181 protein-coding genes, 2 tRNA genes and 1 riboswitch (2 of these 184 running past the window's edge) are annotated in these 230686 nt (G+C 66.5%); of the genes, 74 read left to right on the top strand and 109 right to left on the bottom strand.

The features are described 5' to 3' along the window. The 12 genes from ACQY46_RS13350 to ACQY46_RS13295 form a co-directional block, all read left to right on the top strand. Positions 1-424 carry the 3' portion of a GntR family transcriptional regulator gene (locus ACQY46_RS13350; RefSeq protein WP_306031431.1) on the top strand. It extends 230 nt beyond the left edge of the window, so only the last 424 of its 654 coding nucleotides appear in the window; its start codon lies off the left edge, out of view; it ends in the stop codon at positions 422-424. A 102-nt stretch (positions 425-526) separates the two neighbouring features. Beyond that, complete coding sequence (locus ACQY46_RS13345; protein WP_428696528.1) at positions 527-925, top strand: VOC family protein; 399 nt, start codon at positions 527-529, stop codon at positions 923-925. 110 nt (positions 926-1035) lie between these two features. Further along, on the top strand, positions 1036-2586 hold the full coding sequence (locus ACQY46_RS13340; RefSeq protein WP_428696527.1) for an ABC transporter substrate-binding protein: 1551 nt from the start codon (positions 1036-1038) through the stop codon (positions 2584-2586). Between the two features lie 94 nt (positions 2587-2680). Beyond that, entirely contained in the window at positions 2681-3646 is a 966-nt protein-coding gene (locus ACQY46_RS13335; protein WP_306030216.1) for an ABC transporter permease, read from the top strand. Position 3647: 1 nt separating this feature from the next. Then, on the top strand, positions 3648-4523 hold the full coding sequence (locus ACQY46_RS13330; RefSeq protein WP_428696526.1) for an ABC transporter permease: 876 nt from the start codon (positions 3648-3650) through the stop codon (positions 4521-4523). Beyond that, positions 4523-5521, top strand: coding sequence for an ABC transporter ATP-binding protein (locus tag ACQY46_RS13325; protein ID WP_428696525.1), 999 nt, complete (start codon positions 4523-4525; stop codon positions 5519-5521). Before ACQY46_RS13330 ends, ACQY46_RS13325 begins: the two co-directional genes overlap by 1 nt. After that, positions 5518-6540 carry an ABC transporter ATP-binding protein gene (locus ACQY46_RS13320; protein WP_428696524.1) on the top strand — a complete coding sequence of 341 codons (1023 nt, stop codon included), beginning with the start codon at positions 5518-5520 and terminating at the stop codon, positions 6538-6540. Before ACQY46_RS13325 ends, ACQY46_RS13320 begins: the two co-directional genes overlap by 4 nt. Further along, the gene (locus tag ACQY46_RS13315; protein ID WP_428696523.1) at positions 6537-8003 is read left to right on the top strand and encodes an ABC transporter substrate-binding protein; all 1467 of its coding nucleotides are present in this window, start codon (positions 6537-6539) and stop codon (positions 8001-8003) included. The genes ACQY46_RS13320 and ACQY46_RS13315 overlap by 4 nt, the downstream gene beginning before the upstream one ends. A 9-nt stretch (positions 8004-8012) precedes the next feature. Further along, the gene (locus ACQY46_RS13310; protein WP_428696522.1) at positions 8013-9488 is read left to right on the top strand and encodes an amidohydrolase family protein; all 1476 of its coding nucleotides are present in this window, start codon (positions 8013-8015) and stop codon (positions 9486-9488) included. Next, on the top strand, positions 9485-10144 hold the full coding sequence (locus ACQY46_RS13305; RefSeq protein WP_428696521.1) for an aspartate/glutamate racemase family protein: 660 nt from the start codon (positions 9485-9487) through the stop codon (positions 10142-10144). Before ACQY46_RS13310 ends, ACQY46_RS13305 begins: the two co-directional genes overlap by 4 nt. 20 nt (positions 10145-10164) lie before the next feature. Next, the gene (locus tag ACQY46_RS13300; RefSeq protein WP_428696520.1) at positions 10165-11088 is read left to right on the top strand and encodes a dihydrodipicolinate synthase family protein; all 924 of its coding nucleotides are present in this window, start codon (positions 10165-10167) and stop codon (positions 11086-11088) included. After that, positions 11088-11864: an SDR family oxidoreductase gene (locus ACQY46_RS13295; RefSeq protein ID WP_428696519.1), complete on the top strand. Its 777-nt coding sequence runs from the start codon at positions 11088-11090 to the stop codon at positions 11862-11864. Before ACQY46_RS13300 ends, ACQY46_RS13295 begins: the two co-directional genes overlap by 1 nt. 170 nt (positions 11865-12034) lie before the next feature. Here the strand turns inward: ACQY46_RS13295 and hydA are convergent, their stop codons facing one another. The 5 genes from hydA to ACQY46_RS13270 form a co-directional block, all read right to left on the bottom strand. Further along, positions 12035-13453, bottom strand: coding sequence for a dihydropyrimidinase (gene hydA / locus ACQY46_RS13290; RefSeq protein WP_428696518.1), 1419 nt, complete (start codon positions 13451-13453; stop codon positions 12035-12037). Continuing rightward, positions 13450-14733, bottom strand: a complete 1284-nt coding sequence (locus ACQY46_RS13285; protein WP_428696517.1) for a cysteine desulfurase-like protein — start codon at positions 14731-14733, stop codon at positions 13450-13452. Before ACQY46_RS13285 ends, hydA begins: the two co-directional genes overlap by 4 nt. Positions 14734-14763: 30 nt before the next feature. After that, the gene (locus ACQY46_RS13280; RefSeq protein ID WP_428696516.1) at positions 14764-15501 is read right to left on the bottom strand and encodes an amino acid ABC transporter ATP-binding protein; all 738 of its coding nucleotides are present in this window, start codon (positions 15499-15501) and stop codon (positions 14764-14766) included. Next, a complete protein-coding gene (locus tag ACQY46_RS13275; protein WP_428696515.1) occupies positions 15501-16172 on the bottom strand; it encodes an amino acid ABC transporter permease in 672 nt (223 codons plus the stop codon). The genes ACQY46_RS13280 and ACQY46_RS13275 overlap by 1 nt, the downstream gene beginning before the upstream one ends. Positions 16173-16288: 116 nt before the next feature. Beyond that, entirely contained in the window at positions 16289-17089 is an 801-nt protein-coding gene (locus tag ACQY46_RS13270) for an ABC transporter substrate-binding protein (RefSeq protein WP_428696514.1), read from the bottom strand. 179 nt (positions 17090-17268) lie between these two features. On the opposite strand from ACQY46_RS13270, the gene ACQY46_RS13265 reads away from it, so the two are divergent. Beyond that, on the top strand, positions 17269-17973 hold the full coding sequence (locus ACQY46_RS13265) for a FadR/GntR family transcriptional regulator (RefSeq protein WP_428696513.1): 705 nt from the start codon (positions 17269-17271) through the stop codon (positions 17971-17973). 109 nt (positions 17974-18082) lie between these two features. Here the strand turns inward: ACQY46_RS13265 and ACQY46_RS13260 are convergent, their stop codons facing one another. Next, positions 18083-19402, bottom strand: a complete 1320-nt coding sequence (locus tag ACQY46_RS13260; RefSeq protein ID WP_428696512.1) for a ferredoxin reductase family protein — start codon at positions 19400-19402, stop codon at positions 18083-18085. A 161-nt stretch (positions 19403-19563) separates the two neighbouring features. Here ACQY46_RS13260 and ACQY46_RS13255 point away from each other — a divergent pair, with 161 nt between their 5' ends. Next, positions 19564-20607: an SH3 domain-containing protein gene (locus ACQY46_RS13255; RefSeq protein WP_428696511.1), complete on the top strand. Its 1044-nt coding sequence runs from the start codon at positions 19564-19566 to the stop codon at positions 20605-20607. A 59-nt stretch (positions 20608-20666) separates the two neighbouring features. Here ACQY46_RS13255 and gph read toward each other — a convergent pair whose 3' ends face one another. The 9 genes from gph to ACQY46_RS13210 form a co-directional block, all read right to left on the bottom strand. Continuing rightward, on the bottom strand, positions 20667-21401 hold the full coding sequence (gph, locus tag ACQY46_RS13250; protein WP_428696510.1) for a phosphoglycolate phosphatase: 735 nt from the start codon (positions 21399-21401) through the stop codon (positions 20667-20669). 144 nt (positions 21402-21545) lie between these two features. Next, complete coding sequence (locus ACQY46_RS13245; RefSeq protein ID WP_428696509.1) at positions 21546-23027, bottom strand: mannitol dehydrogenase family protein; 1482 nt, start codon at positions 23025-23027, stop codon at positions 21546-21548. A gap of 81 nt (positions 23028-23108) precedes the next feature. After that, positions 23109-23882 carry an L-iditol 2-dehydrogenase gene (locus ACQY46_RS13240; protein WP_428696508.1) on the bottom strand — a complete coding sequence of 258 codons (774 nt, stop codon included), beginning with the start codon at positions 23880-23882 and terminating at the stop codon, positions 23109-23111. After that, complete coding sequence (locus ACQY46_RS13235; protein WP_428696507.1) at positions 23879-24877, bottom strand: ABC transporter ATP-binding protein; 999 nt, start codon at positions 24875-24877, stop codon at positions 23879-23881. Before ACQY46_RS13235 ends, ACQY46_RS13240 begins: the two co-directional genes overlap by 4 nt. An 11-nt stretch (positions 24878-24888) precedes the next feature. Then, complete coding sequence (locus ACQY46_RS13230) at positions 24889-25719, bottom strand: carbohydrate ABC transporter permease (protein ID WP_428696506.1); 831 nt, start codon at positions 25717-25719, stop codon at positions 24889-24891. A gap of 3 nt (positions 25720-25722) precedes the next feature. Next, complete coding sequence (locus ACQY46_RS13225; RefSeq protein ID WP_417768389.1) at positions 25723-26595, bottom strand: carbohydrate ABC transporter permease; 873 nt, start codon at positions 26593-26595, stop codon at positions 25723-25725. Positions 26596-26700: 105 nt separating this feature from the next. Continuing rightward, positions 26701-28014: an ABC transporter substrate-binding protein gene (locus ACQY46_RS13220; protein ID WP_428696505.1), complete on the bottom strand. Its 1314-nt coding sequence runs from the start codon at positions 28012-28014 to the stop codon at positions 26701-26703. Between the two features lie 322 nt (positions 28015-28336). After that, positions 28337-29293, bottom strand: a complete 957-nt coding sequence (locus tag ACQY46_RS13215) for a sugar-binding transcriptional regulator (RefSeq protein ID WP_428700486.1) — start codon at positions 29291-29293, stop codon at positions 28337-28339. A 14-nt stretch (positions 29294-29307) separates the two neighbouring features. Then, on the bottom strand, positions 29308-30006 hold the full coding sequence (locus tag ACQY46_RS13210) for an HAD family hydrolase (protein ID WP_428696504.1): 699 nt from the start codon (positions 30004-30006) through the stop codon (positions 29308-29310). A gap of 522 nt (positions 30007-30528) precedes the next feature. Here ACQY46_RS13210 and ACQY46_RS13205 point away from each other — a divergent pair. From ACQY46_RS13205 to ACQY46_RS13195, 3 genes are all read left to right on the top strand, one after another. Beyond that, entirely contained in the window at positions 30529-30948 is a 420-nt protein-coding gene (locus tag ACQY46_RS13205) for a universal stress protein (RefSeq protein ID WP_428696503.1), read from the top strand. A 60-nt stretch (positions 30949-31008) separates the two neighbouring features. Continuing rightward, positions 31009-32646 carry a BCCT family transporter gene (locus tag ACQY46_RS13200; RefSeq protein WP_428696502.1) on the top strand — a complete coding sequence of 546 codons (1638 nt, stop codon included), beginning with the start codon at positions 31009-31011 and terminating at the stop codon, positions 32644-32646. Positions 32647-33010: 364 nt separating this feature from the next. After that, positions 33011-33610 carry a HupE/UreJ family protein gene (locus tag ACQY46_RS13195; protein WP_428696501.1) on the top strand — a complete coding sequence of 200 codons (600 nt, stop codon included), beginning with the start codon at positions 33011-33013 and terminating at the stop codon, positions 33608-33610. 196 nt (positions 33611-33806) lie between these two features. Here the strand turns inward: ACQY46_RS13195 and iolB are convergent, their stop codons facing one another. The 4 genes from iolB to ACQY46_RS13175 all read right to left on the bottom strand — a co-directional run bounded on the left by iolB (position 33807) and on the right by ACQY46_RS13175 (position 39511). Further along, positions 33807-34613, bottom strand: a complete 807-nt coding sequence (gene iolB, locus ACQY46_RS13190) for a 5-deoxy-glucuronate isomerase (RefSeq protein WP_428696500.1) — start codon at positions 34611-34613, stop codon at positions 33807-33809. 131 nt (positions 34614-34744) lie between these two features. Beyond that, complete coding sequence (iolE, locus tag ACQY46_RS13185) at positions 34745-35644, bottom strand: myo-inosose-2 dehydratase (RefSeq protein ID WP_428696499.1); 900 nt, start codon at positions 35642-35644, stop codon at positions 34745-34747. 61 nt (positions 35645-35705) lie between these two features. After that, positions 35706-37532 carry a 3D-(3,5/4)-trihydroxycyclohexane-1,2-dione acylhydrolase (decyclizing) gene (iolD, locus tag ACQY46_RS13180; protein ID WP_428696498.1) on the bottom strand — a complete coding sequence of 609 codons (1827 nt, stop codon included), beginning with the start codon at positions 37530-37532 and terminating at the stop codon, positions 35706-35708. Then, positions 37529-39511, bottom strand: a complete 1983-nt coding sequence (locus ACQY46_RS13175; protein ID WP_428696497.1) for a bifunctional 5-dehydro-2-deoxygluconokinase/5-dehydro-2-deoxyphosphogluconate aldolase — start codon at positions 39509-39511, stop codon at positions 37529-37531. The genes iolD and ACQY46_RS13175 overlap by 4 nt, the downstream gene beginning before the upstream one ends. A 715-nt stretch (positions 39512-40226) precedes the next feature. Here ACQY46_RS13175 and ACQY46_RS13170 point away from each other — a divergent pair. Continuing rightward, positions 40227-41711 (top strand): DEAD/DEAH box helicase, encoded by a 1485-nt coding sequence (locus tag ACQY46_RS13170; protein WP_428696496.1) that lies wholly within the window; start codon positions 40227-40229, stop codon positions 41709-41711. Positions 41712-41800: 89 nt separating this feature from the next. On the opposite strand, the gene ACQY46_RS13165 is transcribed toward ACQY46_RS13170, so the two are convergent. From ACQY46_RS13165 to ACQY46_RS13155, 3 genes are all read right to left on the bottom strand, one after another. After that, positions 41801-42649: a fumarylacetoacetate hydrolase family protein gene (locus ACQY46_RS13165; protein WP_428696495.1), complete on the bottom strand. Its 849-nt coding sequence runs from the start codon at positions 42647-42649 to the stop codon at positions 41801-41803. Between the two features lie 114 nt (positions 42650-42763). Continuing rightward, entirely contained in the window at positions 42764-43873 is a 1110-nt protein-coding gene (locus ACQY46_RS13160; protein ID WP_428696494.1) for a Fic family protein, read from the bottom strand. A gap of 126 nt (positions 43874-43999) precedes the next feature. Beyond that, positions 44000-45466 (bottom strand): diguanylate cyclase domain-containing protein, encoded by a 1467-nt coding sequence (locus ACQY46_RS13155; protein WP_428696493.1) that lies wholly within the window; start codon positions 45464-45466, stop codon positions 44000-44002. 165 nt (positions 45467-45631) lie between these two features. Between ACQY46_RS13155 and ACQY46_RS13150 the strand changes: the two genes are divergently transcribed. Continuing rightward, positions 45632-46978 (top strand): flavin monoamine oxidase family protein, encoded by a 1347-nt coding sequence (locus tag ACQY46_RS13150; RefSeq protein ID WP_428696492.1) that lies wholly within the window; start codon positions 45632-45634, stop codon positions 46976-46978. A gap of 7 nt (positions 46979-46985) precedes the next feature. On the opposite strand, the gene ACQY46_RS13145 is transcribed toward ACQY46_RS13150, so the two are convergent. From ACQY46_RS13145 to ACQY46_RS13105, 9 genes are all read right to left on the bottom strand, one after another. Continuing rightward, on the bottom strand, positions 46986-48713 hold the full coding sequence (locus tag ACQY46_RS13145) for a hypothetical protein (protein ID WP_428696491.1): 1728 nt from the start codon (positions 48711-48713) through the stop codon (positions 46986-46988). A gap of 992 nt (positions 48714-49705) precedes the next feature. Then, complete coding sequence (gene paaE / locus ACQY46_RS13140) at positions 49706-50785, bottom strand: 1,2-phenylacetyl-CoA epoxidase subunit PaaE (RefSeq protein WP_428696490.1); 1080 nt, start codon at positions 50783-50785, stop codon at positions 49706-49708. 68 nt (positions 50786-50853) lie between these two features. Then, positions 50854-51366: a 1,2-phenylacetyl-CoA epoxidase subunit PaaD gene (gene paaD, locus ACQY46_RS13135; RefSeq protein WP_428696489.1), complete on the bottom strand. Its 513-nt coding sequence runs from the start codon at positions 51364-51366 to the stop codon at positions 50854-50856. Positions 51367-51368: 2 nt separating this feature from the next. Next, entirely contained in the window at positions 51369-52154 is a 786-nt protein-coding gene (gene paaC / locus ACQY46_RS13130) for a 1,2-phenylacetyl-CoA epoxidase subunit PaaC (RefSeq protein ID WP_428696488.1), read from the bottom strand. Between the two features lie 17 nt (positions 52155-52171). Further along, positions 52172-52459, bottom strand: a complete 288-nt coding sequence (paaB, locus tag ACQY46_RS13125; RefSeq protein ID WP_417770273.1) for a 1,2-phenylacetyl-CoA epoxidase subunit PaaB — start codon at positions 52457-52459, stop codon at positions 52172-52174. A 94-nt stretch (positions 52460-52553) separates the two neighbouring features. Continuing rightward, complete coding sequence (paaA, locus tag ACQY46_RS13120; protein WP_428696487.1) at positions 52554-53555, bottom strand: 1,2-phenylacetyl-CoA epoxidase subunit PaaA; 1002 nt, start codon at positions 53553-53555, stop codon at positions 52554-52556. Positions 53556-53745: 190 nt separating this feature from the next. Continuing rightward, positions 53746-54672, bottom strand: coding sequence for a PaaX family transcriptional regulator (locus tag ACQY46_RS13115; protein WP_428696486.1), 927 nt, complete (start codon positions 54670-54672; stop codon positions 53746-53748). Next, positions 54650-55561 carry an allantoinase PuuE gene (puuE, locus tag ACQY46_RS13110; RefSeq protein WP_428696485.1) on the bottom strand — a complete coding sequence of 304 codons (912 nt, stop codon included), beginning with the start codon at positions 55559-55561 and terminating at the stop codon, positions 54650-54652. The genes ACQY46_RS13115 and puuE overlap by 23 nt, the downstream gene beginning before the upstream one ends. Before the next feature lie 112 nt (positions 55562-55673). After that, positions 55674-56057 (bottom strand): hypothetical protein, encoded by a 384-nt coding sequence (locus ACQY46_RS13105; protein WP_428696484.1) that lies wholly within the window; start codon positions 56055-56057, stop codon positions 55674-55676. A gap of 481 nt (positions 56058-56538) precedes the next feature. Here ACQY46_RS13105 and ACQY46_RS13100 point away from each other — a divergent pair, with 481 nt between their 5' ends. The 3 genes from ACQY46_RS13100 to ACQY46_RS13090 are packed head-to-tail and all read left to right on the top strand — an operon-like array spanning position 56539 to position 61812. Continuing rightward, positions 56539-57093 (top strand): PadR family transcriptional regulator, encoded by a 555-nt coding sequence (locus tag ACQY46_RS13100; RefSeq protein ID WP_428696483.1) that lies wholly within the window; start codon positions 56539-56541, stop codon positions 57091-57093. A 25-nt stretch (positions 57094-57118) separates the two neighbouring features. Beyond that, on the top strand, positions 57119-58222 hold the full coding sequence (locus ACQY46_RS13095) for an efflux RND transporter periplasmic adaptor subunit (protein ID WP_428696482.1): 1104 nt from the start codon (positions 57119-57121) through the stop codon (positions 58220-58222). After that, the gene (locus tag ACQY46_RS13090) at positions 58219-61812 is read left to right on the top strand and encodes an efflux RND transporter permease subunit (protein WP_428696481.1); all 3594 of its coding nucleotides are present in this window, start codon (positions 58219-58221) and stop codon (positions 61810-61812) included. Before ACQY46_RS13095 ends, ACQY46_RS13090 begins: the two co-directional genes overlap by 4 nt. 96 nt (positions 61813-61908) lie before the next feature. Here the strand turns inward: ACQY46_RS13090 and ACQY46_RS13085 are convergent, their stop codons facing one another. After that, the gene (locus ACQY46_RS13085) at positions 61909-62547 is read right to left on the bottom strand and encodes a TIGR00730 family Rossman fold protein (protein ID WP_428696480.1); all 639 of its coding nucleotides are present in this window, start codon (positions 62545-62547) and stop codon (positions 61909-61911) included. Between the two features lie 179 nt (positions 62548-62726). Between ACQY46_RS13085 and ACQY46_RS13080 the strand changes: the two genes are divergently transcribed. Next, positions 62727-64409 (top strand): Ig-like domain-containing protein, encoded by a 1683-nt coding sequence (locus tag ACQY46_RS13080; protein WP_428696479.1) that lies wholly within the window; start codon positions 62727-62729, stop codon positions 64407-64409. 803 nt (positions 64410-65212) lie between these two features. Here the strand turns inward: ACQY46_RS13080 and ACQY46_RS13075 are convergent. The 4 genes from ACQY46_RS13075 to paaG all read right to left on the bottom strand — a co-directional run bounded on the left by ACQY46_RS13075 (position 65213) and on the right by paaG (position 68627). Beyond that, entirely contained in the window at positions 65213-65815 is a 603-nt protein-coding gene (locus ACQY46_RS13075; protein ID WP_428696478.1) for a TetR/AcrR family transcriptional regulator, read from the bottom strand. Positions 65816-65899: 84 nt separating this feature from the next. Continuing rightward, positions 65900-67210: a phenylacetate--CoA ligase PaaK gene (paaK, locus tag ACQY46_RS13070; RefSeq protein WP_428696477.1), complete on the bottom strand. Its 1311-nt coding sequence runs from the start codon at positions 67208-67210 to the stop codon at positions 65900-65902. An 80-nt stretch (positions 67211-67290) separates the two neighbouring features. Then, the gene (gene paaI / locus ACQY46_RS13065; RefSeq protein WP_428696476.1) at positions 67291-67758 is read right to left on the bottom strand and encodes a hydroxyphenylacetyl-CoA thioesterase PaaI; all 468 of its coding nucleotides are present in this window, start codon (positions 67756-67758) and stop codon (positions 67291-67293) included. After that, positions 67755-68627, bottom strand: coding sequence for a 2-(1,2-epoxy-1,2-dihydrophenyl)acetyl-CoA isomerase PaaG (gene paaG, locus ACQY46_RS13060; RefSeq protein ID WP_428696475.1), 873 nt, complete (start codon positions 68625-68627; stop codon positions 67755-67757). The genes paaI and paaG overlap by 4 nt, the downstream gene beginning before the upstream one ends. 312 nt (positions 68628-68939) lie before the next feature. On the opposite strand from paaG, the gene paaN reads away from it, so the two are divergent. The 6 genes from paaN to ACQY46_RS13030 all read left to right on the top strand — a co-directional run bounded on the left by paaN (position 68940) and on the right by ACQY46_RS13030 (position 75309). Further along, positions 68940-70601 carry a phenylacetic acid degradation protein PaaN gene (gene paaN, locus ACQY46_RS13055; RefSeq protein WP_428696474.1) on the top strand — a complete coding sequence of 554 codons (1662 nt, stop codon included), beginning with the start codon at positions 68940-68942 and terminating at the stop codon, positions 70599-70601. A 76-nt stretch (positions 70602-70677) separates the two neighbouring features. After that, a complete protein-coding gene (locus tag ACQY46_RS13050) occupies positions 70678-71832 on the top strand; it encodes an ABC transporter substrate-binding protein (protein WP_428696473.1) in 1155 nt (384 codons plus the stop codon). Between the two features lie 148 nt (positions 71833-71980). Continuing rightward, entirely contained in the window at positions 71981-72853 is an 873-nt protein-coding gene (locus ACQY46_RS13045) for a branched-chain amino acid ABC transporter permease (protein WP_428696472.1), read from the top strand. Beyond that, a complete protein-coding gene (locus ACQY46_RS13040; RefSeq protein WP_428696471.1) occupies positions 72853-73800 on the top strand; it encodes a branched-chain amino acid ABC transporter permease in 948 nt (315 codons plus the stop codon). Before ACQY46_RS13045 ends, ACQY46_RS13040 begins: the two co-directional genes overlap by 1 nt. Next, entirely contained in the window at positions 73797-74600 is an 804-nt protein-coding gene (locus ACQY46_RS13035; protein ID WP_428696470.1) for an ABC transporter ATP-binding protein, read from the top strand. The genes ACQY46_RS13040 and ACQY46_RS13035 overlap by 4 nt, the downstream gene beginning before the upstream one ends. Before the next feature lie 4 nt (positions 74601-74604). Continuing rightward, the gene (locus ACQY46_RS13030; RefSeq protein WP_428700485.1) at positions 74605-75309 is read left to right on the top strand and encodes an ABC transporter ATP-binding protein; all 705 of its coding nucleotides are present in this window, start codon (positions 74605-74607) and stop codon (positions 75307-75309) included. A gap of 7 nt (positions 75310-75316) precedes the next feature. On the opposite strand, the gene ACQY46_RS13025 is transcribed toward ACQY46_RS13030, so the two are convergent. From ACQY46_RS13025 to ACQY46_RS12985, 9 genes are all read right to left on the bottom strand, one after another. Beyond that, positions 75317-75742, bottom strand: a complete 426-nt coding sequence (locus ACQY46_RS13025) for a cytochrome c (protein WP_428696469.1) — start codon at positions 75740-75742, stop codon at positions 75317-75319. After that, on the bottom strand, positions 75739-76164 hold the full coding sequence (gene cueR / locus ACQY46_RS13020; RefSeq protein WP_428696468.1) for a Cu(I)-responsive transcriptional regulator: 426 nt from the start codon (positions 76162-76164) through the stop codon (positions 75739-75741). Before cueR ends, ACQY46_RS13025 begins: the two co-directional genes overlap by 4 nt. Before the next feature lie 115 nt (positions 76165-76279). Next, entirely contained in the window at positions 76280-77587 is a 1308-nt protein-coding gene (locus ACQY46_RS13015) for an NAD(P)/FAD-dependent oxidoreductase (RefSeq protein ID WP_428696467.1), read from the bottom strand. Then, entirely contained in the window at positions 77584-79221 is a 1638-nt protein-coding gene (locus ACQY46_RS13010; protein WP_428696466.1) for a GMC family oxidoreductase, read from the bottom strand. Before ACQY46_RS13010 ends, ACQY46_RS13015 begins: the two co-directional genes overlap by 4 nt. Positions 79222-79238: 17 nt before the next feature. Beyond that, positions 79239-80099 carry an ABC transporter permease gene (locus ACQY46_RS13005; protein WP_428696465.1) on the bottom strand — a complete coding sequence of 287 codons (861 nt, stop codon included), beginning with the start codon at positions 80097-80099 and terminating at the stop codon, positions 79239-79241. Positions 80100-80103: 4 nt separating this feature from the next. Then, positions 80104-80976 carry an ABC transporter permease gene (locus ACQY46_RS13000; protein ID WP_428696464.1) on the bottom strand — a complete coding sequence of 291 codons (873 nt, stop codon included), beginning with the start codon at positions 80974-80976 and terminating at the stop codon, positions 80104-80106. Then, positions 80973-82094: an ABC transporter ATP-binding protein gene (locus tag ACQY46_RS12995; RefSeq protein WP_428696463.1), complete on the bottom strand. Its 1122-nt coding sequence runs from the start codon at positions 82092-82094 to the stop codon at positions 80973-80975. Before ACQY46_RS12995 ends, ACQY46_RS13000 begins: the two co-directional genes overlap by 4 nt. Before the next feature lie 172 nt (positions 82095-82266). Next, the gene (locus tag ACQY46_RS12990; RefSeq protein WP_428696462.1) at positions 82267-83337 is read right to left on the bottom strand and encodes an extracellular solute-binding protein; all 1071 of its coding nucleotides are present in this window, start codon (positions 83335-83337) and stop codon (positions 82267-82269) included. 171 nt (positions 83338-83508) lie between these two features. Continuing rightward, complete coding sequence (locus ACQY46_RS12985; protein WP_428696461.1) at positions 83509-84987, bottom strand: PLP-dependent aminotransferase family protein; 1479 nt, start codon at positions 84985-84987, stop codon at positions 83509-83511. A gap of 165 nt (positions 84988-85152) precedes the next feature. On the opposite strand from ACQY46_RS12985, the gene ACQY46_RS12980 reads away from it, so the two are divergent. Continuing rightward, positions 85153-86259 (top strand): mandelate racemase/muconate lactonizing enzyme family protein, encoded by a 1107-nt coding sequence (locus ACQY46_RS12980; protein WP_428696460.1) that lies wholly within the window; start codon positions 85153-85155, stop codon positions 86257-86259. Between the two features lie 3 nt (positions 86260-86262). Further along, positions 86263-87753 (top strand): aldehyde dehydrogenase family protein, encoded by a 1491-nt coding sequence (locus tag ACQY46_RS12975; protein ID WP_428696459.1) that lies wholly within the window; start codon positions 86263-86265, stop codon positions 87751-87753. Positions 87754-87760: 7 nt separating this feature from the next. On the opposite strand, the gene ACQY46_RS12970 is transcribed toward ACQY46_RS12975, so the two are convergent. The 7 genes from ACQY46_RS12970 to ACQY46_RS12940 form a co-directional block, all read right to left on the bottom strand. After that, the gene (locus tag ACQY46_RS12970; RefSeq protein ID WP_428696458.1) at positions 87761-88783 is read right to left on the bottom strand and encodes a histone deacetylase family protein; all 1023 of its coding nucleotides are present in this window, start codon (positions 88781-88783) and stop codon (positions 87761-87763) included. Positions 88784-88875: 92 nt separating this feature from the next. Next, positions 88876-89808 carry a 3-keto-5-aminohexanoate cleavage protein gene (locus ACQY46_RS12965; RefSeq protein ID WP_428696457.1) on the bottom strand — a complete coding sequence of 311 codons (933 nt, stop codon included), beginning with the start codon at positions 89806-89808 and terminating at the stop codon, positions 88876-88878. 6 nt (positions 89809-89814) lie between these two features. Further along, positions 89815-91167: an aspartate aminotransferase family protein gene (locus ACQY46_RS12960; RefSeq protein WP_428700484.1), complete on the bottom strand. Its 1353-nt coding sequence runs from the start codon at positions 91165-91167 to the stop codon at positions 89815-89817. A 2-nt stretch (positions 91168-91169) separates the two neighbouring features. Beyond that, on the bottom strand, positions 91170-92270 hold the full coding sequence (locus ACQY46_RS12955; protein WP_428696456.1) for an ABC transporter ATP-binding protein: 1101 nt from the start codon (positions 92268-92270) through the stop codon (positions 91170-91172). An 84-nt stretch (positions 92271-92354) separates the two neighbouring features. Further along, positions 92355-93500 carry an ABC transporter substrate-binding protein gene (locus tag ACQY46_RS12950; protein WP_428696455.1) on the bottom strand — a complete coding sequence of 382 codons (1146 nt, stop codon included), beginning with the start codon at positions 93498-93500 and terminating at the stop codon, positions 92355-92357. Positions 93501-93566: 66 nt separating this feature from the next. Then, positions 93567-94352 carry an ABC transporter permease gene (locus ACQY46_RS12945; protein ID WP_428696454.1) on the bottom strand — a complete coding sequence of 262 codons (786 nt, stop codon included), beginning with the start codon at positions 94350-94352 and terminating at the stop codon, positions 93567-93569. A gap of 10 nt (positions 94353-94362) precedes the next feature. Beyond that, a complete protein-coding gene (locus ACQY46_RS12940) occupies positions 94363-95229 on the bottom strand; it encodes an ABC transporter permease (RefSeq protein ID WP_428696453.1) in 867 nt (288 codons plus the stop codon). Positions 95230-95333: 104 nt separating this feature from the next. On the opposite strand from ACQY46_RS12940, the gene ACQY46_RS12935 reads away from it, so the two are divergent. The 4 genes from ACQY46_RS12935 (at position 95334) to ACQY46_RS12920 (ending at position 100349) form a co-directional block, all read left to right on the top strand. Further along, on the top strand, positions 95334-96341 hold the full coding sequence (locus tag ACQY46_RS12935) for a LysR family transcriptional regulator (RefSeq protein ID WP_428696452.1): 1008 nt from the start codon (positions 95334-95336) through the stop codon (positions 96339-96341). A gap of 181 nt (positions 96342-96522) precedes the next feature. After that, positions 96523-97647: a saccharopine dehydrogenase NADP-binding domain-containing protein gene (locus tag ACQY46_RS12930; RefSeq protein ID WP_428696451.1), complete on the top strand. Its 1125-nt coding sequence runs from the start codon at positions 96523-96525 to the stop codon at positions 97645-97647. 187 nt (positions 97648-97834) lie between these two features. Beyond that, positions 97835-99871, top strand: a complete 2037-nt coding sequence (locus ACQY46_RS12925) for a potassium/proton antiporter (RefSeq protein WP_428696450.1) — start codon at positions 97835-97837, stop codon at positions 99869-99871. 115 nt (positions 99872-99986) lie between these two features. Next, complete coding sequence (locus tag ACQY46_RS12920) at positions 99987-100349, top strand: hypothetical protein (protein ID WP_428696449.1); 363 nt, start codon at positions 99987-99989, stop codon at positions 100347-100349. Positions 100350-100387: 38 nt separating this feature from the next. Here the strand turns inward: ACQY46_RS12920 and ACQY46_RS12915 are convergent, their stop codons facing one another. From ACQY46_RS12915 to ACQY46_RS12905, 3 genes are all read right to left on the bottom strand, one after another. Continuing rightward, positions 100388-101392 carry a ChaN family lipoprotein gene (locus ACQY46_RS12915; RefSeq protein WP_428696448.1) on the bottom strand — a complete coding sequence of 335 codons (1005 nt, stop codon included), beginning with the start codon at positions 101390-101392 and terminating at the stop codon, positions 100388-100390. Between the two features lie 105 nt (positions 101393-101497). Continuing rightward, a complete protein-coding gene (locus ACQY46_RS12910) occupies positions 101498-102691 on the bottom strand; it encodes an acetyl-CoA C-acyltransferase family protein (protein WP_428696447.1) in 1194 nt (397 codons plus the stop codon). Between the two features lie 199 nt (positions 102692-102890). Next, positions 102891-103406, bottom strand: coding sequence for a winged helix-turn-helix transcriptional regulator (locus tag ACQY46_RS12905; protein WP_428696446.1), 516 nt, complete (start codon positions 103404-103406; stop codon positions 102891-102893). 93 nt (positions 103407-103499) lie between these two features. Between ACQY46_RS12905 and ACQY46_RS12900 the strand changes: the two genes are divergently transcribed. The 3 genes from ACQY46_RS12900 (at position 103500) to ACQY46_RS12890 (ending at position 105959) form a co-directional block, all read left to right on the top strand. Beyond that, positions 103500-104165: a dihydrofolate reductase family protein gene (locus ACQY46_RS12900; RefSeq protein ID WP_428696445.1), complete on the top strand. Its 666-nt coding sequence runs from the start codon at positions 103500-103502 to the stop codon at positions 104163-104165. 138 nt (positions 104166-104303) lie between these two features. Then, positions 104304-105239 (top strand): AraC family transcriptional regulator, encoded by a 936-nt coding sequence (locus ACQY46_RS12895; protein WP_428696444.1) that lies wholly within the window; start codon positions 104304-104306, stop codon positions 105237-105239. A 177-nt stretch (positions 105240-105416) separates the two neighbouring features. Then, entirely contained in the window at positions 105417-105959 is a 543-nt protein-coding gene (locus ACQY46_RS12890) for a carboxymuconolactone decarboxylase family protein (protein WP_428696443.1), read from the top strand. Positions 105960-106072: 113 nt separating this feature from the next. Here ACQY46_RS12890 and ACQY46_RS12885 read toward each other — a convergent pair whose 3' ends face one another. Then, on the bottom strand, positions 106073-107572 hold the full coding sequence (locus ACQY46_RS12885) for a CoA-acylating methylmalonate-semialdehyde dehydrogenase (protein WP_428696442.1): 1500 nt from the start codon (positions 107570-107572) through the stop codon (positions 106073-106075). Positions 107573-107816: 244 nt separating this feature from the next. On the opposite strand from ACQY46_RS12885, the gene ACQY46_RS12880 reads away from it, so the two are divergent. Then, positions 107817-108698: a LysR family transcriptional regulator gene (locus ACQY46_RS12880; protein ID WP_428696441.1), complete on the top strand. Its 882-nt coding sequence runs from the start codon at positions 107817-107819 to the stop codon at positions 108696-108698. A gap of 33 nt (positions 108699-108731) precedes the next feature. On the opposite strand, the gene ACQY46_RS12875 is transcribed toward ACQY46_RS12880, so the two are convergent. Then, positions 108732-109859 (bottom strand): Gfo/Idh/MocA family protein, encoded by a 1128-nt coding sequence (locus ACQY46_RS12875; protein WP_428696440.1) that lies wholly within the window; start codon positions 109857-109859, stop codon positions 108732-108734. Positions 109860-110038: 179 nt separating this feature from the next. Here ACQY46_RS12875 and iolG point away from each other — a divergent pair, with 179 nt between their 5' ends. Further along, a complete protein-coding gene (gene iolG / locus ACQY46_RS12870; protein WP_428696439.1) occupies positions 110039-111037 on the top strand; it encodes an inositol 2-dehydrogenase in 999 nt (332 codons plus the stop codon). Between the two features lie 90 nt (positions 111038-111127). Here iolG and ileS read toward each other — a convergent pair whose 3' ends face one another. From ileS to ACQY46_RS12825, 9 genes are all read right to left on the bottom strand, one after another. Beyond that, positions 111128-114265 (bottom strand): isoleucine--tRNA ligase, encoded by a 3138-nt coding sequence (gene ileS / locus ACQY46_RS12865; RefSeq protein ID WP_428696438.1) that lies wholly within the window; start codon positions 114263-114265, stop codon positions 111128-111130. Between the two features lie 164 nt (positions 114266-114429). Continuing rightward, positions 114430-115743: a nucleotide sugar dehydrogenase gene (locus ACQY46_RS12860; protein ID WP_428696437.1), complete on the bottom strand. Its 1314-nt coding sequence runs from the start codon at positions 115741-115743 to the stop codon at positions 114430-114432. Positions 115744-115884: 141 nt separating this feature from the next. Next, a complete protein-coding gene (locus ACQY46_RS12855) occupies positions 115885-118644 on the bottom strand; it encodes a polymorphic toxin type 4 domain-containing protein (RefSeq protein WP_428696436.1) in 2760 nt (919 codons plus the stop codon). 9 nt (positions 118645-118653) lie between these two features. Beyond that, on the bottom strand, positions 118654-121524 hold the full coding sequence (locus ACQY46_RS12850; RefSeq protein ID WP_428696435.1) for a hypothetical protein: 2871 nt from the start codon (positions 121522-121524) through the stop codon (positions 118654-118656). Positions 121525-121582: 58 nt separating this feature from the next. Beyond that, a complete protein-coding gene (locus tag ACQY46_RS12845) occupies positions 121583-122662 on the bottom strand; it encodes a toprim domain-containing protein (protein ID WP_428696434.1) in 1080 nt (359 codons plus the stop codon). A 237-nt stretch (positions 122663-122899) separates the two neighbouring features. Then, positions 122900-124111, bottom strand: coding sequence for an AGE family epimerase/isomerase (locus tag ACQY46_RS12840; protein WP_428696433.1), 1212 nt, complete (start codon positions 124109-124111; stop codon positions 122900-122902). 69 nt (positions 124112-124180) lie between these two features. Then, a complete protein-coding gene (locus tag ACQY46_RS12835) occupies positions 124181-125680 on the bottom strand; it encodes a phosphomannomutase/phosphoglucomutase (RefSeq protein WP_428696432.1) in 1500 nt (499 codons plus the stop codon). A gap of 66 nt (positions 125681-125746) precedes the next feature. Beyond that, the gene (locus ACQY46_RS12830) at positions 125747-127177 is read right to left on the bottom strand and encodes a mannose-1-phosphate guanylyltransferase/mannose-6-phosphate isomerase (RefSeq protein ID WP_428696431.1); all 1431 of its coding nucleotides are present in this window, start codon (positions 127175-127177) and stop codon (positions 125747-125749) included. A 118-nt stretch (positions 127178-127295) separates the two neighbouring features. Further along, the gene (locus ACQY46_RS12825; protein ID WP_428696430.1) at positions 127296-128375 is read right to left on the bottom strand and encodes a hypothetical protein; all 1080 of its coding nucleotides are present in this window, start codon (positions 128373-128375) and stop codon (positions 127296-127298) included. A gap of 276 nt (positions 128376-128651) precedes the next feature. On the opposite strand from ACQY46_RS12825, the gene ACQY46_RS12820 reads away from it, so the two are divergent. Further along, a complete protein-coding gene (locus ACQY46_RS12820) occupies positions 128652-130811 on the top strand; it encodes a methyltransferase domain-containing protein (protein ID WP_428696429.1) in 2160 nt (719 codons plus the stop codon). Between the two features lie 185 nt (positions 130812-130996). Here the strand turns inward: ACQY46_RS12820 and ACQY46_RS12815 are convergent, their stop codons facing one another. From ACQY46_RS12815 to rfbC, 7 genes are all read right to left on the bottom strand, one after another. Beyond that, complete coding sequence (locus tag ACQY46_RS12815) at positions 130997-131860, bottom strand: hypothetical protein (protein WP_428696428.1); 864 nt, start codon at positions 131858-131860, stop codon at positions 130997-130999. Between the two features lie 43 nt (positions 131861-131903). Beyond that, a complete protein-coding gene (locus ACQY46_RS12810; RefSeq protein WP_428696427.1) occupies positions 131904-132665 on the bottom strand; it encodes a class I SAM-dependent methyltransferase in 762 nt (253 codons plus the stop codon). 252 nt (positions 132666-132917) lie between these two features. After that, positions 132918-134054, bottom strand: coding sequence for a rhamnan synthesis F family protein (locus ACQY46_RS12805; RefSeq protein WP_428696426.1), 1137 nt, complete (start codon positions 134052-134054; stop codon positions 132918-132920). Between the two features lie 10 nt (positions 134055-134064). After that, the gene (gene rfbA / locus ACQY46_RS12800) at positions 134065-134934 is read right to left on the bottom strand and encodes a glucose-1-phosphate thymidylyltransferase RfbA (RefSeq protein WP_428696425.1); all 870 of its coding nucleotides are present in this window, start codon (positions 134932-134934) and stop codon (positions 134065-134067) included. Positions 134935-135065: 131 nt separating this feature from the next. Further along, positions 135066-135941: a dTDP-4-dehydrorhamnose reductase gene (rfbD, locus tag ACQY46_RS12795; protein ID WP_428700483.1), complete on the bottom strand. Its 876-nt coding sequence runs from the start codon at positions 135939-135941 to the stop codon at positions 135066-135068. Between the two features lie 8 nt (positions 135942-135949). Next, complete coding sequence (locus tag ACQY46_RS12790; RefSeq protein WP_428696424.1) at positions 135950-136972, bottom strand: NAD-dependent epimerase/dehydratase family protein; 1023 nt, start codon at positions 136970-136972, stop codon at positions 135950-135952. A gap of 65 nt (positions 136973-137037) precedes the next feature. After that, the gene (gene rfbC / locus ACQY46_RS12785; protein WP_428696423.1) at positions 137038-137595 is read right to left on the bottom strand and encodes a dTDP-4-dehydrorhamnose 3,5-epimerase; all 558 of its coding nucleotides are present in this window, start codon (positions 137593-137595) and stop codon (positions 137038-137040) included. 297 nt (positions 137596-137892) lie between these two features. Between rfbC and ACQY46_RS12780 the strand changes: the two genes are divergently transcribed. The 6 genes from ACQY46_RS12780 (at position 137893) to ACQY46_RS12755 (ending at position 144367) form a co-directional block, all read left to right on the top strand. Continuing rightward, on the top strand, positions 137893-138993 hold the full coding sequence (locus ACQY46_RS12780; RefSeq protein ID WP_428696422.1) for an NAD(P)/FAD-dependent oxidoreductase: 1101 nt from the start codon (positions 137893-137895) through the stop codon (positions 138991-138993). Positions 138994-139147: 154 nt separating this feature from the next. Beyond that, entirely contained in the window at positions 139148-139933 is a 786-nt protein-coding gene (locus ACQY46_RS12775) for an ABC transporter permease (protein ID WP_428696421.1), read from the top strand. After that, complete coding sequence (locus ACQY46_RS12770) at positions 139930-140583, top strand: ABC transporter ATP-binding protein (RefSeq protein ID WP_428696420.1); 654 nt, start codon at positions 139930-139932, stop codon at positions 140581-140583. The genes ACQY46_RS12775 and ACQY46_RS12770 overlap by 4 nt, the downstream gene beginning before the upstream one ends. Before the next feature lie 18 nt (positions 140584-140601). Then, a complete protein-coding gene (locus tag ACQY46_RS12765) occupies positions 140602-141867 on the top strand; it encodes a hypothetical protein (RefSeq protein WP_428696419.1) in 1266 nt (421 codons plus the stop codon). Then, positions 141827-143260 (top strand): hypothetical protein, encoded by a 1434-nt coding sequence (locus ACQY46_RS12760; RefSeq protein ID WP_428696418.1) that lies wholly within the window; start codon positions 141827-141829, stop codon positions 143258-143260. Before ACQY46_RS12765 ends, ACQY46_RS12760 begins: the two co-directional genes overlap by 41 nt. A gap of 63 nt (positions 143261-143323) precedes the next feature. Beyond that, positions 143324-144367: a hypothetical protein gene (locus ACQY46_RS12755; protein WP_428696417.1), complete on the top strand. Its 1044-nt coding sequence runs from the start codon at positions 143324-143326 to the stop codon at positions 144365-144367. A gap of 28 nt (positions 144368-144395) precedes the next feature. On the opposite strand, the gene ACQY46_RS12750 is transcribed toward ACQY46_RS12755, so the two are convergent. Beyond that, the gene (locus tag ACQY46_RS12750) at positions 144396-145232 is read right to left on the bottom strand and encodes a class I SAM-dependent methyltransferase (RefSeq protein ID WP_428696416.1); all 837 of its coding nucleotides are present in this window, start codon (positions 145230-145232) and stop codon (positions 144396-144398) included. Here ACQY46_RS12750 and ACQY46_RS12745 point away from each other — a divergent pair. Continuing rightward, complete coding sequence (locus tag ACQY46_RS12745) at positions 145231-146646, top strand: DUF2793 domain-containing protein (RefSeq protein ID WP_428696415.1); 1416 nt, start codon at positions 145231-145233, stop codon at positions 146644-146646. The two genes, ACQY46_RS12750 and ACQY46_RS12745, sit on opposite strands and share 2 nt — an antisense overlap. A gap of 30 nt (positions 146647-146676) precedes the next feature. Here ACQY46_RS12745 and ACQY46_RS12740 read toward each other — a convergent pair whose 3' ends face one another. The 7 genes from ACQY46_RS12740 to ACQY46_RS12710 all read right to left on the bottom strand — a co-directional run bounded on the left by ACQY46_RS12740 (position 146677) and on the right by ACQY46_RS12710 (position 154736). Continuing rightward, on the bottom strand, positions 146677-147441 hold the full coding sequence (locus ACQY46_RS12740) for an ABC transporter permease (RefSeq protein WP_428696414.1): 765 nt from the start codon (positions 147439-147441) through the stop codon (positions 146677-146679). After that, entirely contained in the window at positions 147438-148229 is a 792-nt protein-coding gene (locus ACQY46_RS12735) for an ABC transporter ATP-binding protein (protein ID WP_428696413.1), read from the bottom strand. The genes ACQY46_RS12740 and ACQY46_RS12735 overlap by 4 nt, the downstream gene beginning before the upstream one ends. Before the next feature lie 136 nt (positions 148230-148365). Further along, positions 148366-149376, bottom strand: coding sequence for an ABC transporter substrate-binding protein (locus ACQY46_RS12730; protein WP_428696412.1), 1011 nt, complete (start codon positions 149374-149376; stop codon positions 148366-148368). Between the two features lie 159 nt (positions 149377-149535). Then, positions 149536-151422, bottom strand: a complete 1887-nt coding sequence (gene cysN / locus ACQY46_RS12725; protein ID WP_428696411.1) for a sulfate adenylyltransferase subunit CysN — start codon at positions 151420-151422, stop codon at positions 149536-149538. Positions 151423-151432: 10 nt separating this feature from the next. Next, positions 151433-152338, bottom strand: coding sequence for a sulfate adenylyltransferase subunit CysD (gene cysD, locus ACQY46_RS12720; protein WP_428696410.1), 906 nt, complete (start codon positions 152336-152338; stop codon positions 151433-151435). A 182-nt stretch (positions 152339-152520) separates the two neighbouring features. Continuing rightward, positions 152521-153375: a 3'(2'),5'-bisphosphate nucleotidase CysQ gene (gene cysQ / locus ACQY46_RS12715; protein ID WP_428696409.1), complete on the bottom strand. Its 855-nt coding sequence runs from the start codon at positions 153373-153375 to the stop codon at positions 152521-152523. Between the two features lie 41 nt (positions 153376-153416). Next, positions 153417-154736, bottom strand: coding sequence for a UDP-glucose dehydrogenase family protein (locus tag ACQY46_RS12710; protein ID WP_428696408.1), 1320 nt, complete (start codon positions 154734-154736; stop codon positions 153417-153419). Between the two features lie 312 nt (positions 154737-155048). Between ACQY46_RS12710 and galE the strand changes: the two genes are divergently transcribed. The 3 genes from galE (at position 155049) to ACQY46_RS12695 (ending at position 165419) form a co-directional block, all read left to right on the top strand. Then, entirely contained in the window at positions 155049-156047 is a 999-nt protein-coding gene (galE, locus tag ACQY46_RS12705; protein WP_428696407.1) for a UDP-glucose 4-epimerase GalE, read from the top strand. Positions 156048-156380: 333 nt separating this feature from the next. Then, positions 156381-163988: an SDR family NAD(P)-dependent oxidoreductase gene (locus ACQY46_RS12700; protein ID WP_428696406.1), complete on the top strand. Its 7608-nt coding sequence runs from the start codon at positions 156381-156383 to the stop codon at positions 163986-163988. A 45-nt stretch (positions 163989-164033) separates the two neighbouring features. Continuing rightward, positions 164034-165419 carry an aminotransferase class I/II-fold pyridoxal phosphate-dependent enzyme gene (locus ACQY46_RS12695; RefSeq protein WP_428696405.1) on the top strand — a complete coding sequence of 462 codons (1386 nt, stop codon included), beginning with the start codon at positions 164034-164036 and terminating at the stop codon, positions 165417-165419. A 51-nt stretch (positions 165420-165470) separates the two neighbouring features. Here the strand turns inward: ACQY46_RS12695 and ACQY46_RS12690 are convergent, their stop codons facing one another. From ACQY46_RS12690 to ACQY46_RS12675, 4 genes are all read right to left on the bottom strand, one after another. Beyond that, positions 165471-166958 (bottom strand): hypothetical protein, encoded by a 1488-nt coding sequence (locus tag ACQY46_RS12690; RefSeq protein ID WP_428696404.1) that lies wholly within the window; start codon positions 166956-166958, stop codon positions 165471-165473. A gap of 173 nt (positions 166959-167131) precedes the next feature. After that, positions 167132-168400: a capsule biosynthesis protein gene (locus tag ACQY46_RS12685; protein ID WP_428696403.1), complete on the bottom strand. Its 1269-nt coding sequence runs from the start codon at positions 168398-168400 to the stop codon at positions 167132-167134. A gap of 34 nt (positions 168401-168434) precedes the next feature. Further along, complete coding sequence (locus tag ACQY46_RS12680; protein WP_428696402.1) at positions 168435-169787, bottom strand: capsule biosynthesis protein; 1353 nt, start codon at positions 169785-169787, stop codon at positions 168435-168437. Positions 169788-169878: 91 nt separating this feature from the next. After that, the gene (locus tag ACQY46_RS12675; RefSeq protein WP_428696401.1) at positions 169879-171012 is read right to left on the bottom strand and encodes a polysaccharide biosynthesis/export family protein; all 1134 of its coding nucleotides are present in this window, start codon (positions 171010-171012) and stop codon (positions 169879-169881) included. 399 nt (positions 171013-171411) lie between these two features. Here ACQY46_RS12675 and ACQY46_RS12670 point away from each other — a divergent pair, with 399 nt between their 5' ends. Next, the gene (locus tag ACQY46_RS12670; protein ID WP_428696400.1) at positions 171412-173388 is read left to right on the top strand and encodes an autotransporter assembly complex protein TamA; all 1977 of its coding nucleotides are present in this window, start codon (positions 171412-171414) and stop codon (positions 173386-173388) included. A 260-nt stretch (positions 173389-173648) separates the two neighbouring features. Continuing rightward, entirely contained in the window at positions 173649-177698 is a 4050-nt protein-coding gene (locus ACQY46_RS12665; protein ID WP_428696399.1) for a translocation/assembly module TamB domain-containing protein, read from the top strand. A gap of 68 nt (positions 177699-177766) precedes the next feature. On the opposite strand, the gene ACQY46_RS12660 is transcribed toward ACQY46_RS12665, so the two are convergent. The 3 genes from ACQY46_RS12660 to ACQY46_RS12650 form a co-directional block, all read right to left on the bottom strand. Next, on the bottom strand, positions 177767-178324 hold the full coding sequence (locus ACQY46_RS12660; protein WP_428696398.1) for a dihydrofolate reductase family protein: 558 nt from the start codon (positions 178322-178324) through the stop codon (positions 177767-177769). Between the two features lie 85 nt (positions 178325-178409). Next, on the bottom strand, positions 178410-180305 hold the full coding sequence (locus tag ACQY46_RS12655; RefSeq protein ID WP_428696397.1) for a sigma-54-dependent Fis family transcriptional regulator: 1896 nt from the start codon (positions 180303-180305) through the stop codon (positions 178410-178412). Between the two features lie 130 nt (positions 180306-180435). Then, positions 180436-181227, bottom strand: coding sequence for a crotonase/enoyl-CoA hydratase family protein (locus tag ACQY46_RS12650; protein ID WP_428696396.1), 792 nt, complete (start codon positions 181225-181227; stop codon positions 180436-180438). A 97-nt stretch (positions 181228-181324) separates the two neighbouring features. On the opposite strand from ACQY46_RS12650, the gene ACQY46_RS12645 reads away from it, so the two are divergent. After that, complete coding sequence (locus ACQY46_RS12645; protein WP_428696395.1) at positions 181325-182023, top strand: TetR/AcrR family transcriptional regulator; 699 nt, start codon at positions 181325-181327, stop codon at positions 182021-182023. A 234-nt stretch (positions 182024-182257) separates the two neighbouring features. Continuing rightward, complete coding sequence (locus ACQY46_RS12640) at positions 182258-183763, top strand: hypothetical protein (RefSeq protein ID WP_428696394.1); 1506 nt, start codon at positions 182258-182260, stop codon at positions 183761-183763. A gap of 261 nt (positions 183764-184024) precedes the next feature. Here the strand turns inward: ACQY46_RS12640 and ACQY46_RS12635 are convergent, their stop codons facing one another. Both ACQY46_RS12635 and ACQY46_RS12630 read right to left on the bottom strand, forming a co-directional pair. Continuing rightward, positions 184025-185479 (bottom strand): NAD-dependent succinate-semialdehyde dehydrogenase, encoded by a 1455-nt coding sequence (locus tag ACQY46_RS12635; protein WP_428696393.1) that lies wholly within the window; start codon positions 185477-185479, stop codon positions 184025-184027. 52 nt (positions 185480-185531) lie between these two features. Then, positions 185532-186248: a GntR family transcriptional regulator gene (locus ACQY46_RS12630; protein ID WP_428696392.1), complete on the bottom strand. Its 717-nt coding sequence runs from the start codon at positions 186246-186248 to the stop codon at positions 185532-185534. 439 nt (positions 186249-186687) lie between these two features. Here ACQY46_RS12630 and ACQY46_RS12625 point away from each other — a divergent pair, with 439 nt between their 5' ends. After that, a complete protein-coding gene (locus ACQY46_RS12625; protein ID WP_428696391.1) occupies positions 186688-188487 on the top strand; it encodes an NAD(P)/FAD-dependent oxidoreductase in 1800 nt (599 codons plus the stop codon). Between the two features lie 143 nt (positions 188488-188630). Here ACQY46_RS12625 and ACQY46_RS12620 read toward each other — a convergent pair whose 3' ends face one another. Next, on the bottom strand, positions 188631-189221 hold the full coding sequence (locus tag ACQY46_RS12620) for an Lrp/AsnC family transcriptional regulator (protein ID WP_428696390.1): 591 nt from the start codon (positions 189219-189221) through the stop codon (positions 188631-188633). A 156-nt stretch (positions 189222-189377) separates the two neighbouring features. Between ACQY46_RS12620 and ACQY46_RS12615 the strand changes: the two genes are divergently transcribed. From ACQY46_RS12615 to ACQY46_RS12590, 6 genes are all read left to right on the top strand, one after another. Further along, a complete protein-coding gene (locus ACQY46_RS12615; protein ID WP_428696389.1) occupies positions 189378-189608 on the top strand; it encodes a hypothetical protein in 231 nt (76 codons plus the stop codon). Positions 189609-189730: 122 nt separating this feature from the next. Beyond that, positions 189731-189804 (top strand) — tRNA-Cys (locus ACQY46_RS12610). A gap of 489 nt (positions 189805-190293) precedes the next feature. Next, entirely contained in the window at positions 190294-192939 is a 2646-nt protein-coding gene (locus ACQY46_RS12605; protein WP_428696388.1) for an EAL domain-containing protein, read from the top strand. A gap of 104 nt (positions 192940-193043) precedes the next feature. Continuing rightward, positions 193044-194045 carry a threonine-phosphate decarboxylase CobD gene (gene cobD, locus ACQY46_RS12600; protein WP_428696387.1) on the top strand — a complete coding sequence of 334 codons (1002 nt, stop codon included), beginning with the start codon at positions 193044-193046 and terminating at the stop codon, positions 194043-194045. Positions 194046-194049: 4 nt separating this feature from the next. Further along, positions 194050-195030, top strand: a complete 981-nt coding sequence (cbiB, locus tag ACQY46_RS12595; RefSeq protein ID WP_428696386.1) for an adenosylcobinamide-phosphate synthase CbiB — start codon at positions 194050-194052, stop codon at positions 195028-195030. 8 nt (positions 195031-195038) lie between these two features. Further along, the gene (locus tag ACQY46_RS12590; RefSeq protein WP_428696385.1) at positions 195039-195653 is read left to right on the top strand and encodes a DUF938 domain-containing protein; all 615 of its coding nucleotides are present in this window, start codon (positions 195039-195041) and stop codon (positions 195651-195653) included. A 61-nt stretch (positions 195654-195714) separates the two neighbouring features. On the opposite strand, the gene ACQY46_RS12585 is transcribed toward ACQY46_RS12590, so the two are convergent. The 4 genes from ACQY46_RS12585 to ACQY46_RS12570 form a co-directional block, all read right to left on the bottom strand. Continuing rightward, positions 195715-197409: a hydantoinase B/oxoprolinase family protein gene (locus ACQY46_RS12585; RefSeq protein ID WP_428696384.1), complete on the bottom strand. Its 1695-nt coding sequence runs from the start codon at positions 197407-197409 to the stop codon at positions 195715-195717. Next, complete coding sequence (locus ACQY46_RS12580; RefSeq protein ID WP_428700481.1) at positions 197406-199547, bottom strand: hydantoinase/oxoprolinase family protein; 2142 nt, start codon at positions 199545-199547, stop codon at positions 197406-197408. Before ACQY46_RS12580 ends, ACQY46_RS12585 begins: the two co-directional genes overlap by 4 nt. 71 nt (positions 199548-199618) lie before the next feature. Next, a complete protein-coding gene (locus ACQY46_RS12575; protein WP_428696383.1) occupies positions 199619-202354 on the bottom strand; it encodes a molybdopterin-dependent oxidoreductase in 2736 nt (911 codons plus the stop codon). Next, positions 202345-203199 (bottom strand): FAD binding domain-containing protein, encoded by an 855-nt coding sequence (locus ACQY46_RS12570; RefSeq protein WP_428696382.1) that lies wholly within the window; start codon positions 203197-203199, stop codon positions 202345-202347. The genes ACQY46_RS12575 and ACQY46_RS12570 overlap by 10 nt, the downstream gene beginning before the upstream one ends. A gap of 190 nt (positions 203200-203389) precedes the next feature. Here ACQY46_RS12570 and ACQY46_RS12565 point away from each other — a divergent pair, with 190 nt between their 5' ends. From ACQY46_RS12565 to ACQY46_RS12515, 11 genes are all read left to right on the top strand, one after another. Continuing rightward, complete coding sequence (locus ACQY46_RS12565; protein ID WP_428696381.1) at positions 203390-204223, top strand: ferredoxin--NADP reductase; 834 nt, start codon at positions 203390-203392, stop codon at positions 204221-204223. A gap of 189 nt (positions 204224-204412) precedes the next feature. Next, positions 204413-205870 (top strand): 6-hydroxynicotinate reductase, encoded by a 1458-nt coding sequence (locus tag ACQY46_RS12560; RefSeq protein ID WP_428700480.1) that lies wholly within the window; start codon positions 204413-204415, stop codon positions 205868-205870. Positions 205871-205884: 14 nt separating this feature from the next. Next, the gene (locus tag ACQY46_RS12555; RefSeq protein ID WP_428700479.1) at positions 205885-206766 is read left to right on the top strand and encodes a UPF0280 family protein; all 882 of its coding nucleotides are present in this window, start codon (positions 205885-205887) and stop codon (positions 206764-206766) included. Continuing rightward, positions 206759-207343, top strand: coding sequence for an amino acid synthesis family protein (locus tag ACQY46_RS12550; protein ID WP_428696380.1), 585 nt, complete (start codon positions 206759-206761; stop codon positions 207341-207343). The genes ACQY46_RS12555 and ACQY46_RS12550 overlap by 8 nt, the downstream gene beginning before the upstream one ends. Continuing rightward, entirely contained in the window at positions 207340-207924 is a 585-nt protein-coding gene (locus ACQY46_RS12545; protein WP_428696379.1) for an amino acid synthesis family protein, read from the top strand. The genes ACQY46_RS12550 and ACQY46_RS12545 overlap by 4 nt, the downstream gene beginning before the upstream one ends. A 23-nt stretch (positions 207925-207947) precedes the next feature. After that, positions 207948-209015: a Rieske 2Fe-2S domain-containing protein gene (locus ACQY46_RS12540; RefSeq protein WP_428696378.1), complete on the top strand. Its 1068-nt coding sequence runs from the start codon at positions 207948-207950 to the stop codon at positions 209013-209015. 101 nt (positions 209016-209116) lie between these two features. Further along, on the top strand, positions 209117-210319 hold the full coding sequence (locus tag ACQY46_RS12535) for an ABC transporter substrate-binding protein (RefSeq protein WP_428696377.1): 1203 nt from the start codon (positions 209117-209119) through the stop codon (positions 210317-210319). Between the two features lie 85 nt (positions 210320-210404). After that, positions 210405-212267, top strand: a complete 1863-nt coding sequence (locus ACQY46_RS12530; RefSeq protein WP_428696376.1) for an ABC transporter permease — start codon at positions 210405-210407, stop codon at positions 212265-212267. Beyond that, positions 212264-213037, top strand: a complete 774-nt coding sequence (locus tag ACQY46_RS12525; RefSeq protein WP_428696375.1) for an ABC transporter ATP-binding protein — start codon at positions 212264-212266, stop codon at positions 213035-213037. The genes ACQY46_RS12530 and ACQY46_RS12525 overlap by 4 nt, the downstream gene beginning before the upstream one ends. Then, a complete protein-coding gene (locus tag ACQY46_RS12520) occupies positions 213030-213731 on the top strand; it encodes an ABC transporter ATP-binding protein (RefSeq protein WP_428696374.1) in 702 nt (233 codons plus the stop codon). The genes ACQY46_RS12525 and ACQY46_RS12520 overlap by 8 nt, the downstream gene beginning before the upstream one ends. Before the next feature lie 36 nt (positions 213732-213767). After that, positions 213768-214229, top strand: a complete 462-nt coding sequence (locus ACQY46_RS12515; RefSeq protein WP_428696373.1) for a MarR family winged helix-turn-helix transcriptional regulator — start codon at positions 213768-213770, stop codon at positions 214227-214229. An 86-nt stretch (positions 214230-214315) separates the two neighbouring features. On the opposite strand, the gene ACQY46_RS12510 is transcribed toward ACQY46_RS12515, so the two are convergent. From ACQY46_RS12510 to cobU, 7 genes are all read right to left on the bottom strand, one after another. Further along, a complete protein-coding gene (locus ACQY46_RS12510) occupies positions 214316-215779 on the bottom strand; it encodes a cobyric acid synthase (RefSeq protein WP_428696372.1) in 1464 nt (487 codons plus the stop codon). Positions 215780-215916: 137 nt separating this feature from the next. Then, positions 215917-217386 (bottom strand): right-handed parallel beta-helix repeat-containing protein, encoded by a 1470-nt coding sequence (locus tag ACQY46_RS12505; protein WP_428696371.1) that lies wholly within the window; start codon positions 217384-217386, stop codon positions 215917-215919. 105 nt (positions 217387-217491) lie between these two features. Further along, a complete protein-coding gene (locus ACQY46_RS12500; RefSeq protein ID WP_428696370.1) occupies positions 217492-217794 on the bottom strand; it encodes a YrhK family protein in 303 nt (100 codons plus the stop codon). Between the two features lie 44 nt (positions 217795-217838). Next, on the bottom strand, positions 217839-218471 hold the full coding sequence (cobO, locus tag ACQY46_RS12495) for a cob(I)yrinic acid a,c-diamide adenosyltransferase (RefSeq protein WP_428696369.1): 633 nt from the start codon (positions 218469-218471) through the stop codon (positions 217839-217841). After that, positions 218468-222394, bottom strand: coding sequence for a cobaltochelatase subunit CobN (gene cobN / locus ACQY46_RS12490; protein WP_428696368.1), 3927 nt, complete (start codon positions 222392-222394; stop codon positions 218468-218470). Before cobN ends, cobO begins: the two co-directional genes overlap by 4 nt. 36 nt (positions 222395-222430) lie before the next feature. After that, complete coding sequence (gene cobW / locus ACQY46_RS12485) at positions 222431-223564, bottom strand: cobalamin biosynthesis protein CobW (protein WP_428696367.1); 1134 nt, start codon at positions 223562-223564, stop codon at positions 222431-222433. After that, positions 223561-224124, bottom strand: a complete 564-nt coding sequence (cobU, locus tag ACQY46_RS12480) for a bifunctional adenosylcobinamide kinase/adenosylcobinamide-phosphate guanylyltransferase (protein WP_428696366.1) — start codon at positions 224122-224124, stop codon at positions 223561-223563. The genes cobW and cobU overlap by 4 nt, the downstream gene beginning before the upstream one ends. Before the next feature lie 129 nt (positions 224125-224253). Then, a riboswitch (cobalamin riboswitch) is annotated at positions 224254-224483 on the bottom strand. 229 nt (positions 224484-224712) lie between these two features. Here cobU and ACQY46_RS12475 point away from each other — a divergent pair. Further along, positions 224713-224788 (top strand) — tRNA-Asn (locus ACQY46_RS12475). 102 nt (positions 224789-224890) lie between these two features. Here the strand turns inward: ACQY46_RS12475 and ACQY46_RS12470 are convergent. The 7 genes from ACQY46_RS12470 to ACQY46_RS12440 form a co-directional block, all read right to left on the bottom strand. Continuing rightward, on the bottom strand, positions 224891-225112 hold the full coding sequence (locus ACQY46_RS12470) for a DUF4287 domain-containing protein (RefSeq protein WP_428696365.1): 222 nt from the start codon (positions 225110-225112) through the stop codon (positions 224891-224893). Between the two features lie 38 nt (positions 225113-225150). Next, on the bottom strand, positions 225151-225492 hold the full coding sequence (locus ACQY46_RS12465) for a cupin domain-containing protein (RefSeq protein ID WP_428696364.1): 342 nt from the start codon (positions 225490-225492) through the stop codon (positions 225151-225153). Between the two features lie 262 nt (positions 225493-225754). After that, complete coding sequence (locus tag ACQY46_RS12460; RefSeq protein ID WP_428696363.1) at positions 225755-226633, bottom strand: VOC family protein; 879 nt, start codon at positions 226631-226633, stop codon at positions 225755-225757. 195 nt (positions 226634-226828) lie between these two features. Then, complete coding sequence (locus ACQY46_RS12455; protein WP_428696362.1) at positions 226829-228541, bottom strand: methyl-accepting chemotaxis protein; 1713 nt, start codon at positions 228539-228541, stop codon at positions 226829-226831. Positions 228542-228821: 280 nt separating this feature from the next. Beyond that, complete coding sequence (locus tag ACQY46_RS12450; RefSeq protein WP_428696361.1) at positions 228822-229382, bottom strand: fasciclin domain-containing protein; 561 nt, start codon at positions 229380-229382, stop codon at positions 228822-228824. 236 nt (positions 229383-229618) lie between these two features. After that, a complete protein-coding gene (locus tag ACQY46_RS12445; protein WP_428696360.1) occupies positions 229619-230338 on the bottom strand; it encodes an anti-sigma factor in 720 nt (239 codons plus the stop codon). After that, positions 230335-230686, bottom strand: the 3' portion of a protein-coding gene (locus ACQY46_RS12440) for a sigma-70 family RNA polymerase sigma factor (RefSeq protein ID WP_428696359.1). The gene runs 281 nt beyond the window's last position; the window shows 352 of its 633 coding nt (coding positions 282-633); its start codon lies off the right edge, out of view; it ends in the stop codon at positions 230335-230337. Before ACQY46_RS12440 ends, ACQY46_RS12445 begins: the two co-directional genes overlap by 4 nt.

Genomic DNA, 230686 nt, shown 5'->3' with positions numbered 1-230686 from the left:
CTCGGAAATCATTGAAATTCTTCATATAAGACGCCTTCTCGAATGCGAGTCGGCGCGCCAGGCCGCGACCGTCCATGCCCAGGTGGAACCGCTCCTGTCCTTGCGTGCACGGACAGAGGCCCTGCTTGCCGGCGGCATGACGACCCCGGCCGAGCACGCCGATCTGGACGAGGAATTCCACACGACGATCGCCCGTGTTTCCGGGTCGCGGCTTCTGGCCGAGCTCGTCCACAATCTCAAGCTGAAGACCCGCATCTTCGACAAGGGCTTTATTCCCGAACGGTTCGAACCCGGCCTGAAAGAGCATCTCGACATTCTCGATGCGATTCTCGCCCGCGATTCCACGCGGGCCGAAACGGCGATGCGCCGTCATCTCGACAATGTGCGCGAGTCGATCCTGACCTCCATCCAGCGTCTTTACTGATTTCCGGCATCCGTATTTTTCTCGGATCGGGACTATGTCCATTGACTCGGCATTCCGACGGTATACCATCGGCATGCAATCACGACCAAGGACCCTCCCGAGATGACGAGCCAGACAGATGTGCGCCGCCCGGCCGGCGACCCGCTGCTCACCGTGACCTTCCTTTATTTCCGTGACCTGCCTCGTGCGATGGCCTTCTACGAGAAGGTTCTCGGCGTCGAGCTCGCCATCGATCAGGGGTGGTCGAAGATCTACCGGCTCGGCGGAACGGCTCATGTCGGCCTCGTCGACGAGACCCGCGGTTCGCATCGCGCCGCCGATCCCAAGCCGGTTCAGCTCTGCATGCGCGTCGCTGATGTCGACGCCTGGCACGCCTGGGCCCAGAGCTGCGACGTCACTGCCCTCACCGCTCCGAAGGACAGTCCCTCCCTCGGCATCCGGGCTTTCGTCTTCGACGATCCGGAAGGCTACCAGATCGAGATCCAGTCCGTTCTCGGCTGAGCCGCCCGCAACCCGGGACGGTGCGGACCCTGCGGCCTGCGCCTTCCGCAATCCAGCATCCAACGAAGGCGGCGAACCGCCTCGCAGATCACCAGAAAAGGGGAATCCAGATGAAATTTTCACCCGGCATGACGCGGCTTCTCGCTTCCGCCGCCCTCGTCGCTCTCGCCAGCTCAGGCGCGCTCGCCGACAAGTCGCTGACCATCGGCCTGACCTCCGATGCGGTTCATATGGATCCGCAGGCGGGTGAGGAGCTCAGCTCCAACATCATGTATTATCACATCTATGACGCGCTGGTCCGCCGCGACGCCGACCTGCGGTTCGGCCCCGGTCTCGCCGAAAGCTGGGAGCTTGCCGACGACACGACCTGGATTTTCAAGCTGCGCGAGGGCGTCACCTTCCATGACGGCGACGAGTTCAAGGCTTCCGACGTCATCTTCACGCTGGAGCGTCTCAAGGCCTCGCTGATGGCCAACCTTGCCGCCAACATCGAGAGCTTCCGCGCCATCGACGAGCGCACGGTGGAGATCAGGACCTTCCGCCCCTATGCCGCTCTGCCCAACGACCTTGCCGCGATCCTGATCCTCTCGGAGGATCACGTGAAGAAAGTCGGCGACAGCCTCGACCAGCAGCCAATGGGCACGGGCCCCTACAAGCTGGTGGAATGGATCAAGGAAGACCGCATCGTCCTGGAGGCGTTCGACGGCTACCATCTGGGCGAGGCCACCGTCGGGAACGTCACCTTCCGGCCGATCACCAATCCGGCAACCCGCACCGCCGCCCTGCTCACCGGCGAGGTCGACATCGTCCAGGACCTTGCCGTGCGTGACGTGCAGCGGGTGAAGAGCACCGACGGGTTCGAGGTCGTCACCCGCCCGAGCCTGCTCAATCTCGTGCTGGCGCTCGACACGCGCGAGAAAAGCCCCACGATCGAGGGCGACAATCCGATGACCGACCGCCGCGTCCGCGAAGCGATGGCCCGTGCCATCGATGTCCCGACCATTTCTCGGGTAATCATGAACGACCTGTCGACGCCGTCCGCCCAGTACGTGCCGGAGAGCCATGTCGGCTATCTGGAGGGTGCCGACTTCCACCAGATGTACCCATATGACGTCTCGCGGGCGAAGGAGCTGATGGCGGAGGCGGGTGTCGCCGACGGCTTCACCCTGACGCTCGACGCCACCAACAACCGCTATGTGAACGATGCGCAGATCGCCCAGGCGCTCGCGTCGATGCTGGCCAAGATCAACGTCAAGCTCGTCCTCAACCTGATGCCGAAGTCGAACTTCTTCGGCTACATCCGCGTCCCCTCGGACAAGTCGAGCTTCATCATGTCCGGCTGGGACGTGCCTTCCGGCGATGCCGGCTCGATGTATGGCGTGATGTTCTACTCGCGCGGCAAGAAGGAAGGCTACGGCCAGGTCAATCGCGGTTCCTATTCCAACCCCGAGGTCGACGCGCTGATCGACAAGGCCGACAGCACCCCGCGCGTGGAAGAGCGCGACGCGCACCTCCAGGCCGTGACGAAGATCCTGCTCGAGGACATCCCGATGATCCCGGTCCACTACGAGCAGGACATCTATGCCGCGCGCGACGGCGTGGCCTTCACGCCGCGCACGGACAAGTTCCTGTGGGCCTACGAAATGGACGTGAAGGACTGACCCCTTCCGCCTTTCGAAACGGAAGCGGCGCGCCCCGGGGCGCGCCGCTTGCCGCCCTTTCTCAGGCAGATGAACCTGCACAGGAACCACGCGCGTGCTCGGCTACACGATCAAACGACTGCTGCAGATGATCTTCGTCCTGTGGATCGTCTCGATCATCGTCTTCCTGATGATGAGCTTCACCGGCGATCCCGTCTTCATGGTGATCCCCATCGATTCCACCGATGCGGAGATCGAACAGGCGCGCCGCATTCTCGGCCTCGACCGCTCTCTGCCCGAGCAGTACCTGATCTTCCTCGAGGGTCTGCTGCGCGGCGATTTCGGCCGCTCCTACGTCTACCGCCAGCCGGCGCTCGACCTGATCCTGGAGCGCCTCCCGGCAACGCTGGAGATCGTCGTCGTGGCGATGGCGATCGCCGCGACGGTCGCAATCCCGCTCGGCGTCTATGCCGGGGCCAATCCGAACCGGCCCGAAAGCCGGGCGATCATGTCCGGCTCGCTTCTGGGCATCTCCCTGCCGAGCTTCTGGGTCGGGATGATGCTGATCTTCATCTTCGCGGTGAACTGGCGCGTCTTCCCCTCCTCCGGACGCGGCGACACGGTCGAGTTTCTCGGCCTCAAGACCTCGCTGCTGACCGCCGACGGCTGGCATCACATCCTGCTGCCCTCGATCACCCTGTCGCTGGGCACAATGGCGATCCTGCTGCGCATCACCCGCGCCGGGATGATGGAGGTGACCCGGCAGGATTTCATGAAATTCGCGCGGGCCAAGGGTGTCTCGCGGCGCGGCGTGCTCTACGGACACGGGCTGCGCAACGCCCTCATTCCCGTCGTCACGATCTTCGGCCTGCAGCTTGGCGACCTGATCGCCTTTGCCACGATCACCGAGACGATTTTCGCCTGGCCTGGCCTCGGCAAGCTGCTGATCGATTCCATCTACCGCGCCGACCGGCCCGTCATCGTGGTCTACCTGATGCTCGTCGCCTTCATCTTCGTGGTGATCAACTTCCTGGTCGACATGGTCTACACGTGGATCGACCCGCGCATTACGGTGAAATAAGATGAGCGCGACCTTCCTTTCTTCCGAATTCTTCCACAACTACAAGCGCAACCCGTCGGCGATCGCCGGCAGTGCGATCCTGTTGGCTTTTACCGTCATTGTCCTGGCCGGGCCGCTGTTCGTTGCCCAGAACCCCTATGACGTCGCCCAGCTTGACCTGCTCGACAGCTACAAGCCGCCGGTGTGGCTTGAGGGGGGAGACGCCCGCTTCCTCCTCGGTACCGACGGCCAGGGGCGCGGCGTTCTCGCCGGCATCCTCTATGGCACCCGCGTCTCGGTGATGATCGGCGTCAGCGCCATGGTCATGTCCTGCCTCGTGGGGACGACGCTGGGGCTGCTCGCCGGCTTCTATGGCGGCCGGCTCGACGCGGCGATCATGCGGATCGCAGACATCCAGCTCTCGTTCCCGTCCATGCTCATCGCGCTGTTCCTGATGTCCGCCTTCGGCACGGGCATCGACAAGGTGCTGATCGCCCTGACCGCCGTCGGCTGGGTCGTTTACGCAAGGACGGTGCGCGGCTCGACGCTTTCCGAGGTGCAGAAGGAATACGTCCAGGCGGCGCGGGTCGCGGGCCTGCGCGACGGCAAGATCATTCGCCGCCACGTCCTGCCCAACGTGCTGACGCCGCTGATCGTGGTGGCGACCGTGCAGGTCGGCTCCTTCATCCTGATCGAGGCAAGCCTGTCCTTCCTCGGCGTCGGCGTGCCGATCACCGAACCCTCGCTCGGGCTCCTGATCAAGAACGGCTTCGACGTGCTGTTCTCGGGCCTTTGGTGGACCTCCGTCTTTCCCGGCCTGTTCATCATGGCGCTGGTCTTCGGCATCAACCTGTTCGGCGACTTCCTGCGCGACGAACTCAACCCGAGGCTGAAGTGATGGCGAACGACACGACAGCGGCCGCCCCCCTGCTCAGCGTCGAGGACCTGCGGACCTGGTTCCACACTTTCTCGGGCACGGTGAAGGCCGTGAACGGCGTCAGCTTCTCGCTGAAGCCGGGCGAGATCATGGGGCTGGTCGGGGAAAGCGGCGGCGGCAAGTCCGTCGTCGGCTTCTCGATCCTCGGCCTTGTCGACCCGCCGGGACGCATCGAGGGCGGCCGCATCCTGTTCAACGGAGAAGACCTCGTCACGGCCGGCGAGCCGCGCCTGCGCCAGATCCGGGGCCGCGACATCGCCATGGTCTTCCAGGACCCGATGACCTCGCTCAACCCGCTGCGGACGGTGGGCGAGCAGATGGACGAGATGCTGCGCCTGCACACGAAGATGGACGCCCGCGCCCGCCGCGAGCGCTGCATCCGCATGCTGGAGGATGTCGGCATCTCGCGTGCGGCCGAGCGGCTTGCCTCCTACCCGCACCAGTTCTCCGGCGGCATGCGCCAGCGCGTCGTCATCGCCATAGCCATGCTGGCGGAGCCGAAACTGGTCATCGCCGACGAGCCAACGACAGCGCTCGACGTCACCATCCAGGCCCAGATCCTCAAGCTCATGCGGCATCAGATCCGCGAACACGGAGCCTCGATGGTGCTGGTGACGCACGACCTTGCCGTCGTCTCGGAAATGGCCGACCACATCACCGTCCTTTATTGCGGCAAGGTGGTGGAGCGCGGACCGACGGACGATGTCATCCGCCGCCCGGCGCATCCCTACACGCGCGGGCTGATCGACAGCATTCCGAACCCGGAGCACCGCACCGCGCGGCTCAGCCAGATCCCCGGCGCGGTGCCGGACATCCGCAGGCTGCCGAAGGGCTGCACCTTCCGCGAGCGCTGCCCGCGCGCCGCCGCCATCTGCGCCCGGAGCGAACCCGACCTCACCATTGCCGGCGAGCGGGCCTTTGCCTGTCACTTCCCGCTACAGGAAGGAGAGACCCGATGACCGCGATGCTGCAGGTGGACGACCTGCGCCAGGAGTTCCGCATCGGCGGATCGATGCTCGACCGGATGCGTTTCACCGACGGCCGGCTGCGGTTCCCCGACCGGCGCGTCCAGGCGGTGAACGGGGTGTCGTTCGCCATCGAGCGCGGCGAGGTTCTGGCCCTTGTCGGCGAGAGCGGTTGCGGCAAGTCGACCGTCGCCAAGACCATCGCCCGCATCTACCGTCCGAGCGGCGGGTCGATCCGCATCGACGGGGAAGACATCTCCCGCCACGGCGTGCGGGAGATGCTGCCGGTGCGCGCCAGGATGCAGATGATCTTCCAGGACCCCTTCGCCTCGCTCAATCCGCGCCAAAGGGTGCGCGACATCGTCGCCGAGCCGCTGCTGGAACAGACGAAGGGCCGCGCCGCGCGCAGGGAGGTCGCCGACAAGACGCTGGCGCTGCTCGCCCGTGTCGGGCTCAACACGGAACATGCCGGGCGCTATCCGCACCAGTTCTCCGGTGGCCAGCGGCAACGCATCGGCATCGCCCGCGCCCTGTCGGTGAACCCGGGGCTGATCATCGCCGACGAGCCGGTCTCCGCCCTCGACGTCTCGATCCAGGCGCAGATCCTCAACCTGATGATGGACCTGCGCGACGAATTCGGCCTCGCCTATCTCTTCATCAGCCATGATCTGGCCGTGGTGCATCACATCGCCGACCGGATCGGCGTGATGTATCTCGGGTTTCTGGTGGAGACCGCGCCGCGCGACCGGCTCTTCTCGGCGCCGCGCCATCCCTATACGCGCGCGCTCCTGTCCGCCGCCCCTTCCATCGAGAAAACCCGGCCGCGCGAGGAGATCGAGCTGAGCGGCGAGGTTCCCTCCGCCCTCGACCTGCCCACCGGCTGCTGTTTCCGCACCCGCTGCCCGCTCGCCTTCGAACGGTGCAAGGTGGAGCGACCGGCCCTGAGAGACATGGGCGGCGGCCAGCAGGTCGCCTGCCACCTTGTCGACGAACCGGAGCGCGATATCCAATGACCCTGGACCTGTCCGGCGCGGCGACAATCGCCCTGCCCCGCCTGCCGCTTGGCGACCCGCATGACTGCACCGATGCCAATGACGAGCTGAGCCTCTATCTCGCCTTCTACGACACGCTGGTGAAGCGCCGGAACGGGCACTACGTCCCGCATCTGGCGCGCTCCTGGCGCGTCGGCGAGGATGCGCGGAGCTGGACCTTCGAGCTGCGCCCCGGCATCCGCTTCCACGACGGCACGACCTGCGACGCCGAGGCCGTCGCCGCCTCGCTGCGGCGCATGGCGCGCGAGGACAAGGGCTATACGCTCGGCTCGCCGGCGGTCTGGCGCCAATATCTCGGCGATGCCGAGATAGACGCGGACGGGCTGACACTGCGCATCCGCCTCGGTGCGCCGATCGCGGACCTGCTGGACGTGCTGGTCCAGGGTTTCATCGTCGCACCGTCAATCTTCGATCGGCTGGACGGCGGCGAGCGAGCGCTCGCCTGCGGCACGGGGCCCTATGTCGCGGAGACCTTCGCCACGGGCCTGATCAGCGCGCGGCGCAACCCCGACTGGTTCGCGGGAGAGCCGGCCAATGCGGGCCTGCGCTTCCTGCTCGAACCGGATGCCGGCACCCGGCTGGAGATGCTGAGGGACGGGCGGGCGCAGCTTGCCAACACGCTAGATCCGGCAGCGGGGGGCCCATCCCGTATCGACGGCGTGACATTGCACCGGTTCGCCGCGCCGGTCGCCATCATCTACCTGCTCAATGCTGCCAAGGGCCCGCTCGCCGATGCCCGCGTGCGCCTTGCCCTGTCGCTGGCCGTCGACCGCGAGGCGCTGATCGGGACGGTTCTTCCGGGCGCGGCCGACCCGTTGCAGGGTTTCGTCAGTCCAAGGCATTTCGGCGCGGGAACACGCCCCGCCGGCGGCCCGGACCTTGCGCGCGCGAAAGCCCTTCTCGTGGAAGCCGGCCATGGCAACGGCCTCACGCTTGGCCTCGACTGCCCGACACACCTGCCGGACGAAGCGGAGCGCCTGACGGCGGCGCTCGGGGCGCAGCTTGCGCGTATCGGCATCCGTTTCGACGTGCACCTCCACCCGGACCGCGAGGCTTATGCGCACATGGTCCGGCGCAAGGAGATCCGCGATCTCTGCGTCTTCGATTCCAGCCCGATGTCCACCTTCAGGGTGCTTCACGAAAAGATCGATTCCCGTATCGCCGGCGCATGGTGGCAAGGCTATCGCAACCCGGTCGTGGAAGAGTTGATCGATATAGGCCGGGGCGCGACCGACGATGCCGCCCGTGCCTGCCGGTACAGTGCCGCCTACGAGGAATTGCAGCGCGATCCGCCGTGGCTGACCCTTTACAATCCCCATCGGGTCATCGGGCTGGCCGGAAACCATCCGGATTTCAGCCTTCCCGACGACGGCGTCATCGACGTCGCCGACCTGCCCCTGCTTGCCCGGCGGACCGCCACCTGAAGGATGACCATGACCAGGACACAGGCGGACCTCATCCTCTCCGGCGGCACGGTCATCCCGGTCGACGCTGGTCGGCGGATCATCGAGAACGGCGCGGTCGCCATCGCCGGAGGACGCATTCTCGCCGTCGGAACGGCAGCCGGGATCGAAGCGGCGTTCACGGCGACACGCAGGATCGACACGCATGGCAAGGCGGTCATTCCCGGGCTTGTCGACGTCCATGCCCATGCCGGGCACGGCTTGATCAAGACGATGGGCATGGACCGGCCGGACCGCTGGGAAGCGATTTGCGGCGAGGTCTACACCACCGGATCGACGCCGGACTTCTGGTATGCGGAAGCCAGGCTCGCGGCGCTGGAGCGACTGCGTTTCGGCGTGACCACCGGCGTCTCGCTGCTTGGCGGCGGCGACACGATCATGCGCACGGATGACCCCGCCTACGGTTCAGCGCATGCCAATGGCGTCCAGGAGGTCGGCACCCGCTCGGTCATCGCGGTCGGCCCGACCCGCGCGCCGCATCCCCTGACCTATGCCAATGGCGGCAAGGACCCTCGTCCCGTCTCCTTCGAAACGCAGCTTGCCACCTCGGCCGAACTCTTGAGGAGGTGGCACGGGGCAGCGGGCGGGCGCATCCGCGTCGCCCTCCTCTATCCCGTTCTGCGCAACGAACACGAGCGCGACATGTCGCCGGCCGACTACGAAGAGGCGAAGCGCCAGGCCTGCATCACCCGTGCGCTGTCACGGGAGAATGGTGTCCTCTTCACCCAGGACGGTCACCGGGGCGGATCGGTGCTGCGCGCCGACAAGATGGGCCTTCTGGGACCCGATGCCCTGCTCTCGCATGCGGTCGACCTCTCCGACGACGAGATCCGCATCTGCGCGCGCACCCGAACGCGCATTGCCCACAATCCGTCGGCCATCGCCTCGGTCTTCGGGCGCTGCCCGGCCATCGAGCTGATGGAGGCCGGGGTCACGGTCGGGCTTGGCTCGGACGCAACGGCGCCCGACAGGTCCTCCGACATGTTCCGCCACATGCAGCAGGCGATGCACTATCACCGTCGCCACTTCCGTGATGCCGACGTCCTGCCACCGGGCAAGGTGCTGGAGATGGCGACGATCGATGCCGCCGTTGCCCTTGGCATGGACCACGAGATCGGCTCTCTTGAACCCGGCAAGCGTGCCGACGTCGTCATCGTCGACATGAACCGTCCGCATCTGGCGCCGCCCAACATGGCAGCGCACCGGCTGGTCTGCTTCGCCAATGGCAACGATGTCGAGACCGTGCTTGTCGACGGCGAGGTCTGTCTGGACAACGGACGGGCAACGCGGATTTCCGAGCGCGTCGTTCTGGACGACGCCGCGCGGGAGGCGGAGGCGATGATCGAGCGGATCGGCGGACGGGGCGACCTCGCCGTGCCGGCACATTTCTGGGGCTGCCCGCGAGGCCGCACCACCATCCCGCATCCACCGGAGGCCGGCCGATGACCCTTCACATCCTCAACCCGAATTCCTCGCGCCTTGTCACCGACGGCATCGACGACGCCGTCGCCCCCATGCGCGCCGTCTCGCCGGTCGAGATCCGCTGCCACCTGCTGCCCGAAGGACCGGCGGGCATCGAGACGCAGGCCCATGTCGACGGCGTCGTCCAGCCATTGCTCGCGCAGGCCGCCGCGCTGGAGGCAACGGCCTCGGCCTTCGTCATCGCCTGTTTCTCCGACCCCGGCCTTGCCGCCCTGCGCGAGCAGAGCGCCCGCCCGGTGCTCGGCATCGGCGAGAGCGCCTACCTGACCGCGCTGACGATGGGACAGCGCTTCGGCATTGTCTCGATCAAGCGCGGCTCCGTTGCCCGTCATATCCGCACGCTTGGCGCCATGGGACTGCTCGACCGCCTCGCCGCCGACCGGCCTCTGGAACTCGGCGTTGCCGAGCTTGCCGAGCAGGACCGCACCCGCGCGAGGCTCGAGCAGGTCGGCGCGCATTTGCGCGATGCCGACGGCGCCGACGTCCTGGTGCTCGGCTGTGCCGGCATGGCGGGTTACCGCGCGGCTCTTCAATCCACACTGGGCATTCCGGTGATCGACCCCTGCCAGGCCGCCACGGCCATGGCGCTGGGGCGCATCGCGCTCGCCCGCTGCACATGACACGGAACGGAAAGGACAACATGACCCGATTGAGCGAAGCGGCGCGGGGCGTCTACGTCATCGCGATCACCCCCTTCACGGAAAGCGGCGCCCTCGATCTCGAGGGCTGCGACCGGATGGTCGATTTCTATCTGGAAGCGGGCGCCACCGGACTGACGGTTCTCGGCATGATGGGTGAAGCGCCGAAGCTGACGAGCGAGGAGTCCGGGATCGTCGTCAACCGCATCCTGAAGCGGGTTGCCGGGCGCGTGCCGGTCGTTGTCGGCGTGTCCTCGCCGGGCTTTGCCCAGATGCAGGCCCTGACCTCCCAGGTCATGGATGACGGCGCGGCCGGCGTCATGATCGCACCGCCGGGATCCTTGCGCACCGACGACCAGATCGTCGCCTATTACGGCCAGGCGGCCGAGGCGGTCGGCGACGTGCCCTTCGTGCTGCAGGATTTCCCGCTCGCCACCGGCGTGCAGATGTCGGTGCCGGTGATCTCGCGCATTGTGGCGGACAACCCGACCTGCGTCTGTCTCAAGCATGAAGACTGGCCGGGGCTTGCCAAGATCACGGCCCTGCGCAAGGCCGGCACGCTCGACCGGCGGATTTCGATCCTGTGCGGCAATGGCGGCGTGTTCCTGCCCGAGGAGATGGAGCGCGGCGCCGACGGGGCGATGACGGGCTTTGCCTATCCGGAGATGATGGTTCATGTGGTCGAGGGCCATGCCCGGGGCGACATGGACCGCGCCCGTGACCTGTTCGATGCCTACCTGCCGCTTGCCCGCTTCGAGCAGCAGCCGGGGCTCGGCCTCGCCATTCGCAAATACACTCTCTACAAACGGGGCATCATCGACACACCGGCGCTGCGCAAGCCCGGAACGGCCCTCGATCCGCTGACACGGGCCGAGGTCGACATGCTGGTTTCCCGCCTCGAAATGCGCCTGAAGGAGCTGAACTGATGGATCTCGGACTGAAGGGCAAGCGCGCCCTCGTGCTTGGAGCAAGCCGTGGCCTTGGCCGGGCGATCGCGGAAACGCTGGCGCGGGAAGGTGCAACGGTCATCGCGGCGGCCCGCAATGACGCGGCCATCGCCGAATGGGCGGCAGCCCTGCCCGGCACCGACGTGACGCCGCTGAAGATCGACCTTGCGGATATCGCCAGCGTCGATGCCGCCGCCGACCGCCTTCTTGCCGATGGCGGCGTCGACATTCTCGTCAACAATGCCGGCGGGCCGGCTCCCGGCACCGCGCTCGGCTCTCCCCGCGAGGCCTGGGTCGGCAATTTCGAGGCGATGGCCGCCAGCCTCTTCCATCTTTCCTCACGGCTGGTGCCAGTGATGCGCGAGCGCGGCTGGGGCCGGGTGATCACCATCGGCTCCTCCGGCGTCGAGCAGCCGATCCCCAACCTTGCCATGTCGAACGGCATCCGCGCCGCGGTGCTGGCCTGGTCGAAGACGCTGGCGAGCGAGGTCGCCGCCGACGGCGTCACGGTCAACATGGTGGTGCCGGGCCGCATCCACACGGCGCGTGTCGACGAGCTCGATGCCGCGGCCGCCAAGCGCACCGGCAAGAGCATCGAGGAGATCGCGAAAGCCTCGGCCGCCTCGATTCCGGCGGCGCGCTACGGACGGCCCCAGGAATTCGCAGACATGGTCGTCTTCCTGGCATCGGAACGCGCCAGCTACGTGACCGGCAGCCGCGTGCGCGTCGATGGCGGAGCGATCCGGAGCCTCTGACACGGACCCGTCGCGCGAGGCCAACGCTCCCGCCTTCGAGCACCTTCCGGGAAGGCAAAAAGATCCGGGACGGCCGCCGCGCTGTCCCGGATCTCTTCATTTCTCGTGCAGGATTTCGACAATCTCGTGCAATTTTTCGAAAAAATCCGCTCGATATTGTCGAAATTGCACTATCCGAAAAGCACGCTTCGGCCGCGCCCGAGATAGGTTCCCATGCCCTTCCCGGTGACCAGCCGTCCGTTCTCCACGGCCAGCTCGCCGCGCAGCAGAACCGTGACGGGCCAACCGGTTATGCCCATTCCCTCATAGGGGGTATAGTCGGCGCCGTGGGCGAGGTCCTCGTTGCGGATCGTCCGGACGCTCGCCGGATCCCACAGCGCCAGATCGGCGTCGGAGCCGATGGCGATCGTCCCCTTTCGCGGGTACAGCCCATAGAGTTTCGCGTGGTTCGTCGCGGTCATCGCGACAAAGCGGTTCACGTCGATGCGCCCCTTCGCAACCCCTTCCGAGTACAGGATCGGCAGCCGTGTCCCGACGCCGGGAATGCCGTTCGGGATCCATCTGAACGAGGCCTTGCCCTTCTCGCTCTTCTTGCCGGCCGGATCGTCGAAGCGGAACGGGCAATGGTCGGAGGAATAAAGGTCGAAGACCCCGGTTTCCAGCCCCTGCCAGCAGGCCTCCTGGCTCGCCTTGTCGCGCGGCGGCGGGGAACAGACGTATTTGGCGCCCTCGAAATCCCCGGACTTCAGGTCCTCCGCGGTGAGCACCAGATATTGCGGGCAGGTCTCGCCGGCGATCTTCTGGCCGCGCAGCCGGGCCCGGCCGATCTCCTCCATCGCCTCGCGGTTGGAGACATGGACGATGACCACCGGCGTATCCACGATCTCGGCCAGCGACAGGGCCCGATGCGTCGCCTCCCGCTCGGCCGCCACCGGCCGGCTGGTGGCGTGATGGTAGGGCGCGGTATCCCCGTCCGCCTCGCGACGTCCGATCAGGTAGCGGATGGCGTCCTCGTTCTCGCAATGGACGAGGACAACCTGCTTTGCACGGCGGGCGGCGTCGAGGGTTGCCAGGATCTCGTCGTCGCGCAGCCGCAGTCCCTCGTAGGTCATGAAGACCTTGATCGAGGTATAGCCCTCCTCGGCCAGCGCGGGCATCTCCTGGCCGAGCACTGTCGGGGTCGGGTCCGAGACGATCAGGTGGAAGCTCACATCGGTGTAGCAGTTCCCGTCCGCCAGCGCGTGATAGGCCTTCAGCGCCGCGCGCAGGCCGACGCCCTTTTCCTGCAGGCAGAACGGCATCAGCGTGGTGTTGCCGCCGAGCAGCGCCGAGCGCGTGGCGCTCTCGAAATCGTCGGCCATGACGATCCCCTCGCCCGAGGGCTGGGCGATGTGGACGTGGCTGTCTATTCCCCCGGGCAGGACGAGAAGGCCGTGCGCGTCGACCTCGCGATGTCCGGCAGAAAGCCCCGCGCCAAGCGCCACGATGCGACCCTCGCGAATGCCGATATCGGCGGCGAAAGTGTCGGCGGCCGTCACCACCGTGCCGCCGCGCACCACCGTGTCGAAGGCCACTCCGGCCATCGTCATGCCCCGCTCGCCGAACGCTGCGCCGCCTTCCGGCCATCGATCACCCGGTCAAGCGCCGCCGTCAGCCGGTCGACTTCCTCCAGCGTGTTGTAGTGGACCATCGAGACCCGCAGCACTCCGCCGGCCTCGGCAAGTCCGAGATATTCCACCAGACGGCGCGAATGAAAGTCGCCGTGGCGGATGGCGATACGCTCGGGATCGATCGCCAGCGACAGGTCTCCCGGTGTCCAGCCCTCGACGGTGAAGGAGATCGTGGGAATGCGCGTGGCTCCGCCATCGTTCTGCGCCGCTCCCACCACATGCACGTCGGCCCGGCCCCGCGCCCAGCCGAGAAGCCGCTCGACAAGCGTGTTCTCCTGGGCCGTGATCGCCGCGAAAGCGGCCTCGACGCACTGGCGCGGCGTCGCATCTTCCCCGGCGCCGGTGCGCCGACCAAGCTCCTGAAGGTATTCGACAATTCCGGTGAGGGAATAGGCGAGCTCGTAGCACGGATTGCCCGCCTCCAGCTTTCCCGGGACGCGGTCCTTGCCGTAGAAATAGTGATAGAGCGAATCCAGCTCCAGCAGGTGGTGGTACCGCCCGTACATCATCGCCACATGCGGCCCGTAGGTCTTGTACAGGCTGAAGATGTAGTAATCGGCGTCGAAGGCTTGCACGTCCACCGCCCGGTGCGGGGCGTAGGCGACCGCGTCGACGCAGATCCGGGCGCCGCGCGCATGCACGAAATCGGCGATTTCGCGCACCGGATTGACCTCGCCAAGGACGTTCGAGACATGATGCACGCAGACAAGCCGCGTCCTCTCGCTCATCAAGGGTTCGAGGTCGGCGAGCCGCAGCTTCAGGCTGCCGAGATCGAGCGGCCAGACCTTCACGACGATGCCGAATTCGCGCAGTCGCTCCCAGGGGCCGATGTTGGATTCGTGGTCGGCAACGGTCACGACGATCTCGTCTCCCGGCGCCAATTGGCTGCGCATGGCATTCGCGAGGTTCTGGGTGAGAACGGTCGTCGAATGGCCGAAGACGATCTCCTCCGCGCGCTCGGCATTGACCAGCAGGCGGCCGGCTTCCCTGGCCGCGCGCAGCGCCTCGGCTGCCTTTTGCGACACCTCGTAGCTGCCGCCGATCTGGACGTTGCGCTCATAGAGGAAGGCGTTGATGCGTTCGACCGCGCCTTTCAGGATCTGCGATCCGCCGGCATTGTCGAAAAACACCCAGCCGTTGTCGAGGCCGGGAAACTGGGCACGGACGAACTCCATGTCCAAGGGGGCATTGGTCAGCATGTCAGGCTCCGGACGGTCTTTGCGTCGTCGTCAGTGATTGAGCACGGCACTCAGGAAGTCGCGGGTGCGCGGCTCCCGGGGTGCGTCGAAGATTTCGGCGGGCGTTCCGGTCTCCACGATCCGCCCCCCGTTCATGAAGATCACCCGGTCGGCGACCTGGCGGGCAAAGCCCATCTCGTGGGTGACGATCACCATCGTCACGCCGGTGCCGGCGAGCGCGCGCATGACGTCGAGCACCTCGCCCACCATTTCCGGGTCGAGCGCCGATGTCGGCTCGTCGAAGAGCAGGACACGCGGTTCCATGGCGAGCGCCCGGGCAATCGCCACCCGCTGCTGCTGGCCGCCCGACAGATGCCCCGGATACTTTTCGGCCTGCTCGGCGATGCCGACGCGGGCCAGCAGTTCGCGCGCCTTCTCCTCGGCTTTCGCCGCGGTCATCTTCCGCACCCGCATCGGCGCCAGCATGATGTTGCGCAGGACGCTCATGTGCGGGAACAGGTTGAAGGACTGGAACACCATGCCGACCTCGGCACGCACCTGAGCCAGATGGCGGCCGGGTTCCACCGGAATGCCGTCGACCGTGATGATGCCGCCAGGCGAGTAGCTCTCCAGCAGGTTGATGCAGCGGATGAGGGTCGACTTGCCCGATCCCGACGGTCCGATGACGCAGACCACCTCGCCTTCGGCCACCTCCAGGTCGATCTCCGTCAGGGCCGCGAAGGCACCGTAGTGCTTCGACAGGTTGCTGATCTTTATGATGCCGGCCATCAGCGCGTCCCCTGTCCCATGCGCCGCTCGAACCGGGACACCAACGCCACGAGCGGCCAGAGGAAGGCGAGATAGATCAGCGCTGCGCCGATCAGCGGGCTCGGATTGGCGGCAAGCGCCTGGGCCTGCGTCGCCTGCTTGAGCAGATCGGGCATGGCGACGACGGAGGCGAGCGCGGTGTCCTTCATGACATTGATGCAATTGTTGGTGAGCGGCGGAATGACGATCTTCACCGCCTGCGGCAGGATCACGTCGACCATCATGTGGCGATAGCCGAGACCGAGCGCCCGCGAGGCCTCGAACTGACCTGCGGGAATCGCCTCGATGCCGGCCCGGAAGATCTCGGCCGTGTAGGCACCCGAGACAAGCGTCAGCGCGACCACGGCCGAAAGGAACGGCGACAGCCGGATGCCGACGAAGGGCAGCGCGTAATAGACGACGATCAGCAGGACCAGCAGCGGGATCGAGCGGAAGATGTCGATATAGAGCCGCGCCAGCAGCACCACAGTCCGGGGGCCGTAGAGGCGCACGAGGGCGAGAAACAGGCCGAGCGCAAGGCCGGCAACGATGCTGGTGGCACCGATCTGGATCGTCACCACCAACCCTGAAAGAAGCAGCGGAAGGGTGCGGATCAGGATCGGGACGTTGAAGAACGTGTCTAGGAGGTCCATTGGCTTCCCGGAGATGCTTGGGCCGTGGCGGGCGAGACCGGCCAGGCGCGCGAGGGCCGGAACAAAGCGGGGCCTGCGGGCGGTGGCGCGAAGCCGCGCCCGCAGGTCTTCCGGGATCAGTCCAGCTTCGGCATGTCCAGGACCTTGACGGTCGAGGTCGTGTCCTCCGGCGTCGCGCCGAACCACTTCTCGTGAAGGGAGGCGACGACGCCCTCCTTCTTCAGGGCCGTCAGCACGTCGTTGACCTCGCCGGCCAGCGGCGCATCCTTGGCGAACATCATGGAGTACTTCTCGCCGGTCTCGATACGCTCGACGACCGCAAGGTTCGGTTTGTCCTTGGTGTAGTAGAGCAGCGCCGGGATATCGCTGACATAGCCGTCGATCCGGCCAGCGGCCAGGTCGAGCATCGCAGGCGCCAGCCCCTCGTAGCGGCGGATCTCCGTGAAGCCCTTGGCGTCGGTATTGGCGGTGGCCCACATGTCGCCGGTGGAGCCGGTGTCGACGCCGATCACCTTGCCCTTCATGTCGCCCGTCGATTTGAGACCGCTGGCCGCCGTCACCGTCAGCGACTGGTCGCTGTCATAGTAGGGCTGGGCGAAGGTCACAGATTCCAGGCGCTTCTGCGTGATGGTGATCGACGACACCGCGATGTCGATGCGGCCCGACTGGACAGCGGAGAACAGGCCGTTGAACGGGATGTTCTCGAAGGCGACGGTCTTGCCGAGACGGCTCGCGACCTCGGTGACGAGATCGATCTCGAAACCGACGGTCTTGCCGCTCTCGTCCTGGAACTCCCAGGGCACGTTGCCGATATTCGCGCCGACCGTGAGGTCGGCGGCAAACGAGGAAGCGGCGGGAGCGGCGATGGCGAAAAGGCCGGCGAAAACGGCGGATTTCATGAGCGTGCGGAACTGCATGATTGGTCCTCTGGTGCGATTTTTCTTTATTTGGTCTAACTGGTCTGACCAGTTAGACCAAATAACCCCTATGCAGCGACGGATGCAAGGTGGAAAGTTGCGTTTCACGGAACCCGCCTTGGCCGGGCCGTTCAAAAAACCGTCGCCGGGAAGGCGACAAAAAGGGCGAAAAGAGCGGAATGTTCACCCGGACACCGGTGCCGCAAAGCGTGGCGAGAAAACTCCAGACGATGATTCTGGACGGCGAACTGAAGGCTGGAGAGAAGATCCCCTCTCAGCGCGAACTCTCGGAGCGTTTCGGGATCAGCCGCGCGTCCTTGCGCGAGGCGTTGCTGACGCTGGAGACCGTCGGCCTGGTAAAGACCGAGGCGGGGCGCGGCACGTTCGTCGCCGGCACCTCCCCCTCGTCCTCCAAGACGATGGCCGAATGGCGCTACTCGCGGGACTACTCGCTGCGCGAGGTGTTCGAAACCCGCTACATGCTGGAGAGCGAGATCGCCGCGCGGGCGGCCGGACGGATAGGCCGGGAGGATCTCGACCTTCTGGCCCGGCTGACGGACGACATGGAGCGCTCCTGGGCGGGACGCGACTATCTCGCCAATGTGGAAGCGGACCTGCATTTTCACGAGATCATCGCGCGGGGATGCGCCAACCGGATGCTTGGCGAGCTCTACGGCCGGGTCCGCGAACAGCTGACCGAGACCCAGCGGCAGCCGATCCCGATCACCGACCCGGTGCGCATGCAGGCCTCCGTCGGCGAACACCGCCGCCTGGTCGCCGCGCTGGAACGCGGCGATGCCGAGGCCGCCCGAAAGGCGATGGCCGATCATGTCGCCAACACCGCCGCCTGCGCCGGCTATTCGGTCGGGCCCGCTCCTGCCTGAGCCGCTCGCTCACCTCAGGGCAAACACCAGGATCGCGATGCCGGCAATCGCGTTCAGGGTCCAGTAGAGGGCAAGGATGCGCGCTTTCGACGAGCGCGGGCGGCGGGCGTCAGTCATAGCGGAACCTCTCCGACAGGATCTGCCCGGGGGAAACGCCGAGATCGAGCAGCGCCTCCTCGACGGTTTCCATCATCGCCGGCGGCCCGCACAGGACATAGAGCCAGTCCCGGTGACACGGCTCGGCGAAGAGCCGGCCGACAAGCGCGGCATCGATCATGCCGGTCTCCCCGCTCCAGTCCGCCGGCGGCTCGCTGACCACCTGCACCACCTCCGTGTGGTGGGTACGGCGCATGCGGGCAAGATCCTCGGTGCCGGCGATCTGCGCCGCTGTCCTGTTGCCGTAGACCAGCATCGTCGGCCGCATGTCGCCATCGAGCTCCAGCTGCCGCAGCAGGCCGAGCATCGGTGCGATGCCGACGCCACCGGCGATGAAGGCAATGCCTGGCTCGCGCCGGCCCGCGATCGTCAGGTGGCCATGCGGGCCGTCGACATGGGCGCGCGCGCCCGGCGACACCTCGCCGACCGTCGCGGTGAGGTCGCCGAGCTCCTTGATGACGAAGCGCAGCAAAGGCCCGTCGCCGGGCGCGGAGGCGATCGAGAACGGGTTCTCCTTCAGCGAGAAGGCCTGTCCCGACAGGCCTATCCAGGCGAACTGGCCGGCCTTGTGGCGGAGCCCGTCATGGCCGTCGGGCGCAAGTATCAGCTCCCAGGTGCGATCCGCAAGGCTGGCGACGCGTTCCACACGCCACGGCCGCCGCATCTTGAGCAACGGCTTCACGGCATAGACATAGGCAAGCGACAGGACGCTGATCGCCAGCAACCCGCTCCACAACCCCGCAAGCAGCGGGTCCTGGCTGTAGCGGCCGGCATGCAGGGCATGAACCTGCACGAGAACGGCGATCGCGAGGGCTCCCAGACCATGCAGAAGCCGCCAGGTCTCATAGGTCCAGGAGATGCGGTCGCGCCCGATCGACAGCAGTACGAAGGCAGGCAGCAGAATGAAGGCGAAGACACCTGCGACGAGCCCTTCCGCCTCGAAGGTCAGCGTCAGCTGGCGGCTCGGATCGTAGGGCAAGGGCCGTGCGAAGGGCAGCGTGTACAGAAAGGGATGGATGAGCGCGAGCGCCAGCGCGGTGCGGGCCAGAAGCTGGTGAAAGCGCATGGTGATGTCGAGGCCGACACGCCCGGAAATGCTCCGAAAGCGGCCGGACAGCACGAATTCCATGAGCAGGATCGCGTAGGCGAGGAGACCGGCGGCGGACGCGATCTCGTCCATCACCGGACGGGGCGGCCGCAGGCTTGCAGCCGCCAGCGCCAGCGGGGCTGCGGCAACCGCCAGGTAAAGCAGGATCAATGCTATGCCCGGCATGCTCTCCTCCCGTTGCGTGCAGCCTCATCATAGGCGAGGTGCCTTGCCCGGCAATACCGGCAAACGCTGACGAGGATATTGCGCGTCCGCTCCCGGACCTGCCTCCAGCGCGTCACAATCCGCATCATAAGGTGGCGCTGGTTTTGGCGGAGGACGTTGCGATGAAGGGTTTTTTCCAGGTTCTTGCGATGCTTGCCGCGCTCCTGTCCGTCCATGGCACGGCAGCGGCGCAGGACGTGCGCAGCGAACGGTTGCGCTTCGCGCCGGGCACGAACGGCGCACAGGTTGAGGGACGCATCAGCGGCTTTGAAAGCGTCGACTATGTCCTGGGCGCAAGGGCCGGCCAGCGCCTCGACGTCGCGCTTCAAAGCCGCAACCGCTTCGCCTATTTCAACGTGCTGGCACCGGGCAGCGACCGCGCCATTTTCATCGGCTCCCGCGATGGTGCGCGCTTCGATGCGGCCCTGCCGGCATCCGGCGACTACCGCATCCGCGTCTACCTGATGCGCAATGCCGCAAGGCGAAACGAGCGTGCCCGCTATTCGCTCTCCGTTTCGGTGGAGGGCCGGCCTGCGGAGCGGCCCCGGCGCCCTGCCCCGGACTACGCCGACGGCCTGGCCGGCGGCCCCGACTTCTGGGAAGTGACCGGTGTTGGCGGGCGCGACTACCTCAACGTCCGCACCGGTCCCGGCACCCGCAATCCGGTGATCGCCCGGCTCTCCGACGGTGACGTGTTGCGCAATCTCGGCTGCCGCATGGTGGACGGTCAGCGCTGGTGCAATGTCGAGCGCCCGCGCGGCGGCGATGCCGGCTGGGTCGCAGGCACCTATCTGCGCGAGGCAAGCATCCAGCCTCGCCCCGGCAGGCCCGAGCCGCCCCAGCGCCCCGGACGCCCGTCCCGCCCCGACCCGGAGCCGGATGCGCATGGCCCCGACTTCTGGGAGGTGACCGGTATCGGCGGGCGCGACTATCTCAACGTCCGTACCGGCCCCGGCACCCGCAATCCGGTGATCGCACGGCTCTCCGACGGCGAGGTGCTGCGCAACCTCGGCTGCCGCATGGTCGACGGCCAGCGCTGGTGCAATGTCGAGCGCCCGCGCGGCGGCGATGCCGGCTGGGTGGCCGCCGCCTTCCTGCGCGAGGCTGCCTCGCAGCCGCAACCGGGCCGCCCCGAGCGCCCGCGCAGGCCCCGTTTCGATCGCTGATCATCGCAGGCCTGGCCGGACGATTGTCCGCGCCAGGCCTGTGCTTCCCGCGCCTGACGTCAGGCCAGCGCTGCCTGGCCGTCGAGAAGGGCCAGCAGGTCCGGCAACCCGTCGATGACAAGGTCCGCGCCGAGTTCTTCCGCCGGCACGGTCGTATAGCCGCCGCGCACCACGATGACGCGCATTCCGGCGGCGCGCGCCGAGGCCACGTCGGCGGAACTGTCACCCACCATCACCGCATCGTCGGCCGAGGCGCCGAGAGCCGCGGCCGCGTGCAACAGCATCTCCGGTTCCGGCTTGCGGGTGGCGCAGGTGTCACCGCCGACCACGGCCGCGACATGCGCATCCATGCCGAAATGCACCAGGATTTCACGCGAGAAGGCCTCGGGCTTGTTGGTGACGACGGCGAGCTTCAGGCCGGCACGAACGCTGTCCTCCAGCACGTCCATCGCGCCCGGCAAAGGCACGGTTCGTCCGGTCAGGTTGTCCGCGTAGATGCCCATCATCCGGGAGGTCATTGCGGCATGCGCCTCCGCGTCGAGACTGCGCCCGCGGGCGATGAAGACACGATCGACCAGCTTGGGGATGCCGTGGCCGACCATGGCGCGCACCTCGTCGACGCCGAGCGGCTCGAAGCCTTCGCTTTCCAGCAGCAGGTTGGCTGCGCGCGCAATGTCCGGCACGCTGTCGACCAGTGTTCCGTCGAGATCGAAAAGCAGTGCCGAAACACCCGTCATCGCCTTGTCGCCGGTCTTTCGGCCTGTCTTTCGGCCTGTCTTTCCAGTCACGCTCACGCAACATCCTTCCATCTGAACGAACGCCCTTCAGGGCGATCCGGACAGGCAAGGCATGGCGCTTGCGGCGCGGACCGCAAACGGGAACTCATGCCGTCCGGATTCCCGGGCGGACAATAAGGCGGTCGCTTGCGGGAAACAATGTCAGCCGGAGACCCTGGCCCCGGCATAGGCGGCGAGCGTCCCGCGTACCCCGTCTCGCCAGAGCGCGGCGAGCGCCCCGGCGAATGCGCCGGCGAAGGACGGGTCGGCGGCAAGGTCACCGAACACGCTCACCATCTCGAGGAAGGCCTGCGGGCGGTCGCGGGCGGCCGTGGCACGCTCGCGCAGCTCGTCCCGCCGTTCGTCGGCGATCTCAATCGCCTCCCCCGCCTCGCCCGTTCCCGCGCAGTACCGGCACCACAGGGCCACCTCGAGCGCCAGCCCGTCGATGGAAGCGCCCGCACGAAGCCTGTCGCGCAGGGTGGGGAGGACGAATTTCGGCTGGCGGTTGGATCCGTCGAGGCAGAGCCTTGGAACCGTGTCGCCGACCTCCGGGTTGGCGAAACGCTCCTCGACCACCTGGAAATAGGCATCGAAATCCACGCCCGGAATGGGGGCGAGCGTCGGGATCACTTCCCGGCGGGTGAGATGGCGCAGGAAGGCCGCCACATCGGGGTCCGACATCGCGTCGTGGACGAAGTGATGTCCAAGCAGTGCGCCAGGATAGGCAATCGCCGCATGTCCCCCGTTGAGAATACGCAGCTTCATCAATTCGTGAGCGGCCACGTCGGAGACGAATTCGACGCCGACCTCTTCCAGCCGCGGACGGCCGGTGGGAAAGTCATCCTCCATCACCCATTGACGGAACGGCTCGCAGACGACAGGCGCCGTGTCGTCGAGACGGAAGCGCTCGCGCAGCAACTGCCGCTCGCGGTCCGACGTCGCCGGCGTGATGCAGTCGACCATGCTGTTGGGAAAGGCAACATTCGCGCCGATCCACTGTGCCAGGTCCGGATCGATCAGCCGCGCCAGCCCCAGCATCGTGGCCCGGGTGACATGCCCGTTTTCCGGAAGGTTGTCGCAGGACATCACCGTGAACGGCGCGGTGCCCGCGGCATGACGGGCGCGCAGCGCGGCGATCAGGATGCCGAAAACGCTTTGCGGACGGTCCGGCTGCCCTGCATCGGCAACCATGTCGGGATGGCCGGCGTCGAAACCCCCGGTCGTCGCATCGACATAATAGCCGCCTTCCGTGATCGTCAGCGAGACGATGCGGATCTCGGGGCGTTTCAGCGTCGCGACAAGCCCGTCCGGGTCGATCTCCGTGAAGTCGACCATCGCTCCCGTGACCCGCGCCGTCAGGCCGCCGGGATCGAGCTCGATGACGCTCGACAGCCAGTCCTGGCGGGCGAGCCGCTCGCGCATCGCCGCGTCGCCCGGCCTGACGCCGGCTCCGATCACGGCCCAATCGTGGTCGATCCCCTTGTTGAAGAGACGATCCAGATAGACGATCTGATGGGCCCGGTGGAAATTGCCGACGCCGATATGAACGATGCCGGGCGAGAGCGCGCCGCGCGCATAGGCGGGTCTTGCGACCTCGTCGCCCAGATCGAGCAGGCTTGAAAGGGACAGGCTGGTCGTCACGTTCGCCTCGAATTGATGCAGGGTCGGCCGCTGTCGGAGGAACGGACGACCTCTCGCTTGGAAAGGAAGAGCGGGGAGCGCTCAGTTCATCCAGTTGCCGCCGTCGACATTGTAGGTCTGGGCGACCACATAGGCGCTCTCCGGCCCGGCCAGGAAGACCGCCATGCCGGTCAGGTCCTCCGCCGTGCCCATCCGCCCATAGGGCACCGCCTCGCCGACGAGCCGCTTCTTCTCGCCGGGCGCCCTGCCCTCGTGTCTGGCGAAGAGCGCGTCGACGCCCTCCCAGTGCTCGCCGTCGACGACGCCGGGCGCGATGGCGTTGACGTTGATGCCGTGGCGGATGAGGTCGAGCCCGGCCGACTGGGTCAGGCTGATGACGGCCGCCTTGCTGGCGCAGTAGACCGCGACCAGGGGCTCGCCCCGCCGTCCCGCCTGGCTGGCCATGTTGATGATCCGCCCGCCGCGCCCGCGCGCGATCATCACTTTTGCCACGGCCTGCAGCGTGAACAGGCAGCCGGCGACATTGACGGAAAACAGCCGCTCGAAGCTCGCCCGCGTGATCTCGACAATCGGCGCGAGATCGAACAGGGCGGCATTGTTGACGAGGATGTCGATCCCCCCGAAGGCACGGTCGACCTCGGCCACCGCCGCCTCGATGGAGGCCTGGTCGGTGACATCGAGGCGTATTGCCATCGCACCGCCGCCGATGGCGCCGGCGACCTCGTTCGCGCCCTCCAGATTGATATCGGCGACCGCGACCCTTGCCCCTTCGCGCGCATAGGCCTCGGCGAAGGCCCGGCCGATGCCGCGTGCCGCGCCGGTGACGAGCGCGGTCTTGCCCTCAAGCCGCGTCATCGCACCGCCAGTCCGTTCTCGTCGAAGCGATGCAGGTGCTCGGGCATTGGCGAGAGGCGCACCGCATCGCCATGGCTGACGCCGGCCTCGCCCTGGACTCGCACCGTCAGCGGGTCGAGCCCTTCCACATGAACATGCAGGAACGTGTCGGAGCCCAGATGTTCGGCAACCCCGACCCGGCCGCTCCAGATCCCGTCCGGCGCAAGCAGCAGGTGCTCCGGGCGGATGCCGATCGTATGGGCGCCGTGCTCCGCCGCCTTCTCGCCCGGGATGATGTTCATCTTCGGCGATCCGATGAAGCCGGCGACGAAGAGGTTGCGCGGCGCCCGATAAAGCTCCAGCGGCGAGCCGACCTGCTCGATGCGACCGGCCCTGAGGACCACGATCTTGTCGGCCATGGTCATCGCCTCGACCTGGTCGTGGGTGACGTAGACCATCGTCGTCTTCAGCGACTGGTGCAGTTCGGAGATCTCCAGCCGCATGTTGACGCGCAGGGCCGCATCAAGGTTGGAGAGCGGCTCGTCGAAGAGGAAGGCGTCCGGCTCGCGCACGATGGCGCGGCCGATGGCAACGCGCTGGCGCTGGCCGCCGGAAAGCTGTCCGGGACGGCGGTCGAGATAGTCGGTGAGGTTCAGCGTCGCCGCCGCCGCGTTGACCCGCCGCTCCTGCTCGGCCGGGTCCATCTTGGCCATCTTCAGCGGGAAGGCGATGTTCTTGCGCACGCTCATGTGCGGATAGAGCGCGTAGGACTGGAACACCATGGCGAGGCCGCGTTTCGCCGGCGGCACATCCGTCGCCGGCCTGCCGTCGATCTCGATATGACCGCCGGAGACGTCCTCGAGCCCTGCGATCAGGCGCAGGAGCGTCGACTTTCCGCAGCCCGAGGGGCCGACGAAGACGACGAACTCGCCGTCCTCGATATCAAGGTCGAGCGCCGGGATGACTTCGACGTCGCCAAAGGTCTTGGTGACCTGCCTGAGAGAGATCTTGCCCATGTTCCGGGTCCTTACTTGACGGCGCCGAAGGTGAGACCGCGCACCAGCTGCTTCTGGCTGAACCAGCCGAGAATCAGGATCGGGGCGATGGCCAGCGTCGAGGCGGCGGAGAGCTTGGCGTAGAAGAGGCCTTCAGGGCTCGAGTAGCTGGCGATGAAGGCGGTCAGGGGAGCGGCCTTGGCCGCCGTCAGGTTGAGCGTCCAGAACGCCTCGTTCCAGGCGAGGATGACGTTCAGAAGCAGCGTCGAGGCGATGCCGGGCACCGCCATCGGCGTCAGCACATAGACCACCTCGTCCCACAGCGAGGCACCGTCCATGCGTGCCGCCTCGAGGATCTCGCCCGGGATCTCCTTGAAGTAGGTGAAGAGCATCCAGACGATGATCGGCAGGTTGATCAGCGTCAGCACCACCACGAGGCCGATGCGCGTGTCGAGCAGGCCGAAGTCGCGGAACATCAGGTAGATCGGGATCAGCACGCCGACCGGCGGCAGCATCTTGGTCGACAGCATCCACATCAGGATGTCCTTGGTGCGCTTCGCCGGAACGAAGGCCATCGACCAGGCAGCCGGAATGGCGATCAAGAGGCCGAGCAAGGTCGAGCCGAGCGAGATGATCACCGAATTCATGAAGTGCAAGGGGTAGTTGGAGCGGGAGTTGACCTCCGCGTAGTTCTCCAGCGTCCAGTCGAAGGCGATGAACGAGGGCGGCGAGGCGATGGCCTCGGCCTCGGTCTTGAAGCTCGTCAGGATCGTCCAGAGGATCGGGAAGAAGATCGCCAGTCCGATCACCCACGCGATCACCGTGACGACAAGCTGGCGGCGGCCGGAAACACGACGTGCCATGGATCAGGCCTCCAGGTTCTTGCCGATCATCCGCATCAGGAAGATCGCGACGATATTGGCGAGGATAACGGCAACGATGCCGCCAGCGGATCCGCCGCCCACGTCGAACTGAAGCAGCGACTGGGCGTAGACGAGATAGGTGATGTTGGTCGAGGCGTAGCCCGGTCCGCCATTGGTGGTCACCAGGATCTCGGCGAAGACCGACAAGAGGAAAATCGTCTGGATCAGGATCACCACGGTGATCGCCCGCGACATGTGCGGCAGCACGATGTGAATGAAGCGGCTGCCGAACCCGGCGCCGTCCATTTCGGAGGCCTCGAGCTGTTCCTGGTCCAGCGACTGCAGCGCCGTCAGCAGGATCAGCGTGGCGAAGGGCAGCCACTGCCAGGCGACGATGAGGATGATGGAGAAGAGCGGCGCGTGCGACAGGAAGTCGAACGGCTCAAGCCCCAGCCCCTTGGCGAGATGCGCGAAGAGGCCGTTGACCGGGTTCATGAACATGTTCTTCCACACCAGCGCCGAGACGGTGGGCATGACGAAGAACGGCGCGATCACGAGGATGCGCACGATCCCCTGCCCCCACATCGGCTGGTCGAGCAGCAGCGCCAGAGCCGTGCCGCCGACAATGGTGATGACCAGCACGCCGCCGACGAGCAGGAGCGTGTTGGCCAGCGCCTCGAAGAAGGCGGGGTCGGTGAGGAAGAACTCGTAATTGGCGAAGCCGACGAACTGTTCCATCCCCGGCATCAAGAGGTTGTAGCTGAGGAAGGAGAAGTAGATCGTCATCGACAGCGGCACGATCATCCAGCCGAGCAGAAGCAGAACGGCAGGTGATAGCATGAGCCGCGCCGCGGCACGGGAATGAGCGGTTGCCATGGGTCGAACCCGTTCGGATCATCGGTTTTCGGGGATCGCGGGGCCGGCCTGTGGCGGCCGGCCCGGTTGTTTCGTCCGGTTGTCTTGCCCGGTGTTCTGGCCCGGTTACTTGATGTAGCCGGCCCGCTTCATCGTGCGCTCCGTGGTCGCCTGCGCGTTCTGCAGGGCCTGGTCGATGCTGACCGAACCGGCGAGCGCCGCCGAGAACTGCTGCCCGACCGCGGTACCCAGGCCCTGGAACTCGGGGATGGCGACGAACTGGACGCCGACATAGGGCACTTCGTCGACCGTCGGGTTCTGCGGATCGGCCGCATTGATGCTTTCAAGCGTCATGCGGGCGAAGGGCGCGGCCTCCAGGTATTCCGGGTTCTCGTAGAGCGAGGTGCGGGTGCCGGGGGGAACGTTCGCCCAGCCTTCCTTCTCGGCGACGAGCGCCAGATAGTCCTTCGAGGTTGCCCAGGCAATGAACGTCTTGGCCGCCTCGGTCTTCTGCGAACCGGCCGGAATGGCGAGGTTCCAGGCCCACAGCCAGTTGCCGCGCTTGCCCAGCCCCTTGTCGGGCGCAAGGGCGAAGCCGACCTTGTCGGCGACCGTGCTGTCATCCGGATTGGTGACGAAGGAGGCGGCCACCGTGGCGTCGATCCACATGCCGCACTTGCCGGTCTGGAACAGCGACAGGTTCTCGTTGAAACCGTTGTTGGAGGCGCCCGGAGGGCCGTAATTGTTCATCAGGTCGAGATAGTCGGTCAGCGTCGCCTTCCAGGCCTCGCCGTCGAACTGCGGCTTCCACTCCATGTCGAACCACTTGGCGCCGTAGGAATTGGCCATGGCGGAGAGGAAGGCCATGTTCTCGCCCCAGCCGGCCTTGCCGCGCAGGCAGATGCCGTAGACCTCGCCGGCCTTGTCCGTCATCGCGGCGGCGGCCTGCTTGATGAAGTCCCAGCTGGGCGCATCCGGCATTTCCAGCCCGGCCTTCTGCATCAGGTCCTTGCGGTACATGACCATCGAGCTTTCGCCGTAGAAGGGCGCCGCGTAGAGCTTGCCGTCGACGGTCAGGCCGCCGCGGATCGCCGGCAGCAGGTCGTCGACGTCATAGTCGGCGCCGAGGTCGTCGAGCTCGACCAGCCAGCCCTGCTTGGCCCAGATCGGCGCCTCGTAGGTGCCGATGGTCATGATGTCGTACTGGCCGCCCTTGGTGGCAATGTCGGTCGTCACGCGCTGACGCAGGACGTTCTCCTCGAGCGTCACCCACTCCAGCTCGATGCCCGGGTTCTTCGAGGTGAAGTCGTCGGTCAGCTTCTGCATGCGGATCATGTCGCCATTGTTGACCGTGGCGATGGTGAGCTTCTCGCCGAGCGCCGGGCCGGCCGCGAGCGTGATGGCGGTCGCGCCCAGCAGGGCACGGATAAGAGTGGTCATGAGTTCCTCCCAGATGCCCGTGGGCATTTGCTAATTTTGCGGGCAAATACTCACAAAACGCGCAAAGGCCGTCAAGCGGGCGCAAGGGTCCGTACGGCAACTTTCGTTGCTGCGCTGCAAAACACACTGACTTTACAGATAGATGCAGATGACCCTTGAACGAACGCCATTGGCCCGGCCGCCCCTTGGGAGCCTGTTTTCGCCGCGCTGCGCCACACTCATTGCTCGAAATCGAGGCGTTCACCGCCCGTTTGGCGAGCAGGACCGGTCCTGGCCCGGACAGGTTTCACTTGCCCGAGCGGTCCGGGTTCCCCACCCCGGGTCAGCGTGCGAGCAGGCGCTCGGCGGTAAGCTCGTTGGTGATCAGGCCGTTGACGATGCACCCGCGCAGCGCGCCCAGCATGGCGTCGACCTTGGCCTCCCCGGCGGCGATGGCAATGATCGGCTTCTCCGGGGAGCGTGCCAGCGGCGCGCTGGCGACGAGGTCGTTGGTCAACCCCTCGATCAGGTCGCCGTCGCGGCCATAGACCCAACTGGTGATCTCGCCGATGGCACCGGCGGCGGTGAGGGCCGCCATCTCGTCGCGGCTGACGAAGCCGTCGACAAAAAGCGGTGCGGTCTCGCCCATGTTGCCAACGCCGACGAAGGTCACATCGGCGTCCTTGGCCAGTTCCAGGATGTTGTGAACCGGCTCCTGGTTGTGCAGGAGCTCGCGCTCCCGTTTCGAGCGGGCGAAGACGGGCAACGGCATCGGGTAATGGCGCGCATTGACCCGGTCGGCCATGCGGATGATGACGTTGTAGGCGGAGGCCGAGCCGTCCGACATCATGTTGCCGAGCAGCGAGACCACCTTGTGCTGCGGGCAGTCCATCGTCGGCAACTGGTCGATCGAGGCCCTGAGCGCACGGCCCGTGCCGAAGGCGATGATCTTCGGTTCCTGCGACTTGAGATGACGCTCCATCTCGCTCGCCGCCGCCTGGGCTATGCCGACGATGGAGGACGGCGTCGCCGGATCGCTCGGCACCACTTCGCAGCTTTGCAGGGGAAACCGCTCTCGCAGCTTCTGCGCCAGTTCCATGCAACGGGCGATGGGATGGTCGAGACGCACCTTGACCAGCCGTTCGGTGACGGCGAGCGACACGAGCCGCTGCGCCGATTGCCGGGACACGCCGAGCTTGCGGGCGATCTCGTCCTGGGTGTTGCCGGCAACGTAATAGAGCCAGCCGGCCCGGGCGGCCTCGTCTAGACGGCTTGTGTCATTGTCGTTCTTGCCGGCCATGCTGTCGCGCCCCGTCACGTCTTCCCGAGTTCTGGGGCCATATCAAAGAAAGCATCCCAATTGTCAAAAAACGGCAATGGCGGAGACAGCACCGCGTCCGAGCGGTCGAGATGCGACCCGCCGATGAAGTGCCAGACCGACATGCCGGCGGCGCGCGCCGCCTCGAGACCCGGCAGGCTGTCCTCGATGACCAGGCAGCGGGCGGGATCGACACCGCATTGCGCCGCCGCATGCAGGAAAAGATCCGGCGCAGGCTTGCCGTTGGCGACCTGCGAGGCGGTGAACACGTCTCCTCCGAAAAAGCGATCCAGCCCGGAGAGTTGCAGGGAGCGACCGGCTCTTTGCGGGCTGCTGCTGGTGGCGACGCAAGCGCGCACGGCAAGGCGCTCCAGCACCTCGACGATGCCGTTGACCGGCTTCAGCTCGCGCTCGAAGGCGGCGAGCAGCCGCGCCCGGTAGTCGCTCTCGAAAGTCTCCGGCAGGCGGACCTGAAAATCCTGGCGGATGCTCTCGGCGACGCGCGGAAAGCTGCGACCGAGGAAATGCGCCTTGAAATAGGGAAAGCCGACGGCAACGCCCGCCTCGTCCAGCGCCGCCATCAGGACGCGCGCGCTGATGATCTCGCTGTCGATGAGGACGCCGTCACAATCGAAGATCACCAACTCGATGCCGGCGGCGGGCAGAAGGCCGTCGCGCACCGGTTCAGTCAACACCGTGATTCTCACAAACCGTCTTCCCTGCTCGCGGTCGCCCGCATGCCCTCGATCACGTTCCAGGGCCTGGAGGCAGTGCCGCAATAGAGCGTTTCCTTGTCGCAAGTCCCGACGTCAACATGCACCAGACAGGGTATCCTTCAAGTCCGATTGTTAGCCGCGCGCTTTCTGCAAGAAATCGTCCTTACGCAAGGTAAGTTTGCACGGATGGAGCGAGTATGGCAGATTTGATGACGCATATCGAACACGCTTGCAGGCAACCCGTTTCCTGCCTGATGCTTCAGTCGATTGGAAAAGGGTCTTCAACACGAAGTACCCTGAGGCCGGTGTCGCTTCATGCGGCACGATATCGTCACGCATATCGACGGCCGCAAACAATAAGGGCTCATGCAGTTCCCGGGGTGCGACACACGCAGGTGATGTCACTCGCCCGTCCTTGCATTTGCTTGCAGGATTTACATCAGGCGCTTCGCGGCGTGTTACGCACGAGTGAATTTATCAACAGCACCGGGTGAAAGTATCATGTACAAGAAGATAATCGTTCCAGTCGACTTGGCACATGTAAGCCGCCTGCACAAAGTCTTGAAAACCGCCGCCGATCTTGGGCGCCACTACAATGCACCGGTTTGCTATGTGGGTGTAATATCTCCCTTGCCGGGCAGCGTCGCACGATCTCCTTCGGAATTCTCGGAAAAGCTCGGCGCATTTGCAAGCAAGCAAGGCGAAGAGTACGGCATAGGCACCTCAAGCCATGCCGTGACAAGCCACGACCCCGCCGTCGACCTGGATGACGCGCTCCTCACGGCGATCGCCGACACCGGAGCGGATCTGGTCGTGATGGCCTCGCACATTCCCAACGTCGCCGACTACATCTGGCCGTCAAACGGCGGAACGATCGCCAGTCATTCATCGGCATCCGTATTCGTCGTGCGCGGCGAATGATGTTTCACGGCTCCCGCAGACCCTAGACATCTGCCGGAAATCACCAACAGAGGATACAGAATGTCAGACCAGAACAGCGCCACCGGAATCCCAGAACCGGAAGGCGCGGCCGATATCATCGACACAGAATTCGAGATCGGCCAGCACAACCTGGAGGGCAATGTCGGGCCGTTCGGCTTCGACATCCACAATCCGGTTTTCCTCATTTCCGGACTGTCGATCGTCGCCTTCGTCCTTTACGCGCTCGCGGCGCCCGAACAGGCAGCCAGCTTCTTCGGCTGGCTGCGGCCGATGCTGACCAGCACCTTCGACTGGTTCTTCCTGACCGCCGCCAACATCTTCGTGCTGTTCTGCCTGTTCCTGATCGTCAGCCCCTGGGGCAGCGTTCGGCTCGGCGGCAAGGATGCGCGCCCCGACTACAATTACCTCGGCTGGTTCGCGATGCTTTTCGCCGCCGGCATGGGCATCGGCCTGATGTTCTTCGGCGTGCTCGAGCCGGTCTATCACATGGCGATTTCCGAACCGCTCGGCGTGCCCTCGCCGTTCGCGGCCGACGGCTCGATCATCCCGGAGAACGTCGCGGCGGCCAAGCAGATGGGCCTTGCGGCGACGATCTATCACTGGGGCCTGCACCCCTGGGCGATCTACGCCGTGGTGGCGCTGGCGCTGGCGCTGTTTTCCTTCAACAAGGGACTGCCGCTGTCGATCCGCTCCGCCTTCTATCCGATCTTCGGCGAGCGCGTCTGGGGCTGGACCGGCCACATCATCGACACGCTGGCGGTCTTCGCGACGCTGTTCGGGCTGGCCACCTCGCTGGGTCTCGGCGCCCAGCAGGCCAATGCGGGCCTTGAGCATGTCTATGGCATCCCGAACTCGATCACCGTCCAGGTGATCCTGATCATCGTCATCACCTCGATCGCGCTGATCTCCGTGCTGCGCGGCCTCGACGGCGGCGTCAAGGTGCTGTCCGAGATCAACATGGTGATCGCTGCGCTGCTGCTGCTTTTCGTGCTGTTCGCCGGGCCGACCGCAGCCATTCTCAGCGACTTCGTCACCGGCCTCGTTGCCTATGCCACCGACCTTCCCGGCCTGTCGAACCCGGTCGGACGAACCGATGACGGCTACCGCGAGGGCTGGACGGCCTTCTACTGGGCCTGGTGGATTTCCTGGTCGCCGTTCGTCGGCATGTTCATCGCCCGGGTCAGCCGCGGCCGCACGGTGCGCGAGTTCATCACCTGCGTGCTGATCATCCCCTCGCTTGTCTGCGTCCTGTGGATGGCCGTCTTCGGCGGCGTTGCCATCGACCAGGTGCTGACCGATCCCGCGAGCGCGGTGAAGGCCAATGTCATCGACAGCTACAGCCCGGAGCTTTCGCTCTTCGCCATGCTCGAGGGCCTGCCCCTGTCGGCGATCACCTCGACGATCGGCATCGTGCTGGTGATCGTCTTCTTCGTCACCTCGTCCGATTCCGGCTCGCTGGTGATCGACACGATCACCGCCGGCGGCAAGGTCGACGCGCCGGTGCCGCAGCGGGTGTTCTGGTGCACCTTCGAGGGACTGGTGGCGATCGTGCTGCTGATCGGCGGCGGACTGAGTTCGCTGCAGGCGATGGTGATCTCGACGGGCCTGCCCTTCACCCTGGTGCTGCTCCTGATGTGCGTCGCGATCTTCCGCGGCCTGCAGACGGAAGAGCGCTAGGCAAGGCCGCTGCCGGACGCACAACAGTTCGGCACCAGCAACGACCAGGGGCGCGACCTGCCGGCCGCGCCTCTTTTTCGTGCACTTTACCGGCCGGAAAACGCGCGCCCCGCCTGTCTCGTGGAGACGGGAAATGACCGGAACTGGACGTTTTTTGAACTTGTCAGGCCGTGACAACCGGCCCTAGCATTGCGCAGCGACAGTCTCCGTGAACCGAACCGCGCCCAACCCGAGGCAAAGCAGGGCAAGCCCCCTTCCCGGACCGCGGTTCAAACGGTACACGATGACGCCAGCATGTTAGGAACCGCGACAGCGTGACCCATACCGGGGCGCCTGATCGACTTGAACAAAGGATCGACCGCAGATGACCACTTTCGCCAAGCCCGCCGCCCTTCTTGCCGCCGGCGCGCTGTTCTTGACCGGCGCGACGCCGGCGCTCGCCCATCTCAATCCGGGAGAGCACGGCTCCTTCGCCGCCGGCTTCTCGCATCCGCTTTTCGGCGCCGACCACATCCTGGCGATGGTCGCGGTCGGCCTGTGGGCCTGGCAGATCGGCGGCAAGGCCGTCTACGCCGTGCCGGCCGCCTTCGTGGTGACGATGCTTGCCGGTTTCGGCCTCGCGCTTGCCGGCGTCAGCCTGCCCTTCGTCGAGCCGGCGATCCTCGCCTCGGTGGTCGCGCTCGGCCTGCTGGTGGCCCTCGCCGTGCGCCTTCCGGTGATGGCATCGGCCGCCGTCGTCGCCGTCTTCGCGCTGTTTCACGGCTATGCCCATGGCGGGGAAATCGGGTCCGCGACCCAGGCCGCCTACGGTGCCGGCTTTGCCGCCGCGACGGTCCTCCTGCATGCCGCCGGCGTGGCGCTCGGCTACGGCCTCGGCGTTCTCGCCTCGTCCAAGGGCCGGGCCGTGACACGGGTTCTGGGCGGACTGACGGCGCTTGCCGGCGCGGCGCTGATCTACGGCTGACGGGCACGCGGGACAGTACAATCTCGACAATTCCGACGTCGGATTTGCGAGAAATTGTCGCAAATATTTTCGAAATTGCATCATGCGATATCGAAAACGGCAAGGCCCGGCGGAAAACCGTCCGGGCCTTGCTTTTTCGTATCCCGCGAAACGACACTTGTCCCCGCCCTCGCCAGAGCGATTAGACTGTGCTTCCTCAGGCCCCGGCGTCGCGCTTCGCGATCCAGTCGTGGTCGGGGTGGTTCTGGAAGCGCCATTTGCGCAAGGGGCCGGCCATGACGTTGAGATAATACATCTCGTAGCCATGCGGCGCGCCGCAGGGGTGATGCCCCTTCGGCACCAGCACCACATCGCCGTCGGACACGGCCATGGTCTCGTCGAGGGAGCCGTCCTCGGTGAAGACCCGCTGGAAGCCGAAACCGGTCGCCGGATCGAGGCGGTGGTAATAGGTCTCCTCCAGATAGGTCATGTCCGGGAAATTGTCCTCGTCATGCCGGTGCGGGGGGTAGGAGGACCAGTTGCCGGCCGGCGTGAACACCTCCGTCACCAGAAGGCTGTCGGCGACGTCCTTGTCCTCCATGGCGATCGGATGGATATGGCGGGTGTTGGCACCCTTGCCGCGGGTTTCGAAGCCGATATCCGAAATGACGGCCGCCTCGTGCCCGCCCTCGCCCGGCGCGGTGCATACGGCAAGGGTCACATCGGTGGTCGCCCGCGCCTCCCAGGAGGAGCCGTTCGGCACGTAGAGGCAATGGGGCTTCGTCTTCTCGAAGACGCTCATCCGCTCGCCCATCTCGCCGAAAGAAGTGCCGCCGGCGGAGAGTTCCGCCCTGCCCTCGACAAGGACGAGGATCGCCTCGCGCCCGCCGGTCGCCTCGGAAACGCTCTCGCCCGGCGCAAGCCGGTGGAGCGCAAAGCCGACATAGGACCAGCCGGCGCTTTCAGGCGTGATGTCATGCACCTTGCCGTGGGTCCCTGCCGGTTTCACCAAGAGATCGGCCATGTGATTGTCCTTTCCGTCTTTGCCCCGGGGGAAACCCCAGGCGGATCAAATCGCTGCTCCCCCGTCTGTCCCCTGGCGGGGACATCTCCCCCTCAAGGGGGGGAGAGATGCGCGAGGGTCACCGTCCCGTCTCAGCCCTTGTCGAGGCCCGTCTCGCGGGCCATCGCCTTCAGCGCCTCAAGGCCCATCGACTGGTAGGTGACCGGGTCGCGGACGACCGGATCCTGCTCCGCCTCGATGACCAGCCAGCCGGAATAATCGTGGGCGGCGGCGGTCGAGAGCACCGGCGCGAAGTCGACCGCGCCGTCCGGGTCGCCCGGCACGGTGAAAACGCCGCGGCGCACGCCCTCCAGGAAGCTGAGACCCTGCGAGCGGACCTCTTCCATGAGGTCGGGACGCACGTTCTTGGCGTGGATATGGGAGACCCGGGTCATGTGCTTCTCGGCAAGGCGGGCCGGATCGCCGCCGCCGAAATAGGCGTGACCGGTGTCGAGCAGCAGGCGGGTGGCGGGGCCGGTCAGTTCCATCAGGCGATCGATCTCATCCTCGCTCTCAATGATGGTGCCCATGTGGTGATGGTAGACGAGCGGCACGCCCTCGCTCGCGCAATGGGCGGCGACCTTCTCAAGGTCCTCGCAGAAACGGGCGAAGCGCTCCGCATCGAGGCGCGGGCGGTCGTTGACCGCGACGCCGTCATTGCCATGCACGGCGTTGGAGGTCTCGCAGGCGATCAGAACGGGCGAGCCCATTGCCTTGAGGCGGGCAAGGTGTTCGCCTATCGCCTCGATCTCCGTGTCGGCGGAGCGGGTGAGCAGATGCAGCGAGTACCAGGCGGAGACGAATTTCAGTCCGTGCGGCTCAAGCGTCGCGGCAAGCTCCGCCGGATCGACCGGGAACTTGTGGCCGTTCTCGATGCCGTCGAAGCCGATTTCGGCCGCCTGCGACAGGCACGTCTGGAGGGAGATATGCGCGCCGAGCGTCTGGTCGTCGTCATTGGACCAGGCGATCGGATTGGTGCCGTAAAGGATCATGGCGAGGTCTTTCGAAAAGGCGGCGGCAGGCCGCCGGGTGTTCAGGGTCGGGGTCCTGGCCCTAGGCGTTTCTCTCCTTCACCGCCGCCTCGTAACCGGCACGGGCGGCGCGGACCTCGGCGCGATCCGAAACCTCGGGAACGGCGACATCCCACCAATGGCCGCCCGCCTGTGTCGTTGCCAGCGGATCGGTGTCGATGACGATGACATGGCTGCGGTCGGAGGCGCGGGCGCGGACAAGCGCCGTCTCCAACGCCGCGATGCCGTCGACCTTCTCGGCAATCGCCCCCATGGAGGCGGCATGGGCGGCGAAGTCGATGGCGCTCGGCACCGCGTGACGGGCGGTGTCGAGCAGGTTGTTGAAGCTCTCCCCGCCGGTCGCCATCTGCAGCCGGTTGATGCAGCCGTAGCCGCGATTGTCGAGCAGCACGACGACCAGTTTGTGACCGAGCATCACGGAGGTGGCGAGCTCGGAATTCATCATCATGTAGGAGCCGTCGCCGACCATGACGACGACCTCGCGGTCCGGATGCGCCATCTTGGCGCCGAGCCCGCCGGCGATCTCATAGCCCATGCAGGAGAAACCGTATTCCATGTGATAGCCGTTGGGGCGCGAGGCCTTCCACAGCTTGTGCAACTCGCCCGGCAGGCCGCCGGCGGCACACAGCACGATGGCATTCTCGTCCGTGCCGCGCTGGACCGCGCCGATGACCTGCGCATCGCTCGGCAGGGCATTGCCCGACGGGGCGGCGGTCGCCGCGTCGACAGCGGCGATCCAATCACTCTTCAACGAGGGAGCCGGCGGCTCCGCCCGGTGATCGCCAAGCGCGGCCGTCAGGTCCTCCAGCGCGGCGCGGGCATCGGCGACAAGCGGCAGCGCGCCATGCTTGGCGGCATCGAAACCGGTGACATTGATCGACAGGATACGGCAGGCGGGATTGCCGAACAGCGCCCAGGACCCTGTGGTGAAATCCTGGAAGCGGGTGCCGATGCCGATGACGAGATCCGCCTTTTCGGCAACCGCATTGGCCGCCGAGGACCCGGTGACGCCGATGGAGCCGAGATTGAGCGGGTGATCCCAGGCGAGCGACGACTTGCCGGCCTGCGTCTCCGCGACGGGGATATCGTGGCGCGTGGCGAAGTCGGCCAGCGCCTCGCCGGCGCCGGAATAGAGCACGCCGCCGCCGGCAATGACGAGCGGGGTCTTCGCCGCGCGGATCGCCGCGACGGCGGCCGCCAGTTCGTCCGCATCGGGACGCGGCCGGCGGCGGCGCCAGACACGCGGGGCGAAGAAGTCTTCCGGCCAGTCGAAGGCTTCCGCCTGCACGTCCTGGCAGAAGGCGAGCGTCACGGGACCGCATTCTGCCGGGTCGGTCAGCACCGACATGGCGCGCGGCAGGGCGGCGAGAAGCTGCCCGGGCCGGGTGATGCGGTCGAAATAGCGCGACACCGGGCGGAAGCAGTCATTGGCCGAGACAGTGCCGTCGGCGAAGGCCTCGACCTGCTGCAAGACGGGATCGGGCGCACGGCCGGCAAAGACGTCGCCCGGCACGAGAAGCACCGGTAACCGGTTGACATGGGCAAGCGCGGCGGCCGTCACCATGTTGGTGGCGCCGGGGCCGATGGAGGTGGTGACCATCATCGCCTGGGCGCGGTTGACGGCCTTGGCATAGGCGATCGCCGCATGGGCCATGCCCTGCTCGTTGTGGCCGCGCCAGGTGGGAAAGGCATCGCCCGCGCCCTGCAGCGCCTCGCCGAGGCCGGCGACATTGCCGTGACCGAAGATCGCCCAGCAGCCGGGAACGAGCGGTTCGCCCGCGTCATTCTCCTGGGCAATCAGAAAGCGCACCATGGCCTGCGCGGCGGTGAGACGGATGGTCTGGGTCATGTCGGCTCTCCAGGGGAAACAGTGACGGCCCGGCCGCGCGCCCCGTCCCAGATGGCGCACAGCCTGGCAAATGTCGAGGCCATTGCCACCACCGCTTCCTCGTCGCCGATCTCGCCCGCAAGCCAGTTCTCGGCCGGCTCCAGGAAGATCGTGCGCCCCACGGCAAAGCCCTTGACCAGCGGAAAACGGGCGGCGGCCTCGAAGCTGGCGGCGAGCTCGTGCAGGGGCGCGTCGAGGCCAAGCACCACGATACCGCGCACATGGGGATCGTAGCGCTCGATCACGGCCGAGGTCTGCGCCCATCCGGCCTCGCTCGTCATCGGCTCCAGCTTCCACCAGTCGGGGAAGACGCCGATCTCGTAGAAGCGCTCGATGACCCGCGCCGTGGTGGTGTCGTCGACGGAGGCGACCTTGGAGGGGATCACCTCGAGCAGGAATTCCAGCGCGTTGGCGCGCGCCGCACGGGCAAGGCGCAGGATCGTCTCCTCCTGGCTTGCCTTCGTCGCCGCATCGTCATCCGGATGGTAGAAGCACAGCACCTTGACGACGTGATCCACCGGCCATTCGGCAAGCGCAGAGCCGTAATCAGCGCCGATCTCCAGTTCCAGCGGGCGCGAGCCCGGGCGCTCGACGGGACGGGCTATCCACAGGCCGGTGCCGGCCGCGCGAAACAGCGCCTCCTCGCCGAGCCGGCCGTCGCACAGGATGCCGTAGCCCGCACGGCCCGCCTGCACCCGGCGCGCAGCCTCCAGGCAGAGCGTCTTGAAATGCGGGATGCGCGAGGGGTCGGCATCGAGATCGCAGGCAAGATCCTCCAACTGCATGCGATGGTCGAAGGCAAAGACCCGCATCACCGACCAGTCGCCGCCATGGGAGCGGTGCCGGTTGGTCGACCAGTGGATCTGCTCCAGCTCCGCATCCTTGCGCAGGGCCGGCACGCGCACACCGCGTTCCAGGAAGAAGGACAGTTCCTCCCAGCTCGGATAGGACGGCGTGCAGCCGTGACGGGAGACGGCGAGCGCGCCGCAGGCATTGGCATAGGTGAGCGCCCGCTCCCAGCCCTCGCCCCTCAGCCAGCCGCGCAAAAGGCCGGACATGAAGCCGTCGCCGGCGCCGAGCACATTGAACACCTCGATGGGGAAGCCGGGGCCGGAAATGCCCTCATCGAGATCGTCGGGGATGGCGCCCTCGAAGGCGACGGCGCCCATCGGTCCGCGCTTGCAGACAAGCGTCGCGGAGGAGACGGCGCGCACGGCGCGCAAGGCGGCGAGCGTGTCGGTGCTGCCGCCGGCGATGTGGAACTCCTCCTCCGTGCCGACAATCAGGTCGAAGAGGGAAAGATGCGCCTGCAGCTTGGCGGTGACGTCGGGCGAGGCGATGAAACGGCTCTCGCCCGCATCGTGCCCGGCCAGGCCCCAGAGATTGGGCCGGTAGTCGATGTCGAGTGCGGTCCGGGCGCCGTTCCCCCGCGCCAGGCGCAGCGCCTTCAGGACGGCGGCTTCCGTGCGCGGATGGGACAGGTGCGTGCCGGTGACGGTGACGCAACCGGCCTCGGCGATGAAGGCCGGGTCGATGTCGCCCTCCTCCAATGCCATGTCGGCGCAGTTCTCGCGGTAGAAGATCAACGGAAACTGTTCGCGGTCGCGAATCCCCAGAAGCACCAGCGCGGTGAGACGTTCGGGATCGGTCTTCACACCGCGCACGTCGACTCCCTCGCGGGCGAGCTCCTCGCGGATGAAACGGCCCATATGCTCGTCGCCGACGCGGGTGATGAGCGCGGATCGCAGGCCCAGACGCGCGGTGCCGGCAGCCATGTTGGTGGGCGAGCCGCCGATATACTTGGCAAAGCCGCGCATGTCCTCGAGCCGGCCGCCGACCTGGGCGCCGTAAAGATCGACCGAGGAGCGGCCGATGGTGATGACGTCAAGCGGCCGGTCGCCCCTGCCCGCGCCGGTTTTCGCGGATGTTGTGGCCGCCACGACCGCCTCCCCCTTGCCTTCTGTCTTGCCTGATGCCTAGCCTGATGCCGGGCCTGCTGTCGCGCTGGCCTGCGGCCGCTTGCTCAAAACGGAACATAAATTCCATTTCAGAGCCCCGCAACAGCTTTCTGGCCTTTTCCCGGGAAACCGGTGTCATGCAGCGACGCGGTCCGGCGGGCGCGGGCGGGCATTTCCGGCGCCCCGCCTTCACCATTTCACCCACAGTGTCAGACCGTTAGATATCTTCGAGAAGATTCGCGGAAGTCGCGAAACGCGCCCGCTCGTTGCTCGCGTGCGATCAAGGGACGCCTGCCGGCACCGCAGTTCCGGCAGCCGGAGATCGGCACGGATGCGCCGGAACGGCGGCAGGTATTCACCGGGTCGTCACCTCGCCTGTCAGCGGAACCGCCCATTGGTGGAGATTTATGGAATTTTTGTTCCAGATCGGAGCGCGAATGATTTCCGTTGCGCCGCAGCATGATCTGTGGTCTACCGACCTGCGACGGCGTCCGCGTAGAGACACGACCTTTCGTGCACGGCGCCCCGCGAAGCAACCTTCCTCCCGATCGTTGCCCAGAAGCCGCTCCAAGAGACACCGCCCGGCGGTGCGAGCGCATCCTCAAGGCAGCTGATCTGCGCAAGCTCCCTTCATTGTAAGACACGGACCGCGACCGGCCGCCCAATGATGGCGTGCGGGCGCGAGCAAGGAGTCCGCTTGACCACGTTCAACGACCTCGGCCTCGCCGAGCCGATCCTCAAGGCCATTGCGGCCGAGGGATATACCAGCCCGACGCCGATCCAGGCCCAGGGCATTCCCGCGATCCTGTCCGGTTCCGACGTGATGGGCCTTGCCCAGACCGGCACCGGCAAGACCGCGGCGTTCGTGCTGCCGCTGCTGCATCGCATCGCGACGCAGAACCTGCGCGCGGATCCGAAGACCTGCACCTCGCTGATCCTGGCACCGACGCGCGAGCTCGCCTCGCAGATCGCCGACAGCATCCGCGCCTACGGACAGAAGATGCGCCATTCGGCCACCGTCGTCACCGGCGGCGTGCGGCCGATGCCGCAGATCCGCGCCCTGTCGCGCGGCGTCGACATTGTCGTCGCAACCCCGGGCCGCCTGATCGACCACATGCAGACGGGTGCGGTGCGCCTCGACCGGACGACCACGATCGTGCTCGACGAAGCCGATCACATGCTCGACCTCGGCTTCCTGCCGGCGATCCGCCAGATCCTGGCGAGCCTGCCGCGCGAGCGCCAGACGATCCTGCTGTCGGCCACCATGCCCAAGCCGATCCGCGCGCTTGCCAACGACTTCCTGCACAACCCGCAGGAAATCGCGGTGGCCCCCGCCTCCAAGCCGATCGACCGGATCGAGCAGAAGGTGCTCCTGATCGAGCGCGACGCCAAGCGCCAGGCGCTGCTTGACGTGCTGCGCGGCGCCGACATGGACCGGGCGATCGTCTTCACCCGCACCAAGCATGGCGCCGACAAGGTGACCAAGCAGCTGGAACAGGCCGGCCTCTCGGCCTCGGCCATCCACGGCAACAAGAGCCAGGGACAGCGCCAGCGCACGCTGGACTCGTTCCGCGCCGGCCGCACGCCGATCCTCGTCGCCACCGATATCGCGGCGCGCGGCATCGATGTCGACGGCGTCTCGCATGTGGTCAACTATGAGCTGCCGAACGTGCCGGAGGCCTATGTGCACCGCATCGGCCGGACCGCGCGTGCCGGGACGAGCGGCATCGCCGTGTCGTTCTGCGACCGCGAGGAGCGTCCGTTCTTGCGCGACATCGAGCGGCTGATCGGCAAGACGCTGGTCGAGCGCGACGATGACGGCCCCTCCGGCGGCGCCCGCAAGCCCGCTCGCGGTGGCGGCGGCGGCGGTCGTGGCCAGCAGCAGCGCAAGCCCTTCCGCCCGCGCATCGAGGGCGAAGGCCGCACGGAGCGTCCGCGATTTGCCCGTGACGGGCAGCGCGCCGACGGCACGCGCGGCGAGACCAATGGCGATCAGCGCGGCGAGTACCGCGGCGGTGGCCAGCGCAAGGACAAGGCGCATGCCGGTCCGGGTGCGGAAGGCCGTCGCGAGGGTTTTCGCGCAGGCCCGCGCGGCAATGCCCGTGACGGTGCCGGCAACGGCAATGGCAATGGCGGCAACCGCGGACGCGTCCGCAGTCCCCGCTCGGTCAATGCCGGCTGATCCGGCCAGCTGAAACCAGATACGAAATCAACGCCAAAACAACGCCGGCGCGGGCCTCCCGCGCCGGCGTTTTCGTGTCTGTTGCCCGCTCAACCGGCGGCGCGGACGCTCTGGCGCTGGATGCCGAGGCCCTCGATGCCGAGCTCGAGACGGTCGCCGGCCTTCAGATAGACCGGATCCGGCTTGATCCCCATGCCGACGCCCGGCGGCGTGCCGGTGGAGATGACGTCGCCCGGATGCAGGCTCATCATCTGCGACAGGTAGGAGATCACATGGGCGACACCGTAGATCATGGTCGCCGTGGAGCCCGACTGCATCCGCTTGCCGTTGAGATCGAGATACATGGAAAGCGCCTGCGGATCGGCGACCTCGTCGCGAGTGACGAGCCAGGGGCCGAGCGGGCCGAACGTGTCGGCCGACTTGCCTTTGGTCCACTGCCCGGCGCGCTTGGTCTGGAAGTCGCGCTCGGACACATCGTTGGCAACGCAATAGCCGGCGACATGGGAGAGCGCGTCCGCCTCCGACACGTATTTGGCGTGGCGGCCGATGACGACGGCAAGCTCCACCTCCCAGTCGGTGGCGCTTGACCCGCGCGGCAGTTCGATGCCGTCATCGGGGCCGCAGATCGCCGAGGTCGCCTTCATGAAGACGATGGGCTCGGGCGGCACGGCAAGGCCGGCCTCCGCCGCATGGTCCGAATAGTTGAGGCCGATGCAGATGAACTTGCCGACATGGCCGACGCAGGGGCCGAGGCGCGGATCGCCCGCAACCAGCGGCAGGGAGGCGGGATCGAGCGCGGCGATGCGCGCCAGTGCCTCGTCGGAAAGCACCGCACCGGCGACATCGTCGACATGGGCGGAGAGATCGCGGACGCGGCCGTCGGCGTCGACAAGGCCGGGGCGCTCGGAGCCGGCGGGTCCGTAACGGACGAGTTTCATGGAAGGCTCTCCCTTTGGGGTGTTCGCGCGATCCGGGAATCGCTTTTCCGCGATGGGTGTCGTGATCTTAGGCATTGGCAGGCAATGAGCAATCGCTGCCGGGGATGACCGGCCTCACCCGGGACCGGCGAGCGAATAGCTGGTCGAGCGGCCGCCGCCGGGATCGCGCACGAGGATGCCGCGGACGAGAAGGTCGTTGATGTCACGCAGCGCCGTGTCGGGCGAGACCTTTGTCAGCCTTGCCCATTTCGACGAGGTGAGCTTGCCCTCGAAGCCGTCGAGCAGCCGGTTGACGACCCTGCGCTGGCGCTCGCTCAGGGGCTCGCCCGCCATCGCCTCCCAGAACCGCGCCTTGCGCAGCACGTCGGCGAGGCTGTCGGCGGCCCCGGCGATGGCCTGGTCGAGACTGTCGAGGAACCAGAGCAGCCAGGGGGTGATGTCGAGATCGCCCTTCTGGGTCGCCTCGAGGACGGCGTAATAGGCCTTGCGGTCCTGCCGGATCCGCGCCGACAGGCTGTAGAAGCGTTGCGGGCTGCCTTCGGAGCGGGCCAGCATCATGTCGGCAATGGCGCGGGCGATGCGGCCGTTGCCGTCGTCGAAGGGGTGGATGGTGACGAACCACAGATGCGCCAGCGCCGCCTTGAGGACGGGATCGAGCGGCGTTGCGGCGTTGAACCAGTCGAGAAAGGCGGCCATCTCGCCGGCAAGGCGGTCGGCGGGCGGGGCCTCGAAATGCACCTTCTCGCGCCCGAAGGCACCGGAGACGACCTGCATCGGGCCGGCTTGCGCGCCGCGCCAGGCACCGACCGCGATCCGGGTCATGCCGCTGCGCCCGGTCGGGAACAGCGCCGCATGCCAGGCAAAAAGGCGCTCGTCATCGAGCGGCGCGGAAAAGCGCTGCGTCGCGTCGAGCATCATTTCCACCACGCCCTCGACATTGCGGTCGACGGGCGAAAGGCCGCCGATATCGAGACCGAGACGGCGGGCGATGGAGGAGCGGACCTGCGATTTCTCCAGGATCTCGCCCTCGATCTCGCTGGACTTGATCACCTCGGCGGTGAGGCTTTGCAGGGTCGCCTCGGCGCGCAGGTCGAAGCCAAGCGTGTCCATGCGCCCGAGCAGCCGCCCCTGCCGGTGGCGGACGGCGGCAAGCCGCGTGGCGACGGTGTCGCGATCCCAGCGAAAGCCGGGCCAGGCGTCGAGCTGATGGATATAGGTCGGCATTCTCCGCACTCCTTGCGGAGAATATAGTCATTATTCACCGCAAGGCCAAGGGTATTCACCGCAAATCATGCGGAGAATAACAAGCCGTTTCGCCGCAAAAGCGGTTCTGCCGCCCCCTTCGCGAGTTTAACGACCGGCAGCGACCGGCACCCTGGCAGGCGGTATCCCTGCAAGACGCGTGCGGCCGCGCCCGTCCTTTTTCGCCTGGTAGAGCGCTTCGTCGGCACTGCGGATGACAGACTTGGCGGTCACGGCATCGTCCGGCCACCACGCCACGCCGATGCTCGCCCCGACGCTGGCCCGCCCGCCATCGACGGGGATTTCCTCGCACACGCTTTCCACGATGGTGTCGCACAGGAGCAGCACGGCATCGCGCTCCAGCCCGTCCCGCAGCAGGATGATGAATTCGTCACCGCCGATGCGAGCGGCCATGCCGCGCTCACCGACCGCGCTGGCGATGCGCCAGGCGACCGTCCGGATCACCATGTCACCCGCAGCATGACCATAGGTGTCGTTCACCGCCTTGAAGCGGTCCAGATCGACACAAAGGACCGCACAGCGATCCTGCTCGCCACGCGCGAGCATTTCCTCAAGCGTCCGGTCGAAGCGCAACCGGTTCGGCAGACCCGTCAAGGCGTCGTGATGGGCAAGGAAGTGGCTGCGCTCCTCGCTGATCTGAAGCCGGCGCAAGACGCGACCGTACAGAACGGCGACAAGGCCGAGCGCCAGCCCGGCAACCAACACGACACCGGCGAGAAGCGGCAGGGCCTTCGCCCAGATAACCGAAGCGGGATATGAGGGCGCCCAGGAAACGACAAACGTCCTGTCACCACCGGCCCAGCCGACCGGCAACCGGCTGGCATACGCAGGAACACTCCCGGCCGGCTGGACACCGAAATCCTTCAGGCCCAGTTTCATGCCGATATCGGTCAGCATCGTGGCGGTCAGGGGCTTGAGCGTCAGGAGCACATGGGGCAGGCCTTCAGGCAGCACCTCATCCTCGTCGGGAACGATTGCCTGCGCGACGATCATGTTGAACCCGCCATCGAGCATGCGCACATCCGAAACGAAGATCGGTGCACGCGAGCGGACCGGATTGCCTGCCACGACATATCCGTCTCCCCGGACGAGACGGCGTTCCATGTAAGCCTCGCGCGCCGCGACGATCAGGTCGCCGGCAAATTTCACATATTCCTCCGCTTCCGCCTGGGTGCGGATCTCGTCCTCCAACACCATCACCCGGGGCATTCCGTCCGGTGCAACGACAATGGTCGTCTGAATGCCGAAGTCCTCCCAAAGCCAGTCGGCAATCTCGGTACGGACGAACTCCCAGTCGAGCCGGTGAACCAGCGCGCGCACGGCCCTGTCCCAATGCGAGATCTGCGACTGATCGTGGGCAAGGATCTCGACCTGCCGGTCAATCTCGTTGCGCACGAGGTGGCGCTCGTCTTCCGCCCGCACGTCGTCGGCAATGCGCGCCGCGATGTCCAGGACATGGAGGTTCGACAGCACGAGCGCGACAACCACCGCGGCGCAGATCACATGGATGCCGGCGGCAACGTTGCGTTTCAGTCGATCAAGCCAGCGCGTCATCGGTCCCCCACCGCATTGCAGGGGGGAATATTGCCAGATAGTCTTGAATCTTCGGCTAAGCAGCGTGGTTCCTACCAGGTTAACGGACCGGCCGCACATCCCCCTGCCCGAGGACAGCCCGTGAACCGGCCCGAAGACCCGCCCCGCAAAATCCGGCGACGCGACATGCTCAGGTTCGGCGCGCTTGCGGCGCTGGTCGGGGCGACCGGGATCACCGGCCGCAGCGCCCGTGCGTCCGCGCCCAGGAACGTCGATGTCATCGTGATCGGCGCGGGCATCGCCGGCCTTGCCGCCGCCAGCCGCCTCGTCGCACTCGGCTACGAGGTGATCGTGCTGGAGGCAACCGGCCGCCTCGGCGGCCGGATCCGGACCGACCATTCCCTCGGCGCACCGTTCGAGGCCGGCGCCGGATGGATCCACGGCCCGCGAAGAAATCCTGTCAGCGAGCTCGCCAGACGCGCCGGCGCGTCAACCTTCGTCACGGACGATGAAAGTTTCATCATCCATTCCGCCAAGGGCATGCCCCAGGCGCGCACCAGGGTGCTCGCCGCCCAAAGGCGGCTTGAGGCGATGTACGCCCGCATCGACGCGATGCTCGACCGTGACATGGCACTGTCACAGGCGGTCCGGCAGACCGACCCGGCCGCTGCCGGGGACCCGCTGCTTGCATGGATGACGTCCGCCTACACGGAGTTCGACACGGGCGGCGCGCTGGAGGAACTGTCCGCGCAGCATTTCGACGAGGATGAAACCTTCGATGGGGCCGACGTGATCCTGCCCCAGGGCTATGATGCAGTCCCGAAGATGCTGGCCGGAGGGCTCGACATCAGGCTCGGGCACCCGGTCGAACGGGTCGAATACGAGGCCGGCGACGGTGCGACGGTTTTCGCGGGGGGCGGGTCGTTCGAGGCCGATTTCGTCGTGTGCACCGTTCCGCTCGGTGTCCTCAAGGCGCGGGATGTCGCCTTCGATCCACCGCTTCCACGCAAAACGGAGGCGGCGCTGGGCCGGATCGGCATGGGCAACGTGACGAAGGTCGCGCTGAAGTTCGACCAGCCCCATTGGCCGGCAGACGTCCAGTATTTCGGCCTCATGACCGAGGAACGGGGCCGCTGGAACTACTTCCTCAACTACCGGACCTTCTCGCCACAGAACATCCTGCTCGGCCTGGGCGTCGGTGCATATGCGGGCAAGGCGGAGGCCCTCGCCGACGCCGACCTGTCCGCCGACATCATGCAGGCGGTGCGGGCGATGTTCGGAAGCAAGGTCCCCGACCCGGTCGCCATGCGCGTTAGCCGCTGGTCGCGGAACCCCTATTCCCGGGGGGCCTATTCCTTTGCCAGCACGGGCGCACGGCCTGAGGATTTTGACGGGCTCGCCGTTCCGATCGAAAGAACCCTGCTGCTCGCCGGAGAGCACACGACCTTCCGCCATCACGGCACGGTGCACGGCGCCTATCTGAGCGGACTTGAAGCCGCGCGCATCATCGACGACGAACTCTGGGAGAAGTGAGCGGGGATCAGTCGTCGTCGTCAGACGGCGGGTCGTCGTCTTCCGGCTCGCGTGCGAGGATGCGTTCGATCTGATCGCGAACCTGAGCGTAGCTCGGCAGAAGGTCTTCCAACTCACGGATACCCGGAAGCATCGTGCGCAGGACCGTGCGCGTGGCCCACCGGATCGGCTTGCGGACGAAAAGGTCTTTAGCTTCCTTCTTGAGTTCGACCTTGGCGGCTTCAACCATCTCACGCTGAAAATCGCGCAAGACCTTGGTCGATGCCTTGGCGAGATTGCGGTCGACCTGCGCCTGATCGGCGGCGAGGTTCGCCTGGGTTTCCGGATCGGTTTCCTCGGTCGTCGTTTCGGAAAGCGCGACGAGCTTTTCGCGCGCTTCCTCGGTCAGCGCGTCAGTGCGTACCTCAAGCGCCCTGGTCATGCGGTCGAGCGCCGCGACCACCCGGTCCTGATTGCGGGCGGTGATCTCACCCCGCAGCCGGTCGCGTTCGATTTGGGTAATCTCGGGGTAGCAGGCCTTCAACTCGGCCAGCGCCTCGACCGCCTCGTTCAGCGGATCGTCCAGTTCGGCGAGACCCGTGCCGCCGTCACGCATAAGCTCCGCAACGCGCGTCAGGAACCTTCGGCCGGCATGAAGCAGCGCGCCTCCCTGCTTGCCGTCCGCGCTTTCCAGAAAATCGGCCAGTTTCCGAAGAGCCGTCTCAAGTCGCTCGGGAAAATCGTGATTGCGTTGCGCGTCACGCGCTTCTTCCTGTCCCTCAAGCGCTTCCCGCAGGAGCTGGATCAGCCCGTCATGAAGCGCATCCCGCGCCGCTGCGGGAACGGAAAGCTCCGACGTGACCCGGGCGACGTCCATGGCGGTCTCGCCCGGCACGAAATGCAGAACGCCCAGACCCTGTGCCAAAGCCTCGTCGGAGAGCGGGGCGTTTTGCGGATCGGGATCAAGGCGACCGGGGTCCGACGCAGCTTGCTCGCTGCGCTTCATCCAAGGCTCATCTCTGAGGCGCGCCAGTTCGCTGTTTTTAGCAGTTGCCGCGTTCTTCCAAAGGCCCTCCAGAAGCTTCGCCCACGCGATCTCAAACTCTCCATCCGCAGGTTGCCCGGCCAGACGGTCGTCATACCACTCGGTCCAGACCGACCAATTCGGATCGAGGGCGAGAAGCCGCTTGCGCAGGTCTTGCCAGTCCCGCTTTAGCTCACCTGGACTGCCATTTGGCCAAAGCGGTTGTTGGGTCAGATCCAACGCCGAGACACCGTCCTCAGCGGCTTGGCAATCGGACCAAAGCGTGGTGCTGAGCTGATTTTCGGCTTCGTGGGCGGCGTGTACGGCAGCGAAAGCGCGAGCAGGCACGGAAGCGCCAAAAACCGCGTAGGCATGGGCGATTCCCGTGGAGGCGGCGCGTGCGGCAGAACAGGCGGCAGAGGCTGCTGGTACAACGGAGATCGTGTTCCGTATAGAGTTGCCAACGCGAGCAGCAGAGGCCGCGACAGCGACCGCGCGAGACTGCCTCACTTTTGCTTGTGTTTTTTCATCAAAAAACACCCACGCCAAAAAGTTCGCTCGAAAAAGTGGTAGAAAAACGGTGTCGGTCGATTCCTCATCGACCGGTACGTGCCGCCCAACGATTGGCATCACTCGTAGCGCCGAGCGGGACGCCAGCGCCACGGCGACAGCTGGCGGATGGCCCCGGAGCCACTCCTCAAATTCCTTGCGGTCGAAATCCGGATCGGCCAATACGCGCGCCTCGATTGAAAACGCGGCAAGTTTCGCGTTTTCGGATCAGCCGCGCAAGAGGTGGTGACGGAGCCGTTTCCCCCTCGGACGTCACCCCGGCCAAGCGTAAGCGCAGAGCCGGGATCCATTGGCGCCCGTAACGTCGAAGGAAAGCCCCAGCGCCTGCGGCAAGCGCCGGCGCGCCCTCCCCGCCGCTCTGGAAACGAATGGATCCCGGATCAAGTCCGGGATGACGGCGGAGGGCGGGGCTGCCTGCGGAGAAACGCCGACGAGCGAACCACTGCGTTCCGAGCCCGCAACCATTCGCCACGTCATACCGGGCAAGCGTCAGCGCGAGCCGGGACCCATTGGCAACCGTATCGTTTGAGGAAAGCCCCAGCGCCTGCGGCAAGCGCCAGCGCGCCCTCCCCGCCGCTCTGGAAACGAATGGATCCCGGATCAAGTCCGGGATGACGGCCGGGGGGTGGGGCCGTCTGCGGAGAAACGCCGACGAGCGAACTGCTGCGTTCCGAGCCCGCAACCATTCGCCACCTCATACCGGGCAAGGCGAAGCCGCGACCCGGGACCCATTGGCAACCGTATCGTTTGAGGAAAGCCCCAGCGCCTGCGGCAAGCGCCGGCGCGCCCTCCCCGTCGCTCTGGCAACGAATGGATCCCGGATCAAGTCCGGGATGACGGCGGAGGGTGGGGCCGTCTGCGGAGAAACGCCGACGAGCGAACCACTGCGTTCCGAGCCCGCAACCATTCGCCACGTCATACCGGGCAAGCGTCAGCGCGAGCCGGGACCCATTGGCAACCGTATCGTTTGAGGAAAGCCCCAGCGCCTGCGGCAAGCGCCAGCGCGCCCTCCCCGCCGCTCTGGAAACGAATGGATCCCGGATCAAGTCCGGGATGACGGCGGAGGATGGGGCCGTCTGCGGGATGAGGTCTCGGAAGACGACAGCATGCCGCATCGACGGGAGGAAAGGCAGGCCGCCAAGAGCGGCCAGCCCCTACATCGCGTCGAAGTCGAGCACCACCGTGTCGGTGACCGGGCGCGACTGGCAGGTGAGGACGAAGCCGGCCTCGACCTCCCAGGGCTCCAGCGAATAGTTGACCGCCATGTCGACTTTCCCGGCCTCGACCTTGGCCCGGCAGGTGCAGCACATGCCGCCCTTGCAGGAGAACGGCGCCTCGACGCCGGCGCGGATCGCGGCATCGATGATCGTCTCGCCGGCGGCGACCGGAACGGCGACGCGGGCGCCGTCGATGATCAGTTCGGCGCGCGCCGAATGGCCGGTATCGGCCTCCGCATGGGCGGGCTTGGCCGCATGCGGGGCGGAGCCGTCGGCGGGGGTGAAGAACTCGCGGTGGATGCGGGCCTCGTCGACGCCGAGCGTCTTCAGCGTCGCGGTGGCGGCCTCGATCATCTCGCCGGGACCGCAGAGGAAGAGTGCGTCCGCCTCGCGCGCCGGCACGACATAAGTGAGCAGGGTCGCAAGCTTCTCCCGGTCGAGACGGCCCGACAGGATCTCGACGTCCTGGGTCTCGCGCGAGAGAACGTGGAAGACGCCGAAGCGGGTCGGAAAGAGGTCCTTCAGGTCCTCGATCTCTTCCTTGAAGATGATCGTCTGGGCGCTGCGGTTGCCGTAGAAGAGGAAGAAGTCGCTCTCCGGCTCCCGGGTCAGGACGGTGCGGATCATGGCCAGCACCGGGGTGATGCCCGAACCGGCGGCGATGGCGACGAGGCTGCGCGGCCCGCCCTCATGGGCGGGCAGCAGGAAGCGACCGGAGGGCGTCATCACGTCGATCTCGTCGCCGGCGGCGACATTCTCGTTGGCGAAGGCGGAAAAGACGCCGCCGTCGATCTTCTTCACCGCAACGCGCAACTCGCCGTCATCCTCGCCGGCGCAGATCGAATAGGAGCGGCGCACCTCGGCACCGTCGATGACGGCACGCAGGGTGAGATACTGGCCGGCGGCAAAGCGGTAGGCCTCGCGCAGGGGCTCCGGCACGTCGAAGGAGATGGAGACGGCCTCGGCGGTCTCGCGCTTCACGTCCTTGACCTTGAGCGCATGGAATCGCGGCGACATGCGGTGTTCTCCCTCACGGCGGCTGGCCCGCCGGTTGTCTTGTCACCCGGGCGGATCGCTCCGCCGGATCAGTGGCACTTGAAATAGTCGAAAGGCTCGGCGCAGGACCGGCAGCGCCACAGCGCCTTGCAGGCGGTCGAACCGAACTCGGAGACCTTTTCCGTGTCGAGCGAGGCGCAGCGCGGACAGGCGACCTCGTCGTCGCCGAACAGGGCCCGGCGCGAGGCCTTGCCGGCCGGCGGGGCGATGCCGTAGGCGCGCAGCTTCTCGCGCGCCTCGGCGCTCAGCCAGTCCGTCGTCCAGGCCGGCGACAGCACCGTGTTGATGCGCACCCTGTCGAAACCGGCGGCGGCAAGCGCCGTCTCGATGTCCATGGTGAAGACGGCCATCGCCGGACAGCCCGTATAGGTCGGGGTGATGTCGACCTCGAGCGTGCCATCCTCGGCCATGCGCACGTCACGCAGGACGCCAAGATCGCCGATGGTCAGGACCGGCACTTCGGGATCGGGCACCTCGGCGGCCACCTGGAAGGCACGCCGGCAGGCGCTTTCCGCGTCGAGATCGTGCACCCGCGCGCCCATCGTCACCACCTGAGGCCGGGATAGGCGCGCTGCATGTACTGCATCTCGGTGAGGAGATGGCCGAAGCCTTCCGAATGAAGGCCGGAGCGGCCGCCGGTCTGGAACCAGCCCTCGGGGGGAAGCCTCAGGGTCGCCTCGTCGAGCACCTCGCGCAAGGAGGCGCGCCACTCGTCGCGCAGGCCCTCCGGGTCGACGGCAATGCCGGCGGCAACCAGGCGGGCGACGATGTCGTCCGTCTCGAACAATTCGCCCGTATAGGGCCACAGGATGTCGACGGCCTCCTGCGCGCGGGCATGGCTTTGCGCCGTGCCGTCACCGAGGCGGATGGTCCACTCGGCCGAATGGCGCACGTGATAGGTCGCTTCCTTCTCCGCCTTGGCGGCAATGGCGGCGAGCGTTGCGTCCTTGGAGGCCATCAGCTTGCGCCAGAAGGGCAGCATGAAGGCGGAGAAGAGGAACTGGCGCAGGATGGTCTGGGCGAAGTCGCCGTTCGGCTGCTCGACCAGCAGGCAATTGCCGAACTGGCGCTCCTTGCGCAGGAAGCAGAGCTGGTCCTCGTCGCGGCCCTCGCCCTCGACCTCGGCGGCATGGGTGTAGAGGGCGCGGGCCTGGCCGATATGGTCGAGGGCGACATTGGCAAGGCCGATGTCCTCCTCGAGCGTCGGGGCGTGGCCGCACCATTCGCCGAGGCGCTGGCCGAGAATGGCGGCGTCGTCCGCAAGGCGCAGGGCATAGGCGAAGAGGTCGCCCTTGAGGTCCGTTGCGGTGATGGTGTCGCTGGCGGTCATGTCGCTCCCCATCCCGCTCACATGTTCCCGACTTCTTCGGGGATCTCGTAGAAGGTCGGATGGCGGTAGATCTTGGAGGCGGTCGGCTCGAACATCTCCTCCTTCTCCGACGGATCCGAGGCGATGATGGCGGCGGACGGCACCACCCAGATGGAAACGCCCTCGCCGCGACGGGTGTAGACGTCGCGCGCCGCCTGCAGCGCCATCTCCTCGTCGGCCGCATGCACCGAGCCGCAATGGCGATGCGCCATGCCGGTGCGCGAGCGGATGAAGACTTCCCAGAGCGGCGTGTTCTTCTCGGTCATGGCGTTCTCCCTCGGGCTCCGGGCGCATCGCCGACATGGAGCCTCATGATTTCCTGAAGACATGCGGGCGCGTGCCGGCGCCGGAACGAACGGCCTACTCGGCGGCGTGGCGCGCGGCCTCGCGGCGGTTCTTGCGCTTCTGCGCATAAGCAAGGGCGGCCTCGCGCACCCAGGCGCCGGCATCATGCGCCTTGCGCCGCGCGGCGAGGCGCTCGCGGTTGCACGGACCGTTGCCGGCGATGACGCGGGAGAATTCCTCCCAGTCGATCTCGCCATATTCCCAGTGACCGGTTTCCTCGTTGAGCTTCAGGTCCGGATCGGGAAGGGTCAGGCCGAGATAATGAGCCTGCGGCACGGTCGCATCGACGAATTTCTGGCGCAGCTCGTCATTGGTGAAGCGCTTGATCTTCCAGGCCATCGACTGGGCGGAGTGCCTGGAATCCGTGTCCGAGGGGCCGAACATCATCAGCGACGGCCACCACCAGCGGTTCAGCGCGTCCTGCACCATCTCCTTCTGCTCCTCGGAGGAACGGCACATCTCCAAAAGCAGTTCGTAGCCCTGGCGCTGGTGGAAGCTCTCTTCCTTGCAGACGCGGATCATGGCGCGCGAATAGGGCCCGTAGGAACAGCGGCAGAGCGGGATCTGGTTCATGATCGCGGCGCCGTCGACGAGCCAGCCGATGGCGCCGATATCGGCCCAGGTCGGCGTCGGATAGTTGAAGATGGAGGAGTATTTCGCCTTGCCGGAGAGGAGCTGATCGGTCAGTTCCTCGCGGGAGACGCCGAGCGTCTCGGCGGCGGAGTAGAGATAGAGGCCGTGGCCGCCCTCGTCCTGCACCTTGGCGAGCAGCGCCGCCTTGCGCTTCAGGGTCGGGGCGCGGGTGATCCAGTTGCCCTCGGGCAGCATGCCGACAATCTCGGAATGGGCGTGCTGGGAGATCTGGCGGACAAGCGTCTTGCGGTAGCTCTCCGGCATCCAGTCGTTGGGCTCGATCTTGTCTTCCGCATCGACGCGCGCCTGGAAGGCGGCAAGCCTCTCGGCGTCCTCGGCCCTCGCGGTTTCCGTGTCACGGGCATTCAGTGCCTGGGTGTACATGCGCAAGACCCTCCCTCGGTTGCCCTCGCGGAACATATGGGCCCCGCCGGCCGCGCGGCCACTCCCCTGCCAAGGGAGCGCCCTCATCATGGCAAGGATAATACGTGACGATATTATTGTTTTCAAGTTATTTTCGTCACACGTTGCGACGCAGAGAAACGGAACACACCATGCGGGCGGAACGACCGGCTCAGGTGAAGCGGCGGGTCTCGTCGGCGCCGGCGAACGGCAACGCGCCGTCGCGACCGCGCGCGTGCTCCGCGATCCATGCCTCCGCCGCCGGGCGAAGCGCGGCATAAACCCGCGCGGCAAGCGCGTTGGCCGCATGTCCGGGCCAGTCGGCGGGAAGCAGCGCGCGCGGCAGCAGCGGATCGCGCAGGATCAGGCGGCGATAGTCGTGGATGAGCAGGATGCGCGCGACGATGGCCTCCCCCGGCGACGGGCGATGGCCGGCGGCAAGGGCGGCGTCGAGGGTGGCATGCGCGGCGGCGAAGGCTTGGTAGCGATCGGCGAGCGGGGCAAGGTCGAAGGCGCGTTCGACAAGCTCCGCCTGCGAGCCCCCGATCACCGAGGCGGCCAGCGTGACGATGCCGCCGGAAGCCGGCCCGGACGGGTCGGCGAGAGCCGGGCCTTCCGGCGTGCCGAGCAGGACGCCGGGGGCAAGCAGGCCGTAGCCCGCCTTCAGCGCCGTCTCGCGCAGGGCGGCGCGGGCATCGCCCTCGGGCAGGATGACGACCCGCAGGTCCGGCGGCGTCTCGTCGGCGCCTTCCGCCGGAGCGAGCCGATAGACGCGCGCCAGCGCCGGGCCGAAGGCGCGGCGGCCCTCCTCCGACAGCGCGCAATAGCTGAGCCGGCCGACCTTGATCCGGTCGAGCCAGCCGTCGCGGGCAAGGCGGGAGAGCGCGGCGCGCACGGCCGGCGCGTCGATGCGCATCAGGCCGAGCAGGTCCGACAGGGTGCCGGCCCAGACCTCGCCGCCGCGCGGGGCGACGACATCGCCGAAGATCGTGACGATCAGCGACCAGACGCGCAGCGGCGGGTTGTGGTGCAGCCGGTCGACGAGGGCCTCGACCTGTCCCGCCGGGGCGCCCGCCTCAACCGGCGGCGTGGTGGGCATGCCAGTGCCAGGCGATGTCGATGCGCCGGGCCACCCAGACCTTCTCGTGCGAGGCGACATAGTCGAGGAAGCGGGCGAGCGCGGCGGCGCGCCCCGGACGGCCGGCGAGGCGGCAATGCAGGCCGATGTTCATCATCTTCGCCGCGCCCGCCTCGCCTTCGGCATAGAGCGTGTCGAACGTGTCCTTCAGGTAGGTGAAAAACTGGTCGCCCGAATTGAAGCCCTGGGGCGTGGCGAAGCGCATGTCGTTGGTGTCGAGCGTGTAGGGAATGACCAGATGCGGCCCCGACGGGCCTTCGACCCAATAGGGAAGATCGTCGGCGTAGCTGTCGGAATCATAGAGGAAACCGCCCTCCTCCATGACCAGGTCGCGGGTGTGCTCGGACGAGCGGCCCGTGTACCAGCCGAGCGGACGCGAACCGGTCACCTCCTCGTGGATGCGGATCGCCTCGTCCATGTGGCGGCGCTCGTCGTCGCGGGAGAAGTCCTTGTACTCGATCCACTTGAGGCCGTGCGAGGCGATCTCCCAACCGGCCTCGTTCATCGCCGCGACCGCGTCGGGATTGCGCTGCAGGGCGGTGGCGACGCCATAGACGGTGACCGGCATGGCGCGCTCGGTGAACATCCGCCACAGGCGCCAGAAGCCGGCGCGCGAGCCGTACTCGTAGATCGATTCCATGTTCATGTGGCGCTGGCGTATCCAGGGCGCGGCGCCGACGATCTCGGACAGGAACGCTTCCGAGTGGCTGTCGCCGTGGAGGAGGCAGTTCTCGCCGCCTTCCTCGTAGTTGAGAACGAACTGGACGGCGACATTCGCCTCGTTCGGCCATTGGGGGTCGGGCGTCTCGCGCCCGTAGCCGATCAGGTCACGCGGATAGGTGTCGCTCATGGAGGGTCGTCCCGTGGTGTGGGCCAAGGCCCGCTGCCGGGCCGCTCATGGCTGCGAGGAAACCCAAAAGCGCGCGCCGATGCAAGCACTTCGCACCCGGCGGGTCGACCCGTCAGGAGCGCGGGCGTGCGGGAACGGCCGCAAGGGCCGGCGCAAGCGGCCGGGAACGACGAGGACGACCGCTGCCGCCGGAACGGCCATCGTCGGCGGGAAGCGCCATGATCGCGGCGCCCATGGCGGCCGAGCAGAGCGTGATCATCAGCCCGAACAGCAGCACAAGGGCGGGCAGCCACGGCTGTTCGGAGGCCAGCATCAGGCTGCGCAGGCGGCCGGTGTCGAACCACAGGAGGCCGCCCAGCACAAGGACGGCAACGAAGGCGCCGATCAGCCAGTTGATCGCCAGCAGCCGGAAAAACGGCGAGGCGAGAAGCCAGGCAACACCGCTCTGCCGGGGCTCACGCCGCGTCCCGGTTCCCTCGTCCAAGCTCTCGTTCATATGCCGATCCACCATAAAATTCCCCGGATTCCGGCGAAAATTCCGCGCTAGCACCCTTTCCGGGCACCTTTCGACCAGGAAGCCTGAAAGGCAAGATGGAGCGCGGCGGCAACGATGTCGACGCGGTGGATTGGCGCAGGGGCAGCCATGCGTCATGAAAAATTCAGCAGCATGCGAAAAATTCACGCCGCGTGCTTGTGCGTACCCGGCCTCCACCTATATAAGGCAGAAGTATATCGGACCGATATATAATACAAATCGAAACTAGCTGCGCCCGCACCCGTCGATGACGCCGCAGGTCATTGCCCGAAAGAGGCTGACCGCCATGCTGCCCGCGACGGCCAGGAAATGCGCAAGCGATATCGGTCCAGCCAGGCGAAAAAGACAAGAAGAACCAGCACGAAGAAAAGCGGTGACCGTGGCCCATCCACGGCGAACCTGTTGCTGGCGACATCCCGGCGAGGGCGGAAAGGCCAAGAACATGAGCGTGAGAACACTGTGCCTAGCGATTCTGAACTTTGGCGATGCGACAGGCTATGAGATCCGCAAACTCTCGACCGAAGGCAAGTACAGCTATTTCGTCGATGCCAGCTTCGGCTCGATCTACCCGGCGCTTGCGCGGCTGGAGGCGGAAGGTCTCGTCACCGTGCGCGAGGAAGCCCAGAGCGGCAAGCCTGCCCGCAAGGTCTATTCCATCACCGAGGCCGGCCGGGCCGAGTTCGTGCGCGCGCTCAGCGAGCCGCCCGGCCCCGACATCTACCGCTCGCCCTTCCTGCTCGTTGCCATGTGCGCCGAAATGGTGGGAAGCGACGTCATCCGCAAGGCCATCGACGCGCGCCTTTCGCATCTGCGCGAGGAACTGGAGAAGCTCGACATGATCTCCAACGAGCCCTGCGACCGCCGCCCGGCAACCGACTTCATCCTCGACTACGGGCACCACTGCATGACCCAGGACATCCGCTTCCTGGAAGCCAACCGCACGCGCCTTGAAACCATTGCAAGCGGCCTCACCCCCCTGCCCCAGGCAGCCGAGTGACGCGACAAGCCCGGAGACTGACCGAATGAAGATCCGCTTCTCCCACATTCTCGCCGTCGGCATTACTGCCGCCGTCGCGGGCTGGATGTGGACCGGAACCTATGTGGAAGGCGGCCGGGCCGACGCCGCCAACGCCCAGCCGCCGCTCTCCGAGCAACGGGAAGAGGCCGACAAGACGCCGTTCCGGGTGTCGGTGCGCGAGATGTCGGCCGAGCCGCGCCGGTCGGTGCTGGTGATCCGCGGACGCACGGAAGCCGACGCCAAGGTCGAGGTGCGGGCGGAGACCGACGGACGGGTCGCCGAACGGCGTGTCACCGAGGGCGAGCGCATCGCCCGCGGCGACGTCATGTGCGTGCTCGACAAGGGCGCGCGGGAGGCAAAGGTGCTGGAAGCCAGGGCGCAGCTCGCCCAGGCCGAACTGGATCACACCGCCGCCTCCCAGCTCAAGGACAAGGGCTTCACTGCCCAGACACGCGTCGCCGCGCTGAAGGCGGCGATGGACGCGGCAAAGGCCCGGCTCGAGGAACAGCAACTGGAGCTGTCGCGCACGATCATCAAGGCGCCGATCGCCGGCGTCGTCGAAAGCCCGATGGTCAAGACCGGCACGGTGCTTTCCGTCGGCGACATCTGCGCCACGGTCATCGACGCCGATCCGATCCTGGCGATCGGCCAGGTGTCGGAGCGCGACATCGGCAAGCTGGAACTCGGCCAGCAGGCCGAGGTGGAGCTGGTAACCGGCGAGACCGCCACGGGCGTGGTCCGCTACATCGCGCCGGCCGCGGACCCGGCCACGCGCACGTTCCGCGTCGAGGTCGAGATCGACAACAAGGACGGCGCCATTCGCGACGGCATCACCGCCACCGCGCGGGTGCCCTTGAGCGAGCAGCAGGCGCACCGGCTGAGCTCTGGCGTGCTGACGCTGGACGATGCCGGGACGCTGGGCGTGCGCGCCGTCGACGATGACAACAAGGTGGTCTTCCACCCGGTCAAGGTGCTGGGCGGCGACACCGACGGGCTCTGGGTTTCCGGACTGCCCGACACGCTCAGGCTGATCACGGCCGGGCAGGACTACGTGACCGACGGACAGACGGTCGAACCGGTGGTGATCACGGCGGAGGCCAAACAATGATTTCCATGCTCGAAGGCGTCCTGCGCCGACCGAGAACCGTCCTGACGCTGATGGTCGTCATGGTCGCCGCCGGCGTCATGGCCTATATCGGCGTGCCGAAAGAGGCCGACCCGGACATCGACATTCCGGTGTTCTACGTCTCGGTGAGCCAGCAGGGCATTTCGCCGGAGGACGCCGAGCGATTGCTGGCGCGGCCGATGGAAACGGCGCTGCGCGGCCTCGACGGACTGAAGGAGATCACCACGATCTCCGCCGAGAGCCATCTCGGCGTCATCCTCGAGTTCGATATCGACTTCGACAAGGACAAGGCGCTCGCCGATGTCCGCGACAAGGTCGACCAGGCCAAGGCGGAACTGCCCGCCGAGGCCGAGGAACCGACCATCGTCGAGACCAATTTCGCGCTGCAGCCGACGATCTTCGTGGCGCTGTCGGGCGAGGTGCCCGAGCGCACGCTCTACCGCCATGCACGGCGGCTGAAGGACCAGGTCGAGGCGGTGCAGACGGTGCTGTCGGCGGATCTATCCGGTCACCGGGAAGAGCTGCTCGAGGTCGTCATCGATGCGATGAAGCTGGAATCCTACCAGGTGACCCAGCAGGAGCTGCTGACCTCGCTGTCGCAGAATAACCAGCTGGTGCCGGCCGGCTTCCTCGACAACGGCCGGGGCCGCTTCAACGTCAAGGTGCCCGGCCTCGTCGAGACCGCGGAGGATGTCTACTCGCTGCCGATCAAGCAGAGCGGCGAAGGCGTCGTCACGCTCGGCGACATTGCCGAGGTCCACCGCACCTTCAAGGACGCGGAGACCTACACCCGCGTCAACGGCCACCCGGCGATCACCCTCAACGTGGTGAAGCGCAAGGGCACCAACATCATCGAGAACAACGCCGCCGTGCGCGAGGTGGTCGAGACCGCGACCAAGGACTGGCCGTCCTCGATCCGCATCGACTACATCCTCGACAAGTCGGAAAGCATCTTCGAGATCCTCGGCTCGCTGCAGTCGTCGATCCTGACCGCGATCTTCCTGGTGATGATCCTGGTGGTCTGGGCGCTCGGACCGAAATCGGCGATCCTCGTCGGCATCTCGATCCCGGCCTCGTTCATGGTCGGCTTCCTGATCCTGTCGGCGATCGGCATGACCGTGAACACGATGGTGATGTTCGGCCTGGTGCTGACCGTCGGCATGCTGGTCGACGGCGCCATCGTCATGGTCGAGTACGCCGACCGCAAGATCGCGGAAGGAATGCCGGCGCAGGAGGCCTATATCCGCGCCTCGAAGCTGATGTTCTGGCCGATCGTCTCGTCGACGGCGACGACGCTCGCCGCCTTCCTGCCGATGCTGCTGTGGCCGGGCGTCGCCGGCGAGTTCATGAGCTACCTGCCGATCATGGTGATCATCGTGCTGTCGGCCTCGCTGCTGACCGCGCTCGTCTTCCTGCCGGCGACCGGCGCCGTCATGTCGGGCATGATCTCGTGGACGGGCCGCAATGCGGAGTGGATCCTCGCCGGCATGGTCGGCCTTGGCGTCGCCGTCGTCACGGCGATGAAGGGCGCCGCCATCCTGCCGGTACCGGAAGCGGCAATGATCCCGCTTGGCGTCGTGCTCGGCCTCGGCCTCGGCGTGCTTGCCTATCTGGGTCTTTCGCCGCTGGTCCGCATGTCGCGCCGGCGCGCCGAACGCATGGCCGAGCAGGAGCAGGCGGAAGCCAAGCTCTTGTCGGCGGGCGAGCAGTTCGACGCCGACAAGGTGGGCGGGGCGACCGGCGTCTATGTGCGGCTGCTGCGCTTTTGCGCCGGAACGCCGCTCGGCAACGTGGTGACCCTCGTCGCGCTGGTGGTCCTGTCCGGCGGCATCTTCGCCTATTTCCTGCAGAACGCGCAGGGCGTCGAGTTCTTCGTCGACGAGGAGCCGCCGTCGGCCGTCGTGCTGGTCTCGGCGCGGGGCAACTTCTCGGCCCGCGAGGCGCTCGATCTCGTCGATGACGTCGAACGCGAGGTGCTTCAGGTCGCCGGCATCAAGAATGTCGTGATGGCGGTGACCACGGCGGGCGGTTCGACCGGTGGCGGCATGCTGGGCGGTGCCCAGGACAAGCCGGCGGACGTGATCGCCGAGCTCAACATCGAGCTCGCCGACTTCTGCTGCCGGCGCAAGGCGGAGGACATTTTCGCCGAGATCCGCGAACGCACGGCGCCGCTGCCGGGCATCAAGGTGGAAGTGCGCAAGATCGAGGGCGGCCCGCCGACCGGCAAGGACGTCAGGCTGCAGATCACCTCGACCAGCTATGACGACCTGACGGCCGCAATCAGCAAGGTGCGCAATCATCTCGACACGATGGGCGGCCTGCAGGACCACGAGGACAGCCGGCCGCTGCCCGGCATCGAATGGCAGATCACCATCGACCGCGAACAGGCGGGCCGCTTCCAGGCCGGCATCGGCTCGGTCGGCTCGATGGTGCAGCTCGTCACCAACGGCGTGCTGATCGGCAAGTACCGGCCGGACGATTCCGAGGACGAGGTGGACATTCGCGTCCGCCTGCCCGAGGCGGAGCGCACGCTCGACCGGTTCGACTCGTTGCGCCTGCAGACGCCGCTCGGCCAGGTGCCGCTTTCCAACTTCATCGACCGGGCGCCGCAGCAGAAGGTGACCTCGATCACCCGCCGCGACGGGCTCTACGCGATGGACGTGAAGGCGAACATCATCCCGACCGAAACGATCACCACCACGGAGGGCGTGACACGGCCGCTGACGCCGGACGACAAGGTGCAGGAGTTGCAGACCTGGCTCGACACGCAGAGCTGGCCGGACAACATCTTCCTCAAGTTCCGCGGCGCGGACGAGGACCAGAAGGAGTCCGGCGAGTTCCTGATGAAGGCGATGGTCGGATCGCTGTTCCTGATGTTCATCATCCTGGTGACGCAGTTCAACAGCTTCTACCAGAGCTTCCTCACCCTCTCGACGGTGATCATGTCGGTGTTCGGCGTGCTGCTCGGCATGGCGCTGACGGGGCAGAAGTTCTCGATCATCATGACGGGAACGGGCGTCGTCGCGCTGGCGGGTATCGTCGTCAACAACGCGATCGTGCTGATCGACACCTACAACCGGTTCCGCGAGGACGGGATCGAGCCGGTGGAAGCCGTGCTGAAGACCTCGGCCCAGCGTATCCGGCCGGTGCTGCTGACGACGACAACCACCATCGCCGGCCTGATCCCGATGGCGACGCAGATCAATTTCGACTTCTTCGAAAGGATCATCGCCAAGGGGTCGATCACCGCCGTGTGGTGGGTGCAGCTGTCCACCGCGATCATCTCGGGCCTGGCCTTCGCCACCATCCTGACGCTGATCGTCATCCCGACGATGCTGGCGCTGCCGACGGTGTGGACGCGGTTCTTCTCCGCGCTGTGGAACAGGAAGACGGGCGAGACGCCGGCTGCGGCGGCCTTCGGCACCGAAGCGGCTGCGGTCGCGGTGCCGGTTCCCGCAACCCCGGCATCGGCCGCGTTCGGCGCGCCCGGTTCGGCCACGGTCACGCCGATCGGCAAGCGCAAGGACGAGCCGCGCGAGGCGCCGGACAGCCTGCCGCAGGCGGCGGAATAGTCCCCGTCCCTTCGGTCGAACGAAAAGGGCCCCGCGGCATGCGCCGCGGGGCCCTTTGCTTTTGACGGAGACGGCAGGGAAGAAGACCGGCCTTGCCTACAGCTTCTCCAGATCGGCGAGGCCGCTTTCCCCGGCCGGGCTCTCCCCCTCGACCGCGCTGCGCAGGGCCGGCAGGATCTCCTCCACCGTGGTGGCGATGCGGTAGTCGATCTCGAAGCCCGGGCGGATGAACCCCTCGGCCCGCATATGCGCCAGAAGATCGATCAACGGACGCCAGAAGCCGCCGATATCGGCGAGCACCACGGGCTTTGCGTGGCGGCCGAGCTGGCCCCAGGTGAGCACCTCGACCACCTCCTCCAGCGTGCCGATGCCGCCCGGCAACGCGACGAAACCGTCGGCGCGCTCGAACATGGTGCGCTTGCGTTCGTGCATGTCGTCGGTGACGATCAGCTCGCTGACCGACTGCATCATCACCTCGCGCTCCTCCAGGAAGCGCGGGATGATGCCGGTGACCGAACCGCCGCCCTCAAGCGTTGCCCGCGCGACCGCGCCCATCAGGCCGATCGAGCCGCCGCCATAGACGAGAGACAGGCCCTCGCCCGCCAGCTGGCGGCCAAGCCGGGTCGCAGCCTGCAGATAGGCGGGATCGACGCCCTCGCCGGTGCCGCAATAGACGCAGACGGATTTCAGGCGACGGAAGGTGGCATCGCCACCGGAAGTATCAGGATTTGTCATGGCGCTAGATGTGCAACCGGCATCGCGCCGGGTCAAGCCGTTGCGGCGCAGGCGGGCGGGGAACAGGCCCCGCTTGCTTGCCGGCTCGGGCTTTAGCGTATAACCATTCTGTGGAATTTCGGGGCGACTGGCACATATTCTCGGCCAGTGGGGAGAATCGCGGGGAGCGCAGGGTCTTCATGACGCGGAAACTGGTCATCCAACTGCTCGTACTGGCTGGCGTCGTCGGCGCCGGCGGGCTCGGCTACATGTTCTGGCAGCGGGCGAACATGACGCCTGGCGAGACCGCGCAGGCGCCCGGCGGCGAGGCACCGGCAGCCGGAAGCACGGCCCAGACCGCCGCACCCGCGCAGACCGGCAACGGAGAGGCGGCCGAAGGCCAGCCCTCTGAGGGCCAGACACCCGAAGGCCAGACCCCCGAAGGACAAACCACGGCGGATGCCGCCAAGGTCCCCAGTTTCGACCTGATGCGCGTCGAGAAGGACGGTTCGGCCGTCGTCGCCGGCCAATCCGAGGCCGGCGCCATCGTGGCGCTGCTTTCCAACGGCAAGGTGGTGGGCAAGGGCATCGCCAACGCCTCGGGCGAATTCGCCATCGTCCTCGACGAACCGCTCCCCCCCGGCGCCCACGCGGTGACGCTGGAGACCCGCGACCAGAGCGGCGCGACACTTGGCGCTTCCACCCAGTCGATGGCCGTTTCCGTCCCGGAGACCCCTGAGGGCGACGTGCTGGTCATGCTGAACGAGCCGGGCGCGCCCTCGCAGGTCCTGCAGAAGCCGCAGATCGCCGATGTCGGCGCGCCGGCAGGCGATGCGGCAGGCGGCGGGACGAGCCAGGGCGACGGCGCCACGGTCGTCGCGGATGCCGGCCCCAATGCCGGCGGCGATGCGCAGTCCTCAGCGCCGACGACGAACCCCGCGCAGGACAGTTCCGCGGCGGCGGGCGGCAGCGATCCTGCCGGGACCGTGCAGGCGGGTGCGCCGGCAACGGACACGCAGACGGCCGGTGCCCCGGCAACCGACACACCGGCAACCGACACACCGGCAACCGACACGCAGACGGCCGATGCCCCGGCGGGCGGAACCGAACCTGCCGGCACACAGCCAGGCAGCAACCCGGCGGGCGGCGAGACGGCAGGCAGTGCTCCGGCTTCCGGAACGACGGCAACGCAGACAGCCAATGCCGGCGCGCAGGACAGGCCGGCGACCTCCGGCGAGGCAGCCGCTGGCGCCGCCGCGACAGCAACAGGCAGCGACACGTCTTCCCCCGCGAATGCCCCGTCCACGCCCGCCGCCGGCCAGACTGCGGACAGCGCGACAGCTCCCGTCACGGTCGAGGCGGTCGAGACGGAGAAGGACAAGGTCTTCGTTGCCGGCGCGGGCGAGCCGAACAGCGACGTGCGCGTCTATGTCGACAACAAGCTTGTCGGCGAGGCAAAGACCGATGCCGGCGGCCGCTGGCTGCTGGAGACGCAGGGCGAAGTGAAGCCGGGCGAGGTCGCGGTGCGGGCCGACCAGGTGAAGCCGGGCGACGGCGCCGTCGTGGCGCGCGCCGAAGTCACCTTCGAGAAGGAGGCCGATGCCGTCGTCCTGCGTCCGGTCGCGCTGAGCGGCACGGCCGGTGCCGGCTCGGGCGACAGCGCCAGCACCGGCACGCGGGCGATCCCCAGCATCATCATCCGCACGGGCGACAATCTTTGGACGATCTCGCAGCGCCGCTATGGCGAGGGCGTGCGCTACACGACGATCTACCAGGCCAACAAGGACCAGATCCGCAATCCGGACCTGATCTATCCCGGCCAGGTGTTCATGATGCCGGAAGGCGACCGCAACTGGCCGGCGGCCCCCTCCTCCGGCGGCTGAGGCACGGACGAAGGTTGAAGGCCGTCCGTCCCCGCCCCTGATCCGGCGCTCCGCACACAAGATGTCACACCTGCCGTGACCGGCGGGAGCCATCACACCTGCCGGGGTTGCCGATGGATCCCGGATCAAGTCCGGGATGACGGCCTGAGAGGGGGGCAAGGTTGGCGTCAGCAGCTAAACGGCGGCGAGAGTGGCCGGCGCCCGCTCCCCCCTCTGTCCCCGGCCGGGGACATCTCCCCCTCAAGGGGGGAGAGGGGTGCGTGTGGCCGGCTCCCTGTCCTAACCGGCCGACTGCATTCGGACGCCGGTCCCACCCTCAGGCCGTTACCCCGGCCAAGCGCAGCGCGAGCCGGGGCCCATTCATTTCCAGAGCGGGAGCGACGGGATCGGGGAGGCTGCGTGCCGGTCCGGTCCTGTCCTGTGGCAGAGAAGAACGTCACCACACCTGCCGTGACCGCTGAGAGCCGTCATGCCTGCCGGGGTTGCCGATGGTTCCCGGCTCTCCGCTTCGCTTCGGCCGGGATGACGCCCGAGAGGGGGGCAAGGCTGGCGTGTCGCAGGCAACCCGGAAGGATGACGACCTGAGAGACGGCAAGGGCCGGCGTCAGCACCTATACGGCGGCGAGAGTGGCCGGCGCCCGCTCCCCCCTCTGTCCCCGGCCGGGGACATCTCCCCCTCAAGGGGGGAGAGGGGTGCGTGTGGCCGGCTCCCGGCCCGAACCGGCCGACTGCATTCGGACGCCGGTCCCACCCTCAGGCCGTCATCCCGGCCGGGCATCGGTTGCCGGTCCTTCTTGGCCTGATCAGGCTGACAGGTTGCGGGCGCCGTCGAGGATCAGCCGTGTGGCGATGCGGGCATAGTCGGCGCGGCTGACCGGGCCGCCGTCGCGGAACCACAGATAGTGCCAGTTGACCATGCCGAAGAGGCTCATCGTCACCGGCTTGAGCAGCACCGAACCGTCGGCGGCAAGCGCGGGCACCGCATCGCAAAGAGCGCCGGCAAAGAGCGCGACGAGACGGCGCTCGCGTTCCTTCAGCTCCTCCTGCTGGGCGGGAGGAAGGCGCTTCATCTCGTTGATCTGGATCTTGTGCTCGGCATTGGCGTCGCGATAGGCGTCGAGCAGCGCCGAGACGCAGGCAAGCAGCCGCGCCTCGCCGGCAAGGCCGGGCGCCACCGCCTCCTCCACCGCCCCGATCAGCTCGTCGAGATGATCGCGGATGATATCGAAGAGCAGCGCGTCCTTGTTGGCGTAGTAGTGGTAGAGCAGCGCCTTGGAGACGCCGCAGCCGGTGGCGATCTGGTTCATCGAGGAGCGGTCGAAGCCCTGCTCGGCGAAGAGCTCCGCCGACGTCTTCAGGATCGCCTTGCGCTTGTCGTCATAGTCCTCGGCGCGCGGGCGTGCCATGTCTCGAAATCCCCCGGTCGGAACCACCGCGAGCCCGTGCCCGCGGCGGAAATTGGCGTTTCGTGTCGGTGGCCGGCCTGCCTATCAGTCCTTCGGCCGGTTGTCGACGACGCGCTTCGCCTTGCCCATGGAGCGCTCCAGGGCGCCCGGATCGGCCACCGCGACACGCGCGCTGACGCCGATCACGTTCTTCAGATGCGCCTTCAGCTCGGCGGCGGAGGCCGCGCGCTGCGCATCGTCGGCATGGGAGGGAAGCGCCTCGACGTGGACGGTCATTTCGTCCATCCGGCCCTTGCGTGTCAATTCCACCTGGTAGTGCGGCGACAGGCCGTCGATGCGGAACAGCTGCTCCTCGATCTGCGTCGGGAAGACATTGACGCCGCGCACGATCATCATGTCGTCAGAGCGCCCCGTCACCTTTTCCATGCGGCGCATGGACCGCGCCGTGCCCGGCAGCAGGCGGGTGAGATCGCGGGTGCGGTAGCGGATGACCGGCATCGCCTCCTTGGTCAGCGAGGTGAACACCAGCTCGCCGACCTCGCCGTCGGGCAGCACCGCGCCGGTCACCGGGTCGATCACCTCGGGATAGAAGTGATCCTCCCAGATATGCAGCCCGTCCTTGGTCTCGACGCATTCGTTGGCAACGCCCGGCCCCATCACCTCCGACAGGCCGTAAATGTCGACGGCATGCATGTCGAAGGCCTGCTCGATCTCCTCGCGCATGGCATTGGTCCAGGGCTCCGCGCCGAAGACGCCGATCCTGATGGACGAGGAGCGCGGGTCGATGCCGCGCGCCTTGTACTCGTCGAGAATGGCCAGCATGTAGGACGGCGTCACCATGATGACGTCCGGCTTGAAGTCCTCGATCAGCGTCACCTGGCGCTCGGTCATGCCACCGGAGATCGGCACCACGGTCATGCCGAGCTCTTCCGCGCCATAATGGGCGCCGAGACCGCCGGTGAAGAGGCCGTAGCCATAGGCGACATGGCAGATCATGCCGGCGCGCGCGCCGGCCGCCCTCAGCGAACGGGCCATCACCGTCGACCAGGTCCGGATGTCGTTCTTCGTGTAACCGACAACGGTCGGCTTGCCGGTCGTACCCGACGACCCGTGCACCCGCACCACCTGCTCGCGCGGCACGGCGAAAAGGCCGAAGGGATAGTTGTCGCGCAGGGTCTGCTTGTGGGTGAAGGGGAATTTCGCCAGGTCCGCCAGCGTCTCGATATCGCCGGGATGCACGCCGGCCTCGTCGAAGCTCTTGCGGTAATGCGCGACGTTGTCATAGGCGTGGCGGACCGACCATTTCAGCCGGTCGAGCTGAAGTGCCGAAATCTCGTCGCGGGACGCGGTTTCGATGGGGTCGAGATCGCCCGGCTTCGGTGCCAGATCGAGCATGGATATCCTCCCGGATGATGCGCACGGCCGCTTTGCGGGCCGCTTGTTGCCGTTCAGGTGAAGTCGAGAAACGCCAAACCCTATTGCCCGGGCAGCAGCGTTCCCTTGATGGTGCGGGAATTGCCCCGGAATTCGGCCAGCACCTCGCCGCCGCCGTTGGTGACGGTGACGTCGGTGATGCCCGAACGTCCCTCGCGCCAGCGCTCGACGGCGGTCGCCACCAGCCGCTCGCCAAGCCGGCCGGGACGCAGGAAGCTGACCGCGCAATGGCTCGCAACGGTGTTCTGGTTGTGGCTGTTGCAGGCGAAGGCGAAGGCCGAGTCGGCGAGCGTGAAGAGGAAGCCGCCGTGGCAGATGCCGTGGCCGTTGACCATCGCCTCGGTGACCGTCATGGCGATGACGGCACGGCCCGAGGCGACCTCGACGATCTCCATGCCGAGCCCCTGGCTGGCCTTGTCGCCGGCCCACATGGCATCGGCGCAGGCGCGCGCCAGCTCGTCCGGGTTCATCTCCGACGCATTGCCGGGTGTGATGTCCGCGGTGCTCATGCATCGTCTCCGGATGTGGAACCCGCCGGCGGGCGGCCGGTGAAGGAAGGGGCGCGCTTGCCCATGAAGGCGGAAACGCCTTCCGCGTAGTCGGGCGAGCGGCCGGCAAGGCCCTGGAAGTCGCGCTCGAGATCGAGCTGCGTGTCGAGATCGTTCTCCGAAGACGCCTCCAGCGCCTGCTTGACGAGGCCGAGACCGAAGGTCGGCGCGGCGGCAAGTTCGCCGGCAAGGCGGCGGGCCTCCGCCATCAGTTCGGCATCGGGGACCGCTTTCCAAATCATGCCCCAGCTTTCCGCCTGCTCGGCCGGGACCGGCGTTGCCAGCATGGCAAGCGCCTTGGCCCGGGCAAGGCCGACGAGACGCGGCAGCGACCAGGTGCCGCCGCTGTCGGGCACCAGCCCGATCTTCGAAAACGCCTGGATGAACTTCGCCGAGTGCGCGGCAAGCACGATGTCGCAGGCGAGCGCGATATTGGCGCCGGCACCGGCCGCCACCCCGTTCACCGCGCAGACGACAGGCTTGGGCAGCGCTTTTAGCCGGCGCAGCAGCGGATTGTAGTTGGCCTCGATGGTGCGGGTCAGGTCGGGCGGCGCATCGCCCGGCGCGGTCACCCGGTCGCCGAGATCCTGGCCGGCGCAGAAACCGCGCCCGGCGCCGGTGATCAGCAGGCAGCGGATATCCGGATCGCTCTCGGCCGCGTCGAGGGCCTTGCGCAACCCGGCATGCATGGCCTCGTTGAAGGAATTGAGCTTGTCCGGCCGGTTCAGCGTGACGACCAGAACGCCGCCATCGCGCTCGACAAGCACGGGCGCCGCATCGGCCCCGCCCCGATCATCTGCCCCAACCGAAGACGTCCTGTCCGCTGGCATGCGCCCTCCCTTCGCGCCGGTCCGCCTCCCCCGATGCCTCGCAGCAAGGAAGGGAACCGGTCGCCTCGTGATTTTTCACTTGACTGACCAACCGGTCGGTTAATTATTATGATTGTCAATCGGGCGCTGTCAATCGCGCCCAGACCAACAAACCGCCCCGCCCTCGCCGGGCACCTGGAACAGGCCGGGTGCCGCGCATCGCAGGAGGCGGGCAAACACAGGCGGCGCGTCCGCCGGGAGGAGTGCCGGCAGCCCCGAAATCGGGAGGCTTGCGGGCACGAGGCCCGGTCCGCGCGCCACAGGGAGACAGGCATGGCCGGATTTTTCGACAGGCACAAGGCGACCCTCGACAAGGCGGTGGAGACGATCCGCAGCCGCGGCTACTGGTCGGCCTACCCGGAAATGCCGTCCGGCAAGGTCTATGGCGAAACCGCCAAGGAGGACGGCGAGGCCGCGTTCAAGGCGCTTGTCGGCCAGCCGTTCGAGCTCGACCAGCCCACCGGCGGCGGGCGCACCGGCCACGAGATCAGCCCCTATGGCCTCGATCTGGGCATTTCCTATCCCGAGCTTGCGCCGGACATGGCGGTCGCCGCCGCGAAAGCTGCGATGCGCGGCTGGGCGCAGGCGAGCCCCGAGGCACGCGCCGGCGTCTGCCTGGAAATCCTGGCGCGGATCAACGCGCAGAGCTTCCTCTTCGCCCATGCGGTGATGCACACGTCCGGGCAGGCCTTCATGATGGCCTTCCAGGCCGGCGGCCCGCATGCACAGGACCGCGGGCTGGAGGCCGTTGCCTATGCCTATGACGAGATGAGCCGCATTCCCGGCCATGTGCGCTGGGAAAAGCCGCAGGGGCCGAAGGACCCGCTCGTCCTCGACAAGCAGTTCCGCATCGTGCCGCGCGGGCCGGCGCTGGTGATCGGCTGCGCCACCTTCCCCACCTGGAACTCCTATCCGGGCCTGTTCGCCAGCCTTGCCACCGGCAATCCGGTGATCGTCAAGCCGCATCCGGGCGCGATCCTGCCGCTGGCGCTGACGGTGAGGATCGGCCGCGAGGTTCTCTCCGAGGCCGGTTTCGACCCGAACGTGCTGCTGCTTGCCGCCGACACGGCGGAAAAGCCGCTCACCAAGGAGCTGGTGACCCATCCGGACGTTGCCATCATCGACTTCACCGGCTCGTCGGCCTTCGGTTCCTGGGTGCGCGACAACGCCAGGGACAAGCTGGTCTACACGGAAGAGGCCGGGGTCAACTCGATCGTCGTCGCCGGCACGGATTCGCTGCGCGGCATGGCCGGCAACATCGCCTTCTCGCTGTCGCTGTACTCGGGCCAGATGTGCACCGCGCCGCAGAACATCTACGTGCCGCGCGAGGGCATCGACACCGACGAGGGGCACAAGTCCTTCGACGAGGTGGCCGGCGCGATCCGGACCGCGATGGACAAGCTCCTCGGCGATCCGCAGCGCGCCGCCGGCGTGCTCGGAGCGGTGCAGAGCGATGCAACGCTGAAGCGCATCGCGGACGCGCACAGGCTCGGCACGGTGCTGCGCGAGAGCGCAGCCGTCGAGGGCATGGACGGGGCGCGCTCGGCGACGCCGCTGATGCTCGCCGTCGACGCGAAGGACGAGGCCGCCTACCTGGAGGAACGCTTCGGCCCGATCAGCTTCGTCATCGCCACCGACGGGGCCGATGACGCGATCGCCAGGGCCTCGGCCTCGGCGAAGACGAAAGGCGCGATCACGGCGGCGCTCTACGCGACGCGGGAAGACGTGATCGACCAGGCGGCGGATGCCTTCGCCGATGCGGGCGTGGCGCTCTCGGTCAACCTGACCGGCGGCATCTTCGTCAACCAGTCCGCCGCCTTCTCCGACTACCACGTCACCGGAGCGAACCCGGCCGGCAACGCCTGTCTGTGCGACAGCGCGTTCGTCGCCAACCGCTTCCGCGTGGCAGCCATGCGCCGCCCGGTCGCGGCGTAGGTCGGGCGGGGGCACGCCCCCGTCGCCGACGAAAGACCGGAAAAAAGACCTGCTACAATATCCCTGGGAGGAAACCATGGCTCGTTTTGCAAAGTATCTCGGCAGCGCGGCGCTTCTGGCCGGCGCGGCCTTCGCCTTTACCGCGACCGCATCCGCCGACACGATCAAGATCGGCGCGTCGCTGGCGGTGACCGGCCCGGCCTCGTTCCTTGGCGATCCGGAAGCCAAGACGCTGGAAATGTATGTGGCGAAGATCAACGAGGCCGGCGGCGTCAACGGCAAGCAGCTGGAACTCGTCGTCTATGACGACAGCGCCGATGCCAACAAGGCCCGCACCTTCGCCACACGCCTGGTGGAGGACGACGAGGTCGTCGCCGTGGTCGGCGGCTCGACCACCGGCACGACGATGGCGATGATCCCGGTGTTCGAGGATGCCGGCATTCCGTTCATCTCGCTGGCCGGCGCGGTCGTGATCGTCGACCCGGTGAAGGAATTCACCTTCAAGACGCCGCATACCGACAAGATGGCCTGCGAGAAGATCTTCGCGGACCTGAAGGCGCGCGGCCTCGCCAAGGTGGGCCTGATCTCCGGCACCGGCGGCTTCGGCAAGTCGATGCGCGAGCAGTGCGTTTCGGTGACCGGCGACTACGGTATCGAGATCGTCGCCGACGAGACCTACGGCCCGGGCGATTCCGACATGACGCCGCAGCTCACCAACATCAAGAACGCGGCCGGGCTGCAGGCCGTCGTCAATCCGGGCTTCGGCCAGGGTCCGGCGATCGTCACCCGCAACTACAAGCAGCTCGGCATCGACGTGCCGCTCTACCAGAGCCACGGCGTTGCTTCCAAGTCGTTCATCGACCTCGCAGGCGATGCGGCCGAGGGCGTGCGCCTGCCGGCGTCCGCCCTGCTCGTCGCCGACAAGCTGCCGGACAGCGACCCGCAGAAATCCGTCGTCGCCGGTTACAAGACCGCCTACGAGGAGGCGACCGGCCAGCCGGTCTCGACCTTCGGCGGCCATGCCTATGACGGGCTGATGATCCTCGTCGAGGCGATGAAGAGCGCCGGCTCGGAAGACCCGAAGGCAATCCGCGACGCGATCGAGAAGACCACCGGCTTCATGGGCACGGCGGGCGTCGTCAACATGTCGGTCGACGACCATCTCGGCCTCGACCTGACGGCCTTCCGCATGCTCGAGATCAAGGGCGGCGACTGGGCGCTGGTCGAGTAAGCCAAGCCGCATCGAACGCGGCCGCGCCGCGCGGAAGACCTTTTCCGCGCGGCGCGGCCGGCCCGGCCCCCTTCCCGCACCCTGGTCGGTACAGGCCCGCATCGCGGCCGACAGACCGGACCGGCGCGGGGAACAACACGGCGAGCCCATGCCCGAACTGCTGCAATTCTGTGTGTCCGGCCTGACCGTCGGCGCGGTCTACGCGCTGGTCGCGCTCGGTTTCACCATCATCTACAACGCCTCCGACGTGGTGAATTTCGCGCAAGGCGAGTTCGTCATGATTGGCGGCATGACGACGGTCTTCGTCGCGGCCGCCGGCGTGCCCCTGCCGCTCGCCGCACTCGTTGCCATCGCGGTCGCCATGGGCATCGGCCTGCTCCTGCACCGGTTCGCCATCGAACCGGCGCGCGGCGCCTCGGCCGTGACGCTGATCATCATCACCATCGGCGCCTCGATCTTCCTGCGCGGACTGGCGCAGGTGGTCTTCGACAAGCAGTTCCACTCGCTGCCGGCCTTTTCCGGCGACACGCCCATCGCCTTCGGCGGCGCGGCGATCCTGCCGCAGAGCTTCTGGGTGCTGGGCGGGGCGGCGGTGATCGTCGTGCTGCTGTGGGCCTTCTTCAACCGCACGCTGCTCGGCAAGGCCGTGCTGGCGACGGCGGCAAACCGGCTGGCGGCGAAGCTCGTCGGCATCAACACCTCCTTCGTCGTCGGCCTGTCCTTCGTGCTTTCCGCCGCCATCGGCGCCATCGCCGGCATCCTCGTCACGCCGATCACGCTGACCAGCTACGATGTCGGCACCTTGCTGGCGCTGAAGGGCTTCGCCGCCGCCATGCTGGGCGGCATGGGCAACCCGCTCGGCGCGGTGGTCGGCGGGCTCACCGTCGGGCTGCTGGAAGCGCTTGGCGCCGGCTACATCTCCTCCACCTACAAGGACGCGATCGCCTTCATCGTCATCCTCGCCGTTCTCTTCGTCATGCCGGGCGGACTGTTCGGCAAGGCCAGCGTGGAGCGCGTGTGATGCTGAAAGCCGTCCTCGCGCCCCGTGTCGCCGTGCCGCTCGTTCTCGCCGTGCTGGTGGTCGGCCTGTCCTTCGCCCTGCCCTCCAACTTCTACCTGCGGGTCGCAGCACTTGTGTGGATCTCGGCGCTCGCCGTGATCGGGCTGAACCTCCTGATGGGCTATGCCGGCCAGGTCAGCCTCGGCCATGCCGGTTTCTTCGGCATCGGCGCCTATGCGGTCGCCGTGCTGCCGGCGCAATTCTCCCTGCATCCGCTCATCGCCGCCCTTGCCGGCGCGGTCGTGGCCGGGCTGGTCGCGTTCCTCGTCGGGCGGCCGATCCTCAGGCTCAAGGGGCACTATCTGGCGGTGGCGACGCTCGGCTTCGGCATGCTGATCGCCATGACGATCTCCAACGAGGCGTGGCTGACGGGCGGGCCCGACGGCATGCCGGTGGAGCGGCTGACGCTGTTCGGCTGGCGGGTGCGCGGCGCCGACACCTGGTACTGGATCACCGGCGGGCTGCTCGTCATCGGCGCGTGGATCGCCGGAAACCTGGTGGCCAGCCCGACGGGCCGGGCATTGCGGGCGCTGCACGATTCGGAAGTCGCGGCGCGGGTCGCCGGCATCGACGTGGCGCGGGCCAAGCTGACCGTCTTCGTCATCTCCGCCGTCTATGCCGCGGTCGCGGGAGCGGCACTTGCCCTGGTCAACGGCTTCGTCACGCCGGACAAGGCGAATTTCATGCATTCCATCGAGCTGGTGACGATGGTCGTGCTCGGCGGCATGGGCTCGATCCTGGGCTCCGTCGCAGGGGCTGCGATCCTCGTCGTGCTGCCGCAGGTGCTGACCAGCTTCCACGACTACGAGCACATGGTGCTCGGCCTGATCATGATGGTGATCATGATCGTGCTGCGCTCCGGCATCGTGCCCGGCCTTGCAAGCCTGTTCCGGGGGAGACGCAAATGAACGCCCCCAACACTCCCCTGCTGGCGGTCGAGGAGATCGGCATCTCCTTCGGCGGCGTGAAGGCCGTCGACCATGTCTCCTTCACCGCCAGTCCCGGCGAGGTGTTCTCGATCATCGGCCCGAACGGCGCCGGCAAGACGACGCTCTTCAACCTCGTTTCCGGCGTCTACCAGCCGAAGACGGGCAGCGTCCGGCTGGCCGGCGACACCGTGACGGCGCTGGGGCCGAACCGGCTGGCGGCACGCGGGCTGTCGCGCACCTTCCAGAACCTGCAGGTCTTCTTCCGCATGAGCGCGCGGGAAAACGTCATGGTCGGCCGGCACCTGAAGGAAAAGCGCGGACTGCTCGCCCATCTGCTGGCATTGCCCTCCACCGGCCGGCAGAACCGGGAAAGCGCGGAACACGCCGACCGGCTGCTCGCCCGGGTCGGGCTTTCCGACTATGCCGACACGGCGGCGTCGAACATGCCCTATGGCGCGCTGAAACGGCTGGAGATCGCCCGGGCGCTCGCCGCCGAACCGAAGGTGCTCCTGCTCGACGAGCCGGCGGCCGGCTGCAATCCGGTCGAGACGGAGGAGATCGAGCGGCTGATCCGCAAGATCGCCGACGAGGGCGTCGCGGTGGTTCTGGTCGAGCATGACATGAAACTCGTCATGCGCATTTCCGACCGCATCCTGGTGCTCGACCAGGGCCGCATGCTGGCCGAGGGCGGCGCCGCCGAGATCCGCTCCAACCCGAAGGTCATCGAGGCCTATCTTGGAACCCATGGCACGCGGGAGGCCAACCTTGCGCTCGACTGATCCGCTGCTTCGCGTCGACACACTGCGCTCCGCCTACGGGCGGATCGAAGCCCTGCACGGCGTCTCGCTCCAGGTCGATGCCGGCGAGATCGTCGCCCTTGTCGGCGGCAACGGCGCCGGCAAGACGACATTGCTGCGCACCCTCTCCGGCGTCCAGCCGATGAGCGGCGGCGGCCTCTCCTTCGAGGGACGCGACATCTCGCGGGCAAGCCCGCATGCGCGCGTCGCCGCCGGCATCGCCCAGGTGCCGGAAGGGCGGCAGATCTTCGCCCCGCTTGCCATCGAGGACAATCTCCGGCTCGGCGCCTACTTGCGCAAGGACGCGGAGATCGCGGCGGATCTTGCCCGGGTCTACGACCTCTTCCCGGTGCTGAAGGAACGGCGGCGGAACCCGGCGGGCGGGCTTTCCGGCGGCCAGCAGCAGATGCTCGCCATCGGGCGGGCCCTGATGAGCCGGCCGAAGCTCTTGCTCCTCGACGAGCCGTCGATGGGACTTGCCCCGGTGCTGGTCGACCAGGTGTTCGAGATCATCACAAGGCTCAACCGCGAGGACGGGGTGACGGTGTTCCTCGTCGAACAGAACGCCTTCGCGGCGCTTTCCATCGCAACGCGCGGCTATGTCATCGAGACGGGCGAGATCGCCATGGAGGGCAAGGGATCCGACCTTCTGGCCGACGACCGGGTGCGCGAGGCCTATCTCGGCGTGTGAGCCAACGTCAGAAGATGCCGCTGGCGCGCTGCAGCGCGCGCACATAGGCGGTGATCGCCGCAACCTCCTGCGGCGTCACATCGGGCACGGCCGGCATGTCGCCGAAGCTCCAGTGATGCTGGCGCACGCCGCGCGCGGCGGCGAGGAAGAACGCGCCATCGGCATGATGGCCGGGTTCGTAGATCATGTGGACGAGCGGCGGCGCGATACCGGCGCGCCCGGCGGCATTCGCGCCGTGGCAGCTGGCGCAACTCGCGTCGAAGAGCTCCCTGCCCCGCGCAAGCTCCCCGGACAGCTCCGGCACGGTGACGCTTGCCATCGGCGTGCCGCTCCCGGTCGTCGTCCTTCCCGCGTCGCCGCCGGACAGAAGATAGGCGCCGCCCGCGATTGCAAGCAGCGCGACGGCACCCGAAAGCAGAACCAACGGCCTCATCGCCCGCCGCCCCGCGTCCCGGCGCCCTCCGGCAAGGGGCCGCCGGCAAGATCCTCGAGGATCGGGCAATCGGGCCGCTCGTCACCGTGGCAGCACTGGACGAGGCGCTTGAGCGTCGCCTTCATGCCCTGCAGTTCGACGATCTTGCGCTCGACCTCGCCGATCTTCTGGGTGGCGACGGCCCGCACGTCGGCACTGGCCCGGTGCTCGTCCTCGTAGAGCGAGAGCAGCGCGCGGCATTCCTCGATGGTGAAGCCGAGGCTGCGCGCCCTTTGCAGGAAGCGCAGGCGATGCACGTCCGTCTGCGAATAGTCGCGATAGCCATTGGCGGCCCGCGCCGGACGGATCAGCGCGATGTCCTCGTAATAGCGGATGGTCTTGGGCGGCAGGTTCGCACGTGCCGCAGCGTCGCCGATATTCATGGGAGGCGTTCCGGTCGGGTGATCGTCTCCCCCATGTGAGCCTTCCACCAACTGGAAGGTCAAGGGGCTACTGCATGGTTCGCCGACCCGCAGGGCTCGAGCGGCGACCGGACAGCTAGATCCCCATCCGGTCGAGGAGACGGTAGGCAAGCACGGACGGCGCCAGGAACCAGGGATTGCCGGTGTAAAAGGGGCGCGTCGGGAAGGCTAGGCCGTCGAAGGCGGTCGCCCCTTGCGAAAGCCCCGCCGCCTGCTGGCCCATGCGCATGCCGAGATAGCTCGCCATGCCGACGCCGGAGCCGCAATAGCCCATGGCGTAGTGGAGCCCCTCGTCGTTTCCGATATGCATCATCTCGTCGAACGTGTAGGCGACGTAACCGACCCAGGAATGGGAGACACGGGTGCCGGTCAGCCGCGGAAACAGGCGGATCAGCTCGTCATGCAGCCGGACGGCGCTCTTTTTCGGGTCCGTCTCGGAAAGCGACACCCGTCCGCCGAACAGGATGCGGCGGCGGTCGGGCGACGGCCGGTAGTAGTAGACGACCCGGCGCGTGTCGCAGAGCATGCGATCCGTCGGCAGCACCTCGTCCATCACCGCCTGCGGCAGCTCCTCCGTCGCGATCACATAGGAACCGATCGGGATCACGCGCCGCCGGTGCCAGGGGCTGAGCGGTCCGCTGTAGCCGTTGGTGGCGAGGACCACCTTCTGCGCGAAAAGCGTGCCGCGCGCCGTGGTCAGGCGAAAACCGCCGGCCGCCCGCTCCAGTCCCCCGACGGGGCAATGGGAGACGATGCGCGCGCCCACCCGCTCAGCCGCACCCAGAAGCCCGGCGTGGTAGCGCCCCGGGTCGACGCTGGCGACGCGCGGATAGACGGCGCCGCCGTAATAGGCGTCGGTGCCGATCTCCGCATGCTGGTCGGCACGCCCGACCGTGTAGGCGCCGGTATCCAGCACCGGATGCGGGCTCTCCAGTTCGCGCCGCATCGCCTCGAAGCGACCCGGCGTGTGCGCGCCGTGGAAGCGGCCGCAGACGGAAAAGCCGCAATCGATCCCTTCCTCAGCGACGAGCCGGCCGACGTAATCGCGCGAGGCCTCCCCTTCCTTGAGGATCGCCGCCGCCCGGTCACGGCCGTGGCGACGAACCAGCGTCGCGAAATCCGGCTTCACAGAGGTGGAGATCTGTCCGCCATTGCGGGTGCTGCAGCCGAAGCCGGCGGCCTCCGCGTCGAGCACCAGCGTTGTCGCACCGGCGCGCGCCGCAGCTATCGCCGCGTTGAGGCCGGTATAGCCGGCGCCGACCACAGCCACGTCGACCCGCTCCGGCAGCGGCGCGCGCGCGGCTTCGGCATCGATGGCCGGCGGCGGCGTCTCGTCCCACCAGTAGGGCTGCGGCCTGAAATCGGGCGTGAAGATATCGCTCATGAAAGGGGTATCCGGTCGCTCGCGTGGTCTTCAAGGATCATGTCCGCGCCCTTCTCCCCGACCATGATCGCCGGTGCGTTGGTGTTGCCCGAGATCACGGTCGGGAAGATCGAGGCATCGACGATACGCAGGCCCGCGAGCCCGTGCACGCGCAAACGCTGGTCGACAACGTCCACCTTCGGATCAGGCCCCATCCGGCAGGTGCTGACGGGATGGAACACGGTGCCCGAGCGGGCGCGGATGTCGGCGACGAGATCCTCCTCCGACCGCACCTGCGGCCCGGGCAGGATCTCCTGCGCGATCACATCGGCAAAGGCCGGCGTCGCGGCAAGGGTGCGCAGGAAGCGCGCGCCCTCCAGCATTTCCTGCAGGTCGTGATTGGTCGAGAGATAGTTCGGGTGGATCGCCGGCGGTTCGAACGGGTCGGCGGAGCGGATTTCCAGATGGCCGCGGCTCGTCGGCCGGGTCGGCTGGATGCCGAGGAGAAATCCGGGGAACGGGTCCGGGCTCATCAGCGGCCGCTTGCCCGGCGGCGCCTTTGTGTAGCTCACCGGCGAGAAGAAGAGCTGCATGTTGGGCCGGGCAAGTTCGGGCCTTGTGCGGAAGAAGCCGCCGCCCTGGTTGACGCCGAGCGAGAGCGGCCCGCGCCGCATCAAGACATAGCGCAACCCGTGCCAGAGCTTGCCGATGAGCGGGCCGAGCTGCTGGTTCAGCGTCGGCACTTTCGAACGGTAGAGATAGTCGAGCCCCAGATGGTCTTGCAGATGCCGGCCGACGCCGGGCAGCTCGTGCCGCACCTCGATGCCCTTGCTCGAGAGCAGCGCCGCCGGACCGACGCCGGAGAGCTGCAGCAATTGCGGCGAGTTGACCGCGCCGGCGGCAAGGATCACCTCGCGCGCGGCATATGCCGTCCGCTTTTCTCCCTTGCGCATGTATTCGATGCCGGTGGCGCGGGTGCCCTCGAAGAGGATCCGTGTCGCATGCGCATGGGTCTCGACACGCAGGTTGGCCCGCCCCCGCGCCGGGCGCAGATAGGCGCGTGCCGCCGACATGCGGAAGCCGTCCCTGGCCGTGTTCTGGTAGAGCCCGACGCCTTCCTGGTCGGCACCGTTGAAGTCCGGATTGCGCTTCAGGCCGGCCTGCTCGCCGGCGGCGAGATAGGTCTGGCACATCGGGTGCAGGTCGCGTGCCAGGGTGGCGACGTGAAGCGGCCCCTCGCCGCCGCGCCAGTCGTCGGCACCGGCATCGTTGGTCTCGGACTTGCGGAAATAAGGCAGCACGTCGTCCCAGCCCCAGCCGGGGTTGCCCATCGTCTTCCAGTCCTCGTAATCCTGCTGCTGGCCGCGGATATAGACCATGGCGTTGATCGACGACGATCCGCCGAGCACCTTGCCGCGCGGCCAGTAGGAGGTTCGCCCGCCGAGGCCGGGATCGGGCTCGGTCGTGTACATCCAGTTGATGCGCTTGTCGTAGAAGGCCTTGCCGTAGCCGATCGGCATCCAGATCCAGAAGTTGAGATCGCTGCCGCCGGCCTCCAGCAGCAGCACGCTGTAGCGGCCGCCGGCGCTCAGCCGGTCGGCCAGCACGCAGCCGGCCGAACCGGCGCCGACGATGATGAAGTCGACTTTTGTCATGGCGGCAGGGCTGGCCTTCAGGAGGTGGTCTTGTCCCGCTGGACGAGGATCGAAAGCAGCGCCAGCAGGCTCGAACCGAGCATCAGGACGAAGGAGACGGCATTGAGCACCGGCGTCGAGCCGACCTTCACCATGCGATCATACATGGTCACCGTCAGCGGCGCCTCGGAGCCGACGAGGAACAGCGTCGTGTTGAAGTTCTCGAAGGAGACGAGGAAGGCGACGATGCCGGCCGCGATCATCGCCGGACGCAGGAAGGGCAGCGTGATGGTGGCGAGCACCCGCGCCCGGCTGGCGCCGAGATTGAGGGCCGCCTCCTCCATGGCGATGTCGAACTTCTTCAGCCGGGCGACGATCACCAGCGAGGTGATGGTGACGATGAAGGAGAACTGGCCGAGCACGACGAGCACGATGCCGGGCCGCAGGAAGGACAGTTCGATGCCCGTCGTCGTCTCGATGAAATTGGCCACCGTGCTCGCCAGCACCAGGATCGAGATGCCGAGGATGACGCCGGGAATGACCAGCGGCACGATCATCACGATGTAGAGCGCGTTCTTGCCCGGGAAATTGCCGCGCACGAACAGGAAGGCGTTGCAGGTGCCCACGAACACCGACAGCACCGAGACGCATGCGGCGATGACGAAGGAATAGTAGAGCCCGCGCAGCAGCCGGCGGTCGTGGAACATGCCGAGCTTGGGCTCCGTGTCGGAGAAGAACCAGTCGAGCGTGAAGCCCTGCCAGGGGAGCGACGGAAACAGGGAATCGTTGAAGGCGAAGGTGCCGGCGGCAACCAGCGGGGCCGCCAGGAAGACGAAGAAGGCCGCCAGATAAAGGCGATAGCCGATGAGGAAAAGGCCGGGGCGCGCGCTGTTGATCATGATCTCAGCTCCGCGCGACGGTGGTGGCAAGGCTCTGTCCCGACAGCTTCAGGCCGAGCCAGACGACGAGCGAGGTGAAGGCCAGCAGCAGGAAGCCGAAGGCCGCCCCGGACTCCCAGTTGTAGCGGGTGATGAACTGGTCGTAGATCTGCTCGGTGAACCAGCTCGAATTCTTGCCGCCGAGCAGGATCGGCGTCAGGTAGCTGCCCGCCGTCAGCATGAAGGTGACGATGCAGCCGGAGACGATGCCCGGCATGGCGTAGGGGATGATGATCCGGCGCAGCACGGTGAAACCGTTGCCGCCGAGATTGTAGCCGGCCTCGATCATGGCGTTGTCCATGCCATCAAGGGTCGAGACGAGCGGCACGATCATGAACAGGATCACCGTGTAGACGAGCCCCATCACCACGGTGGCGTCCGAGTAGAGGAACTCGACCGGTCCGCCGGCAAGCCCGCTCCACTGCAGCACGGAGGAGACGACGCCGGTTTCGCGTAGGAGCAGGATCCAGCCGAAGGCGCGGATCAGGTCGCTGACCCAGAGCGGGATCAGGATCACCAGGAAGAGCGCGCCCCGGGTCCGGTTGCCGGCGATCTTGGCGATGTAATAGGCGACGGGAAAGCCGATGACGAGGGCGAGCGCGGTGACCAGCAGCGACATGGAGCCGGTGCGAATCAGCGTGTTCCAGTAGATCGGCTCCTGGGCGAAATCGATATAGTTGCCAAGGCCGTATTCATAGACGCGCGGCGCCACCTTCTCGCGCAGCGACAGCACCACCATGCCGGCATGCGGCAGCGCGATCAGCAGCACGATCCACAGCGTGAACGGCGCGAAGAGCAGGATCAGCGAAAGGCGCCTGATGTCACGGGCATTGGTCATGCGGCGCTCTCCGCGGCAAAGCAGCGGGTCTGGGCATGGGCCCAGGACAGTCGCACCGCCTCGCCGGGGCGCAGGTCCTCCGGGCCGCCGGTCAGCACCACGTCGGCCTCGATCAGCGCGTCCTGGGCACCGCGCACCAGCACCCGGCTGTTGGCGCCGTTGAAGAGCAGGCTGTCGACCCTGCCCTCGATGACATTGCGCCCGTCCGTGTCCGGCAACGCCTCGCCGGCCCGCTCGGCGCGGATGAACTCGGGGCGCACGAAGAGCTCCACCCCGCCCTCGCCGGCAAGCGGGCTGCGCCCGGCCGCAGCTCCCACCAGCGGCAACCCGCCCTGCGTCTCGACCCGCACCTCCTCGCCGGAGCGCGACAGGATGCGGCCCGACCAGCGGTTGCTGTCGCCGACAAAGCCGGCGACGAAGGCCGTGTCGGGGTTGTGATAGAGCGCCTGGGGCGTGCCGATCTGGTCGAAGCGCCCCTTGTTCATGATCGCCACATAGTCCGACATGACAAGCGCCTCGGACTGGTCGTGGGTGATGTAGATGAAGGTCGTGTTGAACTGGTGCTGCAAGAGTTTCAGCTCGATTTTCATCGCCTCGCGCAGCTTCAGGTCGAGCGCGCCGAGCGGTTCGTCGAGCAGCAGCACGTCCGGGTCGAGCACCATGCAGCGGGCGATGGCGATGCGCTGCTTCTGGCCGCCCGACAGCTGGTGGATCTCGCGGTTCGCCACATCCGGCAGCGCGATGCGGGCGAGCACGTCCTTGACCTTGCGGTCGATCTCGGCCCTTGGCACCCGGTTGCAGCGCAGGCCGTAGGCGATGTTCTCGTAGACATTCATCATCGGGAACAGCGCCAGGTGCTGGAACACCATCTTGACGTTGCGCCTGTTCGGCGGGGTGTTGAGGACCGAACGCCCCTTGATGCGGATGTCGCCCGCGCCCGGCTCCTCGAAGCCGGCGATCATGCGCATCAAGGTGGTCTTGCCGCAGCCGGACGGTCCGAGAATGGAGAAGAAACAGCCGTTGGGGATCTCGAAACTCACATCCCTGACCGCCTGCACGGAGCCGTAATTCTTGGAAACGCCGATGCATTCGAGATCATGGGGCGCGGTCGATGTCATGCGGGAGCTCGCTCGGTTGCTTCGGATCGCGGACGCCGGTTCTTGCGCCGCTTCTTGCGGAGGGGCACCGGCGCGAAGGGGCTGATGCGCAAGGGGCGCCGGACGGGACCAGTCGGGGAACCAAGGACCCGGCACGCAAGCCTTGCGCGCCGGGCCGGTCGGGACATCGGCGTCAGTTGGACGTCGCCGCCTGGATCTTCTCGAGCGTCTTGCCTTCCATGTCCTCGACACCGGGAGGAATGTTGGCGAAGAACTTGAGATTGTCGATATCGGCCGCGGTGAAGGCCGCCTTGACCGCTTCCTGCTTGTCCTCGGGAAGCAGCTCCTGGGCGCCCTTGATCGAGGCGAGCGCGCCGGTGCTTGCCGACATCAGCTTGACGATCTCCGGCTGCAGCACGAAGTTGATCCACTTGTAGGCGGCATCGTCCGCCTCGCCCTTGCGCGGGATCGCAAACGTGTCGATCCAGGCGAGCGCGCCGGTTGCCGGCGGCACGAAGACGATGTTCTTGTTCTCGCCATAGAGCTTGAAGGCGGTGGAATCCCACGTCTCCGACGCGACGATCTCGCCCGAAAGCATCATCGCAGAAAGGTCGTCGCCGCCCTTCCAGTAGGCCTTGATGTTGTCCTTGCAGGCGATCAGCTTGTCGGCGACCTTGTCGAGCAGTTCCTGGTACTTGCCGAGATTCGCGTAGGTGGCGAAGGGATCCTCGCCCATGGCGAAGGCCGTGCCGAGCAGGATCGTGCGGCGCAGGCGCATCGAGGTCTTGCCCTTGTAGGCCGGATCGCAGAGGTCGGCCCAGCTCTTCAGGTCGGGCGCCTTGGTCTTGTCGACCATGATGCCGGACGTGCCCCACTGGTGCGGCACGGCATAGACACCGCCGTCGATGGTGGTGTTGGCCTTCACGCCGTCGAGCAGCTTCGGCTCCATGTTGGAGGTGTCGATCTGCGACAGGTCGAGCGGCTTGTAGATGTCGTATTCGAGCTGCACGGCGTAGATGCGGTCATGGCTCGGCTGGGCGAGATCGAAGCCGGCGCCGCCGGTGGCGCGCAGCTTGGCGATCATTTCCTCGTTGTTGGAGAAGGTCACCTCGACGTCGATGTCCGGGTATTTCTCCTCGAACAGGCGGATCACTTCCTCGGGCGCATAGGAGCCCCAGGTCAGCAGGCGCAGCGTCTCCGCATTCGCCGCACCCGACATCAGGGTCGCGACGAGCGCCCCGGCAAGAGTTGCTTTCAAACGCATTTCCAAGACCTCCCATTGGGGCCGCGCCGAAGAAGGACCTCCCCGCCCGTGGCAGCCACTGGGAGAAAGCTTAGTGAGGCATTGGACTGTGTCATATATCCATTATCGACCTTTCATGAGGGCCAATTCCGCTCTTCTACAGGACCACCCCCGTGCCACTCCAGAACCGGCTCAGCCGGATGGCGGCCAGCCGCGCAAGGCCTCGGCCGCACGGTGAATGTCGAGCGGGGTCGAGCTGCCAAAACCGATGACCACCCCCTTTTCCGCGACCGGCTGCAGGCAGTAGCGGGAAATCGGCGCCAGCAGCACGCCGCGCTCGGCCGCAGCCGCAACGGCCCGATCCTCGCCGACGGGCCCGGGCAGCAGGCCGATCGTGTGAAAACCGCCCGATGTGGGCTGGACGTCCAGCTTTCCGGCGAACGGCGCGAAAGCCTCGATCAGCGCCGCGTGGCGCTCCTCGTAGACCTGGCGCATGGCGCGGATGTGGGTGGCGAAAAGCCCCTCTTCCATGAAATCGGCGATCATCGCCTGCGGCGCCGTCGGCACGCCGCTCAGCCAGGAGACGCTCATCTGCGAGAACGTCTCCACAAGGCCGCGCGGCGACAGGATGAACCCGACCCTGAGCGAGGGAAACAGCGACTTGGAGAAGGTCCCGACATAGATCACCCGTTCCTGGGTATCGATGCTCTTCAGCGGCGGCTGCGGCTGGTTGGAGAAGGTGAACTCGCCGTCGTAGTCGTCCTCGACGATCAGCGCATCGCTGTCTTCCGCCGCCTCCAGCAACTCCAGCCGGCGGGCAAGGCTCATCACATGGCCGAGCGGCTGCTGGTGGGAGGGCGTGACGAAGGCGAGGCGGAAATGCGGCGCCTTGTCGAGCCCGTCGGCAACCACGAGGCCCTGCTCGTCGATGGCCACCGGCACGAGATCCGCGCCATTCGAGACAAGCGCATTGCGGGCGCCGATCGCGCCGGGGTTCTCGAACCAGACCCGATCGCCGGGATTGAGCAGCAGGCTGCTGATCAGGGAGAAAGCCTGCTGCGCGCCGCCAACAACGAAGATCTGCTCCGGATCGCACTTGATGCCGCGCATGGCGTTGAGATGGGTGGCGATGGCCGCGCGCAACCGCGACAGGCCGAACGGCTCGCCATAGCCCATCACTTCCTGGCGGTCGGCGCGCCAGTGACGGGCCGACAGCCGCGCCCAGTGCGCCATGGGAAAGACATCGAGCGCCGGCAGCGCGGTGATGAAGGGCTGCATGCGGTGCGGCAACCGTCCGCGCGGGGCGAAATGGCGGGTGGCATGGCGGGTCGCGTGCGACAGGCGCGGCCGGGTGACCGTGTGCGGGTCTTCGGAGCGCGGCGCACGGGTGACCCGCTGCCCCTGCAGGGCGGTGCTGACATAGGTGCCGGCGCCGATGCGCGCCTCCAGGAGCCCCTCGGCGATCAGGCGGTCGATGGCATTGCTCACGGTGGTTCGCGACAGGTCGAGCTCGGCCGCCAACGTCCGGCTCGCCGGCAGCCGCTCGCCGGCCTTGACGCCGCCGGTCAGGATGATGTCGCGCAGCGCCATGTAGAGCTGGACGCTGACCTTGCGCCCCGCCGCGCGGTCGATGCGGATCGAGGAGAGCAGCGCGCCGGCCTGGGTTTTCATCTGGCTTCGTTCCCCGTTTCCGCCGGCTCCACGGTCCGCCAGGAACCGCACGGCTTTCAAATTGGTCCGCCTGAATCATCAAAATGGACCTTATCTCCCGGCCAATCGACAATAAAGTGCAGGCTCATCAAACGGCCCGTCGGCGGCCTGCCTTCCGAGGACATCATGAAGATTGCCAGGATCGAGACCTTCACCACGCAGTTCGTCTGTTTCGTGCGGGTGACGACGGACAGCGGCGCGACCGGCTGGGGCCAGGTCGCGCCCTACAATGCCGACATCACCGCAAAGGTGCTGCACCGCCAGGTCGCCCCTTACGCGCTCGGTGCCGACGCTCTCGACATTGCCGGTCTCGTCGACATCATTCCCGAGCGCGAGCACAAGTTCCCCGGCTCCTATGTGGCGCGCGCCATGGGCGGGCTCGACACCGCGCTGTGGGACCTGCGCGGGCGGCTGGAGGAAAAGCCGGTCTGCGCGCTGATCGGCGGCACGCCCGGCCGGGTCCGCGCCTATGCCTCGTCGATGAAACGCGACATCACGCCGGCGGACGAGGCGGTTCGCTTCCAGCGGCTGCGCGATGCACATGGCTTCGATGCCTTCAAGTTCCGCGTCGGCGCGGAATGCGGGCGCGACATCGACGAGTGGCCGGGGCGCACCGAGGAGATCGTGCCGACGATCCGCCGGGCGCTCGGCGATACCGCCACGCTTCTGGTCGATGCCAATTCGGGCTTCTCGCCGGCGCGCGCCATCGAGGTCGGCCACATGCTGCAAGACCACGGCGTCGCCCATTACGAGGAGCCCTGCCCTTACTGGGAATACGGGCAGACGAAACAGGTGACCGACGCGCTCGACATCGACGTGACGGGCGGCGAACAGGACTGTTCGCTCGTCGACTGGCGGCGGATGATCGGGGACCGCGTCGTCGACTTCATCCAGCCGGACATCTGCTATCTCGGCGGGCTGACGCGCACGCTCCAGGTGACGGAGATGGCGGCGGCTGCCGGCATTCCCTGCACGCCGCATTGCGCCAACCTTTCCATGGTGACGCTGTTCACCATGCACCTGCTGCGGGCGATCCCCAATGCCGGCAAGTATCTGGAGTTCTCCATCGAGGTCGAGGACTACTACCCCTGGCAGGAGGGGCTCTTTACCGCCTCCCCCTATGCGATCACCGACGGCCATGCGACGGTCACCGACGCCCCCGGCTGGGGTGTCGAGGTCTCGCCCGAATGGCTGGCGAAAAGCGACCACCAGACCAGCGAAGCGGAAGGCTGAACCATGAGCGCTCACAGCGAACTCGTCGCACAGGTCCGGCGTACGGGCACACTCCTCGACCTCCCCTCAGGGTTCTATCTCGATGGCGGTTTCCAACCGGCCGCCTCGGGGCGGGTGATGGAAAGCCTCGACCCGGGCCGCGGCGCGGCCTTCGCCAGCTTCGCGCGGGGTGATGCCGGCGACGTCGCCACCGCCGTCGCCAGCGCCCGGCATGCCTTCGAGACCGTGTGGCGGGACATGGCGCCGGCGGAGCGCGGCCGGATCCTTGCCCGCGCCGCGCAACTGATCCTTGCCGAGGCGGACCGGCTTGCCATCGCCGAATGCCTCGACAGCGGCAAGACGCTCAACGAGGCGGAAGGCGACGTGCGCGGGGCGGCGCGCGCCTTCGAATATTACGCGGGCGCCTGCGACAAGCTGGAGGGGAAGACCTTCCCGCTCGGCGCCGGCTATCTCGGCTATTCGCTGCATGAGCCGGTCGGCGTCACCGCCCATGTGATCCCGTGGAACTATCCGATCTCGACGGCGGCGCGCGGCCTTGCGCCGGCGCTCGCCGCCGGCTGCACAGTGGTCGCCAAGCCGGCCGAGCAGACCCCGTTCACCGCCCTGATGCTGGCCGATATCCTCACCCGCGCCGGCCTGCCCGCCGGCGTCTGCAACGTGGTGACGGGCACCGGCTCGGAGGCCGGCGCACCGCTCGTCGCCCATCCGGACGTTGCCCATGTCACCTTCACCGGCTCGGTCGCCACCGGCCAGCAGGTGATGCGCTCGGCGGCCGACCACGTCACCCGGCTGGTGCTGGAACTAGGCGGCAAGTCGCCCGTCATCGTGCTTGCCGACTGCGACAGGGAGGCGGCGCTTTCCGGCGTCATGGGGGCGATCTTCGAGAATGCCGGGCAGATCTGCTCGGCCGGCTCGCGCCTCGTCATCGAGCGCTCCATCGCCGACGGCTTCCTTGAGGAGCTGGTGGCACGGGCACGCCGGCTGAGCCTCGGCCACGGCTTGCGAAACCCGGACATGGGCCCGGTCAGCTCGGCCGAGCACCTTGCGAAGATCGCCGGCTTCGTCGAGCGGGCGAAGGCACGCGGCGCGGAAATCCTCACCGGCGGCGCGGCCACGACCGACCCGGAGACCGGCCAGGGCTGGTTCTTCGAGCCGACCATCGTCGCCGACCGGCCGGCCGGTGACGAACTGGTGCAGGAGGAGGTCTTCGGCCCCGTCCTGACGGTGCAGATCGCGGATGACGCGGAGCACGCGCTGGAGCTCGCCAACGGCACGGCTTTCGGCCTCGTCGCCGGCATCTACACGCGCGACCACGGCACGGCGCATCGCCTCGCCCGCCGCCTCGACGCGGGGCAGGTGTTCATCAACGAGTATTTCGCCGGCGGCATCGAGGTGCCGTTCGGCGGCACCAAGCTCTCCGGTTTCGGCCGGGAAAAGGGGCTTGAGGGGCTTTTGAGCTACTGCCGGACGAAGAGCGTCGCCGCCAAGCTGTAGCTCGGCTCTATCCCTCCCTGAAGCCCTTCAGGAAAGCGGTCAGGTTGTCGCCCAGCGCATCGCAGAGATAGCCGCCTTCCTGGACGATCACCGTCGGCAGGCCGATCCCGGCGCAGCGCGCGCCGATCGCCGCGAACCCGCCGGTGGAAACGGTGAGGCCGCCAAAGGGATCGCCCTCGAACGCATCGAGCCCGAGCGCAACGACAAGGGCCCCCGGCGCGAAGGCGCGGATGCGCCTGATGGCGACATCGAGCGCGGCGAGAAACGGCTCGTCGCCGGATCCGCGCGGCAGCGGCAGGTTGAGGTTGCAGCCGAGCCCCGCCCCCTCGCCCCGTTCCGAGGCATGCCCCCAGAAGAAGGGATAGAAGCGCACCGGGTCGGCGTGGATCGAGACGGTCAGGACATCGCCCCGGCCGTAGAAGATGCCTTGCGTGCCGTTGCCGTGATGCAGGTCGACGTCGAGGATGGCGACGCGGTCATGGGTTCGGCGCAGCTCCTGGGCGGCGATGGCCGAATTGTTCAGAAAGCAGAAGCCGCCAGCGAGATCGGCGAAGGCGTGATGGCCCGGCGGGCGGCTCAGCGCATAGACCGCCTCTTCGCCGCCAGCCACCATGCGCGCGGCATGGACTGCGGTCTGGGCGCTCCAGTAGGCGGCTTCCCAGGTCCCGCCCGAGATCGGGCAGGCCGTGTCGGCCATGTGATAGCCGGCCTGACCGACGGCCGATGCCGGATAGGAAAAGTCCCGGCGGTCGGGGTGGATATTGGGCACCACTTCGGGCGAGGCATCGGGTATGCGCTGCCAGCGCGTGAAGATCGTCTCCAGGAACTGCAGGTATTCGGGCGTGTGGACGGCAGCCAGCGGCCCCGCCCCGTGATCGTCGGGTGCGACCTCGCCAAGGCCGGCTGCGCGGGCGCCGGCCAGCAGGCGGTCGATGCGGCCGGGCACTTCCGGGTTGGGCTGCGGCGCGCCGGAGGAGAGGAAATGGCGCGGGTCGTGCCGGCGCTGGGTTTCGGAGAATACGAGTTTCATGCAGGTTTCCGTCTGGTTGGCGAGTGCCGGCCCTGTCCGGTCAGGATCACGGCCTGCTGTGTTCCATCTTTGAAGCTGCGCGAAAGACCGCCCTAGAACGCGACCTTGTCGCCTCCCTTGAGATCGAGCATGGCGCGGGCGTCGGCCGGCGTCGCGATCTCGTAGCCAAGGCCCTCAAGGACCCGGCGGATGCGCGCGACCTGATGGGCGTTGTCGGGCGCCAGCGCACGGCCCGCACCGTCGGTGAGGCTGTCCTCCAGGCCGACGCGGGCGTTGCCGCCCATGACGACGCCCATGGTGGCAAGCCGCATCTGGTGCCGGCCAGCCGCCAGTACCGAGAAGCGGTAGGCATCGCCGAGCAGCCGGTCGGCGGTCGCCTTCATGAACAGGAGGCTTTCGGGACCGGCATCAATGCCGCCGAGAATGCCGAGCACGAACTGGACGAAGACGGGCGGCCGCACGAGACCCTTCCTGAGAAACCAGGCCAGGGTCTGGATATGACCGGCGTCGTAGCACTCGAACTCGAAGCGCGTGCCGCATCCCTCGCCGAGATCCGCAAGAATGGTCTCGATGTCGGCGAAGGTGTTCTTGAAGACCACATCGCGTGTCGCCTCAAGGAATCCCTTCTCCCAGCCATGGGTCCAGGTCTCGTGACGGGCGGCGAGCGGGAAGATGCCGAAATTCATCGACCCCATGTTGAGCGAGCACATTTCCGGTCGCGCCGCGCGGGCCGGCGCCAGCCTTTCGTCCAGCGTCATCTGCGAGGAGCCGCCGGTGGAGATGTTGACGACGGCGTCCGTGCCCTGCCGGATGCGCGGCAGAAAGCCCATGAAATGCTCCGGGCTGGCGCTCGGCCTGCCGGTTTCCGGATCACGGGCATGGACATGCAGGATCGCAGCGCCCGCGCGTGCCGCGCCCAGCGCCTGCGCGGCCATCTCGTTCGCCGTCACCGGAAGGTGCGGGCTCATGGTCGGGGTGTGGATCGAACCGGTGAGCGCGCAGGTGAGAATGACCTTGTCCGCCATCCCCGCTCACCCATTGCCGACGGGAAGGCCGAAGCGGGCGGCGAAGGCATCAAGAGAAGCGACAAGCTTCTCCATGATCTCGCCGATATGCTCCTGCGTGACGATCAGCGGAGGGCAGACCATGAAATGATCGCCCGTGCGCCCGCCGCGCGTGCGCCGCGAGTAGATGATCAGGCCGCGCGCGTAGGCTTCCTCGACGAGATGGACATGGGCGTCCATCTCGGGGGGCAGCGGTTCCATCGTGGCCGTGTCGGAAACCAGCTCGAAGGCCAGCAGCAGTCCCTTGCCGCGCACATCGCCAATAAAAGGATAGCGCGCCTTCAGGCCTTCGAGCTCCTCCTTCAGGCGAGCGCCCATCAGGCCGGCGTTCTCGCACAGGCCCTCGCGCTCGATCTCCTCCAGAACGGCAAGCCCGGCGGCGCAGGCGAGCGGATTGCCGGCATAGGTGTAGCCATGCACGAAACCGCCGGAGGCCAGCACCGGCTCGACGATGCGCTCATGGGCGACCATGGCGCCGAGCGGCGCGTAGCCGGCGGCGAATCCCTTGGAGAAGGCAACGATGTCGGGCTTCAGTCCCCAATGCCCCCCGGCCAGGAAGCGCCCCGTGCGCCCTGCCCCGGTCATCACCTCGTCGAGAATGAGGAGAATGCCGAACTCCCGGCAGATTTCCGCGATGCGGGCATAGTAGCTGTCGGGTGCGACCAGCGCCCCGGTCGCGGCCCCGCCGACCGGCTCCATGATGAAGGCCAGCACGGTCTCCGGCCCCTCCGCGAGGATCTTGTCGCGCAGCATGTCCGCATAGCGCAGGCCGCGCGCCTCATGGGTGAGACCGTCCCGGTCGAGATAGCAGGTGGGCGCCGGCACTTTCGGCATCTGGCGCATCATCGGCGCGAAGGGTTCGCTCATCACGTCCATGCCGGTGAGCGCCAGCGCACCGAGCGTCGAGCCGTGATAGGAGGGAAAGCGCGAGATCACCTTCCAGCGCCGCTCCTGGCCGACGGCCAGCGCATGCTGTCGGGCAAGCTTGATGCAGCTCTCCACCGCTTCCGAGCCGCCGGAGACGAAGAAGACGCGGTTCAGCCCCTCGGGCATGCGTTGCGCTGTCGCGGTGGCCAGCCGCTCGGCCGGCTCGTTCTCGAAATGCAGGCGATAGGCGAAGGTCGCCTTGTCCATCTGGGCCCGCATGGCCGCGAGCACGCGCTCGTTGGAATGGCCGATATTGGCGACCATGGCGCCGCTGGAGCCGTCGAGATAGCGCTTGCCGTCGACATCCCAGATGTAGACGCCGCGTGCCTCGGCGACGAGCGGACGCCGTCCCCGGCTTTGATAGAACAGGTTGGAGGCAGGCTGCCGCGCCATGTTCATGGACGGTCCTCGACCGGCACCAGCGCGCAATCGCGCCCACGGATCACCGCGCTGACCCTGTCGCCGCGCCGGAACGGCCGGTCCTCGATCGGGTTGAGCGCCTGCAGGGTGCGACCGGCCACCTCGACGAAATAGCGCGCCGCCTGGCCCTGGTAGTCGACAGCGGTGACCTCGCCAGGCAGGGACAGCGCATCGGCGTGCGGTGTGTCGTCCTCAGCACCCAGGAAGAGCTTTTCAGCGCGCACGACGATATTGGCGGCCGCGCCTTCGCCGATGCCCCGGCTGCGTGCTGCCGGCACAAGGATCTCGCCGATCCCGTCGACGGCGACGGAAACACTCTCGCCGTCGCTTCTGCCGACCCTGCCCTCGACGAGATTGGCATTGCCGAGAAAGCGGGCGACGAAGGCCGAGGTCGGGCTGCGATAGACGTCTTCCGGTGCGCCGACCTGCTCCACATGCCCCTTGCTCATCACCACGATGCGGTCGGACATGGCAAGCGCCTCGGACTGGTCATGCGTGACGAAGATCGTGGTGATGCCGAGATGGACCTGGATGCGCTTCAGCTCCACGCGCATGTCCTCGCGCAGATTGGCATCGAGCGCCGACAGCGGCTCGTCGAGGAGCAGGACATCGGGCTCGATGACGATGGCACGCGCCAGGGCGATGCGCTGCTGCTGGCCGCCTGAAAGCTGGCGCGGGAAGCGGTCGCCCATGTCGGGAAGCTGGACGAGCTCCAGCGCGCGGGCAACCTTCCCGGCGATCTCGCCGCGCGGGATATCGCGGTAGCGCAGGCCGAAGGCGACATTGTCGAAAATCGTCTTGTGCGGAAACAGCGCGTAGTTCTGGAAGACGATGCCGAGGTTCCGCTTGTGGATCGGGGTATGGGTGACGCTGCGCCCCTTGATGACGATCTCGCCCTCGCTCGGCTCCAGCAGGCCGGCGATCATCCTCAGCGTCGTCGTCTTGCCGCAGCCGGAGGGGCCGAGAAGCGTGACGAAGCTGCCTTCCTCGATGTCGAGGTCCATGCGGTGAACCGCCGTCAGCCCGCCGAAGCGCTTGACGATGCCGTTCAGCTGGACGGCGCTGGAATGTTCCATGGTGATGATCCGCGTTGCCCGGAAGGAGTGAGGGCGGACGGGGCGTCGTGCGCCCCGCCCTTGGCGCCTGTGGGAACCGGACCGCTAGTAGCCGCGCTCGACCCGGCTGTAGACGCGGGCCCATTCCTCCTCGTTGCCGTTCCAGTATTCGGCATTGAAGAAGTTGAGCCCTTCGAGCGTCCCGGTCGGATCAAAGGCCGGCAGCGCCTTGACCTTGTCGGAGAGCTCCACCTTGGCCGGATCGAGGGAGGGCGGGTAGTTCTGCCCCTCCGCCACGGCGATCGCCACTTCCGGCTCCAGCATGAAGTTCAGGAGTTCCTCGCAGGCCTCCATCGGGCTGCCCTTGAGCACGAAGATGCATTCCTGCCAGCCGAGGCCGCCGGGCGGGTCGATATAACCGATGTCGTGGCCCTGGTCCTGGAGCGCCTTGATGCGGCCCGACCAGCCTTCGGTGACGTAGATCTCCTCTTCCGCCAAGAGGCTCATCAGCTCCGCACCCGACCCCCAGTATTTGAGCACCAGGTCGCGATTGGCGCGGACGGCATCCCAGACGGCGTCGATGTCGCCGATATTGTTGGGATCCTGGTCGCTCTGCAGCGCGCCGTACCAGATGCGCGTCTTCCAGTCGCTCCAGCCGCCGATCTTGCCCTTGTAGGCGGCGTCGATGAGGATCTTCGCACCCTTCTCCTTCATCTCGTCATCGGAGATGTGCTTGCGGTTGTAGGCGATGCCGGTGGTGCCGTAGTCATAGGGCACGGCGGAGAGCTTGCCGCCGGTGATGTCGCGGAACACATCCTGCAGCGCCGGGATGACGTTGGCGAGGTTGGGGATGTTGTCCTCGTTGAGCTCCGAGGTCAGTTCCAGCCCGTGATAGCGGGCATAGTCGAAGACGCCGGACAGATGGGCGAGGTTGAACTCGCCCGGCTGGCTCGCCCGCACGCGGGCGATGTACTCGTCCGCACCGCCGAACGTGCCGTCGACGACGGCGATGCCGGTCTTCTTCGTGTAGGGATCGAAGGCATGCTGGCGGAAAGCCTCGGAGACGACACCGCCCCAGCCGTCGAAACGCACCTGCTCGGGCGTCGCCGCCCGGGCGAAGTTGCGGAACGGACCTCCCATCACCCCGTAGGCCGCGGCAGAGGCGCCGATGAGGCCGAGCATGGCGCGGCGGCTGACATCCCCGTGGCGGTAGCGGTCGAGCAGTCTTTCGTAGCGTCTGGTATTGTCCATTTCAGGCTCCCGTTTCTGACTGTTGCACCCGCGGGTTTCCCGAGCGGCGGGGCGCGCTCCCTTCAATCAACTTCGCGAGGCGGCCAGCCGGCGCGCGACGCCCATGCCGACGAGCGGCAAGGCCACGGTGACGACGATCATCACCGTGCCGAGCGCGTTGATCTCGGGCGAGATGGAGTTTCGCAGCATGGCGAAGATCTGGGTCGGTACCGTCTCCACGCCGCCCGGCTTCCAGAACATCGTGCCGGTGATGTCGTCGAAGGAGATCGTGAAGGCGAAGAGCATGCCGGCGAAGACGGCCGGCAGCAGCAGCGGCAGGGTGACCGAGAAGAAGGTCTGCAGCGGGTTCGCCCCCAGACTGCGCGCCGCCTCCTCGTATTCCGGCCGGATCGCGACGAGGCGCGCCTGCACCACCAGCAGCACGAAGGGCAGCGTGAAGATGACATGGCCGAGCAGCAGCACCAGGAAGCTGCGCGGCATGTCGAGCCAGCGCAGGAAGAGGAGCAGCGCCACGGCGAGCACCACTTCCGGGATCAGGATCGGCGCGATGAGCAGGGTCGTGATCGTGTTCTTGCCGGGAAAGCGGTAGCGCACCAGCGCCAGCGCGGCGAGGATGCCGAGCACGGTCGAGATGACCGCTGTCAGCGCCGCCAGCAGCAGCGAGACGCGAAAGGCGCGCACGATGGCGTCGTTGTTCCACAGTTCCACGAACCAGCGAAAGCTCAGCCCTTCCATCGGAAAGGAGCCGAACTGCCGGGAGTTGAACGACAGCAGCACCACCACCGCGACAGGCATGAACATGAAGAGATAGACGGCGACGGTGTAGAGCCTGAGGAAAGTCCATCCGGTCATGGCTGTCTCCTCACCCGAACGATCTGGCGATCTGGCCGAGGCCGACCAGGCGGTTGTAGACCATCACCACACTGCCCAGAACGACGAGCAGCACGATCGACAAGGCCGAGCCAAGCGGCCAGTTGAGCTGGGTGATGACGGCCTCGAAGACCAGGTTGGCGAACATCGCCTGGCGCGGCCCGCCGAGCACCAGCGGCGTGATGTAGGTGCCGGCGGCGAGCACGAAGCACAGCAGCCCGCCGGCCGCGAGCCCGGGCAGAGACAGCGGCAGGGTCACTTCCCGGAACGTCTGAAGGTTGGACGCGCCAAGCGAGCGGGAGGCGTCGAGCAGGTTCCGGTCGATCGCGTCGAGGCTCACATAGACGTTGAGCACCATGAAGGGCAGCAGGAAATGCACCAGCCCGAGGATCACCGTCGCCTCGTTGTAGAGCATCTGCACCGGTTCGGGGACGATGCCGAGGCCGACGAGAACCGTGTTCAGCGCGCCGCTCGAGCCCAGGATGTTGATCCACGACATGGTGCGGATGATGTAGCTGATCCAGAACGGCAGGATGAGAAGCAGCAAGAGCAGCGTCTTGTGGCGTGTCGTCGACATGGCGATGACATAGGCCGGGACATAGCCGAGCACGGCGCACAGGAGCGTGGTGATCGCCGCGATGCGGAGCGTGCCGAGCAGGATGTCGCGGTAGAACGGATCGCCGAAGACAAGCTGCCAGTTGTCCAGATGGAACCCGGGAAGCTCGGCGCCGGTCGAGGTGCGCAGCCAGAACGAATAGACGACGATGAACAGCACCGGCACGACCAGCAGGAAGGCGACCGTCGCAAGCGCCGGCGACAGCAGGATCCAGGGACGTGCCGCGGCTCCCGTCTCTCCCATCCTGGCTTTCCCCCTCCTCGCCGACATTTGACGGGCTTGAGTTTGACCCGGCCTTGAGACATTCTTCAAATAGATATTGGCAATCCCAAACATAGATTTCGAGAATGGACACACCTGCGACACGCAAGCTGGGCGAACCGCCGGCCCCGACAGGGGGAATGGTCTGGAGCCTCGACTGGAACCTGATCCGGACCTTTCTGGTGATCGTCGAGGAGAAGGGCGTCACGGCGGCCGCCAACCGGCTCGGCCTGAAACAGCCGACGATCTCCAACGCGTTGCGCCGCCTGGAGGACCGGCTCGGCAAGCGGCTGGTCGTGCGCGGGCCGGGCCGGTTCGAGGTGACGCCGGCGGGGCTGCTGCTCTTCGACGAGGCGGTGGAGATCTTCGGCAGCATCTCGCGAATGGGCATCCTGATCCGCGACATGGACGAGGAGGTGTCCGGCCATGTGACGCTGGCGCTTGCCAGCCACGTGGTCTCGCCGGTGCTGGACGAGGTGCTGGCGGGCTTCCACCAGCGTCATCCGAAAGCGACGCTCGGCATCGAGGTGATGACCAGCCGCGACGTCATCCAGGCGGTGCGCCAGCGGCAGGCGAGCGTCGGCATCTGCCTGGTTCACCAGAAACATCCGCAACTCGACTACAACCGCCTGTTCCGGGAGTATTTCGGCTTCTTCTGCGGACCGCGCCACCGCCTGTTCGGCAAGCGGAACCTCAAGCTTGCCGACCTGCGCGGCGAGACCTCCGTCTCGTTCAAGACCGACCGGCTGACGGACGCGCTGCGCCCCGTCGCACTGATCCGCGCCGAGGCAAGGCTCGACGACCGGGTCGTCGGCGTCTCCTCCAGCCTCGAGGAGGTGCGACGGATGATCGTCGCGGGGCTCGGCATCGGGCCGTTGCCGATCCACGTGGCGGCGCGCGACGTCGAGGCGGGCCTGCTCTGGCGGCTGCCGCCCTACGAGGCGCCGCCCGCCATCGACATCCATGTGGTGAGCAATCCCCATACGCGCTTCAACCGCGCCGAACAGGGCCTTTTGTCCATGCTCAACCAGCGCATCGCCGAGACGCCCTTCCCCGAGCGCGACTATCACGAACCGGCGCCGGACGCGGGCTGAGCGCGGCGATTCCCCGAGAAAGGGCCAGGCCGGGCAGGTTCGCATCCCGCTTCCGGCAATTTGCCGGAAATACCGTCATATCAACGAGACAATGCCGCTTTCCGACACGATGTGTCCTCTTCAACGGACGAACCGGCAGCTATCCTGAGGTCAGAGCCCATTTTCCCGAGGAAGACCCTTCATGAACACCTGGCCAGTTCTCGTAGTCGGCGCCGGCAAGATCGGACGCACCATTGCCGCCCTGCTCGCCTCCACCGGCGACTACCATGTCACCATCGCCGACCGCGACGAGACCGCGCTCGCCGCCGCGCGGCGGCCGGGCGTTGCGACCGAGCGCGTCGACCTTGCCGACGAGGAGGCGCTGGTCGCAGTCCTGCGGGGCAAGAAGGCGGTGCTTTCCGCCGCGCCCTTCTTCCTGACGGGCACCATCGCGCGCGCCGCGAAGCGCGCCGGCGCGCACTATCTGGACCTGACCGAGGACGTCGCCTCGACCCGCGAGGTGAAGGCGCTGGCGGCAGGCGCGAATGTCGCCTTCGCCCCGCAATGCGGTCTGGCGCCCGGCTTCGTCTCGATCGCCGGCAACGATCTCGCCAACCGTTTCGACAGGCTCGACACGCTGACGATGCGCGTCGGCGCCCTGCCCCGCTACCCGACCAACGCCTTGAAATACAATCTCACCTGGTCGACGGACGGGCTCATCAACGAATATTGCAATCCGTGCGAGGCGGTGGTCGACGGCGAGAAGACGCTGCTGCAACCGCTGGAGGGCTACGAGACCTTCTCGCTCGACGGCATCGACTACGAGGCCTTCAACACGTCCGGCGGGCTCGGCTCGCTGGCCGAGACGCTGTCCGGCAAAGTGCAGAGCCTGCGCTACCTGACGGTGCGCTATCCGGGGCATCGCGACATCATGCGCATGCTGTTGACGGATCTCGGCCTCAAGGATCGCCGCGACCTGATGCGCGACGTGCTGGAAACCGCCGTGCCGATCACCCGCCAGGACGTGGTGCTGGTCTTCATCACCGCCTCGGGCGGCCGCGCCGACCAGCGCGAGCAGATGTCCTCGGTCTACCGGGTGACTGCCCAGGACTTCGCCGGCGAGACCTGGAGCGCGATCCAGATCACCACCTCGGCCGGGATCTGCGCAACGCTCGACATGCTGCGCGAAGGCAAGCTTCCGGCCGCCGGCTTCCTGAAACAGGAAACCATTCCGCTGCCGCAGTTCCTGGCCAACCGCTTCGGCCGTGTCTATGCCGGTGGCGGTGCGGCCGGCGCGGATCACACTTCGGCCCGCGCGGCGGCCTGACGCGCGAGCCTGAGCGGCGGCCTGAGCGGGCGACAAGCAATGACAGGGGCGGCCGCACGGGTCGCCCTCGTCATTTTTCCCGGGGCGTAGTGCACCGCCCCGGTTCGGACCCGATTGCCTTATAGTCAGAAGGACACACACGATTCCCGGATGGCGCGGGGCCGCCCGCGCCCGGAGGCGCGACCGCATGCTCGAAACGCTGAACCTGGTGATCCTGATCGCCGCCGGCCTCGTCGCCGTGTCGGTGTTCACATCGCTGGTCAGCTTTCGCGTCGGCGCGCCGCTGCTGCTCGTCTTCCTGCTCGTCGGGCTGGCCGCAGGCGAGGACGGTCCCGGCGGCATCGCCTTTTCGGACACCCGCACGGCCTATTTCATCGGCTCCATCGCGCTGGCGATCATCCTCTTCGACAGCGGTTTCCGCACGCGGCTTGCAACCTTCCGGCTTGCCGCCGGGCCGGCGCTGGCGCTGGCGACGCTCGGCGTCGCGATAACGGCCGGGGTGGTGGGCGCAGGCGCGCATTACCTGTTCGGCTGGACCTGGACCGACGGCCTGCTGCTGGGAGCCATTGTCGGCTCGACCGACGCGGCGGCCGTGTTCTTCCTGCTGCGCGTCGGCGGGGTGAACCTGCGCGAAATGATCTCGGCGACGCTCGAGGTCGAGTCCGGCTCGAACGATCCGATGGCCATCTTCCTGACGATGACGCTGGTCGGCATGATCACCGCCGGCACGGTGGAGGCGGACGCGGCGGCGGGCGCGGATCTTGCCGTCGAGCTCATCCGGCAGATGGGGCTTGGCCTCGTCGCCGGGCTTGCCGGCGGCTATGCCATCGTGCAGATCGTCAACCGGGTCAACCTGGAGCCGGCGCTCTACCCGATCGTCGTGCTGGCGCTGGCGCTGGCGCTTTCGGGGGCCACCTCGCTGGTCGGGGGCAGCGGGTTCCTTGCCGTCTATGTCGCCGGCATTGTCTGCGGCAACGTGCGCATCCGCCAGCAGCCGGCGCTGAAGAACTTCCAGGGCGGCATGACCTGGCTCGGGCAGATCGGCATGTTCGTGACGCTGGGACTGCTGGCGACGCCGTCGCAGTTCGGCGGCTTCGCCCTTGAGGGCTTTTCGCTCGCCGCCGTGCTGATCTTCCTGGCACGGCCCTTTGCCGTCTGGCTCTGCCTGCTGCCTTTCGGCTTCACCCGCAGCGAGATCGCCTTCGTCTCCTGGGTGGGCCTGCGCGGCGCGGTCTCCATCCTGCTCGCGATCCTGCCGCTGATCTCCGGCCTGCCCAACGCGCAGGAGATCTTCAACGTCACCTTCCTGATCGTGCTCACCTCGCTGGTGTTGCAGGGGTGGACGATCCGTCCGATGGCGCGATGGCTGAAGCTGACCGTGCCGGCGCGCATGGGCCCGGTTGAGCGGATCGAGCTGGAACTGCCCGGCGGGCAGGACCACGAACTGGTCGGCTACACGGTGCATCCGGCCTGCGCCGTCGCCCATGGCGAGCGTATTCCCCGCTGGGCCCGGCCGGTGCTGATCCTGCGCGACGGGCATGCCGTGCGCCTGCAAAAGGCCGGCAAGCCGCAGCCGGGCGACCGAATGTACATCCTGGCAACGGCGCGGCAGGTCCCGGTGCTCGACGCGCTGTTCGCCGGCGCGACGGAACAGGAGCACGACCCGGCCCTGTTCGGCGACTTCGACCTCGACCCGGACGCAAGGCTCGCCGCCCTCGGCGCGATCTACGGGTTCCGCGTCGAGAAGGCCGATGCCGGGCTCACCGTGCGCGCGTTCCTTGCCCGCGAGCTCGGTGACGACATCGAGCCGACCGACCGGGTCGCCTATGGCGATATCGACCTTGTCGTGCGCGACATCGACGAGGATCACGGCATCACGGCCGTCGGGCTGGCGGTGGAACATGTGGAGCCGGCAGAACCGGCCCTGCCGTTCTTCTTTTCGCGCGAGGACTTTTCCCGGGCCGGGCGACGGATCGTCAACAAGGTGCGGCGGCGGCGGGCGCGGGCCAAGGTGCTGGCGCGGCGGCGCGCCGCCTATGATGTGCCGGAGAGCGAGCCGCAAGAGAGCGCGGACAGCGCCACGGACGGCGGGGAGACGAACGCTTCCCCCGAGGACGGAAAAGAGACCGGCGACACCGCAGCACCCGCCCCCGAAACCGGGGACAAGGCCGAGACCGGCAACGCGGATCGCGGATCAGACATCTATCGCGGGCCGCTGTCGTGAGGCCGGGAACGGAAAGCGCGGGACATCGCTCATTTGCAGGCTGACAGGCCCGCAACCGGAAACTACTCTGGATTGCAGTTCGTTTCAGGCCCCACTGTCCGGAGATGTGTCATCCATGAAGAGTTCCCTGCCGCTTCTTGTCGCCGGTCTCGCGCTTCTTGCAGGGGCATGCCGCTCCACCAATGCCTATGACACGCTTCCGGGCGAGTTCCTCATTCTCAGCCAGTGCTCGTCCGAAGTCACCGGCAACCGCTTCCTGTTCTCCGTCAAGACGACGAGCGGCACCGTCGACCCGTCCAACCCGGTGCCGTTCGACGAGTTGATCTTCACCAGGGAGGAGCTGCGGCCAGCCGAAACGCCGGCGACCGGCTCCCTCACGCCCGAGCAGGAACTGGCCGAGGCAAAGGAGAAGGTGAAGCAGTGCTACACGGCCAAGCGGGAGAGCGGAGACTACCGGAAACGCCCGAAGCCCTCGTGAGAGGGGCGCGCGCACCGACGGCCTGACGCGGGAAACGCCTATTTGGCGTTCTCGAACCGCTTCTCCAGCTCCGCGCAAGGGTCCGTTCGGTCCTTGCGCGCGGTGAACCAGAGATAGTCGTAGGGCGCGGGCATGTCCGCCGTGCCGCCGGCATAGCTTGTCGGATCGGTCTCGCCCTCGGCCACCTCGACCAGGGCGACCGCGACGACGGAGGCATCCGGCTGCCGCCAGCGCAGATAGCGCGGCACGCCGAAATCCGTGCGGGCATGGCCGGCGCCGGCAATCAGAACGGCGCCGTCCCCGCCCTCCTCCGCCGCCGAGATCATCGCATCGGCAAGCGTCGCGTCGCGAAGCCGCTGGACGGCGACGAGCGGCATCAGCCCCGCGCGCGGCATCATTCCGCAATGACCCTCGAACAGCGTGTCGAGCAGGCCTGTGTCCGCCGTCTCGCCAAGCGGCTCGTCGAGTTGCAGTACATCGCGCCGGGTCTCGCCGAGAATGCCGAGCCCGCCGCGCGCGACGCTGCGGCGCTCGTTCCTCGGCGTGTCGCCGGCGACGACGGGAAGCGACGCGGCAAGCGCCACCTCGAGGATCGGCCGGTAGATCGCGTAGTCCGGCCAGCCGAGTTCATCCCAGCCGAGCGCGGTCCCGAACCCGTCCGCCGAGGCATCCGCCTTGCCCAGATAGGCGTCGAGACGGGGCTGCAGGTCGCGCGGGAGCATTTCCAGCACCACCGCAGGTGCGCGTCCCGCCTCGACGGAGGCACCGAGCAGATGCGCCTGCAGGGTGTGATGGCGGGGATTGTCATGGATCTCGCCGACAAGCGCGAAGCGCGCGGCGGCGATTGCCGCCCGGACCCGGTCAGGATCGACGAAGGCGCGATCGGCCACGGACCAGACCCGCTCGACAAGCGGATGGCCGTCGGCGGATTGCCCCTCAAGGTCCGTCGCTCCCGACGCGCGCAAGGAGGTGCTGGCGGCAAGGATCCCCGTGAGCATACCGGCGCAAAGGGCTGCCGCGAGAAGGCCTGCGCTGCGAGACATGCGGCATCACTCCATGCTGGCCGAACGCAAAAGGCCGCCCCCTTTGCATCCGGCCTTTTATCGGTCGAAACCCGGCAATGACAAGGTCCTGTCCGAAATGGCGCTTCAGACCGCGTTGAGGTTCTCGATCGCAAGGGCGATGCCCTGCCCGCCGCCAATGCACATGGTGACCAGGCCGTAGCGGCCGCCGGTGCGCTCCAGTTCGTAAAGCGCCTTGACGGTGATGATGCAGCCGGTGGCCCCCACCGGATGACCAAGGGCGATGGCCCCGCCATTGGGGTTCACCCGGTTGGACGGGAAGCCCAGTTCACGCATCACCGCGCAGGCCTGCGCGGCGAAGGCCTCGTTCGATTCGATCACGTCGAAATCGGCCGCCGTCAGTCCGGTGCGCGCGAACAGCTTCTGCACCGCCGGGATCGGGCCGATGCCCATCATGTCCGGCGCGACGCCGGCATGGGCATAGCCGACGAGACGGGCCATCGGCTTGAGGCCGCGCGCCTCCGCCAGCGCCCGGTCGGCGAGTACCACCGCAGCCGCGCCGTCATTGATGCCCGAGGAATTGCCGGCGGTGACCGACCCGTCCTTGCGGAAAACCGGCCTGAGGCCGCTCAGCGTCGAGATCGATGTGTCGGCCCGGACATGCTCGTCGGTGTCGAAAACACTCACGTTGCGTCCGGCCTGCACCTCGACCGGCAGGATCTGCTCGACGAAACGGCCGTCCCTGATGGCGATACCGGCCCGGTGCTGGCTGTCGACGGCGAGCGAATCCTGCGCCTCGCGGCTGATATTGTGGCGCTCGGCGACATTCTCCGCCGTGATGCCCATGTGGCCACCGCCGAAGGGATCGTTGAGGGCGCCGAGCATCATGTCATGCATCGGCGCGTCGCCCATCTTCACGCCGAAGCGGGCGCCGGGGCTGGAAAAGGGAGCGCGGCTCATGGATTCCGCGCCGCCGGCAAGGGCGTAATCGGCATCGCCAAGCAGGATCGACTGGGCCGCGCTGACAATCGCCTGGGCGCCGGAGCCGCACAGGCGGTTCAGCGTCAGGGCCGGGGTTTCCACCGGGATGCCGGCATCCACCGCGGCGACGCGGGCGAGATACATGTCCCTCGGCTCGGTGTTGATGACGTGGCCGAAGACGACATGCCCGACTTCCTGTGCGGCAATCCCGGAGCGGCGCACGGCCTCGGCGGCGACCTTGGCTCCCAGTTCCGTCGGGGGAACGGTCTTCAGCGACCCTCCGAAGGCCCCGATGGCGGTACGGACACCCGACAGGAAAACGACTTCGCGCTGCGTCATGAAAACCCCTTTTGGCCATCAAGCTAAATCGAGAGGAAACCGGCCGGCACCGTATTGCGACTTCTTTCAACAGGCAAAGAAAAATTCACCTGCCGCGAATTTCTTCATGCCACGACAATCAACGGAGTGTTGCGCGCATCAGGGTAACGTTAGGACACCTCGTCAAGAACTTGCCACGGCCTTGTAGCCCCCGCACGGCTCAGGCCTTTGCCTGCCTGTCGCGGAGACCCTCGTAAGCCGCCGTCAGGCGCGCCAGCACGGCGGACGGATGCGCGCCGCCCGCCCCCGCGACCGGATCCCCGACATGCATCACCCGCAGTTCCTCCATGAAGGCATCCCACATCGGTTGCCCGCCCTCCTCCAGAAGCCGCGCGCGAATGCTCAGATCCTCGCTGACGGGGAGATGCGCGCGGCCCCAGGCCCCGATCATGGCAAGGACCGGGACCAGCCGGATTGCCGGCTCGGTCAGGCTGTAGATCGCCTTCTGCGCATGACTTGGGTCGTCCTGCCGGCTGATCAGGCCGAGCGCCACCAGCCGCTTCAGCCGGGCGGCCAGGATATTGGAGGCGATCCGCTCCTCGGAGCGGGTCAGAAGATCGCGGAAATGCCGCCGGTTGCCGAACATCATGTCGCGAATGACCACAAGGCTCCACCGGTCGCCCAGCACTTCCATTGTCAGGTTGATGGGACATCCGGATCGCCGCTCGATATCCACGTCCTCACCTCCTTGCAAAACCAGTTGCAATATAAGAGCGGTTATGCGAGGTAACAACCGGTTTCATATCGCAATCAGAAACGGGAGGTCATCATGACCAAGATCCGCGTATCCTGTATCAGCCTGTCCATGGACGGCTTCGGCGCCGGGCCGGATCAGGATCTCGAAAATCCCGGCGGTATCGGCGGAGTAGCCCTTCACGACTGGGCCTTCGCCACCCGCTCGTTCCGGGAGCGCGTGCTTGGCGAAACCGGCGAGGCGAACGCGGGCGAGACCGGCATCGATAATGATTTCATCGAGAGGAGCCTGACCGGCTTCGGTGCCTGGATCATGGGTCGCAACATGTTCGGCCCTGTCCGGGGCGAATGGCCCGACGACACCTGGAAAGGCTGGTGGGGCGACAATCCGCCGTTCCACACGGATGTCTTCGTGCTCACCAATCATGCGCGGGCGCCCATCGAGATGGAGGGCGGCACCGTCTTCCATTTCGTCACCGACGGCATCCGTGCCGCGCTGGAGCGCGCGAGGGCGTCCGCGGGCGAAAAGGACATCCGCATCGGCGGCGGCGTCGAGACGATCCGCCAGTACCTCAAGGCCGGCCTCGTCGACGAGATGCATCTCGCCGTCAGCCCGGTCGTGATGGGCAAGGGCGAGAACCTGCTCGCCGGCATCGACCTGCCCGCCTGCGGCCTCACCCGGGTCGAGCGGACGGTCTCGCCCAGGGTGACGCATTACGTCCTGTCACGCGCCCACGCGTAAGACGGCACGGCACCGCCCAACCGATGCCGACGACAGAAAGACACGCGATGGCCGGAGCGTGAATTTCTATCGTCCCACCAGATGTGTCAGATCGTTCGGGATGATGGACGAACTCGCAGGATGCGCTAACATGCGGGGATGCTCGACCTGCTCAGTGACATCCTCACCCGCCTCTCCCTCAAGGGGACGCTTTATTTCCGCACCAGCTTCACCCCGCCCTGGGGCGTGCAGGTGCCGCAACTCGACAATGTCTGCCGCTTCCACTTCGCCCATCGGGGCGACTGCATGCTGCGCATCCAGGCGACCGGCGAAACCGTCCTGGTGGCGCAGGGCGACCTGGTGCTCATCCCGCACGGCGCCGCCCATGTCCTCTACTGCCAGCACACCGGTCCCGACGAGAGCCTGCCGCTGGACGAGGTTTTCGAGAAATCCGGCTATCGCGGCGAAGGCGTGCTGGTCTATGGCGGCGACGACACCACACGCAGCACCCAGATGATCTGCGGCCATTTCTCTTTCGCGGAAGGATCGCGGCACCTGATCTTCGACCGGCTGCCCTCCTGTATCCACATCAGGGACTACGGCGCGGAAACCGGCGCATGGATGGAGGCAACGCTGCGGGTGATCGGCGGCGAGGCGGGAGCGACGCGGCTCGGCGGCGACCTGATCGCGCTGAAAATGTCGGAAGCGATCTTCGCCCAGGCGATCCGCACCTGGCTGGAGCGTCAGGGCGGCGAAGGCAACGGCCTTGCCGGCTTTGCCGACCCGCAACTCTCCCGGTCGCTGACGGCCTTTCACGGCAACCCGGCCGGCAGCTGGAGCGTGGAAAGCCTGGCGCGCATCGCCGGCCTGTCGCGCACCAGCTTCGCCCAGCATTTTGTCCGCAAGATGGGGGTGACGCCGATGCAATACGTGACGGACTGGCGGATGCAGATCGCCCGCCAGGGGCTGGCCGAGCGCAAGCTGAATGTCTCCGAGGCCGCCGCCCTTGCCGGCTATGCCTCGGATTCCGCATTTTCGCGCGTGTTCAAAAAGGAAGTCGGCATCTCCCCGGCAAGCTTTCGCACCGGGCGCTGAACCGGACCGGCTCACGGAAACCTCTCAGATCATCCGCTTTTCGTGATTGAAACCGAACGATCTGCAAGATTATGCGGCGCATCTGAAATAGATGAAACGCGGAGCCATTCCTATGTTTCCTTCACCGGCACCACGGAGGTGCCTGGTTCCGAAACAAGCCATCGAAGGAGACAGAACATGGCACGCATTGCGCATCTTACCGATACCGAGGCCAGCGGCCGGGCCGCCGAACTGTTCGGCGCGATCAAGTCCAAGCTCGGCATGGTCCCGAACCTTTACCGGACCGCCGGCAAGCGCCCGGCAGTGCTGGAGGCGATGCTCGGCCTCGGCGAGACGCTCGGCACGGGATCCTTCGACGCAAAGACCCGCGAGGCCATCGCCCTGGCGGTGGCAGGCGCCAATTCCTGCGACTATTGCGCCTCGGCCCACAGTGCCATCTCGCGTAGCCTGAAGGTGGACGACGCGGCCATCGACGCGCATCTGGCCGGCCGTGCCAACGACCCCCGCCTCGCCGCGATCCTGCGCCTGTCGCTCGCCGTCGTGGAGACGCGCGGCATGGTGTCGGATGCCGATATCGCGCAGGCCCGACGGGACGGGCTGGATGACGGCGACATCGTCGAGACCACGGCGAACGTGGTCGCCAACATCATGACCAACTACCTCAACCATGTCGCCGGAACGGAGATCGACTTCCCCGCCCGGCGCGCCCGCGTCGCCTGAACGGAGCTGCAAGAGGCCCTGACGGCAAAAAGCCCGCCCCGGAGGCACCGGGGCGGGCTTTCGTTTTCAATGGTTGAGACTGCGCCCGACCGGGCTGCGGTCTCGACGCGGGCTCACTTCATGGTCGGAATGACGAACTCGGCGCCGTCCTTGAGGCCCGACGGCCAGCGCGAGGTGACCGTCTTGGTCCGCGTGTAGAAGCGGAACGCGTCCGGACCGTGCTGGTTGAGATCGCCGAAGCCGGAACGCTTCCAGCCACCGAACGTGTGGTAGGCGAGCGGCACCGGGATCGGCACGTTGATGCCGACCATGCCGATGTTGATCCGGCTGGCGAAGTCGCGGGCCGTGTCGCCATCGCGGGTGAAGATCGCGGTGCCGTTGCCGTATTCGTGGCTCATCGGCAGGTCGAGCGCCTCGTCATAGTCCTTGGCGCGCACGACCGACAGGACCGGGCCGAAGATCTCTTCCTTGTAGATCGACATGTCCTTGGTGACATTGTCGAACAGGCAGCCGCCCATGAAGTAGCCGTTCTCGTAGCCCTGCATGGTGAAATCGCGGCCGTCGACGGCAAGCGTCGCGCCGTCCTTGACGCCCTGCTCGACGAGGCCGAGCACGCGGTCGCGGGCCTGGGCGGTGACGAGCGGACCGAAGTCGACGTCATTGCCGGCCGTGTAGGGCCCGATCTTCAGGCTCTCGACGCGCGGGATCAGCCGCTCCATCAGCGCGTTGGCGGCAGCTTCGCCCACCGGAACAGCCACTGAGATCGCCATGCAGCGCTCGCCGGCAGCACCATAACCGGCACCGATCAGCGCGTCGGCGGCCTGGTCCATGTCGGCATCCGGCATGATGATCATGTGGTTCTTGGCGCCGCCGAAGCACTGCGCGCGCTTGCCGTTGGCAGTGGCACGCGTATAGACGTATTCGGCAATCGCGGTGGAGCCGACGAAGCCGACAGCCATGATGTCCGGATCGTCGAGAACGCCGTCGACGGATTCCTTGTCGCCATTGACGACATTGAGGATGCCGGCGGGCAGGCCGGCCTCGAGCATCAGCTCGGCCAGCATCATCGGCACGGAGGGATCGCGCTCGGACGGCTTCAGGATGAAGGCGTTGCCGGCGGCAATCGCCGGGCAGAACTTCCACATCGGGATCATCGCCGGGAAGTTGAACGGCGTGATGCCGGCAACGACGCCGAGCGGCTGGCGCATCGAGTACATGTCGATGCCGGGGCCAGCGCCTTCGGTGAACTCACCCTTCAGGAGATGCGGGGCGCCGATGCAGAATTCGGCAACCTCGAGGCCGCGAATGACGTCGCCCTTGGCGTCGGGAATGGTCTTGCCGTGCTCGCGCGACAGCGCCTCGGCGAGCTTGTCCATGTCGCGATGCAGCAGGTCGACGAACTTCATCAGGACGCGGGCGCGCTTCTGCGGGTTCTGGGCGGCCCATGCGGGCTGCGCGGCGACAGCGTTCTCGACGGCTGCGCGCAGTTCGGACTGGCTCGCCAGCGCGACCTTGGCCTGAACTTCGCCCGTCGCCGGGTTGTAGACGTCGGCGAAGCGGCCGGACGTGCCGTCCACATGCTTGCCGCCAATGAAATGTCCGATGGTGTTCATGGTCGTTCTCTCCCTTGATCGGCCGGTGGAACCGGCCTTCGGGTTGCGCTTCGACCGCCGCTCCGGGACGGACATGAGGTCCGCGCTCGTCGGCGCCTGCCTTCACGCAAGCCTGTAATTCGAGTGCGGCTCTTTCTTGCCTTCGTTTTTTGTCAGGTGCAATAGATGCAAACCCGCATCCGTTGTGCGAAAATAGAAGCCACCAAGATCAGGCCCGACGAAGCGAACCGAAGGCAGGCCGCGAATGAACTGGGACGATACACGGATTTTCCTCGCGGTGGCGCGTTCCGGGCAGCTGCTTTCGGCGGCACGCGCGCTCGGCGTCAATCACGCCACCGTCGCGCGGCGGCTGTCGGCGCTGGAGAGCGATCTCGGCGTCAAGCTGGTCGACCGGCGCACGACCGGTTCGACGCTGACGGCGGCCGGCGAGCGCCTGCTGGGGACGGCGGAGCGGATCGAGGCGGAGGTGCTGTCGGCACGGGCGGAGATCGGCGGCGCGGATGTCGCCGTTTCCGGCACGGTCAGGATCGGCGCGCCGGACGGGTTCGGTGTCGCCTATCTGGCGCCGCGCCTTGGCGTGCTGACCGAGCGGCATCCCTCGCTGACGCTGCAGCTTGTGCCGGCACCGCGCGCGGTCTCCCTGTCACGGCGCGAGGCCGATATCGCCATCACGGTGGAGCGGCCCGACCACGGGCGGCTGGTGGCGCGAAAGCTCGTCGACTACCGTCTCGGCCTCTATGCCTCGCGGACCTATCTCGCCCGCGCCGGCATGCCGGAGAGCGCGCAGGACCTGAAATCCCACGCCACCGTCGGCTATGTGGAGGACCTCGTCTATTCTACCGCGCTTGCCTATGCGGAGGAGATCGACCGGGCGTTCCAGCCGCGTTTCGAGATCGCCTCGGCGCTCGGGCAGACCGAGGCGGTGCGCTCCGGCGCCGGCATCGGCATCCTGCACGCCTTCATCGCCCGCCAGGACCGCAGCCTGGTGCAGGTGCTGCCCGAACACACGATCGCGCGCAGCTACTGGCTGGTGCTGCACGAGAGCGTGCGCGAGCTTGGCCGGGTGCGGGTCGTCGCAGACTTCATTTCAGAGACCGTGGCAGGCGAGCGGGCCATCTTCGCCTGACCGCCCTCGCCCGCCGTCCCTTCCCCGCAAGCCTCACCCGACCGCGACCCAGCCGCCGGTCTCGTGGGAGCGCGCCGCCGCATGGACCGTGCGCTCGATCTCCAGCCCCTCATCGAAGGTGATCGCGACAGCCGGTTCGCCGGCGACAAGGCGCAAGAGCTCGCGGCACTCGATCACCTTCAGATCGTTGAAGCCGAGACCATGGCCGGGGGCGGGAATGAAACGGTCATAGGGCGGATGGGCGGGACCGGCGAGAATGCGGGTATGGCCCTGGCGCGCCGCCGGGCCGTCGGCGCGGTAGAGCTCGACCTCGTTCATCCGTTCCTGGTCGTAGAGGATGGACCCTTTCGAGCCGAAGACCTGCAGCGCGATGCGTCCCTTGCGCCCCCAGGCGGAGCGGTTGACCAGGAGGCTTGCCTGGATGTCGCCCGGGAACCGCAGCAGGAGGTTGGCCATGTCGTGGGTCTCGACGGCACGGCGCCCGCCTTCGGCGAGCGGCCGGTCGGGATAGGGCTTCGCCATGTCGCAGAAGACCCGCTCCGCCTTGCCGAACAGGCGTTGGATCAGCGACAGGGGATGGACGGCGAAATCGTCGAGCGCGCCATAGCCGGAGGACGAGGCGCTCTTCCAGGAGAACGGATCGCCGGGATCGGCCATGAAATCCTCGTCCATCTCGGCGCGCAGCTGGAACGGTTCGCCGATGGCCCCGTCCGCGACCATGGCGCCGATCTCGCGGAAGACGGGGTTCTGGATGTAGTTGTAGCCGAGAACGGCGATCCGGCCGCTCGCGCGGGCCGCGTCGCGCATGGCCTGCGCATCCTTGAAGTCCGGCGCCATCGGCTTCTCGCACCACACATGCTTGCCGGCCTTGAGCGCCGCGATCGCCATTTCGGGGTGAAACCGGTTGGGCGTGGTGATCGACACGATGTCCACCGCCGGATCCTCGACAAGCGCCCGCCAGTCGGCGGTGGCGCGGGCAAAGCCGAAGGCCGCCGCCCGCTCGCGGGCCAGATCCCCGGTGACCTCGCACAGGAGTTCGAGGCGCGGCCGGGCGACGTCGCCGAAGACGGAGCGCACCGCGTTCCAGGCAAGCGCATGGCACTTGCCCATGTAGCCGGTGCCGATGAGGCCGACACCGAGGGAGTTCGAAGCGGTGGTCATGAAGCGTGTCCTTGAACGGCGGCGCAGCGAGGGGAACTCTCCCGAAACACGGGCGCACGCAGCGGTGTATAATCGCGTGTCGCGGGCACCGGGTCCCGAGGTTCGGTCTTGCACAAATGAAACGCAAATTCTATGATTACGTCAATATGGAATAAACATTCTTAAAAAGGAACCCGACCTTGCTTTCAGTCACAGTGATCGGCGCGGGACGGATCGGCCAGATCCACGCCGCCAACCTCGCCGCACGGGCGGCGGAAACCGGAGACGTGCGCCTGGCCGGCATCTGCGACGCGATGCCGGAGGCGGCCGAGCGGCTGGCCGGGCGGCTCGGCGCGCCGGTGATCTCGCTGGATGAGGCGCTGGAGGGCAGGAGTTCCAACGCGATCCTGATCGCCTCGCCGACGGACACGCATTCGGATTTCATCGAGCGCGCCGCGCGCGCCGGCAAGGCGGTGTTCTGCGAGAAGCCGGTCGACATGTCGGCGGACCGGATCGAGGGCGTTCTGGAGGTCGTCGGAACGGCGGGCGTGCCGCTCTTCATCGGCTTCAACCGCCGTTTCGATCCGAACTTCGCCTCACTCAAGGCGCGCATCGACGAGGGGCGGATCGGCGATGTGGAACTCGTCACGATCCTGTCGCGCGACCCCTCCCCGCCGCCGATCTCCTATATCGAGCGCTCGGGCGGCCTCTTCCGCGACATGATGATCCACGATTTCGACATGGCGCGCTTCCTGCTCGGCGAGGAGCCGGTGGAAGTGCACGCGGTCGGCTCCAGCCTTGTGGATCCGGAAATCGGCAAGGCCGGCGATGTCGACACGGCCGCCGTGATGCTGAAGACGGCGAGCGGCCGCATCTGCCAGATCTCCAACTCGCGCCGCGCCACCTATGGCTACGACCAGCGGATCGAGGTGCATGGCTCGCTCGGCCTTTTGCGCGCCGGCAACCAGCACGAGACGACGGTCGAACTGGCGACGGGCGCGGGCTTTACCGCCGATCCTGCCCAGAACTTCTTCCTGGAACGCTATGCCCGCGCCTACCGCCTGCAGCTCGATGCCTTTGTCGCCTGCGCGCGCGGCGAGGCAGCCCCCTCGCCCGACGGCTTCGACGGGCTGAAGGCACAGCGTCTCGCGGATGCGGCAACGCTGGCGGCGCAAAGCGGCCAGCCGATCCGGCTCTGACAAGGCCGCGACGTTCAAACACCAAAGGGCGGAGGACCTTCCGGTTCTCCGCCCTTTTTGCATTCCGTTGCCGCCGCGCGGCCGAAGGGGTCAGCCCTCGATGCGCACCACCTCGATGGAGACCTCGGCGCCGCCCACCTCGTGCGTGGCGCGGAAGGCCCCCTCGATCGTGCCGCCGATGGAAAGTTCCAGCGCCAGCGTGTCCTGGGCGATGCGGGCGCGATGCTCCTCGACGGCCTGGACGAGCGCATCGGGCACCACGAGGTTGAGGCGGATGCGGTCGGTGACCTGCAGCCCGCCGTCCTTGCGCGTCTGCTGGATGAGGCGGACGATGTCGCGGGCGTGGCCCTCGCGCTCCAGCTCCGGATAGACGCGGGTGTCCATGACGACGACGCCGCGGCTGGCATCGAAGAGCCCCGTATCCGACCCTTCCGGCGCCATCACCCGCATCGTGTAGTCGTCGGGCGAAAGCTCGACGCCGGCAAGCTCGACGATGCCGTCCGCCCGCAGCGTCCAGTTGCCGGTCTTTGAGGCGATCATCACCTCCTTCATCTTCTGGCCGAGACGCTTGCCGATCTGCGGCTTGACGACAAGGCTGTGCTCGCCGACCGAGAGCGGATCGGCCTCCAGCACCAGATCCTTGACGTTGACCTCGTCGGCGATCAGCTGCGCGTAGGGGCGCAGGTCCTCGATGTCGACATGGGCGACCGTCAGCGTCTTCAGCGGCAGGCGGGCGCGCAGGCGCTTGGTCTCGCGCAGCGACATGACCGAGGCGCAGACGTCGCGGATCAGGTCCATGCGGCGGACGAGATCGGGATCGTGCGGCAGCTTGCCGGCCTCCGGCCAGTCGGCCAGGTGCACGGAGAGTTCACCCGTCAGCCCCTTGTAGATGCGCTCGGCGACGAAGGGCATCATCGGCGCCAGGGTGCGCATCAAATGCGTCAGCACCGTGTAGAGCGTGTCGAGCGCGTCGCGCTTGTCGTCGTCGAGATCCTCGCCCCAGAAGCGGGCGCGGGAGCGGCGGATGTACCAGTTGTTGAGCGCGTCGATATAGCCCGGCACATGATTGTAGGCCGAGGGAATGTCATAGGCGTCGAGCGAGCCCTCGACCTTCTCGATCAGCTCGCGCGTCTTGGCGAGGATATAGCGGTCGAGCAGGTTCTCCTGGTCGAAGCGCAGGCGCGCCTTGTACCGGTCAGCATTGGCGTAGAGCGTGAAGAAGTAATAGGCGCTCCAGATCGGGATGATCGCCTGGCGCAGCGACTGGGCGATGCCGCGCCCGTCCTTGGCAACCGCAAGGTCGCCGCCGACCAGCAGCGGCGAGGACAGCATGTACCAGCGCAGCGCGTCGGCGCCGTAGGTGTCGAAGACGCCAACAGGGTCCGGATAGTTCATCAGCCGCTTGGACAGCTTCTGCTTGTTCTCGTCGAGAACGACGCCGTGGCAGACCGCGTTGCGGAACGGCGCGCGGTCGAAGATCGCGGTCGACAGCACCATCAGCGTGTAGAACCAGCCGCGCGTCTGGGCGACATATTCGACGATGAAGTCGGCCGGGAAATTGCGCTCGAAATGCTCCTTGTTCTCGAACGGATAATGCTGCTGGGCGAAGGGCATCGAGCCGGAATCGAACCACACGTCGAGCACTTCCGGCACGCGGCGCATCATCGACTTGCCGGTCGGGTCGTCCGGATTGGGGCGCACCAGCTCGTCGATCATCGGGCGGTGCAGATTGTCGACCGTGACGCCGAAATCGCGCTCCAGCTCCTCGATGGAGCCGTAGACATCGGTGCGCGGGTATTCGGGATCGTCGCTGATCCAGACCGGGATCGGGCAGCCCCAGAACCGGTTGCGCGAGATGTTCCAGTCGCGGGCGTTCTCCAGCCACTTGCCGAACTGGCCGTCGCGCACATGCGAGGGAACCCAGTCGATCTCGCGGTTGAGCTCGACCATGCGGTCCTTGAACTGGGACACGGCCACGTACCAGGCATCGATCGCCTTGTAGATCAGCGGCGTGTCGGTGCGCCAGCAATGCGGATAGTCGTGCAGGTAGGTCTCGTGGCGATAGACGACATGGCCGCGCGCCTTGAGGTCGCGGATGATGTCCTTGTTGGCCTCGATGACGTTCTGCCCGGCATAGTCGGCGACTTCGGCGGTGAAGTTGCCGGCCTCGTCGACCGGCACGACGAGCGGGATGTTGCGCTCGCGGGCGAGCTCGAAATCGTCCTCGCCGAAGCCCGGCGCGATATGGACGCAGCCCGTGCCGTCGCCTGCCTCGACGAAACCGGCGGCAAGCACGGCGAAGGCGTTCTCGGTCTTCGCGAAGTAGGGGAAGAGCGGCTCGTAGGCGGTGCCGGCCAGCGCCGCCCCCTTGAGGCTGTCGACCTTCGTCCACTCGCCGAACTCGCGCTCGTAGCGCTCGAGCGCGGCGTCCGCCAGCACGACGCGGACGCCGTCCTTTTCCAGCACCGCGTAATCAAGGTCGGGCGAGACGGCGAGCGCAAGGTTCGACGGCAGCGTCCAGGGCGTCGTCGTCCAGGCCAGCAGCCGCGTCGGCACGTCGGCGAAGCGGTCGCCCTTCAGCAGGAAGCCGACGGTGAGCGCCGGGTCCTGACGCTCGCGATAGGAATTGTCGAGCCGCGTCTCGAAATTGGAGAGCGGCGTCTGCACCGCCCAGGAATAGGGCACGACCCGGTAGCCGCGATAGACGAGGTCCTTGTTCCAGAGCTGCTTGAAGCCCCAGATCACGCTCTCCATGAAGGAGAGGTTCATGGTCTTGTAGTCGTTCTCGAAATCGACCCAGCGGCCCTGCCGTTCGACATAGTAGCGCCACTCGTTGGTGAAGCGCATGACCGAGACCGAGCAATGCTCGTTGAACTTGCCGATGCCGTATTCGAGGATCTCGTTACGCCCCGAGATGCCCAGTTCCTTTTCCGAGGTCAGCTCCGCCGGCAGGCCGTGGCAGTCCCAGCCGAAACGGCGCACGACACAGTCGCCGCGCATGGTGCGGTAGCGCGGGATCAGGTCCTTGACGAAGCCGGTGGCCAGGTGCCCGTAATGCGGCAGGCCGTTGGCGAAGGGAGGGCCGTCATAGAAGACGTACTCGCCCGAGCCGTCCTCCTTGCGCCGGTTCTCCACCGAAGCCTCGAAAATCCGGTTCTCTTCCCAGAACTTGAGGATGTCTTCCTCGAGCTTGGGGAAACTGGGATTAGGATCGATGGCTTCGTACATCACGAATGTCCCGTTGTTCTTGTCCGCCCGGTCCGGGCAAGGAATGCGACCGCGTCCGGTCGAACGGTGGGTTAGCCGACCGGGGGGAAAAATACAATCACCGGCGCGCAAGAGCCGCGCCGGCAGACGCCTTCGGCCTCCCGCTCACCCTTGGCAAACCACCCTCAGGCGCGGGTCACCTTGGGGTCGCTTGCCGGATAGCGGCCGCGCGTGTCGACGATCAGCGGCGCGACACGGGCGATCATCTCGTAGTCGAAGGCGTCGTGGTCGGTCGCGATGATGACCGCGTCCTGGGCCGCGACCGTCGCCTCGTCGGCGACGACGCTTTCAAGCCGCGTACCATCTGCAAGCACCAGCCGCGGCACGAAGGGATCGGCGTAGGAGAGCACCCCTCCCCGTTTGGCGATGCCGTCCATCACCATCAGGCTGGGCGACTCGCGAATGTCGTCGATGTTCTTCTTGAAGGCAGCGCCGAGCACCAGCACGCGAGACCCGTTCAACGCCTTGCGATGGCCGTTGAGCGCGTCCATCAGCTTCTCGACGATGAAGTCCGGCATATAGCGGTTGATCTCGCCGGCGAGCTCGATGAACCGGGTGTGCAGCCCGTATTCGCGCGCCTTCCAGGTCAGGTAGAACGGATCGACCGGAATGCAGTGACCGCCGACGCCGGGGCCGGGATAGAAGGCGGTGAAGCCGAAGGGCTTGGTGGCGGCGGCGCGGATCACGTCGAAAATATCGATGCCCATGCGGTCGGCCAGCGTCTTCATCTCGTTGACGAGGCCGATATTGACCGCCCGGTGGATGTTCTCCAGCAGCTTGGTCATTTCCGCGACGCGGGTCGAGGCGACGGGCACCAGCGTGTCGACCGCCCCGCCATAGAGCGCCTGCGCCGCCGCAAGGCAGTTCTGCGTCACGCCGCTCACCACCTTGGGGATCTGGCGAATGCCGAAGCTAGCATTGCCCGGGTCCTCGCGCTCGGGCGAATAGACGACGAAGATGTCCTCGCCGACGACAAGATCGTCACGCGCCATCTCCGGCAGCATGTCGTCCTCGGTGGTGCCGGGATAGGTGGTCGATTCCAGCGCCACCACCTGGCCGGCGCGCAGATGCGGGCGGATGCGCCGCGCCGCGTCGAGGATGTAGCCGATATCGGGATCATGAAAACGGCCGAGCGGCGTCGGCACGCAGATGATCAGCGCGTCGCACCCGGCCGAACGGGCAAAGTCGTCCGTCGCCTCGAAGGCGCTGGCGAAACGCACCTCCTCGCGGGTCTTGCCGACATAGCGGCGGAAGCCGCGATCGGCGTTGAGTTCGGCGATCTTGGCCGTGTCGACATCGAAACCGATGACCGCATGGCCCAGTTCGGAAAAGCGCAGGGCAAGCGGAAGGCCGACATAGCCGAGACCGATGATGCCGATCACGGCGGTGCGGTCGTCAAGGCGCTGGCGCAGGTCGGTGAGTGCCTGGGGTGCGGTCATTTCGGCTGCCATCGGTGAAACGGGTCAGGGTCGGAACCTGCCGTGTCGCACAGGCAGGGCGCGGCGGCAAGAGCGATGCCGGCGGGACGCCCTGCGCCGGGCAAAAGAGGTGCTTGTCGCCCCTCCATCACGGACGAACGTTCATTCGGCCGTGGCGCCCTTGGCGGCTTTCGCCTTGGCGGTCTTTGACTTGGTGAAAGACGCCCACTTCTGGACCAGGCGGACGAACATCTCGCGCCGGCGATCGGCGATCGCGACAGGCAGATCGTTCATGGGCAGATGGCTGAACGCTTCGGGATCGACATATGTGAGATCCTCCGCCAGGGAGACCAAAGGTTTCTCGGCGCTTCCCTCCACGCGGATGCCGGTGGTCAGCACCGTGCGGCTCTCCCCGCCAAACACGGCCTCGACCCGGTAAGTGATCTGCTTCAACCTCAGGGAGCGCGAATGCAGGCTCGTCGTCGTGACGAGCTTGTAGGTCACTCCGCGCAACTGGTTCTCGTGGAGAATGCGCAGGAACTCCTCTATCCCGAGGTTCTGCAGGATCTGATTGACGTCCGAGGGCGCATAGGCAATGGCGTAGAAGCTTTCGAAACCGGTGCCCTGCCCCTGGGAGTGGGCGAGTTCCATGCGCGACGTGGCGTAAGACGGATCCATTTCGCCTCGGCGAAAATAGGCCCGCTCGAAATACTTCCGCTTCGACGAGGGGCCGAGCACGCTCTCGATCACCGTGGCCGGCTCGTCCCCCGCCGTGCGCCAGACACGCTCGCCGTTGGGAAACTCGAGAACGATGCCGTTCGGCACGAGGTCCGGCGGATGTTCCGGATCGATGACGACCCGTTTCCATCGCTCGGGCGCAAGCGACCAGGTTTTCTGCCGGACCGGCCCGATGAATGTCTCCCGGCTGCCCAGCGCGGCCGGACGCCCGCGCGGCGGCCGGACCACCGCCGGGCTCCCCGTCGTCAAGGGGGATGCGGGTACGGTCGTCCTGTCGAGGGCCTGGCGCATGGTCCGGCTGGCGCGCGCACGCGCCAAGGCGGCATCGGGATCGCGTCCCGCCGCACGCGCCGTACCGCGCGTGATCGCTTCATCGAGAAAATCGTAGCTCTTGCGGATGAACCCCAATTTCCTCCACTCCCCCTGAAGGCGGGCAAAGGCGTTCGGGTTGACGGCCATCCGGCGAGCGAGGTCGTCCTCCAGCGGCGCCATTCCGCCGAAGCCGGCGGCATAGTCTTCCAGGCGCTTCCTGTCGGCCTGGAAGGCGGCGTTTGGTGCCGCCGCTTCCGCCGCCGGCGGCGATTGCACCGCGACCTCGGGTGCGGCAGGAGGAAGGTCGACCGGCCGGGGCGCTTCAACCGCGTCCACTGGCGAGGGAGCTGTTGCGCGGGTTGGCGCAGGGGTCGGCGGAACCGGGGGGGCGCCCGCCAGGGTGAACCGTGTCAGGCCGACCTCGCCGGACGGCAACCTGCGACTGGCCGCGCGCGCCGCCTCCAGCGCCTTGACGGAAGCCTCGCGCAATTCGCCGAGCGCCCGGCCGCGGCGGATTGCTGCGGCCCCCTGCGCAAGACCGGCCACGCCGACCGGCAGCATGACAAGCGACAGCGCCCCGAGCCACCAGCCGAGCCGCGCGGTTTCCGGATCGCTTGCAACGAGAAGGGAGGCATCGACCATCGCAAGACGATTGAACTGCTCGCGCTCAAAATTCTGCCCCTCGACCATGCCCTCGTGCACGGAAATCGCGGCGGTCTGAAAGCCCAGATCGACAATACCAATCACGATCCCCGCCAGCAGCCCGCCGACGCCGAACGAGGCAATCGTGATCGCCACGGCCAGCACCGTTGCCCGTGCGGCGAAGGTATCCGCTTCCGTCCAGCTCCTGCTTGCCTCCGTGATCAACTCGCCGAGAAGGGTCCGGACACCGGAGCCGGGCGCATCTTCCGCAGCGATGATGTCGGCGGCCATGACCAGGAGCGGCCGGAATTTCGACCAGTCCACCTGCCCGGAGAGTTCGTCTTCCAGCTCGAAGGCGGTGGCGCGGCACTGGCCGATACACAGGCCGACAATGCGTCTCATGGCGGCCGCCCTGGGACCGGCCGGCAGGCCGAGAGTGTCGACAAGGGCTCCAGGCAGCGCCGGGTGCGTGCGTTCCCGCCAGGGCCCAAGATGCTGGACGATCAGAAGCACGGGATGACGGAGGTAGAGCGCTTCCCGCAGGGCCTCGTCGCTCGTCGCTCCACGCCCTTCCAGAACGCGACATCTGGGATCGGCAGGCGCCTCGCCTCCCTCGAGACCGCGCCAGGGAACATAGCCCACCGCAGCCCACACAAGCCCCGCCTTGTCGCCCCGTTCGGCCAGGTCTCGCTCGTGGCGGTCGGCAGGCAGGTCGTGCGACTGCGGACCGGCGACGGCCGGCGGGCCTGCCACCGCATCTTCGGCAACCGACCGATAAGGCGGCAGTTCCGGCAGGGCGGACACCTCGTCATAGAACGGCACAAAACGCGCCCGCGAGACGAAGGGCAGCCAGTCGCGCATGGCACGCGTCAGATCCTCGATCTCGGACGCGGCAGCCGGACCCCGCAAGTAGCGTTCGCCGAGGTCATCGGCAACCGCGCGCATGCGCTCGAAGGCCGACACGCCGCATTGCCCGGCCGCCGCTTCCAGGGCATCGCGCAAGGCCGCCCGGTCGACCTCGAAATCCGTCTCCGAATAGGCGGTTGCGAGCAGCCCCGACCTTGCGACACCACCCACACCGGTCCAGTCGTCAGCGGACCGCGTGAAAGGCCGCAGGTGTTTCAGCGGAACAGCCTTGCGGGCGGCAAGAATGGCCGGTCCCCGCGTGCGCAGCCGGCACAGGACCGACGCGAGTTCAAGATCGTCGGGACAGCCGGGAACCATTTCCATGGGACGGGACTACGGACGGGAAGGCGTCGCGGGACCGCCATCGTCGTCGCCGTCCTGCGCATCGTCGAGCGCCGCAAGACCGGCGAGGCGATCCGCACCGGCAATGACGGTCATCCGGTCGATATCCGGGTCCCCGAGACGACCTTCCGCAAGGCGCGCGGCGTAGCGTCCGTTCTCCAGCCGCCTGGAGAGCACGTCCTCATAGGCCGACAGGACATCCATGTAGCGGTGCATGGCCTTGAACGGCTCAAGCGAGGACATCGTGTCGACCTCGCGGGTGAGAACGACATCGTTCGAATCCACCAGGATGCGACGCGTATGAAGGTTGCGCAGGAGATAGTCGAAATACCGGTTGCGCAGCAGGTCGCGGGCGCGTTCCGGCAATTTCTCCCAGGTGATCTCGTCCGCCGGAAGGCCGTCGCCGATCGCGGAGCAGTCGGCGAACTGCGCCATGCAGGTCCGGATGACCTCGGGCGTGAAGATGCTTGCCGCCTGGTCCTCCCGCAGCGGGCCGGAACTCCATTTCAGGGCGCGCAGTTCCGGATCCTCCAGCACCGGCAACAGGCGTATGCTGACCTCGAACACCTGCCCTTCGGCCAGCACCGCGGCCGGGCTCTTCGGCTCGATCCAGCAGCGGATGCCCTGGAACTGGACGGGTCTTCCGGGCGTGAAGGGGACAAGCTCCACCTGTTCGAAGACGCCGGCGGCCTGCTCGACCTCGACCGCGAAGGCCGGCACCGGCGACGCGGCATGGACCAGGCGGAAATTACGCTCCTCCTGGCGCGAGGGCGACGCCACCGCATGGCAGGCCCAGTGCGCCGCATCGTCCAGCTGCGCCGGGCGAATGCGCGCGCTGATCTGCAGATAGGGCCTGCGGGCCAGATTGATCATGTCGATCAGCTGGTCCCATTGCTCGCTGAACTTCAGCCGGTAGATGCTGTAATTGCCGCTGAAGCCGATGGGCCCCGAAAGGTCGGCCAGGTCGGAAAGCGGACGTGTGTCGCTTGCAAAATCCTCGATGGCCGGCGCGAACGCCCCGTCGATCATGTAGCTGCCCGGCGCCCCGGTGGCGACGAACTCCCAGCGAACGGGAACCTGGATCTCGCGGAACCGCATCATGCGCGAATCCGGGTCCTCGGCCGACCAGATCGCCCGGCAGTAATGCAGGATGTTGTCGTAGACATGGGCGCGCAGGCGGCGCACCGAGCGCAGGAGGGTTTCGCGCTGCGCGCGCCGGGCCCGTTCACGCTCGACCTCGCGTTCATAGGCCTGCTGCATGTTCTGGAACAGATCGGGGATCGTGCCGCGCATATTGGCGTAAGTATCTGGAATGCCCGCGCGATCGCCCGGCGCCTGCCCGCTCAGCGACCCCATCAGCCGGTCGATGCGCGGGTCTATCGGCTCGCCGGCATCGTCGGCCGCTTCCCAGCTTCTTATGGTCTCAAGGTCGGCACGGAAGGACTCGTCCTTCAGCGCGGCCGCCAGGATCCAGTCGTGGCGGCGGATCCAGTCGGCGGTGATGTCCTTGGGAGCGGGCAACGGCTCGGCGACATAGACGACCGCGTTGACCTCGTTCAGGAAGCTCTGGATCTCGTACTGCCGCTGCAGGCGGGAGTAGATATAGGTGACGGCGATCTCATCGTTGGGATTGGTGATTTCGGAGTGGTGCGTGCGCTCCGTGCTGTCCTCCCTGTCCGTCGAGACAACGATCTTCGTCTCGGCTCTGATCCTGCTTGCGGACTTGCCGACGGCCTCGTTGAGAAAGGTCTTGGTGTCGCGGGAACTGTTGGAAACCTCGCCCCCCGCCTCGCCGTTCAGTCCTCCCGTCGCCACCTCGCCAAGCGGGCCGGCGATGTTGGCCTTGAGGTTCCAGTCGAACTGGCCGAACGCCTCGGCCACCACCTCGTGAGAGTCCTTGGACGAGGCCGAGGCTTCCGTCGATGTCTCGATGCCGCGTGTCGCTTCCGAGAGCCGGCCGGATTTCCGCGTCTGCACCACCTTGAGGCCGATCTTCTCCGACTGGCGGGGACCGAGCGGCAAGGTCCGCACGACATCCCCCGCCTGTGTCCCAAGCGGCACCCAGGTCTGGCGGTAGATCGTCTGAAAGCCGAAATTGACGCTTCCGGGACGAAACGGCGTAAACGGGTAGGCCGTCGGCAGCCTTTCGCCGAAGAGCGGCGCCTCTTCTCCCTCCCGTTCCGCGCCAAGCCGCGCGAACGGGCCGATCTGCTCGACAACAGCGGCTATTCCCTGAGCCCAGAATGCAACGGACTGGACATGCTCGAAATCCGCCACGCGAAGGGTGCTGTCCGCGCCAGACAGTGCGCGCAGCCGGCTGGTGAACCAGTTCCGCACGACGCGGCGGGCCCGGTCGACGAAGGGGAACCGCGCTTTCGCCGTCAGGTAGAGCTCGAACAGTGCCAGCCCCATCGAGGCGCGAAACGCCTCGGCGCATTGCGCGACCGCCTGACGGAAACTGGCCTGCACCTCGCTCTCGGCACGCAGATCGGTGAGGAAGATGACACCGTATTCTCCGTCGATCTCGAAGCGGATCGAGGTCGAGAGGTGTTCCGACTGCAGCACCAGCAGAAAGTCCTGCGGAAACAGGCGCACGAACCCGTCGAAATCGACCCAGCGATCCATGTCGACCGGTGCGTCCCGCGAAACTCCGGGGTCGGGCGTGCTGAAATGGACCAGTTGCGGCTCGAGAAGCGACCGGTAGGCGGCGAAGTCGTAGAAGGCCGTTTCCCGGATGGGCGCTTTCGCCCGCATCGTGGCGCCACCTCCCGGCGACAGGTTCAGGATGCCCTTCAGCAGGTCGTCGGGGATCGCGTCCCCGTCGGGACGCGCGATGTCCTCCAACGTCAACTTCTCGGGCATTGGTCCTGTCCTATGCGATCTGGTTGGCGTCGTGGCTGGGCATCCGGTTTTTCGGCCTCTACCCCGATCGCGGGACCGGCGAAGGTTTGCGCGAAAAGGGCTCAACGGAAACGTGCGGCGGCCTCAGGCCCAATGGCAGATGCAGGCTCGTCTGAGAAACCGGGGTCTCAATCGCAAGCTGGCCACGGTTGCGCGTCCTCCCCCCGGGCTTCCAGGCCTGGGCCCGAGACAGCAGATCGCGAACGCCGGCCTCTCCCTCGTTAAAGTCCGCCGCGTCGCCCTTGCGCGGGCCGCCGCGCCACTTGACCACGCGTATGTCCTTGCCCCCCAGCGCGGACAGACGCTGTGCCACGCGCTCCATGTGCCGGACGCCGATGCTGTCATTGTCCGGCCAAAGGTAGATCGTCTTGAACGCGGCCAGAGGCTTCAGGGCAAGGTGTGTGGGCGTGTGCAGGGCGCCGGTCAGCGTCCCTGTCGCCGCGAACCCCAGGCCGATCAGCGCCTCGGCCGCGACGACGCCCTCGGTCACGATGATTTCGGGTGTCCGCTTCGGGTCGACCGCCTCCAGCGCGAACAGCGGCAGGACGGATGCAACGGCATCCATCGTGACCGGCTTGCCAAGCACCCCCTTGGCATCCGTTTCGAACAGCGCGAACTCCTTGAACCGGCGCTTCTGCCGCGACAGCAGGACGCGCCGAACATGTACGACGCTCCGCCCGTCGAGCAAGGCGATGGGGTGGCGCTCCTCGCTCAGGACCCGCGATCCGTCCGGGCGAAGCTTTTTCGGATCAGCGGCGTCGCGATCCGCTTGCATGGCCGGTTTCCTGACCTCCGAGCGATGCCACCAGGGATCGGTAAAGAACGCATCGCGCCGCACCACGGCGGCCGGCACCCTGGCCTGGACAGGTGCAAATCCCAGCTGAATGGCCCGCTGGTGCCGCTTCTCGAAGGGGGTGCTTGCCGATCCGGCCGCGGCCTCGCGTGCCAGCGCGGCGACGACGGACCTGCGGACGGCATCGCTGGGCAACGCATCCAGCCAGGCGCGATGTGCAAGCACTTGCCGGGCTTCGTCAGGGAGTGCTGTCTTTTCGGAGGTTGTCGACGCAAACGACCGAAGAATATCCTGAAACAATCCCATAACCGGCCCCAACTCCCTGAAGAGAAGCCGCCGGATCAGAACCGGCCCGCTGAGATCAAATTCCGTCCGAAACCATTCCAGCATTGCAAGAAAAGCAGATAGCACGGCAGGTCAGTCAGTGAGCTTTGAACACCATTCAGGCTCTGTCAAAAGAAATCTGGGTGCCCGGGGCCGGGCCGAGCGACAACAGTCAGGGCATGGAACCCGGCGGGCCGCACGTCCCTTGCTCAAGGCGCATCATGCGCCCTCGGACGGCACCGCTGCGCCTGCCACCCGGTCGAGTTCGGAGATGGCGCAGACGATGTGGTAGAGCGAGCTTGCCGGTGCAGGCTCGTCGACGAAGCTGCCGTCCGCGCGCAGCTTGTCGCGCCACAGGCCCGGCGGATCGACGGCGAGATAGGTCTCCAGCGCGGCCACGGCCTTCAGGGCGTCGCCGGCACGGGCGGCGCGGGTCTCCTCGTCGCGCGCCTCCTCCATCATCACCAGCGCGGCCTTCATCCACTCGGTCTGGGCCCACAGGCGCGCGAGCGGGTCGAGGGGGGAAAAATCGTCCCGCAACTGCATGATCGCGACGCCCCGATCCGGGCAGATGCCGTGGCCGGAGGCGATGGAGAAGAGACGCGAGGCTGCGGAAAGCGCGTCCGCACGGTCGCGAGCCCGTCCCCACATGGTCAGGAGCCAGCACCATTCGAACTGGTGGCCGGGCTCGACGATGCGCCCCTCCTCGCCCGGGGCCGGTTGCCAATCGCCGCCGAAAAACTCCCGCAAGGCGCCTGTCACGGGATCGATGAAACGGGTGAGCGCCAGTTCCCCGATGCCATCGGCCATTTCCCGCCAGTGCGGATCATCGGAAACGGCCTCCCAGGCGAGCGCCGCCTCGAAGAGATGCATGTGCGGATTGGCCCGAAGCGGCAGGCGGCGCGGCGCGTCCTCCTCGAAACCGCCCGAGGGATGGGCAAGACGGGTAAAAAGACCGTCGCGCAGGCGGGCGGCTTCCCGCGAGAGGCGCTGTCGCATGCCATCGACGCGGGCGGCCGCATTCGCATAGGCGAAGAGCGCGAAGGCCTGGTCGTAAAGATCGAAGGATCGCGGTCCGCCTTCGCCCTCCGGCGACGGCAGGCGCAGGGTGGCGTCGGTGCAGCGGAAGTCAGCCTGGAACGCGGCGAGACCGCGCATCGCGATGCCGGCCGCATCGCCCTGCCAGCCGAGCCGCGCGCCCTCGATAAACGCGTAGACCTGCCTTGGCGGCACGCGCGGGCGCGCCGGGGCATCGCCCGGGCGTGCCGTGCCAAGGGCGAGGCTTTCGGCGAACCGCCCGCTGGGCGCATCGACCCCGGCCCGCGCCCACAAGGGCAGTGCCACGCCCGTCAGCCACCCGGCCAGGCGGTCGCGGGCCGCCGCGAGCCCCGCCCGCGGGTCGGCCGAGGCGTGTTGCGAGCCTGGCGTCACCTGATGCTCCTCCCCTCATGTCCACAGCGCCGGACTGTCGGCCGAAGCGCTGGCGCCGAACCGTCGGCGCTACAGGGTCTGATTGTACGCGCCCACTTCCGGGTTCTCGCGCAGGATGGCATCGACCGCCTTGAACATCTCGCGCAGGCGGGCATCGGATGCCGGGCTCTCGATGACGACCACAAGTTCCGGCTTGTTCGAGGAGGCCCGCACCAGTCCCCAGGTGCCGTCCTCGCAGGAGACGCGGACACCGTTCACCGTCACCAGATCGGTGATCGGATGGCCGGCGAGCGTCTCGCCCTTTTCGTGCATCGCCTTGAACCGGGCAATGACGCGCTCGACGACCTCGTATTTGATCTCGTCGGCGCAATGCGGCGACATGGTCGGCGAGCCCCAGGTCTTGGGCAGGGCGCGGCGCAGGTCGGCCATGGTCTTGTCCGGGTTTCGGTCGAGCATGTCGAGGATGGTCAGCGCCGAGACAAGGCCGTCGTCATAACCGCGGCCGATCGGCGCGTTGAAGAAATAGTGGCCCGACTTCTCGAAGCCGACCAGCGCGCCGATCTCGTTGACCCGCCGCTTCATGTAGGAATGGCCGGTCTTCCAGTATTCGGTGACCGCGCCGTTGCCCAGCAGCACGGGATCGGTGTTGAAGAGCCCCGTCGACTTGACGTCGACGACAAAACGGGCGCCGGGATGCAGGGCGGACAGATCGCGGGCCAGCATGACGCCGACCTTGTCGGCGAAGATCTCCTCGCCCTCGTCATCGACGACGCCGCAGCGGTCGCCGTCGCCATCGAAGCCGAGGCCGACCTCGGCACCGGTCTCCAGCACCTTGTCACGCAGGGCATGAAGCATCTTCATGTCCTCCGGATTGGGGTTGTAGCGCGGGAACGTGTGGTCGAGCTCGCAGTCGAGCGGGATCACCTCGGCGCCGATCGCCTCGAGCACGCACGGAGCGAAGGCACCGGCGGTGCCGTTGCCGCAGGCGGCGACGACGCGAATCGGGCGCGACAGTTTCGGCCGTTCGGTCAGGTCGGCGATGTAGCGCTCCGGAAACCCCTCGACGAAGCGGTAGCCGCCGCCCGTCCCTTCCCGGAACGAGGCGGTCAGCACGATCTCCTTGAGCCTGCCCATCTCGTCCGGCCCGAAGGTCAGGGGGCGGTCGATGCCCATCTTCACGCCGGTCCAGCCATTGTCGTTATGCGAGGCGGTGACCATGGCCACCGCCGGCACGTCGAGGGCAAACTGGGCGAAATAGGCCATCGGCGACAGGGCAAGGCCGATGTCGTGGACACGGACGCCGCCGGCCATCAGGCCGGAGATCAGGGCCATCTTGATCGAAGCGGAATAGCCGCGGAAATCATGGGCAACGACGATATCGGGCCGGGTGCCGCGCTCGTGCATCAAGGTGGCGATGCCCATGCCGAGCGCCTGGATCCCCATCAGGTTGATTTCTTTTTCAAACAGCCAGCGCGCGTCGTACTCGCGAAAGCCGGTGGCCTTGACCATCGGCTGGGACTCATAGGCGTAGGTGTTCGGCTTCAGCTCGGCAACGGGGACTGGCAGCATGAATTGTCCTCAAGGTCTGGGCGAGCGGGCGCCACGGCGCCCGCGCAACTGTCAAAAACTCGTCATTCAATCCGGCGAAACAGGGGCGGCGCTGTCCGAATAGCGCACGATGTCGTCGTCGCCTATATAGGCGCCCGACTGGATCTCGATGACGCGGGCGGGAACACGGCCCGGATTGGCAAGCCGGTGACGCGCGCCGACCGGCACATAGGCGGACTGGTTCTCCGTCATCAGCCGCATCTCGCCGTCGATCTCGATGGCCAGGGTGCCGGATACCACCACCCAGTGCTCGGCGCGATTGACATGGCTTTGCAGCGACATGCTCTCGCCCGGCTTGATCTCGATCTCCTGCACCTGGAAGCGCGTACCCTTGGCGATCTCCTCGCGCCAGCCCCAGGGCCGGTGGAGACGGCGATGCTCGCGCGTCTCGCGCCGGCCTTCCGCCTGCAACCCTTCGACCACCGTCTTGACGTCCTGGGCATGGCCCTTCTCGGCCACCAGCACCGCATCCTTGGTGGCGACGACCATCACATGATCGAGGCCGACGACGGAGACCAGCGCTGCATCGCTGACCACGAGATTGTCGCGCGCCTTGACGAACCGCGCCTCGCCGAGAACGCTGTTGCCGTCCTCGCCCTTGTCCAGCGCCTCCCAGACGGCCGACCAGGAGCCCAGGTCGCTCCAGCCCGGATCGGTCGGCACGCAGGCGATGCGGTCGGATTTTTCCATGATCGCATAGTCGATGGAAATGTTCGGAACGGCCGTGAACAGATCTGCGTCGAGACGGAGAAAATCCAGATCGCGGACGGCGGCGCCAAGCGCCGCGCGCACGGCGGCAAGCACGTCCGGCGCATGGCGCTCGAACTCGGCAATCATCGTGGCGGCGGAAAACAGGAAGATGCCGGCATTCCAGACATGCGCGCCGCCCTCGACAAAGGCCCGGGCCCGCTCAAGGTCCGGTTTTTCGACGAAAGCCTCGACCGGGCGCACGGCTGCCTCGCCGCCGTCCCCGCCGCCTGCCAGGCGGATATAGCCGTAGCCTGTGTTGGGTTCGGACGGGCGAATGCCGAACGTGACGATCTTCCCGGCGCGTGCGGCCGGGGTCGCCAGATCGACGGCGCGGGAAAAGGCGTCAACATCGCGCACCAGGTGATCGGACGGGGCCAGCAGCACCAGCGCGTCCTTGTCCCGCGCCTGCGCGACAAGGGCGGCGATGGCGGCAGGGGCGGCAGTGTTGCGGCCGACAGGCTCAAGCACGATCGTCGCCTCGGCCAGCGGTGCGCCGACCTCTTCCATCTGCTCGCCGACAAGAAACCGGTGCTCGGCATTCGTGATCACGATGGGCGGCGCATAGTCACGGCCGTGAAACCGGCCGAGCGTCTTCTGGAACAGGCTCTCGCCCTCGAAGATCGGCAGGAACTGCTTGGGCCGCGCCGAGCGCGACAGCGGCCAAAGCCGCGAACCGGACCCGCCGGACAGGATACAGGGGATGATCACGCGCGCTCTCTCGTCGACGGAGGCAGGCCAGGGGAAGGGCATGCCGTGCAGTGTTGTGCCAAACCCCGCACTGACAGGAGGTTAACCCGAAAGACAGGCGTTGCAAAACGACCCCGGATCAGACCTCTCCGCGCGCCAGCCGCCCCCAGAACCGGGCAACGGAACGGCGGTCTCCAAGCTCGCGGCTTTTGACGATACCGGCCGCGGCGAGCCCGCGCGCAGCCCTCCTGTCGCGGGCAAGCCCGAGCACCGCATCGCGAAAGGCGGCCGGCTCATGATCGACGACGAGACCGTCGACACCATGCGCGACCACCTGCGAGAACACCGCCGTCGGCGTGTAGATCCCGGCGGCCCCGGCAACGGCATGCTGGTGCAGCTTGATGATCGAGCGGCCGTTGTTGACCGGATTGACCGCGTAAGGCGCCAGCGCCACGTGGAAGCGGGCGCGGTCCAGCCAGGGCTGGAACGCGTCGAGCACCATCGGCGCAAGATGGGTGACGCGGGCCGAAGCGGGAAGCACCGCCGCGCCGGCCCGCCCCAGGAAGGTGGTGAGGCGCAGGGACGGCTCGATGGCCAGCGCCTCGGCAAGCCCCGGCGCGACGGCGGCGAAGTCGGCGAGATGCGTCGCCGTGCCGATGAACAGGACGCGGGTTTCGTCATCCGCTCCTCCGCCGGCGTCGAAATGGGACAGATCGCCCGATGGCGCGAGGTCGGCCGGATGCAGGAAGGCGCCGGGCAGCGGCGCCAGGCGTCCGAGCAGGCGCTCGTTGGGCGCCACGGCGATGTCGGCCAGTTCCGTCAGGGCAGAAAAATGGCCATCGAGAAACCGGGCGATGCGGGAGCGGTAGCTCGGATCCAGCCGCGTGTCGGAAGCCATCGCCCAGAGATCGTCGTCGAGGAGATAGGCGACACGTCCGCCCCGCGCCTTGAAGGCTGCCAGCCGCCGCAGGTCGCGCGCCGTCGTGTAGCGCACGGCGATGGCAAGGCCGGGCCCTGCGGAGGCGTGTGCCCTGCCCGTGCCGGCGGCGGCGCTGTCGGTCAGCGACAGGCCGTGCTGGCCGATTCGCCCGAGCCTCAGCCCCTCTTGCGCCAGTTCCCGCCTGCAGATTTCCACATAATGATAGCGCGTCGGATAAGCGGTCTTGGGCCGTCCGGTAAAATGGTCGAACGCGGTGAGAAGCGCGGCTTTCCTGAGCATGCGGGCCTATTCTCTTCGTCCGATCAAACGGCTCGGGGCAGCGGATGCACTTTTGCGGCACGCGGGCGCATCGCCCGGGGAGGTCTGCAACCCGGCAACAGAACACCGTGCGCGCCACCCCACGATTGCCTGTTGTTTCTCCGGTATGCTAGCAAAATTGAGGCAGCGCAAAGTGCACCGGGCGCGGAGCGCAACCGAACCCCGGTCGAACGAGCATAGTGGCGAGGATGATGCACGGATACAGGTCATCCAGCCGAAACGGCGAGCGTTCCCAGAATGCATGACACCGCTCTCGAAACCGGCAAGCTCTTTTTCGAACTCTACTGGCGCGACACATACGATCGCATCCTCGATATCGGTTCGATGAACGTGAACGGCACGCTGCGCGACGTGGCGCCGGCCGACTGCAGCTACATCGGAACGGACATCGCGCCAGGTCCGGCGGTCGACATCGTCACCAACACAGCGGAAGCCAGTCTTCCCTTCGCGGACGACAGTTTCGACGTCGTCGTGTCGACGTCCTGCTTCGAACACGACCAGATGTTCTGGCAAACATTCCTGGAAATGCTGCGGGTCGTCCGCCCGCACGGTTTCATCTACATCAACGCGCCATCCAACGGACCGTATCACGGCTACCCTTACGACAATTGGCGCTTCTACCCCGACAGCGGCCGCGCGCTGCAGGCGTGGGCGAAAAAGTCCGGCTTCAAGGGCTACAGGATGGTCGAGTCGCTCACCGTCCTGCGCCAGAGCGACGTCTGGAACGATTTCGCGCTCGTCTTCGCCGGACCGCAAGCCGAGTTGCCCAACGTCCTTCTGCAGGACCGCGACACCAACATCTACAATGCGCGAAACTGGAAATCCGACGAAATACATGTCTTCGCCGACAAGACGGAAGACATGCAGCTGTTCGACCGGCTGGCGGTCGAGAATGGCGAACTGCGACAGGAAACAGCGAGACAGAGCGAGGAAATCTCGAACAACCGGCACGAGATATCCACGCTGAGAACCAAGATCGAGCAGAATCCGCTTGTCCCGGTGGTTCACAATCTCAATCAGGACCTGCGTGACATGCGCGCAAAGGGCGAGGTGCAGGCCGGCCAACTGAACTCGGCAGAGCAGGCTCTTGCCGTTGCAGCGGCAGAGCAGCGACTGATACGTGCGGCCCTGGACGAGGCTCGCGACGAAAGCAGGAACCGGTCGGCCGAACTTGCAGCCAGCAACGCGCAGGCATTGTCGCTGACACAGGAAAACACACGCCTTCAGACCGACAACGCGCTCCTGCAAAACGGAAACGTCGCCTTGCAGGCGCACGTAGCCGAACTGCAAGCCCGGGCCACGATCGGGGAAGATGCGAGAAAATCCCTTGAGGCATCGCTCGCAGGCCGCACCGCCGAATTGCAAAACGCGGACAGCGCCTTGCATGACGCGAGATCGGAGCTGTCCGGCATTTCCGAAGTGGCTGCGGCAGCACTTCAAAAAACACCGCAATCAGACACCAAGCCTTCCCCTCTCTCGGCCGTGGCCTCCTTGCGTGACGAAGTGATGTCGCTTCGTGACCACATCGCGCGCTTGTCCGAGAAAGAACAACAAATGGAATTTCAGATTTCAAACCTCCAAAGGTCCCCCATGCGATCTGCTTTAAAATCTGTTCATCAGCTCCTTCACGGAGACCCTGAAATTTTCGAGAAAACAAATTTCATTCGAAATTCAAAAGCCTTTGAATTTCAGTACTACAAAGACGAAAACAAAATTTGGGGATCCAGAAATCGCTGCATCAGGCATTACCTACTCGCCCCGGACTTCCGGATTCTGAGGCCCACCCCGCTTTTTGACGGCATATACTACACTTCGACATATCAGGACGTTGCGGACTCCCAAGTCAATCCATTCTACCATTATCTTCGCTTTGGTGTCGCTGAAGGGCGCGATCCAAATCCGCTCTTCAGCACAGCGTGGTATCTCGCCCGCAATCCCGATGTAGCCAGCGGAACAATGAACCCGCTCACCCACTACCTGCGGCACGGAGCCAGGGAAGGGCGCGATCCTCACCCGCTGTTTTCGACAAACTGGTATCTCTCACAGTACCCGGACGTGAAGGAGGCGGGCGCCAACCCGCTCGCCCACTTCCTCCTCTACGGCGCTCCGGAAGGGCGCAATCCGAACCCGTATTTCGACAGCAAGTGGTACCTGGAGCGCAATCCCGACGTCTGGGAAGCCGGCGAGACTGCGGTCTGTCACTACCTGAAGGCAGGACACCGGGAGGGCCGCGACCCCTCGCCGCGGTTTTCTGCGAACGCCTACCGACAACGTCATCTTGACGGCAATCCGGATATCGAGCCGCTGTCGCATTTCCTGTCGTCCGGTCGCAGCGTCGCCGAACTGGAAATTGCTCCGTCCGCGGCCCGCGTGACGCTACAGCCGGCATCAGGCTAGCCCAATCTGCTCCCCTGAATGTACCCATTCATAGGCTTGCCCTGTGCACGTTGTGGTCCCTTCTCGACCTGGCTGCAAACTCGTTCGGCGTGAGCCCATCGAGGCTCGTGTGCGGTCGGCGCAGGGCGTCGTCTATTCTCCATGTCTCGATGACCTGGCGGGTATGGTGGCAGCTGCAGAACAGATCAACGGCCCAACAAAACACAAAACTCATTATGGTTACGAGGTGTTTCATATACCCTGGATACATTCAACTTTATCTCAGCCATCTCATACAAAACCGAAATCAAGTTTCGAAATGAAGTCGGTGTAAACTGCCAAGAATGGACATCGATATACTGCCCAATATTCGACTTCCATTCTTCTATGGCGTTGAGAACCCGCTGGGATGAAACGTGTTCAGGCCCATGATCGCCATCCCAGTGCCGGATTGCGTCATTATGGGTTGTCAATGCGCGGTGCTCGACAACGCTCTTCAGCGAGTGAATAGTGCGCCTTTCAACATGAGCCTGCATTACGTCGGAAATTGCCGAAGGCCGCAAGAAGTGATCAAAACAATACCTGCAATCAGGTATTATCATCGCATATAGACCATCATAATCCAGTATTTTTTCAATGGAAACCAAGTGCGAAATCAGGTCCGGCTGATGCTCGATAGAATGACTGGTAAAAATCAAACGATACTTCTTATCAACGACAGAAAGATCTCCAACAGGAGAAACATAATTTATGTCCGGAACACGCTCAGCGCTCTCCCCTAGCCCCTCGGCACGCACGCGAAGCGCATCTTTGTCCAAGACATCAAAATACTCCACACCTTGCCCGGAGAGTACAGGCTTGTGGAAAGGGCCGATTTCCAAAGCAGGTGTAAATGTAGAGATGAATTTCACAAAATCTCCGCGGCAGGCCAACGGCGATGCCAATCGACCTTCGGTCCGGCCATGCATTTCATAGTGATGCCAGAGCTGGCTGTCGTCGAGTTGGGCCAGATCGGAGTATACCCCTCTATAAAAAGCCGGATCAAACTCCGGATACTCATTCAATTGCATATTGATCTCCAACACAGGCAAGCAGCAACCGCGTAGCAGCTGCCTAAGTCCGTTTCTTGGCGACAAAAGTAATCGCCGGACCATTCGGGTGCAGCGGCTCATCCTGATCAACCTCGACATCAAAGCCAAGGGCATCAAACACGGCAAGCATCGAATCGCGCTCGATCCAACGCGTCACACGTTCAGCCCCTCCGCAGAAGCCCCGCCAATCGAGCACTTCCTGGATATACGTCTGCGCACTGGTCACGACATCAACACCACGATAGTTGGAGGTTTCCCTTTCTCCAAAGCGCGGCCTCAGATCCTCGCGTCCCCTTATAATTTCTTCGTCGTAGTAATGGGTCCAAATGCACACCGTCGACGAGCTACGACACATCCCCTCAATAAGAGCGACAGGATCAGACATATGATAGAGAACGCCGCAAGCTATGCATGTGTCAAAATTTACTGAACCGGATAGATACTTACCAAAATCACCAAGAATGAAATTAACTTTGTCCAGACTATATATGTTTTTTATAATAAGACACTTTAGATAAGCTCTTGTATTAGCCTCAATGGAAACGACGGACCCAGCGCCCCTCGTTTGGAGCATCAGAGAGTGGGCACCCTCAAGCGGCCCCAGTTCCAAGATCCGTTTTCCGGAGAAGCCGCCTGACGCCCGCTCGAAGAAATGCAATCTGGGATCATCGTAAAACTTCGGTTTTCCTTCATTGATCGTCGGAAAGGCGCTTGACCATTCATCGTCAAATATGTCGATCGCGTTCACTGCACTTGGCAGGCGCATATCATATCGTTCGTCCATAAATACGTCTCCTTTCACGTTCGCCCGCTTAGCGTCACCAGATATCTTTCGCAAAACTTTAAACTGATCCATATTTATACAATATTCTAAGAATCCCGTGGTAGTATTTTGACTGCCCCTTCTGTCTCAAGTCACTCATGACTTCATCCACAAACGGCAACCCAAGTCTTTCCATTATTTCATGCACTTGGGAAAGCCTGTAAACTTCGCGGAAAACTATATCCCTCTTTACAATGGGTGTTCCAAGGTATTTCAGGAAAAGAAATCCCCCAAATGTACCTGGTTTTTCTGACCAATCAGATCCAGGAATCGCTCCACAAATGCCCTCTTCTCGAAACTGCTCAATCCTTCAACCAGCTCTTTTACACGTGACAGATCAGATTTCATTTCTTCGATCAAGAACGGCGGCGTTACCGTTTTTCCGTGTTCAGCATCAATACACGATAGAGGAAGGGTGACGCCTTCCGACCGCCCCCCAACTGTGCCGATAGACATTGAGGCGGAGAACCTCGCCATCGGCGACTGTGAAACGGTGCGATCCATCAAGGCATAGAGTTCGCGTCGCAATAAATCCCGGAAGAAAACAGGGAGGAGATCGATCGACGCCTTCAGTTCTTCGAAGTTCACACCTTCCAGCCGCTCTCGGAGCATCGCAGCGTGAGCGATGATGGTAGGTTGAAAACCCGCCTTCCCGACAAGCATTTTAGTCAACCCGACTTCACCCTTGTGAATCGACCACCGCCGGGTGCTGATGGGCCTGTATTCTCTCCAGTATTTCAAAAACTGAGGATGATCGATAACCTCCCGGCCGAAGGAAATCAGGAATGACTGGACGTGGTAGTGATGCTCAAATACTTCTGTGAAACCGATGAAGGGTTGCGGGCCAACGAGTTTACGGAACACGTCTTCCAAGCCTTCCGGAAAATAGAAGACGCTGTCGTTCATCAGAATAAGTCGTTCGATGTTCTTATCGCGTTCACGCAGGAGATGAATGCCGTCCTTATAGGCTCCGAAATCACGGCCCAGGTTCTCGCGTTCAACGACAAGATGGCCACTGGCAGCCAATTCCTCTCGCATCGTGTCTGAAAGCTTCATGTTCGAAACGAACACGATGTTCACGCCCAGCTTGTTCAAAGCATCGATGGCCGTCCGCGTGAATGGCTGAAGGCCCAGCTTCGTGTAGACGACAAAGATTGCGTATCGCCCCCCCTCATAAAAAATCTCTCCGTCTGTCAAGCGGTTTAGGCGCCTGTCAAAAGAGTAGAGGCGCACATCAATTCTATTCTTTATTCGCCAATACAGCTCAATCGGGTATATGATAAATAAAAGCTTTATCATATACCAATAACTAGCTGAAAACCGGTAGACAAATCCTGAAATTTTCTTCATGTTGAGAGCATCACTTCTGCTTTACCAGACCAATCAGGTATCGGCCGTAGTTGGTCTTTGCCAGCGGAGCGGCGAGCCGCAACACATCCTCACGCGTGATCCAGCCATTGGCGTAGGCGATCTCTTCCAGGCAGGCAACCTTGAGCCCCTGACGGTGTTCGATCGCGCGGATGAATTCCGACGCCTCCATCAGCGATTCATGCGTGCCGGTGTCGAGCCAGGCGTAGCCGCGGCCGAGCTTCTCGACGCCGAGGCGGCCCTCCTCCAGATAGCGGCGGTTGATGTCCGTGATCTCCAGCTCGCCGCGTCCGGAGGGCTTCACCTCCCGGGCAAAACGCACGACATCGTTGTCGTAGAAATAGAGCCCCGAGACCGCCCAGTTGGATTTCGGCGCCTGCGGCTTTTCCTCCAGCGAGATCGCCTTGCCCTGTGCATCGAACTCGACCACGCCATAGCGTTCCGGATCCTGCACGTGATAGGCGAAGACGCGCCCTCCCGAGGTCAGCCGGGCCGCGTCGACAAGCAGCTCCGACAGGCCATGGCCATAGAAGATGTTGTCGCCCAGAACGAGCGCGCAAGGATCATCGCCGATGAAATCCTCGCCCAGGATGAAGGCTTCCGCCAATCCGTTCGGCTCGGCCTGAACCACATAGGAGAGACGGATGCCCCAGTTGGACCCGTCCCCGAGCAGCGCCTCGTAGGATGGCAGGTCCCGCTCCGTCGAGATGATCAGCACCTCGCGGATGCCGGCGAGCATCAGGATCGACAGCGGATAGTAGATCATCGGCTTGTCGTAGACCGGCAACAGCTGCTTGCTGGTCACAAGCGTCAGGGGGTAGAGGCGCGTCCCCGACCCTCCCGCAAGGATGATACCCTTCATGCCGGCCTGTCTCCCGTCAGTTTCTCAACAGCATTGTGCAGACGATGCAATCGCCTGCATCGATGACGCGCGGATGACCTCGCCCGGTCACCTGCGGCAGTCGCTGGCGATGAGACGCTTGGCGCCTCCTGCTAGCCGACATGCCCCTTCTCGCGCAGATACTCGTCCAGCGCCTCGCGCCAGGGGCGCTGCACGCCAATGGCCGAGGCCAGCTTCGCATTCGACAGGACGCTGTAGGCGGGGCGCCGCGCGGGCGTCGGAAACTCCGAGGACGGAATCGGCTCGACATCGGCTGCGACCCCCGCACGGGCAATGATCTCGGCCGCGAATTCATGCCAGGTGGCCGCATCCGAATTGACCACATGCCAGATGCCGGGGGAAACGCCCTGCCCCAGCATGGCGACGATGGCCCGGGCGATGTCCTTGGTCGAGGTCGGCGACATGTGCTGGTCGGCGACCACCTTCAGCTTGCCGCGCTCGCGGCCGAAGCGGAGCATCGTCTCCACGAAATTGCCCCCCTTGCCGCTGGCGCCCGCCACACCGAACAGCGAGGCGACGCGCAGCACCAGCGTGTCGTCGCAGGCGAGCCGGGCCAGGTCCTCGCCCATCGCCTTGGTCGCTCCATAGACGTTGACCGGCGCGCGGGCGTCGGTCTCTTCGAGCGGCGCGCGCTTGTCCTGCCCGCCGAAGACATAATCGGTCGAGACATGGACGAAGCGGGCCTTCTTCGCGGCCGCGATCTCGGCAAGCAGCGCAACGAGATGGGCGTTGATCGTCACGCCGGTCTGCGCATTGGCCTCGACCTCGTCGGTCTTGTGATAGCTCGAGCAATTGACCAGGGCATCGAATTCGAGGGGGCCGAGCACCTCACGGACACGATCGAAATCCGTCAGTTCCAGGCGGGCACGGTCGACGGCCAGGATGTCCAGCGGCGCGCCGGCCGCCTCGTTGACGCGGATGAGGTCGGTGCCGAGCTGGCCGTTCGGGCCAAGCAGGAGAATCTTCATCACGCGCCTCAGATCCTCAGCATGCCGCCGTTGACCTCAAGGTCCTTCACCCGGCGGTGCCATTCGATCAGTTCCTTGTACCAGGCAAGGGTGATCGTCTTGGTGGTCTTGTCGATGCGCCCTTCCGAAAGGGCCGCGTGCACGTCGCGGGCGCCGTCCTCGGCCGTCAGCTCGGCCTTGTAGCCAAGCGCCTCGATCTTGTCGAAGCCGACCCGGTAGGAACGGTGGTCGGGATCGCCATACCAGTCGATCTTGACCTCGTCGGGCAGAGTTTTCGCGACGATCTCCGCCAGCGGGCCGAGCTGGTAATTGTTGGCGTCCGAGCCCACATTGAAAATCTGGCCGTTCACCTTGTCCGCCGGCGCGGTCAGCATGAAGGCCTGTGCCCGCGCGGTGTCGCGCACATGCACCATCGGCCGCCACTGGGTGCCGTCGCGCATCAGGGGCAGGACGCCGGTCTTCCAGGCGCCGTAAACCATGCCGTTGATGGCAAGGTCGAAACGCATGCGGGGGCTGAAGCCGTAGACCGTCGCCTGGCGCAGCACGACGACGGTGAAATCGTCGTCGGCGAGCGGCAGAACGCCGTGCTCGGCCAGCTCGTTCGCCTTGGCATAGGTGGTCAGAGGGTTGGTCGGCGTGGTCTCGTCGGCGATCACGCCCGGTTCCTGGAAGCCGTAGAGGCTGCAGGAGGACGGCAGGATGTAACGCTTGACGCCGGCCGCCTTGGCAAATTCCGCGGTCTTGACGCGCGACTGGTGATTGATCGCGTAGGTTTCGTCGCTGAATTCCTCGCCCGAGGGATCGTTCGAGATCGCAACGAGGTCGATGACGTGATCGACGCCGGCGAACAGGGACGGATCGAGCAGGCGCGTGTCCTGCTGGACGATCTCAAGATTCTCGTGCTCGGGCAGCAGTTCACGGCCGAAGAAGTAGCGATCCACCGCCTTCACGGCATAGCCCTTGCCGAGCAGCATGGGCACGAGGGTGGTGCCGATATAGCCACCCGCTCCGGTTACCAGAACCTTTTCCATTCACACTCTCCCAGAGAGGGTTGCAATTCTTCGATCAGACCACCGCGGACATCCCGGGCAGACACTTAAAACCAGTGGACAACATCCTTGAAGAGGGGCTGCACCTTGTCCTTGTCGGACAGGACAACGTCGCTCTCCGCCATTCCCCAGTCGATTCCCAGATCGGGATCGTTCCAGCGAATCCCGAAATCGTGAGTCGGAGCGTAGTAGTTGGTCACCTTGTAGATGATCTCGGTGTCCGGCACGAGCGTCAGGATCGCGTGGGCGAACCCGACAGGCACGAGGATCTGGTTCCACTCCTCCGCAGAAATCTCAGCCGATACCCATTTCCCGAAGGTCGGAGACCCCTTGCGGATATCAACCGCCACATCCAGGATCCGCCCCCTCACGCAGCGCACGAGCTTGTCCTGGGCAAACTCCCCGCCCTGATAATGAAGCCCTCTCAGGGTTCCGGCCTGCGCTGAATACGATTGGTTATCCTGGATGAAGTCGAGATCAATACCGTTCTCTGAAAAAATGCTCTTGTTGTATACTTCAGAAAAAAACCCCCGATGGTCGCCGTGCTTCTTGGGCTTTATGACTTTCACGTCCGGAATTTCCAAGCTCTGCACATCTACAGTCATAAAACTTCCTCGCATCACGTGAGAAGAATTCAAGAAGCGCGCCAGACTCGCCGGCGTTTATAGTAGTCGACGCAACGGCGCACAAGGCCAATCAAGCCGCAATATTTCCCGTTCCAGCATCAGCAAAACTTACCAGTCAGCGCAAGATCGGACCCATCTATTCTGCGCAATTGCATCGAAGTGTGGCCATGACAGGGCGGCAGGCGAACTGCAGCATCCCCGCTTGTGGGAGAAGCCCGGATACCGTAAGCGGGAGCCTTCGGCCTCCCCTGCCAATCACCAATCGGGACATCTGGCGTGGCAGATATTGAAACCATCGTTATTGGCGCCGGCGTTGTCGGCCTGGCCAGCGCCCGGGCACTCGCCCGAGCCGGTCACGAAGTGATGGTGATCGAGCGCCATGGCCTCATCGGTTCGGAGACAAGCGCCCGCAACAGCGAGGTGATCCATGCCGGCATCTATTATCCCCGGGACAGCCTGAAGGCGCGCGCCTGTGTCGAGGGGAAGAAGCGTCTCTACGACTTCTGCGCCTCTCGCGACGTGCCCCACAAGCGTCTTGGCAAGCTGATCGTCGCGACATCCCCCGAGCAGGTCGAAACGCTGTCCGGGATCGAGCACAAGGCGTTGGCCAACGGGGTCGACGACCTGCGAAGGGTCTCCCGCGCCGAGGCACTGGAGCTTGAGCCGGCGCTGTCCTGCGAGGGCGCTCTTCTGTCCCCCTCGACCGGCATCATCGACAGTCATGCCCTGATGCTGGCGCTGCAAGGCGAATGCGAGGCACTGGGCGGACAGGTCGTCCTGAACACCGCCGTGACACGAATCATCACGGAAGCCGGCGGCGCCTACTGCCTGGAGACGGACAGTGACGGAGAAGGGTTTGCCATTACCTGTCGCAACCTGGTTGTCTCTGCCGGGCATGGCGCGATCCCGCTGCTGTCGACCCTCGGCGGCTTCTCCCCGCCAAAGGCCTACTTCGCGCGCGGATGCTATTTCTCGATCTCCGCGCGTGCGCCCTTTTCCCGCCTGATCTATCCCGTCCCCGAACCCGGCGGGCTCGGTGTCCACCTGACACTCGATCTCGGTGGCAATGCGCGTTTCGGGCCGGACGTCGAATGGATCGACGGGCTCGATCACAGCGTCGATCCGCGCCGCGCGGACAGGTTCTACGCCGAAATCAGGCGCTATTGGCCAGGACTTGCCGACGACAGCCTCAAGCCGGACTATGCCGGCGTCCGGCCGAAGATCTCGGCTCCCGGAGAGACCGCGGCCGACTTCCGGATAGACGGCCCCGCCGTCCACGGGCGGGCCGGACTGGTGGCGCTTTACGGGATAGAGTCGCCCGGCCTGACGTCGTGCCTTGCCCTGGCAGACATCGTCGTTTCAGAACTCGCCACCTGACGCCGGGTCTGCATGTCGGTTAAAATCGCATGCCATCGAATCGTCGCGTTGACGTAGCATGAAGCGCTCGCATGGCTGCCGGGGCTTGAGGTCAGTTGCTCCCGAACGGTCGGACTTCCGTCTTGCCGGCGAGCCGACGAATGAGGGTTGAGGCGTGCAGGCAGGGTTCAGGGACGCACTTGCGCAGCAGCGATCGGTGCTTGGCGCACTGATCCTGCGCGACATGCGCACGCGATTCGGGCGCACGGCGCTCGGCTTCGCCATCGCCGTCGCCTGGCCGCTGACGCATCTGCTGGTGATGGTCGGCATATGGACAGCGGTTGGACGAATCGTCCCGCTGGGCACCAACGGGACGATCTTTTTCGCCACCGGCATCATGCCCTACATTCTTTGCCTTTATCCTGGCAGAATGATGATGATGGCCATCGAACAGAACAAACCAATGCTTCTGTTTCCTGTCGTGAAAGTCATCGATATTGTCCTCGCGCGCGCTTTTCTGGAGATGGTGACGGCGATGTGCGTGCTGATCGTGTTTTGCGCGATCCTTTTCGTCAGCGGTGTAGACTTCATGCCCTACAAGCCGGAGGTCGCGATCTCGGCTATAGCCGTCACAATTGTTTATGGCGTTTCCTTCGGACTGCTCAGTTGCGTGGTGATGGTTCTCTTCCCGATGTGGGTGGCCGTCTTCATCGGCCTGATGATCCTGCAATGGGTGACATCGGGTGCCCTCCAACTTCCCACGATGCTGCCCTCATGGGCGCTGGACTATATGGTCTACAATCCTCTGTTTCACTGTGTCGGATGGCTTCGCAGTGCCTATTACGATGGATATGCGGACGGATTGTTGGATCCACTTTACGTTATCCAGAGCTCGGCGGTGCTTCTGTTCTTGGGCCTTCTAAGCGAGCGTGCCGTACGCGGGAAACTCTTGATGCAATGATTACGTTCGAAAACGTCTTCAAGTTCTACCGGACCCAGAAGACCCTCAAGGTCGTTCTTGATCACCTGTCGTTCAAGCTGAACAAGGGCACGAGCTACGGCATTCTGGGTGTCAACGGTGCGGGCAAGTCGACGCTGATGCGGCTGATGGCGGGCACCGAGATGCCCAATGCCGGACGCATTCGCCGTGATGTTCGGGTCTCATGGCCGCTCGGCTTTGCCGGAGGGCTGCATCACGCCCTGACCGGCCGCGAGAATGTGCAGTTCGTTGCGCGGGTCTATCGCCAGGATATCCGCAAGGCCGTGCGCTTCGTCGACGATTTCGCCGAAATCGGGGCCTATATCGACGCGCCGTTCGGCACCTATTCGTCGGGCATGCAGCAGCGCCTTGCCTTCGGACTGTCCATGGCGATCGACTTCGACTGCTACCTGATCGACGAGGTCATGGCGGTGGGTGATTCCCGTTTCCAGAAACGCTGCCAGGAAGAATTCAACAAGCGAAAGCAATATGCCGATGTCATCATGATCTCGCATGCGACCGAGCACATTCAGAATTATTGCGACCGGGGAGTGGTTCTGGCCAACGGCAAGATGTATTTTTTCGATGCTATCGATGAAGCAATCGAGATGTACAAGCAGCTGAACATGTAGCGCTGTGCGGAGACAGACTTGTCCGATTCACTGATAGAAGTGGTCCTCGGTGGAGAAAACCAGGAACTCACGTCCGGCTCGCGCCGGACGGAGGCGATCTCCCATGCGCTCCGGGAAGCAAGCCGCCAGATCCGCTCCAATCGCCGCGTTGTCGGCGGCGGCGGTTTCAAGCGGCGTCGCGGCGAGCGACTGTTTGTGTTCGGCGTCGCCGCCAGCGCCGTTGCCTTTGTGGCCGTGCCTGTGCTGCTCGCCTCACTTTATTTCGGACTGATCGCCAGCGACCGGTACCAGTCGGAAATGCAGTTCTCCCTGCGCAATTACGAGAGCTCCGGCGCCAACACGCTTTTGTCACTCACCGGCCTGCCGACCGGCAACCTGATGCAGGAGGCGAAGGTTGTGGAGAGCTTCATCAAGAGCCGGGGAATGGTGGATTTCCTCAACGAGAGACTCGACCTTTTCTCGCTCTACAACGGCGACCACATCGACTACCTCTCCAGGTTCCCGACTGACGAACCGGTCGAGGAATTCATGGAGTACTGGGACACACGGGCCAGCGTCGACGTCGACAGCCTGTCCGGTATCGTCCGTGTGCGGCTTCAGGCGTTCTCCGCCGAAGATGCTCACCAGGTGAATGCCTTGATGCTCGAAGCGGTGGAGCAGGTGGTCAACGATCTTTCGGCGCGGGCTCGAACCGACCTTCTCGGCCGCAACGAAAAAACATTGCAATCCGCGCAGGACAAGCTCGTCCAGCTTGGCGAGAGCCTCGCCGAGCTTCGCAATGACACCGGCCTGATAGACCCGGAGCTTTATGCCAAGGCGATCACCTCGGTCGCGACAGAACTCGACGTCAAACTTTCCGAGATGCGCGTGAAGCGCAGCACGCTCCTGGCCTCTGTCGACGCCGACAGCCCGCAGATGCAGTTTCTGACCCGGCAAATCGAAACGCTGGAAGCGGAAGTGAGACGCTTGCGCCAGGAGATCGCCTCTCCAGGCTCTACCGGAGGCTCGCTTTCCAGCACGAAGGCCACTTTCGATCGTTTCCTGCTGGAACAGGAGATCGCCCGCAAGCAATACGCCCAGGCAAGTCTGGCGTACGAGAAAGCGCGAATAGATGCCGACCGCAGACAGATTTACGCCGCCATCCTCCTGAAGCCCACGCTGCCCGAGGATGCCGAGTATCCCAAACGCTTCTGGTCCTTGTCGGTCGTGCTGGCAATATGCCTGGCAGGTTGGGGTGCGCTCGTTGGCGTCGCCGTCCTTGTGCGCAACCACCTTGCCGTCTGACGATGAGCACGAGCCACGCATGTGGAAAGACGATCGGACGAAGATGAAAGAGACACTTCGACAAGGGTTTCCCGGGCTGAAGCCGGTGAGGACACCTCCGGACACCTCCGATCGCTCCTCTTCGGTGTCGCCGGTTCAGGGCAGTGCCAGGCCCGGCGTGGCACCCCGCGGACAGGATATCGGCGAAGCGGCAACGACCGCGCGCACCGGCGGGATGCTGACGAGGCTGCGCCACGTCTTCCATGATGCAAGGTCCGACCTTGCCGGCACCACAGCATCGGACGCCGGGTCGGGAGGCGGTTCGCTGCTGCGCAGCTTCGCTCTTTTCGTCGCCATTCCGACCGTGTTGACCATGGCGTATTTCATCTTTCTTGCGGCTGACATCTACGCTTCGGAAACGCGTTTCATGGTGCGTGGCGCAGACAGTCAGGAGAAGATCGGTACCGGTGCGCTGGCTTTGGTGTCAAAAGTCGCCGGCGTTTCAGGCACCTCCCCTGACAGCTTTGCCGTGCTCAACTACATCAAAAGCCGGGCCATCATCGAGGATATCGGCGGAAAACCGATGGTGCACCGGCTTTTCGCACCCGATCGGGGCGACATGCTCACGACGCTTGCCGAGGACGAGACCTGGGAGGATATCGTCAAGTACTGGCGGCGACGCGTGATCCCCTCGATAGACACGCAGTCCGGGATCATCACGGTGGAAGCGACAGCCTTCTCGTCCGAGGACGCGAACTGGCTGGCGGCGCAGGTCGTTGAAAAAAGCGAGGCACTGGTCAACGAGATTTCACGGCGCAGCCGGGAAGAGACGCTGGACGTGGCGGTCGCAGATGTCGAACTGGCAAAGGGAGAGCTTGCCAGCGCTCGTGAAGCCCTGCGCCAGTACCGCAACGCCCGAGAAACACTGGATCCGGGGCTCACGGCCGAATCGATCGGAGAAGTCCTGTCGAAGCTGATGCTCAGACGGATCGAGCTGGAAGCACGGCTTGGAACGATGCAAGGCGTCATCGACGAGAGTTTCGCGCCACGCAGGGTTCTCCAGCGCGAGCTGGAGGAGGTGCGTTCGCAGATCGCCGCCCAGGAGGCCCTGCTGGCGTCCCGTGGCAGCGAAGCAGGAACCGTTTCGGACGTCATCTCCGGCTTCGAGAACCTGCGGCTGGAGGAGGAATTCGCGGAGAGGCGATACTCCATCGCCCTGAACGCCTATGAGGCGGCCCGACAGGAAGTGGAGAAGCAGCAACTGTACCTGGTCGAGATCGTTCGCCCCGCACCTGCGGACACCGCAATCTACCCGAAGAAGATTTCCGGTACCTTCATGATCTTCTTCGGAACCTTCGTGTTGTGGTCAATCGGATCGCTCATAGCAGCGTCGATCAGGGACCACGCGACATGAAGCGACACCCCGCCAGTGGCGCAGCAGACGTAAGAACTCCAAGACCTCTCGAGGATCACTGACGTGCAGTTCAACATCGACCAGGACAGTGGCGATATCATCGCTGGCTGGATTGTTCCCAACAACCCCAATGCCACGCCAAGTGTCAAAGCTATTGTCAATGGTGAGGAAGTCGCCGTCATCTCCGCCAATGTGAACCGCTCGGATATAAAGGAACTCGGGCTACACTCAACCGGATTGGTTGGATTTCATCTCGACGAGGACAACTTACCGGGAATCACAACGGCCGTTGATCTGCAGATTGTCGATCAGGAGACCGGTGTGCTCGTCCACCGCCGCAGCGCGGCGCCCTTTCTGATTGAACAGCGAGTGATGTTCTTCAATCTCTGCGTGGTGCCGCAGATCAGGATGAGAAACGACCCCGCCAGCCTGTTCGCGTTATCCTACGCAAACAGCGAGCGGATCAATTACGAGACGCTCTACAGCATTCTGCGCAATCATCACGCCCAGTCGGTTTTTGTCATGGGGCGTACCAATCACAACCGCATCTCCGAAGCCCTTTCGAGCAGCGGCTACAAGCGCCTGGCGCTTTTGCGCGAGCCTCTTGTGGAGCTTGCCGAGCGCCTGATCCTGATCAAGCAGATCTCCCGTTCAACAAAGCGGAGCATGCTGGAGAGCCTGGTGTTCGGTGTCGAAAACCTCTTCAGTTTCGTCGAGACCGCAAATCTTGAAGAGGAGGCTTCGCTGCGGGATGCTTTTGCCCAGATGAGACCACAACAGATTCGGGCCGTCGCCGACCCGTTCCTGAGCGCACTCGTCTGCGATGCGGGTGACGAACCGGAAGAGCGGCATGTCAGCCTGGCGCTTGACCGTCTCGCGGAGTTCGATGCGATCGGTATCGAGGAACGCATGGATGCCTTCAACATCTGTGTCGAGGAGGTCATCGGCCGCAACATCTTCGCCGCCTACGAGCCGTATCAGTTGCCTGGAACCATCGAACTCGCGGAGCGCCTGCGAAACATCGACAAGGTGGCGGAATACCTTGAATACGACACGGTCTTCTATCGCGAGGTGAGAGGCGTGATCGACCGCGAATTCGCGCATTGACGGCCGTTTTCTCTCGTCGGCAGCGACGTCAGATACGCTCGCACACCACAGCATAGTCGAGGCGCCTGCCGTCGACATATTCCTGATACCGCATCGTCCCCGGCATGTCGGCCCAGTCGAGCGCGTAACCCCTGAAAGGGGCGGGAACGCGATCGATCAGGGCCTGGCGCCGCGGCACGTCCTCGGCAATGGCGGCAAAGACATTCTCGGTGATGTCGACGATCTGATGCACCCGCAGGCCATTCTCCTCGGCCAGAGCCTTGGCGATACCGATCTGATCGGCGAAAGCCTTGTCGGTGTACCCGACCGAGAAGCTCAGCGTTCCTGCCGGTCGCAACACCCGCGCCGCCTCGGCGATGAAGGCCGGCATGCCGACATAACTTGCCGCCCCGACGCTGAAAATCATGTCGAAGCTCGCGTCCGCGAAGGGCAGCGCGCGCGCATTGCCTTGCCTTGCGGTCAGGTTCGGAAAGGCGTGCAAACGTTTCCGGCAGACGCTCACCGCGCTGCCATTGACATCGACACCGGCGATGCGCGCATCCGGAAAACGACGCGCGGCGACGCGCATGCCGCCACCAAGCCCGCAGCCGATATCGAGAATATCGTTCCAGTCGCGCTTGACCGTCTCCCGTGTCAAAGACCACAGGACCTGATCGTAGAGCGTTGCCTGCAACGGCTCCTGATCGAAAGGGGGAAGTTCTCTCAGCGCCTCGTCGGCAGGCGAGAACCCGCTGTTGAAGAAATTCTGATGCCGTGCCGGCGACAGGCGATAGAGCGCGAAATAGATCGCCTCCTGAAACTTGCGCTGTAGCGGCTGGGGGAGATTGCGCTGGAAGCGTCGCTTGAGAACATACAGAAATGACATGAGCGGCTCCGGCCGGAAGGATCGTCTCCCCCTGATAATCCCTCTCGCCCCGATTGCCTACACCTGCAAGGCAACACCGGCACCTGACCGGCGCAGCATGGGCTCCTCGACCGAGAAATCCCCGCCTGTCGGCCCTGCCCTTATCCTGTTGCCGTCAATCTTGCCGGAACGAGGACGGATCATGGACGAGACCGCAAATCACAAACTGCCCTTGATCCGCGCCAGCCAGGCGCAGAAGCATGTCACCCACAACGAGGCCCTGCTGACACTCGATGCTGCCCTGCAATTGTCGGTGGCCAGCCGCTCGCTCAGCATCCCGCCGGCGGCAGGCGAAGGCTCCCGCTACCTGGCCGCTCCCGGCGCACTCGACGATTGGTCGGGACGGGACGGACAGATCGCCGTCCGGCAAGGCGGGGTCTGGCGCTTCCTTGAACCGCGTCCGGGCTGGATATGCCATGTCGAGGACGAGGAACTCTTCCTCGTCAGGAAGGCGGCAGGTTGGGAGGAGCTGTCCGCGGCAAGCCGCGATCCCCTTCTTGTCGGCAAGGCGGGGATCAGCGCCACCCCCGACGACACCACCCGTCTGGCGGTTTCCGCAGAGAGTTCACTGTTCGCTCATGCAGGTGGCAGTCACCGGCTCAAGGTCGACAAGAGCCGCCCTTCAGAGACAGCGAGTACCGTGTTTCAGAGCGCGCTTTCCGGGCGCGCGGAGATCGGCCTCGCCGGCAGCGACGATCTGTCGATCAAGGTCAGTGCGGACGGAAGCGTCTGGAGGAACGCAATCACGGTAGATGCCGGCACCGGTGCAGTCGGCATCGGGACGACGCCGTTCAACGATGTCCTTGATGTGAATGGCGGCATCGTCAGTCGGGCGCAGTCGCCCGCCTTCTCGTTTCTCGGCGACATCGATGGCGCCAAGTGGATTACGGGTCTCGGTAGCTACCTGTTGTCTTTCATGAGTGACAGTCCTGGCATTGAGGCTCTTCCGGACAGGGCCAATGTCTTTGCTTTCGGCCGCACCTTTCGCGCAAAGGTCGCGTTCACCACCAATGGCGGCATCCTTGCCGCCGGACCGCTGCGGGCTCCGGGCTACCGATCGGGCGAGATCGAAATTGCCGACGATGCCAGCGCCGCCATCGCCCCCCTGGACAAGGCGGGCTTCCTGGTCGTTTCCGTCGATCCCGCGGCTGAACACCCTCCCCTTTCGGCGTTCGGCATTGCCGCCTACGACACCGGTGCTTCCCCCGAGGCGGTGAAGCTTGCTGGTGGCGTCCTGTTCGACGCGGTATCGAGCGACGTCGACGGCACGACAGGCACCGACGGCCATGTCACGATCGGGATCGTTGCCGGTTTCCTGCGCATCGAAAACCGGCTCGGAGCAACGGCAACGCTGCGCTACACGTTCCTCGGCTGACGCGGCGCGGCGAGCTGCTACGGCGGCGCGCTACTGGCGGCCGGAGCGATGGGCCCAGCCGGTCATGCGCATCTCGAGCCAGGCCATCATCGCGTACATGACGATGCCGAGCACAGCGAGCGCGACCAGACCAGCCCACACCAGCGGCACGTTGAATTGCGACTGCGCAGCCAGCATCATGTGGCCAATGCCGGCATTGGCCGCCACGGTCTCGGAAATCACCGAACCGACGAAGGCGAGCGTGATGGCAACCTTGAGCGAACCGAAGAAATACGGCATCGAGCGCGGGATGCCGACCTTCAGCATGATGTCCATCTTCTTTGCCCCCAGCGCCCGCAGAACGTCCTCCATCTCCGGTTCGATGGTGGCAAGGCCGGTCGCGACATTCACGACGATGGGGAAAAACGCGATCAGGAAGGCGGTCAGCACCGCGGGAACCGTTCCGATGCCGAACCAGATCACCAGGATCGGGACGACAGCGACCTTGGGGATCGAATTGAAGCCGATCATCAACGGATAAAGCCCGGCATAGACCGCCCGGCTCCAGCCAATGGCGAGCCCCAGTGCCAGTCCGCCGACCACGGCCAGCAGAAAGCCGACCGTCGTCGTGAACAGCGTCTGCAGCGAATCCTTCCAGATCACCGGCCAGTATTTGACGATGGCCGCCCAGATGTCGGTCGGCGCCGGGAGGATGAAGACGGCGATGTCGAAGGCCTCCACCGCCGCTTCCCACACCACGAACAGTCCGATTGTCCACAGCCAGGGAGCGGCCTTGATCCAGCGTTCGTTGGTCATTCCGCCGCCCTCGCTTCCGCGATATGTCCGCGCAACTCGTGGACAATGTCGTTGAATTCCGCCTCATAGGTGAGATCGATCGGCCGCGGCCGGGCAAACCCGACCTCCTGCTCGACGATGATGCGGCCCGGACGGGCGCTCATCACGAACACCCGGTCGGCCAGGAACACCGCCTCGCGCAGATCGTGGGTGACGAGAATGACCGTGAACCCCTTTTCCGCGTGAAGATCGCGCATCACCTGCCACAGTTCCTCGCGGGTGAAGGCGTCGAGCGCGCCGAAAGGCTCGTCGAGCATGAGAAGCGCCGGATCGTGGATCAGCGCCCGGCACAGGTTGGCGCGCTGCTGCATGCCGCCGGAGAGCTGCCAGGGAAACTTGTCGCCAAAGCCTTTCAGCCCGACGATTTCCAGCAGGTTCTCGGCGCGCGCGACATAGCTTTCGTGATCGCGCTTCAGGCGGCGGCGATGCGGCTGGACGATTTCCAGAGGCAGCATCACGTTCTTCAGCGTCGTGCGCCAGGGAAGCATCGAAGGGTTCTGGAAGGCCATGCCGGCAACAGAGACCGGCCCGTCGACTTCCTTGCCGGCAACCTCCACGGTTCCCGCCTGCGGGCGGATCAGGCCCGTGGCAAGCTTCATCAGTGTCGACTTGCCGCAACCCGACGGGCCGACGACGGCTGCGAATTCACCGCGCTTCACCGCCATGGTCAGGCCGTCAAGCGCCAGCGTGCCGTCGCCACCCGGCCCATAGGCGAGGCGAATGTCATTGAGATCAACAAAGCCGGTCACGGAACAGTCTGGCTCCCGCTATGGATGAGAAAAGCGCGCAGCCCGGCGGACGGTTCTATCGACCGCACGTTCGCGCGAAAGGACAAGGGGCGGTCGCGACCGGATATCGCCACGACCGCCCCGCAACGGTGTTCCGTTACTTGACCATGCGCTCCGCGACGGGCGGCAGGTAGGACGGATCGAAGACCCGCTCGGGCGCCGGCGGCGTGTCGCTGACGCCCATCGACGCCTTCAGGTATTCCATCGACTTGGCAAGCTTGGCCATGTCGACGCCGCCAAAGCCATTGGCCTTGACCGCCGGCGTGGCGATGGACCCGGCAACCGCCATCTTGATGCGGTCGACCTCGGTCGCCTCGTCCAGCACCCCGTTGCGCTTGAGCACGTAGGGGACGGATGCTTCCGGCTCCGCGATCGTGTCGAGGAACCCGCGCACCAGCGCCCTGATGAAGCCCTTCACGGCCTCCGGGTTCGCCTCGGCGAAATCAGTGTTGACCATCACCACGTTGCCGTAGAGATCGAGGCCGTTCTCACCCATCAGGATGGTGGCGATGTCATCCTCCGGAACGCCCTGAGCCTTCAGGTTGATGACGGAGGAGAAGGAGAAACCGAAGATCGCGTCCACCTGCCCCTGGGCCAGCATCGGTTCGCGCACGGGGAAACCGACATTCTCGATCTTGATGGCGGAGGTATCGATCCCGGCGACGTCCACGAAGGCCGGCCACTGGCCGAAAGCGGCATCGGGCGGCGGCGCGCCGAGCGTCTTGCCCTCAAGCGACTTGGGGTCCTCGGTCACGCCCTTGCTCTTGCGGCCGATGATGGCGAAGGGCGGGCGCTCATAGGCCATCATCACGGCCTTGACCTTCAGGTCCGGCTGGTCGTCCATCAGCTTGATCAGCGCGTTGATGTCGCCGAAGCCCATGTCATAGGCGCCGGTCGCCACGCGCGGGATCGATTCGCGGGAACCGGCACCCGTGTCGATGGTGACGTTGAGCCCCTCTTCAGCGAAATAGCCCTTGTCCTGGGCAATGAAGAAAGGAGCCGCGGGGGCTTCGAACTTCCAGTCGAGGGTGAACTTGATGTCGGTGTCGGCCATGGCCGCCGGCGCGACCAGGGACAAGGCAAATGCAATTCCGAAAAGCCTGCGCATGAGGAACCCCACTGGCGATATTATCATTGTCGCCAGCGAGACTGCCTCGCAATTGCCCAAGGATCAAGCAGATTTAGGCTCAGATTAAATTACAGGCAGAGGCGCCCGATGCTTGGGCAAACCGGCCCGGAGATGTCCTCCGGGCCGGTTCGTTCCGCGCTAAAGGCCCAGATAGCGAATGACCTCGTCGGCCAGGTCCTCGGCGGAGCGGGCGACCGTGTCGAGCACGAGTTCCGCCTGCTCCGGCGCTTCATAGGGACTGTCGATGCCCGTGAAGTTGCGGATCTCGCCCGCCCTCGCCTTGCGATAAAGCCCCTTGGGATCGCGGGTCTCGGCGATCTCCAGCGGCGCATGAACATGGATCTCGACGAACTCGCCAGGTGCGAACAGGTCACGGGCCATCTGCCGGTCCGAACGGAACGGCGAGATGAACGAGACGAGCGTGATCAGCCCGGCTTCGGTGAACAGCTTGGCGACCTCGCCGACCCGGCGGATGTTCTCCACGCGGTCGGCTTCGGCAAAGCCGAGATCCTTGTTCAACCCGTGGCGCACATTGTCGCCGTCGAGCAGGAAGGTCAGGCGCCCCTCGGCATGCAGGCGCTGTTCGACCATGTTGGCGATGGTCGACTTGCCCGCCCCCGAAAGACCGGTGAACCACAGGACGCGCGGCGTCTGGCCGGTGAGTGCTGCCCTGGCCGTCCTGTCGATGTCGAAGGCCTGGCGGTGGATGTTGTCCGCCTTGCGCAGGCTCGACCAGATCAGCCCGGCACCGACCGTCTGGTTGGTCAGCGGGTCGATCAGCACGAAGGAGCCCATGTCGCGGTTGACTTCATAGGGGTCGAAAGCGACGGGGGCGCCCAGCTGGATTTCGCAGAAGCCGATCTCGTTCAGCGCCAGCGTCTCCGTGGGCAGGTGCTTGAGCGAATTGACGTCGATGCCGTGCTCGATATGCCTGACCACGCCCGTGGTGGTGCGCTTGCCGGCCTTGACGATGTAGTTGCGGTTGGTGCGCAGTGCCTGGTCGCCCATCCAGATGACATGGGCGTTGAGCCGGTCCGACACTTCCGGCCGCTGGTCTGGCAGGCTGAGAACGTCGCCACGGGAAATGTCGACCTCCTCCTCCAGGGTGATGGTGACCGCATCGCCGGCCACCGCCTCTTCGAGGTCGCCGCTCATGGTGGCAATGCGCGACACCGTCGCAACCCGTCCCGACGCGGCCACCGCCACCTTGTCGCCAGGGCGGATGCTGCCGCTGACGACCGTGCCGGCATAGCCGCGGAAGTCCAGATTGGGCCGGTTGACCCACTGCACCGGCATGCGGAACGGACCGAGGCGATCGTCGCTGGCAACATCGATGCTCTCGATATGCTCAAGCAGCGTCGGCCCGTCATACCAGGGCATGGCCTCGCTTTGCACGGTGACGTTCTCGCCGGTCAGGGCGGACATCGGGATCACCTGGAGGGTTTCGAAACCGAAGCCCTCCGCAAAGGCGCGGTAGTCGCTCTCGACTGCATCGAGAACGGCGCGATCGTGGTCGACGAGATCCATCTTGTTGACCGCGACGACGACATGCCGGATGCCGAGCAGCGAGACGATGAACGAATGCCGCCGCGTCTGCTGCAGGACGCCCTTGCGCGCATCGATGAGGATCACCGCGAGGTCGGAATTGGAGGCGCCGGTCGCCATGTTGCGGGTGTACTGCTCGTGGCCGGGCGTGTCGGCAACGATGAACTTGCGTCCTTCGGTGGCGAAGAAGCGGTAGGCGACATCGATGGTGATGCCCTGTTCGCGCTCGGCCTCCAGCCCGTCGACAAGCAGGGCGAAGTCGAGCGCCTCGCCCTGGGTGCCGTATTTGCGCGAATCCTTGCGCAGCGCCGCCGCCTGGTCCTCGAACACCCGTTTGGTGTCGTGCAGCAGGCGGCCGATCAGCGTCGACTTTCCGTCGTCGACGCTGCCGCAGGTCAGAAAGCGAAGGAGCCCCTTCTGGTCGTGTTCGCCGAGAAAGTCGACCACGGGCGGGGCAATGGAAGGCAGAGCCTGGTTCATGACGGGGTCCTCAGAAATAGCCTTCGCGTTTCTTCTTTTCCATGGAGGCCGCCTCGTCATGGTCGATCAGCCGGCCCGAGCGCTCGGAAGTACGGGCGATCAGCATCTCCGTGACGATCTGGTCGAGCGTGTCGGCGTTGGATTCCACGGCCGACGTCAGCGGATAGCACCCAAGCGTGCGGAACCGGATACGGCGCATCTGCGGGGTCTCGCCGGGCCTCAACGGCAGGCGGTCGTCGTCGACCATCACGAGCGCGCCGTCGCGCTCCACCACGGGCCGCTCGGCCGCGTAGTAAAGCGGCACGATCGGAATGTTCTCGGCGCGGATGTACTGCCAGATATCGAGCTCGGTCCAGTTCGACAGCGGGAAGACGCGCAAGGATTCGCCCGGCCGCACCCGCGTGTTGAAGATCGACCAGAGCTCCGGCCGCTGGTTCTTCGGGTCCCAGCCATGGGCGGCCGAGCGGAAGGAAAAGACACGTTCCTTGGAACGGGACTTTTCCTCGTCGCGCCGCGCGCCGCCAAACGCCGCATCGAAGCCATGTGCGGACAGGGCCTGCTTCAATGCGTCGGTCTTCATCACCTGGGTGTAGTAGGATGAGCCGTGATCGAAGGGATTGACGTTGTCGGCCAACCCTTGCTGGTTGGTGTAGGTGATCAGTTCCATGCCCGCTTCCGCAGCCATGCGGTCGCGGAAGGCGATCATTTCCCGGAATTTCCAGGTGGTGTCGATATGCAGCAGCGGAAAGGGCGGCGGCGCCGGATAGAAAGCCTTTCGCGCAAGGTGCAGCATGACGCTGGAATCCTTGCCGATGGAGTACATCATCACCGGACGCGACATCTCGGCCACGACTTCGCGAATGATCTCTATGGATTGCGCCTCAAGGTGACGCAGATGGCTTCCCCGATTGGACACGGGCCTCTCCTCGTGATCTTGGCCGCGGGAAAAGTATAACGATGACGACACAGGGTTGAACACCCGTGGCAAGACATCGTTCGCCAATCCCTCGACAGCTCATGGATCACGACTTAAGCAGCATCAGGGCGATGCGCGAGAAACAGGATTGCCGACAAAGGGCACTCCTTAAAAAATCTCTGTCATTCGGCAGTATTTGCCAATGCTCCGGAGACCGCAGCGGCGGCGGATGCGATCAGCGCCTCCCCGCCGGCGGCAAGAAAGCCGGGATTGGCGAAGTCCGCGTCGTCCGGCAGGTTACGCTTGCCATAAGCGAAGGGACTGCCGTCGAGCCCGCGTACATGACCGCCGGCAGCGACGAGAACGGCATGTCCGGCAGCGGTGTCCCATTCCATGGTCCGGCCGAAACGCGGATAGAAATCCGCCTCTCCCCGCGCCACCAGGCAGAATTTCAGCGAGGATCCGACACTCACCGTGTCGGCAACGCCGAGGACCTTCAGCAGGCCGTCGGTCTTCGCGTCGCGGTGCGAGCGGCTGGCGACTGCGACAGGAAGGGCATCCCGACTGTCACGCACCTTGAGCGGACGCGCCGCGCCGGTCGCGTTGCCGGCCTGGTCGAACGCCTGCTCGAACGCCCCCGCGCCCAGCGCGCCGGCGAAGAACGATCCGCGCAAGGGCGCGAAGACGGCTCCCAGGACCGGCACGCCCTTCTCGACAAGCGCGATATTGACCGTGAAATCCCCGTTTCCGGAGATGAACTCGCGTGTCCCGTCAAGCGGATCGACAAGAAAGAAGCGGTCGCCGATTTCCGGCTGCAGACCGCCCGCCATGGCTTCCTCGGCAATCACCGGGATATCGGGAAAGAGGCGCGCAAGCCCTGCAAGGATCACCGCTTCCGCCCGCCGGTCGGCCTCGGTCACGGGGCTCTCGTCGGCCTTGCTCTCGACCTTGACGCCGGCATGAAAGCATTCGAGCAGAACCTGCCCCGCCTCAAGGCACAGATCGCGCAGCGCCAGCATGTCGTCCGTCATCGGCATCAGCCTTTCTCCAGTCGTTGCCAAGGCCATGCGCGGATCGCTCAGTCCGCCTTGCGCGCAGGCTTGCCGATCCCCTGATAGTCGAGGCCGGCCGCAGTGACATCGGCCGCCTGCCAGATGTTGCGCATGTCGACCACGCTGCGGCCGCTCATGCGCCGCGCGATTTCGCCAAGGTCGAGGCCGCGATAGGCGTTCCACTCGGTGACGACGGCGAGCACGTCCACACCGTCCGCGACGTCATAGGGATTGTCGCGCCATCCCAGCCCGGGAAGCAGCGGTTCGGCCTGGCCACGGGCCTCCGGGTCATGGGCGACGACCTCCACGCCGGCGGCCTGGAGCGCCGGCACGATTACCAGCGAGGGCGCGTCGCGGACATCGTCCGTGTTCGGCTTGAAGGCGATTCCCAGAATGCCGACGCGCTTGCCCGCGACCTGCGGGCCGAGAGCCGCCAGCACGCGGTTCGCCATGTCGCGCTTGCGGGCCTCGTTGACCTCGATTGTGGTCTCCACCAGACGCAAGGGGGCTCCGTGCCGCTGGCCTGTCGCCGCCAGCGCTGTCGTATCCTTGGGAAAACAGGAGCCGCCGAAGCCGGGGCCTGCATGGAGAAACTTTCCGCCAATGCGGTTGTCGAGGCCAATACCGCTTGCGACCTTCTGCACGTCCGCCCCGACCTTCTCGCAAAGATTGGCGATCTCGTTGATGAAGGTGATCTTCAGCGCCAGGAAGGCGTTTGCGGCATATTTCGTCAGTTCGGCATTCTCCAGCGACGTGACCAGAATCGGCGTCTCGCGCAGGTAGAGCGGCCGGTAGAGACGGCGCAGCGCGTTCTCCGCGCGCTCGTCCTCGGCTCCCGTCACCACCCGGTCGGGGCGCATGAAATCCTCGATCGCGGATCCCTCGCGCAGGAATTCCGGGTTGGAGGCGATGGAGAAGTCGACACCGGGGCGCTCCTCCCGGATGATCTCGGCGACCTTGCGACAGGTCCCCACGACGACCGTCGACTTGATCACCACGACGGTGCCCGGACGCATGGCCTTTGCGACCTGCCGCGCGGCGGCGAACACATAGGTCAGGTCGGCCTCTCCGTCGCCGCGCCGGGACGGCGTTCCCACGGCGATGAACACCACGTCGGCGGCAGCGACCGCCGCATCGAGGTCGGTCGTGAAGGAAAGACGCTTTTCCTCGAGGTTCCGCTCGATCAGCGCATCGAGGCCGGGTTCATAGATAGGGACCTCGCCGGCATTGAGCCTCTCGATCTTCGCCGCGTCGATGTCGACGCAGGTGACATCGAAGCCGAACTCGGAAAAGCAGACGCCGGAAACCAGGCCGACATAGCCGGTGCCAATCATTGCAATGCGCATGTGTGCTCCTGGAATCTGCCCCTCCGGGGGCCGGAACGTGCGTGACGGCCGGAACCCGGCAAGCGCGCGAGCCGCGGCCAAATCCGGAAACCCGTCTTGCTGCTGGAGGCGGAGTGGCCTGCCGCCATCCCGGGACGGACACGGTGCCGGCACGCCCTTCCACGGAGGCGAGGCGCGGACCGGGATCGCGTTCGTCCGGCAGCGTTCCTGTGCGCTTGCCACCGGTTTGTCAACCCGCTAACACGACGGAGCCCGGCCATCGGACACAGTCCGCGAACCGGCGGCAGCGATGAACGGCGAGGGAGTGAGCGCATGGCAGTTCTGGTGACCGGCGGCGCCGGCTATATTGGCAGCCACATGGCCTGGCACCTGCTCGACGCCGGCGAGGACGTGGTCGTTCTCGACAGTCTTGCCACCGGACACCAGTGGTCCGTCCCCGGCGCTGCCGGCTTCGTCCAGGGCGAGGTCGGCGACCCGGACGCACTTCGCCAGGTGCTCTCGCTTGCCCCCGTGGACGCGGTCATTCATTTCGCGGGCTCCGTTTCCGTCCCGGAATCGCTGGAAAATCCGGCGAAATACTACCGCAACAACACCTGCGCGACGCTGGCCCTTGTCGAGAACTGCCTCGCCGCCGGGATCGGGACGGTGCTCTTCTCCTCCACCGCGGCCGTCTATGGCGAGGTTGGCGCGGGTCCGGTATCGGAAGCCACCCCCGCGCTGCCGACGACGCCCTATGGCGCGTCCAAGCTGATGGTCGAGACCATGCTGCGCGACATCTCGGCCGCCGGCCCGCTTCGCCACGCCGCACTGCGCTATTTCAACGTCGCGGGCGCGGATCCGCAGGGGCGCACCGGCCATTCCACGCGCGGCGCCACACATCTGCTGAAAGTCGCCTGCGAAGCGGCTCTTGGCACGCGAAAGGGCATGACCGTCTTCGGCACCGATTACGCGACCCGCGACGGCACGGCCGAACGCGATTTCATCCATGTCGGCGATCTTGTCGAGGCGCACTATCTGGCGCTTAAGCGGCTGCGGACCAATCCGGAGAGCTTCACGCTCAATTGCGGCTATGGCAGGGGCTACACGGTGCTGGAGACCATCGAGGCGGTCAGGCGCGCCACCGGCTCCGACTTTCCGGTCGAGTACGGGCCGCGACGTCCGGGCGACCTGGGCAGCGTCATCGCCGACAGCACCGCCATCCGGGACCTGCTCGGCTGGCAGCCGGCGCTGAACGATATCGACGTGATCGCACGCCACGCGATCGAATGGGAACAGCACCTCCTCAGGCGCAACGCAGCCGAAGACGTGTGAGGTCGGAAACACCTGTCGGTTTCACCAGCAGGCTGAAAACGTGGCGGCAATCCTCTGTCGAAATTCATGCTGCAACGCACAATCGCCATATTGTGGACGCTTTGCCCGGTGTCTCGTTTACGCTAGAACCGAAACCGGGTCCGTCACCTCCCAACAGGCGTCACGTCCCGGTAAACTGTCATGTGAATCGGTCGCCTCGCGGCGTGGAGGGCGTACGGACCGGAGATTTCGGGAACCGTGTTGCCGAAATCCTCACGCAGGCGCTGCCGCTTTGCCCGTGCGATCCCGGTCTCGGTCCGGGCCACGGACACCGCGCTACGGAAGAATCGCTGAATGTCGCTGCTTGCACGGAACACAGTCATCACGGGATATGCCGCACGCCTGCCCGGCGCGGCGTCCGTGGACGACTTCTGGCACTTGCTGGAAACCGGCACCTGCGCCGTCACGCAGGTCGGCCGCGACCGTTTCGACCCGCGCAATTTCTACCATCCGCGGCCGAACACGTCGGGCCGCAGCCACACCTTCGCCGCCGGCCAGATCGACGATGTGTGGGGCTTCGACGCCGCGTTTTTCGGCATTTCGCCGCGCGAGGCCGCGCAGATCGATCCGCAGCAGCGCCTGCTCTTGCAGGTGGTGTGGGAGGCAATCGAGAATTCAGGCCTGAGGCCGTCGGACCTGGCCGGCAGCCAGACGGGCGTCTATGTCGGCGCGTCGGGGCTCGATTATCACCAGCGACTGCTGTTCGACCTGCCCGCCGTCGACATGCAGACGATGACCGGCAACACCCTGTCGATCATCTCCAACCGCGTCTCCTACATCTTCGACCTGCGCGGCCCCAGCTTCACGCTGGACACCGCCTGCTCCTCCTCGCTGGTGGCCCTGCACCAGGCGGTCAGCGCCATCGAGAACGGACAGATCGACACCGCCATCGTCGCCGGCGTCAATCTCCTGCTCAGCCCGTTCTCCTTCATCGGCTTCTCGCGCGCCTCGATGCTGTCGCCGCAGGGCCTGTGCCGGGCCTTCGACGCATCCGGCGACGGCTATGTGCGCTCCGAGGGCGCCGTCGCGATGATCCTGCAGAGAGACACCACCGCGCGCGAGCCGCGCGCCCGCATCATGGCCAGCGGCATCAATGCCGACGGCCGCACGGCGGGGCTGTCGCTGCCCTCCTCCCCCGCCCAGGCCACCTTGCTGCGCACGATCTATCGCGACCTCGGCGTCGCGCCGGACGACCTTGCCTTCGTCGAGGCGCATGGCACGGGAACACAGGTCGGAGACCCGGCCGAGGCGACGGCGCTCGGCACGGAAATCGGCCGGAACCGGAGCGCGCCGCTGCCGATCGGGTCGGTGAAGACCAATGTCGGCCATCTGGAGCCGGTCTCCGGACTGGTCGGCATCCTCAAGTCGGTGCTGGCCCTGCAGAACGACCTCCTGCCCCGGTCCCTGCATTTCGACACGCCGAACCCGAACATCGACTTCGATGCCCTCAACCTGACGGTTGCCGCGCAGGCGGTTGAACTTGCCCGCGGACCCGGCCGGCGCCTCGCCGGCATCAATTCCTTCGGTTTCGGCGGCACCAACGCCCACACCGTGATCGGCGACGTCGAAGCCCTCGGCATTCCGCAGACCGCCGTCCCCGACACGGCGCCCCTGGTCATTTCGGCCCGCTCGCAAGCCGCGCTCAAGGACCTCGCCAGAGGCTATGCGAGCCTGCTCGCGCAGGACGACACCCCGCCGGCGGGTGCAATCGCGGACGCGGCCGTTCGCCGGCGGGACCTGCATGACCATCGGCTCGTCGTTCTCGGCGACCCGGCCACCAAGCAGGCGGCCCTCGCCGCCTTCGCCGACGGACGGGACGCACCGGCCGCGGTCGAAGGCAAGACCGCGCCGCGCACGCGCGGGGTCGCCTTCGCGTTTTCCGGCAACGGTTCGCAATGGGCGGGCATGGGCCAGGCCGCCTATTCCAGGGATCCCGGTTTCCGCAAGGCGCTGGAGGGTGTCGACAGGCATTTCATGGCCGTTTCCGGCTGGTCGTTGGTGACGATGCTGTTCTCGAAGGACCTGCAAGGGGAGATCGAGCGCACCGAGATCGCCCAGCCGTTGCTCTTCGCGGTCCAGGTCGCGCTTGTCAGCGCGCTGAAGGAGCGCGGCCTTGAACCGCAGGCCGTCGTCGGTCACAGCGTCGGAGAGGTCGCGGCCGCATGGTGCGCGGGCATGCTCGATCTGGCGAGCGCCACCCGCATCATCCACGCAAGATCGACACAGCAGGAAGTGGTCCGCCACCTCGGCGGCATGGCGGCGCTGCTGCTGCCCGAGGCCGAGGCACGCGCGGCCATCGACGAAGCCGGCCTTTCCGGCATCGAGGTGTCGGCCGTCAATTCTCCGCGCAGCGTGACGATTTCCGGCCCGGTCGACAGCATCGACGCCTTCGCCCGGATCGCCCGCAAGAAACGCTGGGCGTTGCGCAAGCTCAACATCGCCTATCCGTTCCACAGCGCGCTGGTCGATCCGATCGAGGAGCCCTTGCGGGCCGCGCTCGGCGAGATCGCCTGCGCACCGGCGGCGATCCCCTTCCTGTCGGCGGTGACGCCGGAAACGGATGCGATCCGCCCGGACGCGAGCTACTGGTGGGAGAATGTCCGCAGGCCGGTCCGCTTCGCCGAAGCCGTGGAACGGCTTGCAGAGCAACCCGTCGACCTGATCGTCGAGATCGGCCCGAAGCCGTTGCTCACCACCTATATCCGCGACGTGCTGCGTGCGGCGGGCAACCAGACCGCGGTGCTGGCAACGTTCGACGTTCCCAAGGCCGATGCCGAGCCTGAGAGCATCGACACGCTCGCCGCCCGCATCGTTGCCCATGGCGGCATGCCCGATCTTGATCGCTATGTCGGGGCGGAAGGTGCACATTTGCCCCAGCTGCCGCTCTATCCCTGGCAACTCACGGCATTCGTCACGCCGGTGACCGAGGAGCGCGTTTCGGGCACGAATGGCGGCGGCTGGCCGCTGGCCGGCACGCGCCTGCGGCCGGACACGGCCGAGTGGTTCAACCTGATCGACACGGACCTGCTGCCGTTCCTGGCCGACCACAAGGTGGAGAGCGCCACCGTGTTCCCCGCGGCCGGCTTCGTCGAGATGGCGCTGCGGGCAACGCTGGACTGGACGGGCGCGGAGCAGGCCGAGATCCGGGATTTCGAGATCCTCCGGCCGCTGCTTCTGGACGAGGGCAAATCCCACGAGACACGCGTTCGCCTGTCGCCGGACGACCGGGTGATCGAGATCCACAGCCGGCCAAGGCTGGCGGGCGCCGACTGGTCGCTGCATGCCAAGGCCGGGTTCCGCACGCTGTCAGTCCCCGAGGACGTTGTCGAGGAGCGGACGGCCGATGACGCCGCTGTCCCTGTCGACGAGGAGACCATCTACCGACTGACGATGGAACACGGGCTCGACTATGGCCCCGCCTTCCGCCTTGCCAGCGCGGCGCGGCTGACCGGCCGGCAGGATGTGCGGCTGGACCTGCGCGCGCCGGCGACCTCGCCCGACCCTGACATCTTCGCCTTGCACCCCGCGCTCGCGGATGCCGGCTTCCACGGGCTGTTCGCCCTGCTTGGCGAGCGGAGCACTGCCGACAAGAGCGGCTTCCTCCCCGTTCGCTTCGGGTCCATCGAGCTGTTCGCCTCCTCCCGCCTGCCGGTTTGCGCGGACGTCCGCGTGGAAAAGGCGAGCAAGCGCTCGATCGTCGCGAACTTCACCTATCGCGACGCGGACGGCGCGGTCGTCGCACGCTTTGGCGGGGTTCGCTTCAAGTCCGTGCAATTCGAGCTGTCCTCCGGCGACGAAGGCTTCCACTACCGGCTGGCGCCGCGCCTGCTCGCCTCCGGCGCCGCCCTGCCGGCCGCGACCTTCGCAACCACGGAAATCGGCGCGCAGGCGGTGGCCTTCGGCATCGGCCGCGAAGCCGGCTCCGAATTCGACCCGAGCGACGCAGCCCTGCTTGCCGATGCGCTGGCCAGAACGGTCACGCAACATGCGCTCTTCGATATTCTCGGCGATGGACCGGCCGAGATCCCGACGCTCGTGACCTCGGGCAGGCTGCACGAGAGCGCCGCACCGTTCGCCCTGCATTTCCTGCATGTTCTCGCCCGGCACGAGCTTGCGCACGAAAGTGACGAGGGCTGGACCGTCGACGATCCGGATCCGGCGCTCGACCCGGCAGCACTGGTGCAGACGCTGATCTCCGTCGCCGGGGCGCATGGCGCGCTCGCCACACTGCTCTCCCGCCTTGCCGACGAGTTGCCCGGCCTGCTGCGGGACGGACTGCCGCCCAGTGCATCCGGCTATTTCGCCGGCGGCCTTCTTGCCGCCTGGCGCAACGCGGACCCGTCCGCCCGTGCGCTCGCGGCCGCTTGCGCCAACATCACCTGCGACGTCATTGCCTCCTGGCCCGCGGAGCGACCCCTCTCGGTCCTGCTGCTTGGTGCCGGCGCCACGGGCGTCGCGGCGGCGCTGGATGCCGCACTCGACCGTCGAAACGGCCGGTTGACCGTCACCGATGCCTCGTCCGGCGACCTTGAGCGGTTGCGCCGCAACTGGCGCGGCGCGGCGCAGACATGTTTCGCCGCCCTTGGCGAGGATGCGCTCGCGGAAAACGGTCCCTACGACCTCATCGTGACCTGCGACAGCCTTGGCGTACCTGGCGGCAACCGCCTCCAGGATCTGGCCGCCATGATGGGCACGGAGGGACGATTGATCGCGGTGGAGCGTTCGCCCTCGACCGACACCGACCTGATCCTCGGCACCGGCGCCGACTGGTGGTCGGCTGTTCCGGGAACGGAATTCGCCTCGACGCCGCTGATGGCGGGCGCCGACTGGACGGCGCACCTTGCCGCTCTGGGCTTTGCCGATCCTCTCGGTCTGCCGCTGGCAAGCGCGGAGGTCGATGCGAGCCTGCTCATTGCAGCCGCTCCCCCGCCGGCCCGCCGGCGAAGGGCGAACGGCGACGCCGCCCCGACCGGAAACGGCGAGGCGGCCGAACTTCGCCAGTCCGTCCTGGTGCTCTGCGACCCGGAGGAACCCTGCCGTGCCGTTGCCGGTGCGTTGCGCGAAACCCTGTCGGCGCACGGGATCGATGCCACTCTCGGCATCGAGGCGGGCATGCCGGCTCCGATCAAGGGCGTCCTCTCCGTCGACCTGGACGATGCCGAGGCATGGGCGGACGGAACGCCCCTGGCCACGGCTTCCGCCGATGGCGTGATCCATCTCGCCGGCGCCTATGACGACAGTTCCGAGGCAATGGCGACGACCTCGCGTCGCGTCTGGTCGCTGACGCGCCTTCTCAAGGCGGGTGGCACCCGGTCCGCACCGGTGATGATCGTCGCCCCGGACGGTGCGCGCGCCGCCGCCGCCGGCACGGCGCCCGATCCGGCGCAGTCGGCGGTGTGGGCTTTTGGCCGGGTCGCCATCAACGAGTTCTCCACGACCAGGATACATCTGCTCGACATCCGCAGGGATCTCGACCCGAGTGCCGCCGCTTTGCGCATCGCCGGCGAGGTCGTGCTTGCCATGCATGACGAGGAGCGGGAAATCGTTGTCGACGGCGACCGCCGCATCGGCCTGCGGGTCGAGCGCGGCGCGCCGCTTGCCGTACCCGGCAGGGTTCCGGATGAACGGGGCGAGATCCTGCGGCTCGACATCGCCCAGCAGGGGTCGCTCGACCGGTTGTGCTGGAACCCCTGCCCGCGCCCGTCCCTTGTCGGTGACGAGATCGAGATCGCCGTGGAGGCCAGCGGTCTCAACTTCCGCGATGTGATGTGGGCCCTCGGCCTGCTGCCCGAGGAAGCGCTCGAGGACGGATTTGCCGGCCCGACGCTTGGCATGGAATGCGCGGGCACCGTCGTCGCCACCGGACCGGACGCCCGGCGGCTTCAGGTCGGCGACAAGGTGATCGCCTTCGCACCGGCCTGTTTCGCCAGCCATGTCACCGTCTCGGAAAAGGGCTGCGCCGCGACGCCGGACGGCCTCTCCCCGGAGGCGGCGGCGACAATCCCCGTTGCCTTCCTGACCAGCTATTACGCGCTGCATCGCCTTGCGCGGCTGGAGCCGCACGAGACCGTGCTCATCCATGGCGGCGCCGGCGGCGTCGGCCTTGCCGCGATCCAGATTGCCCGGCACATCGGCGCGCGCATCATCGCGACCGCCGGCAGCCCGGAAAAGCGCAGCCTGCTCAAGCAGCTCGGCGTCGACCATGTGCTCGATTCCCGCTCCCTCGCCTTTGCCGGAGACGTCCTGCGCCTGACCGGCGGCAGGGGCGTCGAGGTGGTGCTGAACTCGCTGTCCGGAGAGGCGATGGAGCGCAGTATCGAGGTGCTGGCGCCCTTCGGCCGGTTCCTGGAACTGGGCAAGCGCGACTATTACGAGAACACCCATCTGGGCCTGCGCCCGTTCCGGCGCAATCTCAGCTATTTCGGCATCGATGCCGACCAGTTGCTGATCCACCAGCCGGCGCTTGCCGAGCGGTTGCTCGGCGAGTTGATGCAGCTGTTCGCCGACGGCGCGCTGGCCCCGCTTCCCCATCGTGCCTTCGAGGCGGACAACGCCGTCGCCGCCTTCCGCCTGATGCAGCAGGCCGGACATATCGGCAAGATCGTCATCCGCCCGCCCGCGGCCCCGCTTGCCGGAGAGACAGCCGGGGCGCTTGCCCCCGTTCGTCTCGCGGCCGGCGCCAGCCAGGTCGTGGCCGGCGGCTTCGGCGGCTTCGGCGCGGCCCTGATCCGCCGGCTTGCCGGGATGGGCGCGGGCCGGATCGACGTCCTGTCGCGGCGCGGCGCGACGACGCCGGAGGCGGCGGCCCTCATCGAGGAGATGGCGGCCCGGGGCGTCACGATCATCGGACATGCGTGCGATGCGACCGACGAAGCGGCGGTCTCGGCCGCGCTTGACGCGGTGCGCGCGGAGGCCGGGTCGATTGCGGGCGTCTTCCACACCGCGATGGTGCTGCACGACACCCTGATGGCCAATCTCACGCGCGACCAGCTCGACGCGGTGCTCGCCCCGAAAGTGCGCGGCGCGGAACTGCTCGACCGGCTGACGCGGGACGATCCGCTGTGCCACTTCGTGATGTTTTCCTCGGCGACGACGCTGGTCGGCAATCCCGGCCAGGCCAACTACGTCGCCGCCAACGGCTATCTGGAAGGCCTTGCCGCGCGGCGCAGGGCGCAAGGGCTCCCGGCTCTCGCGGTTGCCTGGGGGGCGATCTCGGATGCCGGCTACCTGGCGCGCAACGCCGATGTCGGCGACAAGCTCGCGCGCAAGCTTGGGCGTCATGCGCTGAGCGCCGACGAGGCGCTCGACGGGCTTGCCGCCCTGATGGCGCTGCCGCAGGACGACGTCGCGAGCGCCGCCGTTGGGTACGCGCGCATCGACTGGGCGGCGGCCCGGCGCGACCTGGTGCTGCTGGCAACGCCCTATGCGGAACGGCTCGGCATTCACGCAGGCGACGAGACGGACGGCGAAGGCGGCACCGTCGACCTTGCCGCCCTCGTCAAGGGGCTTGACCGCGCCTCGGCAATCGCCCGGATCTGCAAGTTGCTGGCGATCGAGATCGGCCGCATCCTGAGGATCGGCGAGGACGACATCGATCCGGCCAGGCCGCTGACCGAGGTGGGCATGGATTCGCTCATGGCGCTGGAGCTCAGGATGGCGGCCGAACGGCAGTTCGGCATCGATATTCCGCTGATGTCTCTGGCCAATGGCGCGACATTGAGCGACATGGCGGCCCGCATCACCGACCAGGTGATAGGCGGCAGCGGCGATGTCCTGTCGGGCGAGGCCCGCGCCAATGCGATACAGCATCTGGGCGAAGAGGCCTTCGAGGACGCCGAAGCACTTGCCGACGTGGCCGCCGAGGTCGAGCAGCGCACGCGCGACATGCGCTCGCTGCTGTGAGAAACTCATCCCGCCCGGCCGGGAAAGACAGCGAAAGGCAGTAAGTTGAGCAAGGACGGGACGAGCGGTTCGGGCGACGCGCGCAAGCAGCTGGTCGCCAGCCTGCGCGCCGGCCACAAGGCCGCCCGCGACCGGCAACCCGCGCGCGCCGCACGGCAGGCGCCGCCGCCGGGGCCCGCCGCCTTCGACTTCTCCAGCCTGCCGCAGTTCCGTCAGTTGCGGATGCACCGCGCGGCGGCGGAGATGATCGGCCTCGACAACCCGTTTTTCCGCGCCCATGCGGGCGTTGCCGGCGCCACCACCGTCATCGACGGCGAGACCTACGACAATTTCGCCTCCTACAATTATCTCGGCCTGAACGGCCACCCGCAGGTCAACGCTGCGGCGGCCCGGGCGATCGAAACCTACGGCACCAGCGCCTCGGCCAGCCGGGTGGTTGCCGGGGAACGACCCATCCACCGGGAGCTGGAGCAGTGCCTGGCGCGCATCCACGGCGTCGAGGACGCGGTGGTGATGGTCAGCGGGCATGCGACCAACGTCACGGTCATCGGGCACCTGATGAAGTCGGGCGATCTCATCCTCACCGACTCCCTCGTCCACAACTCGGTCACCGAAGGCGCACGCCTGTCAGCGGCGACGCGCATGAACTTCCCGCATGGGGACCTTCACGCGCTTGAAGAACTGCTGGCGCAGAACCGGCACAAATACGATCACGTCCTCATCGTCGTCGAAGGCATCTACAGCATGGACGGGGATTTTCCCGACCTGCCGCACCTGCTCCGCCTAAAGCAGAATTTCGACTGCTGGCTGCTCGTCGACGAGGCGCATTCCGTCGGAGTGCTGGGCGAGACCGGGCGCGGGCTTGCCGAGCATTTCAACGTCGATCCGGCAAGCATCGAGATGTGGATGGGGACGTTATCCAAGACCTTCTCGGCCTGCGGCGGCTACATCGCCGGTTCCAGGGCGCTTTGCGATTACCTGCGGGCGACCGCCCCCGGTTTCGTCTTCTCGGTCGGCCTGTCGCCGGCGCTGGCCGGCGCCGCCATCGCCTCCGCCGAGGTGATGGCGCGCGAGCCGGAGCGGGTGCGACGGCTTGCCGAAAACGGTCGCCGCTTCATCGAGCGGGCCCGCGCGGCGGGTCTCAACACCGGCCCGAGCGCGGGCCTCAGCGTCATTCCGGTGATCGTCGGCGATTCCATCGGCGCGGCGACCCTCTCCAACCGGCTGCTTGCCCGGCGCATCAACGCGCTGCCGATCGTCTTTCCCGCCGTCGCGGAGAAATCGGCGCGCATCCGCTTCTTCATCACCAGCGAGCACAGCGGCGAGCAGATCGACCGGGCGGTCGATGCCACCGCCGAGGAACTTGCAGCGATGGCACGCGAGAACGTGGGCTTTTCCTCGCTGGTGAAGAGCGTGCGCCAGGACAGCTGACCCGCGAGCCCCGTCGCGATCGCACGGCCGCTTTCGCCCTGGAAAACGATCCTAGATGCCCAGTTTGCGGCCCAGCCAGGAGAGCTCCTGGCGCAGGCGCTGCATGGTCGCGTGCCACCTGCTGCCGCGTTGCGCGGCAAGCCGCGAGACCAGGAATTCCGGCGTGCAGGGTTGCAGGCTCAGCGGGTCGACCGTCAGCGGATAGTCGATGAAGGCGACGTGGGCGAGCGTTTCAAGGTCGAGCCGGCGGGTGCGCCGGGCGTTGTCCGTCAGGTCGCGCGTCAGGCCCCAGCCGGCATAAAACGGCATGCCGTAGACCGTCACGGGGCGGCCGCGCAGCAGCGCCTCGAATCCGCTCAGCGACGAAAACGTCTCGACCCGGTCGGCAAGTCCGACAAGCTCGAGAATGTCGCATCCCGCGACCACCTGGTCGGCGAGGCCCGCCAGTGCGGCCGGATCGAGCCGCCCCTTGCGCAGGCCCGCCTCGACATCGGGATGCGGCTTGTAGAGGATATGGGCCTCAGGGTTGCGCGCCCGCACCGCCCGCAACAGCTCAAGATTGACGTTGTCGCAGGTGGCGCAACCGATCACATCGGAAAGCGAACGGCGCACCCCGGCATCGTCCGCCACCTGTCCGGGCACGAGCAGCACCTCGCGGTCCCCCGGCACCTCGGGCAGTGCCGCCTTCCCCGAGACGTTGTATTTCGTCATGCGCGCCGCACGCAGGAGCTCCAGCAGGTCGGCCGCCCTCGCCCGTTCGGCCTCATTAAGTTGCCGGGCGGCGAGCAGGCGTTCCATCCGGCTTGGCCGCGTGGCGTCGAAATAGATCCCCTCGTCGTCGAAGGCGACGGACGCCCCCCGCGCAAGGCCGGCCCCCAGGCCGACGGAACGCAGGAACCCGTCCTCGATGCGCCAGAGATCCACGCCCGCCTCGCCGGCCCGCGCCTCGATCTCCTGCGTGACGCCGGCGGCCCATCCCAGCACCCGCCCGCCTTCCGCCCGCGCCTTGCCGATGGCCTCGTTCGCATCACCGCAGAATGTGAAGCGCTCCGGATCGGCGGCATATGCCGCGCGGATCGAGGCGTGGTTCCAGGACTTGGCGCCGAAGCAGAACAGCGGACGGTCGGAGATCCCGGCGCGGCGCGCGAAGGCCGCAACGGCTCCGGCCGCCCCGGCAAAGCCGAGCGCCCGGTTCCGGTCATAGGGCGAGGGATACAGCATGGCGCGCGGCACAAGGCCGGCGGCGAGGTCTTCCGCCTCGGCGCCCGCAACCTCTCCCAGCACCGTGCCAAGGGCGGTGCGGCAGGCAGCCGCGAGCGCGCCCGTCGCCGGCCGGCGGGCGAATGGCCGCAACACCCCGGCGATGTTGCTTTCTCCGCCCTCGATCAGCGGATCGAGCGGCAGCACCAGGACCGCGAGCGTGTCCTCGCCAAAGGGCGCGGGCGCCCGGAGGGACGCGGTGACGACCAGCGCCAACGGCACACCAACGGCGCGTGCGGCCCCCGCAAGACCCGGGAGCCCCTCCTGGTCCGGAGCCACCAGGACGCCCTCGCCCTTGCGAGGGGCATCCGCCAGACCTTTGACAGGCGCTGCCAGGACAGCGGAAAGCGCCCGCGCATGCCGCAGCATCTCCCTGTCGGCCACCCGCCATCGGCGAACCCGCGGCACAGGTGTCGGCTCGCCGGTTGCCGGACCGGATGCGGGATCGCGGGTCACAGTCTCACCCCCAGGGCGCGGGCCCGGGCAAGACGCGGCGGTTCGGCGGAACTGCTCGGGGCGGACGGACCTCCCTCCAGAAGGCGCGCCGATATCGTCTCGACGGCGGTCTTGAGCCCTTCCCTGCTGTGGATCGAGCCGCGCAGCTGCGTGGCCGCCGCCAGCGCCTTGATAAAGTCTCCCGCGAGGGTCATGTCGGGAGGCGTCGGCGCCCGCCAGAAGCTCGCGAGATCGCCGCGATGCGTCATTCCGTCGATGTCGTAGAGCGCCGGGACGAGCGTCTTGACCGGCACGCCCTTGCGCAAGCCGTCGAGACCCGCCGTCGAATTGACGGTGACGAGGCCGGAAACCCGGGGCCAAAGCGCATCGAGCGACCCGCCGTCGAGGAGCACGACCCGCTCGCCGTCGCCCCGCCGATCGAGTTCGCCCTCCCAGTCGATGAACCCGTTGTCGAGCGGATGCGTCTTGACGACAAGGCGCGCCTCCTCCGGTGCGTTGTCGAGGAAGTCGCCCACGACAAACGCCAGCGCCTCGCGCATGGAGGCGAAGGGCGAGTGCGCGACAATCTGGTAGTCCCCCTCGACCTGCAGCGGCAGCACGAAGAAGGGTCGCGGATCGGCCAGCAGCCCCGCCTGCCGGCGCGCCGCGATCCGGCGCCGTCCCGGGGCCGTGGCGAGACGCTTCAGCCAGAGCGCGTAGTCGTGCAAGGGATGCAGCGGCGTGTGACGGCGGTAATGCGGGAAGAACGGAGCCGCCGCGACATTGGGCAGATGATAGGAAAGGTCCTGCCAGGCCTCCAGTGCGAAGGATGCGGGAAAGCGCGGCGACAGATCCGGTTCGCCCGCAGCACCGGCGATGTCGCGAATGGCGGCGGGATCCTCGGGAAAACGGCTCAGCGTCGCCAGTCCGCCGCGCTCGAGCGTCATGAAGCCCGGACGCAGCAGGCCCAGCTCCGTCACATGGACGGCAATCCCCGCCGCTTCGGCCGCCAGCACCGCCGGCCGGTGATAGGGCCGCGTGTCGCCGTGCAGGACAAGGTCGCTCACGGCCTCGCCGGCGATCCGCCGGGCAACCGCATCCGGCCATCCGGCAAGCGGCCCGCGCCAGCATTCCGTTCCCCGCCCGTGCCAGTGCAGCCAGTCGCCGGCGCAGAAATTGACCCGCGAGACGCGGTGGCCGGCCTGGCCAAGCCGCGCGCCGATGCGGCGGTACAGCGGCGACAGCGGTCCTTGCAGGAACAGGAAATGCCGCCGGCCGGCCGTCATGCCTTCGCCTTCCCCTCCGGCCGGCATCTGCCCGTCATCCCCGCCAGGCACGCCACCACCGCCCTATCCGGCCGCGCGCGGCCATTTCCTCGTCGAAGCTCATCGGAATGCCGAGCGCCCGTGCCCGGTCGGCGCGCGGCGCCGGCCGCACCGCCCCGTCCGGCTGGTTGACAAGATCGAGCGACACGCGCCTGGCGAGTTCGCGCGCCGCCGCCAGCTTGCCCTCGTGGGTGAAGAAATTTCCCTGGATCTGGATCGCGTGGCCCATCAGCCGCTGGACAGCTTCGTAGACGCCGGCGTCGGGCGCCTGCGGCGTGCGCCAGAACCTGTCGAGGGGCAACTGGCAGGTCAGGCCGGGCATGTCATAGACGGCGACGCCGAGGACCTTGACCGGGCAACCGATGCGCACCGCGTGCAGGCCGGTCGTGCTGTTGACCATCAGGGCTCCCGACGCGTGTTCAAGAAGGGTGACCAGTTGCCCGCCATCGACCACATGCACCCGGTGCTTGACCCGGTGCTTGCGCGCGAGCTGACGCACGATCCTTCCCCAGGGCTCGATGCCCTGGTCCATCGGGTGGATCTTGACGACCAGATGCGCGGCCATGTGCGCGTTCGCCGAAAAGGACGCCAGCACCTTGTCGAGCGCCTCCGCGAGATGAGCGAACTGCGAATTGTAGCGAAGCTGGTAGTCGCTCTGAAGCTGCAGCGGGAACACGAAATAGGGACACCTGGATTCGATCAGGTCGGCGATCAACGTGTTGGCGAGCCGGTCGCGCCGCCGCGCGAAGACCAGCCGCGGCACCATTGCCAGGTACTCGAAGAACGGATGATAGAACTTGTCCTGGGTGAAATGCGGATGGAAGAGAACCCCGACCACGTTGAGAAGATGGAAGACCACCTCGTGCGCCGCCTCGAGCCAGAACGGGTGCCGATAGCGCACGCCCAGGTCGACCGGCTCCAGCCGGGTGGCCGTGGCGCGGATCGCCTCCATATCCTCGGGAAACAGCGAGCGGGCCGACATGCCGTCAAGCTCCGCCGTGATCCAGTCCGGGCGCAGATAGCCGTTTTCGTAGGCGACCGCACGCAGGCCGCGCCGCTGGGCGATGGCGAGAGCCGCCGAGTGATAGGGGAACCGGTCCTGGTAGAAGACGATGTCCGTCACCGCATGGGCGTCAACGTAGCCTTCCAGGAAGGACGGCCAATCCTCCAGCCGTCCGCGATAGGTCGTGCAGCGCCGGTCATGCCAGAGCAACCAGTCGGCAAGGCTCAGGTTGATGCGTAAGGCGCGGTGACCCAGCCGCTCCAACTCGTCGGCGACAACGCGCGGAAAATCGGAGGGTGGCCCCTGCAGGAAAAGAACCGTGCGCTTGTGCGTCTCGTTCGGCATCTGTGGCGCCCGTTCAAACGCGGTGCCGGCGATCACGGCCGGTCACGACCCTGGCAGGCTCCTGGCAGGCCTCTGGCAGGACCGGCGCCGGTCAGTTGGTCGTCAGCGCGTTGACCGTATTGGCGCTGGACAGCAGCGGCCCGATGATCTGCAGGAACTTGCCGAACTCCGCCGTCGGATGGTTGGCGACGTAGATGATGTCCTTGTCGCGCATCTCGAAGGTGCGCGCGAGGAAGAATGCCTCGGCCTCGCGCAGGTTGAGCTTGTAGACGACAGGCACGCGGGAACGGTCGAACTTGTTCGCCACCTCATCGCCCTTCAGCCGGCGCAGAAGCTCGCGGTCCTCGAAGCGGAACAGGAAGATACCGGCCGCATCGGCGAAGAAATCCTTGAGGCCGCCAACCTGGGCAAGGCCCTCTGCCAGCGTGACGGATTCGGTCTTGAAGGGGACGAGCTGCGTCGACTGCACCGCGCCGAAGGCGGAGAAGGTACGCGGCTTGTGGGTGACGAGCACATTGTCGCCAGGCGTCAGCCAGATGTTGTTTTCCGGGTACTCGATCAGGTCGACGAGACGTGCCTCGCCCGACTTGTTGCCGCGCTTGACGGTGACGACGGTCTCGTAGGTCGCCTGGCGCGAGCCGCCGGCACGCGCCACCGCCTCGAGCAGTCGCATGCCGCGGACCGACATGGTGTACTGGCCGGGCTTGGTCACGTCTCCGACGACGACCACGCCGCTGCTTTCGTTGCCCTCGACCATGACGAGAACCTGAGGCTCGATCGCCTTGCCCTTGAGGCGCTCCTGGATGGAGACGCGCAGGCCTTCGACCGACAGGCCGTTCGCCTGGATGCGCCCCGCATAGGGAATGAAGATATAGCCGCTTTCGTCCACGACGACGGGAACCGACACCTGCTTGCCGTCAGCGGTGGAGAACAGGCCCTCGGATGCCGCCTCCCAGATGGTGACGACCAGGCGGTCGCCGATCCCCAGGCGCGTCGAGCGCCCGCGATCGGGCACGGAGGCGAAATGACGGGAGAACGGCTTGGGTCGGTAATTGTGCACCGTGTCGACCGTGGACCGGTCGAGCGCCAGCAGAACGTAATCGGAGCGCAGCGCATCGCCCTCGATGTCGTCGGACGTGATGGTGATCGCAGTTGGCCCCTGCCCCGGCAGGCTGCCGCAGCCCGCGAGCGAAAACGCAAGAAAAACAGGGATCAAGAAACGCATCAAGGCCTCGGTTTTCACTGTCCGGTCACGACAGGCAAGCTTCTGTTAGCATCCGCTCCGGCGGCTGTCCAAGGCGGATGCGAGAGACAGCGGCCAAGCCCGATTCCTGTTGTCGAACGGCAACATTTTCTACCCGATTGGTTAACCAAACAGAAAGTGATTTCAACAAACTCGACCTTTCGGCTACCGCTGCCGGGCGGAGCGTGCCGGCGGAGGCCGAATTGGAACCCGATCCTGCAGAGATTCGTCACAACATGCGAAACATGGCATATCAACAGAACCCACTGTGTTGGAATGGAACAGCCGGTTTATCACCGGTCAACCATTCGGGCTTAGCTTCGAGGCGCTAAACCGTTGGTGACGAAAGGGCGTTCGACCACGCCAGGATCGGAAACTCTCGTGCGTATATGCGGGATCCGAAATGACAGCCTGCCGCGTTTTCTGGCAGGCTCCGGACGTGCGACGCGCCGCAAGCGTGGACTTCGCAGCCTTTCGGCCGCGCTTCTGGCCGGTTTTGCCCTGGCCCTGGCGCCGGCGCCAGCGAGTGCGCTCGACCTGTTCGGCTGGCTGCCGTTCGGCTCCTCGTCATCCGAGACCGATATCCCCGTCACCGACCCGTTCCCGTATACTGCGACGCTGACAGTCGCGGGCAACGAGGACGATCTGCGCGACAAGCTCTCCGAAAGTTCGGAGCTGGTCAGCGAGGTCGAGCGCCCGCCGTCCGGCGAGGCAGGACTGATCGCCCGGGCCACCTCCGATTTCGAACGGCTTGTCGGGCGACTTTATGTCGAGGGTTACTACGCCGGCACGGTCGATATTCGCGTCGCCGGACTGTCGCTTGAAAACGCACTGCAGATGCCGTCCCTGCCCGGTCCGCGCCCGGTGCCCGTGACGGTCCGCGTGATGCCGGGGCCGCTCTTCAGCTTCGGCCGCATCGAGCTTGACGCGGAAGACGGCGGCGAGGCCCTTGCCCTGCTCGAAACCCCGACCGGATACGGGCTGGTGCCGGGCGAGACCGCGAATTCGGGAAAGGTGCTGCGCGCCGAAAACCGGATCGTCAACGACCTGAAGGCGGCCGGCTATCCGTTTGCCCGCATCGCCCGGCGCGAGATCGTCGCCGACCACGACAGCAACCGGCTCGACGTCCGCCTGACGGTCGCGACAGGCCGGGCGGCGCGTTTCGGCCAGGTCTCCGTCACCGGCACCGAGGCGACCGATCCGGACTTCGTCGTCACCCACGCGATGTTGCCCGAGGGCGCGCCCTACGATCCGGCGGCGATCGAACGGGCGACCAAGCGTCTGGGCGAACTCGGCATCTTCTCCTCCATCCGCATTGTGCCGGGCGACAAGGTCGGGCCGGACGGGCTGCTGCCGATGACCATCGAGGTATCCGAGCGCGGCCGCAACGTGATCGGTGTCGGTGCCAACTGGTCGAGCTCGGAAGGGTTCGGGGTCGAGGCCTATTGGCGACGGCGCAATCTTTTCGGCCGCGGCGAGTTGCTCAGCGTCGAGGGATCTGTCGGGCGCATCGGCGACAACAGCCTGTCGGATCTCGAATATTCCGGCCGTATCGCGTTCGAGAAGCCGGGCGCATTCGGGCCTCTGACGAGCTTCACCACCAGCCTCAGCGCCCGCCAGGAGATCCCCGACGCCTATCGCAGCCGCAACATTACGGCCGACGCCTTCGTCCGCCGCGAGTTCGACGACCGGCTGTCGATGCGGGTCGGGGCGGAGCTGCAATATGCCGACGAGCAGGATGTCTTCGGCAACCGCACCTACCTGCTCGGCGGGGTGATCGGCGAGCTGACCTACGACACCCGCGACGACAAGCTGAACCCGACCAGCGGCATCAACGCCGTCATCTTCGCCGAGCCGGCCTACGACGCCAAGGGCGGCAATTTCATGCTGTTCACCAAGGGGCAGGTCTCCGCCTATCGGGCGCTCGACGATGCCAAGCGATTCGTCCTGGCCGGGCGGCTCGGCGCGGGCAGCATCATCGCTCCGTCGGTGCGCGCGGTGCCGGCGGCGCGGCGCTTCTTCTCCGGCGGCGGCGGCTCGATTCGCGGCTATGCCTATCGCAATGTCGGCCCGCGCCTTGCCGGCGAGGTCACCGGCGGACGCAGTTTCGTGGAGGCCTCGGCGGAGGTCCGCATGAAGGTGACCGACACGATCGGGCTGGTCGGCTTCATCGATGCCGGCAACAGTTTCGACGCGATCTATCCGGACTTCTCGGAGGGCGTGAAGGTCGGTGTCGGCGCGGGCCTGCGCTACTTTACCCCCGTCGGGCCGCTGCGCTTCGACGTCGCCGTGCCGCTCAACCCGGAGCAGGACGACCCGGATTTCGCCATCTATGTGGGCCTTAGCCAGGCCTTCTGAGGCACGGATTGAACAATCCCGGACAAGAATTTTCGAAAACTTGCAGCATTTTATTTCGAAATTGCAGCATTTTTGATTCAGGAAGGACTTCGCGAGTCGTTTCAGTGGGCTGGCGCGATCCCTTCACGCTTCGATTCCGATTCAATGTCTTCACATTCCGATTCAGGCCGCCGGTCCCTTCGCCATGATTTCGCTTCAACGCCGCGTCATAACATCCTGATGCAAGAATCAAATTTTCCGTTCCCGGAGGTCTTCCCGACGTGAAGCCGGCCCGGCGCCCCTTTCGCGCCTTCCTGAGCATTGTCCTGCGCACCCTCGTCGGCATCATTGCCGTCGTGCTGCTCGTCGCCGTCGCCGCGCTCGCCGCGCTGCAGACCTCGGCGGGCCGGCAGATGGCGGAAGGGCTCGTCAACGGCCTTGCCTCCGGCCCGCAGGGCGGCGTCAAGATCAGCGGGCTCGCGCTCTCCTGGGGACTGGACACCCGGCTTGCGGGGATAGAGGTCAGCGACGCGGCCGGACCGTATCTCTCCGTGCAAGACATCGCCCTCGACTGGCATCCGCTCGCGCTGCTGCGGGGACAAGCCGACGTCGAACGCCTGACGGTCGGCTCGGTCGACCTCGCCCGCCTGCCGCAACCGGGCGAGACGTCGGAGGACGGCGGCGGGTCCATTCCCGCCCTGCCCTTCCGGCTGGGCGAGGCGCGGGTCGAGACGATCTCCATCGGCGAAGCGGTCGCCGGCGAGGCGATGCGGCTTTCGGCAAGCGCCGATGCGCGCCTCGACGCTGCGCCGCGCACCGTCATCGCCAACCTGTCGGTGCAGCGCATCGACGGCACGAGCGGCACGGTCGAGGCACGGCTCCGTTTCGCGCCCGATGCCAACCAGCTCGCCTTCGACGTCACGGTGAGCGAACCGCGCGGCGGACTGGCCGCCCGGCTCCTGCAGATCGAGGGCCTGCCGGCGCTCGACCTGACGCTGAAAGGCGACGGCCCGCTCGACGACTGGAGCGCGGACCTTGCCCTGTCGCTCGACGGCCGCACCGAAATCGCCGGCACGGCACGGCTGACCCGCGAAAACGGCGGCGCGCCGGTGCTGCGCGCCGAACTTGGCGGCGAGCTTGGCGCGCTTGCCCCGCCGATCGCGGCGGCGCTTGTCATGGGCCGGACCGAACTCGCGGCGACCGCGCGCTTCGACGAGAGTTTCAGCCCGCGCGAGGTGGAGGGAACGCTGTCGACCGCGACGGTCCGCTCCGACTTCGCCGCGAAACTGGGCCCCGACCTGTCGCGCATCGAGGCCGGGGCGACGCTGCACCTGTCCGCCGGCGAAGGGGCCATGATCGGCCTGGAGCTCCCGGACCGTCTGGTCAGCGTCGGCGCGACCACACTCGAATTCCGGGCCAGCGGCACGCCGGACGCGCTCGATGTCACGGCAAGGCTTGCCACCGCCAGCCTCGCCACGACGGAAGCCCGGCTTGAGGGACTGACCCTGCGGCTCACCGGCGAGGATCTGGATACCGGGGCGAGCGCGCTCGTGCTGCCCTTCACGCTGGCGCTCGACGCCAAAAGGCTGGAGCCGCTGGCAGACGGCATGGAGATGCTCGCCGGGCCGCTGTCGCTTGCCGCCAACGGCACGGTCGATGCCGCCGAAGGGCGCCTCGACCTCGACGGCTCGCAGGTGGCGCTGCAAGGCATCGAGGCCGGCGTCACCGGCTCCGTGTCGGCGGAGGAAATCGACACCGCCTTCACCCTGGCGCTTGCAGACCTTGCCCGGTTCGACCCGCGTGTCGCAGGGGCCGTGACTCTCAAGGGAACGGCGAAGGGCGCGACCGCCGCACCGGACGTCGAGGCGAATGCCAGCGCGCCGCGCCTGATGCTCGCCGGCAAGCCGGTCACGGATCTTGAGGTCTCGCTTTCCGCCAAGACCGCGCGCGACGCGCTCGCGGCGACCTTGCGCGCCGATGGCACCGTTGACGGAAACGCCCTCGAAGGAGCGGTCGACATCCGGCCGGAGGGCAACGGGCTCGCCATCCCCGACGTGGCGATCAGCGCTGGCGAGAACCGCATCTCGGGCAGCTTCGCGGTCGCCGATCTCGCGGACGCCGTCGGCACGCTGACCGGCGAACTGACCATCGACGCGCCGGAGCTTTCGGAGTTCTCCGCCCTGGCACTCACCGAACTCGAAGGCGCGCTTTCCGGCCGACTGTCGCTGGCGCGCGGCGACGGCGGCAACCCGTCCGCGCAGCTGAACCTTTCCGGCACGGATCTGGCGGTGGCCGGAACGCGCATCGCGCGGCTTGAGGCGCGCGGCAGGTCCTCCGGCCCGCTGACAGCGCCGGCGCTATCCGGCGAAGCCGAACTGACCGGCGTGGTTGCCGGCGGAACCGCCATCCAGAACCTGAAGGCAACGGCCGTGACGGCCGGCACCGCGACCGACATTTCCATCGATGCACGGCTTTCCGATGGCACCAATGCCGACGGCATCGCGCTCACCGCGACGCTGGAACCGCAGGATGCGGGGCTTGTCGTCAAGCTGGCGACGCTCGACGGACGCTATGGCGGACTGGCGACGCGGGTTGCCGAACCCGCCCGGATCGTCGTCGCCGATGGCGGGGCGCTGATCGACACGCTGGCGCTCAGGCTCGGCGAAGGCCGTCTGGACCTTTCCGGCTCGGCCAGCGGCGAACGGCTGGCGCTCGACGCCAGGATCGCCTCCGTGCCGCTGTCGCTGGCCAATGCCTTCGCTCCGGGCGTCGGCTTGTCCGGCGCGGGCAGCGGGACCGTCACCGTGCGGGGCACGCCGGCCGCGCCGGAGGTCGACTGGAGCGTCTCGCTCGCCGAACTCTCGGCCGCACAGCTGCGCAACAACGGCATCGCGCCGGTGGCGCTGAAATCGACCGGCCAGCTGCGGGCGAACCGCATCACCCAGACCACGGACATCACCGGCGCCGACGGCCTGTCGATCAAGGCGCAGGGACCCGTCGGTCTTGCCGCGCCGGGCGCCATCGACGTTTCGGTTTCCGGCCAGGTGCCGCTCGGCATCGTCCGGCAGAAGCTGATCCTGTCGGGATTTTCCGGCAACGGCGCGCTTGCCGTCAGCGGCAAGGTCGGCGGCGCCTTCTCCGCGCCCCGCTACACGATCGCCCTGCGCCCGCAAGGCATGAGCGTGACGCAGCTTTCCTCCGGCCTGACGCTGCGCGACTTCTCCGGCAGCATCGGCATCGACAATGGCGGTATCGCCATCGAGAACATCCGTGCGGCCATCGCCGCCGGCGGCTCCCTGTCGGTGCAAGGGCGCATCGGCCTCGATGGCGGAATGCCGGCGGATCTCAGCGTGAAGGTCAGCGAGGGGCGCTATTCGGACGGCCGCATCGTCCAGGCCAATGTCGGCGCGGACCTCAAGCTGACGGGCCCGCTCGCCGACCCCGCGCGCGGGGCGCAGCTGTCGGGAACCGTCAACATCGCCCGGGCCGACATCACCATCCCCAGCAGCCTGCCCGGCGCCATCGATCCTGTCTCGGTCACCCATGTGAACGCGCCCGAGGCGGTGCGCCGCCAGGATGCCGCCCTTGCCCGCGACAGCGGCGGCGACGGCGGCGGCGGGTCGAGCCCGATCCGCCTCGACGTGACGGTCTCCGCCCCGGGGCGCATCTTCGTGCGCGGACGCGGCCTCGACGCGGAGATGGGCGGCACGTTGCGGCTGGTCGGCACCACGGCCAACCCGCAGGCCATCGGTTCGTTCTCGATGCGGCGCGGTTTCATGCAGGTGCTGACGCGGCGCGTCACCTTCTCCAAGGGCGATGTCGGCTTCACCGGATCGCTGACGCCGCGCCTCGACTTCGCCGCGACGACACAGGCGAGCAGCGCCGCGATCACCATCACCGTCACCGGCGAGGCACAGAAGCCGGAGATCGCCTTCACCTCCTCGCCGCAACTGCCGCAGGACGAGGTGCTGGCGCAATTCCTGTTCGACCGCTCGATGAGCCAGCTTTCGCCGGCGCAGATCGCCCAGCTCGGCGCTTCCGTGCTGGCGCTTACCGGCGGCAGCGGCGAAGGCCCGCTCGGGGCGCTGCGCCAGTCGCTCGGCGTCGATGCCATCGACGTGGAGACGGACGGCACGGGCGGTCCGTCGCTCGCCGTCGGCAAGTATCTCAGCGACAACATCTATCTTGGCGTCAAACAGGGCGCGAGCGGCGATTCCAGCCGGGTCACCGTCGATATCGACGTGACGAAGTCGCTGAAGCTGCGCGGCGAGGTCGGCGCGGACGGCGAATCCAAGGCCGGCATCTTCTTCGAGCGCGAATTCGGGAAGTAGGCAGCCGCTGTCCGCGCGAGGGCCCGATCAACCGGACTCCTGTGTCCGCCAATTCAACGGGGCCTCCCCTATCGGGCGCGCCGGTAATGCATGGCGACGGCACCGCTGCGGAGCGGGGTGGCCGAGATCAACTCGAGCCGCCGCGTGCCAGGCAGCCCGCTCTGGTAGAGGGTTGGCCCGTGACCGGCGATCCTGGGGTGGACAAGAAAATTGTACTCATCGATCAGATCCAGCCGGTCCAGCTCGGTCGCAAGCTTGCCGCTGCCTACGAGCACGCCGGCCGGGGTCTCGTCCTTGAGCCTCTGCACGCCCGTGCGCAGGTCGCCGGCGATGTGGTGGCTATTGGTCCACCGGAAAGCCTTTCGCGTCGACGACACCACGTATTTCGGCTTGGCCTCCAGTTTGACCGCCCACTCCCGTATCGCCGGCGGCGCCTCCACCTCGCCGCGGGCGACGGCCGGCCAGTAGCTCTCCATCATCTCGTAGGTGACGCGCCCCCACAGCATCGCCCCGTTCTCGTCCATGAGACGGGTGAAAAAGGCATGCGTCTCGTCGTCGGCAATTCCCTCCCGGTGGTCGACGCAGCCGTCCAGGGTGACGTTGATGCTGAAGGTCAATAGTCCCATGCGTCGAGTCCCGGCCCTGCAATGGAAAGGTCAAGTTTCAGTCAGGACGTTGCGACCATGCCGGCCAATTCAACCGGTCCCGGCCCTAGCTCCGCTTCAGCCAGCGATGCACGGTCGAGCGGTCGACGCCGAGCTTGCGCGCCAGCGCCGAGACATTGCCGCCGCAGGCGTCCAGCTCACGCCGGATATCGCGCCCGGGCGTCGCGGCGACGGCGCGCGGCGACGGGCGCCGCGCCACGTGCCCCGGTGGCCGGTGGAACGCATCCGGCAGGCTTTCCAGATCGATCAACCCGCCTTCGGCAAGCACGCAGGCAACCTTCAGCACATTCGACAATTCGCGCAGGTTGCCCGGCCAGTGATGGGCCCGCAGGGCAAGGCGCGCCGCATTGTCCAGGCGGCAGGCGATGCCGGCCTCCTCACCCGCGCGCTTGAGAATGCGCTCGACCAGAGCGTCGAAATCGAGCCGCTCGCGCAGGGGCGGCAGGGTGAAGGTGGCCGCATTGAGCCGGTAGTAGAGATCCTCGCGGAACCGGCCGTCGGCGACCAGTTGCTCCAGCTGCTGGTGGGAGGCGGAGATGACCCGGGTGTTGACCGCGCGCGGCTTCAACGCGCCGACCGGCTGCACTTCCTGCTCCGACAGCGCCCGGAGCAGCCGGCTTTGCAGCGAAAGCGGCATGTCGCCGATCTCGTCAAGAAAGAGCGTGCCGCCCGACGCCTCCTCGATCAGGCCCGGCTTGCCCCGCGTCGAGGCGCCGGTGAAGGCGCCGGGGGCGTAGCCGAACAGCTCCGACTCGATCAGGTGCTCGGGAATGGCCGCGCAGTTGACGGCGACGAAGGGTCCGCCCGCCGTGCGGCTGCCATGGATGGCGCGCGCCAGGTATTCCTTGCCCGTCCCGGTCTCGCCATGAACGAGGATCGGGATGTCGCTGTCGGCGAAGCGGGCGACCCGCGCCAGAAGGCTCTCCATGCGCGGGTCGCCGAGGCTGAGCTCGTCAAGCGCGCGCGGCAGGCGCGGGCGGGCGGCAAGCGGACCGCGCACGCTCGCCACCGGGGCGATGGAGCTGGCGAAGAAGGCCGAGCCGTCGCGCGCCCTGAGCACCCGCTCCCGGTCGGGCCGCCCCCGGGTGAAGCGCGGCAGGTCGTCGATATCGATCTCGAAGAAGGCGTCGATGCGGCGGCCGATCAGGTCGCGCGAGGAAAAGGAGGTCAGGTTCATCGCCCTCGCAAGCGCGTTGAAGCCGCCATGGGTCATGCCGGTGACACATCCCGATCCGTCGAGCGAGATTGCCGCATCGGGATCGACATCGAGGAAATCCGGCAGCCGTGACAGCCGCAGGACCCAGTCGTTGCGGGTGCGCAGCATCAGGTTGGCGAGCTCGATGCGCCGCGCGGTGGCGCAGACCAGGTGCAAGGCCAGCTGCTGGCTTGCCTTGGCGGTGGGCGAGCGAAGCTGCGAGATGTCGAGCACGGCGCTCAGGTCGCCCAACGTGTCGTAGATGGGAGCGGCCGTGCAGGTCAGCCCGATATGGCTGGTGTCGAAATGATCGTCCTGATGGATGATGACCGGCTCGCCGGAGACCATGCAGGCCCCGACGGCGCAGGTGCCGGCGCGGTCTTCCGACCATTCCGAGCCGAGATAGAGGCCGGCCTTGCGGAGCTGGTTGTCGAAGGTCGGGTCGCCCATGAACTCGACGGTGACGCCGCGCGCGTCGGACAGGAGCAGCACGTATTTCTGCTCCGCCACCTGGTTGAACAGCGTCTCCAGCCCGGTGCGGCCGATGCGGATCAGCTCGCCGGCCTGCTCGCGATGCTCGCGCAGGGTGCCGTCGGGCACGATATAGGCTTCCTGCGCGGTGGCCGGGTCGAGCCGGTAGTCGTTGAGGCAACGCAGCCAGGACTGGACGACGGGCGTGTCGCGGCCGCTGGCGCCGCCCATGGCGACACGCTCGATCTCCCTGATGTGCGACAGCGTCGACACCATGGCTTTTCCTCCCGCCGCCATGCTCGCACGGGAGGGCGCGCGGCGACAAGGCGGGATCGGGGGCCCCGTGCCAAAGGAGGAGAGCGTGCGCCCTCCTCCCGCCTTCCGTCCCCTTCGCTCCGCGTTGTCGTCAGCGCCCCGCGTAGACGGGCGTGCGCCGGGCGATCCAGGCATCCAGCCCCTCGTGCACGTCCTGGCTGGCGCACATGCGGGCGAACTGTTCGCGCTCGATCAGGAGCCCTTCGTCTATCGTCGTGTTGAGGCCGCGCGTCACCGCCGCGATGATCCGCGCCGCCGCCAAAGGCGAGTGCCGCAGGATGCGCCCGGCCATCCCGAAAGCCGATGCAAGCAGGGTCTCCCCCGGCACCACCTCGTTGACCAGCCCCATCTCGTAGGCGCGGCCGGGTCCGAACGTGTCGCCCGTCAGCAGCAGTTCCAGCGCGTGCTTGCGTCCGGCCAGGCGCGGCAGGCGCTGGGTGCCGCCGAAGGTCGGGGGAATGCCGATGTTGATCTCGGGCTTGGCGAAGACAGCGCTCTGGGAGGCGATGGCCAGATGCGCGGCCTCGGTGATCTCGCAGCCGCCGCCGAAGGCGATGCCGTTGACGGCCGCGATCACCGGCTTGGGAAAGGCCTCGATGCGGGCGGTCATCCGCTGGCCGCGGCGGCAGAACTCGCGCACCGCCTCCTCGGTGCCGCGCCTGATGCTTTCGGTGAACTCGTGAATGTCGCCGCCGGCGGAAAAGGCCCTGTCGCCGGCGCCGGTGATGATCACCGCGCCGATGGCCTCGTCCTCCTCGATCTGGTCGAGCAGCGCCAGCAGCCGGTCGTTGGTGGCGTAGTCGAGGGCGTTCAGCTTCTCCGGCCGGTTGAGGGTCAAAAGGGCGACGCGGCCGGTCTTTTCATAGAGGACGGTGTCTTGCATGGGACGTGCCTTTCCGTTGGTGTCGACGTTGACGGCAAGGCTAGCCGCGGGCATGCTGCATGCATACTCACTGGTCAGTATACATGCGGGATACGGAATGAGCGCGGCAAAGCAGGAAACCGGGAGCCGGAACGAGGGAGCGGGCAGCACCGGAGCGGGCGGCACAGGTGCGGGCGGGTCCGGGCCGGCCAGTTCAGGCACGAAGGCAGCCGGTGCGAAGACGCGCGGCGAAAAACCGGCCCGCGAGCGGATTGTCGACGCGGCGAACCGGCTCTTCTACCGGGAGGGCATCCGCGCAGTGAGCGTCGACGCGGTCGCGAACGAGGCCGGCGTCACCAAGAAGACGCTCTACTATCACTTCCGCAGCAAGGACGACCTCGTCGCCGAATATCTCGCCTCCCGCGACCAGCCCAACCTTGCCCTCTTCGCCGCATGGTTCGGCCGCGCCGAGGGCGATCTCGCCGACAAGGTCGAGGCGATCTTCACCGAGCTTGCCCGCTCCGCCCGCCATCCGAAGTGGAAGGGCTGCGGCTTCCTGCGCACGGCGGCGGAACTGGCCAACATGCCGGGCCATCCGGCGATGAAGATCGGCGCCGGGCACAAGAAGAAGTTCGAGGACTGGATTGCCGGGCAGTTTGCCGGAAGCGGGATGGAGAACCCGGCCGCCACCGCCCGCCAGGTGGTGCTTTTGATGGACGGGGCCTTCTCCACCATGCTGGTGCATCGCGATGCCGCCTATGCGGAGGAAGCGGGCCGCGCCGCCGGGGGAATCGTCCGCGCCGCCACGCGTCCCTGAAGCTTGTACGGCGACGCTGCGGATTGCGCGACCCGGCCGCCATGCTAGTCTTGCGGCCGTTGGGGGGCCGGACGTCTTGCGCTCGCTTGAGGGCGCAACGTCCCTGTCCTCCGCCTATTGGTTCTGAGCGATTTCACCCGCCGCGTCTCCCGGCCGGCTCGGCAGGCATGCGTTCCGCCCCGGAACGGCCGCCGCCCCGGGAGCAAGGCCGGGACAGGCATTTGAGGAGCGGCATTGCAAGCGGAAGACAGCCATCTCGGGCCCATCCTTGGCACAGTTGCGGCAGTCATCGCGATTATCGCGCTTGCCGTTGCCATGTTCGCGATACTTCCCGTGCTGATTGCGAGCTTGGCGGTAATATGGCTCTCACTCTGGCTGCTTGCCGCCGTCATGCTGTCCGATACGGAGAAGCGGAGCTTTCTTGCCGGAACGCTGCGGCACTCGAACTACACCCAGATCTATACCCGCCTGACGCGCGGCGGGGTTCTGTGGATCTGGGGCCGGCTCTGCGATCCGGCCGATGACAAGGCTTCCTGGCCCTTGCTGTTTCGCGCGGCGCTGACGACGCGACTTTATGACAAGGCGCTGCTCTTGGCCGTCGCCTATCCGATCCTGCTGCTGGTCGGGCAATGGGTCGTCACCGGCGCGGAAGGGAGGATCGGCAATCTCGCTGTCCTGCCCGAGGCGGCATTCTGGCCCGCGCGCGCCGCGCTTGTGGCCTCCCTGTTGATCCTGGCAGCAGGCAAGATCGGCGAAATCCTGGCATCAGCCAGCCCGAAGCCTGGTTGGTCCAAGGCCTCGGACTGGCTGTTTCTTGTCGCATTCGCAGTCGCATTCGCATTCGCATTCGCATTCGCAGGCGCAGGCGCAGTCGCATTCGCAGTCGCAGGCGCAGTCGTAGTCGCAGGCGCAGTCGCAGTCGCATTCGTATTCGCAGGCGCAGTCGTAGTCCCAGGCGCATTCGTAGGCATATTCGCAGTCGCAGGCGCAGTCGCAGGCGCAGTCGCAGTCGCAGTCGCAGTCGCATTTATGGACAGGCGCGGCAGGCAGGCAGTTGCCCGCGTTTTCCTGACTTGCACCCTGCTGGCCGCACTCGCGGCCGCAGCGCTGGTGCTGGGCTGGCCTGTCGTGCGGGAGGACTATCGCAGCGTGTTCCTGTTTCTCGCAGCGCTGCCGCTGCTGAACGGGCTCTTCGACCTCGTCTCCTATGCGCTGACCCTGTCGCTGATCCGGCGCGGGCTGCGGTCGTCCTTGCCGCTTCTCTGGGGATTGGCGGACCTGGCACTCGCCTGCCTGCTGTTTCTTGCGCTCGGGGCCGTTCTCGTCGTTGCGGTGCACGGGCTCAACCTGCTCGCCGGCGTGCCCTTCGTCGACCTTTCCGCCCTTTTTGCCGGCATTCATGTCGAGCCGGGTGCCTATGTCTGGCTCTATCTGATGCTGTTCTCGACCGTCCTGCCGACGGCGCTGCACGGGATGGTCAGCCTGATCGGCCTGCAGGGGCTGTGCCCGCGCCCCGTTCGGCGCTGGCTGGCGCGGCAGGTCGACGCGGCCCCGCAAAGCCCGCTGCATGCCATCGCGGCAAGTCTTGGTCTCGGCCTGTTGTGGACGGTGCCGGTGATCTGTCTTGTCGGTCTCGGCTGGATCGCCTGGCATTACGGCAAGGGCATCGTCCTTGCCGGGCTGGAACAGTATTTCCACCTGCTCCTGCGGCTTGCCGCCATTCCGATAGGGGCGATCTGATCAGGCCGGCACAGTCGCAAACCTCTCCGCCGTCCTCCCGGGCAAGGCGAAGCCGCGACCCGGGATCGGAGAGGCACTGCGCGGCCGGGAGGCACAACTCGCCCGGGCTCCCCGGTCCCGGCTCTTCGCTCGCGCTCCGGCCGGGAGGACGAGCGGAGCGGCGGTGCCGGAATGAGCGACATCAAGATCCGCCATCCCGCAACGCAAAAGGGCCGCCCCGGAGGACGGCCCTTTCGTCGCATGCGCAGAATACGGCGGGAGCTACATCCCCAGCCCGCCGATGCAGGCGTATTTGATGTTGAGGTAGTCCTCGACGCCGTATTTCGAGCCCTCGTTGCCGACACCCGAATCCTTGACCCCGCCGAAGGGCGCGACCTCGGTGGTGATCAGCCCCTCGTTGACGCCGACAAGCCCGTATTCCAGCGCCTCGGTGACGCGGAAGGCCCGGCCGAGGTCCTTGGTGTAGAAATAGCAGGCAAGGCCGAATTCCGTGTCGTTGGCCCGCGCCACCGCCTCGTCCTCGGTCTCGAAGCGGAAGAGCGGGGCGAGCGGCCCGAAGGTCTCCTCGCGCGCCACCTTCATGTCGGCGGTGACGCCGGTCACCAGCGTCGGCTCGAAGAAGCTGCCGCCATTGGCGTGGCGCTTGCCGCCGGAAACGACGCGGCCGCCCTTGGCAACCGCGTCCTGGATATGCTCCTCGACCTTCTCGACCGCCTTGCCGTCGATCAGCGGGCCTTGCGTGACGCCCTCTTCCAGCCCGTTGCCGACCTTCAGCCCGGCGACCGCAGCGGCGAGCTTTTCGGCGAAGGCGTCATAGACGCGGTCCTGCACGTAGATGCGGTTGGCGCAGACGCAGGTCTGGCCCGAGTTGCGGAACTTGGAGACCATCGCCCCTTCCACGGCAGCGTCCAGATCGGCGTCGTCGAAGACGATGAAGGGCGCGTTGCCGCCAAGCTCCATCGAGATCTTCTTCATGTGGGCGGTGGCGTTGGAGGCGAGCTTCTTGCCCACTTCCGTCGAGCCGGTGAAGGTGATCTTGCGCAGATGCGGGTTCTCGCACATCTCCGCCGCGATCTCCGCAGCCGATCCGGTCAGCACGTTGACGACGCCGCGCGGGAAGCCGACCTCCTCGGCAAGGGCGCCGAAGGCAAGCGCCGAAAAGGGCGTCTGGCTGGCCGGCTTGATCACCATGGTGCAGCCGGCGGCAAGCGCCGCGCCGAGCTTGCGCGAGATCATCGAGTGGGGAAAATTCCAGGGCGTGATCGCGCCGGCGACGCCGACCGGCTCCTTCGTGACGAGGATGCGCTTGCCGCGCCAGGGCGAGGGAATGATGTCGCCGTCGATGCGCTTGGCCTGCTCGGCGAAGAAGCGCACATATTTGACGCCGAGCGCGATCTCGCCTTTCGCCTCGGCCAAAGGCTTGCCCATCTCGGTGGTCAGGATTTCGGCCAGCGCATCGTGATTGTCGAGGATGGCATCGCAGAGCGCCTGCATCAGGCTGGCGCGCTCTTCGGCCGTCGTCATCTTCCAGTCCTGGAAGGCGAGATAGGCGGCCTCGATGGCGCGCGCCGTCTCGGCCCGGCCGCAGCGCGGCACGGTGCCGATGATCTCGCCGGTGGCCGGGTTGTTGACCTCGATCACCGCGCCGCTGTCGGCATGGGTCCACAGCCCGCCGATATGGCAGGACTGCTTGAATAGAGTGTGCTGGTTGATCATCCGCGTCCTCCCGCCTTGTTTTCTTGTCCGGGCCCGTCCCGTCACCAGTCACCTAGCGCTGGGTCACCGAGTAGACCACGTCTCGCGTCAGACAAAGTGTCTGCCGCCATTCGACGGCGATCCCGTCGAGATCATAGGCGATGCGGTCGATGGCCAGCAATGGCGTGGCGGGCGATACCCCCAGAAGCGCGGCATCGTCGGTTTCCGCCGCGATGGCCCGCAATTCCTCCGTCACCACGGAGACCAGCACCCGGTAATCGCTGTGATACATGGCGTAGAGCGCGTTCGGCAGGTGGCGCGCGGCAAGGCCCGGAAACCGGTCGAGCGGCAGCACCATCCGCTCGATCAGCGTCGTCGCGCCGTCGAAACCGCGCAGCCGGTCGATGCGCACCACCTGCGCGCCATCGGCGAGGCGAAGCTGCCGGCGGTCGAGCGCATTGGCCGCGCCCATGCCGGTGCGCGTGTCGACCACTTCGGGCATCAACCGGTCGCCGCCCGGGCGGGTGTAGTAGAAGAACTGGAACACCGAGCGCTCCGGCGTCACCGCCCGCACGAAGGTGCCGGTGCCCTGGCGGCGCTCGACCAGCTTCTGCGCTGCCAGTTCGTCCAGCGCCTTGCGCACCGTGCCGTGGCTGACATCCAGTTCCCGGGCCAGCGCCTGCTCGCTCGGCAGCTTGCCGCCGGCCTGCCAGGTGCCGTCGGCGATCCGCGTCTGGAAGAGATCGCGCACCTGCTGGTAGAGCGGCCGGTATCCGGTCTTGTCGGTCATGTCCTGAAGTCTCGCGAGAAAGGCGTGTCGGAAAGCGATCCGCAGAACGCGGTCGGGGATGGCGATGCGAACGGCGGGGAGGAATGCCGTCCCAATCAATCATACGACAAATATCATATAGAAGACTGCGGCGACAAGAAGACGGGCGCGAAAGACCGGGCAGCAAACCGGGCCGCAAACCGGGCCGCGAACCACGACACCGCGGCGTGCGGCCGGCCGGCAGTGGCGGCAAAGCGGGCGCCGGCCGGGGCGCGAGGTGTTGCAAGCCCTGCAACAGGTGTGGCGCATCGCCTGCGCCGGTTCCTGCGAACGACCGTGCAAGCCGTTGATTTTCATGAGCTTGCCCATTGCATGCAAGTTGGCACGCCGCTTGCCGGGGAAACGGCACGGGCGAGGGAGAAGCGCCCTTTTCGTCGACTGAGCAACGGGAGGACCATCAATGCTCGACAAGACACCCACGGCCCGCATGCAGGCCTTTCTCGACACGTTCGGCGCGGCCCTTGAAGCGGGCCGGATCGACGAGGCGACCGGCATGTTCGCCGAGGATTGCTACTGGCGCGATCTCGTCACCTTCACCTGGAACATCAAGACGGTGGAGGGCCGCGAGCAGGTGCGCGACATGCTGCAATCGCAACTGTCGCAGACCCGGCCGACGAACTGGAAGGTTGCGCCCGGCGAGGATGCAAGCGAGGCGGACGGCATCACCGAGGCGTGGATCACCTTCGAGACCGGCGCGGCGCGCGGCTACGGGCTGATCCGGCTGCGGCACGGGCAGATATGGACGCTGCTGACCACCATGGCGGAGCTGAAGGGGCACGAGGAGAAGGCCGGCTTCACCCGGCCGCTCGGGGCGAAACACGGCTCCAATCCCGGTGCCAGGACATGGAAGGAGGAGCGCGAGGAGGAGGCCGCGACGCTCGGCTACACGGTGCAGCCGTATACCGTGATCATCGGCGGCGGCCAGGGCGGCATCGCACTCGGGGCAAGGCTGCGCCAGCTCGGCGTGCCGACGATCATCGTGGAGAAGAACGAACGCCCGGGCGACAGCTGGCGCAAGCGCTACAAGTCGCTCTGCCTGCACGATCCGGTCTGGTACGACCACCTGCCCTATATCGATTTCCCGAAGAACTGGCCCGTCTTCGCGCCGAAGGACAAGATCGGCGACTGGCTGGAAATGTACACCAAGGTGATGGAGCTCAACTACTGGACCCGCTCCACCGTCAGTTCGGCGAAATGGGACGAGGCGGCGAAGGAATGGGCCGTCACCGTCGAGCGCGACGGCGAGACGGTGGTGCTGCGGCCGAAGCAGCTGGTGTTTGCCACCGGCATGTCGGGCAAGGCCAACATCCCCGCCTTCAAGGGCACTGAGCGCTTCAAGGGCGAGCAGCACCATTCCTCGCGGCATCCGGGACCGGACGGCTACAAGGGAAAGAAGGTCGTCGTCATCGGCTCCAACAACTCCGCCCATGACATCTGCGCGGCGCTCTACGAGGCGGGCGTCGACGTCACCATGGTGCAGCGCTCGACGACCCATATCGTGCGCTCCGAACCCCTGATGGAGCACGGGCTGGGGGCGCTTTATTCCGAGCAGGCGGTGGAAAACGGCGTGACCACGGCGAAGGCGGACCTGATCTTCGCCTCCCTGCCCTACCGCATCCTGCACGAGTTCCAGAAGCCGGTTTACGACAAGATCCGCGAGATCGACGCCGAGTTCTATGCAGCGCTGGAAAAGGCCGGTTTCCAGCTCGATTTCGGCACGGACGGGTCAGGGCTTTTCATGAAATACCTGCGGCGCGGATCGGGTTATTACATCGATATCGGCGCCTCGCAGCTGATCATCGACGGCAAGATCAAGCTGGTCGGCGGCCAGGTCGAGGAGATCACCGAGAACTCGGTCAGGCTCGACACGGGCGTCGAGGTGCCGGCCGACGTCATCGTTTACGCCACCGGCTACGGCTCGATGAACGGCTGGGTCGCCGACCTGATCGACCAGGAGACCGCCGACCGGGTCGGCAAGGTCTGGGGGCTGGGCTCGGACACGCCCAAGGACCCCGGTCCCTGGGAGGGCGAGCAGCGCAACATGTGGAAGCCGACGCAGCAAGAGGCGCTGTGGTTCCATGGAGGCAACCTGCACCAGTCGCGCCACTATTCGCAGTTCCTGTCGCTGCAGCTGAAAGCGCGGATGGAGGGCATCCCGACGCCGGTCTACGGGCTGCAGCAGGTGCACCACAAGGGCTGAGCCGGGGCTGACGCCCGTGCAAAGCAAACCGGCCGGGCGGAGCGATCCGCCCGGTTTTGCCTGGCGGGGCGCCCGCGAGAAAGCCGGTGTCATGCGGGCACTTGGGGGCCGGTACGATGCCGGACACCGAGGCTCGGACCGCCTCAGCGTGCCTGCACCAGTCCGTCGCCGATATCCTGCCGCCGATCCCCGGCCGCGATTTCCTCAAGGCGCAGGTCGAGGCGATCGGGTCCGTCACCGGGTTCATAGTCGCGGTTCATGGAGGATTTCAGCGACCATTGCCGCAACACCATCGCCGTCCACACGACCTCGACTTCCGGATGGCGGGCAAGGCGGTCGCGCAGGTCCTCGAGCCGGTCGAGCCCGGAGCATTGCACGAGCAGGGTCATGTCGGTGCCGCCGGCAATGGACCAGGCTCCCGTCAGCTCGGGCCAACCGCGAACGGCTTCGTAGACCATCCTGCAGAAGGGCCGTTTCAGCTTCATGTGGAAGAAGGCGGCCCCTCCCGGCGGCCCGCCGTGATCCTTGCCGCCGAGCTTGATGGTGAAACGCTCGATGACGCCAAGATCGACCAGCCGGGCAATACGGTTCTGGACCGTGGTGCGCGACACCTTGAGAAGCCCGGCAAGCTCGGTGTTGGACCGGCGGGCGTCCTCGGACAGCAACCGGATCAACTCCCGGTCCAGCGGCGATACGGCCGCGTCCGGCAAATTATCGCAAGGCCTGTCCGTCACGGCACCCTCCGTCGCGCAACCAGAGATGGTTTCGAGTTTGCAATTCGCAAGCAGATTGTCAAATCGACACCTGCACTCTTTCGTTGTGCCCGGTTATCGATAACCAGGGGCATGCGGCCTGCGCATGGCCCGCAGGCCGGAGCGGAGAGGACATCGATGACGCAGAACGCCAACAGGACAATCGCCCTGTCGACGCAGATCAACCGCTGCCTGTTCGACGGCGACCTGGAACGGACGCTGTACCTGATCGGAGAGTTGATGCGGACGGGAGGCCTGAGCGTGCCGGCCCGGGCCCTTGCAGCGATACCGGTTCGCGAAAGCAGCGCGCAGATACGCCCGATGAAGATCTCCCGGCCCGGCCTTCAACGTGTTGCATCCGACCAGTGACGGCATCTGCCGCTTCGACGCCACCGCTTCTTCCCGACCGTGCCGAGATTTGCACATGGCAGCGCGGCAATTCGCACACGCCGCTTGACAGCGTGCCGCAACTCGCTGAAAAGACGCGGCAAGGCCTCGTGGCGGAGTGGTTACGCAGCGGATTGCAAATCCGTGCACCCCGGTTCGATTCCGGGCGAGGCCTCCATCCCCCTTTCAGATCGATCTGCTTTCAAGCCGGACGCAAAACGTCCGCCGGCCGGCGTGACAGTCGTTTGCGACAGCGTCCGCGCGGCTGGCTCCAGCGGCATGCGCGATAACGCCTGGCCCGTGAAGCCGAGCCGTGAAGCCCGACCTGTGAAGCCCGACCCGTGAAATTCGGGCCGCAACGGCAGCCCCCCGGCAATCCGCCCCGCATCTCTCCCAGGGGAACGGCATCCCGGCAGAGCCCCCAACAATCAAAACGCGCAAAATATCAAACTTAAATCTGAGATTTAGTTAGAGTTCTGAAATATAAATAAATTCAACCCTCACATCGCCAAAATCACCCGAAATATCAATTGATCCAATACGGACTGCTCCGTATATATAATCTTGTTAATAATCCGCATACTCTGGATATACTTGGGCCCAAGGATGCGCGCAAAGCCATCCTTGAAAACGACATAGCGGTCACATGAGGTCGCCATGCTGCTGAGTGGCGTTGCCAATATCGGCCTGCTTAGCGCTTGGAGCGCTCGCCATCTTCTTCATGCGGGAGCGCTTCGGCTTTGGCCGTCCGGCGAAGCTGCACGGGCTTCTCGTCGGCGTGTTCTTCGGCCTCATCGCCGTACTTGTCGTCAACTTTCCGGTGACGATCCCGCTCGGGGCGACCTTCGACACGCGCGCCGGCCCGGCCATGCTCGCCGGGTTCTTCGCCGGTCCCATCGCCGGCGTGACCTGCGGCGTGATCGCCGCCGCGGCGCGCTACTGGATCGGCGGGCCGAGCGTCTTCGGCGGGACGCTCAGCCCCCTCGTCTATGCGGCGGTCGGCATCGCCGCCGGGCATGTCGTCTTCACTCGGCTGCGCCGCCGGCCGGGTCTGGCGGACTTCGTCCTGATCGCGCTTGCCGGCACGCTCTTCGCCCTGCCGTGCTTTTTCATCGACCGTGGCTTCGCCATCGGCCTGACGATCCTGTCCAGCGCATGGCACCTGCTGATCGTCGGCAATGTCGCGGGCGTGGCAATCCTGGGGATGCTGGCGGAAGGCGTTCGCCGCTCGCTGCTCTCGCATGACGAGACGGGGCGCAGCCTGACGATGCTCGATCTCGCCCGCCAGTCGGCGAAGATCGCCGTGTGGCACTACGATTTCACCAAGGACTGCCTGGAATGGGACGAGGCGATGTTCCGCCTCTATGATGTCGATCCGAAACATTTCGGCGGACGTTTCGCGGACTGGACCGCCTGCGTGCTCCCCGAGGATCTCGACGCGGCGAGCGCCGAATTCAGGCAGGCCCGCGACAGCGGGGAACGGTTCTCCTCCCGCTTTCGCATCCGCCACCGGGACGGCTCCATCCACTGGATCCAGGCCTATGCGCAATGCAACCTCGATACGATGCGCAAGCCGTTCGAGGCGATCGGCGTCAACTGGGACGTCAGCGAGCACAAGCAGCTCGAATACAATCTGCGGGCCAAGGAGAAGGAAGCCAGGGAACGGACCACGGAACTGGAGGGGATGCTCGCGTCGATGCGACAGGGGGTGATGCTCTTCGATGCCGACGACCGGCTGCAGATCTGGAACCGCCAGGCGCTGCAGCTTTTCGGCCTCAAGGACAATGTCCTGCGCGCCGGCATGCCGCACGAGGCCGTGGTGGAGGCACGGATCGCCGCCGACGGACAGTTCGCCTCGACACTGCCCAACCCGCGTACGCTGCGCGGCACGCTGAAGGACGAGCGGATCTGGCGGCTCAAATCGCGCAACAAGAACGGGGCGATCATCGCCACCACCCTCTCGCCGATACCCGGTGACGGATGGGTCGAGACGCATGAGGACATCACCGATCTGGAGGAGGCGACCGAGCGCGTGCGGATCGCCGCCGAGACGGACGCGCTCGCCGGCCTTTCCAACCGGGCAGTGTTCTCTCGCGCGCTGAAGGAGAGCATTGAGGCGGCGCGAAACGGCACCGCGAAACCGTTTCTTCTGCTCGTCGATCTCGACCGGTTCAAGGCAATCAACGACAGGTTCGGCCATATCAAGGGCGACCGGCTGCTCGTCGAGGTGGCGCGGATCCTGAGCCTGGCGGCAGGCGCCAGCGACGTTGTCGCGCGGCTCGGCGGCGACGAGTTCGCGATCATCCTGAAACAGGGGGACATCGCGGAGGCGGAGATGCTGGCGGCGCGGCTGGTCGAGCAGGTCTCGCGGCCGCATGTGCTGGAAGGCACGACCGTGCAGCCCGGCGTCAGCATCGGCATCGTCGCCATGGACGAGGCGACGACCGATCCGGAAACGCTCCTCGTTTATGCCGATGCGGCGCTCTACAAGGCCAAATCCGAGCACATGGCCGGCTACCGCATTTTCGACGCGGAGGTGCGGCAGGCGCTGCTGACCCGGCGACGGATCGAGACCGGGCTCGCGGCGGCCATTGCCGGGGACGTGCTGGAGATCTGGTTCCAGCCGGTCACTGACCTCGCCGACAACCATGTGTGCGCCTACGAGGCCCTTGCCCGCTGGCCGCAGCCCGGCGGCGGGTTCATACCGCCCGGCGACTTCATCCCCGTCGCCGAGGAGACGGGGCTTGTCGACAAGATCGGCTGCCTTGCGCTCGAACGCGGCCTGGAGGCGATGCGCGACTGGCCCGCCGGCACACACCTGTCGCTGAACACCTCGCCGCGCCAGTTCGGCAAGGGCACCCTGGTGCCGGCCATCGCCGCCGCGCTCGACCGGCACGGCATCGCCCCCGACCGCGTCGAGCTGGAGGTCACCGAGAACCTGCTCATCGACGGCAGTCCCGAGGTGATCGGGGAACTGGATGCGCTGACCCGGCTCGGCGTCGGCCTCGTGCTCGACGATTTCGGCATGGGCTACTCGTCGCTGAACCGCCTGCACCGCTATCACTTCCACGGACTGAAGATCGACCGGGGCTTCATCCTGCGCATGGAGGAGGACGCAACCTCGGCGGCGATCGTCTCCGCCATCGCCGGGCTTGCCCGCAGCCTCGGCATGCGCTGCACCGCGGAAGGGGTGGAAACGCCGGCGCAACTGGCCCTGGTGCGCCAGGCGGGATGCGACCAGGCGCAAGGCTACCTGCTTGGCCGGCCCTCGCCCAACGAGCAGACGGCCCCTGTCGCCGAAGCGGCGTCCTGAGCCGCAAGCCCTCGAGCGTCTGCACCCGCACCTCGAAAACCGTTTCCAGCCCCGCGCCTCATGTTCTAGGGTCCGTTCCGGCGACAATAGACGGAGACTTGGGCATGAAGCATGGTGGCGATCTTGGTGCGGCGATTGCCCGGCATGGCGGGATCGCGGACGACTGGCTCGACCTGTCCACCGGCATCAACCCTTACGCCTATCCGCTTGCCGAACCGCTTTCCCAACGCGCCTGGACGCAGTTGCCGCCACGCTCCGCCCTCGACCGGCTCCTTGCCGCCGCGCGCAAGGCCTATGAGGTTCCGGACGCCAGCGCTCTCGTTGCCGCGCCGGGCACGCAGGCGCTGATCTCGCTCTTGCCTGAGATCGCCCCGCCGGGCGATGTCGCCATTGTCGGGCCGACCTATGGCAGCCATGCCGACACATGGACGCGCGCCGGGCGAAAGGTCACCGAACCGACCTCCCCGCATGCCGAGCCGGACCCTTCGGTGCGGGTGCTCGTCATCGTCAACCCGAACAATCCGGACGGGAGGCTGGTCGACCCGAAAAGCCTGCAATACATGGCGCGGACCATGGCGGCGCGCGGCGGGCTGCTGGTCATCGACGAGGCCTTCGCCGATTGCGTGCCGGGCGCCAGCGTGCTGCCGCATCTTGCCGGCGCGCCCGCGCTGGTGCTGCGCTCCTTCGGCAAGTTCTACGGGCTTGCGGGGTTGCGGCTGGGCTTCGCCGCCGGACCGAAGCCGCTCGTTTCGGCGCTCGAGGCGCGGCTGGAAAGCTGGGCCGTTTCGGGTCCCGCGCTGGAGATCGGCACGCGGGCGCTTTCCGACGAGGCCTGGCGCAACACGATGCTCGCCCGGCTCGCCGACGAGGCGGCGGAGCTGACCTACAGCCTGCAGATGCAGGGACTTTCGGTGTTCGGCGGCACGCCGCTCTTCGTGCTTGCCGGCTCCCGCAACGCGGCCGGGCTGCACGAAGCGCTGGCACGGCAGAAGATCTGGACGCGGGTCTTCGACTACGCGCCGAACTGGATCCGCATCGGCCTGCCGGGGGCCGCGAACCTTGCCCGGCTCGAGGCAGCGCTTGAAAGCGCGATGGCCGGGACCTGAGGCGATGCTGCTGTTTTCGGATGCCGCCTTCCTGCTGCTCGTGGCGCTCCTTCTCGACGCGCTGATCGGCGACCCGCCCTGGCTGTGGCGGCATGTGCCGCATCCGGTCGCGCTGATCGGCAAGGTGATCGAGATCGCCGACCAGGATTTCAACGCGCCCGAGGCCTCGGAAACGAACCGCCGGATCTACGGCGCGATCTTTCTGGCCTGCCTCGTCGCGATCTCGGTGCTGGTCGGCATCCTGCTGGAGGCGATCCTGCGCGCCCTGCCCTTCGGCGAGATCGGCATCGCCGTGATCGCCGCCGTCTTCATCGCGCAGAAAAGCCTGCACGACCACGTGGCAGCGGTGCGCGACGGGCTGGTCGAGGGCGGGCTATCGGGCGGACGCCGCGCGGTGGCGATGATCGTCGGGCGCGATCCGAAGCAACTCGACGAGGCGGGCGTCGCGCGTGCGGCCATCGAATCCTGCGCCGAGAACGCCGCCGACGGGGTGACCGCGCCGGCGCTGTGGTTCCTGCTCTTCGGCCTGCCCGGGCTGATCGCCTACAAGGCGGTGAACACGGCGGATTCCATGATCGGCCACAAGACCGACCGGCATCGCGCCTTCGGCTGGGCGTCCGCCCGTTTCGACGACCTGGTGAACTGGCCGGCGGCGCGGCTCTGCGGACTGGCGATGGCGGTGACCGCGCCGCTCTCGGGCCGCTCCGTCACCGAGTGCATCGCCGTGATGCGCCGCGACGCGCCGAAACACCGCTCACCCAATGCCGGCTGGCCGGAAGCGGCGATGGCGGCGGTGCTGGGACTGGCGCTCGCCGGCCCGCGCGCCTATCCCGGCTACACGGTCGACGACCCGTTCATGAACGAGGACGGCCGGCGTGAGGCGACGGCCGGCGACATTTCCCGGGCGCTGAAAGTGTTTCGCCACGCAATGGCGCTGCAGGCCGGCGCTGTCGCGCTCCTAGCCCTTCTCATGCTGTTCCTGTGAGGTCCGCAATGCTTCCCTTCGCCCCGTCGGCCGAGCGCAACAAGGACGCGATCCTCGCGGGCCTGGCGCCGCATCTGGCCCAGTGCCGGCGTATCCTGGAAATCGGCAGCGGCACCGGCCAGCACGCAGTTCACATGACGCAGGCCCTGCCGCATCTCGTCTGGCAATGCAGCGACCTGCCGGGCGCCGTTGCCGGTATCGCGGAGCGACTGGAAAGCGAGGGGAGCGCGCGCACGCCTCCGCCGCTCGCCCTTGATGTCGCCGCCCCGCCCTGGTCGCTGCCGATGGCGGACGCGCCCGATGCCTTCGACGCGGTCTACACGGCGAACACGCTGCACATCATGTCGTTTGCCCATGTCGGGCAGTTCTTCGCCCGCATCGGCGAGGTGCTGGCGCCGGGCGGGATGTGCTGCGTCTACGGACCGATGAAATATGGCGGCGCGTTTACCACCGAGAGCAATGCCGCCTTCGACGCGCAGCTCAGGGCCGGCAATCCGGAAAGCGGCATCCGCGATTTCGAGGCGCTGGATGAACTGGCGAAAGATCAGGGGCTTGCGCTGGTCGACGACATCGCCATGCCGGCGAACAACCGGCTGATCGTCTGGCGGCGGGCCGCCGGGTAGCGGCAGGTCCGCCTCAGGCGGTCTCCTCCTTGCGGCCCTTTCGGTGCAGCGCTGCGGCCTGTCAGAGCCCTGCCGCCGCCTTTCCAAAGAGCGCCCTGGCCCGCTCCGCCGTGTAGCGGCCGAGGCGCACGTCCTCGGCGACAAGCGCCGGATCGCGCTCCTGCGGGTCGCCGTAGCCGCCGCCGCCGGGCGTCTTCACGCGCACCCGGTCGCCCGGCTCCAGCGGAATGTCCTGCGCCTTGGACAGATGCTCGGGCACCATGGCCGTGCCTCCCTGCCAGACGGTGACGGAATTGGGCTCGCCGTCCTCGCCGCCAAGCGCGCCCTGCGGGCCGAAGCGGCCGTGATCCATCACGAAACTTGCCGTGGCGTGGCCGCGCAGCAGCTCGATCTCGTAATCGAGCCCGAAACCGCCGCGATGGCGTCCCGCGCCGCCCGAACCCTCGCGCAGGGCATAGCGGTGATAGAGCACGGGGAACTGCTGCTCCATGATCTCCACCGGCGGCGCCTTGGAGATGCCGATGGTGGAACAGCCGTTGGAGAGCCCGTCATGATCCGAGTTGCCGCCATAGCCGCCGCCCGAGATCTGGTACATGACGAAGCCCGCGCCGCGCGCCGGATCAACGCCGCCAAGGGCGAAATTGCCGGAGCTGCCAGCCGGGGCGGCCGTCACCCGGTCGGGCAGTGCCTCGACAAGGGCTGCGAAGACCGCCTCGGCGATGCGCTGGCTGACTTCTGCGGCACAGCCCGAGACGGGGCGCGGATAATGGGCATCGAGGAACGTGTCCACGGGACGGACGATGGTCAGCGGCTCGAAGGCGCCGGCCGAGATCGGCACGTCGGGGAAGATGTGGCGCATGGCGAGGTAGACGGACGAATGGGTCGTCGCCAGAACCGAGTTCATCGGCCCGCGACACGGCGGCGAGGAGCCCGCGAAGTCGAAGGTCAGTTCGCCGTCCCTGGCCGTGATCGCAAGCCGGATCTCCAGCGGCTCGTTGACGACGCCGTCGCTGTCCACATAGGCGAGCGAGCGGTAGGTGCCGTTGGGGATGAGCGCGACATTGGCGCGCATCTGTTCGGCCGCGCGCCGGCGCAACTCGCCGATCGACTCGCGCACCACATCGTCGCCATAGCGGTCGAGAATGCGTGCCAGACGCTCCGCCCCCACCAGAAGGGCCGCAGCCTGGGCCTTCACGTCGCCGATCCGCTGTTCCGAGACACGGATGTTGGAACAGATGATCGAGTAGATCTCCTGGTCGAGCACCCCCTTCTTGAACAGGCGCACGGGGGGTAGGCGCAGGCCTTCCTGCTCCACGGACGTGGCCGATGCGGAAAAGCCGCCCGGCACCGCGCCGCCCGTATCCGGCCAGTGGCCAGTGTTGGAGAGCCAGCAGAAGATCTCGCCGTTGCGGTAGAAGGGCATGGCGAAGCGCACGTCCATCAGATGGGTGCCGCCAAGATAGGGATCGTTGACGATGTAGATGTCGCCCGGCTCGGGAGCCGGCACCCGTCCCTCGCGGATCATGCCGATCAGGGTGCGGGTCGAATACTGCATGGTGCCGACGAAGACCGGCAATCCGCCCGCCCCTTGCGCGATGAGCGAGCCGTCCTCGGCCGAATAGATGCCGTCGGAGCGGTCGTTCGCCTCGGCGATGACCGGCGAGAAGGCGGCGCGCGAGAAGGTGAGGTCCATCTCGTCGCAGACCTGCTGCAGGCCCGACTGGATGACGCTCAGCGTGATCGGATCGATGCTCATGCGCCTGCTCCGCCGGTGCTGCCAAGGGTGGTGCTGCCAAGGGTGGTGCTGCCAAGGGTGATGATGATGTTGCCGTCCCGGTCCTGTACCGCGTGGTCGCCCGGCTCGATGATTATGGTGGTGTCCATCTGCTCGACGATGGCGGGGCCCGCGATCTCCGCCGACAACGGCAGGTGGTCGCGCCAGTAGACCGGCGTCTCGCGCCAGCCGTCGAACCAGACGGGACGCGTGCCGGTGCGCGCATCCTCGAGCGTCTGCCTGCGCCCGTCCGGGTCGATCAGAAGGGCAAGGTCGATGCCGGGACGCCGGCCGATGACGGAGGTGTTGACGTTGACGAGGCTCGCCTTGATCTCCGGAAGCTCGACGCGGAAGCGGCTGAAATAGGCCGCCTCGAAGAGGCTCTGCAGTTCGTCTACGCCCGGCGCGGGGCCGGGCAGCGGCACCCGCAACAGGTGGGTCTGGCCGATGAACTGCATGTCGACGGAGAAGATCTCCTTCAGTTCGTCGATCGGCACATTCTCCTTTTCCACGAGCGCCCGCCCCTCCTCGCGCTGCTGGGCGAAAAGCGCGTGCACCTGGGCGATGTCGAGCACGGCAAGCGGCCGGTTGACCGTGTTGACGAAGTCGTGCCGCAGGTCCGCGACGACACAGCCGAGCGCGTTGGTGATGCCCGGACGCGAGGGAACGAGAACACGCGGCACGCCGAGTTCGCGGGCAATCGCCGTCGCATGAAGCGGGCCGGCACCGCCGAAGGCGAAGAGCGCATAGTCGCGCGGGTCCTCGCCGAGGCTGATCGAGACCATGCGCACCGCCTCGGCCATGCGGGTGTTGGCGATCCTGAGGACGGCGGAGGCGGCCTCCTCGGCGCTGACGCCGAGCGGGGCGCCCAGCTTGGCGGCGAAGATCGCGGCGAGGTCCGCCCGCGACACGCCGTCCGAGACGGAGTTGAGCTTGTCCGGGTTCATCCGCCCCAGAAGCAGGTTGGCATCCGAAATGGTCGGCTCCGTGCCGCCGCGCCCGTAGCAGATCGGCCCGGGAGCCGAGCCGGCGCTTTCCGGCCCGACCTGGAGCAGGCCCGCCCGGGTGATGCGGGCGATCGAGCCGCCGCCGGCGCCAACCGTGCGCACGTCCACCATGGGGACGTGGATCGGCATGGCGTATTCGATTTCGATCTCGTTGGAGACGGCAGGTTCCGCGTCGCGGATCAGCGCGACGTCCGTGGAGGTGCCGCCCATGTCGTAGGTAAGAAGGTTGGGGATGCCGGCGCGGCGCCCGGTATAGGCGGCCGCCATGACGCCGGAGGCGGGCCCGGACATGACCGTCTTGGCCGCTTCGGCTGCGACGCGGCGGGCGGAAACCATGCCGCCATTGCCATTCATGACGAGAACGTCGTGGCGGTAGCCGTCGCGGGCCAGTTCGTCCGCGAGGCGCTCGACATAGCGACGCAGGAGCGGCTGCACCGAGGCGTTGATCGCCGCCGTCACCCCGCGCTCGAACTCGCGGCTTTCCGACAGCAGCGCGTGACCCAGCGTGACGTTCTCGTTCGGCCAGACTTCACGGGCGATCTCGCCGGCACGCAGTTCGTGCTGCGGATTGGCGTAGGAATGCAGGAAATGGATGACGAGCGCCTCGCAGCCCTTGTCGAGCAGCGCCCGCATGGCCGCCTTCAGCGCCTCCTCGTCGAGCGGCACGCGCACACTGCCGTCGGCGTGCAACCGCTCGGGCACCTCATGGCGCAGGTCGCGCGGGATGATCGGGCGGAACTCGCCCTTCATGCCGTAGGCATTCGGACGGGTGCGGCGGCCAAGTTCCAGCACGTCGCGAAACCCTTGCGTGGTGATGAAGCCGGTGCGGCAGAGATTGCGCTCCAGCACGGCGTTGGTGGTCGTCGTGGTGCCGTGAACGATGAGGTCGATGGCGGCGAGGTCGGCATCCACCAGCTCAAGCGTCGTGCGCACGCCGACGGCCTGGTTCTGCAGGGTCGTCGGCGTCTTGGCGAGGCGGACCCGGCCACGGGCGGAATCGAACAGCACGAGGTCGGTGAAGGTGCCGCCGACATCGATGCCGGCGACGAGCGCGGTGCGTCCCGCCGCGTCGGTTTTTTCTGTTCTTTCTGCGTCGGCGATCGACGGGGTCATGTTCATGGACGCCTCTTTGCTATCGACATCGTGCGGCGAAGGTGATGGGGCAACGGGCCGGAGGACACGCCTCAGGCGTTCAGGGCCCGGATCGCGGAAAGAACCTTGTCGGGCGTCGCCGGAAGGTTCGCAACCCTGGCCCCGCAGGCATCGGCAATGGCGTTCAGGATCGCCGGCGCGGTCGGGATCAGGCAGTGCTCGCCGAGCCCCTTGGCGCCATAGGGTCCGTGCATGTCGCCGGTCTCGATGATCAGGGTCTCGATCGGCGGCACGTCGCCGATGGTCGGGATCAGATAGTCATGCAGGTTTTCCGTGCGGCCCGGCAGGAACTCCTCCATCAGGGCCATGCCGATGCCCTGGGCGATGCCGCCCTGCACCTGCCCCTCGACCAGAAGCGGATTGATCGCCTTGCCGACATCGTGGGCGGCGGTGATCTTCAGGAGCCGCACGGTGCCGAGCTTCATGTCGACCTCCAGCTCGGCGATCTGCGCGGCCGTGCCGAAGACCGCATAGGGCACGCCCTGGCCGTTTTCATCCAGTGGCGAGGTCGGCGGGTCGTAGGTCTCGACCGCCTCAATCGCATAGGCCGCGCTGTCCGGGGCAAGGCCCTTGAGCGCGATGGTGCGCCGGCCGTCCTTGTCGGCAAGACGGATCTCGCCGTCGGCGATCTCGATTTCCGCCGTGTCCGACACGTTGCCGAGGCGCAGGAGACGGGCACGCAGCGCCTCGCCGCAGAGCCTTGCGGCATTGCCGGTGACGAAGGTCTGGCGGCTCGCCGAGGTCTTGCCCGCATCCGGCGTCACGTCCGTATCCGGCCCGACGATGGCAATCGCCTCGACGGAAACGCCGAGCGCGGTGGCGAAGATCTGGGCGATCACCGTGTTCGACCCCTGGCCGATATCGGTCGCGCCCTGATGCAGCACCACCTGCCCCTCGGCCGTTATTCCGGCGCGGATCGTGGAGGGATTGCTCATGGAGGTGTTGCCGCAACCGTACCAGCCGCCGGCAATGCCGACGCCGCGACGGAGGTGCCCGCCGCCGGCATTGACCGCCTCGGCCTCGGCCAGCGCCCGGTCCCAGCCCGGTTTCAGCGCGTCGAAACACTCGATGATGCCCATGCCGCGCTCGAAGACCTGGCCGGTGACGGTCGGGTCGCCATTGGCGAGCGCATTGCGGCGGCGGAACTCCAGCCGGTCGATGCCGAGCCGGTTGGCCAACTCGTCGTAAAGCGGCTCCTGGGCGAGCGCCGACTGGGGCACGCCGAAGCCGCGAAAGGCTCCGGCCGGGGCAGTGTTGGTGTGGATGCCGGCGCTGCGGGCGACATAGTTCGGCGTCCGGTAGGGACCGGAGGCGTGGATCGGCACGCGGTTGGCGACCGTCGGTCCCCAGCTCGCATAGGCGCCGGTGTTGAACGTGCCGTCGAACTCGACGGCAACGATATGCCCTTCGGTGTCCGCGCCGATGCGCATGCGGATCCCGGAAGGGTGGCGCTTGGTCGAGGTGGTGATGGATTCCACCCGCGAATAGGTGACGCGGACCGGGCGGTGCAGCATCCAGGCGGCCAGCGCCACATAGGGCTGGGCGGTCAGATCGAGCTTCGAACCGAAGCCGCCGCCGGTTGCCGTCGGTACGACACGCACCGCCTCCTTCGGCAGACCGAGAAGCCCGGCGATGCCGTCGCGGTTCATGACGGGCGCCTGGGTGCAGCAATGGACCTCGATCCGGTCCCCGACACGCCGGGCGAAGGCGGCCTCGGGCTCGATATAGCCGTGCTCGATGAAGCCGGTGGAGAACTCGCCCTCGACCACCACCGCCGCGCGTTCCAGAGCGGCTTCCGGCTCCCCGCGCCGGACGAAGCCACGGCACATGACGTTGTCGCCGCGGCCCTCGTGCAGGTTCGGGATGCTGCAGGCATCGGCCGGCAGAAGGGCGGCAGGCAGTTCCTCGTAGGCAACAGGGAAATCGGAGAGGTCGAGCGCGTTGACGAGATCGGCTGGACCGACGACAGCCGCAACCGCCTCGCCGCGAAAGCGGGTCTCCCCTTCAGCGAACATGGGCTGGTCCTCGAAGCCCGGAATGACGCCGAAACGGTTCTCGCCAGGCACATCGGCGGCCGAAAGCACCAGGTCGAGCCCGCGCGCCGCGCCCCAGGCGCGGATGTCGCCAAGGGTGAAGCGGGCGCGGTGATGGGGGCTTCTGACAAGGCGCAGGGTGAGCGCGTCGGCGGGCGCGACGTCATCGCCGAAGAGCTCCGTGCCCGTCACCTTGGGCCAGCCGTCGACGCGCGCCATGGCCGCGCCCACGCCGCCGGCGGCCGGCATGCCGGTGCCGCCGGCATCCAGCACCGCGTCGATGATCTTGCGGTAGCCGGTACAGCGGCAGAGAACGCCGCCGAGCGCGTCGTGCACGGCCTCTTCGCCCGGCTCCGCATCCTCGCGCAGGAGGGCGAGCGCGGAGACCATCATCCCGGGGGTACAGATGCCGCACTGGGCGGCCTGGTGGCGCTGGAAGGAACGGGCGAGCGCTTCAGCCTTCGGATCGGAGGCAATGAGCCCGGCAAGCGTCTCGACATGCGCGCCCTCGACCTGGCCAAGCGCCGTCGTGCAGGAGCAGACGGGCCGGCCGTCGACAAGCACGGTGCAGGCGCCGCAGTCGCCGGCATCGCAGCCGACCTTGACGTCGCGCGCCCCGGCCCGTTCCCGCAAGGCAAGCGACAGGCGCTCGACCGGATCGCCGGCAATGCGGGCGGGCTTTCCGTTGAGGACCAGGGAAACCCCGGCCACGTCCTCGATATCCGTCAGCGCCATGCCTTCCCTCCCCGGTCGATGGCCGCCATCACGGCACGGACAACAAGCTCACGCGCCGCGTCGAGGCGGTAACCTGCGCTCGCACGGACATCGTCGATTGGCGAAAGCTCCGCGATCGCCGCGTCCGCGACCTGCTGGCGGATCGCCGGCCCGGAGGCCTCCGCGCCACGCAGGGCGGCCTCCACGCCAGCCAGACGACGCGCCACCGCGGAGCATGCCCCGACGGCGACACGGGCCTCTCCGATCCGCCCGGCGCCGTCGAGCAACACGGCGGCGGCGACCATGGCAATGGAAATGACCAGATAGCGCCGGGCGCCGAGTTTCAGGAAATGGGTCCGGTCCGCGTTCCAGTCCGGAACGAGGATCGCGGTGACGATCTCGCCGGGAGCCAGCGCCGTCTTGCGAACGCCCAGGATGAAGTCGCCAAGCGGCAACTCGCGAGTGCCCTTCGGGCCGACAAGCTCGACACGGGCGTCCAGCGTCAGCAGCGGCGGAACCCCGTCCGCGGCAGGCGAGGCATTGCAGAGGTTGCCGGCGATGGTGCCCGCGTTCTGGATCTGGATCGAGCCGACCTCGCGGGCGGCAAGCCGCAAACCGTCAAACAGCGGCGGCAGGTCCGCCCTGGCGATGTCCGTCCAGGTGGTCATGGCGCCGATGCGCCAGCCGTCCTCCTGCCGCGAGATGCCCCGGAGCGCCGCGATGCGGCCGAGATCGACGACGGGAGCCGAGGGTCTCCGCCCGCCCAGCGCGGGGAAGAAATCGGTCCCGCCCGCCAACACGCGCGCCTCGCCCCCGCCAAGGAGGGAAAGCGCGACATCCACCGTGTCAGGCCTGTGAAACTGCATCGGCACCCTCAATGGATTTCGTTTGCATACTAACAACGTTACCGCCCCGTCGAAATTCCTGTCAAGCACTCGGATGCGCCATTCCGATCAAAGTTTCATCATGCATTTTTTGGTTGCGCTCACCGATTTTTTTCGTTTGCATGCTAACGATAATAATTTCTTCGTCCCGTTCGCAAGGAGCGCCCAGATCATGACGGACACACTCGCAGACGACCGCCCGATCCTCGCTGGCGAACCCTCCCCCTTCGCCGTGCCGGCCGGCTGCCACGCGCTCAGCGTCACCGAGGTGCAGCATTACACGGACACGCTGTTCCGCTTCCGCATCACCCGGCCGCAGGAGTTCCGGTTTCGCTCGGGCGAGTTCGTGATGATCGGCCTGCCGAACGCGGAAAAGCCTGTGTTCCGCGCCTACTCCGTGGCAAGCCCCGCCTGGGACGAGGAGCTGGAATTCTATTCGATCAAGGTGCCGGACGGCCCCCTGACCCGGCACCTGCAGAAGATCCGCCCCGGCGACACCGTGCTCATGCGCAAGAAGGCGACCGGCACGCTGGTCAATGACGCGCTGCTTCCCGGCAAGCGGCTGTGGATGTTCTCCACCGGCACGGGGATAGCCCCCTTCGCCAGCCTCATCCGCGACCCGGAAACCTACGACAAGTTCGAGGCCATCCACCTCGTCCATGGCTGCCGGACGGTCGCCGAACTGAAATACGGCGAGGATCTCGTCGCGGCGCTGCGCTCCGATCCGCTGATCGGCGAGATGGTCGAGGGCCACCTTCACCACTACACGACCGTGACCCGCGAGCCCTTCCCCCGCCAGGGCCGGGTCACCGACCTGATCGGCTCGGGAAAGCTCTTCGACGACCTCGGCGTTCCGCGCATGGGTCCGGCCGAGGACCGCGCGATGATCTGCGGCTCCATGGCCATGCTCAAGGACACGAAGGAGCTTTGCCTCGGCCACGGTCTCGATGAAGGTGCGAACAACAAGCCGGCGCAATTCGTGGTTGAACGCGCCTTCGTGGACTGACCCGTCCTGCCGCAGCGCGCGGCAGTCCTGCCCGATAAATCAGCGCGAAACGCGCTCAAATCCGATTGACACCAAAATCCCGCATATGTTTGCATACTAACAAAGCGAGCATGCGTGCCAGCAGGAGTCACGACGTTGACTGCAGCCGATGAAAAGCCTGAAAAGATCAGGTGCGATGCCTGCCCGGTGATGTGCTACATCGCCGACGGCCGCTCCGGCGCTTGCGACCGATACGCCAATGACGGCGGCCAGCTCGTCCGTCTCGATCCGCTGACGATCCTGCGGCAGCGCGCTGCAAGCGGCGGCGAGGTCGTGCCCTTCCTCGACAAGGAATGGGACGGCGACATCCTCCCTTCCGAAGGCGGCTTCGTCACGGCGATCGGCGCGGGAACCACCTATCCCGACTACAAGCCCGCTCCCTTCATCGTCGCCTCGAAGGTCGACGGCGTGGACATGGTCACCGTCGTGACGGAGGGCATTTTCAGCTATTGCGGCGTGAAGCTGAAGATCGACACCGACCGGCATCTTGGCGACGAGTGTTCGCCCGTTCGCGCCGACGGCGAGGTCATCGGCCACGTGACCACCTCCGAATACGGCAGCCAGATGCTGTCGCTCGGCGGGGTCCACCACCTGACCGGCGGCTCCAAGAAGGAAGGCCGCGTCACCTGCTCCTCCATGCTGGCGCTGTGCAACGGCGAGGCAGTCGAGCTCGCCATCGACGGCGGCGCGGCGCTGACCGTGCAGGCCGGCCAGCCGCCTGTCATCAACGGCCAGGCCGAGGAGCGCATGCGCGTCGGCTGCGGCTCCGCGACCGTCGGCATGTTCGCCGCCCAGTGGAACGGGCTGGTCGACGAGGTGGTCGTCGTGGACGATCACATCACCGGCGTCATTTCCGAGCATCAGGCGGGCAAGGTGATCGGCTGGGCGCCGACCGGCATCCGCATCAAGGGCCGTCGCTCGACGCCGGGCCGCTATTTCCAGGTCGCCGACCCGGGCACGGGCTGGGGCGGCACCAACCTGACCGATCCGCTGGCGATCCTGGGCGCGTTCGACCCGAAGGCGGCGCGCCCGGGCCTCTCCATCCTGATGGTGTCGACGACGGGCGAGCACTCCGCCTATTTCGAGCTCGACGAGGCGCTGTTGCCCGTCGAAAAGGACATGCCCGCGCGGCTCGCGCCCTCGGTCCAGAGGATCGCCGACAATTGCGAGCCGGCGCTCACCTCCGTGCTGTTCATGGCCGGCGCCGGCGGCTCGCTGCGCTCCGGCGTGACCGAGCACCCGGTCGGGCTCACCCGCTCCGTGCAGGGCGCCCTCACCTATGTGAGCTGCGGCGGCGCACCGGTCTATGTCTGGCCGGGCGGCGGCATCACCTTCATGGCCGATGTCACGCGCCTGCCGAAAAACGCCTTCGGCTACGTGCCGACGCCGGCGCTGGTCGCGCCGATCGAGTTCACCATGCGGGCCGAGGACTACCAGGCACTCGGCGGCCACATGGACTATGTGATGCCCCTGTCGGAAGCGCTGGAAGGCAAGACCGGCCGGCAGAACGACCACATCCTGAAGGGCCGGCGCGGGGTGCAGCCATCCACGGGCAATCCCTGGCCGACAGGGCCGGACAACTTCCCCTGGCGGGGGCGCTCGGCATGACCGCTCCGGCCCGGATGCATGGTGCGACCGCGCGGCTTCTGGCCGATGGTCGCCGGCTGCACCTGCAGCACGGGCCGATCGACCTGGTGATCGAGGCGAGCGGCAGGGCCGACGAGGTGACGCTTGCCTACCGGCAGGCCTGCGAGGCCTTCGGTCCCGTTCTCGACGACCTCGTCGCCGAACTGCCCCGGCTGCGCGCGCCGGCGGGACCGCGTCCCGAGGGACCGGTCGCCCGCCGCATGACCGATGCCGTCGCCCCGTTCGCACCCGTCTTCGTCACCCCCATGGCGGCCGTGGCCGGCAGCGTCGCAGACCATGTGCTGGCAGCCCTGGTCGAGGGGCGCGAGCTGGACCGCGCCTATGTGAACAATGGCGGCGACATCGCGCTTCACCTTGCGCGGGGAACCTTCCGCATCGGCATCTGCGAGGATCCGGTGGCGGCAACGGCCGGCGGCATCGTGACGCTCTCGCCCGGTGACGGGATCGGCGGCATCGCCACCAGCGGCTGGCGCGGACGCTCGCACTCGCTCGGCATCGCCGACGCGGTGACCGTGCTCGCCGAAACGGCGGCGCGCGCCGATGCGGCCGCGACCCTGATCGCCAACGCCGTCGACCTTCCCGGCTCGCCCCGCGTGACCCGGACACCGGCCAGCGAGCTTGCGCCCGACAGCGACCTGGGCGCCCGCCCGGTCACCGTCGCGGTCGCGCCGCTTTCGCTCCCCGAGATCGACGAGGCCCTCGCCGGTGGCGAGGCGGCCGCCCGTGCCCATGAGCGCTCCGGGATGATCCGGGCCGCCTTCCTCGGACTGGCCGGAGAGCGGCGAACCGTTTCCGGCAACCACCCTGCCTGGACCACCCTTTCTTCTGCTTCCTGGAGGACCAAAGCCTGTGCCTGAGCCGACCCTGCGCAAGAGCGCCATCATCGTCGAGGAAATTTATCACGAGGGCGGCCCGGTCGCGTCCGTGCCGCTGAAGCGCGCGGCCGCGCTCAGCGTCATCCGGAACCCGTTCGCGGGCCAGTATGTCGAGGACATCACCCCCTTCATGGACGATCTCAGGCCGCTCGGCCTGAAGATGGCGAGGGACCTGATCGACGCGCTCGGCGGCGATCCGTCCGTGGTCGAGGGCTACGGCAAGGGCGCCATCATCGGCGCGGCCGGCGAGCTGGAACACGGGGCGCTGTGGCATGCGCCGGGCGGCTATTCGATGCGCGAGGTGCTGCCGAATTCCATGGCGATCGTGCCGTCGACGAAGAAGATCGGCGGTCCCGGCACCCGGCTCGATGTGCCGATCACCCACACCAACGCCTCCTATGTGCGCTCCCATTTCGACGCCATGGAGGTCGGCATGAACGACAGCCCGCGCGCCAACGAGATGATGCTCGTCCTCGTCATGACCACGGGCCCGCGCATCCACAACCGTGCCGGCGGCCTGAAAGCCTCCGAGATCACCGGCAAGGACGGCCTCAGATGAGCCTGCCGGTCCGCAAGATCGTGACCCTGTGCGAGGCGACGCGGCTGGAGATGGGCCAGGCGGTGACGCCGCCGGCCCGCCGTGCTGTGGCGGCGGCTATCCTCGCCAACCCCTGCGCCGGGCGCTTTCATGCGGATCTCTCGCTTCTGACCGACATGGCCGCGGAGCTCGGCGACCTCTTGACCCGCCGGGCGCTTGCCGCGCTCGGTGTCGAGGCTTCCGCGATCCAGAGCTTCGGCAAGGCGGCCATGATCGGCGAGAACGGCGAGCTGGAGCACGCCGCCGCGCTGCTGCATCCGAGCCTCGGCGCGCCGATGCGCGCGGTGCTCGGCGGCGGCAAGGCGCTCGTTCCCTCGGCCAAGAAGATGGGCGGGCCGGGCCAGTCGCTCGACATCCCGCTCGGCCACAAGGACGCGGCCTATGTGCGCTCCCATTTCGACGCCATGGAAATCCGCGTGGCCGACGCGCCGCAGGCGGACGAGGTGCTGATCGCCATCGCGCTCTCGCCGGGCGGGCGGCCAAACCCCCGTGTCGGCGGGCTCGTCCACGAGGAAATCAGGGGCGACGACGGCTTGAGATAGCTTCGGTCAAAGGGAGAACTGCCATGGAATTCGTGCGGAACGCCTGGTATGTCGCGGGCTGGTCGTCGGAAATCGACCAGGAGTTGCGGCGCTTCACGATCCTCGACGAGCACATCGTCCTCTTCCGCAAGTCGGACGGGACGGTGGCGGCGCTCGAGGACCGGTGCCCGCACCGGCTTCTGCCGCTGTCCCTCGGCAAGCGTCTCGGCGACACGGTGCAGTGCGGCTATCACGGCATGACGTTCGACGCCTCCGGCGCCTGCGTGCGCATTCCCGGCCAGTCGAACCTGCCGCCCTCGGCCTATGTGGAGAGTTATCCGGTCGAGGAACGTCACGACATCGTCTGGATCTGGATGGGCGATCACGACAAGGCCGACCCGGGCGAGATCTTCGACATGCCGGAGTTTTCCGATCCGGCCTGGGCCGCGCATCAGGGCGACGCGCTGCACCTGAAGGCGAACTACATGAACGTGGCGGAGAACCTCGTCGATCCCGCCCATGTGAGCTTCGTGCACCCGACCACGCTCGGCAACCCGGCGTCGGAGAACGTGCCGGTTCACGTCTCGACGGAAGGCAAGGTCATCGTTGCCTGGCGCTGGATCCGCGACAGCGAGCCGGTCGGCTTCTTCAAGGCCTTCGGCGGCTTTACCGAGAATGTCGACCGCTGGCACTACTACTATCTGCACACGCCCTGCACCGCCGTGATCGACTTCGGCAGCGCCCCGACCCGCGACGCCATCGGGGAGGACGAGCGCGACAAGGGCGTGCGCGTCTTCGCGCTGCATTTCATGACCCCCGTCACCGCCAACTACACGATCGATCGCTGGATGCACCTGCGCAACACCGCGCTCGACGACGACACCGCCGCCGACACGATGGACACCCTGCTGCGCAAGGCGTTCCAGGAGGACAAGTCGGTGCTCGAGGCCATCCAGGAGCAGGAGGAGCGTCCCCACAAACGCCGACCCATCCGCATCGCCATCGACAAGGGACCGATGGTCTATCGCAAGCGCATCTCGGAACTGATCGAGAAGGAGCGCACCCAGGACCTCGCGTCCAACCCGACCCCCGCCTTCGTCTATCACGACTGAGCGGCACGCCTTCTTCCGGCGCGCACGCGCGACGGAAACGATATAAAAAACAATGAAATGAACGGTCAAAGACCGTCGGCACCAACCAGAACGAGGACCAGATGAAAAGCCTGAAAACATGGACTGCGGCAGCCGCCGCGCTTCTCTCGGTGAGCACGGCGGCCTTTGCCGCCGACACGATCAAGATCGGCGAGATCAACCACTACAAGCGCATGGCCGCCTTCGCCGAACCTTACAAGAAGGGCATCGAGCTGGCGCTGAAGGAGGTCAACGATGCCGGCGGCGTGCTCGGCAAGCCGCTGGAGTTCATCTTCCGCGACGACGACGGCAAGCCGGGCGACGCGGTCAAGATCGCCGAGGAGCTGATGACGCGCGAGGGCGCGGTGATGCTGACCGGCACGATCCTGTCCAATGTCGGCCTCGCCATCTCCTCCTATGCGGGCGAGAAGGGCTACATCTACCTTGCCTCCGAGCCGCTGGCCGACGATCTCGTCTGGAAGTCGGGCAATCCCTACACGTTCCGCCTGCGCACCTCGACCTTTGTCCAGGCGGCGATGCTCGCCGAGGAAGCCGCCAAGACGGACGCCATCCGCTATGCGACCATCGCGCCGAACTACGCCTACGGCACGGCGGCGGTGGAAGCCTTCAAGGAGAACCTGAAGCGCCTGAAGCCCGAGGTCGAGTTCGTCACCGAGCAGTGGCCGGCGCTGTTCAAGATCGACGCCGGCGCCGAGGTGCAGGCCATCGAGCGCGCCAAGCCCGATGCGATCTACAACGTCACCTTCGGCACCGACCTGCAGAAGTTCGTCCGCGAAGGCACGACCCGCGGCGTGTTCGAGGGCCGCAAGGTCTACGGCCTCTTGACCGGCGAGCCCGAATACATAGATCCGCTCGGGGATGAGTCGCCGGAAGGCTGGGTCGTCACCGGCTATCCCTGGTATGCGATCACCGAGGGTCCCGGAAAGACCTTCGTCGACGCCTACATGGCCGCGTTCCCGGGCGAGACCCCCAAGATCGGCAGCCTGGTCGGCTATATGACGGTCGAGACCATCGCCGCCCTCATCACCAAGGCCGGTTCGACCGAGACCCCGGCCCTGCTCGAGGCGTTCAAGGATCTCGAGGTCGCGACCCCGATGGGCGACATCACCTACCGGGCGCTCGACCACCAGTCGACCATGGGCGCCTATATCGGTGTGACCGCGGTCGAGAACGGCAAGGGCGTGATGCGCGACTGGTCCTACAAGGATCCGGCGCCCTACATGCCGAGCGACGAGGCAATCAAGGCGATGCGCCCGGCCAAGTAAGCCGACGCTCCTGCCTGCCTGACAGGCCCGCCGCCCGGCACGCGGCGGCGGGCACCGCCCCCCTATCTCGAACAGAAAGATGGCCATGGGTCTCTTTGTGGCACAGCTCCTCACCGGGCTTGCGAATGCGGCAGCCTTGTTCCTCGTCGCTTCCGGACTGTCGCTGATCTTCGGCGTGACGCGTATCGTCAACTTCGCGCACGGATCGCTCTACATGCTCGGCGCCTATGTGGGCGTTACCCTGATGAACGTGCTTCCCGGCCATTTCGGCTTCTGGGGATCGATCGTGCTTGCCGGTCTGATCACCGGCCTGATCGGCGTCGTCATCGAGATGTGCGTCCTGCGCCCGGTCTACAAGGCGCCGGAGCTGTTCCAGCTGGTCGCGACCTTCGGCGTCATCCTCGTCATCCAGGACCTGGCCCTGATGATCTGGGGCGCGGAGGACCAACTCGGCCCCCGGGCGCCGGGGCTGAAGTCCGTCGTGCGCATCCTCGGCGAACCTGTGCCGCAATACGACCTCGCCCTCATCGCGATCACCCCGTTCATTCTCTTCGCGCTGTGGTGGCTCATCACCAAGACGCGCGTCGGCATCCTGGTGCGCGCCGCGACCCAGGACCGCGAGATGGTCGGTGCGCTCGGCGTCAACCAGGCCTGGCTGTTCACCGGCGTCTTCTTCCTCGGCTCGGCGCTTGCCGGGCTCGGCGGCGCGATCCAGCTGCCCAAGGGCGGCGCCGACCTGCTGATGGACCTCAACATCATCTCGGCCGTCTTCGTCGTCGTCGTCATCGGCGGCATGGGCTCGATCACCGGCGCGTTCCTGGCCTCGGTGCTGATTTCCGTGCTCAACGTGTTCGGCGTCACCTACCTGCCCCAAAGCACGCTGGTGCTCATGTATGTGGTCATGGCGGTGGTGCTGCTGGTGCGTCCCTACGGCCTGTTCGGTCGCGAGGAAAAGGCCGGCGAGCACGGCCAGGTCGGCGAGCCCGACCGCCCGATCCGCCCCTTTGGCAAGGTGGGCAAGGCGCTCACCGCGCTCCTCCTTTTGGGTCTCGCCCTCGTTCCCTTCCTCGGTTCCAGCTTTGCCCAGGTGCTGATCGTCGACATCCTGATCTTCTGCCTCTTCGCTGCCTCGCTGCAGTTCATCCTGAGCACCGGCGGCCTCGTCAGCTTCGGCCATGCGCTGTTCTACGGCGGCGGCGCCTATGCCGCGGCCCTGCTCATGAGCTATGCCGAAACGCCGATGGAGGTGGCCTTCATTCTGGCGCCGATTTCCGCCGGCCTCATCGCCCTCGTCGTCGGCTGGTTCTGCATCCGGCTCAGCGGCGTCTATTTCGCGATGCTGACGCTGGCCTTCAGCCAGCTCGGCTGGTCCCTCGCCTTCCAGTGGAACGAGGTCACCGGCGGCGATGACGGGCTCGTCAACATCTGGCCCTCGGCCTGGCTCTCGGACACCACGGCCTATTACTATTTCGCGCTGGTCTTCGTGACGGCCGGTATCCTGTTCCTGCGCCACGTCATCCACGCTCCCTTCGGTTACGCGTTGCGGGCGGCCCGCGACAGCGCCCGCCAGGCCGAGGCGACCGGTATCGACGTGCGCAAGGTGCAGTGGATGTCCTTCGCACTGGCCGGGGCGATCGCCGGCCTTGCGGGAGCCCTCTTCGTCTTCTCCAAGGGCTCGATTTTCCCGAACGAACTGCAGATCTCCAAGAGCTTCGACGCGCTGATCGTGGTCTTCCTCGGCGGCGTGAAAACGCTTTCGGGCGGCGTCGTCGGCGCCACCTTCCTGGAGGGCGCCAAGGACTGGCTCATCCGCCTCGAATACTGGCGGCTGGTTCTGGGCCTCGTCATCATCTTCGTCGTCATCATCGCGCCGGACGGCATCGTCGGCACCCTGCGCAGGCTGGGCGAACGCCTTGGCCTGCGCCGGCAAGAGGAGTTCATGCGATGACCGCCGTCCTCAGGGTCGAGAACCTCGTCAGGCATTTCGGTGGCGTCAAGGCCGTCAACAATGTCGGCTTCGAGGTGGCGCCCGGCGAGTTGCGGGCGCTGATCGGGCCGAACGGCGCCGGCAAGTCCACCTGCTTCAACATGCTCATGGGCCAGTTGAAACCGACCGCCGGCAAGGTCTTCCTCAACGGCGAGGACATTACCGGACGACCGCCCCGGGAAATCTGGCGACTGGGCGTCGGACGCACGTTCCAGATCACCGGCACGTACCAGAGCATGACGGTGGCCGAGAACGTGCAGATGGCGCTGATTTCCCACCACAGGAAGCTCTTCTCCGTCCTGCCGCGCGCGCACCGGCTCTACCGGGAGGAAGCGCTGGACCTGCTGGAGACCGTGGGCATGGTCGACCAGGCCGACCGGGCCTGCGCGATCCTTGCCTATGGCGACCTGAAGCGCCTGGAGCTTGCCATCGCGCTCGCCAACTCGCCCCGCTTGCTCCTGATGGACGAACCGACCGCCGGCATGGCGCCGCGCGAGCGGATCAACCTGATGCAGCTGACCTCCGACATCGTGCGCGACCGCGGGGTCAGCGTCCTCTTCACGGAGCATGACATGGACGTCGTCTTCGCCCATTCCCACCACATCATGGTGCTCAATCGCGGCGAACTGATCGCCGAAGGCTCGGCGGCCGAGGTGCGCGCCGATGCCCGCGTGCAGGAAGTCTATCTCGGCGGCGGCACGCTGTTTGCGGCGGAGGATGCCCATGCTTGAGGTCAGCGCGCTCAACAGCTTCTACGGCAAGGCCCATATCCTCAACAACCTGGGCTTCAAGGTGGAGCGCGGCGAGGTCGTCGCCCTTCTCGGGCGCAACGGCGCCGGCAAGACCACCACGATGAAGTCGCTGATGCAGCTCGTGCGGCCGCGTTCGGGCGAGGTGATCTTCGACGGAACGAGGATCACCGGCCTGCCGGCCCACAAGGCGGCCCGCCTCGGCCTCGGCTATGTCCCGGAGGAGCGGCGGATATTCTCCGACCTCACCATCCTGGAGAACCTCGAGGTTGGCCGGCAGCGCCCGCGCGAGGGAGCGCCCGCATGGACACTGGAAACCCTGTTCGAGCTCTTTCCCAACCTCTGGGAGCGGCGCAACAACCGGGGCAAGGCCATGTCGGGCGGCGAGCAGCAGATGCTGACAATCGCCCGCACGCTGATGGGCAATCCGAAGCTCCTCCTGCTCGACGAGCCTTCGGAGGGCATTGCCCCGGTGATCGTGGAACAGATGGCGCGAACCATCGTGCGCCTCAAGAACGAGGGGCTGACCGTCATCATCTCCGAGCAGAACCTTCATTTCGCGCGCATGGTGGCGGACCGCGCCGTCATCATCGAAGGCGGGGAGAAGAAATTCGACGGGAGTTTCTCCGAACTTGAAAAGCATCCGGAGATTCGCGATGCCTACCTTTCTGTGTGAGACCGGCCGCCTGGCCGCCGCAAGCGGGAAGACCATGTGAACGATCACAGCGACGATACGGACAAGGGAACGGCCGCGCCCGTTCCCGATCACGGCTATGTCATCGACGAACAGGTCGGCTATCTCCTGCGCAAGGCCTACCAGCGCAATGCCGTGATCTTTTCCGAGCACATCGGCGACCTGACCCCGACGCAGCTTGCCATGCTCGCCCGGCTTTCCGAACTGAGGTCCGTTTCCCAGAACCGGCTCGGGCGCAAGGTCGGCCTCGATGTCGCGACCACAAAGGGCGTCGTCGACCGGCTGACGGCACGCGGCCTGCTTCAGCTCGACCGGGACCCTTCCGACCGCCGCCGCCAGCTCGTCTCGCTGACCGAGGACGGCTGGCGGGTGTTCCGGCACGCCGCCCCGCTCGGGCTCAAGGTGAGCGAGGAAACGCTCGCCCCGCTGACCCAGGCCGAGCAGCGCACCCTCCATCGCCTGCTGAAGAAACTGCAATAGGCCGCCTCGCGGCCGCCCCGAACCCGGAGCGGCGGGCCAGAATCTCGGCGCCAGAATCTCACCGCCAGGATTGAGCCGCGCGACCGTCAGCGGCCGGCGATCTCCAGGATCGCATCGATGTCGAGGGACGCCTCCAGATGGGCCGCAAGGCGACCCAGCGTTGCGTCGATGCCGCCCTCGTAGGCAAGCCTGGAGGCCGCGCCGAACCGCGCCAGAAAGGCGGCGCGGAAGGCATCGGAAGCAAATAGCCCGTGCACATAGGTGCCCATGACGAGGCCGCTTGCGGAGACCGCGCCGTCCGGGTGCGGTGCATCGGCGCTCGACATGCCCTCGCCGGCGGCCACCGAGGCGAAGGGCCGGGCGCAGTCCGCCCCTTGCGTGCGGCCGATATGGATCTCGTAGCCGGAAAAGCCCTCGCCGCTGGCCAGATGCCGGCCCGAGACCTCGACGAGCTGCTTGTCCGGCGTCAGCACGGTGTCGACGTCCAGCAGGCCAAGGCCCGCGACGGTGCCGGGCGTCCCCTCGATGCCGTCGGGGTCTGCAATGGTGCGCCCCAGCATCTGGTAGCCGCCGCAAATGCCGATCACCTGCCCGCCGCGCCGCACGTGGGCGGCAATGTCGATGTCCCAGCCCTGCGCCCTCAGGAAGGCGAGATCGCCGACGGTCGACTTGCTGCCCGGCAGCAGGACAAGATCGGCATCGCCGGGCAGCGGTTCGCCCGGGCCGACCAGTTCAAGCGTCACGCCGGGCTCAAGCCGGAGCGGATCGAGATCGTCGAAATTGGCGATGCGGCTGATCACCGGCACGGCGATCTTCACCGAGCCGTCGCCTTCGCCCTCTTCCAGCCCCAGCGCATCCTCGGCCGGCAGGCGGTGGGCGTCCGCGAACCACGGCACCACGCCGAGCGGCCGCCAGCCTGTGCGCGCGGCGATCTCGCGCACGCCTCCATCGAAGAGCGATACATCGCCCCGGAAACGGTTGACCAGAAACGCCTTGATGCGGGCGCGCTCGTCCTCGGGCAGGATCGTGTGGGTGCCGACAAGCGAGGCGATCACCCCGCCCCGGTCGATGTCGCCGCACAGCGCCACGGGAATGTCTGCGGCCTCGGCAAAGCCCATATTGGCGATGTCGCCGGCCCTGAGGTTGATCTCGGCCGGCGAGCCCGCCCCTTCCACCAGCACGAGGTCGGCGCCGTCCGAAATGCGCGCGAAGCTCTCCAGAACCTTCGGCAGGAGCTCGGCCTTGCGGCTTCCGTATTCGCGCGCCCGCATGGTGCCGGCGCGTTTTCCCTGCACGATCACCTGGGCCCCGACATCGGTCTCGGGCTTCAGGAGAACCGGGTTCATGTGGACCGACAGGGGCACGCGCGCGGCGATCGCCTGCAAGCCTTGCGCCCGGCCGATCTCGCCGCCGTCAGCGGTGACAGCGGCGTTGTTCGACATGTTCTGCGGCTTGAACGGGCGCACCTTCAGCCCCCGGTCGGCAAAGAGGCGGCAGAGGCCGGCGACAATCAGGCTCTTGCCGACATTGGAGCCGGTGCCCTGGATCATCAGGGCGGGTGTTTTTCCCGGCGTTTTCCTCGGCGTCACGCCCGGCCTCGATCCACGGTCATCACCATTTCCCAATCAGTCACACATGGCACGCGAGGCCTTTCCCAAATACCTGGCCGGATGCTTGCCCTGATGCCTTACCCGCCCGGCAGCGTATTGTCAGCCGCCTGATTTGTCAGCGTCACCGTGATCGGCGGATTGCATTCGGAGGCCGGGTCGGCGGAAATCGTCCGCGTGCCGGGCGGGTCGGTCTGGACAAGATACTCCGTGGCGCAACCGGTCGCGGTCGTTCCGATCCACGCCGACCTCACGTGGTTCCAGGTGTCGAAGCCGACCTGGCAGTTCTGCGCCGTGCAGCGCGCGTAGTCGACGGCAATCGCCGTGCCGGAGCGGAATTCCGGGCGCGGATCGGGTGCCCATCCGTACCCCACGCCATATCCGAGTGACGGTGTCCACTGGCCGGCCGCATCGCTCACCCCGACCGCGCTTGCCGTGCAGTCGGCGAAGGCGATGCCCCAGCCCCAGGCACTGAAGCCGGCGGCCTGCCTGTCCTGCGGATTGGTCGCGCGGATGTTCGTTGCCGAGCTGCCGAACACCTGGACACGCCAGCCATAGACCTCCAGCCCGGTCGCCTTTGCCCCGGTGTTGTAGGGTGCGGGTCCGCAGACAACCGTGTCCGCCCGGAACTGCTCGACCAGCACGTCGAAACAGATGAAAACCGACATGCCGTGGCAGTCGTCCCGGCTGCCGATGAGCGTGTCCGCCGAACACTGCACGACCGAAACATGCGCACTGAGGCAGGGCATGAAGCCGAGCACCGTATGCCCGCCCGTGCGGATGTTGCCGTTGAAGAAGGATTGCAGGGTCGAGGCCCGGCAGCCCGTCCAGGTCACGCCGGAGGACCCGTAGCAGCAAATCCCCTGCACCGATCCGTCATAGTTCACCAGCTGCGTCACCGAGCACTGCGACACCGCGACGTTGCTGCACAGGAGCGTCATGATCCCGGCGGCGACATCGGAGGTCACGTACATGTAGTTGACCTGGCATCCGGTGATCTCGACGGTCTTGCTGTCATAGACGAAGATGCCGGCCGGACAGCAATTGCGCGTCGCGATATCGCGGAAGGTCACGCCGCTGACCACCACCGAGGCCACCGTGAGGTTTTCCACCTCCTCAGCCGACACACCGCGAAAGCATGCGTTCAGGATGGACCCGTTGCGGACCGTCACATTGGCGCATTGGGAGACAAGGACAGCCGACAGCTGCCGGTCTTCCGCGCCAGGGTTCACCGACAGCTCGAGGCCGCCAAGGTCGAGCGTCACATTGTCGGCGGAGATCGAGATCGCCGCGGATGCGTCCGCATCCGGGGTCCAGGTGACATTCTTCGCGAGCGTATAGGTACCGGCTTGCGAGATCACCAGCCCGCAATCCGGGATGGTGTCGATCACGGCCGGTGCGGGCTGAGGTGCCGCGGAACCCGGCCCGGGCAGGCGTGCCACCCCGGGTTCGGCAAGCGGGGCAACCTTGCGGACAAAATCCCGCGGATCGACGCCCTCCATCCGCCCGTCCTGAAAAATCTCCCCGAACACCTCAATGCCCATGGCCATCGCCGCTCTCTCCTCACCGTCGCGCGTGGAATGATCACCACCTGAAATAAACGGCATGAGTTTACGCTACTTTAAATTGCAAAACGGAAGAAAGCGGTGAACCCGTCACGGCTCACGATCCCCGCCGCGAACAGCGCCATAGGGGCGAAACTCGTCCGGCACCGGCAGGCGGGCCAGATGAAGCTCGAGCGCAAGCCGGATCGTCGGACGGACCGCGAACAGGATCGAGCCGATCAGAAACAGCCACGTGCCGGCGAAAAGCAGGCTGTCGTAGAAGAAGAACACGCTGCCGATGACGAACATCAGCGCCGCGAGAAACTCCACCACCGTGCGAAAGAGTTCATAGCGGCGGACAAGCTCTTCATGCGAGGCAGAGGCGCGGCGGAGCGCGGCATCGAACGGCTTCATGCCGCCGGTGGCTCCCTCGCTGCCGCCGTTGTTCCCGCCGCTCCTCAAAACTCGATCCCCTCCTGCGGCTTCACGCCGGAGCGGAACGGGTGCTTGATCTGGGTCATCTCGGTGACGAGATCGGCGATCTCGATCAACTCGTCCTTGGCGTTGCGCCCGGTGATGACGACGTGGACGTCCTCCGGCTTCTCGTCCTTGAGGAAGGCGACGACCTCCTCGATCGGCAGGTAATCGTAGCGCAGCACGATGTTGAGCTCGTCGCAAAGCACGATCCGGTGCTCGCGCGAGCGGATCAGGTCCTTGGCGGCCTCCCAGGCGGCGCGGGCGGCATCGATGTCGCGCTGGCGGTCCTGGGTCTCCCAGGTGAAGCCCTCGCCCATGCGCTTGATGGTGACGAGGTCGGAGAAGCGCTCCAGCGCCATGCGCTCGCCGGTCTCGATGCGGCCCTTGACGAACTGTACCACGGCGACCTTGTGGCCATGGCCGAGCGAGCGGAAGACCATGCCGAAGCCGGCCGTCGACTTGCCCTTGCCCTTGCCGGTATGGACGATCAGGAGGCCCTTCTCGATGGTCTTGGTGGCCATGATCTTGTCGCGCGCCGCCTTCTTCTTGCGCATCTTGTCGGCATGGCGGGCGTTCAGTTCCTCTTCGGTCATTTCCGCCTTCTTGTCGCTCATCCGGTCGTCTCCCTTTCATCGGCCCGAGGGGCCTCGATAGCCTCTGCGTCAATGTTCAATGCGGCGCGCGTCGAGTTGCGGCGCGGTCGCCACAGGCCGCGCTCGACCGCCTCGCGGAAGCGCGCCTCGATTTCCTCAAGCGCCTTCGGATTGGCCATGGCGAGAAACGCGCGCACGGTCTCATCGTCCAGATAGGCGTCATAGAGCTGGTCGAAGTGATGGTCGCCGACCGCATTGGTGGTGGCGGAAAAGGCGAAGAGATAGTCCACCGTCGCGGCGATCTCGAAGGCGCCCTTGTAGCCGTGGCGCATGACACCGGCGATCCATTTCGGATTGGCCGCGCGACCGCGCACCACCCGGCCGATCTCCTCGGCGAGCGTGCGGATCACCGGCCGCTCGGGCCGCGAATGATCGTTGTGCCAGACCCTTGGCGCTGTACCCTTCAGCGTCTCGACCGTTGCGGAAAGCCCGCCCTCGAACTGGTAATAGTCGTCGCTGTCGAGCAGGTCATGCTCGCGGTTGTCCTGATTGTGGAGCACCGCGTCGACCCTGGAAAGGCGCGTCTCAAGCGCGGTCCGCGCCCCCTCCCCGGACGCGCCGCCGCCATAGGCATAGGAGCCCCAGGCAAGGAAGGCGTCGGCGAAATCGGCGCGGTTTTCCCAGATGCCCTCGTCGACCAGCGCCTGCAGGCCGGCGCCATAGGCTCCCGGCTTCGATCCGAAAACGCGGAAGAGCGACCGGCGGCGGGCGTCGGCGGACGTGACGCCCTCGCCCTCCAGCCGGGAGGCCTCCGTGCGGGCGCGGGCGGCAAGCGGGTTGGCGTCGGCCGGCTCCTCAAGCGCTGCAATCGCCGCCACCGCCGACTGGAACAGGTCGATCTGGTGCGGGAAGGCATCGCGGAAGAAGCCGGAAATGCGCAGGGTCACGTCGACGCGGGGGCGGCCGAGCTCGGCAAGGGCAAGAATGTCGAAGCCGGTGACGCGGCCCGAGCCCGGCTCCCATTTCGGCCGCGCGCCGATCAGGGCCAGCGCCTGGGCGACATCGTCGCCGCCGGTGCGCATGTTGGCCGTGCCCCAGCAGGTCAGCACGAGGGCCGCCGGGTAGTCGCCCTCCTCCTGAAAATGGCGCTCGACGAGGCGTTCCGCGCTCGCCTTGCCGATGCGCCAGGAGGTTTCGGTCGGCACGGCGCGCACGTCGACGGAATAGAAGTTGCGGCCCGTGGGCAGAACGTCCGGCCGGCCGCGCGTCGGCGCGCCGGAGGGTCCAGGCGGCACGAAGCGGCCGGCGAGGCCGGCGAGGACGCCGCGCGTCTCCGCCTCGCCCGACGTGGCAACGGCAGGGCGGATGCGCGTTTCTATCTCCTCCAGCACGGCGGCGGTGGCGGCAAAACCCTGCGGTGCCGCACCCGCCTCGACGACCCGTTCGGCGAGGAGTTCCAGCCGCTCGACCGTGTCGCCGCATGTGCGCCAGGGGCTTTCGGAGAGGTCCGCAAGCATCGCCGGGCGCGGGCCCTCGAAAGGCAGCTCGTAGGCGCAGGCGAGCGGATCGAACATATGCCCCGCGTCCGTCATCCCGGACGGAGCGCCAGCGGAGATCCGGGACCGGGGAGCCCCGGCCCTCTCGCCACGTCCCGGCTCTCCGATCCCGGCTCGCGCTTCGCTTGGCCGGGATGACGCCAGCTGGCCGGACGCCTCGGTGTCGCCCGGGCACAGGCCCAGATCCCTGGCAAGCGCCCGCGTGATCCCCTCGTTGGCCGCCCCTTCCCCGCGCGGCACGCGGGTCAGCGCGACGAGCAGCGCGGTAAGCAAGCCGCCCTCGGGCGCCGCACCCAGCACATGCAGCCCGTCACGGATCTGCATCTCCTTCAGGTCGCACAGATGCGCGTCGAGCCGGGCAAGGCGGGTGTCCTCGTCCATCTCGTCGGTGATGCCGATGTCGCGGTCGAGGCCGTGGCGGGTGGCGGCGTCGAGAATGTCGCGGGTCAGCGCCTTGAGGCGGCGCGGATCGACGCCCTGGGCGAGATAATACTCGTCGAGCAGTACTTCGAGCTCGGCGGCAACGCCGTGGCTTTCGGCGCGCGCCAGCGGCGGCGTCAGGTGATCGACGATGACGGCGGAGGTGCGGCGCTTGGCCTGCGCCCCCTCGCCCGGATCGTTGACGATGAAGGGGTAGATGTTGGGCACCGGGCCGAGCACCGCTTCCGGGAAGCAGTTTTCCGAAAGGGCCAGCGCCTTGCCCGGCAGCCATTCGAGATTGCCGTGCTTGCCCAGATGCACGACCGCATGGATGCCGAAGACCTCTCGCAGCCAGATGTAGAAGGCGAAATAATGGTGCGGCGGCACAAGGTCCGGGTCGTGATAGGTCGCCTTGGGATCGATGTTGTAGCCGCGCGCCGGCTGGATGCCGACCACCGCGTTGCCGAAGCGCGTGACGGCAAGGCGAAAGGCGCCCTCCTCCACATGCGGATCGTCTTCGGCCAAGCCCCAGCGGGCGGTGACGGCCTCCTGCACCGCCTGCGGCAGGCGGGCGAAATGCACCGCATAGCCGGCAAGCGACAGTGCCGCGCCGCCATGGCGGACACGGCGAGAGGCGAGATCGTTGGTCGGCCCGTCGCTGATCATCGCCATCAGCGCGGCCGAGCCCTCCGGCGCGTTGTCGATGCGGTAGCCCTCGGATCCGAGCGCCTGCAAAAGGCGCGCGCAGGAGGCCGGCGTGTCGAGGCCGACGCCATTGGCGAGCCGGCCATCCTTGTTGGGATAGTTGGCAAGGATCAGCGCGACCTTGCGCTCGCCGGCCGGCGTTGCGGACAGCCGGGCGATGCGGGCGGCCTGCGCCGCGACGAAGGCGATGCGGTCCGCCTTCGGCACGAAGCGCATGGTCGAGGACTGGGTGAGCGGGTCGCGCGGCGCCTGCTCCTTGAAGGAGACGGCGCGGGTGAGGATGCGCCCGTCGACCTCGGGCATCACCACATGCATGGCGAGATCGCGGATCGAAAGCCCCTGGTCGGCATCGCGCCAGCCTTCCTCCGACGACGAGGAGAAGACCACCTGCAACACCGGCGCGCCCGGGGCGTCGAGCGGCGTGGGACTGTGCGTCTCGCCGGCCTTGGAGACGGCGAAGGCGGTGGCGTTGAGGACGACGGCCGGCGGCGCCCCGGCAAAGAGCGCGGCAAGGACGGCGGCGGATTCGGCCTCCTTCAGCGAGGAGACGAAGACGGGCAGCGGGTTGACGCCCTCGGTTTTCAGGGCCTCGCACAGCGCCTCGACCGGCTCGGTCGCAGCCCCTTGCATCAAGGCCCGGTAGAAGACGATGGCGGCAACGGGCGCGGCCGGATCGGCCCAGGTCGCCTGCAGGTCGGCGAGCGTCGGACGGGACCGGCCCGGCACGAACAGGCCGGCGCGCGGCAGGGCGCGCGGAGGATCGGGCTCGGGTGCGCCGTCGAGGAGATGGCCGGCGTAGCGCAGCAGGTTTGCAAGGTTCTCCGCCCCGCCCTCGGCGAGATAGCGCCAGAGCCGCTCGGCTTGCTCCAGCGGCATCGTCGAGCGGGCGGCAAGCGCTGCGTCCCAGCGGTCGTCGCCCGGCAGGACGGCGAGATGCAGCCCCTCGCCGCGCGCCACCTCGGTCAGCCGGTCGACGCCATAGGGCCAGTACTCGGCGCCGCCGAGCAGGCGGACGATGACCAGCCGCGAGCCGGCAACGGTCGCCTCGGCATACATGTCGACCGAATAGGGATGCGACAGCGCCATCAGGTTGGCGAGGCGCAGCGACGGCCCGCCGGCAGCGCGCGCACCGGCAACACTTGCCAGTGAGGCAAGCTCGGTGTCGGCGGCGGACAGGAAGACGACATCGGCCGGCGACTGGCCGAGATCGACCGCCTCGTCGCCCTGGTCGATGCGTCCGCTGCGTCCGGCGAGAATATGCATGCCGCTACCTGTCCTGTCCTGCGAGGGTCTGCCCGGTCACGCGGCAAGCGCGCTGGCGAGCAGTCCCTCGACGCGGGCGAGGTCGAAGCCGGCAAGGCCGATGACGACGACGCGGCCCGGCGCGCGGGCGTCGCGGGCAAACCAGGTCTCGACGCGCGGGCCGACCGCCTGCACCATCGCCGGTGCCGTCTTGCCCTCGATGGCAACCGCGCCCTTGATCCGCAGCACGCCGGGCACCGCCATGGCGGCGGCGACACGCGCCTCCAGGTCCTTGAGCGAGACGAGCTGCGGCAGCGCGATCACATGGCTGGCGAACTCGTCATGGTCATGGTCGTGGTCGTGATGATGGTGGTGATCATGATCATCGTGGTCATGGTCATGGTCGTCATCATGGTCGTGGTGGTGCGCCTCGTGATGGCCCTCGTGATGGCTTTGGCGGCCCTGCATGTCCTCCTCCGAGGCGCTCATCCGGCCAAGCAGCACGTCGGCGGCGAGCACGCCCTTTTCCGCCGTGACGATCTCCACCGCCGGACGGACGCGGGCCGCCACTTCGGCGCGCACACGGGCCAGCGTCTCGCCGTCGACGAGATCGGCCTTGTTGAGCACAACGAGATCGGCGCAGACGAGCTGGTCCTCGAACAGTTCCTCGATCGGGCTTTCATGATCGAGCGCCTCGTCGGCGGCGCGCTGTGCGGCAAGCGCCGCCTCGTTGCCGGTGACGCGCCCTTCCGCGACGGCGGCCGCATCGACCACCGTGACGACCGCGTCGACCGTGACCCTCGTCCTGACGCTCGGCCAGTTGAAGGCGCGCACCAGCGGCTGCGGCAGGGCAAGGCCCGACGTCTCGATGACGATGTGGTCGGGCGCCTCGTCGCGGGCGATCAGCATTTCCATGGTGGGCAGGAAATCATCGGCGACGGTGCAGCAGATGCAGCCGTTGGTGAGCTCGACCACATCCTCGGCGGCGCAGTCGGGATCGGCACAGCCGTCGACCAGCGAGCCGTCGAAGCCCATGTCGCCGAACTCGTTGACGATGAGGGCGATGCGCTTGCCCTTGGCCTCGCGCAGGAGGTTGGCGAGCAACGTCGTCTTGCCGGCCCCGAGGAAGCCGGTGACGATGGTTGCGGGGATCTTGCCGGAGATGTTGCCGGGGGTTTTTGCGGTGGTCATAGACGGATCTCCGGTTGGGCGGGAGCGGGTTTGAGAACGAGCGGAAGGCCGGCGGCGACAAGCACCACCGCATCCGCGATTTCGGCAATATGACGGTTGAGGCGGCCCTGATCGTCGCGAAAACGGCGCGCAAGCGCGTTTTCCGGCACGATGCCCGAGCCGACCTCGTTGGTGACGAGAACGACCGGACCGGCGGCGGCGGCAAGCGCCCCGGCAAGGCGGTCCGTCTCGGCCTCAATGTCGGCCTCGGCAAAGAGCAGGTTGGAAAGCCAAAGGGTCAGGCAGTCGACGAGAACAGCCCGGGCCGGCGCCGCCTCGCGGGCAATCACGGCGGCGATGTCGCGCGGCTCCTCGATGGTGGTCCAGCCGGGCCCGCGCTGCTCGCGGTGGCGGGCGATGCGCGCGCTCATCTCGGTGTCGTACGCGGCGCAGGTGGCGACATAGACGGGATCGCGGCCGCTTGCCGCAACCAGTCCTTCCGCATGCAGGCTCTTGCCGGAGCGCGCACCGCCGGTGACAAGCACTGTGCGGGAGGAATGAACGGTGCTCACGTCGCGCATCCGCGACGAGTACGGTTCAGGGCGCCTGCGCGGCGCTTGCCCTCAACAGGGTCTTGGCCCTTGAAAGGGATCATCTGGCCTCCTGCCGTCCACCCGACGGCGCGTGACGTTTCGGGCCGGAACCCGCAAGGGATTCCGGATGGTCCGGCTCGTCTCCTGGCTCGCGGGTCAAAGCCTTGCTCCTGCCCTTCCCGGACCCAGGAGGGTCCAGTGGTTTTCGCAGGAAGGCTCGCCGCTCACAGTTGCGGGGGCAGCTGCGGATTCGGGATCCCGAGTTGGGTCCTCCCCCACCGCATTCCGAATTTCTCCTCTTTCTCGGGCTTCGCCCGTCAAAGAGGACCGGACGTCCTTCTTAACGCGGCAGCCGGCTCACAACAAGCGCAAGCACGGGCGAACGGGCACGACACGCGCAACGGTTGAAAAGCCGTGGCCGGTCGCCGCCCGCGGGGCAGCGCGACAATGGCGCTCCTCGCCCCGCGATGCGCTCTTGTGGAAAAGTTTTGCGACAAAGGGCTTGGCAAGGGTAGGATGCGTTTGCTATACGCCTCGCATCGACGCGGCGGACACGATCCGCTGCCCCGTTGGTGATCCCCGATAGCTCAGTTGGTAGAGCATTCGACTGTTAATCGAATTGTCGCAGGTTCGAGCCCTGCTCGGGGAGCCACTCCTTCTCTTTAACTTCCCCCACAGCCGGAACGCTTCGTCTCGCCGCCGTCCGGCAGCGGCCGTGCCGTTTGGCAACCGTCCCCCACGTCACGCCCCTTTCTCACTTCCTTGCGGCGAGCGCATGGGCGACCAGGGCGTTGGCATGGCCATGGCCAAGGCCGTGGGTCTCTTTCAGCCAGTTCACCAGTTCCATATGCTTCAGGCCGTCCTGCGCGTGGATCAACGCGATCCATTCGCCGACGGGGCGGCCGTATGTCTTCTCGATGGAGGGGAAGTAGGAGGCAGGTCCCTTGACCTTCGGCTTTTCGTTCGATGTCGACATGCTCTTGTCCTTTCGAGAAGCGTGCGGCGCGTGGCCGGTCACAGATCCTGCTGCAGGATGGTCCCGCCCGGATGGATGCAGACGATCTCCAGCCTGCCGCTGCCCACATTGAGGAAACGGTGCGGGACATCGGCCGGCGCAACGACGATGTCGCCGGCCGCGGCGCGGATGCGCTCCTCGCCGACGGTGAATTCCGCCTCGCCCCGCTGCACCACCCAGGTCTCGCGGTAAGGGTGCATGTGAAGCCCCGATCCCTCCCCCGGATCCTTGTGCGACAGGAACATCGACACGGGCGAGGCGAAATCGCGCCCCTCGAAGCGCACGGTGCGGCTCTCGCCCGGCGCGGAAGCCCGCTGACGCCTGATGCAGATATCGGTCATGGCACCCTCCATTTATCTTGGCGAAAAGATAAATGGAGGAAATTTATCTTCTCGTCAAGATAATTTCCCTTGCATCGAGAGAGCGTGCCGTGCGTCCCCGGCCGGTATGGCTGTTGGCCACGGATACGCGGCGGACGATGCGGCAACGCACCCGCCGCGCAAGCGAAGGCGAGCAAGGACGGAAAGCGCGAGGAGGACGGGGAGAACCGACGTTTTCGGCAAGGACATATCGGCGGAGGCTCCGCCCCGCCATGTTTCGCGGTCAGCCCGCCGTCAACACCACCTGCGTGCCCCAGGGATCGCGGAGCCGGAGTTCGCCCTCGCCCGCGACCGGCTCCAGGCCGGCGGCGGCGGCTTTCCCGGCAAGGGTCGCAAGGCGCTGCCTGTCGCCGACCACGATCTCGAGCTTTTCGAGACCGGCATGGCCCGGCTTGCGCGGCGGCGCGCCGCGGCTGTTCCAGATGTTGCCGGCGAGCTGGTGATGATAGCCACCCGAGCCGAAGAAGCTGGCGCCGGGATAGCGCTTGGCGATGTCGAAGCCGAGAAGGCCGGCATAGAAGCGCTCGGCCTCGGCCGTGTCGCCGACCTGAAGATGGACATGGCCGACGATGGTGCCGGCCGGCGCGCCGGTCCACCGGGTCCCGGCCGCCTCGGCGAGCAGGCTTTCCACATCCAGCGGATCGGTCGACATCTGGATGTCGCCATTGGCATCGGTCCAGACGGCCGATGACCGGTCGGCATAGATCTCGATGCCGTTTCCTTCCGGATCGGCGAGATAGACCGCCTCGCTGACCTTGTGATCGGACGCGCCCTGAACACGCAGCCCCGCCTGCGCCGCGAAGGCGAGCCAGCGGCCGAGATCGGCACGGGCGGGAAGCAGGAAGGCGGTGTGGAACAGACCGGCCGCGCCGCGCGGCGCGGCCTGCAAGGCCGGATCGCCACGCAACTCCAGGAAGGGGGTGTCTCCGGCGCCAAGCAGATGTGTCTCGCCGCGATCCTCGGCAAGCGCCAGGCCGAGCGTGTCGCGGTAGAAGCGCGAAACGCGTTCAAGATCGCGCACGGCGAGGCGGACGCGGCCGATTCGCATGGGGGCGGCAGCCATGTCGAAGCGGTCTGCCGGGGCAAGGGTGGTCGCGGTCATCGTCGATCTCCGGTCAAAAGGCGCCGGTGCGACACCCGCACCAAGCCTCTTGTCCGGAAATCTGGTTTAATCGAACGGGAAATACAATACCGCGATCAGTGACAGTATCGTTCGAGAAAAGTGAACGCTGCAGCTTGGCTCGCCAGCCGGGCTGCCCGGACCAACGTCAATCCCGACCGATGCGGCCGGCGCGCCTCAGGCGGCCGCGAAACGGGCAAGGAATTCGTCGACGGAGGTGCGAAGGCTGGCCGCCTCCCGGTGCACGGTCCGCGACAGTTCGCGTACGGCGGCCGCGCTCTCACCGGAATGGCCAATGGCGGCGGACATCTCGCCCATGGTGTCGGCCACCTCGCTGGTGCGCGCGGAGGCCTGCTGCGCGTGCCGGCTGATATCATTGGTCGCGCCACCCTGCTGGCTGACGGCGGCGGCGATCGAGCCGGTGAACCCGTCGATGTCCTGCATGGTGCGGGTGATCTCGTCGATCGCCTCGACCGCCTCGTCGGTCGAGGCCTGGATGGCGGCAATCTGCGAACCGATCTCTTCCGTTGCCTTCGAGGTCTGCGTCGCCAGTTCCTTGACCTCCGCGGCGACGACGGCGAAACCCTTGCCGGCCTCGCCGGCCCGCGCCGCCTCGATGGTGGCGTTCAGCGCCAGGAGGTTGGTCTGCTCGGCAATCGCCTGGATCAGCGTCACCACTTCGCCGATCTTGGTGGCGCCCGCGGCAAGATGCGAGACGGTCTCGTTGGTCTTGTGGGCATGGCCCGAGGCACGGGTCACGACTTCCGTGGTGGAAGACACCTGGCGCGCGATCTCCGAGATCGAGGAACTCAGCTCCTCCGCCGCCGCGGCCACCGTCTGGACGTTGTCCGACGCGTGTCGCGAGGAACTCGTCGTGCTTTGCGAAAGTTCGCTGGACCGCTCCGTCATCCGGTCGAGCGTATCGACGGCGCCGAGAAGACTGGTCGCGGCACTATCGAGACTGTCGAAATAGGCCTGCGTCGTCTCGTGGAAGGCCTCGGCTGTCCGCTTCTGGAACGCTTTCTGCTCGGACGCGCGTTGCGCTTCGCTCTCCGTCGCCCGGGCGGCAAGCTCGCGCTGCCGGACAACACCGTCCCGGAACTGGCCCAGCGTCTCGCGCAGTCGTCCGAGTTCGTCATTCGCCGTCCAGCCGGGAACCGGCATGTCGGTGTCGCCATCCGCATAGGCGTGCGCCACCCTGTCCAGGTCGCGAAGCCGCGAGGCGATGAAACGCTGGATATAGAACAGGCCGCCAAGAAGCACGGCCAGCATCACGCCGAACCCGGCAAGGCCGATGACACGCGAGGTCTCCGTCTCGCGGCGCAGGTTGGCAAGGCTTGCGGCCATCTGCCCGTGGATGAGTTCCTCGGCCTCGTCGGCGCGGGCGATAAACCGCTCGAAGGTCTGGTCGAAGAGTTCGTCCGCCTGCGAACCGGCGGCCTCGCCCTGCCCCGTCCTCAGCGACGAATGCCGCTTGCGCGCAACCTCCTCAAACACGTCGATCTGCGCGGCCACATCCTGCATGATCGTGCGAACCGCCGCGTTGTCGCTGGGATAGAACGTGCCCTCGTCATTGCTGCCGCCGTCGAGAATGGCTTTCGCGTAGAAGCGCGCCTCGCCGATCAGCCGCCAGACCTCGTCGATGCTCTCGCCGTCATCGCCGGACATGATCTCCTCGAACAGGAGATGCGCATGGGTGGCGGTCAGCTTGACCTCCATTGCCGCATCGGCGAGCGGCGCTTCCCGTTCGCCAAGGGCGATGCCGTGCTCGCCGACGCGCTGGGTCGCGTTGAACGACAGCAGGCTGGCCGCCGCGGAGACACCGATGAGAAGGACCATCGTCGCTCCCATCTTGTGCGCCACTCCGATATTCAGGCTGATTTTCCGCATGTTCTCCGCTCCGGTCCTCGTGCCGCAACGTCAAGGCTCCGAAGAAATGCGTAAAGAAGCGGTAAAGTGCCGTCGGGACAAGACAAGCGTCTGTATTCCATAAGGAAACCGGCCGCAGCGCCGGCTTCGTTCGAATCAGGGTTGGAAAAAGCGCAATATCCCGGCCAAGAACGAGACACGGCCGCACGGGGAGAGGCAAGCATGTCTCCCCGCGCGGCCGACCGCCGCGCGCCCGCGCCAGGGCGCGCGGCGGGTCTCTTCGCCAGCTGGAACGCGGGCCTTACGAGGCCGGCAACAGCACGGTGTCGATCACGTGGATGACGCCGTTCGACTGGTCGACATCGGCGATGGTCACCGTCGCCATGTTGCCCTGGCCGTCCTCGATCATGATCTTGCCGTCCTTGGTGCGGGCGGTGAACTCGCAGCCGCCGACGGTCTTGACCGGATGGGCGCCGCCATCATCCGCGATCATCTTGTTGATCGCCGAGGACATGGCATCGGCGGCCACCACATGGCAGGTCAGGACCTTGGCGAGCTGGTCCTTGTTCTCCGGCTTCAGCAGCGTGGCGACCGTGCCTTCGGGCAGCTTGTCGAAGGCGGCATTGGTCGGGGCGAACACCGTGAACGGTCCCTCGCCCTGCAGCGTCTCGACGAGGCCGGCGGCCTTGACGGCTGCGACAAGCGTCGTGTGATCCTTCGAGTTGACGGCATTCTCGACGATGTTCTTTTCCGCATACATCGGCGCGCCGCCGACCATCGGGTTTTCGGCGAAGGCGGCGGGAGCGGCCAGCGTGGCGGCGAACGCGGCGGTGACGAGAAGCTTTGCAGAACGCGTGAACATGAAGTTTCTCCTGTGAATTCGTTTGACGGTGCCGGGCGGCGGCCTGAAGCCCGCCTTTTCCCGACACGCCAGTAGCTACCGAGGGGCACAGGAGAAGGTTTCAGCCCGAACGATCACGGGTTCGTGAGGTGAGCGGAAAACGGCACGACGCCGGCGCGGGGGCGCATGCAGGCCGCCCGTCGCGGTCATCGGCTGGGGCACGTCACGATTTCGCAGAAGAAGCCCGGGCCTGCCCGTCAGTCGCGGATCAGCTGCCCGGAATAGACGACGGGTCCCGTCGGGGCGCCGGTCGCGGACCCGCCCGCCGGCTCGACGCTGACGGCGAGGACGGAATTCTCGGCGAGCGATCCAAGATCGAGATCGGCGGTGACCCGGTGCTCAGCATCGATCACGCCGAGCGAGCGGGGCTGCGCGCCGGGCGCCACGTACCAGAGCTCGAGATCGCTGCCGTCCGGCTTTTCCGCCGCGACGGGGCGGACGCTGACGGTGCCGGAGGCAAGGTCCACGCGCACGATAAGCGCCGGCAGGCCGGCATCACGATTGACCACGGCAACGTAGTTGCTGCCGTCTCCGGCGGGAGCGGCGGCGGGATCGAAGAGCGGGCGTGCCATGTAGCCGCCGCCAAGCCCGAGGCAAAGCGCGATGATGCCGGCAAGCCAGACCGGAGCGGCCGAGGGCGGGCGTACCGGTTGTCCGGCGGTCCGGGCATCGGGACGGGCGCCCGCAGGCCGCGAACCCGCGTCGATCTCCGCCAGGACGCGCTCCAGGATGCCGGCGGGCGGCGCGATCTCCGCGGCACCGGCGCCAAGCGGGCCAAGCCGGTGCTCCCACATGCCGATCTCGGCGTCGAGACGCTCGTCCCCGGCACGCAGGCTCTCGACCCGGCGGCGCTCCGCCAGGGACAGCGTGCCGAGCACATACTCGCCGGCCAGGATTGTGCGTTCCTCGTCCGTCATCGGTCACCCAAACAGGCTTTCAGGGCGATCAGGCCCCGATGCAGCCATGTCTTGATCGTTCCGACCGGACGGTCGAAACGCTCGCTCAGATCCTCGCGGGAATAGCCTTCGTAATAGGCATAGAGCACGCAGCGCCTCTGGTCCGTCTCCAGAAGATCCAGGCACGCCCGCAGCGCGCCGAGGTCCCATGGAGCGGGATGTTCCGTCTGGTCGGCGAGGCGTTCGAGGATGTCGCCATCCTCGCCCCCCTGCCCGTCCCCCGAAGCGCCGGTCGTGGTCAGCGCGCCCGGGAGGCCTGTTCTTGCACTTGTTCGCAACTCGTCGATCGCCGCATTTCGGGCGACGGCC

The organism is Stappia sp. (assembly GCF_965276915.1).
Lineage (GTDB): Bacteria > Pseudomonadota > Alphaproteobacteria > Rhizobiales > Stappiaceae > Stappia.
Note: the sequence above shows the minus strand (reverse complement) of the source record. Positions and strands in the feature narration are given on the sequence as shown.

Excerpts from the sequence above, each read along its gene's own strand:
- ACQY46_RS13345 (WP_428696528.1), top strand. The coding sequence starts at position 527 with ATGACGAGCCAGACAGATGTGCGCCGCCCGGCCGGCGACCCGCTGCTC.
- ACQY46_RS13340 (WP_428696527.1), top strand. The coding sequence starts at position 1,036 with ATGAAATTTTCACCCGGCATGACGCGGCTTCTCGCTTCCGCCGCCCTC.
- ACQY46_RS13330 (WP_428696526.1), top strand. The coding sequence starts at position 3,648 with ATGAGCGCGACCTTCCTTTCTTCCGAATTCTTCCACAACTACAAGCGC.
- ACQY46_RS13325 (WP_428696525.1), top strand. The coding sequence starts at position 4,523 with ATGGCGAACGACACGACAGCGGCCGCCCCCCTGCTCAGCGTCGAGGAC.
- ACQY46_RS13320 (WP_428696524.1), top strand. The coding sequence starts at position 5,518 with ATGACCGCGATGCTGCAGGTGGACGACCTGCGCCAGGAGTTCCGCATC.
- ACQY46_RS13315 (WP_428696523.1), top strand. The coding sequence starts at position 6,537 with ATGACCCTGGACCTGTCCGGCGCGGCGACAATCGCCCTGCCCCGCCTG.
- ACQY46_RS13310 (WP_428696522.1), top strand. The coding sequence starts at position 8,013 with ATGACCAGGACACAGGCGGACCTCATCCTCTCCGGCGGCACGGTCATC.
- ACQY46_RS13305 (WP_428696521.1), top strand. The coding sequence starts at position 9,485 with ATGACCCTTCACATCCTCAACCCGAATTCCTCGCGCCTTGTCACCGAC.
- ACQY46_RS13300 (WP_428696520.1), top strand. The coding sequence starts at position 10,165 with ATGACCCGATTGAGCGAAGCGGCGCGGGGCGTCTACGTCATCGCGATC.
- ACQY46_RS13295 (WP_428696519.1), top strand. The coding sequence starts at position 11,088 with ATGGATCTCGGACTGAAGGGCAAGCGCGCCCTCGTGCTTGGAGCAAGC.
- hydA (WP_428696518.1), bottom strand. The coding sequence starts at position 13,453 with ATGACGATGGCCGGAGTGGCCTTCGACACGGTGGTGCGCGGCGGCACG.
- ACQY46_RS13285 (WP_428696517.1), bottom strand. The coding sequence starts at position 14,733 with ATGCTGACCAATGCCCCCTTGGACATGGAGTTCGTCCGTGCCCAGTTT.
- ACQY46_RS13280 (WP_428696516.1), bottom strand. The coding sequence starts at position 15,501 with ATGGCCGGCATCATAAAGATCAGCAACCTGTCGAAGCACTACGGTGCC.
- ACQY46_RS13275 (WP_428696515.1), bottom strand. The coding sequence starts at position 16,172 with ATGGACCTCCTAGACACGTTCTTCAACGTCCCGATCCTGATCCGCACC.
- ACQY46_RS13270 (WP_428696514.1), bottom strand. The coding sequence starts at position 17,089 with ATGCAGTTCCGCACGCTCATGAAATCCGCCGTTTTCGCCGGCCTTTTC.
- ACQY46_RS13265 (WP_428696513.1), top strand. The coding sequence starts at position 17,269 with ATGTTCACCCGGACACCGGTGCCGCAAAGCGTGGCGAGAAAACTCCAG.
- ACQY46_RS13260 (WP_428696512.1), bottom strand. The coding sequence starts at position 19,402 with ATGCCGGGCATAGCATTGATCCTGCTTTACCTGGCGGTTGCCGCAGCC.
- ACQY46_RS13255 (WP_428696511.1), top strand. The coding sequence starts at position 19,564 with ATGAAGGGTTTTTTCCAGGTTCTTGCGATGCTTGCCGCGCTCCTGTCC.
- ACQY46_RS13240 (WP_428696508.1), bottom strand. The coding sequence starts at position 23,882 with ATGACGCGGCTTGAGGGCAAGACCGCGCTCGTCACCGGCGCGGCACGC.
- ACQY46_RS13235 (WP_428696507.1), bottom strand. The coding sequence starts at position 24,877 with ATGGGCAAGATCTCTCTCAGGCAGGTCACCAAGACCTTTGGCGACGTC.
- ACQY46_RS13230 (WP_428696506.1), bottom strand. The coding sequence starts at position 25,719 with ATGGCACGTCGTGTTTCCGGCCGCCGCCAGCTTGTCGTCACGGTGATC.
- ACQY46_RS13225 (WP_417768389.1), bottom strand. The coding sequence starts at position 26,595 with ATGGCAACCGCTCATTCCCGTGCCGCGGCGCGGCTCATGCTATCACCT.
- ACQY46_RS13220 (WP_428696505.1), bottom strand. The coding sequence starts at position 28,014 with ATGACCACTCTTATCCGTGCCCTGCTGGGCGCGACCGCCATCACGCTC.
- ACQY46_RS13215 (WP_428700486.1), bottom strand. The coding sequence starts at position 29,293 with ATGGCCGGCAAGAACGACAATGACACAAGCCGTCTAGACGAGGCCGCC.
- ACQY46_RS13205 (WP_428696503.1), top strand. The coding sequence starts at position 30,529 with ATGTACAAGAAGATAATCGTTCCAGTCGACTTGGCACATGTAAGCCGC.
- ACQY46_RS13200 (WP_428696502.1), top strand. The coding sequence starts at position 31,009 with ATGTCAGACCAGAACAGCGCCACCGGAATCCCAGAACCGGAAGGCGCG.
- ACQY46_RS13195 (WP_428696501.1), top strand. The coding sequence starts at position 33,011 with ATGACCACTTTCGCCAAGCCCGCCGCCCTTCTTGCCGCCGGCGCGCTG.
- iolB (WP_428696500.1), bottom strand. The coding sequence starts at position 34,613 with ATGGCCGATCTCTTGGTGAAACCGGCAGGGACCCACGGCAAGGTGCAT.
- iolE (WP_428696499.1), bottom strand. The coding sequence starts at position 35,644 with ATGATCCTTTACGGCACCAATCCGATCGCCTGGTCCAATGACGACGAC.
- iolD (WP_428696498.1), bottom strand. The coding sequence starts at position 37,532 with ATGACCCAGACCATCCGTCTCACCGCCGCGCAGGCCATGGTGCGCTTT.
- ACQY46_RS13165 (WP_428696495.1), bottom strand. The coding sequence starts at position 42,649 with ATGAAACTCGTCCGTTACGGACCCGCCGGCTCCGAGCGCCCCGGCCTT.
- ACQY46_RS13160 (WP_428696494.1), bottom strand. The coding sequence starts at position 43,873 with ATGCCGACCTATATCCATCAGCTCGACGCCTGGCCCGGCTTTCGCTGG.
- ACQY46_RS13155 (WP_428696493.1), bottom strand. The coding sequence starts at position 45,466 with ATGACGCGCTGGCTTGATCGACTGAAACGCAACGTTGCCGCCGGCATC.
- ACQY46_RS13150 (WP_428696492.1), top strand. The coding sequence starts at position 45,632 with ATGCTCAGGTTCGGCGCGCTTGCGGCGCTGGTCGGGGCGACCGGGATC.
- paaE (WP_428696490.1), bottom strand. The coding sequence starts at position 50,785 with ATGTCGCCGCGATTCCATGCGCTCAAGGTCAAGGACGTGAAGCGCGAG.
- paaD (WP_428696489.1), bottom strand. The coding sequence starts at position 51,366 with ATGGGCGCGCGGGTGCACGATCTCGACGCGGAAAGCGCCTGCCGGCGT.
- paaC (WP_428696488.1), bottom strand. The coding sequence starts at position 52,154 with ATGACCGCCAGCGACACCATCACCGCAACGGACCTCAAGGGCGACCTC.
- paaB (WP_417770273.1), bottom strand. The coding sequence starts at position 52,459 with ATGACCGAGAAGAACACGCCGCTCTGGGAAGTCTTCATCCGCTCGCGC.
- paaA (WP_428696487.1), bottom strand. The coding sequence starts at position 53,555 with ATGTACACCCAGGCACTGAATGCCCGTGACACGGAAACCGCGAGGGCC.
- ACQY46_RS13115 (WP_428696486.1), bottom strand. The coding sequence starts at position 54,672 with ATGCCCACCACGCCGCCGGTTGAGGCGGGCGCCCCGGCGGGACAGGTC.
- puuE (WP_428696485.1), bottom strand. The coding sequence starts at position 55,561 with ATGAGCGACACCTATCCGCGTGACCTGATCGGCTACGGGCGCGAGACG.
- ACQY46_RS13105 (WP_428696484.1), bottom strand. The coding sequence starts at position 56,057 with ATGAACGAGAGCTTGGACGAGGGAACCGGGACGCGGCGTGAGCCCCGG.
- ACQY46_RS13100 (WP_428696483.1), top strand. The coding sequence starts at position 56,539 with ATGAGCGTGAGAACACTGTGCCTAGCGATTCTGAACTTTGGCGATGCG.
- ACQY46_RS13095 (WP_428696482.1), top strand. The coding sequence starts at position 57,119 with ATGAAGATCCGCTTCTCCCACATTCTCGCCGTCGGCATTACTGCCGCC.
- ACQY46_RS13090 (WP_428696481.1), top strand. The coding sequence starts at position 58,219 with ATGATTTCCATGCTCGAAGGCGTCCTGCGCCGACCGAGAACCGTCCTG.
- ACQY46_RS13085 (WP_428696480.1), bottom strand. The coding sequence starts at position 62,547 with ATGACAAATCCTGATACTTCCGGTGGCGATGCCACCTTCCGTCGCCTG.
- ACQY46_RS13080 (WP_428696479.1), top strand. The coding sequence starts at position 62,727 with ATGACGCGGAAACTGGTCATCCAACTGCTCGTACTGGCTGGCGTCGTC.
- ACQY46_RS13075 (WP_428696478.1), bottom strand. The coding sequence starts at position 65,815 with ATGGCACGCCCGCGCGCCGAGGACTATGACGACAAGCGCAAGGCGATC.
- paaK (WP_428696477.1), bottom strand. The coding sequence starts at position 67,210 with ATGCTCGATCTGGCACCGAAGCCGGGCGATCTCGACCCCATCGAAACC.
- paaI (WP_428696476.1), bottom strand. The coding sequence starts at position 67,758 with ATGAGCACCGCGGACATCACACCCGGCAATGCGTCGGAGATGAACCCG.
- paaG (WP_428696475.1), bottom strand. The coding sequence starts at position 68,627 with ATGCCAGCGGACAGGACGTCTTCGGTTGGGGCAGATGATCGGGGCGGG.
- paaN (WP_428696474.1), top strand. The coding sequence starts at position 68,940 with ATGGCCGGATTTTTCGACAGGCACAAGGCGACCCTCGACAAGGCGGTG.
- ACQY46_RS13050 (WP_428696473.1), top strand. The coding sequence starts at position 70,678 with ATGGCTCGTTTTGCAAAGTATCTCGGCAGCGCGGCGCTTCTGGCCGGC.
- ACQY46_RS13045 (WP_428696472.1), top strand. The coding sequence starts at position 71,981 with ATGCCCGAACTGCTGCAATTCTGTGTGTCCGGCCTGACCGTCGGCGCG.
- ACQY46_RS13040 (WP_428696471.1), top strand. The coding sequence starts at position 72,853 with ATGCTGAAAGCCGTCCTCGCGCCCCGTGTCGCCGTGCCGCTCGTTCTC.
- ACQY46_RS13035 (WP_428696470.1), top strand. The coding sequence starts at position 73,797 with ATGAACGCCCCCAACACTCCCCTGCTGGCGGTCGAGGAGATCGGCATC.
- ACQY46_RS13025 (WP_428696469.1), bottom strand. The coding sequence starts at position 75,742 with ATGAGGCCGTTGGTTCTGCTTTCGGGTGCCGTCGCGCTGCTTGCAATC.
- cueR (WP_428696468.1), bottom strand. The coding sequence starts at position 76,164 with ATGAATATCGGCGACGCTGCGGCACGTGCGAACCTGCCGCCCAAGACC.
- ACQY46_RS13015 (WP_428696467.1), bottom strand. The coding sequence starts at position 77,587 with ATGAGCGATATCTTCACGCCCGATTTCAGGCCGCAGCCCTACTGGTGG.
- ACQY46_RS13010 (WP_428696466.1), bottom strand. The coding sequence starts at position 79,221 with ATGACAAAAGTCGACTTCATCATCGTCGGCGCCGGTTCGGCCGGCTGC.
- ACQY46_RS13005 (WP_428696465.1), bottom strand. The coding sequence starts at position 80,099 with ATGATCAACAGCGCGCGCCCCGGCCTTTTCCTCATCGGCTATCGCCTT.
- ACQY46_RS13000 (WP_428696464.1), bottom strand. The coding sequence starts at position 80,976 with ATGACCAATGCCCGTGACATCAGGCGCCTTTCGCTGATCCTGCTCTTC.
- ACQY46_RS12995 (WP_428696463.1), bottom strand. The coding sequence starts at position 82,094 with ATGACATCGACCGCGCCCCATGATCTCGAATGCATCGGCGTTTCCAAG.
- ACQY46_RS12990 (WP_428696462.1), bottom strand. The coding sequence starts at position 83,337 with ATGCGTTTGAAAGCAACTCTTGCCGGGGCGCTCGTCGCGACCCTGATG.
- ACQY46_RS12985 (WP_428696461.1), bottom strand. The coding sequence starts at position 84,987 with ATGAAAACCCAGGCCGGCGCGCTGCTCTCCTCGATCCGCATCGACCGC.
- ACQY46_RS12980 (WP_428696460.1), top strand. The coding sequence starts at position 85,153 with ATGAAGATTGCCAGGATCGAGACCTTCACCACGCAGTTCGTCTGTTTC.
- ACQY46_RS12975 (WP_428696459.1), top strand. The coding sequence starts at position 86,263 with ATGAGCGCTCACAGCGAACTCGTCGCACAGGTCCGGCGTACGGGCACA.
- ACQY46_RS12970 (WP_428696458.1), bottom strand. The coding sequence starts at position 88,783 with ATGAAACTCGTATTCTCCGAAACCCAGCGCCGGCACGACCCGCGCCAT.
- ACQY46_RS12965 (WP_428696457.1), bottom strand. The coding sequence starts at position 89,808 with ATGGCGGACAAGGTCATTCTCACCTGCGCGCTCACCGGTTCGATCCAC.
- ACQY46_RS12960 (WP_428700484.1), bottom strand. The coding sequence starts at position 91,167 with ATGGCGCGGCAGCCTGCCTCCAACCTGTTCTATCAAAGCCGGGGACGG.
- ACQY46_RS12955 (WP_428696456.1), bottom strand. The coding sequence starts at position 92,270 with ATGGAACATTCCAGCGCCGTCCAGCTGAACGGCATCGTCAAGCGCTTC.
- ACQY46_RS12950 (WP_428696455.1), bottom strand. The coding sequence starts at position 93,500 with ATGGACAATACCAGACGCTACGAAAGACTGCTCGACCGCTACCGCCAC.
- ACQY46_RS12945 (WP_428696454.1), bottom strand. The coding sequence starts at position 94,352 with ATGACCGGATGGACTTTCCTCAGGCTCTACACCGTCGCCGTCTATCTC.
- ACQY46_RS12940 (WP_428696453.1), bottom strand. The coding sequence starts at position 95,229 with ATGGGAGAGACGGGAGCCGCGGCACGTCCCTGGATCCTGCTGTCGCCG.
- ACQY46_RS12935 (WP_428696452.1), top strand. The coding sequence starts at position 95,334 with ATGGACACACCTGCGACACGCAAGCTGGGCGAACCGCCGGCCCCGACA.
- ACQY46_RS12930 (WP_428696451.1), top strand. The coding sequence starts at position 96,523 with ATGAACACCTGGCCAGTTCTCGTAGTCGGCGCCGGCAAGATCGGACGC.
- ACQY46_RS12925 (WP_428696450.1), top strand. The coding sequence starts at position 97,835 with ATGCTCGAAACGCTGAACCTGGTGATCCTGATCGCCGCCGGCCTCGTC.
- ACQY46_RS12920 (WP_428696449.1), top strand. The coding sequence starts at position 99,987 with ATGAAGAGTTCCCTGCCGCTTCTTGTCGCCGGTCTCGCGCTTCTTGCA.
- ACQY46_RS12915 (WP_428696448.1), bottom strand. The coding sequence starts at position 101,392 with ATGTCTCGCAGCGCAGGCCTTCTCGCGGCAGCCCTTTGCGCCGGTATG.
- ACQY46_RS12910 (WP_428696447.1), bottom strand. The coding sequence starts at position 102,691 with ATGACGCAGCGCGAAGTCGTTTTCCTGTCGGGTGTCCGTACCGCCATC.
- ACQY46_RS12900 (WP_428696445.1), top strand. The coding sequence starts at position 103,500 with ATGACCAAGATCCGCGTATCCTGTATCAGCCTGTCCATGGACGGCTTC.
- ACQY46_RS12895 (WP_428696444.1), top strand. The coding sequence starts at position 104,304 with ATGCTCGACCTGCTCAGTGACATCCTCACCCGCCTCTCCCTCAAGGGG.
- ACQY46_RS12890 (WP_428696443.1), top strand. The coding sequence starts at position 105,417 with ATGGCACGCATTGCGCATCTTACCGATACCGAGGCCAGCGGCCGGGCC.
- ACQY46_RS12885 (WP_428696442.1), bottom strand. The coding sequence starts at position 107,572 with ATGAACACCATCGGACATTTCATTGGCGGCAAGCATGTGGACGGCACG.
- ACQY46_RS12880 (WP_428696441.1), top strand. The coding sequence starts at position 107,817 with ATGAACTGGGACGATACACGGATTTTCCTCGCGGTGGCGCGTTCCGGG.
- ACQY46_RS12875 (WP_428696440.1), bottom strand. The coding sequence starts at position 109,859 with ATGACCACCGCTTCGAACTCCCTCGGTGTCGGCCTCATCGGCACCGGC.
- ileS (WP_428696438.1), bottom strand. The coding sequence starts at position 114,265 with ATGTACGAAGCCATCGATCCTAATCCCAGTTTCCCCAAGCTCGAGGAA.
- ACQY46_RS12860 (WP_428696437.1), bottom strand. The coding sequence starts at position 115,743 with ATGACCGCACCCCAGGCACTCACCGACCTGCGCCAGCGCCTTGACGAC.
- ACQY46_RS12855 (WP_428696436.1), bottom strand. The coding sequence starts at position 118,644 with ATGGAAATGGTTCCCGGCTGTCCCGACGATCTTGAACTCGCGTCGGTC.
- ACQY46_RS12850 (WP_428696435.1), bottom strand. The coding sequence starts at position 121,524 with ATGCCCGAGAAGTTGACGTTGGAGGACATCGCGCGTCCCGACGGGGAC.
- ACQY46_RS12845 (WP_428696434.1), bottom strand. The coding sequence starts at position 122,662 with ATGGGATTGTTTCAGGATATTCTTCGGTCGTTTGCGTCGACAACCTCC.
- ACQY46_RS12835 (WP_428696432.1), bottom strand. The coding sequence starts at position 125,680 with ATGCTGCCAGTCCCCGTTGCCGAGCTGAAGCCGAACACCTACGCCTAT.
- ACQY46_RS12825 (WP_428696430.1), bottom strand. The coding sequence starts at position 128,375 with ATGCTCAGGAAAGCCGCGCTTCTCACCGCGTTCGACCATTTTACCGGA.
- ACQY46_RS12820 (WP_428696429.1), top strand. The coding sequence starts at position 128,652 with ATGCATGACACCGCTCTCGAAACCGGCAAGCTCTTTTTCGAACTCTAC.
- ACQY46_RS12815 (WP_428696428.1), bottom strand. The coding sequence starts at position 131,860 with ATGCAATTGAATGAGTATCCGGAGTTTGATCCGGCTTTTTATAGAGGG.
- ACQY46_RS12810 (WP_428696427.1), bottom strand. The coding sequence starts at position 132,665 with ATGGACGAACGATATGATATGCGCCTGCCAAGTGCAGTGAACGCGATC.
- ACQY46_RS12805 (WP_428696426.1), bottom strand. The coding sequence starts at position 134,054 with ATGAAGAAAATTTCAGGATTTGTCTACCGGTTTTCAGCTAGTTATTGG.
- rfbA (WP_428696425.1), bottom strand. The coding sequence starts at position 134,934 with ATGAAGGGTATCATCCTTGCGGGAGGGTCGGGGACGCGCCTCTACCCC.
- rfbD (WP_428700483.1), bottom strand. The coding sequence starts at position 135,941 with ATGAAGATTCTCCTGCTTGGCCCGAACGGCCAGCTCGGCACCGACCTC.
- ACQY46_RS12790 (WP_428696424.1), bottom strand. The coding sequence starts at position 136,972 with ATGGAAAAGGTTCTGGTAACCGGAGCGGGTGGCTATATCGGCACCACC.
- rfbC (WP_428696423.1), bottom strand. The coding sequence starts at position 137,595 with ATGACTGTAGATGTGCAGAGCTTGGAAATTCCGGACGTGAAAGTCATA.
- ACQY46_RS12770 (WP_428696420.1), top strand. The coding sequence starts at position 139,930 with ATGATTACGTTCGAAAACGTCTTCAAGTTCTACCGGACCCAGAAGACC.
- ACQY46_RS12745 (WP_428696415.1), top strand. The coding sequence starts at position 145,231 with ATGAGCGGCTCCGGCCGGAAGGATCGTCTCCCCCTGATAATCCCTCTC.
- ACQY46_RS12750 (WP_428696416.1), bottom strand. The coding sequence starts at position 145,232 with ATGTCATTTCTGTATGTTCTCAAGCGACGCTTCCAGCGCAATCTCCCC.
- ACQY46_RS12740 (WP_428696414.1), bottom strand. The coding sequence starts at position 147,441 with ATGACCAACGAACGCTGGATCAAGGCCGCTCCCTGGCTGTGGACAATC.
- ACQY46_RS12730 (WP_428696412.1), bottom strand. The coding sequence starts at position 149,376 with ATGCGCAGGCTTTTCGGAATTGCATTTGCCTTGTCCCTGGTCGCGCCG.
- cysN (WP_428696411.1), bottom strand. The coding sequence starts at position 151,422 with ATGAACCAGGCTCTGCCTTCCATTGCCCCGCCCGTGGTCGACTTTCTC.
- cysQ (WP_428696409.1), bottom strand. The coding sequence starts at position 153,375 with ATGCCGATGACGGACGACATGCTGGCGCTGCGCGATCTGTGCCTTGAG.
- ACQY46_RS12710 (WP_428696408.1), bottom strand. The coding sequence starts at position 154,736 with ATGCGCATTGCAATGATTGGCACCGGCTATGTCGGCCTGGTTTCCGGC.
- galE (WP_428696407.1), top strand. The coding sequence starts at position 155,049 with ATGGCAGTTCTGGTGACCGGCGGCGCCGGCTATATTGGCAGCCACATG.
- ACQY46_RS12700 (WP_428696406.1), top strand. The coding sequence starts at position 156,381 with ATGTCGCTGCTTGCACGGAACACAGTCATCACGGGATATGCCGCACGC.
- ACQY46_RS12685 (WP_428696403.1), bottom strand. The coding sequence starts at position 168,400 with ATGACGGCCGGCCGGCGGCATTTCCTGTTCCTGCAAGGACCGCTGTCG.
- ACQY46_RS12680 (WP_428696402.1), bottom strand. The coding sequence starts at position 169,787 with ATGCCGAACGAGACGCACAAGCGCACGGTTCTTTTCCTGCAGGGGCCA.
- ACQY46_RS12675 (WP_428696401.1), bottom strand. The coding sequence starts at position 171,012 with ATGCGTTTCTTGATCCCTGTTTTTCTTGCGTTTTCGCTCGCGGGCTGC.
- ACQY46_RS12660 (WP_428696398.1), bottom strand. The coding sequence starts at position 178,324 with ATGGGACTATTGACCTTCAGCATCAACGTCACCCTGGACGGCTGCGTC.
- ACQY46_RS12655 (WP_428696397.1), bottom strand. The coding sequence starts at position 180,305 with ATGGTGTCGACGCTGTCGCACATCAGGGAGATCGAGCGTGTCGCCATG.
- ACQY46_RS12650 (WP_428696396.1), bottom strand. The coding sequence starts at position 181,227 with ATGCAAGACACCGTCCTCTATGAAAAGACCGGCCGCGTCGCCCTTTTG.
- ACQY46_RS12645 (WP_428696395.1), top strand. The coding sequence starts at position 181,325 with ATGAGCGCGGCAAAGCAGGAAACCGGGAGCCGGAACGAGGGAGCGGGC.
- ACQY46_RS12635 (WP_428696393.1), bottom strand. The coding sequence starts at position 185,479 with ATGATCAACCAGCACACTCTATTCAAGCAGTCCTGCCATATCGGCGGG.
- ACQY46_RS12630 (WP_428696392.1), bottom strand. The coding sequence starts at position 186,248 with ATGACCGACAAGACCGGATACCGGCCGCTCTACCAGCAGGTGCGCGAT.
- ACQY46_RS12625 (WP_428696391.1), top strand. The coding sequence starts at position 186,688 with ATGCTCGACAAGACACCCACGGCCCGCATGCAGGCCTTTCTCGACACG.
- ACQY46_RS12615 (WP_428696389.1), top strand. The coding sequence starts at position 189,378 with ATGACGCAGAACGCCAACAGGACAATCGCCCTGTCGACGCAGATCAAC.
- cobD (WP_428696387.1), top strand. The coding sequence starts at position 193,044 with ATGAAGCATGGTGGCGATCTTGGTGCGGCGATTGCCCGGCATGGCGGG.
- cbiB (WP_428696386.1), top strand. The coding sequence starts at position 194,050 with ATGCTGCTGTTTTCGGATGCCGCCTTCCTGCTGCTCGTGGCGCTCCTT.
- ACQY46_RS12590 (WP_428696385.1), top strand. The coding sequence starts at position 195,039 with ATGCTTCCCTTCGCCCCGTCGGCCGAGCGCAACAAGGACGCGATCCTC.
- ACQY46_RS12585 (WP_428696384.1), bottom strand. The coding sequence starts at position 197,409 with ATGAGCATCGATCCGATCACGCTGAGCGTCATCCAGTCGGGCCTGCAG.
- ACQY46_RS12580 (WP_428700481.1), bottom strand. The coding sequence starts at position 199,547 with ATGACCCCGTCGATCGCCGACGCAGAAAGAACAGAAAAAACCGACGCG.
- ACQY46_RS12575 (WP_428696383.1), bottom strand. The coding sequence starts at position 202,354 with ATGGCGCTGACGGATATCGAGGACGTGGCCGGGGTTTCCCTGGTCCTC.
- ACQY46_RS12570 (WP_428696382.1), bottom strand. The coding sequence starts at position 203,199 with ATGCAGTTTCACAGGCCTGACACGGTGGATGTCGCGCTTTCCCTCCTT.
- ACQY46_RS12565 (WP_428696381.1), top strand. The coding sequence starts at position 203,390 with ATGACGGACACACTCGCAGACGACCGCCCGATCCTCGCTGGCGAACCC.
- ACQY46_RS12560 (WP_428700480.1), top strand. The coding sequence starts at position 204,413 with ATGTGCTACATCGCCGACGGCCGCTCCGGCGCTTGCGACCGATACGCC.
- ACQY46_RS12555 (WP_428700479.1), top strand. The coding sequence starts at position 205,885 with ATGCATGGTGCGACCGCGCGGCTTCTGGCCGATGGTCGCCGGCTGCAC.
- ACQY46_RS12545 (WP_428696379.1), top strand. The coding sequence starts at position 207,340 with ATGAGCCTGCCGGTCCGCAAGATCGTGACCCTGTGCGAGGCGACGCGG.
- ACQY46_RS12540 (WP_428696378.1), top strand. The coding sequence starts at position 207,948 with ATGGAATTCGTGCGGAACGCCTGGTATGTCGCGGGCTGGTCGTCGGAA.
- ACQY46_RS12535 (WP_428696377.1), top strand. The coding sequence starts at position 209,117 with ATGAAAAGCCTGAAAACATGGACTGCGGCAGCCGCCGCGCTTCTCTCG.
- ACQY46_RS12530 (WP_428696376.1), top strand. The coding sequence starts at position 210,405 with ATGGGTCTCTTTGTGGCACAGCTCCTCACCGGGCTTGCGAATGCGGCA.
- ACQY46_RS12525 (WP_428696375.1), top strand. The coding sequence starts at position 212,264 with ATGACCGCCGTCCTCAGGGTCGAGAACCTCGTCAGGCATTTCGGTGGC.
- ACQY46_RS12520 (WP_428696374.1), top strand. The coding sequence starts at position 213,030 with ATGCTTGAGGTCAGCGCGCTCAACAGCTTCTACGGCAAGGCCCATATC.
- ACQY46_RS12510 (WP_428696372.1), bottom strand. The coding sequence starts at position 215,779 with ATGATCCAGGGCACCGGCTCCAATGTCGGCAAGAGCCTGATTGTCGCC.
- ACQY46_RS12505 (WP_428696371.1), bottom strand. The coding sequence starts at position 217,386 with ATGGCCATGGGCATTGAGGTGTTCGGGGAGATTTTTCAGGACGGGCGG.
- ACQY46_RS12500 (WP_428696370.1), bottom strand. The coding sequence starts at position 217,794 with ATGAAGCCGTTCGATGCCGCGCTCCGCCGCGCCTCTGCCTCGCATGAA.
- cobO (WP_428696369.1), bottom strand. The coding sequence starts at position 218,471 with ATGAGCGACAAGAAGGCGGAAATGACCGAAGAGGAACTGAACGCCCGC.
- cobN (WP_428696368.1), bottom strand. The coding sequence starts at position 222,394 with ATGCATATTCTCGCCGGACGCAGCGGACGCATCGACCAGGGCGACGAG.
- cobW (WP_428696367.1), bottom strand. The coding sequence starts at position 223,564 with ATGACCACCGCAAAAACCCCCGGCAACATCTCCGGCAAGATCCCCGCA.
- cobU (WP_428696366.1), bottom strand. The coding sequence starts at position 224,124 with ATGCGCGACGTGAGCACCGTTCATTCCTCCCGCACAGTGCTTGTCACC.
- ACQY46_RS12470 (WP_428696365.1), bottom strand. The coding sequence starts at position 225,112 with ATGTCGACATCGAACGAAAAGCCGAAGGTCAAGGGACCTGCCTCCTAC.
- ACQY46_RS12465 (WP_428696364.1), bottom strand. The coding sequence starts at position 225,492 with ATGACCGATATCTGCATCAGGCGTCAGCGGGCTTCCGCGCCGGGCGAG.
- ACQY46_RS12460 (WP_428696363.1), bottom strand. The coding sequence starts at position 226,633 with ATGACCGCGACCACCCTTGCCCCGGCAGACCGCTTCGACATGGCTGCC.
- ACQY46_RS12455 (WP_428696362.1), bottom strand. The coding sequence starts at position 228,541 with ATGCGGAAAATCAGCCTGAATATCGGAGTGGCGCACAAGATGGGAGCG.
- ACQY46_RS12450 (WP_428696361.1), bottom strand. The coding sequence starts at position 229,382 with ATGTTCACGCGTTCTGCAAAGCTTCTCGTCACCGCCGCGTTCGCCGCC.
- ACQY46_RS12445 (WP_428696360.1), bottom strand. The coding sequence starts at position 230,338 with ATGACGGACGAGGAACGCACAATCCTGGCCGGCGAGTATGTGCTCGGC.